Annotated in this window: 204 protein-coding genes, 2 tRNA genes and 2 pseudogenes (2 of these 208 running past the window's edge); 132 read left to right on the top strand and 76 right to left on the bottom strand. The window is 66.7% G+C overall.

Translation table 11 applies throughout. The features are described 5' to 3' along the window. The 5 genes from JAO74_RS08200 to paoC form a co-directional block, all read left to right on the top strand. Positions 1–1,098: the 3' portion of an ABC transporter permease gene (locus tag JAO74_RS08200; RefSeq protein ID WP_199036912.1), read on the top strand. It extends 339 nt beyond the left edge of the window; the window shows 1,098 of its 1,437 coding nt (coding positions 340–1,437); the start codon falls outside the window, past its left edge; the stop codon is at positions 1,096–1,098. Further along, a complete protein-coding gene (locus JAO74_RS08205; RefSeq protein ID WP_199036914.1) occupies positions 1,098–2,351 on the top strand; it encodes an ABC transporter permease in 1,254 nt (417 codons plus the stop codon). The genes JAO74_RS08200 and JAO74_RS08205 overlap by 1 nt, the downstream gene beginning before the upstream one ends. Positions 2,352–2,549: 198 nt before the next feature. Beyond that, positions 2,550–3,182 (top strand): aldehyde dehydrogenase iron-sulfur subunit PaoA, encoded by a 633-nt coding sequence (gene paoA, locus JAO74_RS08210; protein ID WP_199036916.1) that lies wholly within the window; start codon positions 2,550–2,552, stop codon positions 3,180–3,182. Further along, entirely contained in the window at positions 3,179–4,132 is a 954-nt protein-coding gene (locus tag JAO74_RS08215) for an FAD binding domain-containing protein (RefSeq protein WP_199036918.1), read from the top strand. Before paoA ends, JAO74_RS08215 begins: the two co-directional genes overlap by 4 nt. Further along, complete coding sequence (paoC, locus tag JAO74_RS08220) at positions 4,129–6,336, top strand: aldehyde oxidoreductase molybdenum-binding subunit PaoC (RefSeq protein WP_199036920.1); 2,208 nt, start codon at positions 4,129–4,131, stop codon at positions 6,334–6,336. Before JAO74_RS08215 ends, paoC begins: the two co-directional genes overlap by 4 nt. 54 nt (positions 6,337–6,390) lie before the next feature. Here paoC and JAO74_RS08225 read toward each other — a convergent pair whose 3' ends face one another. The 3 genes from JAO74_RS08225 to JAO74_RS08235 all read right to left on the bottom strand — a co-directional run bounded on the left by JAO74_RS08225 (position 6,391) and on the right by JAO74_RS08235 (position 13,695). Then, positions 6,391–7,755, bottom strand: coding sequence for a family 43 glycosylhydrolase (locus JAO74_RS08225; protein ID WP_233150808.1), 1,365 nt, complete (start codon positions 7,753–7,755; stop codon positions 6,391–6,393). Then, positions 7,752–10,970 (bottom strand): glycoside hydrolase family 2 TIM barrel-domain containing protein, encoded by a 3,219-nt coding sequence (locus JAO74_RS08230; protein WP_199037368.1) that lies wholly within the window; start codon positions 10,968–10,970, stop codon positions 7,752–7,754. Before JAO74_RS08230 ends, JAO74_RS08225 begins: the two co-directional genes overlap by 4 nt. Positions 10,971–11,109: 139 nt before the next feature. After that, complete coding sequence (locus JAO74_RS08235) at positions 11,110–13,695, bottom strand: M1 family metallopeptidase (RefSeq protein ID WP_199036922.1); 2,586 nt, start codon at positions 13,693–13,695, stop codon at positions 11,110–11,112. A gap of 92 nt (positions 13,696–13,787) precedes the next feature. On the opposite strand from JAO74_RS08235, the gene JAO74_RS08240 reads away from it, so the two are divergent. Beyond that, positions 13,788–14,747, top strand: coding sequence for an NAD(P)H-dependent flavin oxidoreductase (locus JAO74_RS08240; RefSeq protein WP_199036924.1), 960 nt, complete (start codon positions 13,788–13,790; stop codon positions 14,745–14,747). On the opposite strand, the gene JAO74_RS08245 is transcribed toward JAO74_RS08240, so the two are convergent. Both JAO74_RS08245 and JAO74_RS08250 read right to left on the bottom strand, forming a co-directional pair. Continuing rightward, positions 14,744–15,202 carry a DUF1465 family protein gene (locus JAO74_RS08245; RefSeq protein WP_199036926.1) on the bottom strand — a complete coding sequence of 153 codons (459 nt, stop codon included), beginning with the start codon at positions 15,200–15,202 and terminating at the stop codon, positions 14,744–14,746. The two genes, JAO74_RS08240 and JAO74_RS08245, sit on opposite strands and share 4 nt — an antisense overlap. Positions 15,203–15,288: 86 nt before the next feature. After that, the gene (locus tag JAO74_RS08250; protein WP_056528118.1) at positions 15,289–15,486 is read right to left on the bottom strand and encodes a YdcH family protein; all 198 of its coding nucleotides are present in this window, start codon (positions 15,484–15,486) and stop codon (positions 15,289–15,291) included. Between the two features lie 172 nt (positions 15,487–15,658). Here JAO74_RS08250 and JAO74_RS08255 point away from each other — a divergent pair, with 172 nt between their 5' ends. Further along, complete coding sequence (locus JAO74_RS08255) at positions 15,659–15,817, top strand: YdcH family protein (protein WP_199036928.1); 159 nt, start codon at positions 15,659–15,661, stop codon at positions 15,815–15,817. A 56-nt stretch (positions 15,818–15,873) separates the two neighbouring features. Here the strand turns inward: JAO74_RS08255 and JAO74_RS08260 are convergent, their stop codons facing one another. The 3 genes from JAO74_RS08260 to JAO74_RS08270 form a co-directional block, all read right to left on the bottom strand. After that, positions 15,874–16,212, bottom strand: coding sequence for a PilZ domain-containing protein (locus JAO74_RS08260; RefSeq protein WP_199036930.1), 339 nt, complete (start codon positions 16,210–16,212; stop codon positions 15,874–15,876). A gap of 72 nt (positions 16,213–16,284) precedes the next feature. After that, the gene (gene dksA, locus JAO74_RS08265; RefSeq protein WP_199036937.1) at positions 16,285–16,743 is read right to left on the bottom strand and encodes an RNA polymerase-binding protein DksA; all 459 of its coding nucleotides are present in this window, start codon (positions 16,741–16,743) and stop codon (positions 16,285–16,287) included. Positions 16,744–16,964: 221 nt separating this feature from the next. Further along, entirely contained in the window at positions 16,965–17,405 is a 441-nt protein-coding gene (locus JAO74_RS08270) for a host attachment family protein (protein WP_199036938.1), read from the bottom strand. 95 nt (positions 17,406–17,500) lie between these two features. On the opposite strand from JAO74_RS08270, the gene serS reads away from it, so the two are divergent. The 5 genes from serS to JAO74_RS08295 all read left to right on the top strand — a co-directional run bounded on the left by serS (position 17,501) and on the right by JAO74_RS08295 (position 22,944). Further along, complete coding sequence (serS, locus tag JAO74_RS08275; protein ID WP_199036939.1) at positions 17,501–18,778, top strand: serine--tRNA ligase; 1,278 nt, start codon at positions 17,501–17,503, stop codon at positions 18,776–18,778. After that, a complete protein-coding gene (gene surE, locus JAO74_RS08280; RefSeq protein ID WP_199036940.1) occupies positions 18,778–19,542 on the top strand; it encodes a 5'/3'-nucleotidase SurE in 765 nt (254 codons plus the stop codon). The genes serS and surE overlap by 1 nt, the downstream gene beginning before the upstream one ends. Continuing rightward, the gene (locus JAO74_RS08285; RefSeq protein ID WP_199036941.1) at positions 19,535–20,617 is read left to right on the top strand and encodes a M23 family metallopeptidase; all 1,083 of its coding nucleotides are present in this window, start codon (positions 19,535–19,537) and stop codon (positions 20,615–20,617) included. The genes surE and JAO74_RS08285 overlap by 8 nt, the downstream gene beginning before the upstream one ends. A 138-nt stretch (positions 20,618–20,755) precedes the next feature. Continuing rightward, the gene (gene tyrS / locus JAO74_RS08290) at positions 20,756–21,979 is read left to right on the top strand and encodes a tyrosine--tRNA ligase (protein WP_199036943.1); all 1,224 of its coding nucleotides are present in this window, start codon (positions 20,756–20,758) and stop codon (positions 21,977–21,979) included. Between the two features lie 626 nt (positions 21,980–22,605). Continuing rightward, positions 22,606–22,944 (top strand): PilZ domain-containing protein, encoded by a 339-nt coding sequence (locus tag JAO74_RS08295; RefSeq protein ID WP_199036946.1) that lies wholly within the window; start codon positions 22,606–22,608, stop codon positions 22,942–22,944. Position 22,945: 1 nt separating this feature from the next. Here the strand turns inward: JAO74_RS08295 and recG are convergent, their stop codons facing one another. Then, positions 22,946–24,994 carry an ATP-dependent DNA helicase RecG gene (recG, locus tag JAO74_RS08300; protein WP_199037370.1) on the bottom strand — a complete coding sequence of 683 codons (2,049 nt, stop codon included), beginning with the start codon at positions 24,992–24,994 and terminating at the stop codon, positions 22,946–22,948. 75 nt (positions 24,995–25,069) lie between these two features. Between recG and JAO74_RS08305 the strand changes: the two genes are divergently transcribed. From JAO74_RS08305 to JAO74_RS08335, 7 genes are all read left to right on the top strand, one after another. Continuing rightward, positions 25,070–25,336, top strand: coding sequence for an FAD assembly factor SdhE (locus JAO74_RS08305; protein WP_199036947.1), 267 nt, complete (start codon positions 25,070–25,072; stop codon positions 25,334–25,336). 152 nt (positions 25,337–25,488) lie between these two features. Next, a complete protein-coding gene (mfd, locus tag JAO74_RS08310; RefSeq protein ID WP_199036948.1) occupies positions 25,489–28,950 on the top strand; it encodes a transcription-repair coupling factor in 3,462 nt (1,153 codons plus the stop codon). 208 nt (positions 28,951–29,158) lie between these two features. Further along, the gene (locus JAO74_RS08315; RefSeq protein WP_233150809.1) at positions 29,159–29,947 is read left to right on the top strand and encodes a hypothetical protein; all 789 of its coding nucleotides are present in this window, start codon (positions 29,159–29,161) and stop codon (positions 29,945–29,947) included. Between the two features lie 86 nt (positions 29,948–30,033). Continuing rightward, positions 30,034–30,282 (top strand): glutaredoxin domain-containing protein, encoded by a 249-nt coding sequence (locus tag JAO74_RS08320; RefSeq protein ID WP_199036950.1) that lies wholly within the window; start codon positions 30,034–30,036, stop codon positions 30,280–30,282. A gap of 3 nt (positions 30,283–30,285) precedes the next feature. After that, on the top strand, positions 30,286–30,804 hold the full coding sequence (locus JAO74_RS08325; RefSeq protein ID WP_199036952.1) for a TspO/MBR family protein: 519 nt from the start codon (positions 30,286–30,288) through the stop codon (positions 30,802–30,804). Next, positions 30,801–31,178, top strand: a complete 378-nt coding sequence (locus JAO74_RS08330; RefSeq protein ID WP_199036954.1) for a thiol-disulfide oxidoreductase DCC family protein — start codon at positions 30,801–30,803, stop codon at positions 31,176–31,178. Before JAO74_RS08325 ends, JAO74_RS08330 begins: the two co-directional genes overlap by 4 nt. After that, positions 31,175–31,669 carry a DUF427 domain-containing protein gene (locus JAO74_RS08335; RefSeq protein WP_199036955.1) on the top strand — a complete coding sequence of 165 codons (495 nt, stop codon included), beginning with the start codon at positions 31,175–31,177 and terminating at the stop codon, positions 31,667–31,669. The genes JAO74_RS08330 and JAO74_RS08335 overlap by 4 nt, the downstream gene beginning before the upstream one ends. Before the next feature lie 4 nt (positions 31,670–31,673). Here JAO74_RS08335 and JAO74_RS08340 read toward each other — a convergent pair whose 3' ends face one another. Then, on the bottom strand, positions 31,674–32,993 hold the full coding sequence (locus tag JAO74_RS08340; protein WP_199036956.1) for an ABC1 kinase family protein: 1,320 nt from the start codon (positions 32,991–32,993) through the stop codon (positions 31,674–31,676). A 75-nt stretch (positions 32,994–33,068) separates the two neighbouring features. Here JAO74_RS08340 and JAO74_RS08345 point away from each other — a divergent pair, with 75 nt between their 5' ends. After that, positions 33,069–33,830 (top strand): DUF6445 family protein, encoded by a 762-nt coding sequence (locus JAO74_RS08345; protein WP_332908763.1) that lies wholly within the window; start codon positions 33,069–33,071, stop codon positions 33,828–33,830. Between the two features lie 12 nt (positions 33,831–33,842). After that, positions 33,843–34,664 carry a glycoside hydrolase family 16 protein gene (locus JAO74_RS08350; protein ID WP_233150810.1) on the top strand — a complete coding sequence of 274 codons (822 nt, stop codon included), beginning with the start codon at positions 33,843–33,845 and terminating at the stop codon, positions 34,662–34,664. On the opposite strand, the gene JAO74_RS08355 is transcribed toward JAO74_RS08350, so the two are convergent. Continuing rightward, a complete protein-coding gene (locus JAO74_RS08355; protein WP_332908764.1) occupies positions 34,661–35,830 on the bottom strand; it encodes an MFS transporter in 1,170 nt (389 codons plus the stop codon). The genes JAO74_RS08350 and JAO74_RS08355 overlap by 4 nt on opposite strands. Before the next feature lie 274 nt (positions 35,831–36,104). On the opposite strand from JAO74_RS08355, the gene JAO74_RS08360 reads away from it, so the two are divergent. The 8 genes from JAO74_RS08360 to JAO74_RS08395 all read left to right on the top strand — a co-directional run bounded on the left by JAO74_RS08360 (position 36,105) and on the right by JAO74_RS08395 (position 46,343). After that, entirely contained in the window at positions 36,105–39,143 is a 3,039-nt protein-coding gene (locus tag JAO74_RS08360; protein ID WP_199036959.1) for a TonB-dependent receptor, read from the top strand. An 88-nt stretch (positions 39,144–39,231) separates the two neighbouring features. After that, positions 39,232–40,791, top strand: a complete 1,560-nt coding sequence (locus tag JAO74_RS08365; protein ID WP_199037376.1) for a tryptophan halogenase family protein — start codon at positions 39,232–39,234, stop codon at positions 40,789–40,791. A 1-nt stretch (position 40,792) separates the two neighbouring features. Further along, complete coding sequence (locus tag JAO74_RS08370) at positions 40,793–41,500, top strand: SapC family protein (protein ID WP_199036960.1); 708 nt, start codon at positions 40,793–40,795, stop codon at positions 41,498–41,500. Further along, positions 41,493–42,515 carry a cupin-like domain-containing protein gene (locus tag JAO74_RS08375; protein WP_199036962.1) on the top strand — a complete coding sequence of 341 codons (1,023 nt, stop codon included), beginning with the start codon at positions 41,493–41,495 and terminating at the stop codon, positions 42,513–42,515. The genes JAO74_RS08370 and JAO74_RS08375 overlap by 8 nt, the downstream gene beginning before the upstream one ends. Then, a complete protein-coding gene (locus JAO74_RS08380) occupies positions 42,512–44,017 on the top strand; it encodes a tryptophan halogenase family protein (protein ID WP_199036964.1) in 1,506 nt (501 codons plus the stop codon). Before JAO74_RS08375 ends, JAO74_RS08380 begins: the two co-directional genes overlap by 4 nt. 8 nt (positions 44,018–44,025) lie before the next feature. Then, entirely contained in the window at positions 44,026–45,105 is a 1,080-nt protein-coding gene (locus JAO74_RS08385) for a LacI family DNA-binding transcriptional regulator (RefSeq protein ID WP_332908765.1), read from the top strand. A 47-nt stretch (positions 45,106–45,152) separates the two neighbouring features. Further along, complete coding sequence (locus JAO74_RS08390) at positions 45,153–45,767, top strand: TetR/AcrR family transcriptional regulator (RefSeq protein WP_199036966.1); 615 nt, start codon at positions 45,153–45,155, stop codon at positions 45,765–45,767. A gap of 198 nt (positions 45,768–45,965) precedes the next feature. Further along, entirely contained in the window at positions 45,966–46,343 is a 378-nt protein-coding gene (locus tag JAO74_RS08395; protein WP_199036968.1) for a hypothetical protein, read from the top strand. Positions 46,344–46,350: 7 nt separating this feature from the next. Here JAO74_RS08395 and JAO74_RS08400 read toward each other — a convergent pair whose 3' ends face one another. From JAO74_RS08400 to JAO74_RS08420, 5 genes are all read right to left on the bottom strand, one after another. Next, complete coding sequence (locus tag JAO74_RS08400; protein ID WP_199036969.1) at positions 46,351–49,932, bottom strand: ABC transporter permease/M1 family aminopeptidase; 3,582 nt, start codon at positions 49,930–49,932, stop codon at positions 46,351–46,353. Between the two features lie 8 nt (positions 49,933–49,940). Beyond that, positions 49,941–50,819, bottom strand: coding sequence for an ABC transporter ATP-binding protein (locus tag JAO74_RS08405; RefSeq protein ID WP_199036971.1), 879 nt, complete (start codon positions 50,817–50,819; stop codon positions 49,941–49,943). A gap of 185 nt (positions 50,820–51,004) precedes the next feature. Then, the gene (locus JAO74_RS08410) at positions 51,005–52,825 is read right to left on the bottom strand and encodes an alpha-amylase family glycosyl hydrolase (RefSeq protein WP_199036973.1); all 1,821 of its coding nucleotides are present in this window, start codon (positions 52,823–52,825) and stop codon (positions 51,005–51,007) included. Positions 52,826–52,845: 20 nt separating this feature from the next. Then, positions 52,846–55,707: a TonB-dependent receptor gene (locus tag JAO74_RS08415; RefSeq protein ID WP_199036975.1), complete on the bottom strand. Its 2,862-nt coding sequence runs from the start codon at positions 55,705–55,707 to the stop codon at positions 52,846–52,848. A 12-nt stretch (positions 55,708–55,719) separates the two neighbouring features. Then, positions 55,720–55,977, bottom strand: a complete 258-nt coding sequence (locus tag JAO74_RS08420; RefSeq protein WP_199036977.1) for a hypothetical protein — start codon at positions 55,975–55,977, stop codon at positions 55,720–55,722. 75 nt (positions 55,978–56,052) lie between these two features. On the opposite strand from JAO74_RS08420, the gene JAO74_RS08425 reads away from it, so the two are divergent. The 5 genes from JAO74_RS08425 to JAO74_RS08445 all read left to right on the top strand — a co-directional run bounded on the left by JAO74_RS08425 (position 56,053) and on the right by JAO74_RS08445 (position 63,660). Next, positions 56,053–57,537 (top strand): MFS transporter, encoded by a 1,485-nt coding sequence (locus JAO74_RS08425; RefSeq protein WP_199037380.1) that lies wholly within the window; start codon positions 56,053–56,055, stop codon positions 57,535–57,537. 86 nt (positions 57,538–57,623) lie between these two features. Beyond that, a complete protein-coding gene (locus JAO74_RS08430; protein ID WP_199036979.1) occupies positions 57,624–58,982 on the top strand; it encodes a glycoside hydrolase 5 family protein in 1,359 nt (452 codons plus the stop codon). 298 nt (positions 58,983–59,280) lie between these two features. After that, positions 59,281–60,759: a peroxidase family protein gene (locus tag JAO74_RS08435; RefSeq protein WP_199036981.1), complete on the top strand. Its 1,479-nt coding sequence runs from the start codon at positions 59,281–59,283 to the stop codon at positions 60,757–60,759. A 45-nt stretch (positions 60,760–60,804) separates the two neighbouring features. Next, positions 60,805–61,902 (top strand): Gfo/Idh/MocA family protein, encoded by a 1,098-nt coding sequence (locus JAO74_RS08440; RefSeq protein ID WP_199036983.1) that lies wholly within the window; start codon positions 60,805–60,807, stop codon positions 61,900–61,902. A gap of 120 nt (positions 61,903–62,022) precedes the next feature. Beyond that, positions 62,023–63,660: an alpha-L-fucosidase gene (locus JAO74_RS08445; protein WP_199036985.1), complete on the top strand. Its 1,638-nt coding sequence runs from the start codon at positions 62,023–62,025 to the stop codon at positions 63,658–63,660. 310 nt (positions 63,661–63,970) lie between these two features. On the opposite strand, the gene JAO74_RS08450 is transcribed toward JAO74_RS08445, so the two are convergent. From JAO74_RS08450 to JAO74_RS08460, 3 genes are read right to left on the bottom strand one after another with little or no spacing between them, the layout of a single operon-like run. Then, complete coding sequence (locus JAO74_RS08450) at positions 63,971–66,889, bottom strand: glycoside hydrolase family 31 protein (RefSeq protein ID WP_233150811.1); 2,919 nt, start codon at positions 66,887–66,889, stop codon at positions 63,971–63,973. Positions 66,890–66,912: 23 nt separating this feature from the next. Beyond that, a complete protein-coding gene (locus JAO74_RS08455) occupies positions 66,913–68,535 on the bottom strand; it encodes a DUF5597 domain-containing protein (RefSeq protein WP_199036987.1) in 1,623 nt (540 codons plus the stop codon). Then, the gene (locus JAO74_RS08460) at positions 68,532–70,748 is read right to left on the bottom strand and encodes a WD40/YVTN/BNR-like repeat-containing protein (protein WP_233150812.1); all 2,217 of its coding nucleotides are present in this window, start codon (positions 70,746–70,748) and stop codon (positions 68,532–68,534) included. The genes JAO74_RS08455 and JAO74_RS08460 overlap by 4 nt, the downstream gene beginning before the upstream one ends. Before the next feature lie 195 nt (positions 70,749–70,943). Between JAO74_RS08460 and JAO74_RS08465 the strand changes: the two genes are divergently transcribed. The 3 genes from JAO74_RS08465 (at position 70,944) to JAO74_RS08475 (ending at position 73,499) form a co-directional block, all read left to right on the top strand. Beyond that, the gene (locus JAO74_RS08465; protein WP_416194296.1) at positions 70,944–71,924 is read left to right on the top strand and encodes an alpha/beta hydrolase; all 981 of its coding nucleotides are present in this window, start codon (positions 70,944–70,946) and stop codon (positions 71,922–71,924) included. Beyond that, positions 71,921–72,712, top strand: a complete 792-nt coding sequence (locus tag JAO74_RS08470; protein ID WP_199036991.1) for a GDSL-type esterase/lipase family protein — start codon at positions 71,921–71,923, stop codon at positions 72,710–72,712. The genes JAO74_RS08465 and JAO74_RS08470 overlap by 4 nt, the downstream gene beginning before the upstream one ends. Positions 72,713–72,779: 67 nt before the next feature. Continuing rightward, complete coding sequence (locus JAO74_RS08475) at positions 72,780–73,499, top strand: FadR/GntR family transcriptional regulator (RefSeq protein ID WP_199036992.1); 720 nt, start codon at positions 72,780–72,782, stop codon at positions 73,497–73,499. A 6-nt stretch (positions 73,500–73,505) separates the two neighbouring features. Here the strand turns inward: JAO74_RS08475 and JAO74_RS08480 are convergent, their stop codons facing one another. The 3 genes from JAO74_RS08480 to JAO74_RS08490 form a co-directional block, all read right to left on the bottom strand. Further along, entirely contained in the window at positions 73,506–74,867 is a 1,362-nt protein-coding gene (locus tag JAO74_RS08480) for an HlyD family type I secretion periplasmic adaptor subunit (protein WP_199036994.1), read from the bottom strand. Next, positions 74,864–76,594, bottom strand: coding sequence for a type I secretion system permease/ATPase (locus JAO74_RS08485; protein WP_233150813.1), 1,731 nt, complete (start codon positions 76,592–76,594; stop codon positions 74,864–74,866). The genes JAO74_RS08480 and JAO74_RS08485 overlap by 4 nt, the downstream gene beginning before the upstream one ends. A 118-nt stretch (positions 76,595–76,712) precedes the next feature. Next, a complete protein-coding gene (locus JAO74_RS08490) occupies positions 76,713–79,634 on the bottom strand; it encodes an endonuclease/exonuclease/phosphatase (protein WP_233150814.1) in 2,922 nt (973 codons plus the stop codon). A gap of 255 nt (positions 79,635–79,889) precedes the next feature. On the opposite strand from JAO74_RS08490, the gene JAO74_RS18740 reads away from it, so the two are divergent. After that, positions 79,890–80,534, top strand: a complete 645-nt coding sequence (locus JAO74_RS18740; protein WP_233150815.1) for a PEPxxWA-CTERM sorting domain-containing protein — start codon at positions 79,890–79,892, stop codon at positions 80,532–80,534. Here the strand turns inward: JAO74_RS18740 and JAO74_RS08500 are convergent. Genes JAO74_RS08500 through guaD form a run of 3 tightly spaced genes read right to left on the bottom strand, consistent with a single transcriptional unit; the run spans position 80,525 to position 83,819 of the window. Next, a complete protein-coding gene (locus JAO74_RS08500) occupies positions 80,525–81,517 on the bottom strand; it encodes a bile acid:sodium symporter family protein (protein ID WP_199036996.1) in 993 nt (330 codons plus the stop codon). The two genes, JAO74_RS18740 and JAO74_RS08500, sit on opposite strands and share 10 nt — an antisense overlap. Continuing rightward, a complete protein-coding gene (locus JAO74_RS08505) occupies positions 81,517–82,533 on the bottom strand; it encodes an adenosine deaminase (protein ID WP_199036998.1) in 1,017 nt (338 codons plus the stop codon). Before JAO74_RS08505 ends, JAO74_RS08500 begins: the two co-directional genes overlap by 1 nt. Continuing rightward, positions 82,530–83,819, bottom strand: a complete 1,290-nt coding sequence (guaD, locus tag JAO74_RS08510; protein ID WP_332908767.1) for a guanine deaminase — start codon at positions 83,817–83,819, stop codon at positions 82,530–82,532. Before guaD ends, JAO74_RS08505 begins: the two co-directional genes overlap by 4 nt. 152 nt (positions 83,820–83,971) lie before the next feature. Here guaD and JAO74_RS08515 point away from each other — a divergent pair, with 152 nt between their 5' ends. Both JAO74_RS08515 and dcd read left to right on the top strand, forming a co-directional pair. Continuing rightward, positions 83,972–87,250, top strand: coding sequence for a S41 family peptidase (locus JAO74_RS08515; protein ID WP_233150816.1), 3,279 nt, complete (start codon positions 83,972–83,974; stop codon positions 87,248–87,250). Between the two features lie 130 nt (positions 87,251–87,380). Beyond that, positions 87,381–87,935 (top strand): dCTP deaminase, encoded by a 555-nt coding sequence (dcd, locus tag JAO74_RS08520; RefSeq protein WP_199037002.1) that lies wholly within the window; start codon positions 87,381–87,383, stop codon positions 87,933–87,935. A 181-nt stretch (positions 87,936–88,116) separates the two neighbouring features. Here dcd and JAO74_RS08525 read toward each other — a convergent pair whose 3' ends face one another. From JAO74_RS08525 to JAO74_RS08545, 5 genes are all read right to left on the bottom strand, one after another. Continuing rightward, a complete protein-coding gene (locus tag JAO74_RS08525) occupies positions 88,117–88,461 on the bottom strand; it encodes a tetratricopeptide repeat protein (protein WP_199037003.1) in 345 nt (114 codons plus the stop codon). A gap of 159 nt (positions 88,462–88,620) precedes the next feature. Beyond that, positions 88,621–89,046 carry an ExbD/TolR family protein gene (locus JAO74_RS08530; RefSeq protein WP_199037004.1) on the bottom strand — a complete coding sequence of 142 codons (426 nt, stop codon included), beginning with the start codon at positions 89,044–89,046 and terminating at the stop codon, positions 88,621–88,623. A gap of 30 nt (positions 89,047–89,076) precedes the next feature. Continuing rightward, positions 89,077–89,559: an ExbD/TolR family protein gene (locus JAO74_RS08535; RefSeq protein ID WP_199037005.1), complete on the bottom strand. Its 483-nt coding sequence runs from the start codon at positions 89,557–89,559 to the stop codon at positions 89,077–89,079. Positions 89,560–89,652: 93 nt separating this feature from the next. Next, positions 89,653–90,450, bottom strand: a complete 798-nt coding sequence (locus tag JAO74_RS08540) for a MotA/TolQ/ExbB proton channel family protein (protein ID WP_199037007.1) — start codon at positions 90,448–90,450, stop codon at positions 89,653–89,655. Between the two features lie 53 nt (positions 90,451–90,503). Further along, positions 90,504–91,181, bottom strand: a complete 678-nt coding sequence (locus JAO74_RS08545) for an energy transducer TonB (protein WP_199037009.1) — start codon at positions 91,179–91,181, stop codon at positions 90,504–90,506. Between the two features lie 238 nt (positions 91,182–91,419). On the opposite strand from JAO74_RS08545, the gene JAO74_RS08550 reads away from it, so the two are divergent. After that, entirely contained in the window at positions 91,420–92,250 is an 831-nt protein-coding gene (locus JAO74_RS08550) for a hypothetical protein (protein WP_233150817.1), read from the top strand. Between the two features lie 12 nt (positions 92,251–92,262). On the opposite strand, the gene JAO74_RS08555 is transcribed toward JAO74_RS08550, so the two are convergent. Together JAO74_RS08555 and JAO74_RS08560 are read right to left on the bottom strand one after the other, a co-directional pair. Continuing rightward, the gene (locus JAO74_RS08555; RefSeq protein WP_199037011.1) at positions 92,263–92,559 is read right to left on the bottom strand and encodes a Rossmann fold domain-containing protein; all 297 of its coding nucleotides are present in this window, start codon (positions 92,557–92,559) and stop codon (positions 92,263–92,265) included. Beyond that, positions 92,556–92,927, bottom strand: coding sequence for a dihydroneopterin aldolase (locus JAO74_RS08560; protein WP_056528266.1), 372 nt, complete (start codon positions 92,925–92,927; stop codon positions 92,556–92,558). The genes JAO74_RS08555 and JAO74_RS08560 overlap by 4 nt, the downstream gene beginning before the upstream one ends. Positions 92,928–93,057: 130 nt before the next feature. Between JAO74_RS08560 and JAO74_RS08565 the strand changes: the two genes are divergently transcribed. From JAO74_RS08565 to JAO74_RS08580, 4 genes are read left to right on the top strand one after another with little or no spacing between them, the layout of a single operon-like run. Then, a complete protein-coding gene (locus tag JAO74_RS08565) occupies positions 93,058–93,573 on the top strand; it encodes a GNAT family N-acetyltransferase (protein WP_199037013.1) in 516 nt (171 codons plus the stop codon). Positions 93,574–93,630: 57 nt separating this feature from the next. Further along, entirely contained in the window at positions 93,631–94,197 is a 567-nt protein-coding gene (locus tag JAO74_RS08570; protein ID WP_199037016.1) for a DUF1285 domain-containing protein, read from the top strand. After that, positions 94,194–94,784 (top strand): CoA pyrophosphatase, encoded by a 591-nt coding sequence (locus tag JAO74_RS08575; RefSeq protein WP_332908768.1) that lies wholly within the window; start codon positions 94,194–94,196, stop codon positions 94,782–94,784. Before JAO74_RS08570 ends, JAO74_RS08575 begins: the two co-directional genes overlap by 4 nt. Further along, positions 94,775–95,992 carry a CCA tRNA nucleotidyltransferase gene (locus JAO74_RS08580; protein ID WP_199037018.1) on the top strand — a complete coding sequence of 406 codons (1,218 nt, stop codon included), beginning with the start codon at positions 94,775–94,777 and terminating at the stop codon, positions 95,990–95,992. Before JAO74_RS08575 ends, JAO74_RS08580 begins: the two co-directional genes overlap by 10 nt. Here the strand turns inward: JAO74_RS08580 and JAO74_RS08585 are convergent. Continuing rightward, positions 95,896–97,596: a putative bifunctional diguanylate cyclase/phosphodiesterase gene (locus JAO74_RS08585; RefSeq protein ID WP_199037020.1), complete on the bottom strand. Its 1,701-nt coding sequence runs from the start codon at positions 97,594–97,596 to the stop codon at positions 95,896–95,898. The genes JAO74_RS08580 and JAO74_RS08585 overlap by 97 nt on opposite strands. Before the next feature lie 55 nt (positions 97,597–97,651). Next, positions 97,652–99,898 carry a DNA topoisomerase IV subunit A gene (gene parC, locus JAO74_RS08590; RefSeq protein WP_199037022.1) on the bottom strand — a complete coding sequence of 749 codons (2,247 nt, stop codon included), beginning with the start codon at positions 99,896–99,898 and terminating at the stop codon, positions 97,652–97,654. 265 nt (positions 99,899–100,163) lie between these two features. On the opposite strand from parC, the gene JAO74_RS08595 reads away from it, so the two are divergent. Both JAO74_RS08595 and kynU read left to right on the top strand, forming a co-directional pair. Then, entirely contained in the window at positions 100,164–101,048 is an 885-nt protein-coding gene (locus JAO74_RS08595) for an alpha/beta hydrolase family protein (RefSeq protein WP_199037024.1), read from the top strand. Continuing rightward, entirely contained in the window at positions 101,045–102,259 is a 1,215-nt protein-coding gene (kynU, locus tag JAO74_RS08600) for a kynureninase (protein ID WP_199037026.1), read from the top strand. Before JAO74_RS08595 ends, kynU begins: the two co-directional genes overlap by 4 nt. 5 nt (positions 102,260–102,264) lie before the next feature. Here the strand turns inward: kynU and JAO74_RS08605 are convergent, their stop codons facing one another. Then, on the bottom strand, positions 102,265–102,999 hold the full coding sequence (locus JAO74_RS08605) for an energy transducer TonB (protein ID WP_199037028.1): 735 nt from the start codon (positions 102,997–102,999) through the stop codon (positions 102,265–102,267). 239 nt (positions 103,000–103,238) lie between these two features. Here JAO74_RS08605 and purC point away from each other — a divergent pair, with 239 nt between their 5' ends. From purC to purQ, 3 genes are read left to right on the top strand one after another with little or no spacing between them, the layout of a single operon-like run. Further along, positions 103,239–104,018 (top strand): phosphoribosylaminoimidazolesuccinocarboxamide synthase, encoded by a 780-nt coding sequence (purC, locus tag JAO74_RS08610; RefSeq protein ID WP_199037030.1) that lies wholly within the window; start codon positions 103,239–103,241, stop codon positions 104,016–104,018. Positions 104,019–104,034: 16 nt separating this feature from the next. After that, positions 104,035–104,265, top strand: a complete 231-nt coding sequence (purS, locus tag JAO74_RS08615) for a phosphoribosylformylglycinamidine synthase subunit PurS (RefSeq protein ID WP_056528297.1) — start codon at positions 104,035–104,037, stop codon at positions 104,263–104,265. Beyond that, complete coding sequence (purQ, locus tag JAO74_RS08620; RefSeq protein WP_199037032.1) at positions 104,265–104,933, top strand: phosphoribosylformylglycinamidine synthase subunit PurQ; 669 nt, start codon at positions 104,265–104,267, stop codon at positions 104,931–104,933. Before purS ends, purQ begins: the two co-directional genes overlap by 1 nt. Positions 104,934–105,056: 123 nt before the next feature. Here purQ and JAO74_RS08625 read toward each other — a convergent pair whose 3' ends face one another. Then, positions 105,057–105,797, bottom strand: coding sequence for a queuosine precursor transporter (locus tag JAO74_RS08625; RefSeq protein ID WP_199037034.1), 741 nt, complete (start codon positions 105,795–105,797; stop codon positions 105,057–105,059). Between the two features lie 59 nt (positions 105,798–105,856). On the opposite strand from JAO74_RS08625, the gene JAO74_RS08630 reads away from it, so the two are divergent. From JAO74_RS08630 to JAO74_RS08650, 6 genes are all read left to right on the top strand, one after another. Next, a tRNA-Arg gene (locus tag JAO74_RS08630) sits at positions 105,857–105,933 on the top strand. Between the two features lie 143 nt (positions 105,934–106,076). Further along, positions 106,077–106,211: a hypothetical protein gene (locus tag JAO74_RS19065; protein ID WP_269845936.1), complete on the top strand. Its 135-nt coding sequence runs from the start codon at positions 106,077–106,079 to the stop codon at positions 106,209–106,211. A 22-nt stretch (positions 106,212–106,233) separates the two neighbouring features. Continuing rightward, complete coding sequence (locus JAO74_RS08635) at positions 106,234–106,731, top strand: helix-turn-helix domain-containing protein (RefSeq protein WP_199037036.1); 498 nt, start codon at positions 106,234–106,236, stop codon at positions 106,729–106,731. A gap of 1 nt (position 106,732) precedes the next feature. Beyond that, entirely contained in the window at positions 106,733–107,080 is a 348-nt protein-coding gene (locus JAO74_RS08640; protein WP_199037038.1) for a hypothetical protein, read from the top strand. 18 nt (positions 107,081–107,098) lie between these two features. Next, on the top strand, positions 107,099–107,554 hold the full coding sequence (locus JAO74_RS08645) for a hypothetical protein (protein ID WP_199037040.1): 456 nt from the start codon (positions 107,099–107,101) through the stop codon (positions 107,552–107,554). Beyond that, the gene (locus JAO74_RS08650; protein WP_199037042.1) at positions 107,544–107,882 is read left to right on the top strand and encodes a hypothetical protein; all 339 of its coding nucleotides are present in this window, start codon (positions 107,544–107,546) and stop codon (positions 107,880–107,882) included. The genes JAO74_RS08645 and JAO74_RS08650 overlap by 11 nt, the downstream gene beginning before the upstream one ends. 58 nt (positions 107,883–107,940) lie before the next feature. Here the strand turns inward: JAO74_RS08650 and JAO74_RS08655 are convergent, their stop codons facing one another. Further along, positions 107,941–109,761, bottom strand: a complete 1,821-nt coding sequence (locus tag JAO74_RS08655) for a putative bifunctional diguanylate cyclase/phosphodiesterase (RefSeq protein ID WP_199037044.1) — start codon at positions 109,759–109,761, stop codon at positions 107,941–107,943. 167 nt (positions 109,762–109,928) lie between these two features. Then, positions 109,929–110,507 (bottom strand): YkgJ family cysteine cluster protein, encoded by a 579-nt coding sequence (locus tag JAO74_RS08660; RefSeq protein WP_199037046.1) that lies wholly within the window; start codon positions 110,505–110,507, stop codon positions 109,929–109,931. 97 nt (positions 110,508–110,604) lie between these two features. Here JAO74_RS08660 and JAO74_RS08665 point away from each other — a divergent pair, with 97 nt between their 5' ends. The 9 genes from JAO74_RS08665 (at position 110,605) to JAO74_RS08705 (ending at position 124,917) form a co-directional block, all read left to right on the top strand. Next, positions 110,605–110,859, top strand: a complete 255-nt coding sequence (locus JAO74_RS08665; protein ID WP_199037048.1) for a hypothetical protein — start codon at positions 110,605–110,607, stop codon at positions 110,857–110,859. A gap of 103 nt (positions 110,860–110,962) precedes the next feature. Beyond that, positions 110,963–111,457: an Lrp/AsnC family transcriptional regulator gene (locus tag JAO74_RS08670; RefSeq protein WP_199037050.1), complete on the top strand. Its 495-nt coding sequence runs from the start codon at positions 110,963–110,965 to the stop codon at positions 111,455–111,457. Positions 111,458–111,787: 330 nt separating this feature from the next. Continuing rightward, positions 111,788–114,838, top strand: a complete 3,051-nt coding sequence (locus JAO74_RS08675) for a TonB-dependent receptor plug domain-containing protein (protein ID WP_233150818.1) — start codon at positions 111,788–111,790, stop codon at positions 114,836–114,838. A 73-nt stretch (positions 114,839–114,911) separates the two neighbouring features. Continuing rightward, the gene (locus tag JAO74_RS08680) at positions 114,912–116,552 is read left to right on the top strand and encodes an amidohydrolase (protein WP_199037052.1); all 1,641 of its coding nucleotides are present in this window, start codon (positions 114,912–114,914) and stop codon (positions 116,550–116,552) included. A gap of 269 nt (positions 116,553–116,821) precedes the next feature. Beyond that, complete coding sequence (locus tag JAO74_RS08685) at positions 116,822–118,951, top strand: DNA/RNA non-specific endonuclease (RefSeq protein ID WP_199037054.1); 2,130 nt, start codon at positions 116,822–116,824, stop codon at positions 118,949–118,951. Further along, positions 118,948–120,069, top strand: coding sequence for a trypsin-like peptidase domain-containing protein (locus tag JAO74_RS19145; protein ID WP_199037056.1), 1,122 nt, complete (start codon positions 118,948–118,950; stop codon positions 120,067–120,069). Before JAO74_RS08685 ends, JAO74_RS19145 begins: the two co-directional genes overlap by 4 nt. Next, positions 120,066–121,337: a hypothetical protein gene (locus tag JAO74_RS08695; protein WP_199037058.1), complete on the top strand. Its 1,272-nt coding sequence runs from the start codon at positions 120,066–120,068 to the stop codon at positions 121,335–121,337. The genes JAO74_RS19145 and JAO74_RS08695 overlap by 4 nt, the downstream gene beginning before the upstream one ends. Continuing rightward, entirely contained in the window at positions 121,330–124,413 is a 3,084-nt protein-coding gene (locus JAO74_RS08700; RefSeq protein ID WP_199037060.1) for an ATP-binding protein, read from the top strand. The genes JAO74_RS08695 and JAO74_RS08700 overlap by 8 nt, the downstream gene beginning before the upstream one ends. Before the next feature lie 30 nt (positions 124,414–124,443). After that, entirely contained in the window at positions 124,444–124,917 is a 474-nt protein-coding gene (locus tag JAO74_RS08705; RefSeq protein ID WP_199037062.1) for a hypothetical protein, read from the top strand. A 7-nt stretch (positions 124,918–124,924) separates the two neighbouring features. On the opposite strand, the gene JAO74_RS08710 is transcribed toward JAO74_RS08705, so the two are convergent. Next, positions 124,925–126,718 (bottom strand): di-heme-cytochrome C peroxidase, encoded by a 1,794-nt coding sequence (locus JAO74_RS08710; protein ID WP_199037064.1) that lies wholly within the window; start codon positions 126,716–126,718, stop codon positions 124,925–124,927. A gap of 286 nt (positions 126,719–127,004) precedes the next feature. Between JAO74_RS08710 and JAO74_RS08715 the strand changes: the two genes are divergently transcribed. Next, the gene (locus tag JAO74_RS08715; RefSeq protein WP_199037066.1) at positions 127,005–128,342 is read left to right on the top strand and encodes a hypothetical protein; all 1,338 of its coding nucleotides are present in this window, start codon (positions 127,005–127,007) and stop codon (positions 128,340–128,342) included. Positions 128,343–128,355: 13 nt separating this feature from the next. On the opposite strand, the gene JAO74_RS08720 is transcribed toward JAO74_RS08715, so the two are convergent. Continuing rightward, a complete protein-coding gene (locus JAO74_RS08720) occupies positions 128,356–129,900 on the bottom strand; it encodes a DUF4139 domain-containing protein (protein ID WP_233150819.1) in 1,545 nt (514 codons plus the stop codon). Further along, positions 129,900–131,321 carry a DUF4139 domain-containing protein gene (locus JAO74_RS08725; protein ID WP_199037068.1) on the bottom strand — a complete coding sequence of 474 codons (1,422 nt, stop codon included), beginning with the start codon at positions 131,319–131,321 and terminating at the stop codon, positions 129,900–129,902. The genes JAO74_RS08720 and JAO74_RS08725 overlap by 1 nt, the downstream gene beginning before the upstream one ends. 129 nt (positions 131,322–131,450) lie before the next feature. Between JAO74_RS08725 and JAO74_RS08730 the strand changes: the two genes are divergently transcribed. The 5 genes from JAO74_RS08730 to JAO74_RS08750 all read left to right on the top strand — a co-directional run bounded on the left by JAO74_RS08730 (position 131,451) and on the right by JAO74_RS08750 (position 135,764). After that, on the top strand, positions 131,451–131,738 hold the full coding sequence (locus tag JAO74_RS08730; protein ID WP_199037070.1) for a hypothetical protein: 288 nt from the start codon (positions 131,451–131,453) through the stop codon (positions 131,736–131,738). Further along, positions 131,735–132,163: a periplasmic heavy metal sensor gene (locus tag JAO74_RS08735; protein WP_199037072.1), complete on the top strand. Its 429-nt coding sequence runs from the start codon at positions 131,735–131,737 to the stop codon at positions 132,161–132,163. Before JAO74_RS08730 ends, JAO74_RS08735 begins: the two co-directional genes overlap by 4 nt. Further along, positions 132,160–132,726 (top strand): RNA polymerase sigma factor, encoded by a 567-nt coding sequence (locus tag JAO74_RS08740; RefSeq protein WP_199037074.1) that lies wholly within the window; start codon positions 132,160–132,162, stop codon positions 132,724–132,726. Before JAO74_RS08735 ends, JAO74_RS08740 begins: the two co-directional genes overlap by 4 nt. Positions 132,727–132,792: 66 nt before the next feature. Beyond that, complete coding sequence (locus tag JAO74_RS08745; RefSeq protein ID WP_199037076.1) at positions 132,793–134,610, top strand: copper resistance system multicopper oxidase; 1,818 nt, start codon at positions 132,793–132,795, stop codon at positions 134,608–134,610. Further along, positions 134,607–135,764: a copper resistance protein B gene (locus tag JAO74_RS08750; protein WP_199037078.1), complete on the top strand. Its 1,158-nt coding sequence runs from the start codon at positions 134,607–134,609 to the stop codon at positions 135,762–135,764. The genes JAO74_RS08745 and JAO74_RS08750 overlap by 4 nt, the downstream gene beginning before the upstream one ends. Before the next feature lie 111 nt (positions 135,765–135,875). Here the strand turns inward: JAO74_RS08750 and nagE are convergent, their stop codons facing one another. Further along, positions 135,876–137,558 (bottom strand): N-acetylglucosamine-specific PTS transporter subunit IIBC, encoded by a 1,683-nt coding sequence (gene nagE / locus JAO74_RS08755; protein ID WP_233150820.1) that lies wholly within the window; start codon positions 137,556–137,558, stop codon positions 135,876–135,878. Beyond that, on the bottom strand, positions 137,555–140,059 hold the full coding sequence (gene ptsP, locus JAO74_RS08760; protein ID WP_199037080.1) for a phosphoenolpyruvate--protein phosphotransferase: 2,505 nt from the start codon (positions 140,057–140,059) through the stop codon (positions 137,555–137,557). Before ptsP ends, nagE begins: the two co-directional genes overlap by 4 nt. 568 nt (positions 140,060–140,627) lie before the next feature. Here ptsP and JAO74_RS08765 point away from each other — a divergent pair. Together JAO74_RS08765 and JAO74_RS08770 are read left to right on the top strand one after the other, a co-directional pair. Next, positions 140,628–143,381, top strand: a complete 2,754-nt coding sequence (locus JAO74_RS08765; protein WP_233150821.1) for a TonB-dependent receptor — start codon at positions 140,628–140,630, stop codon at positions 143,379–143,381. Positions 143,382–143,484: 103 nt separating this feature from the next. Next, a complete protein-coding gene (locus tag JAO74_RS08770; protein WP_199037084.1) occupies positions 143,485–145,410 on the top strand; it encodes an alpha-L-fucosidase in 1,926 nt (641 codons plus the stop codon). Positions 145,411–145,647: 237 nt separating this feature from the next. On the opposite strand, the gene JAO74_RS08775 is transcribed toward JAO74_RS08770, so the two are convergent. Continuing rightward, entirely contained in the window at positions 145,648–146,148 is a 501-nt protein-coding gene (locus tag JAO74_RS08775; RefSeq protein ID WP_199037086.1) for an SH3 domain-containing protein, read from the bottom strand. Between the two features lie 90 nt (positions 146,149–146,238). Here JAO74_RS08775 and JAO74_RS08780 point away from each other — a divergent pair, with 90 nt between their 5' ends. Next, the gene (locus JAO74_RS08780) at positions 146,239–147,234 is read left to right on the top strand and encodes a 2-hydroxyacid dehydrogenase (RefSeq protein WP_199037088.1); all 996 of its coding nucleotides are present in this window, start codon (positions 146,239–146,241) and stop codon (positions 147,232–147,234) included. Positions 147,235–147,318: 84 nt separating this feature from the next. Next, entirely contained in the window at positions 147,319–147,510 is a 192-nt protein-coding gene (locus JAO74_RS08785) for a YMGG-like glycine zipper-containing protein (RefSeq protein WP_199037090.1), read from the top strand. 81 nt (positions 147,511–147,591) lie between these two features. Here JAO74_RS08785 and JAO74_RS08790 read toward each other — a convergent pair whose 3' ends face one another. The 4 genes from JAO74_RS08790 to JAO74_RS08805 form a co-directional block, all read right to left on the bottom strand. Next, positions 147,592–147,762, bottom strand: coding sequence for a hypothetical protein (locus JAO74_RS08790; protein WP_199037092.1), 171 nt, complete (start codon positions 147,760–147,762; stop codon positions 147,592–147,594). A 99-nt stretch (positions 147,763–147,861) separates the two neighbouring features. After that, positions 147,862–148,491, bottom strand: coding sequence for a DUF4893 domain-containing protein (locus JAO74_RS08795; protein WP_199037094.1), 630 nt, complete (start codon positions 148,489–148,491; stop codon positions 147,862–147,864). Between the two features lie 191 nt (positions 148,492–148,682). Further along, positions 148,683–150,086 carry an NAD(P)H-dependent flavin oxidoreductase gene (locus JAO74_RS08800; RefSeq protein WP_199037096.1) on the bottom strand — a complete coding sequence of 468 codons (1,404 nt, stop codon included), beginning with the start codon at positions 150,084–150,086 and terminating at the stop codon, positions 148,683–148,685. An 86-nt stretch (positions 150,087–150,172) separates the two neighbouring features. Continuing rightward, positions 150,173–151,309, bottom strand: a complete 1,137-nt coding sequence (locus tag JAO74_RS08805; RefSeq protein WP_199037098.1) for a glycosyltransferase family 4 protein — start codon at positions 151,307–151,309, stop codon at positions 150,173–150,175. Between the two features lie 104 nt (positions 151,310–151,413). Between JAO74_RS08805 and JAO74_RS08810 the strand changes: the two genes are divergently transcribed. Beyond that, positions 151,414–151,656 carry a hypothetical protein gene (locus tag JAO74_RS08810; RefSeq protein WP_199037100.1) on the top strand — a complete coding sequence of 81 codons (243 nt, stop codon included), beginning with the start codon at positions 151,414–151,416 and terminating at the stop codon, positions 151,654–151,656. A 113-nt stretch (positions 151,657–151,769) separates the two neighbouring features. Here JAO74_RS08810 and JAO74_RS08815 read toward each other — a convergent pair whose 3' ends face one another. From JAO74_RS08815 to JAO74_RS08825, 3 genes are all read right to left on the bottom strand, one after another. Next, entirely contained in the window at positions 151,770–152,342 is a 573-nt protein-coding gene (locus tag JAO74_RS08815; protein WP_199037102.1) for a PEPxxWA-CTERM sorting domain-containing protein, read from the bottom strand. Between the two features lie 68 nt (positions 152,343–152,410). Continuing rightward, positions 152,411–153,520, bottom strand: coding sequence for a glycoside hydrolase family 130 protein (locus JAO74_RS08820; RefSeq protein WP_199037105.1), 1,110 nt, complete (start codon positions 153,518–153,520; stop codon positions 152,411–152,413). Positions 153,521–153,587: 67 nt separating this feature from the next. Next, positions 153,588–154,445 carry an alpha/beta fold hydrolase gene (locus JAO74_RS08825; protein WP_199037107.1) on the bottom strand — a complete coding sequence of 286 codons (858 nt, stop codon included), beginning with the start codon at positions 154,443–154,445 and terminating at the stop codon, positions 153,588–153,590. Positions 154,446–154,481: 36 nt separating this feature from the next. Here JAO74_RS08825 and JAO74_RS08830 point away from each other — a divergent pair, with 36 nt between their 5' ends. From JAO74_RS08830 to JAO74_RS08840, 3 genes are all read left to right on the top strand, one after another. Further along, on the top strand, positions 154,482–155,840 hold the full coding sequence (locus tag JAO74_RS08830) for a protein adenylyltransferase SelO family protein (RefSeq protein WP_199037109.1): 1,359 nt from the start codon (positions 154,482–154,484) through the stop codon (positions 155,838–155,840). 34 nt (positions 155,841–155,874) lie between these two features. Further along, on the top strand, positions 155,875–157,284 hold the full coding sequence (gene astD / locus JAO74_RS08835; RefSeq protein WP_199037111.1) for a succinylglutamate-semialdehyde dehydrogenase: 1,410 nt from the start codon (positions 155,875–155,877) through the stop codon (positions 157,282–157,284). Between the two features lie 62 nt (positions 157,285–157,346). Next, positions 157,347–158,021 (top strand): DUF2490 domain-containing protein, encoded by a 675-nt coding sequence (locus JAO74_RS08840; protein WP_199037112.1) that lies wholly within the window; start codon positions 157,347–157,349, stop codon positions 158,019–158,021. A 110-nt stretch (positions 158,022–158,131) separates the two neighbouring features. Here JAO74_RS08840 and JAO74_RS08845 read toward each other — a convergent pair whose 3' ends face one another. Then, complete coding sequence (locus JAO74_RS08845; protein WP_199037114.1) at positions 158,132–159,943, bottom strand: DUF885 domain-containing protein; 1,812 nt, start codon at positions 159,941–159,943, stop codon at positions 158,132–158,134. Positions 159,944–160,086: 143 nt separating this feature from the next. On the opposite strand from JAO74_RS08845, the gene cobA reads away from it, so the two are divergent. The 6 genes from cobA to JAO74_RS08875 all read left to right on the top strand — a co-directional run bounded on the left by cobA (position 160,087) and on the right by JAO74_RS08875 (position 165,456). After that, positions 160,087–160,902 carry a uroporphyrinogen-III C-methyltransferase gene (cobA, locus tag JAO74_RS08850; RefSeq protein WP_199037116.1) on the top strand — a complete coding sequence of 272 codons (816 nt, stop codon included), beginning with the start codon at positions 160,087–160,089 and terminating at the stop codon, positions 160,900–160,902. Continuing rightward, positions 160,899–161,195, top strand: a complete 297-nt coding sequence (locus JAO74_RS08855; RefSeq protein ID WP_199037118.1) for a DUF2849 domain-containing protein — start codon at positions 160,899–160,901, stop codon at positions 161,193–161,195. Before cobA ends, JAO74_RS08855 begins: the two co-directional genes overlap by 4 nt. 147 nt (positions 161,196–161,342) lie before the next feature. Further along, a complete protein-coding gene (locus tag JAO74_RS08860) occupies positions 161,343–162,968 on the top strand; it encodes a nitrite/sulfite reductase (protein WP_199037120.1) in 1,626 nt (541 codons plus the stop codon). Further along, entirely contained in the window at positions 162,961–163,404 is a 444-nt protein-coding gene (locus tag JAO74_RS08865) for a DUF934 domain-containing protein (protein WP_199037122.1), read from the top strand. The genes JAO74_RS08860 and JAO74_RS08865 overlap by 8 nt, the downstream gene beginning before the upstream one ends. Next, entirely contained in the window at positions 163,397–164,155 is a 759-nt protein-coding gene (locus tag JAO74_RS08870) for a phosphoadenylyl-sulfate reductase (protein ID WP_199037124.1), read from the top strand. Before JAO74_RS08865 ends, JAO74_RS08870 begins: the two co-directional genes overlap by 8 nt. Before the next feature lie 191 nt (positions 164,156–164,346). Beyond that, positions 164,347–165,456 (top strand): helix-turn-helix transcriptional regulator, encoded by a 1,110-nt coding sequence (locus tag JAO74_RS08875; protein WP_199037126.1) that lies wholly within the window; start codon positions 164,347–164,349, stop codon positions 165,454–165,456. 7 nt (positions 165,457–165,463) lie between these two features. On the opposite strand, the gene JAO74_RS08880 is transcribed toward JAO74_RS08875, so the two are convergent. Further along, the gene (locus JAO74_RS08880) at positions 165,464–166,957 is read right to left on the bottom strand and encodes a replicative DNA helicase (RefSeq protein ID WP_199037128.1); all 1,494 of its coding nucleotides are present in this window, start codon (positions 166,955–166,957) and stop codon (positions 165,464–165,466) included. A gap of 97 nt (positions 166,958–167,054) precedes the next feature. Between JAO74_RS08880 and JAO74_RS08885 the strand changes: the two genes are divergently transcribed. From JAO74_RS08885 to JAO74_RS08925, 9 genes and pseudogenes are all read left to right on the top strand, one after another. Beyond that, a complete protein-coding gene (locus JAO74_RS08885; protein ID WP_199037130.1) occupies positions 167,055–167,570 on the top strand; it encodes a UPF0262 family protein in 516 nt (171 codons plus the stop codon). 19 nt (positions 167,571–167,589) lie between these two features. Beyond that, positions 167,590–168,264 (top strand): GH25 family lysozyme, encoded by a 675-nt coding sequence (locus tag JAO74_RS08890; RefSeq protein WP_199037132.1) that lies wholly within the window; start codon positions 167,590–167,592, stop codon positions 168,262–168,264. Continuing rightward, positions 168,261–168,719 (top strand): cytidine deaminase, encoded by a 459-nt coding sequence (cdd, locus tag JAO74_RS08895; protein WP_199037134.1) that lies wholly within the window; start codon positions 168,261–168,263, stop codon positions 168,717–168,719. Before JAO74_RS08890 ends, cdd begins: the two co-directional genes overlap by 4 nt. Before the next feature lie 356 nt (positions 168,720–169,075). Next, positions 169,076–169,498: pseudogene (locus JAO74_RS19345) on the top strand (Npun_F0296 family exosortase-dependent surface protein); the annotation flags it as partial. A 268-nt stretch (positions 169,499–169,766) separates the two neighbouring features. After that, on the top strand, positions 169,767–169,964 hold the full coding sequence (secE, locus tag JAO74_RS08905; RefSeq protein ID WP_199037136.1) for a preprotein translocase subunit SecE: 198 nt from the start codon (positions 169,767–169,769) through the stop codon (positions 169,962–169,964). Positions 169,965–169,977: 13 nt separating this feature from the next. Further along, positions 169,978–170,514: a transcription termination/antitermination protein NusG gene (gene nusG, locus JAO74_RS08910; RefSeq protein WP_199037138.1), complete on the top strand. Its 537-nt coding sequence runs from the start codon at positions 169,978–169,980 to the stop codon at positions 170,512–170,514. Between the two features lie 259 nt (positions 170,515–170,773). Next, on the top strand, positions 170,774–171,205 hold the full coding sequence (gene rplK, locus JAO74_RS08915; RefSeq protein ID WP_199037141.1) for a 50S ribosomal protein L11: 432 nt from the start codon (positions 170,774–170,776) through the stop codon (positions 171,203–171,205). A 4-nt stretch (positions 171,206–171,209) separates the two neighbouring features. Then, positions 171,210–171,902, top strand: a complete 693-nt coding sequence (rplA, locus tag JAO74_RS08920; protein ID WP_056528454.1) for a 50S ribosomal protein L1 — start codon at positions 171,210–171,212, stop codon at positions 171,900–171,902. Between the two features lie 283 nt (positions 171,903–172,185). Further along, positions 172,186–172,641, top strand: a complete 456-nt coding sequence (locus JAO74_RS08925; protein WP_199037397.1) for a YaiI/YqxD family protein — start codon at positions 172,186–172,188, stop codon at positions 172,639–172,641. A gap of 258 nt (positions 172,642–172,899) precedes the next feature. Here JAO74_RS08925 and JAO74_RS08930 read toward each other — a convergent pair whose 3' ends face one another. Continuing rightward, a complete protein-coding gene (locus JAO74_RS08930; RefSeq protein ID WP_199037143.1) occupies positions 172,900–173,745 on the bottom strand; it encodes an oxidoreductase in 846 nt (281 codons plus the stop codon). A gap of 85 nt (positions 173,746–173,830) precedes the next feature. On the opposite strand from JAO74_RS08930, the gene JAO74_RS08935 reads away from it, so the two are divergent. After that, positions 173,831–175,474, top strand: a complete 1,644-nt coding sequence (locus tag JAO74_RS08935; protein ID WP_199037145.1) for a thiamine pyrophosphate-binding protein — start codon at positions 173,831–173,833, stop codon at positions 175,472–175,474. A 199-nt stretch (positions 175,475–175,673) separates the two neighbouring features. Here JAO74_RS08935 and JAO74_RS08940 read toward each other — a convergent pair whose 3' ends face one another. Both JAO74_RS08940 and thiS read right to left on the bottom strand, forming a co-directional pair. After that, the gene (locus JAO74_RS08940) at positions 175,674–175,856 is read right to left on the bottom strand and encodes a CsbD family protein (RefSeq protein ID WP_056528460.1); all 183 of its coding nucleotides are present in this window, start codon (positions 175,854–175,856) and stop codon (positions 175,674–175,676) included. Positions 175,857–175,952: 96 nt separating this feature from the next. Beyond that, positions 175,953–176,960, bottom strand: a complete 1,008-nt coding sequence (gene thiS / locus JAO74_RS08945) for a sulfur carrier protein ThiS (RefSeq protein ID WP_199037148.1) — start codon at positions 176,958–176,960, stop codon at positions 175,953–175,955. A gap of 179 nt (positions 176,961–177,139) precedes the next feature. Here thiS and aroQ point away from each other — a divergent pair, with 179 nt between their 5' ends. From aroQ to JAO74_RS08975, 6 genes are all read left to right on the top strand, one after another. Then, positions 177,140–177,574, top strand: a complete 435-nt coding sequence (gene aroQ, locus JAO74_RS08950) for a type II 3-dehydroquinate dehydratase (protein ID WP_199037151.1) — start codon at positions 177,140–177,142, stop codon at positions 177,572–177,574. 33 nt (positions 177,575–177,607) lie between these two features. After that, positions 177,608–178,099, top strand: a complete 492-nt coding sequence (accB, locus tag JAO74_RS08955) for an acetyl-CoA carboxylase biotin carboxyl carrier protein (RefSeq protein WP_199037153.1) — start codon at positions 177,608–177,610, stop codon at positions 178,097–178,099. Between the two features lie 13 nt (positions 178,100–178,112). Then, positions 178,113–179,465 (top strand): acetyl-CoA carboxylase biotin carboxylase subunit, encoded by a 1,353-nt coding sequence (accC, locus tag JAO74_RS08960; RefSeq protein ID WP_199037155.1) that lies wholly within the window; start codon positions 178,113–178,115, stop codon positions 179,463–179,465. Between the two features lie 633 nt (positions 179,466–180,098). After that, a complete protein-coding gene (locus JAO74_RS08965; RefSeq protein ID WP_199037157.1) occupies positions 180,099–180,437 on the top strand; it encodes a P-II family nitrogen regulator in 339 nt (112 codons plus the stop codon). 151 nt (positions 180,438–180,588) lie between these two features. Continuing rightward, the gene (glnA, locus tag JAO74_RS08970; protein ID WP_199037159.1) at positions 180,589–182,001 is read left to right on the top strand and encodes a type I glutamate--ammonia ligase; all 1,413 of its coding nucleotides are present in this window, start codon (positions 180,589–180,591) and stop codon (positions 181,999–182,001) included. A 248-nt stretch (positions 182,002–182,249) separates the two neighbouring features. Further along, the gene (locus JAO74_RS08975; protein WP_199037161.1) at positions 182,250–182,582 is read left to right on the top strand and encodes a TfoX/Sxy family protein; all 333 of its coding nucleotides are present in this window, start codon (positions 182,250–182,252) and stop codon (positions 182,580–182,582) included. A 35-nt stretch (positions 182,583–182,617) separates the two neighbouring features. Here the strand turns inward: JAO74_RS08975 and JAO74_RS08980 are convergent, their stop codons facing one another. Beyond that, complete coding sequence (locus tag JAO74_RS08980; RefSeq protein WP_199037163.1) at positions 182,618–183,601, bottom strand: quinone oxidoreductase family protein; 984 nt, start codon at positions 183,599–183,601, stop codon at positions 182,618–182,620. Between the two features lie 125 nt (positions 183,602–183,726). On the opposite strand from JAO74_RS08980, the gene JAO74_RS08985 reads away from it, so the two are divergent. Further along, a complete protein-coding gene (locus JAO74_RS08985; RefSeq protein ID WP_332908769.1) occupies positions 183,727–183,993 on the top strand; it encodes an AbrB/MazE/SpoVT family DNA-binding domain-containing protein in 267 nt (88 codons plus the stop codon). Continuing rightward, positions 183,993–184,391 (top strand): PIN domain-containing protein, encoded by a 399-nt coding sequence (locus JAO74_RS08990; protein ID WP_199037166.1) that lies wholly within the window; start codon positions 183,993–183,995, stop codon positions 184,389–184,391. The genes JAO74_RS08985 and JAO74_RS08990 overlap by 1 nt, the downstream gene beginning before the upstream one ends. Here JAO74_RS08990 and JAO74_RS08995 read toward each other — a convergent pair. From JAO74_RS08995 to JAO74_RS09005, 3 genes are all read right to left on the bottom strand, one after another. Beyond that, positions 184,385–188,494: a translocation/assembly module TamB domain-containing protein gene (locus JAO74_RS08995; protein WP_199037167.1), complete on the bottom strand. Its 4,110-nt coding sequence runs from the start codon at positions 188,492–188,494 to the stop codon at positions 184,385–184,387. The genes JAO74_RS08990 and JAO74_RS08995 overlap by 7 nt on opposite strands. Next, a complete protein-coding gene (locus JAO74_RS09000) occupies positions 188,494–190,458 on the bottom strand; it encodes an autotransporter assembly complex protein TamA (RefSeq protein WP_199037168.1) in 1,965 nt (654 codons plus the stop codon). Before JAO74_RS09000 ends, JAO74_RS08995 begins: the two co-directional genes overlap by 1 nt. Before the next feature lie 249 nt (positions 190,459–190,707). Continuing rightward, positions 190,708–190,932, bottom strand: coding sequence for a hypothetical protein (locus tag JAO74_RS09005; RefSeq protein ID WP_056528494.1), 225 nt, complete (start codon positions 190,930–190,932; stop codon positions 190,708–190,710). Between the two features lie 129 nt (positions 190,933–191,061). Here JAO74_RS09005 and JAO74_RS09010 point away from each other — a divergent pair, with 129 nt between their 5' ends. Further along, positions 191,062–191,232: a hypothetical protein gene (locus tag JAO74_RS09010; RefSeq protein ID WP_199037169.1), complete on the top strand. Its 171-nt coding sequence runs from the start codon at positions 191,062–191,064 to the stop codon at positions 191,230–191,232. A 42-nt stretch (positions 191,233–191,274) separates the two neighbouring features. Here the strand turns inward: JAO74_RS09010 and JAO74_RS09015 are convergent, their stop codons facing one another. After that, entirely contained in the window at positions 191,275–191,892 is a 618-nt protein-coding gene (locus JAO74_RS09015) for a S24 family peptidase (RefSeq protein WP_199037170.1), read from the bottom strand. An 89-nt stretch (positions 191,893–191,981) separates the two neighbouring features. On the opposite strand from JAO74_RS09015, the gene JAO74_RS09020 reads away from it, so the two are divergent. The 6 genes from JAO74_RS09020 to JAO74_RS09045 all read left to right on the top strand — a co-directional run bounded on the left by JAO74_RS09020 (position 191,982) and on the right by JAO74_RS09045 (position 198,040). Continuing rightward, positions 191,982–192,158, top strand: a complete 177-nt coding sequence (locus JAO74_RS09020) for a hypothetical protein (RefSeq protein WP_199037172.1) — start codon at positions 191,982–191,984, stop codon at positions 192,156–192,158. Continuing rightward, positions 192,155–192,493, top strand: coding sequence for a hypothetical protein (locus JAO74_RS09025; protein ID WP_199037174.1), 339 nt, complete (start codon positions 192,155–192,157; stop codon positions 192,491–192,493). The genes JAO74_RS09020 and JAO74_RS09025 overlap by 4 nt, the downstream gene beginning before the upstream one ends. Positions 192,494–192,582: 89 nt before the next feature. Continuing rightward, a complete protein-coding gene (locus JAO74_RS09030; RefSeq protein ID WP_416194298.1) occupies positions 192,583–194,754 on the top strand; it encodes a TonB-dependent receptor in 2,172 nt (723 codons plus the stop codon). A gap of 153 nt (positions 194,755–194,907) precedes the next feature. Then, positions 194,908–196,092 carry an acyl-CoA dehydrogenase gene (locus JAO74_RS09035; RefSeq protein ID WP_199037177.1) on the top strand — a complete coding sequence of 395 codons (1,185 nt, stop codon included), beginning with the start codon at positions 194,908–194,910 and terminating at the stop codon, positions 196,090–196,092. A gap of 20 nt (positions 196,093–196,112) precedes the next feature. Beyond that, positions 196,113–197,261, top strand: a complete 1,149-nt coding sequence (locus JAO74_RS09040) for a CaiB/BaiF CoA transferase family protein (protein ID WP_199037178.1) — start codon at positions 196,113–196,115, stop codon at positions 197,259–197,261. A gap of 17 nt (positions 197,262–197,278) precedes the next feature. Then, the gene (locus JAO74_RS09045) at positions 197,279–198,040 is read left to right on the top strand and encodes a class II aldolase/adducin family protein (RefSeq protein ID WP_199037179.1); all 762 of its coding nucleotides are present in this window, start codon (positions 197,279–197,281) and stop codon (positions 198,038–198,040) included. A 1-nt stretch (position 198,041) separates the two neighbouring features. Here the strand turns inward: JAO74_RS09045 and JAO74_RS09050 are convergent, their stop codons facing one another. After that, positions 198,042–198,842, bottom strand: coding sequence for a DODA-type extradiol aromatic ring-opening family dioxygenase (locus tag JAO74_RS09050; protein WP_199037180.1), 801 nt, complete (start codon positions 198,840–198,842; stop codon positions 198,042–198,044). Positions 198,843–198,937: 95 nt separating this feature from the next. Between JAO74_RS09050 and JAO74_RS09055 the strand changes: the two genes are divergently transcribed. Both JAO74_RS09055 and JAO74_RS09060 read left to right on the top strand, forming a co-directional pair. Then, positions 198,938–199,474: a (2Fe-2S)-binding protein gene (locus tag JAO74_RS09055; protein WP_199037181.1), complete on the top strand. Its 537-nt coding sequence runs from the start codon at positions 198,938–198,940 to the stop codon at positions 199,472–199,474. Positions 199,475–199,591: 117 nt separating this feature from the next. Continuing rightward, a complete protein-coding gene (locus JAO74_RS09060) occupies positions 199,592–200,506 on the top strand; it encodes an RcnB family protein (RefSeq protein WP_199037183.1) in 915 nt (304 codons plus the stop codon). 27 nt (positions 200,507–200,533) lie between these two features. Here JAO74_RS09060 and JAO74_RS09065 read toward each other — a convergent pair whose 3' ends face one another. After that, positions 200,534–201,700, bottom strand: coding sequence for a GGDEF domain-containing protein (locus JAO74_RS09065; RefSeq protein ID WP_199037184.1), 1,167 nt, complete (start codon positions 201,698–201,700; stop codon positions 200,534–200,536). A 190-nt stretch (positions 201,701–201,890) separates the two neighbouring features. Between JAO74_RS09065 and JAO74_RS09070 the strand changes: the two genes are divergently transcribed. From JAO74_RS09070 to JAO74_RS09090, 5 genes are all read left to right on the top strand, one after another. After that, positions 201,891–202,583, top strand: coding sequence for a prolyl hydroxylase family protein (locus tag JAO74_RS09070; protein ID WP_199037185.1), 693 nt, complete (start codon positions 201,891–201,893; stop codon positions 202,581–202,583). A gap of 335 nt (positions 202,584–202,918) precedes the next feature. Further along, complete coding sequence (recJ, locus tag JAO74_RS09075; protein WP_199037186.1) at positions 202,919–204,676, top strand: single-stranded-DNA-specific exonuclease RecJ; 1,758 nt, start codon at positions 202,919–202,921, stop codon at positions 204,674–204,676. A 40-nt stretch (positions 204,677–204,716) separates the two neighbouring features. Further along, a tRNA-Glu gene (locus tag JAO74_RS09080) sits at positions 204,717–204,791 on the top strand. Between the two features lie 79 nt (positions 204,792–204,870). Further along, on the top strand, positions 204,871–206,691 hold the full coding sequence (locus JAO74_RS09085; RefSeq protein ID WP_199037187.1) for a site-specific integrase: 1,821 nt from the start codon (positions 204,871–204,873) through the stop codon (positions 206,689–206,691). Beyond that, positions 206,688–206,933 (top strand): hypothetical protein, encoded by a 246-nt coding sequence (locus tag JAO74_RS09090; RefSeq protein WP_199037188.1) that lies wholly within the window; start codon positions 206,688–206,690, stop codon positions 206,931–206,933. The genes JAO74_RS09085 and JAO74_RS09090 overlap by 4 nt, the downstream gene beginning before the upstream one ends. Positions 206,934–207,223: 290 nt before the next feature. On the opposite strand, the gene JAO74_RS09095 is transcribed toward JAO74_RS09090, so the two are convergent. The 3 genes from JAO74_RS09095 to JAO74_RS09105 all read right to left on the bottom strand — a co-directional run bounded on the left by JAO74_RS09095 (position 207,224) and on the right by JAO74_RS09105 (position 209,570). After that, positions 207,224–208,408 (bottom strand): tyrosine-type recombinase/integrase, encoded by a 1,185-nt coding sequence (locus tag JAO74_RS09095; RefSeq protein WP_199037189.1) that lies wholly within the window; start codon positions 208,406–208,408, stop codon positions 207,224–207,226. Further along, positions 208,380–208,700, bottom strand: coding sequence for a MerR family transcriptional regulator (locus JAO74_RS09100; protein WP_199037191.1), 321 nt, complete (start codon positions 208,698–208,700; stop codon positions 208,380–208,382). Before JAO74_RS09100 ends, JAO74_RS09095 begins: the two co-directional genes overlap by 29 nt. A 393-nt stretch (positions 208,701–209,093) precedes the next feature. Next, complete coding sequence (locus JAO74_RS09105) at positions 209,094–209,570, bottom strand: hypothetical protein (RefSeq protein ID WP_199037193.1); 477 nt, start codon at positions 209,568–209,570, stop codon at positions 209,094–209,096. A 104-nt stretch (positions 209,571–209,674) separates the two neighbouring features. Between JAO74_RS09105 and JAO74_RS09110 the strand changes: the two genes are divergently transcribed. From JAO74_RS09110 to JAO74_RS09135, 6 genes are all read left to right on the top strand, one after another. Next, positions 209,675–210,319, top strand: coding sequence for a hypothetical protein (locus JAO74_RS09110; protein ID WP_199037195.1), 645 nt, complete (start codon positions 209,675–209,677; stop codon positions 210,317–210,319). A 137-nt stretch (positions 210,320–210,456) separates the two neighbouring features. After that, complete coding sequence (locus JAO74_RS09115; protein ID WP_199037197.1) at positions 210,457–210,972, top strand: hypothetical protein; 516 nt, start codon at positions 210,457–210,459, stop codon at positions 210,970–210,972. Beyond that, entirely contained in the window at positions 210,972–211,199 is a 228-nt protein-coding gene (locus JAO74_RS09120; protein ID WP_199037199.1) for a hypothetical protein, read from the top strand. Before JAO74_RS09115 ends, JAO74_RS09120 begins: the two co-directional genes overlap by 1 nt. Continuing rightward, positions 211,192–211,758, top strand: coding sequence for a hypothetical protein (locus tag JAO74_RS09125; RefSeq protein ID WP_199037200.1), 567 nt, complete (start codon positions 211,192–211,194; stop codon positions 211,756–211,758). The genes JAO74_RS09120 and JAO74_RS09125 overlap by 8 nt, the downstream gene beginning before the upstream one ends. After that, a complete protein-coding gene (locus JAO74_RS09130) occupies positions 211,755–212,612 on the top strand; it encodes a hypothetical protein (RefSeq protein WP_199037201.1) in 858 nt (285 codons plus the stop codon). Before JAO74_RS09125 ends, JAO74_RS09130 begins: the two co-directional genes overlap by 4 nt. Beyond that, positions 212,609–213,094 (top strand): hypothetical protein, encoded by a 486-nt coding sequence (locus JAO74_RS09135; protein WP_199037202.1) that lies wholly within the window; start codon positions 212,609–212,611, stop codon positions 213,092–213,094. The genes JAO74_RS09130 and JAO74_RS09135 overlap by 4 nt, the downstream gene beginning before the upstream one ends. A 14-nt stretch (positions 213,095–213,108) precedes the next feature. Here JAO74_RS09135 and JAO74_RS09140 read toward each other — a convergent pair whose 3' ends face one another. The 3 genes from JAO74_RS09140 to JAO74_RS09150 are packed head-to-tail and all read right to left on the bottom strand — an operon-like array spanning position 213,109 to position 215,109. Then, complete coding sequence (locus tag JAO74_RS09140; protein ID WP_199037203.1) at positions 213,109–214,344, bottom strand: DUF4238 domain-containing protein; 1,236 nt, start codon at positions 214,342–214,344, stop codon at positions 213,109–213,111. Between the two features lies 1 nt (position 214,345). Next, entirely contained in the window at positions 214,346–214,753 is a 408-nt protein-coding gene (locus JAO74_RS09145; protein WP_199037399.1) for a MerR family transcriptional regulator, read from the bottom strand. A gap of 5 nt (positions 214,754–214,758) precedes the next feature. After that, the gene (locus JAO74_RS09150; protein WP_199037205.1) at positions 214,759–215,109 is read right to left on the bottom strand and encodes a DUF3147 family protein; all 351 of its coding nucleotides are present in this window, start codon (positions 215,107–215,109) and stop codon (positions 214,759–214,761) included. A 69-nt stretch (positions 215,110–215,178) separates the two neighbouring features. On the opposite strand from JAO74_RS09150, the gene JAO74_RS09155 reads away from it, so the two are divergent. The 7 genes and pseudogenes from JAO74_RS09155 (at position 215,179) to JAO74_RS09185 (ending at position 222,981) form a co-directional block, all read left to right on the top strand. Beyond that, positions 215,179–215,823 (top strand): cation efflux transmembrane domain-containing protein, encoded by a 645-nt coding sequence (locus tag JAO74_RS09155; RefSeq protein WP_199037207.1) that lies wholly within the window; start codon positions 215,179–215,181, stop codon positions 215,821–215,823. Positions 215,824–215,834: 11 nt separating this feature from the next. Beyond that, complete coding sequence (locus JAO74_RS09160) at positions 215,835–216,164, top strand: hypothetical protein (RefSeq protein ID WP_199037209.1); 330 nt, start codon at positions 215,835–215,837, stop codon at positions 216,162–216,164. 57 nt (positions 216,165–216,221) lie between these two features. After that, positions 216,222–217,481 carry a TolC family protein gene (locus tag JAO74_RS09165; protein ID WP_199037211.1) on the top strand — a complete coding sequence of 420 codons (1,260 nt, stop codon included), beginning with the start codon at positions 216,222–216,224 and terminating at the stop codon, positions 217,479–217,481. Then, entirely contained in the window at positions 217,478–218,626 is a 1,149-nt protein-coding gene (locus JAO74_RS09170; RefSeq protein WP_199037213.1) for an efflux RND transporter periplasmic adaptor subunit, read from the top strand. Before JAO74_RS09165 ends, JAO74_RS09170 begins: the two co-directional genes overlap by 4 nt. Positions 218,627–218,629: 3 nt before the next feature. After that, positions 218,630–221,851: an efflux RND transporter permease subunit gene (locus JAO74_RS09175; protein WP_199037215.1), complete on the top strand. Its 3,222-nt coding sequence runs from the start codon at positions 218,630–218,632 to the stop codon at positions 221,849–221,851. A gap of 52 nt (positions 221,852–221,903) precedes the next feature. After that, positions 221,904–222,755: pseudogene (locus tag JAO74_RS09180) on the top strand (cation diffusion facilitator family transporter). After that, positions 222,748–222,981, top strand: a complete 234-nt coding sequence (locus tag JAO74_RS09185; RefSeq protein WP_199037218.1) for a hypothetical protein — start codon at positions 222,748–222,750, stop codon at positions 222,979–222,981. Before JAO74_RS09180 ends, JAO74_RS09185 begins: the two are co-directional and overlap by 8 nt. A 31-nt stretch (positions 222,982–223,012) precedes the next feature. Here JAO74_RS09185 and JAO74_RS09190 read toward each other — a convergent pair whose 3' ends face one another. Genes JAO74_RS09190 through JAO74_RS09200 form a run of 3 tightly spaced genes read right to left on the bottom strand, consistent with a single transcriptional unit; the run spans position 223,013 to position 224,390 of the window. Beyond that, positions 223,013–223,225 (bottom strand): hypothetical protein, encoded by a 213-nt coding sequence (locus JAO74_RS09190; protein ID WP_199037220.1) that lies wholly within the window; start codon positions 223,223–223,225, stop codon positions 223,013–223,015. Positions 223,226–223,270: 45 nt separating this feature from the next. Continuing rightward, on the bottom strand, positions 223,271–223,603 hold the full coding sequence (locus tag JAO74_RS09195) for a hypothetical protein (protein WP_199037221.1): 333 nt from the start codon (positions 223,601–223,603) through the stop codon (positions 223,271–223,273). 37 nt (positions 223,604–223,640) lie between these two features. Beyond that, on the bottom strand, positions 223,641–224,390 hold the full coding sequence (locus JAO74_RS09200) for a MauE/DoxX family redox-associated membrane protein (protein ID WP_199037222.1): 750 nt from the start codon (positions 224,388–224,390) through the stop codon (positions 223,641–223,643). 97 nt (positions 224,391–224,487) lie between these two features. On the opposite strand from JAO74_RS09200, the gene JAO74_RS09205 reads away from it, so the two are divergent. Together JAO74_RS09205 and JAO74_RS09210 are read left to right on the top strand one after the other, a co-directional pair. Beyond that, positions 224,488–224,781 carry a hypothetical protein gene (locus tag JAO74_RS09205; RefSeq protein WP_199037223.1) on the top strand — a complete coding sequence of 98 codons (294 nt, stop codon included), beginning with the start codon at positions 224,488–224,490 and terminating at the stop codon, positions 224,779–224,781. After that, positions 224,778–225,185: a MerR family DNA-binding protein gene (locus JAO74_RS09210; RefSeq protein WP_199037224.1), complete on the top strand. Its 408-nt coding sequence runs from the start codon at positions 224,778–224,780 to the stop codon at positions 225,183–225,185. Before JAO74_RS09205 ends, JAO74_RS09210 begins: the two co-directional genes overlap by 4 nt. Here JAO74_RS09210 and JAO74_RS09215 read toward each other — a convergent pair whose 3' ends face one another. From JAO74_RS09215 to JAO74_RS09230, 4 genes are all read right to left on the bottom strand, one after another. After that, a complete protein-coding gene (locus JAO74_RS09215) occupies positions 225,186–226,454 on the bottom strand; it encodes a Y-family DNA polymerase (protein ID WP_199037226.1) in 1,269 nt (422 codons plus the stop codon). It lies immediately after the preceding gene. Next, entirely contained in the window at positions 226,451–226,879 is a 429-nt protein-coding gene (locus JAO74_RS09220) for a LexA family protein (RefSeq protein WP_233150825.1), read from the bottom strand. The genes JAO74_RS09215 and JAO74_RS09220 overlap by 4 nt, the downstream gene beginning before the upstream one ends. A gap of 235 nt (positions 226,880–227,114) precedes the next feature. Next, complete coding sequence (locus tag JAO74_RS09225; RefSeq protein WP_199037228.1) at positions 227,115–228,068, bottom strand: hypothetical protein; 954 nt, start codon at positions 228,066–228,068, stop codon at positions 227,115–227,117. Beyond that, a protein-coding gene (locus tag JAO74_RS09230; RefSeq protein ID WP_199037230.1) for a S8 family peptidase crosses the window boundary here: on the bottom strand, positions 228,065–230,686 show its 3' portion. The gene runs 48 nt beyond the window's last position; only the last 2,622 of its 2,670 coding nucleotides appear in the window; its start codon lies off the right edge, out of view; the stop codon is at positions 228,065–228,067. The genes JAO74_RS09225 and JAO74_RS09230 overlap by 4 nt, the downstream gene beginning before the upstream one ends.

Here is a 230,686-nt window from a genome sequence, read left to right on the forward strand (position 1 = left end):
GGCGATGTCCGGCAGAGTTCGCTGCTCATCCGGTTCGGCCAACTCACACCGGCGTTCGTGTTGCAGGTGGTGGCCCCCCTGTTGCTGATCTTTTTGGGATATGGCGCTATCGCTCGGGAAACCGAAAGTGGAACGCTGCGCCCCTTGATGCTGCAAGGCGCGTCACGGGCTTGGATCGTACTGGGCAAATCGATGGCGCTGGGCGCGGTGGCGTTGATCGTCGGGGCGCCGGCGATGGCCGGGTTGGCGTTGATCGCCACGCAGTCCGACACGTCGCTGTTTCCCGTTTTGGCCATCGCCATCGGTTATGCCGGATATCTGGCACTCTGGACCGCGGCGATCGTGCTGGTCTCGGCCATCGTCCATCGACGCCGCGACGCCCTGCTGGCATTGATCGCCATCTGGGCCGTGACGGTCGTGCTGTTGCCCAGGGTCGCGCCAGACATCGCCAGCGTTCGCTACCCGCTCGCCAACCGCATCCAGACCGATGTCGCGATCGCCCGCGATCTTCGCGCGATGGGGGACAGCCACGACCCTGACGATCGCCATTTCGCGGCGTTCAAACAGCGGACACTGGCCCGCTATGGCGTCAGCCGGATCGAGGATCTGCCGGTCAACTACAAAGGGCTATTGGCACTGGAAGGCGAGCAGATGACGTCCGCCCTGTTCGACCGATATTCCAGTCAAAGTTTTGCCACGCAAGAGCAACAGAACGCGCTCGTTCGCGCGATCGGTTTCCTCAGCCCCACGATCGCGCTGAGATCATTGTCGATGGCGGCTGCGGGAACCGATCTGGCCGGTCATCGCCGTTTTCTGAAGCAGGCCGAGGCTTACCGGTACTCCCTCGTCCAGCGGCTCAACCGACTTCAGGCAGAGGGCGTCACCTATGCCGACGACAACGCAGACGATGCAGGGGCGGATCGTCGCAAGCGGGTCACCGCGGCCAACTGGCAAGCGATCCCGGACTTCGCCTATCGCCCGATGGCCGGTTCGGATGGGGCCATTGCAGCACTGTCGGGTCTGGCTGTCATCCTTGGTTGGCTGATCGCTGCCGCCCTGGCCCTTGCATGGGCGACACGCCGGTTGGGGACGCGCTGATGCGGATATGGATGTACGAAGCGCGGCTGCTGATGCGGTCGCGGTTGGCGGCGTTCGCGCTGATCCTGATGGCGGTGCTGAGCATTGCCGCCGTCATCGCCGGCCTGTGGGAGGTGGCCAGTCAGCGCGCCGCCATCGCCCGCATCGCTCCGGCACAGGCAGATGACATCGGTGCCGTCGCCGACTGGATCGACAAGGCCAAGGACCCCGGCAGTGCCGCCTATTACAGTTTTCATCCGACATGGGACGCCCCTTCGCCGCTCGCGTTCGCGGCGATCGGCATGCGGGATGTCGCGCCATACATCCTGCGGGTCCGCGCGCTGGGGCTGGAGGCGCAGATATATGACGGCGATGTCTATAACGCGGAACTGGCGTTGCCGGGGCGGTTCGACTTCGCCTTCGTACTCGTCTTCCTCGGCCCACTGTTCGTAATCGCGCTGTTCCACGATCTCGTCTCCGGTGAACGGGAAGCGGGACGTGCCCGGATGCTTGCCGCCTTGCCGGGTGGGAGCCGCCATATCATATGGCGGCGGGGGATGTTGAGGCTGGCCCTCCTGTCGACCACGCTGGCCGCTCCCTTCGTTGCCGGCGCGATATGGTCCGGGGCAGATGGGGTTGCGACGTTGACGATCGTCGCGGTGGCCATCGCCTATCTGGCATTCTGGGCCGCCATCACCACGCTGGTTTCATGGTTCGGGCGCAGTTCGGTAGCCAATGCCGCGATGCTGGCGGCGATCTGGCTGATGACGGCCCTGATCGCGCCGACCCTCGCCCATGTCGCGATCAACCAGACGATCCCCGTCGACCAAGGCGCGGAGATCGTGCTGGCGCAGCGGGAGCAGGTGAACCGCGCATGGGACATCCCGCGTGAGGAAACGATGCGGCAATTCTACGCCGCTCATCCTGAATGGGCGGACTCTCCGCCCTTGCCGGCGACCTTCCATTACAAATGGTACTTCGCCTTCCATCAGGTCGGTGACGAAGCTGTCGCGGCCAAGGTGCGCGCGTATCGCGCCGGGCTGGAACGACGATCACAAGCGGCCGCCGCTCTTGGATGGATCCTGCCATCGGTAGGCGTTCAGGCGATCCTGACCCGGCTTGCCGGAACGGACCTGATCGCTCAACTCGACTATCAGGATCGGGTCCGCGCCTATCATCGTCGCCTGCGCAACTTCTATTACGCTTATATGTTTCGCGATCGTCCCTTCGGCAAAGCCGACTTCGGGAAGGCCCCCCGGTTCTCGCAGGATTGAACGGATCGCACACCATTCATGAAGGTTGAATATAGCTTCATGTCGTGGGGTTCATCCATCGACAGAGAACCATAAACTTGCCCATGCGTTGATGACGAAACGTATTCTGCGTGGCAGATGATATCACGCGCAATACGACGTCATCCACGAACGATCGCCATCGCCGTCCAGGCTGGCGAATAAGGGGCGAGCCAATCGATGAAAAGTCCGGTTGATACTGAAATCTCCCGGCGGGGAATATTGGTCGGCGGTGTCGCTACGGCAGCGTTGACCGTGTCGACTGCCGATGCCCAAACGCCGCCCACCCCCGCTCAACCGGCGACGATGAAGGTATCGTTCGACGTTAACGGCAAGCGCCGCAACCTCGAACTCGATACCCGCACGACCTTGCTCGATGCTCTCCGCGAGCATCTTCATCTGACCGGCACCAAAAAGGGCTGCGATCATGGTCAGTGCGGCGCGTGTACGGTGATGGTCGATGGTCAGCGGATCAACTCCTGCCTCAGCCTGGCCGTCATGCATCAGGGCGACAGGATCACCACGATCGAAGGGTTGGGCCAGCCCGACAGGCTGCATCCGATGCAGGCGGCTTTCGTCAAGCATGACGGGTATCAGTGCGGATATTGCACGCCGGGCCAGATCTGCTCGGCCGTCGCGGTCCTCGACGAGATCAAGGCCGGCATCCCCAGCCATGCGACCGGCGATTTCACGACCCGCCCCGCAATCACGAACGAAGAAATCCGGGAGCGGATGAGCGGCAACATCTGTCGTTGCGGCGCCTATTCGAACATCGTCGATGCCATCAACGATGTCGCGGGAGTACGCGCATGAAGCCCTTCACCTATGAACGTGCGACATCGCCCGCTGCTGCTGCCAAGGCGGTCGCCGATCGACCCGGCGCCAAATTCATCGCGGGGGGCACCAACCTGCTCGATCTGATGAAGCTGGAGGTCGAGGCACCGATCCATCTGGTCGACGTAAATGGCCTGGGCCTTGACCGGATCGAAACGACATCGGATGGTGGCCTGCGCATCGGTGCGTTGGTAAGCAATACGGCACTGGCATCGAACGAAACGGTCCGGCGCGATTACGGCGTTCTGTCGCGTGCGATCGTCGCGGGGGCATCGGGTCAGTTGCGCAACAAGGCGACAACGGCGGGCAACCTGCTCCAGCGGACCCGCTGCCCCTATTTTTACGACACGAACCAGGCGTGCAACAAGCGCAAGCCGGGATCGGGATGCGCGGCGATCGGCGGTTATAGTCGTCAGCTCGCCGTGATCGGCACCAGCACCGCGTGTATCGCGACCTATCCGGGTGACATGGCCGTGGCGATGCGAGTGCTTGATGCATCAGTGCAGACGGTAAGCCCGGCTGGCCAGACGCGGACGATCGCGTTTGGCGATTTCCATCGGCTGCCGGGCAATACGCCGCATATCGAAAACGCGCTGGCGCCGGGCGAACTGGTGACGGCCGTCACGTTGCCCCGCCCGATCGGGGGGCAGCATTTTTATCACAAGGTTCGCGATCGCGCGTCGTATGCCTTTGCGTTGGTGTCGGTGGCAGCGGTGATCCAGCGGGACGGATCGGGCCGGGTCGCGGTCGGCGGCATCGCACCTCGCCCATGGCGGGTCGAGGCGGCCGAGACGGCCATGCAGCAAGGGGCCAAGGCGGTGTCCGCCCGGCTGCTGGCTGGCGCAAAACCGACGACCGATAACGCCTTCAAGGTTCCGCTGGTCGAGCGCGCGCTCGCGGCGGTCATGGCAGAAGCGAGGGCCGCATGAAGTTCACGACGCCTGCGGGCCAGAATCCGATCGATCAGCTAAAGGTGATCGGCAAACCAACCGATCGCATCGATGGGCCGAAGAAGACGACCGGTACCGCCCCCTACGCCTATGAACGACATGATGTCGTGCCGAACCAGGCCTATGGCTATATCGTCGGTGCCGCAATCGCGAAGGGACGGATCAACGCGATCGATCTGGCCGAGGCGAAGGCGGCACCCGGTGTCATCGCCATCGTCACCGCCGATAGCGCGGGACGGCTTGGCAAGGGCAAGATGAACACGGCGAAGCTGCTCGCCGGGCCGGATGTCGAACATTATCATCAGGCGGTCGCCCTGATCGTGGCCGAGACGTTCGAGCAGGCGCGCGCGGCAGCGGCACTGGTCCGCGTAGATTATGCCCGCGCCAAGGGTCGGTTTGATCTCGCCGAGCAGTTGAAGGGTATTCCGCTGACCGGTGACGGCAATGCCGGATCGCCGGTCGATCGCGTCGGCGATTTCGCCCGCGCGTTCGCCGCTGCGCCGGTGACGCTGGATGCGACCTACACCACGCCGGATCATAGCCATGCGATGATGGAGCCGCATGCCTCGATCGCCGCGTGGGACGGCGATGCGCTGACCCTGTGGACCTCCAACCAGATGATAGCATGGGGCAAGGAAGAGCTGGCGCTGACCCTTGGCATTCCGAAAGAAAAGGTTCGCGTGATCTCGCCGTACATCGGTGGCGGATTCGGCGGAAAACTGTTCCTGCGGGCGGACGCGGTGATGGCCGCGCTCGGCGCACGGGCAGCGGGTCGGCCCGTCAAGATCGCGTTGGCGCGACCGATGATGGCGAACAATACGACCCATCGCCCGGCCACGATCCAGCGTATCCGTATCGGTGCGACGAAGGATGGCAAGATCACTGCGATCGCGCATGAGAGCGGTTCCGGCGATCTGCCGGGTGGTGGCCCCGAAACGGCGGTCAATCAGACGAAGCTGCTCTATGCGGGGGCGAACCGGCTGACGGCCATGCGTCTGGCGGTGCTCGACCTGCCGGAGGGTAATGCGATGCGCGCACCTGGCGAGGCACCCGGCCTGATGGCGCTGGAAATCGCGATGGACGAAATGGCGGAAAAGCTGGGCATGGACCCGATCGCTTTCCGCATCGCCAACGATACGCAGGTCGATCCGGCTAAGCCCGACCGCAAATTCTCCCAACGCCAGTTGATCGAATGCCTGCAACAGGGGTCGGAGCGTTTCGGATGGCAGGCACGCAAGGCCAAGGCAGCGCAAGTACGTGATGGCCAGTGGCTGGTCGGCATGGGTGTGGCGGCGGGCTTCCGCAACAACATCACCATGAAATCCGCTGCCCGCGTCGGCATCGATCGCAAGGGCATGGTGACGGTCGCCACCGACATGACCGATATCGGCACCGGCACCTATACGATCATCGCCCAGACCGCCGCCGAGGTGATGGGTGTTCCCCTCGACAAGGTCATCGTACTGCTGGGTGATTCCAGCTTTCCGGTATCGGCAGGATCGGGCGGCCAGTGGGGCGCGAACAGCTCCACGGCAGGAGTTTATGCTGCCTGCATGAAGCTGCGCGAAAGTGTGGCGCAGCGGCTGGGCTTCAATTCGGCCGAGGTCGAGTTTGCCGGCGGCAAGGTGCGTTCCGGCAATCGCAGCGTCGATCTGGCGGATGCTGCCGGCGATGCCGGTCTGTCGGCGGAGGATGCCATCGAATTCGGCGATCTCGGCAAGCAGTATCAGCAGTCGACCTTCGCCAGCCATTTCTGCGAAGTGGGCGTGCATGCGATGACGGGCGAGATCCGCATCCGGCGGATGTTGGCAGTGTGTGCGGCCGGCCGCATCCTCAACCCGAAATCGGCGCGTAATCAGGTGATCGGTGCCATGACGATGGGTGCCGGCGCGGCGTTGATGGAGGAACTGGCGGTCGACAAACGGTTTGGTTTCTTCGTCAATCATGACCTCGCGGGATATGAGGTGCCGGTTCATGCCGATATCCCGCATCAGGAGGTGATTTTCCTCGACGAGGTCGATCCGACATCGTCACCGATGAAGGCAAAGGGTGTCGGCGAACTTGGTATCTGCGGTGTCGGTGCCGCCATCGCCAACGCGATCTATAACGCGACCGGCGCGCGCGTTCGGGATTATCCGATCACGTTGGAGAAGTTCATGGATCGGCTGCCCGAAGTCGCCTGACGTCTTTCCCCGGATGAACGGGCGATGCGTTCATCCGGGGATAGTCCTCTCAGGTCAGAAGATCGACCATTCCCACACACCGGTTTCTTCCGGCCCGGTCATTAACCGCAAATACCGGGCGGTCGTCCGATGGACAATCGTGACGGGCGAACCCGACACCGCCTTTACGTCTGCCAAAGGTGACCATCGCACGCCGTCATCAGATCGCTCGATCTTCAGCGTATAATTTCGGTTAGCATATTCCATGCGAAACCGGCTTTCGCGTAACGCCTTGGCGCCACCCAGATCGGCCACCACCACGCCCGGTTCCCCCGGCATGGACCGCCACAAGGTCGCATAGTTATCATCGGCTGCGCGCTCTGGCCCATGCATGGCGTCGACACCCTTGCCCGATGCCTTCCACCGCAGCCCTGCTGCCCGCCCTTTGGCAAAGCCCGCCACGTTACTCCCATGTGACGGCACGACCGTCGCAATCGTCCCGTCGGCGGCGATCGACAGCGGATCGACCGCCACCTGCCGCAACACCGTATTGCCGGATGGCGTGAACGGCAAACCCTGCCGGTGATAGAGGATATACGGCCGTCCACCCGACCGGAACACCGCATGATGGCCGGGGCTGATGATCGACTTCGCCGTATCGGTCGACAGGATCGGGCTGCCCAGCCCCTCGCGGAACGGTCCGAACGGTGTATCACCGATCGCATAGCGGACCTTGTACGTGTCCTTGGTGGTATTCCCATCGCTATAGGTCAGCAGGTAATGGCTGCCCTGCTTCACCATGAACGGACCTTCGAAGTAATTGGCCGGTGTCACGTCACGCGGCACGCCATCGAATGTCACCATGTCGGGCTTCAGCTTAACGGCGAAGCAATGGCCGTTGGTCCAGTTCCAGCCCGATCCCCAATACAGATAGGCTTGCCCATCGCTGTCGATGAACGCCTCGGCATCGATCATATGATAACGGGGATCGAACGTCTTCGCGATCAGCGGCTTGCCCGCATGGGCGTCACGCCACGGACCGGCAGGCGACGGCGCGGTGCCGACCCAAACCTCGTTGCCAACCGACACGTACATGTACCATCGTCCATTGGCCGCCTTCACGACCGACGGCGCCCATACTTTCGCATCGCCCGAGGTCGGACTGGTCGCGGCGGCCTTGGTCGGCCAGTCCGGCGTCGAGAAAGTCCAGTCGCGACCATTGTCCGATTGCCACATCCCCAGCCGGTCATCGCCCCATGGATCGATCGTGGCATAGATGTACCATCGGCCTCCGTCGCGAACGATGGACGGATCGGCGAAGTATCCGGGGAGCAGCGGATTGCGATCGCCGGCGCTGTCCCATGCCGGTGCCGGTCCATCGGCCGCGACCAGCAACGTCGATGCAGCCATCAGCGTGGCCGTCGACGCACGCCGGTTCATTGAACCTCCGTCGCGCGCGCCGGCCGTGCCTTGTCCGGGGTCGTGCCTTCGCCGCTGAACGGATCGAGGCGGAAGGCGACGCGGATCGGCTCCAGCTTCGTCCGGTATTTCATGTGCGGCTGCCCGACGAGGTTCCACGCGGTATCGCCACCGACACCCCATTGCGCGGCATCGACCAGCAACGACACCTGACCATGCGGCACGATATCGCTGCTCTTCCACGTCCCCTCCGGCCGACGATAAAGATCGCTATAGGGAAAGGCGAGCGCGGTCATCATCAGCGGCGCGTCGCCGATCACGCGCAGACCTCGCCCGGCACCGCTCAGTTCCATCCAGCGGACATCGACCTTGTTGCCGGTATCCTGCGGTCGCATGTAGTCATGGTTCTGTTCGGCGATCGCGCCACGCCACAGGCCGATCGGCGCCGATGTCTTGCGATCGATATAGCTTTCATGCGGTCCCCGCCCATACCATTCGACCGTCTTCATCGTCGTCGGCATCGCATAGGAAAGGCCGACCCTGACCGGCCCCGGCAGATCGTCCTTTAACGGCGTCAGTTCTCCGGCTACCGCAACCGACCCGTCGCCCGCCATCGTATAGGTCGTGACGAACCGCGCCGCGCCCGCTCCCAGTTCGTGATCGACGCGGATCTCGCCCGCACCACCATCGACGCCGCGCACGGTGATGCTGCGCACCTGTCGCTCATTCGTCATCGCCTTCCACGGCGCCATCGCCGCGGTGGTGCCGGTCAGCGTGTCGTTGTCCGTTTCCGCCCGCCAGAAATTGGGGGCGCCACCGGTGACCAGCGTCGTGCCGCCACGCGTATAGCTTTTGATCAGACCCGTCTGGCGATCGATCGTCAGCGTCGTGCCACCGGCGGACAGGGTAGCGACACCCGCCGCGTCACGCACCGCGACGTTGCCGCCGCGCACCATCGCCGGCTTCGGCGTCGCGGCCAGGGCGAACTGTTCCCATCCGACCGTATAGCCCGCCGGCACTGCGGGGATGGCTCCCTCCTTCGCCCGCGCGCGAACCGTTATGAAATACTCGGAGCCTGGTTTGCGGGCCAGTGTCGGCATCGACACCGTCACCGTCTCGGTCGCCCGCGCGGCCGTGGCCAATGCCGGCAGCGGACCCTGCGCCACCGCGACGCCATCCTCCTCGACCACCCAGTCGAAGGCGAATCCCGAAAGGTCGCGGAAGTCGTGGCGATTGCGCACGGTCACGCGGCCCGTCGCCGGATCGAAGCCTTCGAACTGGATCGGCGACAGCACCTTCTGCACTTCATACAGATGTGGATTGGGCGTCCGGTCGGGTTGATTCAGGCCATCGCCGAATTCGACATCGCCGCCGGGGTTCGGACCATACTCCCCGCCATCGCCCCAATAGCGTTTGCCGTTCTTATCGGTGCGATACATCGACTGGTCGACCCAGTCCCAGATGAAGCCGCCCTGCAGCTTGTCATATTTGTAGATGGTGTCCCAATAATCCTTGAAGTTACCGCCCGAATTACCCTGCATATGGGCATATTCGCACTGGATCATCGGCTGCGTGCGGCTGGGATCATTGGCCCAGTCGACCATCTTTTCGATATCGTCGTACATCGGCGCATAGATATCGACATACGGATTGGGTTGATGATCCCAGTCCAGCGTTCCCCAGCCCAGATACGAGATCAGCCGGCCCGGATCGCGCTTGCGGATCGCCGTGGCCGCCTTTTCGAAATTGGGGCCGATGCCGGCTTCGTTACCCAATGACCAGAAGATGATCGACGGGTGGTTCTTGTCGCGTTCGATCATGTTGGTCACCCGCGACACGTGGGCACCCTCCCACGCGGGATCGAACCCGACCTGGAATTTTGACCGCAGCTCTGGGTGCTTGTTGCCATATTCCATATAGGCGTGGCTCTCGATATTGGCCTCGTCCATCACGTACAGGCCATATTCGTCGGCAAGTTCGTACCAGCGCGGATCGTTCGGATAGTGCGACGTACGCACGGCATTGATGTTGTTGCGCTTCATCAACTCGATGTCGCGCTTCATGGATTCCAGCGAGATGACGTGGAACGTTTCCGGGTCATGCTCGTGCCGGTTCACGCCCCGGATCACGATGGGGCGGCCGTTCACCGACACCCGTCCATTCCGCATCTCGACGGTGCGAAAGCCGATCTTCTGCGGCGTGACCTGCACGACCTTGCCATCCGCATCGAGCAGTTCGACCATCAGCGTATAGAGATTGGGCGTCTCCGCCGACCACGGCCTGACCCCCGGCACTACTGCGGCCAGCGTTACCGTCCGTTCGTTCTTGCCGGCCGCGACCCGTGCCTCTTTGGTCAGTACCTCGCGCTGCCCATCCATCAGCGTCATCCGCGCCGTCATCGGCCTGGTCGACGGCGTCACCGCGATATCGGTCGACAACGTACCGTCCCGATAGGTGCGATCGAGGCTGGCATGCGCGAAGACGTCGCGAACGCGCGTTTTCGGTGCCGCCATCAGGAATACCTCGCGCTCGATACCCGATACGCGCCAGAAGTCCTGATCCTCAAGATAGCTGCCATCCGACCAGCGATGAATCTGGATCGCGACCATATTCCGGCCGGGTTTCACGAACCGCGTAACGTCGAATTCCGACGGCAGCTTCGAATCTTCGGAATAACCGACGTTTTGTCCGTTGACCCAAACCTCATAGGCGGAACCGGCCGCCCCAATGTGCAGGATCACGTCCTCTCCGGCCCAGCCCGCCGGCACATCCACGTCGCGGCGATAGGAACCGACCGGGTTGGTTGCATGCGGGATCAATGGTCGATTGGCGGGGAACGGATAGGTGATGTTGTTGTAGCGGGGCTGGTCATACCCCTCGGTCTGCCAGTCTGCGGGAACCTTGATCTCCTTCCAGGCGGACACGTCATAGTCCGGCCGTTCGAACCCGGTCGGCACCGCATCAGACGAAGGTGAGAAGGCAAACTTCCACTGGCCGTTCAGGCTGACGAAGCGGTTCGACTGGGTGCGATGGCCGGCGATCGCCCGTTCACGGCTTTCGAACGGAAAGCCCGTCGATCGGGCCGGCATCTTGCCGCGCGCATAAACCGCCGGATTTTCCCAATCCGGTCGGGCAGGATCGACCTGCACCGGTTGAACCCGTGGCGCCACCTGCGCTCCTGCATTCGTGGCGATTACCCCGATCGCCAACGCCGATACGCCGACGCCCCGCAACATGCCCGCAGCTTTCACCGAATACTCTCCCGATCCCGGCGTTACACACCGCTCTTATCATATAATTGTAGAGCGCGATGGTAGCGGTGCGCAATACGCAAGCGAGGATCACGCACCGAACCGCCCGGATTCGAGGTTTACGCTATTGTCCCAGCCATCGCGCCGTCCCCGCCTGCAGCCGATCACCGGCCTCGCGGTTGATCTTCATCTGCGCGATGACGCGATCTGCCGGCCCCCGCGACCCGGCGGGCAGATACTTCTTTGCATAGCTCGCTACCTTGGCGGGCATGGCCGGATCCTTCGATCCGCTGGCGAGGCCGACGATGAATCCCGTCCGTGAACTCTGCTCGATGAAGCCATCGACCGTCGCCTGATTGGCAACCGCCCAATCATAGGCCAGATCGGCATGCGCGCCCGCAATCGCCCTCAACAGGCTGGCCTTTTGCGGATCGGTCAGGACGTCCGTCTTCAACAAGGCCAGCGCACGCTGCGCATTGGACTCATCCGCGGACGCGCCCAGCAAGCGGACATAGCCGTTCTTCGTGACCGGCGACCGTTCCGCCTTCGTCATCGCCAGCAGGATGTCCCATTCGGCCGGGGTCGCATTCACCGCATAGGTCGACAGGATCGGCTGCCGGATCGCGCCAGGAAGGGCAGCGGGGTCGTTGCGCATCCGCGACACGTAATCACGCGCACGCGCCATGACGTTTGCGTCTCCCTCCGACCCCAATTGTTCGATCAGCCGCTCGCGCAGGTTGCCGACCAGCGGCGACTCGCCATTCTTGGCCTCGAAACCGATCCGGCCGAGCACCGGCGTCAGCAGCGTCCGGGTCCGCTCCCGCAATCGCTGCTCCAGGGGCGTGCCGGCGAGCAGTTCAGCCAGCCGTTCGAGCTTCGCCGCGACCATCGACCATTCCAGCGGGTCCGCCCCCGCCCCGACCTGCGCCTGCACCGCAAAGTAGCGATCGAGGGGCTGATACCCGCCTAGGGCCAAGGCGAAATCGTCGCCCAGCGTGCCGAGCCGGTCCTCCAGCGACAATCGTCCATAATCGCGAACAACCGCGGCATGTCCGGCATCGTCATACATAGCGCGCGTGTACGATCCCTTGCCTGCGTTCAGTACGACGGTGCCGCAACCCTTCACGGTCAGCGAGGTCGGTTTCGCGCCCGTCACCACCGCGTTCGCGCTGCCACCGCCGATGGTGGACACCACCAGTGGCACCCGCCATGTCTGCGGCTGCTTCGATGGCATATCCAGCCCGAACCGCCCCTGACCCAGGCTGACCTTCGTATCGCCGCCGACGCACTGTGTGCCGGTCATCGTCACCAGCGGCACGCCGCCCTGCAACGTGAAATCGCGGGCGATGCCGCCGATATCGCGACCCGATGCCGCCGACAATTCGGTCCACAACTGGTTGGTGACGGTATTGCCGTATTTGTACTTGGCCATGTAGCGGCGGATGCCGTCACGGAAGACGTCGGCGCCGAGCGTCGACTCCATCATCCCGATGACCGCCTGCCCCTTCATATAGGTGATGCCGTCGAACGCCTCGCCGATCTGGTCGACGGTTTCCACCTTGCGCACGATCGGATGCGTCGCCGACGTCGCATCGATCGCCATCGCCGATTCCCGTTCGAACGCGACCGCCGACGCGCCGGCTTTCCAGCCAGGGTTCAGGTCGGCCGTCGCCTTTCCTTCCATCCACGACGCGAAGCCCTCGTTCAGCCACAGGTCATCCCACCATGCCATGGTGACGAGATCGCCGAACCACTGATGGGCCATCTCATGCGCGACAGTGACGTGAACCGATTGCCGCCCGCTCGCGGCGGTTCGCGAGGGATCGAACAACAGGGTAGGTTCGAAATAGAAGATCGCCCCCCAATTTTCCATCGCGCTGAAGAACTGGCTGGACCCCGGCCCCGCGATCATGTCCATCTTGGGCAACGGATAGGGCTGACCGAAATAGTCGTTGTAATAGGACAGCAGCCGCTTGGCGGCGCCCAGCGCATAATCGCCCTGGTCGATCACGCCACGGCGCGCGATCACGCCGATCTCCGTACCGTTCGCGGTCACCGTCCGGCGCTCGATATCGCCCATACCCAGGAACAACAGATAGCTGGACATCACCGGCGTCTCGCCGAACCGGTATAGCTGGCTGCCGTCCGCCCGCTTCGTCACGGATGTCGCCGGCATGTTCGAATAGGCCGTCTCGCCTGCGGGTGCCGTGCTCGACAATCGGAACTTCGCCTTGAACGACGGTTCGTCCCACATCGGCGCGAACCGCCGCGCATCCGGTGCCTCGAACTGCGTCGCGAGCATCCGTGCCTTCGACCCATCGACATTTGTATAATCGATCGCGAACAGGCCGGCTGCAGATTGGTTGATCTTGCCGGTCCACTTGAAAGCCAGCCGGTGCTGGCCGACCGTGGCGGCCGCCGGCAATGTCACCGTCAACGTCTGCGCCGCTGCATCCGTCGATATCCGCGCCGGTTTTCCATCGAATGTGGCGGCCGTCACATTCAGGTCGGCGGCATTCAGTGTCATCGTCCGCGTCGCCTGACGCACATCGACCGTCACGGTTTCGGTCCCGGCGAAAATCAGCGACGTCGCATCGGGTTGAATGTCGATTTCATACAGCACCGGAACGACAGTGCGCGGCAACTGTCCGGCGGCCAGCGCAGGCCCGGAAACCGTAACGGCAAGGAACAATGGCGCAGCGAATTTCATGAACGACCTCGTGATGTTATGCCTTGCCATAGGGCATTGCCGGTCACGGGCAACGCTGGACAGGCTCGTTTGCCACGCCCAAGATCGCCGCCATGACGCTTCCTTCGCTGTTCGATCGCCTCCGTTTGCCCGTGATCGGGTCACCGCTTTTCATCATCTCCGGGCCGGAACTGGTGATCGCCCAATGCAAGGCGGGCATCGTCGGATCCTTTCCCGCGCTGAACGCCCGACCCGCCGCGATGCTGGACGAATGGCTGCATCGCATCACCGAGGAACTGGCTGCCCACAACCGCGCAAATCCCGATCGCCCGGCCGCTCCCTTCGCGGTCAACCAGATCGTGCATCGGTCGAACGACCGGCTGGAGGCCGATCTGGCGGTATGCGCGAAATGGCAGGTGCCGATCGTCATCACCTCGCTCGGCGCGCGGGAGGATCTGAACACGGCGGTCCATGGCTGGGGCGGCATCACCCTGCACGACATCATCGACGATCGATTTGCCCGCAAGGCGGTGGAGAAGGGCGCGGACGGGTTGATCGCGGTGGCGGCGGGCGCCGGGGGCCATGCCGGCCGCCAGTCGCCCTTCGCGCTCGTTACCGAAATCCGGCAGTGGTTCGATGGTCCCTTGGCGCTGTCCGGCTCGATCGCCACCGGTGCCGCCGTCTTGGCGGCACGCGCACTGGGCGCGGATTTCGCCTATATCGGCTCGCCTTTCATCGCGACCGACGAAGCCAATGCCGATCCCGCCTACAAACAGGCGGTGGTAGAGGGTCGGGCAGCGGATATCGTCAATTCCGATTTCTTCACCGGTGTCCACGGCAATTACCTGCGTGGCTCGATCGTCGCGGCGGGGCTGGACCCCGATAATCTGCCGCAGGGTGATCTGAAGACGATGGACTTCGGTGGCGGCAACGGCAGCAAGGCCAAGGCATGGCGCGATATCTGGGGCGCCGGCCAGGGCATCGGTGCGGTCGAAGCGATCGAACCCGTCGCCACCCGTATCGACCGGCTGGAACGCGAGTATCTCGCCGCTCGCGCCCGCCTGCTGGGCTAGAAGCCGGCGGCAAGTTGCAACTGCAATACCCGCGCCGGACTGGCCGGTCGCTCGACATCGGCATAGCCGGCCTCCAGCATGGCGGCGCGGCGGTATAGGGTTTCACTGGCGTCGATCAGCCACCGTGCGCGATCCGGCATCCGGTCGGCCACATCCGGATCGACGACCGACGATGGACCCAGCCGCCGCGCGGGCATCAGTGCGTCCGCCGGAGCGATCTCGCCCGCGTCGATCGCCTTGCGCATCAGCAGCCAGGCCAGCACATGCATCAGCCGCGTCGTGACCTTCAACGACTCGCAGGACAGCAGCACCCGATCGATCGGGGCCAGCGCGTCACTATCCTCGCGACTTTGCCCCTCGATATAATGGCGTGCCTCATCCGCCAGAACCATGGCATCAATGTACAGGCCGTCCAGCAAACGGCGATGCAGGTGAGCGGGCGGGTGCGGCGTCATCAATCGCTGCATCGCACGCCTGCGCGGCGCTTCCCATGCGCGATATCGGCATCGGTGTCCCATTTGCGGACCACTGATGCAGGATGTCAGGCGATGATGTCGGGCAGCAGATGATCTTCGAGCATGGCGATCTCATCGCGCAGCCGCAGCTTGCGCTTTTTGAGGCGGGCCAATTGCATCTGATCGGGTACGCCATTTTCGCCCAGTGCGGCGATGGCGGCATCCAGGTCGCGATGCTCCTGTCGCAGGCTGTCCAGCCTCGTCCTGATCTGTGTTTCGTCCACGCAGCCCCCCGATCGCCCGCCGCTTTAACCAACCATCGCTGCATGTGCGAGCGGCAAACGGGTCGGCCGGCAAAACCGCACGGTCAGTCGATTTCGCGCCGATTTCATGACGACAATCCGCGAGTCGCGTGTTCTACTCATTCCCCCGCAAGGCACGAAGGAGACTTTGCCCATGCAGTCGACAGCACACCAGATCGCTCTGGAAACGAAGCATGCCACGATCGATCGGCGCATTGCCGACGAAACCGGCAGGCCGCATCCCGATACGGCGATATTGGCCGATCTGAAGAAACAGAAGCTGCGACTGAAGGAAGAAATCGTCAGCCTGTGATCGATACGGGCCGTCGCCATCCAGCGACGGCCTTTCTATTCGATCACATCGTCATATCAGCCATCGACGGCAGCCTGCACCACCGACGGATCGATCGAACTATCGAGCGCGATGCCGATGCGTCCCTCGGCCGACCATGCAACCTTTCCCTGAACCTCACCGACACCCGGCAGATCGAGCACCGCCACCGTACCGACCGACACCGGATAACCTGGCTCAGCCATCAACCCGCGTTCCGACAGGTTGCGGATGCGAACCTGCTGGGGACCCTCGGCATCATCTTCCAACCGCAACAGGGCCATCAGTAATGCCGGGTTACGCTCATGCGCCCGCTGATCCGAAGGCGATGAATTAGGGGCACCTTTGGCGTCGTCTGAGAAGCCTTCCATGCCCATTCCGTTCCATCTATGCGTGCGTTGCGTAAGCCTTGGCTATCCGCAGTAGCACGCACCTATGTCAAGCATTCGTCATTCGTCGCGTGAGATCTTTTCGTGCCGCTCGTGCCGTTCCTGGGCTTCGACCGTCATCGTCGCGATCGGCCGCGCCTCCAGTCGGGCGAGGCTGATCGGTTCGCCGGTAACCTCGCAATACCCGTACTCACCCTCGTCGATCCGGCGGATCGCGGAGTCGATCTTGCTGATGAGTTTACGCTGGCGATCACGGGTCCTGAGTTCGATGGACCAGTCGGTCTCGCTCGATGCCCGGTCGGTCAAATCCGATTCCCGCAGCGAATCGACCTGTAGTTGGGATAGCGTGCCCAGCGATTCCAGTAGAATCGCCTCTTTCCACGCCGTCAGTTTTTTACGAAAATATACCTGTTGTCGTCGTCCCATAAAGGGTTCGTCGGCCGAAGGCCGATACCCGTCATCATTGGCCGCCGATTGGCCAGTGGAAAGGACATCTACGCGATCAAGAACCGTCGCCATACCGCTCTCCCTTCGGCCCGTCAGACTGGTTTGCCCATCCGCGTCCTCGGGGCCTCCCCCAGATATTGAGCGCCTATAGTGCGACAGGGAAGCTGCGACAAGCGACCCGTAGAATTCTTGTCCCAGATCGATCCATATTGTTGCGCGAATGCAACTCGATGTGGTTGCACCGGATGCCGATCATCAATGACGGGCACCCGATCAACATAACCGATCGCCGATCAGGCCGCGATCAGTGCCTTTTCGATGTCGGATATGGGGTGGCCGGTCAGATCCTTGTCCAGTTCACCGATGATTCGATCACTCACTTCCTTATGATAATGCTTGCGGAGTTCGCCCAACGTCCGTGGCGGGGCGACGACGATCAGGCTCTCGTAATCATGCGCCAGGGCACGGCGCTTCAACAGATCGGCAGCATTGGCGGCGAAGCGATCTTCCTCGATCTGATGCGCATCGGCCTTGCCGACCGAACTTTGCGCATGACCCTGTGGCGACGAAGCGCGACCGGCGGCATCGGTCGTCTGATCGCGGTCGGCCGGATTGTCCTGCTCCTCGGCATGCTCGACCTTCAACTGGGGCTGATCGACATCGCCTTCGTTTCGGAGAAACAGCAGCTTGCGGCCGTCCGCGACCAGGACGACGGCGTTGTGAGCGATCCGCACGAAACTTCTCCTTCAGGGTTATGCTACTTGCCGCACACAACGCCCCTTCATCACTTCGGGTTGCGCGGCTTCGCCCCTGACGCCATAGCCCGGCCATGCACGATATCCGCCTGATCCGCGACGACCCTGCCTCGTTCGATGCCGCTTTGGCCCGGCGTGGATTGCCGGCACAGGGGGAGGCGCTGGTCGCACTCGACGAGCGACGCCGCCAGACGATCGCCGCTTCACAGGAAGCGCAGACGCGTCGCAACGACCTGTCAAAGCAGATCGGCCAGGCGAAAGCCCAGAAGGATGAGGCACGCGCGCAAGCGTTGATGGTCGAGGTCGCGGAACTCAAGGTGCGTCTGCCCGAACTGGAGCAGGAGGAACGCTCGATCGGTGCGGAGCTTGATGCCGCGCTCGCTGCCATCCCCAATCGCCCGGCCACGAACGTCCCGGAGGGAAGCGACGAAGACGGCAACCAGTTGATCGCCGAGCATGGCGCGAAACCGGTTTTCGCCTTTGCCGGGGTTCGCGAGCATGACGCGATCGGTCCGGCCTTGGGCATGGATTTCGAGACGGGTATCGCCATCGCCGGCGCGCGCTTTACGCTGTTGCGCGGTCCCGTCGCACGGCTGAACCGCGCGCTCGGCCAGTTTATGCTCGACCGCCTCGTGAACGAGCATGGCTATGAAGAGGTCGCACCGCCGGTACTGGTCCGCGAAGAAGCGCTGTTCGGCACGGGTCAGTTGCCCAAATTCGCCGAAGACCTTTTCCGTACCACCGACGATCGCTGGTTGATCCCCACTGCAGAGGTGTCGCTGACCAACATCGTCCGCGAGAAGGTGCTGTCGGAAGGTGAGTTGCCCCTCCGCTTCGCCGCGCTGACCCCCTGCTTCCGCTCCGAGGCAGGCGCTGCCGGACGCGACACGCGTGGCCTGATCCGTCAGCATCAGTTCGACAAGGTCGAGATGGTGTCGATCGTCGCGCCGGAGGCGTCGGACGACGAGCATGAGCGGATGACCCGCGCCGCCGAGAGCGCACTGGAGGCGTTGGGTTTGCCCTATCGCCGGATGCTGCTCTGCACCGGCGACATGGGGTTCTCGGCCGCCCGGACCTATGATCTGGAGGTCTGGCTGCCCGGTCAGAACCGCTATCGCGAAATTTCCAGCTGCTCGACCTGCACCGATTTCCAGGCACGGCGGATGAATGCGCGGTATCGGCCGGAGGGTGGCAAGCCGCAGTTCGTCCACACGTTGAACGGCTCCGGGCTTGCCGTGGGTCGTACGCTGGTGGCGGTGATCGAGAACTATCAGCAGGAGGACGGATCGGTCGCGGTGCCGGCGGTGCTTCAGCCCTATCTGGGCGGACTGACCGTACTGAGCCCACGCTGATGCGTATCCTCGTCACCAACGACGACGGCTATCACGCGCCGGGGCTGAAGGTCGCAGAGACGATCGCGGCGGCGTTCTCCGACGATGTCTGGGTCGTGGCGCCGGCGGAGGAACAGTCGGGCGCCGGCCATTCGCTGACGCTGACGCGGCCGCTGCGTATCCGCCGGTTCGGCGAGAAGCGGTTCGCGGTGTCGGGCACGCCGACCGATGCGGTGATGATGGCGGTCGCCAAGATCATGAAAGACAACCCGCCCGACCTGATCCTGTCAGGCGTCAACCGCGGCGCCAATCTGGCCGAGGACGTGACCTATTCGGGCACCGTATCGGCGGCGATGGAGGGAGCGCTCGCCGGCATCCGGTCGATCGCGCTGAGTCAGGTCTATAGCCGCGAAGGCATGGGCGATGCAGTGCCGTTCTCCGTCGCGGAGGCATGGGGCGAGCGAGTGTTGCGGCCCTTGATCGAGGCACCGCTGGCGCCCCGATCTCTGGTTAACGTCAACTTCCCCGCCGTGCCGGCCGATGCGGTGAAGGGCATTCGCGTCGTGCCGCAGGGCCTGCGCGACTATGGCCGGTTGCAGATCGTGACCAACACCGATCCCCGCGGATACGAATATCACTGGTTCGCACTGGGCCAGATGAAGGACGCGACGACCGGCGACACCGATCTGGAGGCGGTGGCCGCGGGATATGTCTCGGTCACGCCGCTGCATCTGGATATGACGCACGGGCCTTCGCTGGCGATGCTCGACGCCGCCTATGGCTAGGCGCTGGGCGGCGAGCGTTGCGATGCTGGCGCTCGCTGGCTGCATCCCCTCGGTCGAGCCGCCTCGCGGTTCCGAGCGAATGCCGCCACCGCGCCATGAGGAACCGCCCGCCCCGCCCATGGTGGACGATCGCCCGGCGCGGTCGATCGATGTCCCCGCCCCGCGCCCTGCCCGGCCCGCCTGGGAAGCCAAGCCCGTCGCGGCGGATACGCGGGAGGTGGCGGCATCGACCTATACCGTGCGGCGGGGCGACGGGCTGGGCGCGATCGCCGAGCGGACCGGCGCCAGTGTCGAGGCGATCGCGCGGGCCAACGGGCTGGCGGCGCCCTATCCGGTGCAGGCGGGGCGGCGGCTCACGATACCGGCCGGGCGCTATCATCTGGTCCGTCCGGGCGAGAGCGGCATCGCCATCGCGCGGGCATACGGTGTCGAATGGTCGCGGATCGTGGCGGCCAACGAGCTGACCGAGCCCTATTCCCTGCGCGCCGGCCAGCGGGTGTTGATCCCGGGGCCGGCGGAGAGCGCGCCGAGTCGGGCAGCGGAGCGGGCGGCGGCGTTCCGGCTGGACGTGGACGACATCCTTACCGGTGGCGAGCCGGCGCTGGCGGCCAATCAGGCGCCGGTGCGGCCGGTGCGGCGGCCGACCAGGGCGTTGCCGTCGAACGCGGTGGTGGCGCCGCCGGTGCGGTTGGCGGGGGGCGGCTTCGTCTGGCCGGTCGAGGGCCGCGTGGTGAAGCGGTTCGGGCCGGGCGCGTCGGGGGAGCGCAACGATGGGATCAAGCTCGCGGTGCCGGTCGGCACGCCGGTGCTGTCGGTGGCGGACGGGGTCGTCGCCTATGCCGGCGACGGGATCGCGGCGCTGGGCGGGCTGGTGATCGTGAAGCATGGCGGCGGGTGGACCAGCGTCTATGGCCATGCATCGCGGCTGCTGGTCAGTCGGGGGCAGAGCGTGAAGCGGGGACAGTCGATCGCGCTGTCGGGGGACACCGGCTTTGCCGAGCAGCCGGAGGTGCACTTCGAGCTGCGCCGCGGGCGGACGCCGGTCGATCCGCTGACGTTGCTGCCGAGGCGGTAAGTTCACCAACTTCACGCATATCAAAGGTGGTCAATCGCGGGTGGCGAGCGGTTGATGCGGGGGGCCTTGGAGGCTTGTACACGATGATCGGGCTGTAGGACAGGTGACGAACCGCGTCGCGGTTGCTAACCGGCGGCCATGTCGTACCAGTCAGAGCTGCTCACCGTCCTCGGCAACCGTGGTTATGTCCACCAGATGACCGACGCCATCGCGCTGGATGCGCTGGCGGCGAAGGGGGTGGTGCCGGGGTATATCGGGTTCGATCCGACCGCGCCGTCGCTGCATGTCGGCAGCCTGGTGCAGATCATGCTGCTGCGCCGGTTGCAGCAGACGGGGCACAAGCCGATCGTGCTGATGGGCGGCGGCACCGGCAAGATCGGCGATCCGAGCTTCAAGGACGAGGCGCGCAAGCTGTTGGGCGAGGATGGCATCGCGACCAACGTGGCGGCGATCAAGCGCATCTTCGAACGGTTCCTGACCTTCGGCGACGGCCCGACCGATGCGGTGATGCTGGACAATGCCGAGTGGCTCGACGCGCTGGAATATATCCCGTTCCTGCGCGAGGTGGGCCAGCATTTCTCGGTCAACCGGATGCTGTCGTTCGATTCGGTGAAGCTGCGGCTGGACCGCGAGCAGTCGCTCAGCTTCCTCGAATTTAACTACATGATCCTGCAGGCATACGACTTTCTGGAACTGTCGCGCCGCGCCGGGTGCCGGTTGCAGATGGGCGGGTCCGACCAGTGGGGCAACATCGTCAACGGCATCGAACTGTCGCGGCGGATGGACGGCACCGAGGTGTACGGCATTACCACGCCGCTGATTACGACAGCGGACGGCGGCAAGATGGGCAAGACGATGTCGGGCGCGGTCTGGCTGCACGAGGACCAGTTGCCGCATTTCGATTACTGGCAGTTCTGGCGCAACACCGACGACCGCGATGTCGGCCGGTTCCTGCGGCTGTTCACCGACCTGCCGCTGGACGAAATCCGCCGGCTGGAGGCATTGCCGGGGGCGGAGATCAACGAGGCGAAGAAGATCCTCGCCACCGAGGCGACGGCGATGTGCCGGGGCCGCGCCGCCGCCGACGAGGCGGCGGAGACCGCGCGGCGGACGTTCGAGGAAGGCACCGGCGGCGAGGCGTTGCCGCGGTTCGTGGCGGCGGGGCCGGTAGGGATCGTCGATGCGCTGATCGGGCTGGGCTTCGCCGCGTCGCGGGGCGAGGCGCGGCGGCTGATCGCCGGTGGCGGTGCGCGGGTCGATGGCGAGAAGGTGACGGACGAGAGCGTGACGATCACCGTCGGTGCGGAGCCGGTGCGGTTGTCGGCGGGGAAGAAGCATCATGGCTTGGTGGTTGCGGGGTGATTGGCGGGGTGTGAGATCGGTTGCGGGGGCGGTTCATCCGTGTACGCGCGGGGTAACGGCATCAGACTGCTTCCCCGGCGGAGGCCGGGGTCCAGTTGGGTGAAGTGCTGTGATGACCGATTGATGTTCGTCGTTGCGAGCGCAGAGAAGCGATCCAGGGCAGCGCGGGAGGCGCTGGGTTGCTTCGCTGCGCTCGCAATGACGGGGTGTTGGGGTTGCTGGCGTCCGGTATAAGTTTGGTTGCGCAACTGAGCCCCGGCCTTCGCCGGGGAACTGGTATGATTTTTGGTGAGGTTACCTTTCCACAACATTCCGTTCGTTTGTGAAAGGTCCTTGAGGTTCACGCGGAGACGCGGAGACGCGGAGAAGAAGTAGGTTGATGGCGCTTCGCGCGAAGGAAGGCAGGTCGCAGGCCCATTTCCTATCGTCGCACATGCCCGGATGGCGATCGCGCGCTCCCCGGTCAGCCTCTCCAATCTTCTTCTCCGCGCCTCCGCGTCTCCGCGCGAACCCCCTTCTTCCCGCCCGGACCAAAACCCAACCCCTAACGCTTTGTTAACCTCTGGACGGTAGCCAAATGACTGGCGTGATGCGGGAATCCTCGACCGCAGGGCCGAGGGGACGTGATGGCTTTCGGAAATCTGGCGGCGGCGGATGATCGGCGCGAACCGCGGCAGACCGTGCTGCATCGCACGCGGGCGCGGCAGGCGGGTGGTGAGGAACAGCCGATGACGCTGGTCGATGTGTCGCCGCGTGGTTTCATGGCGCGCAGCGATGGCCAGCATGCGCCGGGCGACTGGCTGTCGGTGCAGTTTCCGTTGATCGGTGTGCTGGAGGCGGAGGTCCGCTGGTCGCTGGGCGGCCGGATCGGCTGTCAGTTGACGCGGACGATCGAACTGGCGGACTATCAATTGATGCTGGAGCTGATGCTTCGCGCCATGAAGGCCGCATCGGCCCGGGCTTAACTCAGCCGGAACGTAGCAGGGCGACACCGGCGTCGCGTTCGAACAGATAGAGCGCGGTTCGTGCCGCGCGGCCACGCTCGCCAGCCAGACCGCCGTCGCGGTCGATCAGCAGCCGGGCATCGTCATGCGCGCATTGCAACAGGTCGGGTAGCATTTCCGGCGTGGCGAGGCGGAAGCCGGCCTCGCCCGATTGTCGCGTGCCGAGCATTTCGCCGCCGCCGCGCAGGCGCAGATCCTCCTCGGCGATGCGGAACCCGTCATTCGATTCGCGCATCAAGGCGAGGCGCGCGCGGGACGTTTCGCTGAGCGCAGCGCCGCGCATCAACAGGCAGATCGAACGGCCCCCGCCCCGGCCGACGCGACCGCGCAACTGGTGGAGTTGGGCGAGGCCGAAGCGGTCGGCATGTTCGATCACGATCAGCGTCGCGTTGGGCACGTCGACGCCGACCTCGATCACCGTCGTCGCCACAAGCACGCCGGTGCGGGCGCCGGCGAACGCCTCCATCACCGCGTCCTTCTCGGCGGGCTTCATGCGGCCGTGGACGAGGCCGACCTTCTCCCCGAAGCGACCGCGCAATGCCTCGGCGCGGGCTTCCGCGGCGGCGAGATCAGATTTCTCGCTCTCCTCGACCAGCGGGCAGACCCAGTATGCCTGACCGCCATCGGCGAGGTGGCGGCCGAGCGCGTTGACGACCTCGTCCAGACGGTCCTCCGATACGACGCGGGTTTCGATCGGCTGGCGGCCGGGGGGCATCTCGTCGAGGCGGCTGACGTCCATCTCGCCATATTGCGCCAGCGTCAGGGTGCGCGGGATCGGTGTGGCAGTCATCGCCAGCAGATGCGGGCTGCGGCCCTTTTCCTGCAGCAACATCCGCTGCGCGACGCCGAAGCGGTGCTGTTCGTCGACCACGACCAGCGCGAGGTCGCGGTAGCGGACCGCCTCCTGAAAGATCGCGTGGGTGCCGACGAGGATGTCGATCGATCCGTCGGCAAGGCCCATCAACGTCGCCTCACGCACGCGGCCCTTGTCGCGGCCGGTGAGGACGCCGATCGTGAGCGGCAGTCCGGCGAGCGTCTTGCGCAACGTCTCGTAATGCTGGCGGGCGAGGATTTCGGTGGGGGCGAGCATCGCGCCCTGCGCGCCGGCCTCCACCGCGATCAGCAGCGCCATGGCGGCGACCAGCGTTTTGCCGGAGCCGACATCGCCCTGGAGCAGGCGAAGCATCGGTGCCTCCTGCGCCAGATCGCCCTCGATCTCCGCCACGGTGCGCGACTGCGCGCCGGTGAGGCTGTAGGGCAGGCGCAACGCATCGCGGAGGCGGCGGTCGCCGGCGAGCGCCCTGCCCTTGCGCTTGCGCGTGTCGGCGCGGACGAGCGTCATGGCGAGCTGGTTGGCGAAGACCTCGTCATAGCCCAGCCGTTCGCGCGCCTTGGTATCGGCGGGGTCGGCGTGGATGCGGGTGAGCGCGTCGCGCCAGTCGGGCCATTGCCGCTGCGCCTTCAGGCTGGGTTCGATCCATTCGGGCAGTTCGGGCGCGCGGGCGATCGCCTGATCGACGAAGCCGGCGATGCGGCGTGAGGTGACGCCTTCGGACAGGGGATAGATCGGCTCGCGTTCGCGCATCGGCTCGGCGGGATCGGACAGTTCGGGATGCACGATCTGGAGCGTGTCGCCATATTGGTCGAGCCGGCCGGAGACGAGTTTCGTCTCGCCGATCGGCAGCAGCTTCTTCGCCCAGCCGGGATGGCCGCCGAAATAGACGAGGCTGACATAGTTGCCGTGCGCATCGACGGCCTGCACGCGGGTGGGGCCGCGGCCGTTCGATTCGCGATAGCTTTGCGGAGTGAGCGGGATCGCGATGATGCGGCCGGCGTCGGATACCATCAGCTCGGTGCGCGGCACCCGGTCGACCCAGCCGGTCGGCAGATGGAAGGCGATATCGAGGACGCGCGCCAGCCCGAGCCGGTCGAGCGGCTTTGCCAGAGCGGGGCCGACGCCCTTCAGGGCGGTGACTTCGGCGAACAGCGGATTGAGGATGTCGGGGCGCATGACTACATGGCCGCCATACACCAGCCGACGGCCGCTGCCAGCGTCCGGCGGCCTATTGCCGTTGGGAACGCCGCCGTGAATCATGAAATACGCCTGAAGCGCACGCATTTCCGGGCCTGGCATCGCGGCACGCGCGAGGCGGATTTGATGATCGGCGGCTTTTTCGACGCGCATCATGCGTCGTGGTCGGCGGCGGACCTCGACTGGTTCGAGACGCTGATCGAGGAGCAGGACGTCGATATCATGGGCTGGGCGATCGGATCGATCCCCTGCCCGCCGGAATGGGATACGCCGATGATGCAGACGATGCGGTCGCTGGATTTCGTGCCGTTGCCGAAGTGATTTCTCCCCTCCCGCCTCGCGGGAGGGGTCGGGGGTGGGCCTTGCGTCTGGGTGACACCGCCCCCGTGACTGATTGGACGACCGTACCGCCCGGACGCCTGCCCACCCCCAGCCCCTCCCGCCAGCGGGAGGGGAGCTTTTAAGAAGAACCCATGCCCGATCTGAAGACGATCCTTTCCGCGAAGGCGGCGCTCACGCTGGCGGGGGTGCCGACCGGGTTCCAGCCGTCGCTGCTCGCCGATCTGGCGCGGGCGGCGGGGCGTGTGGTGTTCATCGCCGCCGATGACGCGGCGATGCGGGCGATCGCGTCCACCGCGCCGTTCTTCGCACCGGAGCTGGAGGTGGTGACGTTCCCGGCGTGGGATTGCCTGCCATACGATCGCGCGTCGCCGACGCTGCGGGTGATGGCGGAGCGGGTGGCGGCGCTGTACCGGTTGCAGGGCAAGGCGAAAGGTCCGCAACTGGTGCTGACGACCGCCAATGCGGCGACGCAGCGGGTGCTGACGCCGTTCCGCATCCGCCAACTGGTCGCCTCGCTGGCGCCGGGCGAGCGGATCGGGCGCGACGATCTGGCGACGTTGCTGCAGGCCAATGGCTATGTGCGGACCGAGACGGTGCACGACCACGGCGAATATGCCGTGCGCGGCGGGATCGTCGATTTGTTTCCCAGCGGCGAGGAACAGGCGCTGCGGCTCGATTTCTTCGGTGACGAGATCGAGAGCGTGCGGACGTTCGATCCCGCCGACCAGCGGACGACGGGGCGGGTCGATGGCTTCACGTTGCTGCCGGCATCGGAGGCGTTGCTGGACGCGGATTCGATCAAGCGGTTCCGGACGCGGTATCGCGAGACGTTCGGGGCGACGGCGACGGGCGATCCGCTGTATCAGGCGGTGTCCGAGGGGCGGCGTCAGGCGGGCATGGAGCATTGGCTGGCGCTGTTCGAGGAGAAGCTGGCGACGCTGTTCGATCACCTTGGCGATGCGGTGGTGGTGCGCGACGGCGGCGTGGCGGCGGCGGCGGAGAGCCGGATCGAGGCGATCGCCGATTATTACGATAACCGGAAACGGGCGGAGGCGGCGCAACCGGGCAGCTATCGCCCGTTGCCGGCCAAGGCGCTGTATCTGGATGCGGATGCCTGGGCGACCGGGCTGGCCGAAGCGACCGCGCATCTGACGACGGCGTTCCATGAGCCGGAATCGACGCGGGTGCTCGATTTCGGTGTCGATGGCCCGCGCGATTTCGGGGCGGAGCGGGCGGCGCAGGCGAACGTGTACGAGGCGGTCGTCGCGCATGTCGAGAAGCTGCGGCGCGAGGGGAAGAAGCCGGTGCTCGCCAGCTATTCGGTCGGCGCGCGCGACCGGCTGGGCAGCCTGTTGAAGGACCACGGGCTGAAGGGCGGCAAGAACGCCGAGACGTGGCAGGAGGCGCTGGGCGTCGCCGATACGACCAAGAGCTTCGGCGTGGCGCTGGTCGTGCTGCCGCTGGACCATGGCTTCGCGGCGCCGGGCGTTGCGGTGCTGACCGAGCAGGACATGCTGGGCGACCGGCTGATCCGGCGGAACAAGCGCAAGAAGTCGGCCGATGCCTTCCTCGCCGAACTGGCGACGCTGAGCCCCGGCGATCTGGTGGTGCATTCGGATCACGGCATCGGGCGGTATGAGGGACTGACGTCGATCCCGGTGGGGAAGAGCCCGCATGATTGCGTCGCGCTGTCCTATGCCGGTGGCGACAAGCTGTACGTGCCGGTTGAGAATCTGGAGGTGCTGACACGCTACGGATCGGGCGAGGATGGCGCGGCGCTCGACCGGCTGGGCGGCGAGGCGTGGCAGCGGCGCAAGTCGAAGATGAAGGAGCGCATCCGCGAGATCGCGGGTGAGTTGATCGCGGTGGCGGCGGAACGCGCGCTCAGGCCGGGTGAGGTCGCGGAGCCGGATGCGAGTGGCTATCCCAGCTTCGTCGATCGCTTCCCCTATGACCCGACCGACGATCAGGACCGGGCGATCGACGATGTGCTGGGCGATCTGGCGGCGGGCAAGCCGATGGACCGGCTGATCGTGGGCGATGTCGGCTTCGGCAAGACCGAGGTGGCGTTGCGCGCAGCGTTCGTGGCGGCGATGGGCGGGATGCAGGTCGCGATCGTGTGTCCGACGACGCTGCTCGCGCGCCAGCATTTCAATAATTTCTCGGCGCGGTTCGAGGGGTTTCCGATCAAGATCGGACGGATGAGCCGGCTGGTCGGGACGGCGGAGACGAAGGCGACGAAGGAGGGCACCGCGTCGGGCGATCTGGACGTGGTGATCGGCACGCATGCGCTGCTGGCGAAGAATGTGCAGTTCAAGCGGCTGGGGCTGGTGATCGTCGACGAGGAACAGCGGTTCGGCGTGACGCACAAGGAGCGGCTAAAGGCGCTGAAGGCGGACGTGCATATGCTGACGCTGACCGCGACGCCGATCCCGCGCACGTTGCAGATGGCGATGTCGGGCCTGCGCGAATTGTCGGTGATCCAGACGCCGCCGGTCGATCGGCTGGCAGTGCGGACGTACACCATGCCATGGGACCCGGTGGTGCTGCGCGAGGCGTTGCTGCGCGAGCATTATCGCGGTGGCCAGAGTTTCATGGTCACGCCGCGCGTCGCCGACCTGCCCGATATCGAGGAGTTTCTGCGCAACGAGGTGCCGGAAATCCGATACGTCGTCGCCCACGGCCAGATGAGCGCGTCGGAGGTCGAAGAACGCATGTCGGCGTTCTATGAGAAGCGGTTCGAGGTGCTGGTGTCGACCACGATCATCGAGAGCGGGCTGGATATCCCGTCCGCCAACACGATGATCGTCAACCGCGCGGATCGCTTTGGCCTTGCCCAATTGTACCAGTTGCGCGGGCGGGTCGGGCGGTCGAAGACGCGCGCCTATGCGTATATGGTGACGCCGCCGGAGCGGCAGATGACCGAGGCGGCGGACAAAAGGCTGAAGGTGCTGTCCGATCTGGATACGCTGGGCGCGGGGTTCCAGCTGGCGAGCCACGATCTGGACATTCGCGGCGCGGGCAATTTGCTGGGCGACGAACAGTCCGGGCATATCAAGGAGGTCGGATACGAACTCTACCAGTCGATGCTGGAAGAGGCGATCATGGATGCCAAGGCGGGTGGCTTCGCCAGCCGGCCGCGTGACTTCAGCCCCCAGATCACCGTCGATGCGCCGATCCTGATCCCGGAGGATTACGTCCCCGATCTCGACCTGCGAATGGGCCTGTACCGCCGCCTGAACGATGTCGAGGATGCCGGCGAGGTCGAGGCGTTCGCGGCGGAGATGATCGACCGGTTCGGCGCCCTGCCCGATGCGACCGAGAACCTGATCCGCGTCATCGAGATCAAGCTGAACGCCAAAAAGGCGTGCATCGCCAAGATGGACGTCGGCGCGAAGGGCGTGCTGGTCAGCTTCCACGACGACAAGCCGCCCAATGTCGCCGGGCTGATCGCCTATGTCGACCGGCTGGGCGGCGTCGCCAAGTTGCGGCCGGACTCGAAGCTGGTGCTGCAACGCGTGTGGCCGGACGCCAAGGCGCGGCTGCACGGGGCGCTGCAACTGTCGAAGGGGCTGGCGAAGGTCGCGGGGTAAAAGCCGCCGCCTACTCTGATCGGGTGATGGACTCCGGTGCGGGTCGGCGTAGAACAGGCTGCTAGAAATCGGACTTGCCTGAACCGTTCGGCCTGAGCGCAGTCGAAGGCCACCTCGCGACAAGGTGCTTCGACTTCGCTCAGCACGAACGGTTCAGGCCCGCCGGTCGACGCTACGGACTATCGGCCTGACACCCGAGGGATGGCATATGGCGACGATGAGCGACCGGGTGATCGGGACGGCGGATCACCGGTTCTTCCTGAAGATGGCGGTCGCCATGGCAGCGGTCATCCTGATCGGCTTTCCGATGCAGTACATGATGGGCCGGTCGACGTTTCACATGCCGGTCATGGTGCATGTCCATGCCGTCGTCTTCTTTGGCTGGACGCTGTTCTATGTGTTGCAGAACGTCCTGATCAACCGGGCGTCGATCGTCTTGCACCGGCGACTGGGATGGATCGGCGCGGGGTGGGCCGCGGTCGTCGTGGGCCTGGGCATCTATACGACGGCGGCGATGGTGCGCCGGGGCGGGTCGCCCTTCTTTTTCCAGCCAAATTACTTCCTGTTCATGAACTGGCTGACGGTGCTGGCGTTCGGCGGGTTGACGGCGGCGGCGATCGTGCTGCGGCGGCGGACGGACTGGCATCGCCGGCTGATGCTGTGCGGAATGGTGATCCTGACCGGGCCGGCATGGGGCCGGTTGCTGCCGTTGCCGCTGATGATCCCGTGGGCGGCGTGGGGCGTGTTCGCGGCGGTGATGATCCTGCCGGCAATCGGCATGATGACGGACCGGCGGCGGACCGGGCGTGTCCATCCCGCCTGGTGGTGGGGAACGGGAACGATCGCGGCAATCCAGATACTGATCGGGGTCGTGGCGTTCAGCCCGGCGGGGCTGGCCGTCTATGACACCGTGGTAGCCGGCGCGGCGGGCGAGCGGGTCGATCCGCTGGCATTTCCGCCGCCACCCCCGGGGCTGGCGGGACCGCGACCGGGCTGATCGATGGAACCCAGATAAAGGGGGAACGTCCGACGCGGTGCCGCGCTGTAGCGGGGCGGGCATGTGGCCTGCCTGAAAGGATTAGGATGTCCGATAACCGTAGCGCGACGCTGTATCGCATGGTGCTGCCCGACCATACCTGCCCGTTCGGTATCCGGGCGAAGCAGTTGCTGCAATCGGAGGGCTTCGACGTGGACGATCGCATCCTGCGGTCGCGCGAGGAGGTGGACGCGTTCAAGGCGGAACAGGGGATCGCGACGACGCCGCTGATCTTCATCGATGGCGAGCGGATCGGCGGCAGCGACGATCTGGAACGCCATCTGGCGGCGGGCTGAGCCATGGCACGGAAGAACGATCACACGGGCCTGTCGCGGCCGGCGGCGGGGTTGATCGTGGCGGCGGTGCTGGGGTTCAGCGCCGTGCTGGGGCGCCGCAACGCGCCCGATCCCACGCATCCGCGCACGCGACGCTGGTACAAGCGGCTCGACAAGCCGGACTATACGCCGCCCGACGCGGTGTTCGGGGCGGTGTGGCCGGTGCTGGAAACCGGGCTGGCGGTGGGCGGATATCGTCTGATGCGCCAGCCGGCGACCACCGGACGCAATGTCGCGGCGGGGCTGTGGTTGCTCAACACCGCGATGGTCGGTGGCTGGACCGAGTTGTTCTTCCGGCGAAAGGCACTGGGGCCGAGCGCGGTCGCGGCGGGCGCGATGGTGGCGACCGGCGCGGCCTATGTCGCGACGGCCGCGAAGGTGGACCGTCCGGCGGCGGCGCTGGGCGCGCCGTTCGTCGCGTGGCTGGGCTTCGCGACGTTGCTGGCGGTGCGAATCCGCCAGCGTAACGGCGAGAGCGGATGACCGAGCTGACGGTCTGGCATGACGGCGACTGCCCGCTCTGCCGGCGCGAGATCGCGGTGATGCGGCGGCTGGATCGACGGGGCGCGATCCGCTTCGTCGATGCCAGCGACGGGGATGCGAGTTGCCCGATCGATCGGCGCGCGTTGCTGGCGCGGTTTCATGCGCGGGAAGACGGCCGGATGCTGTCGGGCGCGGCAGCCTTCGCGGCGATGTGGCGGGCGATCCCGGTGCTGCGGCCGCTGGGGCTGGCGGCGCGGCGGCCATGGGTGCTGGCGGTGCTGGAGCGGGCGTATCTGGGGTTCCTCGTCGCGCGACCGGCGATGCAGCGCGTGGTGCGGCGCTGGGAAAAGCGGGGGGAAAGTCGGCGGGCATGAACGTGATGCATGATCCCGTTTTGCCGGGTCAGGAAAGCGTCTGGGATTATCCGCGGCCAGCGGTCGCGATGGCGACGTCGCGGCATATCCGGATCGAGCATCGCGGGCTGACGATCGCCGATACGCGGGCGGCGGTGCGGACGCTGGAGACCAGCCATCCGCCAAGTTATTACCTGCCGCCGACGGATATCGCGATGACGATGCTGCGGCGGTCGGCACGACAGTCGTTTTGCGAGTGGAAGGGCGAGGCGGTGTATTACGACCTCGTCTTGGGCGACGAGACGATCCGCGATCTCGCGTGGAGCTATCCGGCCCCTACCCCCGCATTCGCGATATTGCGCGATCATCTGGCGTTCTATGCGGCGCCGCTCGATCGCTGTCTGGTCGATGACGAGCGGGTGACGCCCCAGCCGGGCGGCTTTTATGGCGGCTGGATCACCGCGGATCTGGCCGGGCCGTTCAAGGGAGTACCGGAGAGCCGGTTCTGGTGATCCCCTATTCCCGAAGCGCGGCGATCATCGGGCGGACGTCGACGCGGGCTTTCAGCCGGGCGGCGAGCAGCGCGGTGCCGCTGATCTTGCGCTGGACGAACAGGGTGTCGATCGGCGGGATGTGCCAGGTGGAACGGTCGCGCGCCATCTCCACGCCCTGTTCGCGCAGCACGCCGACAAAGGCGCGGTCGCCGAAATCGAAGGGACCGGGCTTGTTCATTTCGGCGAGGATAACGTCGATCATCCGGTCGACCAGCGGCCGGTGGCGCGCGATCGCCGCCTCGCCGAGAAAGCCGGCCGTGACCGCCCCGGCACGTACTGCGTCGCGGTCGTTCGCCAGACCGGCGGTCATCAGGCCGCGATACCCGTCCGCCGTCGCCGACGGCACCGATCGCGCCGCGCCGAAATCGAGCAGGACCAGCCGCCCCGTTTCCGCCTGCCAGCGGTAGTTGGCGAAATTGGGGTCGGTCTGCATCAGGCCCCAGTCGAACAACTCGCGCAGGGTGAGCGCGATCAGGCTGTGCATCACGCGGTCGCGCACGTCCTGCGGCGCGGTCTCCAGCATCTCGACGGGGACGCCGGCGACGAAGTCCATCGCCAGCACCTGCGGCGTCGTCAGATCGGGATAGAGCGCGGGGACGACGAAATCGGGCATGTCCGCCACCAGCGCGCCGTAGCGGGTAAGCATCTCGCCCTCGCGCAGATAGTCCGCCTCTTCGTGCAGCTGCCGCTTCGCCTCGACCAGCAGCGGCGCGATGTCGAGTTCCTTGGGCAGCAGGCCGGAGACGCGCAGCAGGGTGGCGACATTGTCGACATCGGCGTCGATGCTCTGGCGGACGCCGGGATATTGCACCTTGATCGCCAGTTCGCGGCCATCAGGCAGGCGGGCGCGGTGGACCTGGCCGATCGAGGCGGCGGCGATCGGGTGCGCCTGGAAATGCGCGAAGCGGCGGCGCCAGTCGCGGCCCCATTCGGCGGTCAGCACGCGGTCGAGTTGCGCGGGCGGCATGTGGTGGGCGCGGTCACGCAGGCGGGCGAGAATGGTTGCGAGTTCGGGCGGCAACATGTCGCCGGCGTCCATCGAGATCATCTGTCCCAGCTTCATCGCCGCGCCGCGCAGGTGCGACAGCTGGTCGGCGACGCGGGTGGCGTTGGCGGGCGTCAGCAACAGGTCGCCCATCCGGGGGCGTTCGCCATTGGCCAGCCGGCGTGCGCCCTCTGCGACCACGCCGCCCGCGACACCGCCCGCGAGCTTGCCGAAGACTCCCAGCCGGGCGAGCCGGCCGCCGGGCACGGCCTGCCCCTTGTCGCGTTCGTCGGTCACGGATGTTCCTCGATCGGGTGGTGCGCGGCGCGGATGCCGCAGCGGGTCGGTCTGCACCGATATGGGGCGGCGGTCGTGGCGATCAATCGACGGTGGTTGACCTTGGCCGACAATCGGCATTTCCTGTGCGCGATGACGATGCCGGGAGATGTCATGGAGCAGGATCGCCGGCCGACGACGGTCGTCCACCGCATCGGGGCGGAGGGCGAGCCGCTGGCCATTATCGACGACTTCGCAGGCGATCCCGATGTGCTGCGGGCGGCGGCGGTCGTGGCGACGTTCGGGCCGGCGGACCAGCATTATCCGGGCATCCGCGCGCCCCTGCCCGATTCCTATCTGAAGGCGCAATTGCCGGTGATCGCGGCGGTGCTGGGGCGGACGTTCGGCCGGTGTCGGCGGGTGCATGTGATCGACGCGACGTTTTCGATCGTCACGGCGTCGCCGGCCGCCCTGCAACTGGGCCAGCGGTTGCCGCATATCGACGCCTATGATCGCGACCGGATCGCGCTGGTCCATTTTCTGAGCCCGACCGATACCGACGGTACCGCGTTCTTCCGCCACCGGGCCACCGGATTCGAGACGGTGACCGAGGAACGGGGCCGGGCGTATTTCGCGCAACTGAACGCCGAGGTGCGCGATGAGGAGCCGGGTCCGGGCTATATCGCGGGCGACAGCGACCTGTTCGAGCGGATCGCGGTGGTGGAGGCGCGGTACAACCGGGCGCTGCTGTATCGCAGCCGGCAATTGCATAGCGGCGCGATTTCGCCTGACGCGGTGCTGTCGGCCGATCCGGCGGTGGGGCGGCTGACCATCACCGCGTTTCTGGCGATCGAATAGGGGAATGGGGTGATGATCCTACTGGTCTTGGCGGCACAGGCCGCGACGCTGGGGGCGACGAATTATCAGGCAGATGCGCCGATGGCGGTGCCGGCCGGTCGGCCGACCTTCGCCGACGAGTTTGCGGGGCGCGCGGTCGATACGCGGGTGTGGCGGTTCGACACGTCGCGCAACGCCGCCGGCTGGTACAATAACGAACGCCAATATTATGCGAACGGCCGCCGCCGCAACGCGCGGATCGAACGCGGGGCGCTGGTGATCGAGGCGTGGCGGGAGGCGGTACGAAAGCCGCGCTTCGCCGATGCCGGCGGGCAGGATTATACGTCCGCCAAGCTCGTGTCTCGACGGGCGCTGGGGTACGGGTTCTACGAAATCCGCGCGAAGCTGCCGTGCGGACGCGGTAGCTGGCCAGCGATCTGGATGCTGCCGACGGGTGGGACGTGGCCGGATCAGGGCGAGATCGACATCATGGAGATGGTCGGCTGGAACGCCAATGTCGTCCATGCGACCGTGCACAGCAAGGCGTTCAACCATGTGAAGGGAACGCAGCGCGGGGCGGAGACGCGGGTCGCCACGAGTTGTACCGCGTTCCACCGCTATCAACTCGATTGGGGGCCGACATCGATCAGGATCGGGGTCGACGGACGGGCGTTCATGGCAGTGGCCAACGACCAGCCGGGCGGTGCGGCGGCGTGGCCGTTCACGCGGCCGTATCAGTTGATCCTGAACCTGGCGGTGGGTGGCGATTGGGGCGGCAAGCAGGGGATCGACGATGCCGCCTTTCCACAGCGGATGACGGTCGATTATGTCCGGTACTGGGCGCGGACCCGCTAGCGATACTGGCGTACGCCGAGCATGACGACGCCCCCGGTGAGCGTCAGTACCGCGAGCAGCAGCATGACCGCGTCGAAATCCTGCGGGGTCGCTAGCAGCCACGTCAGGATCGGGCCGAGCAGCCCCGGCAACGTATTGGTGAGGTTGAGCAGCCCCAGATCGCGGCCACGGTGACGGGGATCGGGCAGCAACTGCATCGCAAAGGCGGCGTGGAGGACGAGGAAGACGGCCGAGCCGACCTCGTACACCATGAATGCGGTCGCGGCGGTGGCGAAGCGGTCGGCGAGCGCCATGCCCGTCAGGCCCGCCGCCGATACGATCGCGGCGCCGAGCAGGAAGGGCTTGCGACGGCCGATCCGGTCGGACAGCCGCCCGGCCAGCAGGGCGATCGGCAGCGGCATGATATAGGCGACCGTCAGCAACGTCGCCGCCGAGGAGGCCATATCGGTCGCGGGGACTGCGGGCGCGATGCTGATGAGGTAATAGAAGAGATAGACGAACAGGACGTTGCCGGCGATCTGCACCAGCAGGCGCGCGATCCAGGCGAGGGCGAGATCGCGTTCGAGCCGCGTTTCCGCGACCGGTGCGGCCATCGTGTGGGCCGTTCGCTGGCCACGGATCGCCAGCAGCGGCGCAACGCAGGCGGCGGAAATGAGGGGAATGATCGCAAGGCGCGCGCCCTCCCCCAGCAGACCGATGCCGATCAACGTCGCCGACAGCGCCGAGGCGACCGGGTTCGCGAGCGCCAGCAGTCCGCCGGCCACGCCCCGCCGCTCGTCGGGAATCTCGTCGGCCATGATCGCGAAGAGCGGCGCCAGCATCGCGTTAATCGCCACCTGAAACGCCACGATCGCCAGCAGCAGCGCCATCGATGATGCAGCCTGCGCGATGGCGATATAGCATAAAGCGGTGGCAACGATGCCGCCCGCCATCCAGCCGCGCCGGCCGCCGCCACGGGCGACCGACCGATCGCTGAGCCAGCCGAACAGGATGTTCGACAGACTGGCCGCCACCGCCCCGCCGATCACGGCGGCGGTGATGACACCCAGCCGGGCATCGCCCGCAACCGCCTGCGCCTTGATCGGCAACAGCATCGTCAGGAGCGGCAGATAGCCGATCACGCCGCCGGCATGGGCCAGCGCGACGATGCCGAGAAACAGGGTCACGCGACGACCCGTCATCCCGCCGGCTTGATGATAGCGGGCCGTTGGTGTTGCTGAACTGGCCGGCAATCCGGTCCCCTCCCCGTACAAGTACCTATCCCTAAGCGCTGATCGAAGCGGGAGCGAGCGTGCAGTGGTAGGGCGATCCAAGGGAACGTTCACAATTAAGCCCGCCACACCCGCCGACAGCCTTGACAAGGTCGCCCAAAGGATCAAAGTGAACGTTCACAGGAGAACGGCGCGGAACAACCGGCGTCGGCTGCAGGGGAGGATTATGATGCGTGGCTTCAGGGCTCGCTCGCTATCGCGTTTGGTCATCGGCACATCGGCGCTCGCGCTGGTCGGCCTGCCCGGCATGGCCGCGGCACAGGACGCGGCGGCCACGGTCGGCAACCCCGGCCCTTCCGATATTCAGGATACACCCGCAACCAGCGAACCGACGACGGGCGACGACATCGTCGTGACCGGCATCCGCGCGTCGCTGCGCGAATCGGTGGATATCAAGCGTGACGGTCAGGGCATCGTCGATGCGATCTCAGCCGAGGATATCGGCAAGTTCCCCGACACCAACCTGGCTGAGTCGCTGCAGCGGATCACCGGCGTGTCGATCGACCGGTCGAACGGCGAAGGGTCGTTCGTCACGGTTCGCGGCTTCGGACCCGAATTCAATCTGGTGACGCTGAACGGTCGCCAGATGCCGACATCGTCGCTGGGCGACGGCCTGAGCGCGCCATCGTCGCGCTCGTTCGACTTCGCCAATCTGGCGTCGGAGGGAATTTCGGCGGTCGAGGTGTACAAGACCGGTCGCGCCGCCGTGCCGTCGGGCGGCATCGGATCGTCGATCAACATCCGCACGCCCCGCCCGCTCGACAAGCCGGGCCTGCGCGGCAGCATCGCCGCCAAGGGCGTGCTTGATGCGTCGCGCAACGGCAAGGACCCGATCACGCCGGAAGTATCCGGCATCATCTCGACCACGTTCGCCGACAACCGGATCGGCGTGCTGCTGACCGGCATCTATCAGCGGCGCAAGGCGAGCGTGAACAACGCCAGCGTCGGGTATCGCGACGGGTATCTGGGGTCGGAGAACAACTGGGGTTCGCTGGCGCAACCGGGCGATCCGCGTGCCGCGAACATCACCAACCGACCCGACGCGACCGACGTGTACGAAGTGCCGCAGAATGCCGGGTATGATTTCACCGACATCGATCGCGAGCGGATCAACGGGCAGCTCGTACTGCAATTCCGGCCGGTCGAAGAACTGACCGCGACGGTCGATTACACCTACTCGCGCAATGACATCGAGGGCCGCAACAGCAGCGTCGGCATCTGGTTCAACCACAACGACACGTCGAGCGCGTGGACCGATGGTCCGGTCGCCGGCCCGGTGTTCTACACCGAACGTTTCGGGGCGAACGAGGGCAAGGATCTGGCCTATAGCGGCGCGCTGACCACCAGCCGCAGCGAGAACAAGTCGCTGGGCGGCAACCTGACGTGGAACGCGCCGGGCGGCGTGACGATGACGCTGGACGCGCACCATTCGACCGCGGAATCGAAGCCGACCAACCGGTATGGCAACAGCGTGTCGGTGGGCAACGCGGTGTTCGGCATCCAGAACCAGACGATCAACTTCGAGAACTACCTGCCGGTGCTGTCGTACAATATGTACCCCGGCATCGATCCGCTGAACGTCTCGCTCATCACGCCGACCGGCAACGCGTTCCGCAATTCCTATTTCAAGGACCGCATCAACCAGGTGCAGCTGGCAGGTCATTACGACCATGACGGCGCGTTCCTGGACAGCATCGATTTCGGCGTATCGTATGTGAACAACAAGGTGCGATCGGCATACGGCGTGATCCAGAACGATACTTGGGGCGGCGCCGGGCCGGCATCGGACATTCCCGACGACATCTTCCACCTCGCCACCGTCCCCGACAAGTTCGACGGGCTGGGCGGCGCGAACGATCCGGCGATCATCAAGCAATTCTACACGTTCGATTTCGAGCGGATGGTCGAGCTGATCGACCGGCTGTACAAGACATGCGGCGGCGACAACGACTGCCGAGCGCCGTTCAACACCGACCGGCGGACGACCGAAAAGACGTTGTCGCCGTTCATCCAGATCAACAACAAGTTCGATCTGTTCTCCCGCCCCGCACATCTGATCGCGGGCGTGCGGTACGACCAGACGCTGGTCAACTCGTCGGCGCTGGTCCCCGTGCCGTCGGGCACGCGGTGGGTGTCGCAGAACGAGTTCGGCGTGATCTATTCGGGGGCCAGCGCCTTTACCCGATTCAAGGGCGAATATCAGAACTGGCTGCCCGCGTTCGATTTCGACATGCAGCCGATCGAGAACGTGAAGCTGCGCGCGTCGTACAGCCATACGATCACGCGTGCCGATTATGCCAGCCTGCAGGGCGGGCGGACGATCGATCAGCTGTTCCGCGTCGGCGGCGGTACGGGGCAGCAGGGCAATCCCGGCCTGATCCCGTACAAGTCGAAGAATATCGATCTGTCGGCGGAATGGTATTATTCGCGCGAAAGCTACATCTCGGTCGGGTATTTCCACAAGGACGTGGAGAATTTCATCTCGTCGACGCAGGTCAATACGCCGGCGTTCGACCTGACCAATCCCGCATCCGGTCCGCGATACCGGGCGGCGGTGGCGGCGCTGGGTGCGAATGCCAGCGGCGGGGCGATCCGGGATTATATCTTCACCAACTTCCCCTCGACCACGCGGCCCAACCTGAACGCGGCGGGCGGCTTCGTGCGGGATGCGACGGGGTTCATCACCGGCGACATCTTCGGCGTGGCGGGCGACGATCCGGTCAATTTCCAGATCGGCACGCCGGTCAACAGCGACCAGACGGGCAAGATCGACGGCTTCGAATTCGCGGTCCAGCACCGGTTCTGGGATACCGGGTTCGGCACCATCCTGAACTATACGATCGTCAACGGCGATGCCCGGTACAACAACGCCCTGCCCGCCTCGGTCACGCAATTTGCGCTGGTGGGATTGAGCGACAGCGCCAACGCGGTCGGCTATTATGACAAGAACGGCATCCAGGCGCGTGTCGCATATAACTGGCGGGCGGAATTCCTGGCGAGCACCGGCATCAACCCGACCTATGTTCAGGCCTATGGCCAGGTCGATGCCAGTGCCAGTTATGAATTCACCAAGGGGCTGACGGCGTTCGTCGAGGCGATCAACCTGACCGGATCGAGCCGGCGCGGGCACCGACGGTCGGACAACAACGTGACGTTCGTGCAGCCGGGCTATGCGCGCTATTCGGCGGGGATGCGGTTCTCGTTCTGATGGCGATGGACCTGCCGGTGGGGTGGCTTTTTCCGTCGCCCGGCGGCAGGTCTATTGCGATCGGGGTCCAGTGAAGACGGGAAACACGGTGGATACGCCAGTCGCCCATATCGTGATCGTCGGCGGCGGTACCGCCGGGTGGCTGGCGGCGTGCCTGATCGCGGCGCGGGCCGATCCGGCGGCATCGGCTCCGTTGCGCGTCACGCTGGTCGAATCGCCCGACGTGCCGACGATCGGCGTCGGCGAGGGAACATGGCCGACGATGCGGCGCACGCTGGCGCGGATCGGCATCGACGAGGCGGATTTCCTGACCGCGTGTGACGCGTCGTTCAAACAGGGATCGCGGTTCGACGGGTGGGTGACGGGAGCGGCCGGCGACAGCTATCTGCATCCGTTCGTCGCACCGATGGAGGGCGATCCGGCGGCGGTCGTGGCGGCATGGCGCGATCATGGCGCCGACTTTGCAGGGATGGTGAGCGCGCAACCGCATGTCTGTGCGCGCGATCTGGCGCCGCGGCAGCGGGGGATGCCGGGTTATGCCGGCGCGCTGAATTATGCCTATCACCTCGATGCGGCCAAGCTCGCCGCGCTGCTGATGCGCCATGCGACGGAGCGGCTGGGTGTTCGCCATGTCCGCGACCATGTCGTCGGCGTCGACAAGGCGGCGGACGGCGATATCGCGGCGGTGCGGACGCGGGAATCGGGTGCGATCGGTGGCGATCTGTTCCTCGACTGCACCGGCCATGCGGCGCTGCTGATCGGTGGCGAATACGGCGTCGGGGTGATCGACCGCAGCGGCGAGTTGTTCAACGACCGGGCGCTGGCGGTGCAGGTGCCGGTGGCGGCAGGATCGCCGATCGCCTCGCAGACGAACGCAACCGCGCATGGAGCCGGCTGGATCTGGGATATCGGCCTGCCGACGCGGCGGGGCGTGGGGTGCGTGTATTCGTCGGCCCATGCCAGCGATGACGAAGCGATGGACACACTTATGGCGTATCTGGGCCGTGCCGCACCGGGCGTCGGGATGAACGCGCTGTCGGTGCGACGGCTAACCTTCCGGTCGCAGCATCGCGAACGGTTCTGGGTGCGCAATTGTCTGGCGGTCGGACTGTCGGCGGGGTTTTTAGAGCCGCTGGAGGCATCGGCGATCGTGCTGATCGAATTGTCGCTGGATGCGCTGCTCGACCATTTTCCGGCGACGCGCGGGGTGATGGACATTCATGCCGCTCGCTTCGACGCGCTGTTCCGCTATCGCTGGGACCGGATCGTGGAGTTCCTGAAGCTGCATTATGTGCTCAGCCGGCGTGACGAACCCTATTGGCGCGATCACCGCGATAGTGCGACGATCCCGCCGCGGCTGGCGGAGCTGTTGCAGGTATGGCGTCACCAGCCGCCGTTGCGCACCGATTTCGGGATGATCGACGAGGTGTTTCCGGCCGCCAGCTATCAATACGTCCTGTATGGCATGGGATTTCCACCGCCCCGCCCGGCGATCGTGCGGGGAGATGCGCGCGCCGACATGGCGCAGTTGCTCCGCGGCGTCGACCAACGCGCACGGACGCTTGCGGCCAGCCTGCCGACCAATCGTGCCTATCTCGACGCGTTGCGCAATGTCCGCGCAGCGCCAGCCATGGAACATAGCGCCTGACATGCCCGACCATGTGATCCTCGCCGCCGAAACCCATCGCGACCTGCGTATCCGCACCGATCATGCGGCCGATACGGCGATGTCGTGCATCACCGTGCCGACCGAGTTCCGGCGGGTGCAGAACGAATATCCGATTCTGTTCCGGCTGAACCAGGAAAGCGGCGAGTTCACCGCGCTGGCGCTGTTCGGGTTCGAAATCGGCGAGAACCTGTTCCTCGACAATGATCGCTGGGACGCGCGGTATCGGCCGCTGGCGATCGACATCCAGCCCTTCCTGATCGGTCGCCACCGCGACGGATCGGACGTGCGACAGGTGCATATCGACATGGCGAGCGCGCGCGTCAGCCGTGACGACGGCGTGCGGGTGTTCGACGAGCATGACCGGCCGACGCCGTTTCTGGAACGGATCATCGACCAGTTGCGCGCGCTGGACGAGGGATATGTCGCATCGGCCGGCTTCTTCGCCGCGCTGCGCCGGTACGACCTGCTCGAACCGCTGACGCTGGAGATCACGCTGGATGACGGATCGACCAACCGTCTGGTGGGGTTCCATGTCATCGACGAGGAGCGGCTGGCGGCGCTGGACGAGGCGGCGCTGGGCGACCTGCACGGGGCGGGACATCTGATGCCGATGTTCATGGCGCTCGCCTCGCTCGGCAATATTGGCGATCTGGTGGCGCGCAAGAGTCGACGTGGTCGGCATGGCTGAGGACATCTTCGCCACCCTGCCCCGCCTGCCGGAGGTCACGATCGAAAGCCCGGCGGCGCTGGATGCGTTGCTGCGCAACCGGACCGAGCCGGTGGTGATCCGCGGGCTGGTCGATGGCTGGCCGCTGGTGAAAGCGGGCCGCCGGTCCGGGGCGGCGGCGCGGGAGTATATCGTCCGCCATGCCCGCGATCTGCCCTTCACCGTATCGGTAGGCGCGTCGCATAGCGGCGGGCGGCTGTTCTACGACGACAGGCTGGGCATGAATTTCCAGACGCTGCGCGCGAAGCTGCCCGAGATATTCGCGCAGATCGCGGCGGGTGAGGACAAGCCGGTGGCGCCGCCGATCTATCTCGCCTCGATCGACCTCGCCGCGTTCTTCACCGGCCTGCACGAGGCCAATCATGTCGATCTGGGCGGGCGGACGGCGCTCGCCAGTATCTGGATGGGCACGCGCACGCGGATCGCCGCGCATAACGATGTGCCGCACAATCTGGCCTGTGTCGCGGTCGGCCGGCGGCGCTTCACGGTCTTTCCGCGCGAGCAGTTCCGCAACCTGTATCTGGGGCCGGTCGACAATACGCCGGCGGGTCGCGCGGTGAGCATGGTGGATTTCCATGCGCCCGATTTCGATCGCCATCCCCGCTTTCGCGAAGCCCTGTCCTACGGCGCGGTCGCCAATCTGACGGCGGGGGACGCGATCTATATGCCGTCGCTGTGGTGGCATCATGTCGAAGGGCTGGACCCGTTCAACGTGCTGGTGAATTACTGGTGGCGCGAGACGCCGCGGTGGCTGGGCCAGCCACAGGATGCGCTGAACCATGCGATGCTGGCGATCCGCGATTTGCCCGACGACGAGAAGCGATACTGGCGCGACATGTTCGATTATTATGTGTTCGATAACGACGCCGGCGTGACCGCGCATATCCCGGAGGCGGCACGCAGCGTGCTGGCGCCGATGACGCCCGAGAGCGCCGGCCGCATCCGTGCTTTCCTGTTGCGGGCGCTCAGCCGATGAGCGCCGGTTCCGTGCAGGGGAGTTCGATGCGCCGTGTCGTCATCGCCGGCGGCGGTACGGCAGGATGGATGGCGGCGGCGGCGATCGCGCGCACGATGGGCCGCACGGTCGATCTGACGCTGGTGGAATCGGATGCGATCGGCACGGTCGGGGTCGGCGAGTCCACGATCCCGCCGCTCGTTACCTACAACCGGCTGCTGGGCATCAACGAAGCCGATTTCATGCGCGCCACGCAGGCGACGTTCAAACTCGGCATCCTGTTCGACGACTGGAGGGAGCGCGGCCATCGCTATTTCCATTCGTTTGGAATGACCGGCAAGGATCACTGGTCGGCCGGTTTCCAGCATTTCTGGCTGTACGGGCAGGAGAAGGGCCACCACCAATCGTACGACGACTATTGCCTGGAACTGGTCGCGGCGATGCAGGGCAAGTTCGCGCATCTGCCCGACGACCGGGTCAATTATGCCTATCAACTGGATTCCACGCTCTACGCGAAATTCCTGCGCGGGATGGCGGAGGCGGACGGCACGACGCGGGTCGAGGGGCGTATCGCGCAGGTAGAGCTGGACGGTGAGCGTGGCGACATCGCTGCGCTGGTGCTGGAATCGGGCGCACGGATCGAGGGCGACCTGTTCATCGACTGCACCGGTTTCCGCGCGCTGCTGATCGAACAGGCGCTGCACGCGGGGTTCGACGACTGGACGCATTACCTGCCCTGCGACGCGGCGATCGCGGTACAGACCGAAAGCGTGCGGCCCGCCCTGCCCTATACCCGCGCGATGGCGCATGATGCGGGGTGGCAGTGGCGCATTCCATTGCAGCACCGGACGGGCAACGGCATCGTGTATTGCAGCCGATATCTGGACCGGGATGCCGCGCTCGACCGGTTGCTGGGCAATATCGAGGGGCGGACGCTGACCGAGCCGAATATGCTGCGCTTCGTCACCGGCGCGCGGCGGCGGCAATGGCACCGGAACTGCATCGCGATCGGCCTGTCGGGCGGGTTTATGGAGCCGCTGGAATCGACCAGCATCCACCTGATCCAGCGCGCGGTGCTGCGGCTGCTCCGGCTGTTCCCGATGCGCGGGATCAGCGAGCGCGACGTGGCCGAGTTCAACGACCAGCAACATACCGACATGCTGCAGATCCGCGATTTCCTGATCCTGCATTACAAGGCGACCGAGCGGCGCGACAGCGCGTTCTGGCGGCAATGCGGGGCGATGCCGATTCCGGATTCGCTGGACCAGAAGATCGAACTGTTCCGCGAAACCGGCCGCGTATTCCGCAAGAACGAGGAACTGTTCGCGGAGAACAGCTGGGTGCAGGTGATGATGGGCCAGGGGATCGTGCCGCGTGCCTATCACCCGATCGTCGGCAAGCTGCGCGACGACGAACTGGCGCGGTTGCTGGCGACGTTGCGTGACGAGGTGGGGCGGACCGTGGCGGGGTTGCCCGACCATGCCGCCTATGTCGCGCGCTATTGCGGTGCCATGGCGGCGTGAGCGGTAGCGTGAGCAGCAGTGGAGCGCGAGTTACACGACGACGGCAGGCGGTGACGATCAAGCACGTCGCGGCCGATGCCGGCGTGTCGTTGCAGACGGTCAGCCGAGTCATCAACAAGGAGCCCAATGTCCGCCCCGAGATGATGGCGCGGGTACAGGCGTCGATCCAGAAACTGGGTTACGTGCCCTCGATCGCGGCGCAGCGGATGGGCGGGTCGCGATCGTATTTGATTTTGGCGCTGAACGACCGCGAGCGGACGATCGCGGACTGGCGCAACCGGCAGGGCACGGACTGGGTCGACCAGATGCTGCTGGGCGGGATGCTGAAATGCGCGGAGCACGGCTATCGCCTGATCGTCGAGCTGGTCGACACCCATAGCGACCATATCGAACGCGAGTTGCTGGCGGCGATCGCGGCGTTGCAGCCCGATGGCGTGATCCTGACGCCGCCGCATTCGGGCAATCCGATCATTATCCGGCTGCTGGATGCACAGGGCATCCGCTTCGCCCGGATCGGGTCGCTGCAAGAGGGGCCGGGTTTCACGCTCATCATGGATGACGAACGCGCGGCGCGATTGGCGACCGAGCATCTGCTGGCGCTGGGCCATCGGCGGATCGGCTTCATCGCCGGGCCGGCGGAGTATGAATTGAGCGGCTGGCGCGTGACCGGCTGGCGCGCGGCGATGGCGGCGGCGGGCGTCGCGGACGAAGCGTTGCTGGCGACCGGCGATTTCAGCCATGCGTCCGGGCGGGCGGCGGCGATCGGCTTGCTTGCCCTGCCCGATCCGCCGACCGCGATCATCGCCAGCAACGACCAGATGACGCTCGCCACGCTGGACCTGATGCGCGAGCGGGGGCTGAGCGTGCCCGGCGACCTGTCGCTCGTCAGTTTCGACGACACGCCGATCGCGCGGCTGGCGCATCCGCCGCTGACCGCGGTGATGCAGCCGATCGCCGATGTCGCGTCGCGCGCCGTCGAGCTTATCATCGGCGATTATGCGGGCGAACCGACGCCGGCGATGCCGGTGGTGGTGCCGGCGGGGCTGCAACTGCGCCAGTCGACGGCGGCGCCAGCCACCCGGACATAGGCGGCCGGCTGGACGTAGCGGGCGCCGGCCCCTATATACCGCTCGGTATGAAAAGTTTGTGTGCTCTTACGGCCGTCAAGGGTCGCCCGCGCGAGTTCGATCTGGACGATGCGCTGGCGGCGGCGCTGCGCGTGTTCTGGCGCAACGGATACGAGGCGGCGTCGATGGCCGAGCTGACCGCGGCGATGGGGATCACCAAGCCCAGCCTGTACGCGGCGTTCGGCAACAAGGAGGCGCTGTTCCACAAGGCGCTCGACCTCTACGAGCGCGAAAAGCTGGCCTATATGACCTCTGCGCTCGATGCGCCGACCGCGCGCGGTGTGGCGGAGCGGTTGCTTCGCGGCGGGCTGGCGATCCAGACGAGCACCTGCGATCCCAAAGGCTGCCTGGGCGTCATCAGCGCAGCGGCGTGCGGCGCCGAGGCGGAGGCGATCAAGGCGGAGGTCGTGAAGCGGCGTGCTTCGTCGGAGGCAGCGCTGATCCGTCGGTTCGAGGAAGCGAAGGCGGCGGGCGAGTTCCCCGACGGGTTGGAGGCGCCGGCGCTGGCGCGATACCTGTTCGCGATCATGCAGGGGCTGGCGATCCAGGGCGGGTCCGGCGCAACCTGCGCGGAACTGGGCCAGCTCGTGGAAACCAGCCTGTCGGTGTGGCCGACCAAATAAAAATACCGTCCGGTATAAAAGTCTGTTGACGCGGTGATGGCCGCTTTATATACCGACTGGTAACGAAGCTACACCGCGACGGGATACGGACACGGACAGCGTGTCGGCCCCGTCGTTTCAACCAAGCGACTGACGGCATGCCGATGGATGGCCATCGACGAACCCCGGCGCTCGCCCAGATCGAAAAGGGGACGTCCCATGGCCTATCTCGACCTCGACAATGCCTTCGCCGCGCCGGGCATGAGCCGGGCCATGGTCGTCAAGGCGCCCGTGGCGGCGGGCTTCTCCGCGCTGGAATGGAGCGTCATCGCGCTCGCCAAGCGGGATACGCTGCGCAGTCTGGCGCGGCCCAGCCGCCTGTCGCGGGCGATGGGTAGCCTGTTCGGTTTCGGCACGGCGTCCGCGCTGGCCGATCCCCGACTGGAGGCGTTGCGGCGGCTGGCCGTCCATGCCTGGCACCGCGGCTTCGCGTTGCCGGTCGCCGAGGTCGAGCGGTTCGTGGCGGCGGGCTTCGCGGCGGCGCAGGTCGAGACGCTGGTCGTCAGCGTCACCGGCCTGCGGATCGCGGAGGCTTGACGCCCCCTCACCCGCCGGTGGCGATCACATTGTCGTCGGCGTTGCGATCGATATGGGTGTTATAGGGGTCGGCACCGGCGAATGACGGTTTGGTGCGAGTGACGAGGCGGATGGTCTGGACGCCGGTGCGGATCGGCAGGCGCTTGATGGTCAGCACGTCGGTCGCGGCGAATTTCCCCCGGCCCGGCATCGCGGTGAAGGCGCCGAATTCGGCCTGTTCGGCCAGCGGTGCCTCCCGCTCCTTCCCCCGCCCGTCGGCATACAGCTTATGCGCGTCGACGGTCAGCGCGGTTTCCCAGTTTCCGTCGGGCAAACGCCGCGTCACTGCCGCCGTCGTCTTGATGTCGTAAAGCGTGATGCGGTCGAACAGGTCGGTGATGAGCGCATTCTCCGCCGGCGTCGCACCACGGCGGAACTCGGCGATCAGATCAAGACTGCGCGGATAGGGTGCGCCCTTGAACCTGTAGCGGGTGACATAGCGTTTCAGGGCAGCGTTCACGCGATCGGCGCCCAGTTCGTCCTTCAGCCGGTACATCACCAGCGATCCCTTGCGGTAATAGATGTACGGCTGGTCCTCGACCCGGTCGAGCGGCAGTTCTTCGATCACCTCGCCACCGCGGCTCTTCAGATAGCGGTCGAGTTCGTATTTCAGGAAGCGGCGGATCTGGTCGCGGCCGTACAGCTTCTCCATCACCATCAGCGCCGAATATTGCGCCAGCGTCTCGGTGAGCATGGTCGAGCCCTGATTGTCGCTGCCGACCGCCTGATGCGCCCACCATTGATGCGCCAGTTCGTGCGCGGTGACATAGGTGACATAATCGATCTTGTCGGGATCGGAGAGGTCGGCGATGAAACCGATCCCCTCAGAATAGGGCATCGTGCCGGCAAACGCCTGCGCGAACTGGGCATAATCGGGAAACTCGATGACCCGCGCCTGCCGGAACTGGTACGGCCCGAACGCCGGCTGGAAATAATCGAGGCCATGCGCAAAGGCCGCCAGCATCCGGTCGACGTTCGCACCATGCGGGGCGTCGTAATAGACCGCCAGATCGATCCCGTCATGGCGGCGATGCTTTTCGGCATAGCGCGCCGATTGCACCGAATAGAAGTTGAGGATCGGCGCATCGACCACGAACCGCGCGGTGCGGCGGCCGGCGGCGGTGGTGTCGGCCAGCTTGTAACCGGGGGCGATCGGCGTCTGGTCGGCGTCGGTGGTGACGGTGATGTCGGTGCGGACCCAGTCCATGCCATAACCGTTACGGCGCATACCGGCCAGATCCTCCAGTTTCGGCGGCCGAAGTTCCGCGGGCAGGCCATGCTTGCGCCGCTTCACCCGGTCCTGGAGCAGGTTGGCACGCGACATGCCGATGGTCGGCGCGAATTCGCTATTGTCGAGGAAGGTGCCGTTATCGACCAGCCGCGTGTCGCCGCGCCCGTTGGGAAAGCCGCGCTGGCCGCGTTCACTGCGGAAGGCGATCGTCGTGGTGGCGCCGGGCGCCAGCGGCGCGGGCAGGCGATAGATGCGATACTGGAACTTGGGATAATCGCGCAGCACCGTCGCGCCCGGCACGTCGAGTGACACCAGCCGGGTCAGGCGATCGCCCAGCCGGATATGAAGATCACGGATCGGCTGCGCCTGAAGATTGACCAGCGTCATCGTGCCGGTCGCGGTCATCTTGGGCTGATGCGGGCGCAGTTCGATGGCGAGGCGGACCGACTGGACGGCGGGTTGCGGCGTCTTCTCATACGGCAGCAGCGTCCGTTCGTAATCGGCCAGCCAGTCGTCATCGGACACGGTGGTGCGATACTCGTTCCAGACATGCGTGTTGGTATAGATCCACACGCCGGTGCCGGCGAAGACGACGAGCGCCGCCAGCGCGATGACCCCCGGCACGCCGGCCAGCCGCCGCGGCATCCGGGCGATCCGGGGCCGCAGCCGCGTCTCCGTGCCGCGCCGCCACAGCACATGCGCCAGCACGAGCAGGAAGACCGCGAACGCTGTCCAGTACAGCCGCACCCACCATGCGCCGATGCAGAAGGCGCCGGCGCCGTTCATATCCGACAGCGGTTCGGCCGGCACCCGCCCGTAATTGTAGAGCACATCGGCATAGCCGAGATTGGCGAAGGTGATGCGGGTGATGACGTAGAGGACCATGATCCCCCAGCCGACGAACTTGTGCGGGCTGAGCGCCTGGACGAAGACCGACAGGATCGCGAGCAGCGTGAAATCGACCGTCGTCGGCAGCACGTACCAGAGCAGGTATTTGCCGAATTCGATATCGCTGTAACCATGGATCAGCTGCATCACGACGCCGCCCGCGACGCTGATGAGCAGGGTCGCGAACAGGACCAGCATCACCGCCAGCGCCTTCGGGATCACGAACGCCCAGTCGGGGATCGCGCTGGCGTCGATGATCTCGTGCGTCTTGCGGTCGCGTTCGCGCCAGACCAGTTCGCCGGCATAATAGATTGCGATGATGATCGGGATGAAGCCGAACGATCCCTCCAGCAGGCGGATGACGACGCGGGTGACGGGCAGCACGGGGGTACCGAACACCTCACCCAGATCGATCAGCGCCGCCATCGCGTTGAACAGGCCGAGCGCCATCAGCACGAAGAACGCCGGGCTCCTGAACACCTGCACCATTTCCAGCCGGGTGCGGGCGCCCAGCTGCGCCCAGGCGGTCGCGCGGTCGAAGCGGGGATCGGGCAGACGGGTGACGGTCGCGGGCACCTCTTCCGCCTCCGCCCGCGCGGCCAGTCGCTGCGCGCGGCGGCTCTGGCGGGTGGGCTTGTCGGCGAAGCGGAACGTCGCGAAGGCGAACAGGAGCGCGGCGCCACCGATACCGATCGCCAGCACCCGGTTCCACAGCAACATGCCCTGCAACGGCAGCGCCATGGTGTTGCGATCGGCGGCGGTCCAGTATTTCGTCATATACGACGCCGCACCGAAGCCCAGCGGCTCGCCGTAGGCACCGACCAGTTCATAGGCCGGGTTGCGATCGAGCACGACGGTCGCGATCGTCCAGACGATCAGGAACGCGACCACGCCAATATAGGTCGCCATCATCGACCGTGTCGTCGTCGCCAGCGCGAAGAACAGTGCCGATGTCAGGAACAGGTCGGGCAGCGCCAGCCACAGATAGGGCAGCGCGTAATAGGACAGGCTGTTCGGCCCCACCTGTTCGGGATCGACCCATGGGATATGGCTGCCGATCCACACCGCCAGCGGGATCGCGAGGAAGCCCAGCGCCGCCGCGACGAACGCGCCGGTGTAGCGGCCGAAGACATAGGCGGTGCGCGTGATCCGGGTCGCGCGGACGATCGGACCGAAGCCGCTGTCGTCGTCGCGGACGATGACGTTGGCGACGAAGGCGGTCGACACGAACATGTAGAACAGGCTGAGGATCAGCATCATCTGCGCGATCGCGAACGGCGCGTTCTTGTGGACGTTGCCGCCCGATCCGATCTGGATCTGGTCCACCGTCGCCGCGCCGAACGCGAGCAGAAAGAAAATCACGACCGCGACCCAGAACACCGGGTTGCGGAGCTGATAGCGAAGCTCGAAGTTGAAAACGCCGGTAAACATGGCGGCGCTCAGGCGGCGCGACGCGAGGCGTCGAGCGTCGAGAAATATACGTCCTCCAGCCCGCCCGCGACGGGATCGAAGCCCTCGCCCGGCGATCCGTCATGCATCACATGGATGATCGTCCGCCCCGCGAACAACCGGGTCGAGATGACCTGATAGCGCGCGCGGTAATCGTCCAGCTCGCTGCGGCCGATCGCCTTTTGCCAGACATGCCCGCGTGTCCGTTCGATCAGGTCGAGCGGCGCACCCTCCAGCAGGATACGGCCCCCCGCCAGCACCGCCATGCGCGGGCAGAGATCGGCGATATCCTCGACGATATGGGTCGACAGGATAACGACGACCTCGTCGCCGATCTCACCCAGCAGGTTCAGGAAGCGGTTGCGTTCTTCTGGATCCAGACCGGCGGTCGGTTCGTCGACGATCACCAGTCTGGGGTTACCGATCAGCGCCTGCGCGATGCCGAACCGCTGGCGCATGCCGCCGGAGAAACCGGCCAGCGCCTTTTTACGGACGGTCCACAGATTGACCTGCTGGAGCAGTCCCTCGACCGTCTCCTTGCGCTCGCCGCGCCCGGCCACGCCCTTCAGCACCGCCATGTGATCGAGCATGTCGTATGCCGACACGCGCGGATAGACGCCGAAATCCTGGGGCAGATAGCCGAGCGTCCGGCGCAAGCGTTCCGGTTCGGCGATCACGTCGATACCGTCGAACACGATGGCGCCCGATGTCGGCGTCTGCAGCGTCGCGATGGTGCGCATCAGTGTCGATTTACCCGCGCCGTTGGGACCGAGCAGGCCGAACATGCCGGCCGGGATGACCAGATCGACCCCGTCCAGCGCCCGTGTGCCGTTGCCGTACACATGAGCCAGCTTGTCGATCCGCAACATCCGCCATCCCCCGATGATTCGGATGGCAAGCTAACAGGTGTGTTGCTGATGTAAAGCGCGCTAGTTCGCCAAAACGCTGAGCTATTCCGTTCGGCCTGAGCGCAGTCGAAGGCCACCTCTCCGCAAGGTGCTTCGACTTCGCTCAGCACGAACGGGGCGGGAAGGTCTGATCCGCGTGATCTGCTTCAGTGGCCCTCCGCCGCGCAGACGGCATAGCCAAACGCCGGCAGCTTGAGCATCACGCTGCCGGGCGCGACGGCGCGGGGCGCGCAGGTGCCGGCGAGCGCGGTGAACACGGTCGAGGCGGTGTCGACCTGCACTGGTTGTTCGATCGGCGTGGCGGAGGTGTTGAACGCGATCAGCACCTCCCGGCCTGTCGCCGGATCGAAGCGCGACACGGCGAACAGGCCGGGCGTCTCGCGCCGGGCACGGATCAGCATGTGGCCGCGGGTCAGGGCGGGATGCGACACGCGAAGCCTCGCCAGCCCGGCGATCTGGCGGAACAGCGGGTTGGTTTCGCCGAAGCTGGCGGTCGTGGTGGTCTTGGTCGTGCCGATCAGCCGATTGTCGTTATAGACGGCGACCTTGCTGGCGAACATGTCCTCGCGCGCGTCCTGATCGCCGTCGTCGCCGACGAAACCCTGTTCGTCGCCCGAATAGATCGTCGGTACGCCGCGCAGCGTGAGCAGCATCGCGTTCGACAGCATGACGCGCTTCAATATCTCGTCGTCCGAACTTTGCGGGAACGCGCGGCGGACGAAGGTGGCAAAGCGGCCATCGTCGTGATTGCCGCTGAAGGTCGGCAGGATGGCGGCGGTGTCGACGCCCTTGGCATATAGCGCATCGCCGTCGAACAGCGCCTCGAACGCGTCCGTCCCGCGCGTACCGGCGATGGTTTCGACCAGCGCCTGACGGAACGAGAAGTCGAGCACGGCGGGAAACTTGTCGACCACCGTATGCTGCGCGAGCACGGCGGGGCGGACGTCGTGGTCGGAGACTTCACCGAAGATATGGAAGTTCGGGATGCCGTTCGCCTTGGCGCGGGCGAGCATGGCGGGGACGAACGCCTGCCAGAATTCGGGGTTCACATGGCGGGCGGTGTCGATGCGGAAACCATCGACCTTGAACCGGTCTATCCAGCCGCCGAAGATATCGATCATCCCCGCCACCACGCGCGGATTTTCGGTCATGATATCGTCGAGGCCGGAGAAGTCGCCCATCGTCGAACTCTCGTTGCGGAAAATCGTGTCGCCGCGATTGTGGTAATAGATCGGGTCGTTCAGCCACGCCGGCACCTTCACGTTCTTCTCGGCAGCCGGGACATAGGGGGTATAGGCATAGGTCGGGTCGGTGAGCGCGGCGAAGTTGTTCGCGGTGCCGACGCCGTCGCCGACGAAGCCGGGGTTGATCGCCCTGCCCGTCACGCCGCTGCGTCGCTGATACGGATAGGCGGCGCGGTCGCGGTACAGGCACGGCACGCCCTCGCGGCATTCGCGGTACTGGATCACGTCGGCGGTGTGGTTGACGATGATGTCCATATAGACCTTCATTCCCCGCCCATGCGCCGCATCGACGAAGGCGCGCATGTCCGCCTCGGTGCCGAGATGCGGATCGACGGCGGTGAAATCGGTAATCCAATAGCCGTGATAACCGGACGATTCCTTGCCCGGCGCGCCTTGCACCGGCTTGTTTCTGAAGATCGGGCCGAGCCAGATCGCCGTCGTCCCCAGCGCCTGGATGTAATCGAGACGGCGGGTCAGCCCCTTCAGGTCGCCGCCATGATAGAAGCCCTTGTGCGTCGGATCGAACCCGGTCGTGAGCGGCCCGCCCTTCAGGCCGCCACGATCGTTGGTCGGGTCGCCGTTCTCGAACCGGTCGGGCAGGACGAAATAGATCACCTCGTCCTGCGGCAGCCGCTGGCGATAATCCGCCGCGGGCGGCGTCTGCGCCGCCACGGGGGTGGAAAGCAGCAGGGCTGCCAGAACCGTGGCGACGCTTTTCATCATGGGTTGAGGCCTTTTCGTGCTTAGAACCGGAGGCTGGCGCCGAGGTAGAATTGCCGCCCGAAGAATTGGAGCGTGCCCGTCTGCGCGGTCTGGCCGAAATAGGAACGGGTCGGCTCGTCGGTGAAGTTGTTCGCCTGCGCCAGCAACGTCAGGCCGCCGAGCGGGCCGTCGTTGGGGAATTCATAGCTCATCTGCGCATCGAACACGGTTTCGGCGGCGTTCGTCACGATCTGTTCGGACAGGCCGAACTGCGGCGCCACGAATTTCGAGCGATAGCGCATCGACACGCGGGTCGAGAAACCGCTCTTTTCGTAGAAGATCGTCGGGTTCGACACGATCTTCGACAGGCCCGGCAGCGACAACGACAACGAGTTGCCGCTGATCGCGTTGGTGATGCTGACATCAGACTGGTTGTACGAGATGTTCAGCACCGCGCCGAGGCCATCGAGCGGCGATGGCAGGAAATCGAATGTCTTCGTCACCGCCGCTTCGAAGCCATAGACGTAACCGCCATCGCCGTTGATCGGCGCGAACAGGTTGCCGGTGGTGACGACGCTGTTGAAGCCGGTGCCGGCCAGCGGCGGCGTGGTGATGCCGTTGGCGGCGAAATCGTAATTCGGCACGACGCCGCCGATCACGAAGCTCTCGATATCCTTGTAGAAGGCACCGAGGACCAGCGAGCCGCTGTTGCCGAAATAATGCTCGTACGTCGCGTCGAACTGGTTGGCGCGGAACGGCTTCAGCTCCGGGTTGCCGCCCGATCCGTCGAGCCGCGCGACGCCGCCGCCGATCCCGACAAGGTTGGTGGTGATCGAATTGCGGAAATCGAAGAAGCGTGGCCGCGAGATCTGGCGAGAAAGCGACAGGCGGGCCTGATCCTGCGGGGTCAGCGACAGGATGAAGTTGGCCTGCGGCAACCAGTCGGTGAACTTCGTCCCGCGACCATTGTCGTACCGGCCGCCATTGCCATCGGCGATCGTCGAGGACGACAATTGATCGGTATGGACGACGCGCAAGCCGATATTGCCCTTGAACGGCAGCGATCCGGCGATCGTATCGAAGTTCAGCTGGGCATAGCCGGCATAGGTCTTCTCATCGATCGTGAAGCTCTGATCGCGGGTGAAGGCCTGCGACTGATCGACCACGCGGTCGGTGCCGAGCTGTGAATCGAAGATGCTGCCGATATCGGCGACGAGGAAGTCGGGGAAGGACGAGAACTTGCCCTTGAAACCGGCGATGGTCGAATTGGCATTCGTCAGCGTGACCGGGGTGGCGAAACTGAAACTGTTGAAGCTGGTGATCGTCCGTTCCGCGCGGCGGTTGCCGTACCGGCCGCCGATATCGAACGACTTCAGGAACGGCCCGTCGATCTTGAGCAGGGCGCTGCCCGAGAACGCGTACAGGCGATCGGTATCGCGCTGCGGCACGATGTAGAAGCCCTCTAAATTGTTCGCCGCAGGATTGGTGTAGTCAGCGCTGGTCGCGAACTGGCCGACGTTCAGGCCGTCGAGCTTGTAGCTGAGCGTGGTCGGGGTCGTCGTTGTATTGCCGTTGTCGTCCAGACCCGAATTGTTGAAGAAGCTGGACGCGCGCGAATAGGAGCCGTCGGCGGTCAGGGTCAGCCGGCCGATGTCCTTCTGGACATTGCCGCCGACGGTGTAGAGACGGTCGAGCCGGTTCTCGTCCTGCTGGATCGTGCGGGTGCGGATGCCCGACGTGGTGCCGCCGACGATGGTGTTGCCGACCACCGTGGCATTGGTCAGGTTGCTGCTGGACGATTGCAGATTCTCGACGCGGATGCCGCGACGGTACACGTCCGACTTGAAGCGCGAGTAATAGCCGTCGATCAGGACACGGAAGGTATCGGTCGGCTCGTGCTGGATGCTGCCGAGCACGCCGTCGCGGGTTTCGTTGCCGCCGGACTGCACAGCCTCGAACCCGTATCCGATCGCATCGGGGCGACCGTTGTTGTCGAGATCGCGGGCCGCCGGGCTGCCGTTCTGGCCGGTGGCGGTGTAGTCGTAACCGACGAAGCGGGTCGCGACGTTCGCCTGGCGCAAGCGGGCATAGCCGAGCGCGAGGCCCAGCGTATCGTCGAGCAGCTTGGTCTGGATCGAGGCGCTGGCGCGGTAGCCGAAGCGGTCGGCGTCGGGGTTCTGTCCGGCGCGATCGTTATAGACGCCGCGCACGTTGACGCTGACCAGCGTCGAACCGGGGATGGTGAGCGGGCGGGCGGTCGTCAGTTCGACCTTGCCGGCGACACCGCCCTCGATCTGCGACGCCTTCGGGCTTTTGTAGACGGCGGCCTGATTGACGAGTTCGGACGGATACTGGTCGAATTCGATGACGCGGTTGCCGGACGTGGCGACCTGTTCGCGGCCGTTGAGCGTCGCGGAGACGAGGTCTTGGCTGAGACCGCGGATGTTGATGGCGGATGCCTGACCACCGGTGCGCTGCGAGGTGACGCCGGGGAGACGGGCGAGCGATTCAGCGATCGACACGTCGGGCAGACGGCCGATATCCTCGGCCGAGACGATCTCCGCGACGACATCGAGATTGCGCTTTACCGCGATCGACGAGCGCAGGCTGGCGCGGAAGCCGGTGACGACGATATCGGTATCCGCATCGTTCGCGCCGGGGGTCGATTCCACGACGGGCGGTGCAGCGGGATCGGCCTGGCCGGGCGTTGCCGGATCCGACTGGACAGGCATCGACACGCTAGGCGTCGCGGCGCTCTGCATCGTCTGCGGATCGTTGGAACTGGTCGCTTGTGCCTGGGCCGCGCCGGCCAGCAACAAGGCGGCGGCGAGGGCGGAGCCGCTGACCGAACGTTTCAACACGGCATGCGCGATATCGGCCGAACGCCGGGTGACCACGGTCATCTCACTTGTCCCCTAAAAGGTCCGGCTATCTTTCGTGCCGGTTGTCGTTGCTGGTAATTCATTGAAATCGGGCGGGGCGAAAGCCAATAAGCCGACATACGTATTCAACACTGCCACATCGGGGCTGTTGCTCATCCGCCACGATCCATGTCCGTGGGCGCGTTGACGGCGGGCGGTCTCCTGGTCGATGCTGGCACCCGACAAACCGTCGCCAAGGCGGTACTGACCGAGAGGATCGAACCGCCGTGACCGCGCCGTGTCAGCCGACATCCATCGAACCTGCGTCTAGCGCCGCTTCCCCGCGCCCCGTCACGGACAGGACCGGCGACCGTGCATAGGGCCGCGATGGAGAAGCCGCATCAGGGCTTTTGGGGCCTGTGGAACATCTCGTTCGGGTTCTTCGGCATCCAGATCGGCTTCGCGTTGCAGAATGCGAATGTCAGCCGGATCTTCCAGTCGCTCGGCACCTCGGTCGATGACTTGGCCTTTCTGTGGATCGCGGCCCCGCTGACCGGATTGCTCGTCCAGCCGGTGATTGGTCATTACAGCGACCGGACCTGGGGGCGGCTGGGGCGGCGTCGGCCGTATTTTCTGGCGGGCGCGATGCTGGCGACGATCGGGCTGCTGGCGATGCCGAATGCGCCCGTGCTGTGGGTGGCGGCGGCGCTGTTGTGGATGCTCGACGGATCGCTGAACATCTCGATGGAGCCGTTCCGCGCGTTCGTCGGCGATATGCTGGGCAGCCGCCAGCGGACGGCGGGCTATGCGTTCCAGACCGGCTTCATCGGCGCGGGCGCAGTGGTCGGCAGTCTGGCGCCGATCATCCTGACCGATGTGTTCCGGGTCGCCAATGTCGCGCCTGCCGGCGGCATTCCGCCATCGGTGCAATATGGTTTCTACATCGGGGCGCTGGCGCTGTTCTTCGCGGTGTTGTGGACGGTGCTGACGACGGAGGAATATTCGCCGGCGCAGATGGCGGCGTTCGAGGACGCGGATGCCGTGGAACACAGCCATGGCGGCTCGGCTATCTCAACCACCGGCGCGCGACTGGCACCGCTCTGGATCGCGATGGGGGCGATCGTGATCGCCGCGGTGGCGCAGTTCGGGCTGGACAAGCCGATGTACCTGCTGGGCGGCGGGCTGGTGGCGTTCGGCGTCGCTTTGCTCATCAGCGCCGCGCTGGTGCGATCGGGGAACGGCGACAATGTGCTCAGCCAGATCGTCGGCGACCTGACGACGATGCCGACGACGATGAAGCAACTGGCGCTCGTCCAGTTCTTCTCATGGTCGGCGCTGTTCATCATGTGGATCTACACGACGCCGATCGTCACGCAGCACGTGTTCGGGACGACCGACACCGCCAGCGCCGCGTATAATCAGGGCGCGAACTGGGTCGGTGTGCTGTTCGCGGTGTATAACGGCGTGGCGACGATCTGGGCGTTCGTGCTGCCGTCGCTGGCGGCGAAGATCGGGCGGCGGGACACGCATATCATCGGTCTGGTGTGCGGGGCGGCGGGCTTCGCGTCGTTCCTGCTGGTGCGCGACCAGTATGTGCTGATCGGATCGATGGTGCTGATCGGCATCGCCTGGGCATCGATCCTGACGATGCCCTATGCGATTCTGTCCGGCGCGCTGCCACAGGACAAGTTGGGCGTGTATATGGGGTTGTTCAACATCTTCATCGTGTTGCCGCAACTGATCGTGTCGTCGGTGATGGGCGAGGTGGTCCGCACCTTCTTTCCGGGTCAGGCGATCTGGGCGATGCTGATCGCGGCGGCAGTGATGCTGATGGCCGCGGCGGCGATGTTGCGCGTGCCCAAGCGGGCGTGATCGCCCTGCCCACTTAGCGACTTTACGCCCCCTTCCCCACCGCATACCGGCATCGGTGATTTTGCGGAACCCGAGGGAATGAACGAATGACCAGTATCAGCCGGCGTGGAACCCTGTTGGCAGGCGTCGCCCTGCTGGCCGCCTGTACGACCGGCACAGGATCGGGAGGCACGGGATCGGGCGGAACGCCACCAAGGTCCACGTTCGTGACCGTCGACGGCCTGCATTTTCGCCGCAACGGGGCGCCTTATCGTTATGTCGGAGCGAACATCTGGTACGGCGCGTGGCTGGGGGCGCAGACGGCCTATGGCGACCGGGCGCGGTTGACGCGGGAGCTGGACCGGTTGCAGGCGCTGGGCGTTCGCAACCTCCGGCTGCTGGGGTCGGCGGAGCTGTCGCCACTGAAGAACTCGATCACGCCCGGTTTTCGCGGCAGGAGCGCGACCTATAACGACGACCTGCTGAAGGGCCTCGACTGGACGCTGGCCGAGATGGCCAAGCGCGACATGACGGCGGTGATCTATCTGACCAATTTCTGGGAATGGTCGGGCGGCATGATGACGTATCTGTCGTGGGTGAACGGCGGCCGGTTCATCAACATGAACGATCCCACGCATCCCTGGCCGGAATTTCCGGACTGGAACGCCGCCTTCTACGCCAACGCACAGGCACAGGCGATGTACCGCGATTACATCCGGGCGGTGGTGAAGCGGACGAACAGCGTCACCGGCGTCGCCTATGCCACCGACCCGACGATCATGGCCTGGCAGCTGGCCAACGAACCGCGCCCCGGCGGGTCGAATGCGGTGGCGGCGGCGAACCTGCCGAACTTCTATCGCTGGGTCGACGAGACCGCGCGCTACATCAAGACGCTCGATCCGCATCACCTTGTCTCCACCGGGTCGGAGGGGCTGAAGGGATCGATCGAGCGCGAGGATATCGTACTGGCCGCGCATCGGCCGGCGTCGATCGATTACCTGACGACGCATATCTGGCCGAACAACTGGAGCTGGATGGACCCCGGCAATCTGGCCGGTACCTATGATGCGGGCGCGGCGAAGGTGGCGGGGTATATCGACGCGCATATCCGGATGGCGAACACGCTGGGCAAGCCGCTGGTGATCGAGGAGTTCGGCTATCCGCGCGACGGGCGCGATGCGTTCGACCCGTCGATCACCACCGCCTACAAGGACCGGTTCTATCGCCAGATCTATGCGGCGATCGAGGCGAATGCGAAAGCCGGCGGGCCGCTGGCGGGATCGAACTTCTGGGCGTGGAACGGCGAGGCGCGGACGCCGCATGCCGACCACCGGTTCCAGCGCGGCGACCTTGGCTATATGGGCGATCCGCCGCATGAGCCGCAGGGATGGTACGGCGTGTTCGACAGCGACGCTGGCACGCAAGGAGTGATCCGCAGGCATGCGGCGGTGATGAAGGGTCTTTGACCGTCGGTGATCGAGGGTTGCGACACGACCATCGACCGATGGTCGTGTCGCACGAAATCTATTGAACAAGAAATGTCCCGGTATTCATCGATCATATAAAATATTAGCCAACAACGGAAAATAAACAGCTGGCATCCGTTCGATCAGGACCGGTCCGTTGCCAGTTATTACGCATGGGTTTACGCTTGACGAGCGACTCAACCATGCCGGTCATCGGACTGTACGCCCACTCCGCCGGCTCCATCAGCCGCAGTATTTGTAAGCGTTTGAAAAAACAAAACAGATCAGGAGAAGGACGATGCCTCGTCATGGTATTTATCCGCGCGACATCATTCCGCCGGTGTCGGATTATTATGATTCCGGACGGTTCGGTCGGATGTTCGGCAAGCTGGTTCCGTTCGCTTCGGACACGCCGCGGATCAGAAAGGCGCTGATGGATATCGGTGCGGTCAATGGGCCGATGGATGCGCGGGAAAATCTGGCGGCCGATCCCAAGGACCTGATCGTCGACCTGAACCTGTCGGCGAACAACAACAACAATCCGAGACTATCGGCGGGGATGACCTTTTTCGGCCAGTTCCTCGACCACGACATGACCTTCGATCCGACATCCAGTCTGGAGCGTCAGGTCGATCCCGAACAGATCGCCAATTTCCGCACGCCGTCGCTGGCTCTCGACAACGTCTATGGTGCCGGACCGGGGGGTAGCCCGCATCTGTACGACCGCAGCGATGGCGACAAGTTCCTGCTGGAGGAGACCGGCACGCCGGGCAAGCACGACGTGCCGCGCAACAGCCAGCATGTGGCCCTGATCGGCGATCCGCGCGACGACGAGAACCTCATCATCTCGCAGTTGCAGGTCGCTTTCCTGAAGTTCCACAACGCGGTGGTAGACTATGTCCGCACGGAAATCGGCCTGACCGGCGGCGAGGTCTTTCCCGAAGCGCAACGGATCGTGCGCTGGCATTATCAGTGGATCGTGGTGCACGAATTCCTGCCCAAGACATGCGGCGACGCGGTGGTGACGGATATCCTGACCAAGGGCCGCAAATTCTATAAATGGCGGAACGAGCCCTATATCCCGGTCGAGTTCGCGGTCGCCGCCTACCGCTTCGGGCATAGTCAGGTACGCCCCTCCTATCGCGCGAACTTCACCGGCAATCCGGGTGGCACGCCGTTCTTCGCGATGATCTTCCGCGAGAATGCGACGCCGGCCGGCGATCCCGACGACCTGTCCGGATCGGTGCGGGCGCCGCGGCGCTTCATCGACTGGCCGACCTTCTTCGACTTCAACGACGGCCAGGTGAAGCCGAACAAGAAGATCGACACGACGCTGTCGACCGCGCTGTTCCGCCTGCCGGGGACGGTGGTGCCGCATCCGAACGCCACGTCGAACCCGGCGTCGCTGGCGCAACGCAACCTGCTTCGCCACCTGACTTTCTCGCTGCCATCCGGGCAGCGCGTGGCCAAGGCGATGAAGATAACGCCGCTGGGCAAGGACAAGCTGGCGAAGCTGGCGCCCTGGGGGCTGGATGATAACACGCCACTCTGGTTCTACATCCTGCAGGAGGCGGAAACCGAGGCGAGTGGCGAACGGCTCGGCTCCGTCGGCGGGCGCATCGTGGCGGAGGTCATGCTGGGCCTGATCGAGGGGGATCGGACGTCGTATCTGTCGCAGGACCCGGAATGGGAGCCGTTCCTGCCGACGATCGATCCGGCTCATCGACACGAGAATTTCTCGATCGTCGACCTTCTGCGCTTTGCGGGTGTCGCCTGAGCCGGTACTTCCGCGTTGTCGACGACGGGCACCGGGAGTGGCGCGATGGAGATGGGACGACGCGATGTTTTGATCGGCGCGGCGACGCTGGCGGTGACGCCGCCCGCCGCGCTGGCCGCCGGACCTGGCCGGCCGATGGGCTATGCGATCGTCGGTCTGGGCGGGTACGGCCTGGGCGTCATCATCCCGCAATTCGCGAATTGCGTGCACAGCCGGCTGGCGGCGGTCGTCAGCGGCGATGCGGCCAAGGCGAAGCGTGTCGCGGCCAAACATGGACTGCCGGATCGATCGATCTATTCCTATGCGAATTTCGATCGCATCCGTGACAACCCAGACGTCGACATCGTCTATGTCTGCCTGCCCAATGCGATGCACGCCGAATACACGATCCGCGCGGCGCGGGCGGGCAAGCATGTGTTGTGCGAGAAGCCGATGGCCGTATCCGTCGCCGAATGCGAGGCGATGATCGCCGCCTGCAAGCGCGCCGACCGCCGGTTGATGATCGGGTATCGATGCCATTTCGAACCGTTCAACCGCGCGGCGATGCGGCTGGCGCGGCGCGGCGCGGCCGGCAGGGTCCGCTATGTCCGGTCCGAACACGGCTTCGTTCAGGGCGATCCCAGGGCGTGGCGCCTGAAGAAGGCGATGGCCGGCGGTGGATCGCTGATGGATATGGGCGTCTATAGCCTGCAGGCCGCACGGTACATGACCGGCGAGGAACCGGTCGCCGTCACCGCCCGCGAATCCACCGATCGCCGCGATCCGCGCTTTGCGGAGGTCGAGGACATGATCGAATGGACGCTGGAATTCCCCTCCGGCGCGCTGGCCGGTTGCCAGTCGATGTACAGCGCCGGCCAGAACCGCATCCTGTTGATGGGCGATCGCGGGCGGATCGAACTGGAACCGGCGACGCGCTATACCGGCAACCGGCTGTGGACCGGCGAGGATGGCCGGGAGCGCGAGATCACGCCCCCGCCCGGCCCCGGCAAGACGCAGTTCGCCGGGCAGCTGGACCATCTCGCCCGCTGCGCCATGACGGGCAGCGAGCCGATCGTCTCCGGCGAGGAGGGGTTGCGCGACCTGCGGATCATCGAGGCGATCTATCGCTCCGCACGGGAAGGCCGGACGATCCGGCTGGTGTGAAGACCCCGTCCGTGCCGCCGGATCGGATGGCGATCGGCGATTGTTGGACGCGGGTTATTGCGACATAGCCGGTGCCATGTCGGTATCGTCTCACAGCGTCCCCCTTCCCCCGGTGCAGGCATGATCGGTTATCGGCCCAGTCGTCGCGCGGTGATCGGCGGCGGTGTAGCACTGGCGGCGGCGCGGGGGGCGCTGGCGCAAAGTGCGGCGGGGCTGGCCACCGGGCCGGTGCGGCCCACATGGGACTCGCTGGTCCATCACTATCGCTATCCGGACTGGTTCCGCGACGCGAAGTTCGGAATCTGGTCGCACTGGGGTCCGCAGGCGGTGCCGGAGCAGGGCGACTGGTACGGCCGCTTCATGTATATGCAGGGGCATCCGATGTATCGCCATCATCTGGCGACATATGGCCACCCCGCCGATACCGGCATGATCGACATCCAGAACCGCTGGACGGCGGCGGCATGGGACCCGGAGGCGTTGATGAAGCGCTTCACGGCGGCAGGGGCGAAGTATTTCGTGTCGCTGGCGTGCCATCACGACAATCTGGACTGCTACGACAGCAGCCATCATGCCTGGAACACGCTGCGCGTCGGGCCGAAGCGCGACGTGGTGGGCATTTGGGAAAAGACGGCACGGGCGGCGGGACTGCGCTTCGGCGTGTCCAACCATGCGGCGCATGCCTGGCACTGGTTCCAGCCGGCCTATGCCTATGACCCAGAAGGACCGCGCAAGGGCGAGCGGTACGATGCGTATCGGCTGACCCGAGCGGACGGGCGCGGCAAATGGTGGGACGGGCTGGACCCACAGGAGCTTTACACCGGGCGGCATATGGTCGCTCCGGACGGCATCGACAGCATCGCGGCGATGGATGCGTGGCATGACCAGCATGACGGGCAATGGATGGAACATGGCCCGCCCGCCGATCCGCGTTACGCCACCAACTGGCTGTTGCGGCAGGCGGACCTGATGGCGAAGTACAAGCCGGATTTCTGCTATTTCGACGATTACGAACTGCCGTTCGGCGCGGTCGGGTTGGAGGCGGCGGCGGATTACTACAACCGGTCGATCGAGTGGCACGGCAAGATCGACGTGGTGCTGACCGCCAAGCAATTGAAACCCTATGCCCGGTTCGGGCTGGTGCAGGATGTCGAGCGCGGTTTCTCCGACCATCTGTGGGACGAGCCGTGGCAGACGGATACGTGCATCGGCGACTGGTTCTACAACCGGTCGCGCTTTACCGATCGCAGTTACAAGAGTGCGGCCGATGTGCTGCAGCGGCTGGCGGATGTGGTGTCGAAGAACGGCAATCTGCTGCTGTCGGTGCCGCAGCGTGGCGACGGGACGATCGATGCCGAGGAGGAGAAGATCCTCGACGGGCTGGCGGCATGGATGACGGTGAACGGCGAGGCGATCTTCGGGTCGCGGCCCTGGCGGGTTTACGGCGAAGGGCCGACGGTGCTGGCGACGGGGATGCAGAACGAGGGCGGGTTCAAGGGCTTCACCGACCGCGATGTGCGCTTCACGGTCAACAAGGGGGCATTGTACGCGCTGTTTCTGGCGCCGCCGGCCGGAGAGGCGGCGATCGCGGCATTGGGTTGGGATCGGTGGCGCGGTGGCGCGATCGAGCGGGTGACGTTGCTCGGCGGCGGCACGGTGCCGTATCGGCAGGATGGCGCGGCGCTGCGTCTGGATTTGCCGCGCGGGCTGGGGACGGTGCCGGTCGTGAAGATCGAGGGTCGGGGTATTTCGGGATAGGCCGCCCGGACGCGGAAAGTCCCGAAAGTCACGCTCACGTACGTGTACGCGCGGGCGCGCTCGCGCGAGGGATGCGTTGACGGTGAGAAATAGCGGTCGTGGGGCGGCTATAATCCAGCGCGTCGCTGTAGGACATGGCGCATCCGCCGTGGTCGAACCCCGCACGGCAATTCCGGGGAGGAGGCGTATTCCCCCCTCCCCGGCGACTTCATCAGGGTCGTGCTCGATCGACATCGGTCGCCCTCACCCTTCCCGCCCGGCTGCGCCGGGCGGGCCCCTTCCCTCTCCCATCGGGAGAGGGAGAACGCCTCTAGCCGGGGCGGCGGAGATTTACCTCTGCGCCCGTGTACGTCACCTCCGCATCGCCCGCGCCGTCGTCCGTCACCGGACGGCCGGCGGAGACCCAGCGGACGCGGATGGTGCGGGTGGCGGGCATCTTGTCGTAACCCTTGCCCTCCCGCGCGCCGAGCGTCAGCGTGCCGGTGGCGTCGTCGTAGCGCATCGGGATGCGGGCGAAGGCGTCGCGGCGATATTGCTCGCTGGTGCCGTCATCCTCGTACAGCGAGAAGCGGCCATCGGCGCCGGTATAGACCGCGACGGTCAGCGGCGCATCGGGATGCTGATCGGTATATTGCATCACCGGCCCCATCGGCACGATCGCGCCGGCGCGGACGAACAGCGGCATCCGTTCGAACGGCGCGGTCGCCGTCACCGACTGGCCGCCGCGATAGGCGTTGCCGGTGCCGAAGTCGTACCACATGCCGGTACCGGGCAGATACACCTGACGGGTACGCGCCTTGTACTCGGTGACGGGGGCGACGAGGAACGCGTCGCCGAACAGATACTCGTCGGCGATGTCGCGGGCGCGGACGTCGTTCGGCCAATCCATCGCGAGGCCGCGCATGATGCTGCCGTCCTTGTGCCACGTATCGGCGGCGACGGTGTAGATGTAGGGCATCAGGCGATAGCGAAGCTGGTCGTACCAGACCATCGATGCGCGCATCGGCGATCCTTCGGGCGAGATTTCGTAAATCTCGCGGTACGGCGCCTCGCCATGGCTGCGGAACAGCGGGCTGAACGCACCGAACTGGAACCAGCGCAGGTTCAGCTCACGCCATTCGTCCAGATCGGCGGGCTTCGGCGTCTTGCTGGCGTAGCGATCCTCCAGCGCGAAGCCGCCGATATCGTGCGTCCAGTTGGGGATGCCCGACATCGATGCGTTGACGCCACCCGAAATCTGCGCACGCAGATCGTACCAGCGGCTGGCGACGTCGCCCGACCAGATCGCCGCCCCGGTCCGCTGCAACCCGCCGAACCCGGAACGGGTCAGGATGAAAGGCCGCACGTCTGGCTTATAACCGCGCCATCCGTCGTAGAAGGCGGTCGCGTTCATCAACGGATAGCTGTTGAAATACTCCGCCGCCGGGCCGCGCGCGGTCGGCCCCATCGTCTCGATCCGTTCGGGGATCGACAGGTTGGAGTGCATGTCCGGCTCGCTGGCATCCGCCCACCAGGCATCGATGCCCAGCGTCGCGAGCCGATCCTTTACCTGCCGCCAGAAGATCGACCGACCCTCCGCCGAATAAGGATCGTAGAAGGTGTTCTTGTACCCCGGCCCGACCCAGTCGACATTGCCCATCTTCAGATTGCCCTGATAGGCCAGTCCCTTGGCGGCGAATTCCTTGTAATTGTCGGTGGTCGGATAGAATTTCGGCCAGACCGAGATCATGAAGTGCGCGTTCAGGTCATGCACCTTGCTGACCAGCGCCTTGGGGTCTGAAAAACGGGCGGGGTCGAAGCGGTGGCTGCCCCATTCGTCGTCGCGCCAGTAGCGCCAGTCGAGGACGATGTTGTCGAGCGGGATGCCGAGGCCGCGATACTTCTCGACCACGTCGATCATCTCTTTCGAGGTGTCGTAACGCTGGCGCGACTGCCAGAAGCCATAGGCCCATTTGGGCATCATGACCGCCTTGCCCGTCAGTTGGCGGTAACCGGCGATGACGTCGTCCATGTCGCGGCCCGGCACGTACCAGTAATTGACGGCGCGGGCGACGTCGCTGGTGAACCACACCGAATGACGATCGGCGGCGGGTAGCGGATCGTTGTGCAGCAGCGCGATGTAGCCGGCGTTCGGCTCCCATTCGATGCGGATCGTCGCGGGCTTGCCCTTCGTCATCGGCGCGGTGAAATTGGCGTACCAGGGGTTCCAGTTCTGCCGCCAGCGATTGAGCACCTCGCGCCCGTCCACGAACACCTTGAAATAGCTGGAGCCGTAGAGCTGGAATTTCTGCTCACCGGTGACGTCGGGCGTCACCGTGCCGGTCCAGATGACCGTCTGTTTCTGCACCGCGTTGCCGGCGGTGTTCTGGCCGCCGGTCGCCGCCGTCGTCTTCGCCTTGGCCGCTTCCGGCCAGTTCACCTGGTCGCGGATATGCTGGTAGTTGATCGTCGCTTCCTGACGCGTCACCACCGGTTTGCCGTCGAGGAAATATTGCGCGGTCCAGCCGGGCTTGCCGCCCGAGGTGACGCGCATCGCATCGGCCCCGACCAGCGCATAAGGCTTCGGATTGCCGAAGCGGGTGATGCCGTCATTATCCCACAGGATGCCGTAATTCTTCGTCGAGACGACGAAGGGCACGGCGATGTCCATATTGTGCTGGGCGAGTTCGACGTCCTCGCCATTATAGTTCATCTGCGAATTCTGGTGCTGGCCGAGACCGTACAGCCCCTCGTCCGTGCCGCGATTGAACTGCTGCGTGGCGGTGACATACTGGCGGCCGTCGATCAGCGTCGGGCGGAACGCGGGCGTGCCGGCCTCGTCCAGCACGACGCGGCCGCTGGCGTCGAGGAAGCGGACTTTGCCGGTGGCGAGATCGACATCGGCGGTGGTGCGCGCGGCCTTCACCTGGACATGGCCGGCGGTTTCGACGACCGTGAAGCGATCCGCCTTTGGCGGTTGCGGCACCATCAGGCTGGCCTGCTTCGTGAAACCGACCGAGGTCGCCGGCGCGGCGACGACGTGGATGATGCCGTCGCCATGGACGGTCACCTCGACCCGCGCAGCCGGGCCGCCGGCGGGCGTGACCGCGATGCCGCCGTCGATCTTCGTGAAGCCGCCCTTGCGATCCGCGGCATGGGCGGTGGCGATAGCGCTACCCGTCAACAGCGCGGCGATCATCAGTTTCTTCATGTGCATCCGTCCCCAATCCTGTTCGCGCCGATCGATCATGCGACCGGCGCCCTTCGTTCGTTTCAGCGGTAACGACCCATCGTGACCCTCAGCACCTGCGGCCGGTCGATCAGGTTGATGCCGTAATCGGTCTGGTCGCCGTTCCACACGCGCTGCGTGACCCAGCGGCCATCGGCGAAGCCACCCTCCTCGACGCTGACGACCATGCCGTTTGCTGCGCCGCCCTTTGCCGTCCCGAATTCTAGGCGAACGTGGTCGCCGACGACCAGAAACTCGTCGGCCGACATCTGCGCGACGGCGACGCCGCCGACCGGCTGGTCGGCCCATGGCGGTGGCGAGGATTTTATCCACGTCCAGTCCTTTTGCCCGAACTGCCACGCACCCCAGCTGGCGGTGATCGTCCAGCCGCCCATCGTGGTCGATTGCGCGGTGCCGTCATCGGGCTTGGCGACCCCCCAGGTCGGCCGCTCGAACGCGATCCGCGCCCAGTCGCGCATGATCGAGGAGAGTGCCTTGTAGGGAAGCGCGAAGACGTCGAGCGTCGCGTCGTCCAGCGTCGCGGCGCCGAGCGGATAGTTGAAGTATCCGGTCGCATCCATGCCGAACGGCGAGAAGCCGATGCCGCCATGGCCGAGCGTGGGGTAGAGGAAGCGCGCGAATTCCTTCGCGTTGCCGATCTCCGGCACCATCAGCGCATTGTCGGGCCGGGCGTATTTTTCGAGGTACAGCGCGACGTTGCCGCTGGCGCGATCGTAGATGTCGGGCGCGGCGAAATCGATCGCGGGGGCCGCCGCCTTCCAGATATCGAGCACGTCCTGCTGCGGGCCGCCGCTCGCCACCCCGGTCGGATCGGGGACGTTGGAGGGGCCGGCGAGCGAGGCGTTGACGTACATCGGCAGCGGCTTCACCGCCTTGCCCGCCGCCGCGATCTCGTTGACGAACGCGGCGGTGTACCAGGTGTTGAACGCGCGATCGGCCTGTGCGCCGAAGGCTTGCGTCCATGTGCCGCGCTTGCCGACGCGCCGGGCGAGCGCGTCGGGGATGTTCTGTGCGAACAGGCGGTTGGCGGCGACGCCGTAATCGCGCGGCGAGCGATAGCTGCCGACCTCGTTTTCGGGCTGCACCATGATGACGGTGTTCTGCGGATCGTGATCGCGCAGATACGTCATCACCTGCACGAACGCGCGCTTGTCCGCGTCCAGCGTGGCGCGGGCGTGGGGCGAGTGGACATAGTGATCCTCGCCCGTCTTCGTCTTCATGCGCGGGAAGCGGCGATTGTCGAGCTTGGCCCAGGCGGGCATATAGCCGGGCGACGTGTTCTTCCACGTGCCGAACCAGAGCAGGACGATGCGCTTGTCATGGGTGCGCGCCTGATCGAGCAGGGTCTGGAGGAACGAGAAGTCGAACCTGCCCTCGACCGGTTCCACCTGCTGCCATGCGACCGGGATCTCGACCGTGTTGGCGTGGATGCGATCGAGCATCGGCCAGACGGCGGGCAGTGATGTGGCATAGTTGCTGGAATTATTGACCTGCCCGCCCAGCACCAGGAACGGCGCGCCATCGACGATCAGCGCGTGGCGGCCGTCCTTCGTTTCGATGTGCGGCACCGGTGATGCCTGTTGCGCGACCGCCGGCATCGCCAGACTTGCGAGGCTGACGGCCCAAAGCCCGATTATCTTCTTCATTGAACCGCGTCTCCATAGACGATGCCGCGCCCGTCCGTTCCGATATATACCCGGCCATAACGGCGCGGATCGCCGATGATGACGCGAAATCGCAGACCCCATTGATGGCGGTCGTCGTTGATCCGTTGCCACGCCGCGCCGCCGTCGATCGAGCGCCAGACGGCGGTGATGCCATCCCGGCGCCCGATCGCATAGAGCGCCGGCCATGGGCTGTCCGGTGCGCTGTGGCCGAGACCGTAGAAGTCGATCGCCAGTTCGCCCGTCGTCCGGGTCCAGTGGTCGCCGGCGTCGGTCGATCGATACAGGTCCGGCCCGACCTTCAGCCACAAGGCGCCGGCGCGGCCGGGGGTCGCGAGCAGCGGGTTCGGCGTCTCGCGCCCTCGGGTACGGGTGCCGTACAGGTCGGCGGGCAATCCCTGCGCCGGTATGGGCGCGAAGGTCGCGCCGCCGTCAACGCTGCGCAGCAACCGGTTCTGGGCGATGTCGAGGGCGTAGAAGCGGGTGGCGTCTTCCTTGTCCGCCGCCACGCGCACCTGTGCCGGCAAGCCCTGCACCGCGATCCAGTGGCGGCCGCGATCGCGGGTCAGCATCGGCCGGTCGAGTTCGACCAGAAAGGTGCCGCCATCGGCCGATACCGTGATCGCGGCGCTGCCGGTGCGTTCCGGCGGCATCGATCCGTCGGCGGGCGGGGGCGATGGCGGCGTGGTCAGCGGTCGCCAGTTGCTGCCGCCGTCGTCCGACCATGCCAGCGAGGCACCGGGCACGACCGGCGCATGGGTGTTGCCGCTGCGGACCATGACGGCGGGCGCGCGTCCCGCATAGTCGAGCGTATTGGTGTTGGTGAGGAAGGGACCGCGGTGGACGCGCGGGGGCGAGCGACCGAGGTCGTCGTGCCGGAACCCGCCGATATCGCCGAAGCCGGAAATCAGCGGCGCGCCGCCGGTGGGGCTCATCAGCGTCAGGATCGCGGTCTGTTCGATGCCGGCGGTCCACGGCGTCCAGCGCATCGACCCCGGCCGGTCGAACCCGTCCGTCGCATAGACGGTCGCGCCGGTGACATAGACGGCATGGCCCGCATCGAACGGATCGATCGCGAGGCCGGCGATCCAGTGGCCGAAATCCGCCTTGGCGTCGAAATCGAGAAAGGGGGTCGCGGCGACGTCGCGCACGCTGCGCCGCCATAGCTCGTCCCAATGCGCGCCGCCGTCGATCGACCGCCAGACGGTATCGACCGGCTTGTACCGATCGACGGTCGAAACGGCGATCACGCGCGGGTTCTGCGCCGACATGGCCACGCCCATGTAGCCGCCGGGTCGGGCGTCGGTGGCGACTTCCGGCGTCACGTCGCTCCACACGCCGGTATCGGTGGCGAGCCGCCAGACGGCGCCGCGCGTGATGCCGTTCGGGCCGATCCCGTTCGCATAGGTGATCGTCAGGACATGGTCGTGGCCGATGACGGCCTTGGCCGGCAACAGATCGGCCGGCGGGCCGCCCGCCACCGACACCCAGTGCATCCCGCCATCGTCCGACCGGAACAGATGCGCCGGGCCGGGATCGGCGCTCGCCACGTACAAGCGGCCTGCCCGTGTAGGATCGAACAGGACGAACGACAGGCCACCATGGGTGACACGAGGCTGCTGCGGTTGCCCGAGGCCCGGCAGCGGAAAGCCCGCGACCTTGCGCCACTGCACGCCGGCATCGTCGCTGCGCCACAGACCGTCGTGCCGCGATCCGAAGAACAATGTATCGTGACGGTGCGGATCGATCGCCAGCCGTTCGCCGAGGCCGCGTCCATCCTCGTTGCCGCCCATCGCGAACGGCACGGGTACGATCCGCCAGTGCGCGCCGCGATCCGCCGATCGCAGGATCGCCGCCGGCCCCCTCGCATTCATCCCGACCGCCATATAGACGATGGCGGGATCGACGGGATCGGGCGCGATGCTTTCGACGCCCATATAGTTCGAGATCGCCTGATCGTCCTGCAACGGTATCCACCGACGAACGCGGGCATCCCAGCGATAGGCGCCGCCCATGTCGGTGCGCAGGTAGGCGAGGTCTCGCTCGATCGGACTGAAGACGATGCCGGGGGCGAATCCGCCGCCGCCGACCGTCACGTTGGCCCAGCGATACGGCACGTCCGCCAGCGCGCCGGTCGTGGCCAATGCCATCGCCAGCATCGCCATGCCCGTACCGATGCCTTTACCTGCGCGCATTCCACTCCCAGTTCGTCGTCCGGCGTCGATGCGGACAGGGGCAACTTCGCTGCCGTTAAGACAGAGATACCGCTACCACCCGGTAAAGCAAGCGCGATGGCATCATTTCATTTGAACACTGGACGATCCATCCGCCTGCCGGGCATTATCGACGACCCTGCTTCGACCGTTTGATCTGATGGGAATGATCGCATGATGACCCCTTCACGCCGTACCCTGCTGACCCTGTTTGCCGCCGCCGGCATGGTGAGCGCCACGCGCGGCATCGCCCAGCCGCGAGCAGGTGGGAGTGGCGGCGCGGACCTGTTGCCGCTCTGGCCGGGCAAGGCGCCGGGTGCGCCTGCGACGCTGCCGGTGCGCAAGGTCAACGAGCGGTCGAAGGACCCTTCGTTTCACGATCGCTGGATCACCAGCATTGCCCAGCCCGCGCTGGTCGTGCGTCCCGCCGCCAAACCGAACGGCGCGGCGGTTATGCTGGTGCCGGGTGGCGGTTATGGCTTCCTGTCGTACGACAATGAGGGCGAGGAGCAGGCGCGCTGGCTGAACGCGCGCGGGGTGACGGCCTTTATCCTGTTGTACCGCCTGCCGGACGAGGGATGGTCCGATCGGTCGCTGGTGCCGTTGCAGGATGCGCAACGGGGGATGCGGCTGATCCGCGCCCATGCCGGCCGCTTCGGGATCGAGGCGAACCGGGTTGCGGTGCTGGGCTTTTCCGCCGGCGGGCATCTCGCCGGATCGCTGGCGACGCGACATGCGGAGCCGACCTATGCGCCGGTCGATGCGACCGATCGCCTGCCCGCCCGCCCCGATCTGGCCGGGCTGATCTATCCGGTGGTAAGCCTGTCGGCGTCGTTCACCCATGGCGGATCGCGCGACAATCTGTTGGGCGCGGGCGCGGATGACGCCGCCCGGAAGCGCGCATCGGTGGAACTGGGCGTGACCGAGACGACGCCGCCGATCTTCCTGGCGCATTCTTCCGACGACGGCACGGTGCCGATCCAGAACAGCCTTGCGCTGTATCAGGCGATGCTGGCGGCCGGGCGTCCTGCCGAATTGCACGCGTTCGATCAGGGCGGGCATGGGTTCGGCGTGCGATTGGCGGCGGACAAGCCGGCATCGATCTGGCCGACGCTGTTCGCCGCCTATGGCGCCCGGCAGGGGGTGTTCCGCGCATGAACTGGCGGGTGGCGATCGCGACGTCCGCCCTGCTGTGCATGGCGGCGGCGGATGGCGGGCCGCGCTATCGCAGTAGCGCGGCGCGGCGGGTCGTGGTGGAGCGTGACTGGGGACCGGTGCTGGGGCCGTATCGGCAGCGGCTGGTGCCCAGCATGATGAAGGATTTCGGCGAGCGGTACATCTACCGCGCCGCCAACACCGCGCTGCCGCCGCCCCGGCCGGGGGAGCGCCGGGTCGTCTTCATCGGCGATTCGATCACCGATGGCTGGAACCTGGCGGCGAGCTTCCCCGGCCAGCCCTATATCAACCGGGGTATCGGCGGGCAGGTGACGGCGCAGATGCTGGTGCGGTTCCAGCAGGACGTGGTTGCGCTGCATCCGAAGGCCGTGGTCATCCTGGGCGGGGTCAACGACGTGCAGGGGTTGTTGCAGGAGGAAACGCCGGACGGCATCGTCGCCAATATGGAAGCGATGGCCGATATCGCGCGGGCGCACGGCATCGCCGTGGTGCTGGCGTCGATCCTGCCCGTCAACGATTACACCCCCGCCGCCCGCGACGTGGTGCGCGAACGGCAGCCAGCGACCTTGGCGGCGATCAACGTGCGGCTTCGCGATCTGGCGCGGCGGCGAGGATATGGCTTTGCCGATTACGCCGCCGTCCTGCGCGACGAACGCGGGCTGATGAATGCGGCCTATACCCGCGACGGCATCCATCCGACGGCGGCGGGTTATGCGCGGATGGGAACGGTCGCGGCGGCGTCGATCGGACGGGCACTGAGACGCGGATGAACGGGCGTATACCACGGCCGCGATCGATCATGGTGACAGTGGTGTCATCTGTCGGCATGCTGCGCGGATGAACGATATCATCGTCGACAATCACCCGCGGGGACGGGCGGGACTGGGCCGCAACCTGACCCATGGCATGCTCGATGTGCTGGGCAAGGCGATCGTGACCGGTGAGTATCGCGACCGCCCCTTTCCCACCGAAGCGGAGATCGCGCGGCTGCACGGCGTCAGCCGGTCGGTGACGCGCGAGGCGGTGAAGATGCTGACCGCCAAGGGACTGGTCAGCGCCCGCCCCCGACAGGGTACGATCGTGCAACCGACGACGACGTGGAACCTGTTCGACGCCGATGTCCTGCGCTGGTTGCTCAGCCGGCAATTCTCGGTCGAACTGCTGCGCCATTTCAACCAGTTGCGCATCGGTATCGAGCCGGAGGCGGCGGCGCTGGCGGCGCGGTTCCACGACGAAGCGGACATCACGCGGATCGAGGCTTGCCTCGCCCGGATGGTGGCGGCCGAGGCAGGGCATGACGACCCGCTGGACGCCGATATCGCGTTCCACGCCAGCATCCTGCAGGCGTCGAAGAACCCGTTCTACGGACAGTTGGAGGCGGTGGTGTCGACGGCGCTGCGCAGTTCGATCACCTATACCAACCGCGCCAAGGGACGATCCGCCGATATCGCCGCGCACCGGGCGGTGGCGGAACGGATCGCCGCGCGCGATGCCGCCGGCGCGCGGGCGGCGATGCAGCAGATCGTCAGCGACGTGCTGGACCTGATCGCCGACTGACCCCGGTCAATGCTCGCGGAATGACGACCAGAATGCGCCGAGCAGCGGTTCCAGCGCATAATCCAGCGCGGTTCGCTTGCGCAGTGGCACCAGCACCTGCACCGGCATACCGGCGCGCAGCTCGAACCCGCCGCCGCGCAAATTGCCCAGCACGCGCAACTGATCGCGCGGCACCGTGACCTCGCCGGTGAAATAACTGCCGCCGGTCTTCTCGTCGGTCAGTGCGTCGGCGGACAGGCGGGTCAGCCGTCCCTCCAGATTGGGCAGGTCGCGCTCGTGCAGGCTGGGGAAGCGGACCAGCGTGCGCTGACCGACCGCCAGATCGTCGGCATCGTCGAGCGCGATCCGCGCCTGAATGCGCAGCGGCGTGCGTTCCGGCACGATATCCATCAGCTTCTGGCCCGGCGCGACGACACCGCCGGGGGTGAAGATCGTCAGGCCGATGACGGCGCCGGTGGCGGGCGCGCGGATATCGGTGCGGGCCAGTTGATCGCGTGCGGCGGCCAGTCGCGGCATGACCTCGCCCAGCCGACCGTCGACGTCGCGCAGGTCGGCCGCGGTCCGCTCGCGGAAGGTACGTTCAGCCTCCAGTACCTGAATCTGGCTTTCGCGCGCGGCTTCGCGGGTCTGGGCGACGCTGGCGGTGTATTGGCCGCGCTGGCCGACCAGTTGCGCGCGGGCGCGTTCCAGTTCGCGCAACCGCGTCTGCGAGACGAAGCCGCGCTCGGCGAGGGGTTTCAGCGCGTCGATCTGTTCGTCGATCAGGCGCAGCTGTTCCACGGCGGAGACGACCTGCGTGCCATATCCCCGCCCCTGCTCGCCCGACTGCGCGGCCCGCTGGCCGAGCGCACCGCGCTGGGCGGACAGGGTGGCGTTGCGGGCGGCCAGTTCGCTCTGTTGCAGGCGAAGCGCCAGCGCCGCTTCGGCCCGGTCGCCTTCGGGCAGGGCGGCGAATTCGGGCGGTGTCGCCAGTCGCGTCTGGCCGAGCTGTTCGGCCTGCAGCCGCGCCCGTTGCGCCAGCAGCCGGATCGCCTGCGCCGACAACGCACGTTCCTGCGCCAGCACGTCGGCGGCGGCGAGGCGGAGGAGCAACTGGCCTTGCCGCACGCGTTGGCCTTCGCGGACATAGATCGCGCCGACCACCCCGCCCTCGCGGTGCTGGACCGACTGGCGCTGGCCGGACACGACCAGCGTACCGGGCGCATAGGCCGCCGCATCCAGCCGCGCGGTCGCCGCCCAGCAGAGAAAGACGACGAAGAACAGCCCGGCGATGACGAGGCCGTGGCGGATGTCGCGTGCGGGATCGCCGATCGCGGCACTGGCGAGCGCTGGTTCGTCGACCGGCGGCAGGACAAGCGCGTCGCTCATGACGCCACCGCCTGCGGCACCATGCGCCGGACATTGGGTGGCGCGATCTTTGGCAGCACCTCGTCACGCGGACCATAGAGTTCGACGCGACCGTCACGCAGCACCAGCAACTTGTCGACGACGGGCAGGATGCTGAGCTTGTGCGAGACGACCAGCACGGTCCGGCCTTCCGCCTTCAGCCTGACCAGCGCCGCATTCAGCGCGGCATCGCCCTCGGCATCCAGATGCGCGTTGGGTTCGTCGAGGACAAACAACGCCGGGTTGCCGTACACCGCCCGCGCCAGCGCGATGCGCTGCGCCTGCCCGGCGGAGACACCGCGCCCGCCCAGCCGCAGGCGATGGTCGAAGCCGCCGGCCAGCCGCAGGATCAGCGTATCGGCGCCGACCTTTTCGGCGGCGGCGACGGCGGCGGCATCGATCTCCGCCCGCGCGCCGTCCAGTTCGGTGGCGAAGCGGGCGATGTTCTCCTTCACCGTGCCTTCGAACAGCGCCGCGTCCTGCGGCAGATAGCCGATGTGGCGGGCGAGGCGCTCGGGGTCCCAGTCGGTGATGTCGGCGCCGTCGATCCGCACCGTGCCGCGATCGATCGGGAGAGCGCCGGTGATCGCACGCAGCAGCGTCGATTTGCCGGCGCCCGACGGACCGACGATCGCGACGATCTCGCCGGCCGCGATGTCCAGCGATACGGCATTCAGGATCGCGCCGTCGCGGGTCTCGTTCAGGACGGTGACGCTGTCCAGACGCAACGCTCCGCGCGGGTTCGGCAGGCGGGTCGCGTCATGACCCGCCCCATGCCCGGCCAGCAGGGTGTCGAGGCTGCGATAGCTGCCGCGCGCCTGCACGATCCCCTTCCACGTGCCGATCAATTGTTCGATCGGCGCCAGCGCGCGGGCGATCAGGAAGGAGGCAGCAAAAATCGCGCCGCCCGAGATCATGTTGTCGATCGCCAGCAGGGCGCCCAGCCCCAGCGCCAGCGATTGCAGCGCGAGGCGGACGAATTTGGTGGCGGTGAAATAGCTGCCCGCCTTGAACCCCGCCTCGGTCTGGAGCGTCAACATTGCTTCGCGCTGGCGCAACTGGCGCGCGACGAGGGCGCGGCGCATGCCCAGCGCGCGGACGCTTTCAGCCGAGGACAGGATCGCGTCCTGCCCCGCATAGGCCTGCGCCGCCGCGGCCTGCGCCCGGTCGAGACGGCTGCGCGTTGCGCGTTCGTTGCGCCAGGCGATGATCGGCAGGATCACCGCGCCTGCCAGCGCGAGCAGGCCGATCAGCGGGTGGACGAGGAAACAGACGAGGACATAGATCGGCGTCCATGGCGCATCGAACAGCGCCAGCATCCCCGGTCCGGTCAGCGTACCGCGCATCGTATCGAATTCACGCAGCGCCTGTCGTGCCATCGCCGATTCCGGCCGGCCGAGCGTGGCGTCGAGCAGCAATGGCGCCACGCTGGCATCGAGCAGGACACCTGCGCGCACCAGCAGACGCGACCGCACACGGTCGAGCAGCGACAGCGTCGCCAGCCCGAACAGCAGCACCATCGTCAGGAAGATCAGTGTCTGGACGCCCTGCGTCGGCACAACGCGGTCGTACACTTGCAACATGTAGAGCGTCGGCACGATGTAGAGCAGGTTGACGAGGGCGCTGAACCCCGCCGCCGCCACGAAATGACGGCGGCACCGCGCCATCGCGGCCTGCATCGCGGCGCCGGGGTGAAGAAGATCAGTCATCGTTCCCGTACCCGTCATCCGCCACGCCGCGGTATCGATAGTCCGATCCGCGCGGCCCGTCGACGGTCATGCCGGCGGAGCCGATCCCGGTAACGCCGGTGATCGGCTCCGCCCCGTCTCAATAGCTGTGCAGTTCAATCGGTGCGTGGTCGCGGAAGATCCACTGGTGGAAACCGCCCGCAGCGTCATCGATGATGGCGAGATCGTCGGTCCAGGCGAACGAAGCGACGCAATGGCCGATCGTCGGCGCCGCCGAGGCCGCCGTGTAGAGCGATACGGCGTCATCGACAGCGAGCCGTTCCTGCGGCGCAAGATTGTCGAACCGGAACACATCGTCGACCGCGTAATCCATGATCGCCTGACGCGCGGTATCCTGCGTCGTGGCAACGGTGGCCGCCGACCCCAGTTTCAGCAGGGCGAGTTGCGGATCATGGTCGGTCGGGCGATCGCCGGCGAACTGCGAGTTCAGATGGACGGCATCATATTGCGCGCCGCCCCGCAGGCCGCCGGTGACGAGGATGTTGTCCAGTTGCTGGGCATTGCCGTCGAACAGATAGCTGTAGCGCTCTTCCTCCGGCAGCAGCGTGTTCAGGTTGGTGAACACTCCGCCCTTCGCCGGGTCGGTCAACTGGGTCTGCGCATTCTCGAAATAGAAGCCGTTCCAGTCGCCCAGGATGGCGAAATGCAGCGACGGATCGTCGGCGAGATGGTCCTGCACATACGCCTTGACGCCCGCCGCCTGCGCGGTCCGCGCCGCGTCGCCGGCATCGGCGGGCGGCTGGGTCGCGCCCCACAACGGATCGCTGCCGCCGCGCGAGGTGAAGTGGACGTTGATCGTCGTAATCGTCTCGCCATTGAACGCGAACTGCGCAGCCAGCGGGTTGCGGCTGCCGTTATAGGCCGATCCGGTAATCAGCTCGGCGCTGCCCTCGATATAATCGACGCGGTCGAGGTTGTAGAAATAGCCGTTGCGGATGTTGCCGTTGGGCTCGCCGCCTGTGCTGTTGGCGGTGGCCGGTCCCACCTCGACATAGGCGTAGCGGCCGCCGTCGATCGCGGCGATCGCATCGATCAGCCACTGCGCCGTCACCGTGCCGGACAGGCTGCCCCCGGATGCCGCGCCATTGGCGTCCTGGATTTCCTGCACCGCGATGATGTCGGGCGCGCGCAAATTATAGACGATGTTGGCGGCCAGCACGTCGTACTTGCCATCCGAGGGGTCGAGATTTTCGAGGTTGTAGGTGGCGATCGACAGATGATCGGCATCACCCCGCAACGTCGTCGTCTCGCGCTCCAGCGTCACGTCCCTGGTGACGGTCACCGCCTCGGTCACCAGCACCTCGTAATGGGCGGCGGCATAGTTGACGATGCCGGTGACGCTGCTCAACTGGTCGCCGATGCTGTAATTGGGCGTGAAGCCGCTGAAGATCGCACTGTCGCCGTCGATCTGGATCTTTTCCGGGTTATAGTCGCCGGGCGAGATCGTGATGCCGCCGCGATCGTTCACTCCGGTCGCGCCGACGCCCAGCGAGGCGACGACGTCGGTTTCGGCGAAACTGTCGGTCGTGGTGTTCGATACGACCAGCGGATTGTCGATCGTGACCCGCATCCCCTCCAGCGATTCCCAGAAATCGATGCCGTCGGTGGTGGGGTCGTAGCTGGTCAGGCGGTCGTCATCGATCACCTGCGACGGGGGCAGCAGGCCGCCCGCGCCGATCAGGATCGCATCGGGCAGCGCATCGCCGAAGCTTTCGATCGAGATGCTGGGCGAGACGATCTGCGTGACGGTCAGGCCGCCGGTGCCGGCGCGGAATTCGGACACCTGCCCCTGCACCGACAGCGTATCGCCGACGAAGACGTCGGGCGCGGTCGAGGTGAAGATGAAGATGCCGTCCGACGTGCGGGCGTTGCCGTCGCCCAGATCCTGCAGGTAGAAACCGTTGCTGTCGACGGCGGTGACGATGCCGTTGGTCAGCACGGTCTGGCCGACATAGGCGGAGCGATGCCCCTCGCCCTGTATCTGGCCGATCAACAGCGGCAGGACATCGTCGTTCAGGATCGTGCCGGTCGCGGTCGCCCGGCCCAGCGACGCGCCGCCGGTGGGGGCGGACAGCGTAACGGTGAAGCCCTCGTTCGATTCGGGCAGCATATCGCCCGCCACGGGCAGCCTGATCGTGGCGGTGCTCTGGCCAGCCGCGAAGCTGACGGTGCCCGTCAGCGTGATGCCGGCGAAATCGGCCGCGTTCGCGCCGCCCTCTCCGCCCGGCAGCGTGACGGTGTAGGTCGCATCGACCGCGCCGTCGCTGCCGCCCACGCGCGAGACGGTGAAGGCGATGTCGTGCGTGCCGCTATCGCCCTCGATCGTGCTGGCATCGGCGATGTTGAGCGTGCCGGGCAGCGGGTTGCTGTTCCCGCTGGACGTCACGACGATATCGTCGACGCCGACCCATTCGTCGTTGCCGATCGCGTTGGTGGTCATGATGCGGACCTGCAACGTCGCCGCATCGTTCGCATCGGCCGGCAAGGTGACGCTGACGGGCGTGACCAGCGTCGCGAGGCTGGGACCGCTGGTTGCATCGGCGGTGTCGGCGGTCGGCAGGTTCACCCACGCGCTGGTGTCGTTCAGGCGATACTGGACGGCGACCTGCTGGACCGCATTGTCGATGCTGCCATCGAGATCGCGAAGGTTGAAGCTGACCGTTACGCCCTGGCGGCCGGCGGCGTTCAGGTATAGCGCGAGGTACGGTGCATCGGCGGTTCCCGACCCCTGCATCGCGATCGTCGGGTTGGCGATCTGGAATTCGGCGATGCCGCCGGTGTTGAAGGTGTTCGGACTGGTCTGGTTGGCGTTGACGTCGATCACCGTGCTGGTGGTGGTGATGAGGCGCGGGTCGGCGCCGGTCTGCGTCGTCAGGTCGTCACCCCGGAAACCGACGATGCTGCGTACGCCGTTCCAGTTGTCGTCGGTCGTGATCTGGTTGATATCGGTCCAGTTCTGGCTGAAATCGCGGGTCCCAAGGTTCCAGTATTCTGCGCTCACGACGATCCCCCGAAAAATCCGCCACCAGTCCGAATCGATGGATCGACGGCCACGACCGCGACCGCCGACAGACGGTTAACGTGCACTAACGGTGATGGTCTAACCAGCCTTGATGACAGGCATGTGGCAGGAAAGACGCAGATTTCCGGCCGTCTCGAATGGCGAACGATCAAGGGGTTGCCCGATCGTGACGCGACATTGCAACATTGTGCAGGCAACGTCCGCCACGTTAACGATTCCTACAGGGGTGTTCCGATGATCCACCGTCTTGCACTGATCGCGTCCGCCGCGATCGCGACATTCGCAGCACCCGCCGCCGATGCCGCCACGACCGTCGTGCAGGGTGGAACGCGTGGACTGCAACTGTCGGTTTTTGGCCCGGCCGGGCAAAGCTTCGTCGCGACGGAGCAGAACCTGTTGTCGTTCGGGTTCGAGTTCACGTCGGTGAACCCCACCAGCAACGATCCGATCACGCTCACGCTGCGGGCGGGCGCCGGGCTGACGGGCGCCGTCGTGGCGACGCGCACGTTGACGTTGCCCGATATCGTGCCCCGCAACAACGTCTGGCAGGATTTCAACTTCACCGGCACCTCGTTGACGGTGAACGGAGTTTATACGGCGTTGTTGTCGACCACCTCCACGAAATTTGCCGTTCTTTACGGACCCCCACTGCCCAGCACGGGCGTGGCCCCGGACGCCTATGCCGGTGGCAGCCTGATTTCGACGAGAGCGCAGACCGGTTACTGCCTGACCGGTCCGTGCGATGCGAATTTCCGCTTCACCACGATGGCGGCGGCGGTGCCGGAGCCGGCGACGTGGGCGATGATGCTGGTCGGCTTCGCGATGGTCGGCGGCACCGTCCGTTACCGTCGGCGCGGCGTGCGTCTCGCCTATCGTTGATCGATCGTGGCGGGGGTGAGCGGCCGGGCCGCCGCCGCCGCCGCATCGGCATAACGCCGCGCGATCATGGCGCAGGCGATCAGCTGGATCTGGTGGAACAGCATCACCGGCAACAGCACGACGCCGACCTGCGCCGCCGGGAACAGCACCCCGGCCATCGGCACGCCCGAGGCGAGGCTCTTCTTCGATCCGCAGAATTGCAGCACGATCGCATCCTCGCGCGACAGGCCAAGCGCGCGGGCGGCGAGCAAGGTCGCGACCAGCACGATCCCGAGCAGGACGGTGCAGACCAGGGCGATCAGCACCAGATCGCCGGGCGACACGCGGTGCCACAGCCCCTCCACCACCGCCGCGCCGAACGCGCTGTAGACGACGAGCAGGATCGACCCGCGATCGACGATCGTCAGCACGCCCTTGTACCGGGTCACGAGTCCGCCGATCCACGGCCTGAGCAGATGTCCGGCGACGAAGGGGACGAGCAGTTGCAGCACGATCGCCTCCACCGACGACAACGAGATCGCCCCCGCCCCGCCCATCAGCAATGCGACCAGCGCCGGCGTCACGATGATGCCCAGCAGGTTCGAGAACGACGCGCTGCACACCGCCGCCGCGACATTGCCACGGGCGATCGCGGTGAAGGCGATCGATGACTGCACGGTCGAGGGCAGCAACGTCAGGAACAACAGCCCCGCCGCCACCGGTCCCGACAACAGGTGCATCATGCCCAGCCCCAGCACCGGGAACAGCACGAAGGTGACGGCCAGCACCGCCACGTGCAGTTGCCAGTTGCGCGCCCCGGCCCAAATCGCCTCACGCGACAGTTTCGCCCCGTGCAGGAAGAACAGCAGCACGATCGCGGTGTCGGCAGCGCCCGCCGCGATGCCCGCCCAGATGCCGCGCGCCGGCAACAGGCTGGCAAGCGCGACGGTGCCGAGCAGCATCAGGATGAACGGCTCGAACACCGACAGGAAACGACGCAGCATCAATCGGCCTTCGCGCCGGCCTGGACGAACGTATCGAGCCGCGTCAGATGCCCGGCCAGCGCCTCGTCCGACAGGAACGCACCGAGGAAGCTGTTGCGCGCCAGCATCACCACCTGTTCGCGGCTGAGGTCGCGGGCGGCGGCAAGCTCCCGGAAATTCCGGGCGATATAGCCACCGAAATAGGCCGGATCGTCGGAATGCACCGTCGCGCGCAGACCCAGATCGAGCATCCGGTCGATCGGATGCGCGGCCAGCGTATCGACGTTGCGCAACGCGACGTTGGACAGCGGGCAGACGGTCAGCGTCATCGCCTCGCGCGCCAGTCGGGCGACCAGCGCAGGGTCTTCCAGCGCGCGGTTGCCGTGGTCGATCCGGTCGACCTTCAGGATATCGAGCGCCTCGTGGATATAGGCGGGCGGACCTTCCTCCCCGGCGTGCGCGCACAGTTTCAGGCCGCGCTCGCGGGAGGCGGCGAAGACGCGGGCGAATTTCGACGGGGGATGGCCGACCTCCGACGAATCGAGACCGACACCGATGAACCGGTCCAGCCACGGCTCCGCCTGACGCAACGTGGCGAAGGCGTCGTCCTCGTCCAGATGGCGGAGATAGCTCATGATGAGCTCGACCGTCATGCCGTGTTTCGCCTTCGCCCCCTCGACCGCGGCAAACAGGCCGCGTGCGACGATGTCGAACGGGATCCCACGATGCGTGTGCGTCTGCGGATCGAAGAAGATTTCGGCATGGACGACCCCGTCCGCCGCCGCGCGATCGAAATAGGCGGCGGCGAGATCGTGGAAGTCCTCCTCCGTCCGCAGCACGTCGGCGCCGGCATAATAGATGTCGAGGAAGGTCTGAAGGTTGGTGAACCGGTACGCCGCCCGCACCTCCTCGACCGAGGCGAAGGGGATCGCCACCTTGTTACGGGCCGCCAGCGCAACCATCATCTCGGGCTCCAGCGTCCCTTCGATATGCAGGTGCAGCTCGGCCTTGGGGATCGCGGCGTAGAAGTCGGTCATGTCAAATCCTGTCGGGTATGGGCGCGGCGGCCCATGAGATAGGTATGCGCGATCGCGCGGTCATCACCCAGTATCTGGAGCGCGAACAGCCGTTCCGCCATCGAGCCGCCGCGCGTACGGCGGGCGAGCAGTGGCGTGGCGCCGGGATCGAGGACGACGAAGTCCGCCTCCTGCCCCACCGCCAGCGACCCGATCCGGTCGTGCAGCCCAAGGGCGCGCGCGCCGCCGGCCGTCGCCAGATGCAACGCGCGGAACGGATCGAGGCTGGACCCGCGCAACTGCCCGACCTTGTACGCCTCCCCCATCGTCGCCAGCAGCGAGAACGTCGTCCCCGCGCCGACATCGCTGCCGAGGCCGACGGTCACGCCCTGTCGTATCGCCCGGTCCAGATCGAACAGCCCCGATCCCAGGAACAGGTTCGATGTGGGACAGAAGGCGGCGGCGCTGCCCGCTTCACCGATCCGCCCCAGCGCCCGGTCGTCCAGATGGATGCAATGCGCGAAGACCGATCGATCGGTGACCAGCCCGAACCGGTCGTACACGTCGAGATAATCCGCCGCATCGGGAAACCGCCCGGCGACGGCCGCGACCTCGCCGGCATTCTCCGCCAGATGCGTGTGCATCAACACGTCCGGATGCGCGGCGACCAGCGCGCCGGCATCGGCAAGCTGCGCATCCGACGAGGTCAGCACGAAACGCGGCGTGGCCGCATAGCCCAGCCGCCCCCGCCCCCGCCATCGCCGGATTAGCGCCTCGCTATCGGCGCGGCCGGCGGCGACCGTATCACTCAGACCCTCGGGCCCATGGTCCATCAGCACCTTGCCCGATACGACCCGCATGTCGCGCACCAGCGCCGCATCGAACAGCGCATCGACCGACGCCGCCTCGACGGTGGCGAACACCAGCGCGCTGGTAGTGCCGTTGCGCAGCAGTTCGTCCAGAAAGAACGCCGCGACCTCAGCCGCATGGCCCGGCGAGGCGAACCGCTGCTCCTCCGGGAAGATATGCCGGTCGAGCCATTGCAGCAACTGCTCGCCATGCGCGGCGATCCGGTCGGTCTGCGGATAATGGACATGCGCATCGACGAAGCCGGGGACGATCAGCTTGCCCGGAAAATGGTCTATGGGAATGTCCGCGAACCGGTCCGCCAGTGTCGCCCAGGCATCGAAGGCCACGACATACCCGTCCTCGACGACCAGCAATCCATCGGGGTGATGGACGGGCGCGGCGCCTGTGACGGGATCGTCGGGAACGCTCAGCAATTCGGCGCGGAAGCCATGTTTCACGAAGCTGACTTCCGGGAAAGCAATGGGACGGTCGGCATTAACCGCCATGTTAACGTCCGACACCCCGGATGGAAGGTGCAATGCGGCAGGCAATTGACCCGCCGCCCGTCACACGTTCAGATGGCGGCATCGGATTGGGGGGATCGGGAATGATGCGGACCATGCTGGCCGGCTTGCTGGCGGCTACCTGCCTGTCGGGCGGCGCGATCGCGCAGGAGGCGGCCCGGTCGCCCACCCCCGCGCCCGCCCCGATCGCTAGCGTCGTGGCGAAACCGTCGCTGGGCGAGCCGGCGCTGTCACCGGACGGCAGCACCATCGCCTTCGTGTCGGGTGGTGATATCTGGGAGGTGCCGGCCGCCGGCGGTGTCGCCCGCCTGCTCGTCACCGATGCCGCCACCGAGGGTCGGCCGCTCTACGCACCGGACGGGCGGACGCTCGCCTTCACGTCGAACCGGGGCGGCAGCACGAACATCTTCCTACTCGATCTGGCGAGCGGCGTAGTCAAACGGCTGACCTATGCCGAGGCGACCGAGGAACTGGATGCGTGGTCCGCCGACGGACGCTGGCTGTATTTCAGCTCGGCGGCGACCGATATCGCGCGCCAGCCCGATATCTTCCGCGTCGCCGCCACCGGCGGCACACCGCTGGAGGTCAGCCGCGAACGATATCTGTCCGAATTTCAGGCCGCACCGTCGCCGGACGGCGCCCGCATCGCGCTGATGACGCGGGGCCTCAGCAACGTGCAATGGTGGCGCAACGGCCACAGCCATATCGACGAGACCGAATTGTGGACGAAGGCCATCGAGGGCGACGGTGGCTATACAAAGCTCCTGGCCGACGGCGCGAAACATGCGTGGCCGATGTGGAGCGCCGATGGCCAGACGATGACCTTCATGAGCGACAAGGGCGGCACCGAAAACCTCTGGCGGCTGTCGCTGGCGGCGGGCGCGACGCCGCAACCGCTGACCCGCTTCACCGACGGCCGGGTGCTGTTCCCGTCGATGGGTGGCGGCGGGGCCATCGTATTCGAGCGCGACATGCGCATCTGGCGCTTCGATCCGGCGACCGGTCAGGCGACGCCTGTGCCGATCACCCTGCGTGGCGCGCCGGCGGCCGAACGGTCGCGCTTTTCGTCGCTGACCAGTTTCGACCGGCTGGCGCTGTCGCCCGATGGCCAGAAGGTCGCGCTGATCGCGCATGGCGAGTTGTTCGCCGCCTCGACCAAGGATGGCGGCACGGCGCAGCGGATCACCGACAGCATCGCCAGCGAGCGCGATCCCGTCTGGTCGCCCGACTCGCGCCGATTGCTCTACGTCACCGAACGCGGGCTGGAGCAGCGGCTGGCGCAATATGACGTCGCCGCCGGCAAGGAGACGCTGCTGACCGCCGGCGCGATCGACACGATGCCGTTCTTCGCGCCGGATGGCCGGTCGATCGTCTATGTCCGGGGTGGCCGCGAAATCCGGCGGCTGGTGCCGGCGGCGGCGGGGAAGCCCGCCACGGATACCCTGCTCTACACCGGCGCACTGGGCAGCGATGGCGGCGGCCCGCCGCCGGTCTGGTCGCCGGACGGCAAGTGGATCGCGTTTCCGGTGATCGACGCCCGATCGTTCATGAACGTGTGGGTGGTGCCGGCGACCGGGGGAGAGGCGCGCGCGGTCAGTTTTCTGGGCAATGGCCAGATGAGCCGCATCGCCTGGTCGCCGGACGGCACCTTCATCCTGTTCGACACCGCGCAGCGGACCGAGGATTCGCGGATCGTCCGCGTCGACCTGTTGCCGCACGTGCCGCAATATCGCGAGGACGGGTTCCGCGACCTGTTCAAATCCACGCCCGGCACGCCCGGCGATCCCGCCACCGACGCCGCGCCCAAGCCGGCCAGCGCGAACGCCGCCGTGCCGTCGCGCAAGGCCGGCGCGAAAGCCGATACGCCGACCACGCCGACGCCGGTCCGGATCGTGTGGGAGGGGTTGCGCGAGCGCGCCACGGTGTTGCCGCTCGGCCTGAACGCCGAACGGCCGACGATCGCCGGCGACGGCAAGACGCTGGTCTTCATGGCCAATGCGCAGGCGCGCGACAATCTCTACAGCTACAGCCTCGACGAACGCGCCGCCGAACCGCCGAGCGCGCAACAGATCAGCGCGACCGACAAGCGCAAAGGCGATTTCGGCTTGAGCGCGGACGGCAAGACGATCGCCTGGCTGGAGGGCGGCCGCGTGATGGTGACGCCGGTGGCCGATCCGAAGCCCAGGGGCGTGGCGATCAACGCCGACATGACCGTCGATTTCGCGGCCGAACGTCAGGTCGTGTTCGATCAGGCATGGAACAACCTGAACCGCTACTTCTACGATCCGCAATTCCATGGGCAGGACTGGACGGCATTACGCGCGCGGTTCGCGCCCTATGTCGCGGGCGCGCAGACGGGGGACGAACTGCGCCGCGTCATCAATCTGATGATCGGCGAACTGAACGCCTCGCACAGCGGCATCGGCCGCCCGTCGCGCGGCCCCGGCGCGCTGCCGACCGACCGTGTCGGCGATCTCGGCCTGCGCTTCGACCGCACCGCGTACGAGGCGGGGCGCGGCCTGATCGTCCGCGAACTCGTGCCGCTGGGACCGGCGGCGATCGAGGGGACAATCAGGCCGGGCGACCGGATCGCCGGCGTCGATGGCGAGGCGATCGGGGCGACCGGCAATCTCGACGCGCTGCTGGAGAACAAGGTGGGCCTGCGCGTCACGCTGGGTATCGTCACCGCCGGGCGCGCGCGCGACGTGGTGGTGCAGCCGGTGTCGGCCAGCACCGCCGCCGGCCTGCTCTATCGCGGCTGGGTGAATGATCGGCGGGCGATGGTAGAGCGGCTGTCCGGGGGCAAGCTGGGCTATGTCCACATCCTCGACATGTCGGCGGATTCGCTGACGCAGCTCTATCTCGATCTGGATACGCAGAACCAGTCGCGACAGGGCGTGGTGGTCGATGTCCGCAACAATAACGGCGGCTTCGTCAACGGCTATGCGCTCGACGTGTTCAGCCGGCGCAACTACCTGACGATGACGATGCGGGGGCTGCCACCGGTGCCCGGCCGTCAGGCGCTCGGTCAGCGGGCGCTGGGTCTGCCGACGGTGCTGGTCACCAACGAATCGTCGCTGTCGGATGCGGAGGATTTTACCGAGGGGTATCGCTCGCTTGGCCTAGGCAAGGTCGTGGGTCAGCCGACCGCCGGCTGGATCATCTATACCAGCCCGGAAACGCTGATCGACGGTTCCGTCCTTCGCGTGCCGCAGACCCGCGTGCAGGACGGGCGCGGCCAGAACATGGAGATGAACCCGCGACCGGTCGATCTCGCTGTCGAGCGGCCATTGGGCCAGAGCGACCGCGATCTGCAGTTGGAGGCGGCGGTTCAGCAATTGCTGGCGGGACCGAGTAGCGGGTGATGCGCATCGCGGTTTAAAAAGTCGGGCGCTGCTTTGGCTGTCCCCGGCGTGATCGCCAGCCAGTCGGACCCTTGCCCTTCGCGCTGCTTGCCGCGATGGACGACGTCGAACCCAACCGGAGCCTGCCCGCATGTCCATCCTGTCCGACCGCTGGATTCGCGAACGCGCGCTGGCCGACAACATGATCGAACCGTTCGTCGAGGCACAGCGGCGCGACGGCTGCATCAGCTATGGCCTGTCATCCTATGGCTATGACGCGCGAGTGGCGGACGAGTTCAAGATCTTCACGAATGTCGACAGCGCGATCGTCGATCCGAAGAACTTCGCCGCCAACAGCTTTGTCGATCGCAAGACCGATGTGTGCATCATCCCGCCCAACAGCTTCGCGCTCGCCCGCACGGTCGAATATTTCCGCGTGCCGCGCGACGTGCTGGTGATCTGCCTCGGCAAATCCACCTATGCCCGGTGCGGGATCATCGTGAACGTGACGCCGCTGGAACCGGAATGGGAAGGTCACGTCACGCTGGAATTCTCGAACACGACACCGCTGCCCGCCCGCATCTATGCCAACGAGGGCGCGTGCCAGTTCCTGTTCCTGAAGGGCGAACAGCCGTGCGAGACGAGCTATGCCGACCGGGCGGGGAAGTACATGGGCCAGAAGGGCGTCACCCTGCCGCGACTGTAGTCCGTGCATGTCTGCACTCGATCTGCGCAGACCAGTAAGGACAATCAAGATCCGCGCACAGGACTACGCGATTTCTGCCGAATGAGCGGAATTTACCCAAGCGCACATCGCCGCTCAATCAAAGATCGACATGTCGAGGGCGACGTATGCGAGGGAATGTCCGCATACGCCGGCCACAGGCTTATCGGGTGGCGAACACCGCCGGGGTTAGACGAGCGATGCCGCGATCGGCGACATCATGCGACGACACGATCTCGCCCGAGGGCATATCCATCATCACGGCCGGCTTCTCCAGCACCGACCGATAAAGGTCGCGGGCCGCCGCGTCCCGACCGGTCCGCTGATAGACCGCCGCGAGATTCAGCATCAGTTCGGGTCGGCTCGGAAAGATGCGTCGCTCGGCGACCAGCGTCGATTCTGCCTGGGCCAGATCGCCACTGGCGATCGAGGTATAACCTACCCGATCGGCCGCCAACGTTGGTGTAGCCATGATCGCGATCAGAACCGGGGCGATCAGCGTGCGCATCATCCTTGCTCCTTTATATGAACCGCCAATCCGACGTTTCAATTTTGTTACAGGATGATGTCACTTCGATGACTGTGGCGCAAGTGGCCGATAAGCGCCCGAACGAAAAAGGGCGGCCCCGAAGGACCGCCCAATCGATTTCGATCCGGAAGACGAATCTTAGAAATCGTTCCGATATTGCTCGTTACCGATGAAGCCCAGCTTCGTGATCGCCGACCGCCTGATCTGCGCCAGGGTCCGGTCCACCACTTCGTAGCGTGCGTCGGGCGCAGGCTGGAAGTGAAGCTCGGGCTCAGGGTTCAGGCTGGCCGACTGATCCAGATACTGCCGCAGCGTCACTTCATCCACCGGCGATCCGTTCCAGGACACCGTCCCGGCGGCGTCGATCGTGATCTTGTTCTTTTCCGCATCGACCGGATTGGCCGGATTGTTCGAGTTCTGCGGCAGATCAACTTTGACCGCGTGGGTCTGGATCGGAATGGTAATGATGAACATGATGAGAAGAACGAGCAGGACGTCGATCAACGGCGTCATGTTCATTTCCATCATCGGCCCGTCTTCTTCTTTGCCGCCGCTCATTGCCATGTCAAACTACTCCTAAATACGTCCGAGCGATCAACCGCGGTCGGTGGTGGCGCCGGGGGGCGGCTCGGAGATGAAGCCGACGCGGGCGAAGCCAGCGCGCTGCATCGTGAAGATCGTGCCACCGATGCATTTGTACGGCGTATTCACGTCGCCGCGAATATGCGCCTCGGGCAGTTCGAGTCCGGCCGCGTTCGGTCCGCCCTGACGATCGATCTCGGCCTTCAGCTTGGCAACGCCGCGTTGCAGCAGCTCGTCTGAGGTGACCGGAGTCATGTTCCAGTACACCGCACAGCTGCCGTCGGCATTGGTCGTCACCGACAGCGAGACGTTCTCGGGCTTGGTCTGCGTCGGATCGAAGCGAACCTCGGGGAGCTTCAGCTGCACCGCCTGGACCGCGACGGTCGTCGTCACCAGGAAGATGATCAGGAGCACAAGCATGACGTCGACCAGCGGCGTCGTATTGATGTCCGATATCGATTTCTCGGTGGAATCGCCACCAACACTCATCGCCATATGCGAACTATCCTATCCATATAGTCGCCACCGGAACCGCCGGTGGGAAGAAAGCGGGGCTGCCTTGGACAGCAGCCCCGCCTTTCTCGCGTTTTAGTTGGCGCGCGGCACGCCACCGGTCTGGCCGGCCGTCGTGGTCGGCGCAACCGGCTTCACCGGAGCCTTGACCGCACCGGTGACAGCGACCGGGCGCACGGCGCCGTTCGAAGCCAGGAAGCCCAGCACGTCGTTCGAGAAGGACGACAGATCCTCTGCGATCGACTTGTTGCGGCGCTGCAGCCAGTTGTACGACAGCACGGCGGGAACCGCGACGACCAGACCGAGCGCGGTCATGATGAGCGCTTCGCCGACCGGACCCGCGACCTTGTCGATCGACGCCTGACCCGACGCACCGATCTTCACGAGCGCGCGATAGATGCCGATAACCGTACCGAACAGACCGATGAATGGCGAGACCGAACCGACCGTCGCGAGGAAGGCAAGACCGCCACCCAGCTTCGAGTTGATCGCAGCTTCCGAACGCGCCAGCGAACCGTGCAGCCAGTCATGCGCCTCGACCGGATCGGTCAGCTTGCTGTGCTGTTCCTGGGCAGCGAGGCCGTCGTCGACGATCTGCTTGTAGGCCGAGTTTTTCTCGAGCTTGGCCGAACCCTCGCGAAGGCTGTTCGACGACCAGAAGCCCTGACGGACGCGCTTGGCCTGGTTCATGATCTTCTGCTGCTCGAACAGCTTCGAGAACAGGATGTAGAACGACACGATCGACATGAGGACGAGGATCGCAAAGACCGACTGCGAAATCAGGCCGCCTTCGCGCAGTGCCGCTTCCAGACCATAAGGGTTGGCTTCGACACCAGCGGCCGCGCCGGCCGCGGCAAGAATGGTGATGAACATGGTTGCTAGATCCTCTGACTAAATCGGTAAAAACGGGTAAGGTCGGACACGCATCACTGCGCAGGCATTTTCCAGGTGACGCGACGCGACGAACTGGACCGCATCGGATTACCCGCCTGATCGAGCGCCGGTGAGTACCGGCCCCGACGGGTGATCGCCTGGCATGCCGCCCGATCAAGCGCAGCGGACCCGCTGGACGACGTCACGCGACAATTCTCCACGCGGCCTGCGGCGTTGATATCCCACGCGATCCCGGTCGTGCCCTCTTCTTCGGCACGCAACGAGCTCGGCGGATAATCGTCCGTCGAAATCCATTCAGCCGGGTTGCCCTTGGCACCTGCAGCCTTGCTCACCACGGGAGCCGGAGGCGCCGGTGGTGCCGGCGGCGCGGGAGGCGCCGGCGGTGCGGTGGGCTGCGACGGCGGAATGATCGTCGTCGTATTGATCGCCGGTGCGGCGCTCACCGTGGGCACGATCGGCGGCGGCACGACGACCGTGGTCGGCGGCGGCGGCAGATTCGGCTGGTCGGGCGGCGGCGGCGGCGGCTCGTCTGGCGGCGGCGGCGGCGGCGGCGGCTCGACGTCAAAGGTATTAAGATCGCCCGTCACCTTCTTCACGTACTGGAACGCGAGACCGGTGACGAAAGCGTAGCCGAGCACGGCGTGGATCAGCGCGACGATAATGATCGCCACCACCTTGCCACTGCTCATCTTCTGGTCAACGTAGGCCATTCAGCAACGACACTCCCTATTCCGCATCATCTGCCCCGCCACAATACGAACACGTTGGGTCGCCGTGGCAAAGCATATGAAAGCGGTTATCCGATTCCTAACGTCGCGTCGTTCACCACGCAAACGCTTTGTCGAACGCAATAAACGTACAATCGCACCATTACAGGATAATCCTATGTCGCGAAGTGGTCTTACGCTAGCACGGCCAACCATGAACGCCCGCTTCCGTCCAGCCCTTATGGCACTCGCCCTGACGTTTTTTTCGACGGCCGGTGCCGCGCAAGCGCCCGAATCACGCCTTATTGCAGCCACACCGGTTAGCGGTGCGCCGACCTATACCGATCTGGTCGATCTGGTGCTGGCAAGCCCGCTGATCGCCGATGCGACGATCCGGTCGACCACCCGTATCAAAGGCACGGAGGCAGCCACCGTGGCACAGGGACAGCAGCGACTCTATATCGAGACGGATGTGACCGCCCTGATAAAGGGCGAAGCAGGGCTGCCGCCACGGATCGGCTATCTGTTGGATGTCACGCCCGACAGCCGCGGCCGATTCGCCAAGCTGAAGAAGGCGCGGACATTGGTCTTTGCCCGCCGCGTGCCGGGATCGGCCGATCAGGTGCAGCTGTCAGCCCCCGACGCGCAATTGCCGTGGAGCAGCGATCTGGATGCCCGCGTCCGCGAGATCGCCCGGCAGGCCGTCGCGAAGGACGTTCCACCGGCGATCGTCGGCGTGGGCAACGCGTTCCACGTGCCAGGCTCGTTGCCGGGGGAAGGCGAGACGCAGATATTCCTGCTGGCGCAGGGGGGGCGGCCCGTATCGCTGTCGATCCTGCGCCGTCCGGGCGAGGAGACGCGATATTCGGTCGCGCTGAGCGAGATCGTCGATGAGGCAGCCGGACCGCCCGCGCCGAACACGTTGCTCTGGTATCGGCTGGCCTGCGGATTGCCCCGCGCCCTGCCGGCAGCCTCGACCGCGCGACTTGAACCGGCGGATGCTGCTGTCGCGCAGGAGGATTATGGGTTCGTTCTCGACGCGCTTGGTCCATGCGGCCGATCGCGCGGCTGACCATCACCGCGATCAGGTGAGGTCCAGCACCTGTCCGGTGATGGCGGGCGATCGGTGCAGGAATGCGACGACCCGGTCGATCGCGGCGGGATCGACCTGATCGCCCGGCGCGACCGCATTGATTCGCGTATGGGGAGCGCGTTCCAACGCCACGGCGGGAATTGCCGCCCGCGCCATCGTCGCTGCAGTTGTGCCGATGGCCGGGTCGACCACCATCACCACCGATGCCCCGGTCGCTGCCCGCAACTGCTCGACCGGGTCGATGCCTCCCCTCGCCGTCACCCGAACATGACCGGTGCCGTCGGTCATCGGCGATAGCGGACCAATGTGATGCCGATCGATTCGCCCGCTTCGGCGATGGCGAGCTTCACGATCTTCACCTCGACGCGCTGCACACGCTCATCCTGCAACAGCAGCGTATCGCAGATATGCTCGGCCAGCGCCTCGACCAGCGTGAAATGAACGCCCTGTGGCAAGGCGGTGGTCGCGGCATGTTTCAGGTCGAGATAGTTTTTCGACGCGGATAGCGGCGTATCCGGCTCGAAGCGGTCGGGACAGGTCAGATCGACGGTCAGCGAGATGCGCAGCGGTTGGGGAAGGTGCGTTTCCTCCGAATAGATACCGGTTAGCACCGGCACTTCGATATCGTGCACTTCGAGTTGGAGGCGATCGTTCATGGCGCCGCCTCTATCAGACATGGCGTCGGACGAAACCCCGCCGGCTGCGCCTGCTTGCGTAAACGCCCCGCCCCGCTACAGCGCGCGCCATTCGCCCGCATCGATCGCGGGCGGGTATCGGGAGTTATCGATGATCGCCATCGTACCGCTGTTGGCCGAGCATGAGGCCGCGGTGGAGCATCTGCTGGACCGCGCGTTCGGGCCGGAGCGCCATGGCCGTACCGCCTATGCGGTGCGTGGCGCCGGGAAGGCGATCGCCGGCCTGAGCTTCGTGGCGATCGAGAACGAGGCCGTGGTCGGATCGATCCAGTGCTGGCCGATCGTCCTTACTACCGACGCCGATGAAGCGGTGCCGATGGTGATGGTCGGTCCCGTCGCCGTCTCGCCGGATCGCCAGCAAGGCGGTCTTGGTCGGCGCCTGACGGAAACCGCCTTGGCCGCGGCGGGTGCCCATGATCTGGATGGCGCGCTGATGCTGGTCGGCGATCCCGGATATTATGGCCGGTTCTTCGGCTTCACCGCCGATCGTACCAGCCGATGGCGGCTGCCCGGTCCGGTCGAGCGGCATCGCCTGCTGGCACGGGGGGATGCGGTGCCGGATCTGGCGGGGATGCTCGGCCCCGCCGTCGGCATTCCCATCGGCTGAAGCGGCCGCCGATCGACGTGGCTTTACGCCGACGATGCGCACGCCTACCTCGCCGGCATGCCGATGGAGCCGCTTCCCGACCTCGCCACGCTCAGCCTGCCGGAAATCGCGCGTCTGGTGGAGGAGCGGCGCCTGCCGCCGGTCGATCAATGGCAACCTGCGCATTGCGGCGATAGCGAGATGCGGATCGCGCGCGATGGCACCTGGTATCATCAGGGGTCGCCGATCGGTCGCCCGGCGATGGTCCGCCTGTTCTCCACGATCCTGCGGCGGGAACCGGACGGCGGCCATGTCTTGGTCACCCCGGTCGAGAAGCTGTCGATCGAAGTGGAGGACGCGCCGTTCGTGGCGGTCGAGATGAAGGCCGAGGGCAAAGGCCGCGACGCCCGGCTCGCCTTTCGCCTCAACACCGGCGATCTGGTGACCGCCGGCGCGGCCAATCCGTTGCGCTTCGTCGAGGACGATGACGGTCCCCGCCCCTATCTTCATGTCCGCGGCGGGCTGGAGGCATTGGTGGCCCGTAGCGTATATTACGAACTGGCCGAACGGGCGCTGGCGGGCGGGGACCCTGTGCCGGGGGTGTGGAGTGACGGCGCTTTCTTCCCGCTGGAGCCGGCCGCGTGATCCTTGCCGACCGATTGCGGATGTCGTTGGCGCGCGATCCGGGCGGCGTCCTCGTCGCTGGCGATGCGGCCGAACTGGCGCTGCATCCGGTGGAGGCGATGACCGCCGCGGCGGTGCTGGTCGCGGTGACCGATCGCGCCGAGCCCGGTGTGATCCTGACGCAGCGGACCGAAACGCTGCGCCGCCACCCCGGTCAGGTCGCCTTTCCCGGCGGTCGCATCGATCCCGGCGAAAGCGCGGTCGAGGCGGCGCTGCGGGAGGCGGAAGAGGAGATCGCCCTGCCCCGTGCCGCCGTCACGCTGGTCGGCTCGGTCGATCTGTATCGCACCGGCACCGGGTTCGAGATCACGCCCGTCATCGGCGTGATCCCGCCCGACCTGCCGCTGGTCGCGGCCGAGGCGGAGGTGGCGAGCGTCTTCGAGGTTCCGCTCGCCTTCGTCTTCGATGCCGCCAATCATCATCCGGGGAGCGCCATGTGGCAGGGGGAGGAACGGCATTTCATCGAGATTCCGTGGAACGGGCGTCGCATCTGGGGCGCGACCGCGGCGATGATCGTCAACCTGTCGCGGCGGCTGGCATGGTTGTGACGTTGCCCGATGCGCCGTGGCGCCACCGTGCGGGACTGGAGCAACTGGCCGATGTGCTGGGCGCCGGCGAGGCCCGGTTCGTCGGTGGCGCGGTGCGCGATACGCTGCTGGGCCTCGATGTGGCCGATATCGACATCGCGACGCGACATCCGCCGGAAACGGTGCTGGCGCTGCTGAAGGCGGCCGGCATCCGGGCGGTGCCGACGGGTCTGGCCCATGGCACCATCACCGCGATCGTGGCGGGCTATCCGGTCGAGGTCACGACGCTTCGCCGCGACGTGACGACCGATGGCCGTCATGCCCAGGTAGCCTTCACGGACGACTGGCGCGAGGATGCCGGCCGGCGGGATTTCACGATGAACGCGCTGTATGCCGATCCGGCGACCGGTGAGGTCGTCGATTATTTCGGCGGGCTCGACGATCTGGCGGCGGGGCGGGTCCGCTTCATCGGATCGCCGTTGCAGCGGATCGCGGAAGATCATCTGCGCATCCTGCGCTTCTTTCGCTTCCATGCCCGGTTCGGCGACGCGATCGATGCGGACGGGCTTGCCGCCTGCGTCGCCCGCGCCAACGACCTGATGGCCCTGTCGCGCGAGCGGATCGCGGCGGAACTGCTCAAGCTGCTGGTGGCGCGGAGCGCAGTGTCCGTCGTGCGGCTGATGATCGATCATGCCATCCTGAAGGCGGTGTTGCCGGAGATCGATGCGGCGGGCGTCGACCGCTTTGCGCGGCTGGCCGAGCGGGAGGAACGCGCCGGCATCGCGGCCGATCCGATCCGTCGGCTGGCCGCGCTGTTGCCGCCGACCCAGGCGGAGGCTGTTGGTGCGCGGCTGAAACTGTCCAATGCACAGCGCAAGCGATTGGTCGCGGCGACGGCGGGCCCGGGTGACGAGGGGCCGTTTGCCCTCGCCTATCGTACCGGCGTGGAGGGTGCCGTCGACCGGCTGTTGCTGGCGGATCATGATCCGGCCGTGGTCGCAGCATGGTCGCCGCCCCGGTTTCCGATGACCGGCGGGGCGCTGGTCGAGCGAGGGTTGGGACGCGGACCGGAGGTGGCCGCCGCGCTGCGCACCGTCGAGACGCAGTGGATCGCGGAGGGTTTCCCCGATGCTCAGCGGGTCGAGGCGATCGCCGATGTCGTCGCCGCTGAGGTTCGCGAGTGCAGCAGGAACGCCAGCGCCGCATCGGCCTCCAGCGGGCGGGCATAAATATAGCCTTGCCCGTGATTGCAGCCGAGCGCGGCCAGCGTCTGGCTCAGCTCCACCGTCTCCACCCCCTCGGCGGTGGTGCGCATTCCCAATGCCTGCGCCAGTGACAGGATCGCCCGGACGATCGCCACCTTGTCGCGGTCGGCGAGCATGCCTGTGATGAAGGAGCGATCGATCTTCAGGATATCGATCGGCAGTTTCTGCAGATGGGCGAGATTGGAATAACCGGTACCGAAATCGTCCATCGCCAGCCGCGCGCCCAGCGCTTTCAGCGCGTGCATCGTTTCGGTGATGCCGTCGGGGTCGGACACGATCGCGCTTTCGGTCAGTTCCAGCGTGAAGCGGTCGCCGGTCAGGCCATGGTCGCTCAGCGCCTGTTGCAGAACCGGCGCGATGGCGTCGCGCTGTAGCTGGATCGCCGACAGGTTCACCGCGAGCTGCACTCCGCAATTGCCGCCCGCCAGCCGGTCCCAGCCCGCCAGCGTTCGTGCCGCCTCATCGATCGCCCACCGCCCCAGCGGCACGATCAGGCCCGATTCCTCCGCCACCGGAATGAAGTCGCAGGGGCTGAATTCCTGCCCCTGCTCATCGGTCCACCGCGACAGGGCCTCGAACGACGTGATGGCGCCGGTCGCCAGATCGCAGATCGGCTGGTAGTTCAGGCGCAGGTGGCGATCCTCGATCGCGCGGCGCAGCGAGGTTTCCATCGCAAACTGCTCGCGCGCCAGGGCGAAGGCGGAATTCTGATACGCCTCGACCCGCCCGGTCGACTTTGCCCGCTTGGTCGCGAACTGGGCATGGCGGATCAGTTCTTCGAGATCGTCGCTGTCCGATCCGAAGGCGATGCCGACCGAACAGTCGACGCTGATCTCCAGATCGGTCAGCCGGAACGGCGACGAGAGCGTCCGGCGGACGCGATCGGCCAGCTCATGTGCTTCCGACTGATCGTCATCCAGCGTCATCAGGATGCCGAATTCGTCGCCGCCGATCCGGGCGAGCGTATCGCGGGCACGCAGCGCGCCCTTGATCCGGCGGGCGACGGTGATGAGCAGTTCGTCGCCGGCCAGACTGCCGAGACAGGCGTTGATCCGGCCGAAGCGGACGAGATCGACCACCAGCACCGCGCGCCGCGCGCGCTCGTCGCTGGCCGCCTCGACGAGATCGCTGAACCCTTCGCGGTTCGGCAGGCCGGTCAGGCTGTCGGTGGTCATCTCGCGCCGCAGGCTGCGTTCGGTATGATGTTGCGAGGTCTGGTCGATCAGCGTGACGACGCACCCATCCCGCGCGGCATCCGACCGGGCGATGCAGACGCGGTAGTACCGGCAATCGATCGTCTCGCCGATCTGCCAGTCGAGATCGATCCGCAGTCGATCGGATGCCAGCAGCGCGTCGATATGACCGCCCAGTCCGACGATCATCGGCGAGCGATCGGCCACGACGCCCAGCCCCGCCAGCCGGTATGCCCGGTTGATCGCGGCGAAGACCAGTTTCCCGTCCTCTCGCACGATATGGACCGCCGGCACCGGCAACAGATCCAGCCCACGCGCGATCAGCTCCGGCGGGATGAACAAGGGCGCCAGGTGATCTGTCGGGGCGGTAGCCATATCCCCTTTATAGGCGGGAGTCAGTTAAGATGCGCTGAAAGGCGGGAAAACTATCTCAGCCGAAGCGGTTATCGCGGGGAAAGCCGGTCGGCGGCATCCGCCCGGCGGCGCCCCGCGCAGCGCGCCATGCCGACAGGTCGGTCTCCGTCCGGGTCCGCCCGGTCTCGCCGCCCATCGCCCAGCTGAGCCCGTCCGCGAAGCGGAAGGTGACCGCATCGGACAAGCCGCCATCACGGAACCGTTGCAGTTGCAACCCCTGACCGCGGGTCATTTCGACCAGTTCGGCGATGGGGAAGACCAGCATCTTGCGATTGTCGCCGATCGCCGCGACGTAATCGTCGGTGGGCAGAACGGCGCGCATCACCTTCAGGGTGGCGCCGGTTCGCGGTGTCATCACCGCCTTGCCCTTGCGGGTTTCGGCGATGGTGTCGGCGACGGGCACGATGAAGCCGCGACCGTCGCTCGCCACCAGCAGCAGCCGGGTCTGGCGCGAGGCGGGCAGGAAACCGACGACCCGGATGTTGCCGTCGAGATCGATCATCGCGCGCACGGGTTCACCGAAACCGCGCCCGCCGGGGAGCTTATCCGCCGCCAGTGTGAAGAACCGACCGTGCTCGGCGGCAAGCAACAGCTTGTCGGTAGTCTGCGCATGGAAGGCGAAGGCAGGGCCGTCGCCTTCCTTGAACTTCAGCGTGTCGGAGGCGGTCAGATCGACATGGCCGCGCATCGCCCTGATCCAGCCGCGCTGCGACAGGATGACGGTGATCGGTTCACGCTCGATCATCGCCTCCAGCGGGATGTCGCGGGTCGGCGCGGCTTCCTCGATCGTGGTGCGGCGTTTGCCGAGTGGCGTTTCGGGGCCGTAGCGTTCGCGAATGCGCTTCAGATCGCGCTTCATGCGGCGTTTGCGCTTGGCGGGATCGGCGAGCAGCGCTTCGAGGTCGACGCGTTCCTTGTCGAGACCGTCGCGCTCCTTGCGGATCTCGAACTCCTCCAGCTTGCGCAGCGAACGCAGCCGCATGTTCAGGATCGCCTCCGCCTGACGATCGGTCAGCGAGAATTCGGCGATCATCACCCGCTTGGGTTCATCCTCGGTCCGGATGATCTCGATCACCCGGTCCAGATTCAGATACGCGACCAGATAGCCGTCGAGCAGCTCGATCCGGTCGGCGATCTTCGTCAGCCGGTGCGTGGTGCGGCGTTCCAGCACGACGAACTGGTGGTCGATCCACGCATAGAGCGCATCGCGCAGGCTCATGACCCGCGGCGTGCGCTCCTTGTCGAGGACGTTGAGGTTCAGGGGCACGCGGGTTTCGAGGTCGGTCAGGCGGAACAGCCCGTCCATCATCACCTGCACATCGACGGTGCGGGCGCGCGGTTCGAGGACGATGCGGACCTCCGCATCCGATTCGTCGCGGACATCGGCGAGGATCGGCAGCTTGCGATCGTTGATGAGCGCGGCGATCTGTTCGATCAGCTTGCCCTTCTGGACGCCGTACGGGATTTCCGAGATCACCGCCTGCCAGCCGCCGCCCTTTTCCTTTTCCAGCGACCAGCGCGCGCGGACGCGGAAGCTGCCGCGACCGGTGGCATAGGATTCCGCGATCACGGCGGCGGGATCGACGACGAGGCCGCCGGTCGGAAAATCCGGGCCGGTGACATGATCCAGCACATTGGCCATCGGATCGTCGACCAGCGCCATCGCCGCGTCGAGCAGTTCGGCGGCGTTATGCGGCGGGATAGAAGTGGCCATGCCGACGGCGATACCGGCGGCACCATTCGCGAGCAGGTTGGGGAACATGCCGGGAAACAGTTCCGGCTCTTCCTCCTCGCCGTTATAGGTCGGGCGGAGGTTGACGGCGTTCTCGTCCAGCCCGTCCATCAGATCGACCGCGACCTGGGTCAGCCGTGCCTCGGTATAGCGATAGGCGGCGGCGTTATCGCCATCGATGTTGCCGAAATTGCCCTGCCCGTCGACCAGCGGATAGCGGAGGGCGAAATCCTGCGCGAGGCGGACCATCGCGTCATAAACCGACTGGTCGCCGTGCGGGTGGTATTTGCCGATGACGTCGCCGACGACGCGGGCGCATTTCTTGTAGCCGGACGCCGGGTCTAGCTTCAGCAGGCGCATCGCCCACAGCAACCGGCGATGCACGGGTTTCAGCCCGTCGCGCACATCGGGCAGCGAGCGGGCGGTGATCGTCGACAGCGCATAGACGAGGTAACGCTCCGACAAGGCAGTGTCGAAGGGTGCGTCGAAGATGCCGATCGGCGTGTCGGGGCCGGTGAGGTCGGTCGCCATATGTTCCGTCGTCATAGCAGCAGATGCGGGCGCGGCAAGCCGCGGGGCCGACAGGCGCGCGGAAGGTCACTAAAGTCACACCCTCCACGCGTGCGCGATCGCGCGGGTCCGCGCGCGCGGAGTATAACAGGGCGGATCGATCGCATGGCGTTGCCTTGTCACGATTGCCCGTCTGTAGGACAGCCCTGCGGTGAATTTGGCTGGCAGGGTGGAAATGGCCGGAACGGCGCTGTCGCCGCGCCCGTACCCGCTATAAGGCAAAGCCATGATCCGACTTGCCTTTCCGTTCCTGCTCGCCTCCACCGGCGTGGCGATGGCTGCCGATTCTCCGCCCCTGTTGACCTGGCCCGATCTGGCCAAGCGGACGCGTCCCGATCCCGATGCGACCGTGGAGTACGGCGCCGACCAGATGCAGAAGGTCGATGTGTGGCTGCCGAAGGGCAAGGGACCGTTTCCGGTCGTGCTGATGGTCCATGGCGGCTGCTGGCAGACCGGGATCGCGGATCGCAAGCTGATGAACTGGGTCGCCGCCGATCTTCGCGCCGATGGTATCGCGGTGTGGAATATCGATTATCGCGGCGTCGATCGCGCCGGCGGCGGCTATCCCGGCACCTTCACGGATATTGCGAAGGCTGTCGATCAACTGACTGTAGATGCAGGGAAATTCAATCTCGATATTCGGCATGTCGTGGCGGTCGGGCATTCGGCCGGCGGGCATCTGGCACTATGGGCGGCGGGGCGGTCACGGTTGCCGGCGGACAGCGTGTTGCGCACCGCGACGCCCCTGAAGATTGCGCGGGTGGTGAGCCTCGGCGGACTGCCCGATCTGGAGGCGACGGCAGCCAGCCCGGAGAATGGCTGCGGCACGGCGGTGGTCGGCGAGCTGATCGGTACGGACCGCGCCGACCCCTATGTCGATACGTCGGTGCCGCGCATGTTGCCGCTGGGCGTGCCGCAATATCTGGTGAACGGACGCGAGGATCGGATCATCCCGTACCGAATGGCGACCGATTATGTGGCGCGGGCGACGGCGGCGGGGGACCGGGTGGCGCTGAAGACCGTTGCACATACCGGGCATGTCGAACTGATCGCCCCCGAAACACCCGCCTGGGCGGCGGCGAAGCGACTGATCGTGGAAGGGTTGAGATGACGCGGGACGAGATCGACGCACTGGACGCCGCCGACCCGCTGGCACCGATGCGCGCGCGGTTCGCGTTGCCGGACGGGGTGATCTATCTCGACGGCAATTCGCTGGGCGCGCTGCCCCGCGATACCGGCGCGGCGATGGCGGATATGGTCTCGCGGCAATGGGGCGACCGGCTGATCCGTAGCTGGAACGAGGGGTGGATCGACGCGCCGACCCGGTTGGGCGGCAAGATCGCGCCGCTGGTCGGTGCGGCGACGGACGAGGTGATCGTCGGCGATTCGACCTCGGCGAACCTGTTCAAGGCGCTGGTGGCGGCGCTCCGTATCGATCCGGCGCGGCGGGTGGTGGTGAGCGAGGCGGGGAATTTCCCGACCGACCTGCATGTGGCGGAAGGCGCCGTTGCCTGCGTGCCGGGCGCTATGCTGAAGGTCGTGCCGCGGGGCGAGGTGCTGGCGGCGCTTGGCCCGGATACCGCCGTGCTGATGTTGACTCATGTTCACTACAAGACCGCCGAACGCTTTGATATGCCATCAGTAACGGCGACGGCGCAGGCAGCGGGCGCAGTGATGCTTTGGGACCTGAGCCATTCGGCGGGCGCGGTGGCGGTGGAGCTGGATGCAGCCAATGCCGACCTGGCGGTGGGCTGCACCTATAAATATCTGAACGGCGGGCCGGGCGCGCCGGCGTATCTTTACGTGGCCAGGCGGTGGCAGGAGCGGCTGGCGAGCCCGTTGTCGGGATGGATGGGCCATGCCGCGCCGTTCGCCTTTGCCGACGGCTATGAGCCGGCACCGGGGATGAAGCGCTGGCTGGCGGGGACGCCGCCGATGCTGGCGATGGCGGCGCTGGAGACGGGGCTGGACCTGTGGGCCTCGGTCGATCGCGCGGCGGTGTGGGCGAAGAGCGCCGCGCTGTGGCGGATCATGGCGGCGGCGGGCGAGGCGGCGGGGCTGGAATGCGTGACGCCGGCCGATGCGGCGGCGCGGGGCAGCCATATCAGTTTTCGCCATCCCGACGCCCATGCGCTGACGCAGGCGTTGATCGAGCGCGGCGTGATCGGCGATTTCCGCGATCCCGATGTGCTGCGGCTGGGGCTGACGCCGCTCTATCTATCTCACAGGGATGTCTGGCAAGCCGGTGAAATCCTTGGCGAGATCGTGCGCAGCGGCATGTATCGCGAGGAGCGGTTCGGCGAGCGGCTGGCGGTGACGTGACGGCGTCAGTGCGGATCGTCGCGCTCGAAGATCCAGTCATGATCGACGACGATGATCGAGCGTACCGGACGCCCCTCCGCATCGCGTGACGGATCGTAGCGGAAACGGCGCTCGATCAGGCGGCAGGTCGTGTCGTCCAGCGCGGCGTTGCCGCTGGAGCGTGTGACGGCGCAGCCGGTGACGCGGCCGTTGGTTTCGACGTGATAGCGCACCGATACGGTGCCGCCGGCACCGACATCCTCGGCGGCGCGGGGATAGTCCGAATCCTTGATGCGGCCGGCGATGCGGCGGGGTGGCGATTCGTAACCGTCGCCATCGCCGTCCCCCGCTCCGCCACTGCCGTCGCCATCGCCCTGCCCGCCCGCGCCGCTGCCCGGACCCGGCCGGTCGGAGGCGCCGGCGGTGGGATCATCGCCCGCGCGGGGGATCGGGGCGGTAACGATCGGCGGCGGGATCAGCGGCGGGACGATCGGGATCGGCGCGACTACCTCGGTCGCCTTGCTGCGGAGGTTGCGGGGCGACGCCCTGCCCTGCGCACGGCGGCTGCGCTGGCGTTCGGGCACGATGCGTTCGGGCGGCGGCGGCGGCAGGTCGAGCGTGAAGACCGCCGGTTGCTCGGTCGACGGTGCAGCAGGCGGGAGGCGAAGGCCGATCACCAGCGCCCATGCCATGAGCGCGACGACGATCGCGGTCGGGATCGCGGCCCGCAGCCGCTCGGCCGGCGTGGGGTGGAGGAGCATGGTTATCGAGATCGGGATCATCCGACGGGAAGGCAATGGCTTATCGGGCGGGCATCGCCTGTGTCGGATCGCCTCGGATCCCCTTTCCCGCCCGGCAATGGCGGCGGCGTGAGCAAACACGCGTGCCGACGCGATTGCACCCACCGCGGCCTTACCCTATAGGCGCGTCCATCTTCCTGGCCCCGGCCCGCGACCGTCTCGCGACGCCGGGGCCGCTTCATTTTTCAGGGGACCCGCCCATGGCTCGCCGCCGCCAGATCTACGAGGGCAAGGCCAAGATCCTTTACGAGGGTCCCGAGCCCGGCACGATCATCCAGTATTTCAAGGATGATGCCACCGCATTCAACGCCCAGAAGAAGGGCACGATCAACGGCAAGGGGGTGCTGAACAACCGCATCTCCGAGCATGTCTTCACGCTGCTCGACCATATCGGCGTGCCGACGCACTTCATCCGCCGCCTGAACATGCGCGAGCAACTGGTGCGGCAGGTCGAGATCGTGCCGATCGAGGTGGTGGTGCGTAACGTCGCCGCCGGTTCGCTGTCGAAGCGGCTGGGGATCGAGGAGGGCACGAAGTTGCCTCGGACGATCATCGAATATTACTACAAGGACGATGCGCTCGGCGACCCGATGGTGTCCGAGGAGCATATCGCCTGTTTCGGCTGGGCGACGCAGGAGGAGATGCACGACATCGCCGACCTGGCGATCCGGGTGAACGATTTCCTGTGCGGCCTGTTCGCCGGTGTCGGCATCCGGCTGGTCGACTTCAAGCTGGAATTCGGCCGCATCTATGACAATGATTACGGCCGGATCATCCTGGCCGACGAGATCAGCCCCGATGGTTGCCGCCTGTGGGACATGGAAACCAACGACAAGATGGACAAGGACCGCTTCCGCCAGGATCTGGGCGGCGAGGCGGAGGCCTATCAGGAGGTCGCACGCCGACTGGGCCTGATGCCGGAGGGTGAGGACGGCGCGGTCCTCGACCTCGACAGCCATCGCAAGCGCCGCGGCAAGTAAGCAGGACAAGAGACTGATGAAGCTCCGTATTTTCGTGACGTTGAAGCCCGGCGTGCTCGATCCGCAGGGCCGGGCGATCCATCATGCGCTGGGTGGCCTGGGCTTTGCCGGCGTCGAGGACGTGCGCGCGGGCAAGCTGATCGAGATGGAGGTCGCCGATGCGACCGACGACGCCCAGATCGACGCGATGTGCCGCCAGTTGCTGGCGAACACGGTGATCGAGAATTACCGGGTGGAGCGCGCCTGATGAAGACCGCTGTCATCGTCTTTCCGGGCTCCAACTGCGACCGCGACATCGCCGTCGCGCTGGAAGCGGTGACGGGCGTCAAGCCGGCGATGGTCTGGCATGGCGACACCAGCCTGCCCGATGGACTGGGGTTCGTCGCGGTGCCGGGCGGTTTCTCCTATGGCGATTACCTGCGCTGCGGGGCGATCGCGGCACGCTCGCCGATCATGCGGTCGGTGGTCGAGGCGGCGGACAAGGGCCTGCCGGTGTTCGGCGTGTGCAACGGGTTCCAGGTACTCGCCGAGGCGGGCTTGCTACCCGGCGCGCTGATGCGCAACGAGTCGCTGCATTTCGTCTGCCGCGACGTGAAGCTGACGGTGGCGGACACCGACAGCGCCTTCACCCGCCTGTACGATGCCGACGAGACGGTGACGTTTCCGGTCGCTCATCATGACGGCAATTATTTCGCCGATGCGGAGACGCTCGACCGGCTGGAAGGCGACGGTCGCGTGGCGTTCCGCTATGCCGAGAGGGTCAACGGATCGGCCCGGAACATCGCCGGCGTGCTGAACGCGCGCGGCAACGTGCTGGGTATGATGCCGCATCCCGAACGGCGGATCGAAGCGGCGCATGGTGGCGATGACGGCCGCCGGCTGTTCGAGGGATTGCTGGAGACGGTCGGAGCCTAGAGCAAATTGCGTAAAGTCGGACCCACCCCTGACCGTTCGGCCTGAGCGCAGTCGAAGGCTACCTTTTCACAAAGTGCTTCGACTTCGCTCAGCACGAACGGGGCGGATTAAGCGCTTAATGCTCTAGACCTGCGCGCGGAAGGGCGTGAAGTCGGTGTCGCGGTCGAACACATCGACCTGCTCCGCCCGCTTCAGCCCGCCGACGACGGCATAGGTGACGGGCGTCAGCAACACTTCCCACCCCACTTTCAACGCCCATTGCGTGAACAGCACGGTGATGACGAGGCTGCCGGTCCAGCCGCTCGCGCCCCAGAAGGCGAGCGGATAGAAGATCAGACTGTCGACCCCCTGCCCCACCACCGTCGATCCGATCGTGCGCGACCAGAGGTGGCGGCCATCGGTCCACACCTTCATCCGCGCCATGACATACGCGTTGACGAACTCGCCCGCCCAGAACGCGCAGACGCTGGCAGCGACGATGCGCGGCACCTGGCCGAACACCGCTTCATACGCGGCCTGGTTGGTCCAGCCGGGCGCGGGCGGCAGGGCGACGACGATCCACGCCATCAGCGCCATGAACACGACCGCCGCCGTCCCCGCCCAGATTACGCGGCGCGCGCGGGCATAGCCATAGACCTCGGTCAGCACGTCGCCGATCACATAGCTGAGCGGAAAGAACAGGATGCCCGCCCCGAACGGCCAGTCGCCGATCAGCGGCAACCGGATCGTTGCGACCTTGCCCGCGCCGATCACGTTCGACAGCAGCAGGATGGTGACGAACGCCGCCATCACCCAGTCGAAATACCGGAATTGCCCCCGCGATACCGTATCCGCGGCGACCGCCGGCCCTGCCCCTTTATCCATGCCGGTGCTTATGATCCCGGTTCCTTCGCCGCGCAATCCGCGCTAATCGGCCCGTCTGCGCGCCCGTAGCTCAGTTGGATAGAGCACGAGCCTTCTAAGCTTGTGGTCGCTGGTTCGAATCCAGCCGGGCGCGCCATTTCCTCCGATATGTCCGCTCGCCGGTGGTCAGACCACCAGACGGATAAGGCACAGGTTAAATCCATGGAGCATCGGCATATCGCGATGCCGCCCAATCCCTGTAAGATGCCGCCGATGATGGTTGGCAGGACTGGTTAGAGAATGGACGACGAGCAACGATCGCGGCTGGAGGACCTCCTGACGGAGGCCCTGTCGTTGGCTGATGCGCTGGACGAACATATCGTTGCCGCCTTCATCGCGGCGAGCATCGACCAGCTGCGAACCGCGCAGAAGTGAGGGCGTTCGTAAAGGCGACGACATGTCTGTCGATCCCGCGCTGATCGCTTCGTTATCGCCGCAACAGGTGGCCTGCCTGCGGCTGGTGGCCGAGCTTCGCACGTCGAAGCAGATCGCCGAAATCCTGGGTATCTCGTCCCACACGGTCGACACGCATCTGTCGAATGCGGTCAGGAAGCTGTCCGTGCTCAACCGGATGGAGGCTGCGCGCCTGCTGGTGGAAAGCCCGCTTCCCCCTCCCGAACGATTGACCGGTCAATCCCCGCCAGTGGCCAGCGACGTCGAAATACCAGCAGAACTGTCCCACCAGTTCGATCGTGGTGAACCAGTCGGAAGACAGGTTTCCCTATCGCGCTGGACCCGGCTGGCGATCATCGTCGGCGGGGCCATCGCCTTGGTCTATGCCGTCGTCCTGATCGTCGTCGGTGCCGAGGTCATCACACGGATGACTGAGAAATACAGGCATCCGGCACCTGCTGGTGTGCCGCATTCCCGTCAGGGAGCGTCACGGGGAACATAGCATGCGACATACACGACAGGCCGTTGCCCGCACGATAGCGGAACCGCTGCTGGCGACGGAACAGGCGATCGACGAGGCGCTGGCGCAGGCCGGCGCCATGGCGACGGCGCTGGCCCATGGCCGCACCGTTGCGAAGCTGCCGGCCATGGTGGGTCAGGATGTCTTTCAGAGCCTGGGCGCCGCGATGCAGGCGTTGTTCGAGGCGCGGCGCCAGATCATCGAGGCGCATGCCGGCCTCGACCGTACCCGCGAATATCTCCGCCTGCCGGAAACGAGCTATGGCGACATGTCGCCCAAGCCGCCGATGGAATCGGCGCGGCTGGTGGCCGTCGAGCGGCAGGCAGCCTGATGGAGGGGCGGTAGCGTCATGTGGACGAACGTCGTCCTGTTCATCCTGCTGCAGCTGGCGATATCCTGCTATGCCGGCTGGCGTGGCGGGAAGCCCGAGCGGTTCGTCGCCATCGCCATGTTCGCTGCCGCCCTCGCCACCCTCATCGCCTATGCGCCGCTGTCGAAACGCTTCATCGGCGTGGAGACGGGCGTGCTCGCGGTGGACGTGTCGCTCTTCGTGGGGCTGACCGTCATCGCGCTCAACGCCAACCGGTACTGGCCGATGGCGGTGGCCTCGCTGCAACTGGCATCGCTGATCGTGCATTTCGGCAAGCTGCTGGACCTGACCATGGGGGGCTGGGCCTATGCGTTTCTGCTCAAGCTATGGGCGTATCCGATGTTACTGACGTTGCTCGTCGCCACCATGCGGCATCGCCATCGACTGGCCATCCACGGTGTCGATCAGCCCTGGACGATCTTCAATGCCCGATAGCATCATCAGCCGCGCCCGCCGGATGTACGACGAGCGCCGTCGACGCCGGGCGATCTTTCCGCCGGGATTGTTGAGCGATCATGCCTGGGACATCCTGCTGTGGATATTCATCGAGACCGCGCACGACCGGCCCGTCACGGCGACGGAGGCGGCGGCAGCGGCGATGGTGAGCGTCGATGTGGGCAATCGCTGGATCGCGGCGCTGGGCCAGGCGGGATTGCTGGTGCCGCTGCCGACATCCGTTGATCCGCGATCGCCCGTCCTGCTGAGCGACGATGGGGTTCGGGATATCCGGGCGTATCTGGAGGGCGTGGTCCCGGCGATCTGAGCGCTCGCCGGCCGCGATCCATCGCCGACAAGGTTTGGGTGATGGGGCAGACGGCAGGTCAGGGCGCATCCGCATCGCGGGCCGGGCGCGCGGCATGTTGCCCTTGATACATCAGGAAGGCGGTCGCGGCTTCACGGGGGACGGCGGGGGCGAAGACGAAGCCCTGCCCCAGCACGCAGCCGATGGCGAGAAGCTGGTCGACCTGCTCCTCGGACTCGATCCCTTCGGCGACGATGCGGATGTCCATCTTGCGGGCGATGCGGATCAGGCTTTCGATGATCGTCGAACTGACGCCATCGGTGTCGAGATGGTCGACGAACGTCTTGTCGATCTTCAGGACATCGACCGGCAGGGTCAACAGGTGCGTCAGCGACGCGTAACCCGTGCCGAAATCGTCCAGCGCGACGCGGATGCCCTTGTCGCGCAGGTTACCGATCGCCTGTTGAACGGCCTGATCGCCGCGGCCCATATAGACCGTCTCTGTCACTTCGAGGATGACGTGTTCGAGCGGGACGCCTTCGCGTTCGAAGGCGAAGGTCATGGTTTCCTCGATGGTTCCGCCGCTCAGGTCGGCGGACGAGACGTTGATGCCGACATGCTGGAAGGGAATGCCCATATCCAGCCAGCGGCGCACATCGGCGGCGACCAGACCCATCATGCGCGCGGTCAGGGCGGTCGCCACATGGGCATCGGTAGTCGCCTCGTGGAAGGACGCGGCCGACATTACCGTATCGCCGACGCGCATCCGGCACAGCGCCTCCAGCCCCACGACCTCGCGGGTATCGAGGCGGAAGATGGGCTGGTAATAGGCCTCGATCCGATCCTCGCGCAGGGCGGCCGTGACCTCCCGTATCGCCGCCAGACGCCGCGTCATGATCGACCCCAGCCCCGACCAATAGCGGATGAAGCCGCCCCGTCCGGTTTCCTTGGCATGATAGAGGGCGAAATCGGCGTTCTGGCGGACACGCTCGACCACCGGCTCGTCCGCGGATTGGATGGCGCCGCCGATCGTGGCGCGCGGAATGACGAAGTGACCGCCGCAATCGGCCGATACCGCCAGCGCGGCGAGGATATGTCCGGCCGCCGCGTCCAGATCGTGCAGATCTTCGGGCGACGTCAGGATGATGGCGAATTCGTCGCCCCCGATCCGGAACGTCCGGCTGTTCGGAAGCGCGGTGGCGATGCGATCGCTCGCGATCTGAAGCAGGCAGTCGCCGGCATGATGGCCGAACGTGTCGTTCACCACTTTCAGATTATCGATATCGAGGACAAGCAGTGCCCAGCTGCCGGTCTCGCGATCTTCCAGGCCGGCGAGTGCGGCATTGTACGCGGCGCGATTGGGCAGTCGGGTCAACGCATCGGTGAACGCCCGCCGCTGATGCTCGACCACGCGGTCATGTCGTTCGATCGCGATCAGGCTGAGGTGGACGCAACTCGCCACCACCTCCCGTTCGAACGTGGTCGGCCCGCGGGCGCGGCGATAATAGAAGGCGAACGTCGCCACGACGTCTCCCTCCGCACTGACGATGGGGCTGGACCAGCACGCCCGAAAGCCATGGGGCAGCGCCAGATGCTTGAAAGCGGCCCAGCGGATATCCGTCTCGATATCCCGCACCGCGATGTCGGTTCTGAGATAGGCCGCCGTTCCGCACGAACCGGCCAGCGGCCCGCTCTCGACCCCGTCCAGCGCGGCGGAGTAGATTTCGGGGAGGCTGGGGGCGGCAAGCGGATGCATCCGCCCCGCGTCATCCACGGTCAGCACCGAGCAGACGACGTTCGGCAGCAGGCGCTCGACCTCCTCGCACATCGCGCGACAGGTCGTGTCCAGACTGGCTCCCTTGGCGATCATTTCGAGGATCGTGTTCTGAAGCTTCAGCAAGGCGCCTTGAGTATCATCACCGATCCACGATCGGTGGTGAGGGAAGATCAAGGTCATCGCCTGAATCTATGGGAGAATGGTTTCCAATCAATTGATAATTTAGTCGCCGATTTGACTTCGATTTGAACAAAAATGATTTCAATTCTGAGTGGAGATGTTTCCCAGCGTCACGGTTCCGACGAAGAACTATTGCTGGATGCGAAACCGCCGTAGCGTTCGCGCCATGCGGACACTTCGTCCTGCAGAGGGGCGGGTGCGGGATCGCCCGAGATCACCAGCCGGGCGACATCGTCTTCGGGATGCATCAGCATCTTTTTCGATCCGTCGCTGAACCAGACGGGGATCAGTCGATCGCACAGGCTGTCCAGCACGATCGCGGCCATACCGTTCCGGATGGCGTCGCTGCCGGCGAGCATGCGGATATTGATCGAAACGCCTTCAAGGCAATTCTGCGGCCGGTCGACGAAATTGACCGACACGAGCAGGCCCGACCGATCCGGCCGGGCGGCATCGGGCAAGCTGGCGACCCGGCGCCAGACGCAGAACCATGTCCGGCAGATGCGGGGACGGACCGCATGAATGCCGCACCCCTGTTCGCCGAGGTGGACGCATGGCGTACCCGCGGGCTTGGCGAAATCGGGCGTATCCACCGTCAATTCGGTACAGCATGCCGTGCAGTCACCGCAGGCGCGATCCGCCAGGACCGGCCCCAACAGGGCGGTTTCCAGATCTGTCCCGGTCTGCATCCGGATGGGGTTGCCTTTATCCGCCATCGAAAACAAGCGTGCGAGGCGCTCGATGGACCGGGGTGACGGCCGACGGCATCGGCTCTATCGATCCGGCATGGCCCGAAAGAAGCGCTATCTGACCGCGAGCATGGCCGATGGTTATGTGAAGACGATCGGTCCCACCGCCGCACCGTTCACCCATTTCTGGCGCATCGTCGCGCAACTGGAGAACGGCAAGACCGAGGTTTTCTGGGGTCACGCCGGATCGTTGAAGGAAGCCAGCCGCAAGAAAGTCGCGACCGACGAGGCGGCCAGACAGCGCGGTTGGACGGGGTTCGATTTCGAGGTGGTCGAGCTTACCGAATCATAGGCATGCTATGCGCGGGAAAGCGAACGAGCGACCTTGCAGCGTCGCGATAATGGCCGCACTCCCCCGCAATCGGCAGCAGAAACTCGCAATAAAGGACGGCATGATGGCTGAAACCGATGGCAAGATGATCGATGCCACCGATTATCGCATCCTGCGCGAACTGGTTCATGACGGTCGCGCATCAGACGTGACGCTGGGCGAACGCATCCATCTATCGAGTACGGCGACCGCACGCCGTCGAAAGATCCTGGAGGAGGACGGCGTCATCGCTGGCTACACCGCCAAGCTGGACATGACGAAGCTGGGTTTCAGCATTACCGCCATGGTGTCGATCGAACTGAACTCGCAGGCCGAGCAGGTGCTGAACGAGTTCGAATCGGCGGTGATCCGCTGCCCCTCCATGTCGTTTTGCAGCTTCGTGTCGGGCGAGGTCGATTTCATCATGATCGTCCACGTCCGGTCGTTCGACGATTACGACCGGGTGTACCGCAAGGAATTGTCGACGCTGCCGCATGTCGCCCGCATCCGCAGCAGTTTCCTGATGCGGGAGGTAGCGCAGCGGTCGGTCGCGCCGGTGGCGATCGAAGATCCGAATTGAACCAATCTTGCGCGTAAATCGCAACATAACAATGTATCATTGAATGGAAATCGGTCAGGAATTCAAGTATTCTTGATGCTTTCCGTAATAGTAACATGGATTTCATCTTCAGATTGCGAGGAACCGGCGAACGCCATCTGATAGGCTTCGTGACGGAACAGGACCGGGACACCCGGCCAGACGAACAGAGCAGGCAGGAACCAACGAAAGCGATACCGGGGGGATATCTGGACGGCACCCGATCATCTGAAGGGGCTATCCATGACTGTTCTGTACGGCGCCGGCCACGGCGCTTCTGCCACGCATGCCCGATTTGCCCGGCGCTCCAGGATGCGCACCCTCACCGGTACCGGCCTGTTGGCGCTCTGCTGCGCCACCCAGGCGGCATCGGCGCAGACCGTCGCCGAACCGCAGGATATCGCTTTCCAGACCGAGCGTGGCCCGGCCAAATCCGCCCCGACCGATCGGGAGACGACGAACGTTCCGGGCGGCAAACCCGAAATGGCGGTCGATCCCGTCACCGGCGATACCCCGGCCGAAGAGGGAGAGGCGATCGTCGTCACCGGGTCGCGGATCGAACGCAACGGATACAGCGCCCCCACCCCGGTCAGCGTCATCACCGCCAAGGAACTGAAGGCGGAAGCACCGGCCAATATCTCCGATTTCGTCAACACCCTGCCCGCGGTTCGCGGCAGCGGCACGTCGGCCAGCAGCAACGGATCGCTCAGCAACGGCGCGGCCGGCATCAACTCGGTCAACCTGCGCAATCTGGGCGCCAACCGCACGCTGGTGCTGTTCGACGGCCAGCGCTCCGTGGCCTCGACCACGACGGGTCAGGTCGACGTCAACACCTTTCCGCAGGCGCTGATCGAGCGGGTCGAGGTCGTGACCGGCGGTGCCTCGTCCGCCTATGGATCGGACGCGGTGTCGGGCGTCGTCAACTTCATCCTCGATCGCGACTACACCGGCTTCAAGATGGAGTATGAGCACGGCGTCACCACCTATGGCGACGCGCCGAACCACAAGGTGACGGCGACCGGTGGCAAGGCGTTCGCGGACGGGCGCGGCCATCTGATCGTGTCGGGCGAGCATTTCTCGCAAAAGGGCATCCAGACGATCGATCGCGACTGGAACGACAGCGGTTATTTCCTCGCCAACAACCCGGCCTATTCGGCCGCTCGCTGTACCGATGCGGCGTCGCTGAACACATCGTGCGTCAACGAATTCCTGATCCAGTCCGGCATCGGTACGGGCCAGTTCACGCCGGGTGGCCTCATCAGCACGGGTCCGCTGCGCGGCACCTATTTCGGATCGGTCAATCCGGCGACGGGCAAGGCGACGGTCAACCAGCTCAATTTCGGCGCCACCAGCGGCCAGTGGATGGTCGGCGGCGATACCGACATCACCACCGCCGGCCATCGCAGCAGCGCGACGTTGCAGCCGGAGGAAAAGCGGAGCAGCGTCTTCGGCCGCCTTAGCTACGAGGTGTCGCCGCTGGTCGAGCTGTACGGCCAGTTCTCGTACAGCAATTACCGCGGCCAGAGCTTTTACCAGCAGACGCCGACGACCGGCGTCACCATCCAGCGCGACAACGCCTATCTGCCCGATGCGACGCGCGCGGCGATGGTCGCCAACAACCTGACGTCGATCCAGATCGGCACCAGCAACATCTTCCTGCCGCCACAGGGCAGCGACAACGAGCGGCAGGTGTTCCGCTATGTCGCGGGCGCGGACGGTGCGTTCTCGATCGGGTCGAGCGACTGGAAATGGGGCGGATATTACCAACTGGGCAAGACGAAGACGAACGAGCTGCTGACCAACACCTGGAACATCGCGCGCATGGCGGCGGCGACCGATGCCGTCGTCGCGGTGGCTGGCAACAACGGCGGCTATGCGCCGGGAACGGTGGTGTGCCGGATCAACGTCGATGCCAACCCGAACAACAACGATCGCTCCTGCGCGCCGCTCAACCGCCTGGGTACCAACGGCGCCTCGCCGGAGGCGATCGCCTATGTCCTCTACAACGGGCTCCAGCCGCTGCGGAAACAGCAGCTGAAACAGGAGGTCGCGGCGATCAACTTTTCGACCAACAGCCTGTTCGATCTGTGGGCGGGACCGATCTCGGTCGCGTTCGGCGCGGAGTCGCGCAAAGAATCGGTGACCGGGTCGGTCGATCCGCTGTTCCAGCCGCTGGTCGCCAACGGCGTCACCACCGGCACGTGGATCTATGGCAACTACCTGCCCACCAGGGGGCGGTACAACGTCAAGGAAGCCTATATCGAATCGGTCGTTCCGATCTTCAAAGGCATGGATTTCAACGGCGCGTTCCGCTTCACCGACTATTCCACCTCCGGCACGGTGAACACGTGGAAGACCGGCCTGACGTGGCAGGTCATTCCCGATATCAAGCTGCGCGGCACGATATCCCGCGACATCCGCGCCCCCAATCTCAGCGAGCTGTTCGCACCCGGCACCGGCCGCACCAACACCGTCAACGTACCGCAGGTGAACGGCAGCGTCGCGGCCAACCAGTTCAACGAGTCCACCGTCGGCAACGCCGCGCTGCGGCCTGAAATCGCCAAGACGTACGGCGCGGGCGTGGTGTTGACGCCGACGTTCCTGCCGGGCTTCGCCGCCTCGGTCGATTATTACGACATCAAGCTGGACGGGGCGATCGACTCGCTGCTCGCCCAGACGATCGTCGATCAATGCTATCAGCAGAGCATCGCCGATGCCTGTTCGTTCATCTCCACCACCGGCGGTCGCGGCGTCACCACGCTGGGCCTGCCGGTGACCAGCATCGAGGTGAAGCCGACCAACTTCGTCAGCGTGAAGACGCGCGGCATCGATATCGAATCGAGCTATCGCCGCGCGGTCGGCCCCGGCAACATGACGTTGCGCGCACTGGCCAGCTATGCGTTCGAACTGACCAGCAACAACGGCGTCACCGCGACGACCGATCTGGCCGGCCAGAATGTCGGCGGCCTGCCCGACTGGACGTATCGCTTTTCCGCCGGATACGATCTCGACTCCGGGTTCAGCATCCAGGGGATCGCCCGCGGTGTCAGCGGCGGCGTGTACAACAACAACTATGTCGTCTGCACCACGGATTGCCCGCTTTCGACCGCCGATTTCCGCACGGTCAACCTGAACCGCATCAAGGGCCAGTTCTTCTACGACCTGAACGCCAGCTATTCGTTCGAGACGGGCGGCGCCAAGGCGCAGGTTTTCCTGTCGATCCGTAACGTGCTGAACAGCGATCCGGTGCTCGTCGCCAACGGGCCGACCGGCAACAACACCCCCGCCTATCCGCAGACGAACCGCGCGCTGTACGACGTGCTCGGCCGCGTTTTCCGGATGGGCGTGCGCATCGGCATCTGACGCTTACCCGGCATCCGGGCGGCGCATCGCTGTCGCCGTCCGCCCCCCCCCCTTTCCTTCAGGAGACGAAAACATGGCCGATACTCGCATTCTGGCCGCCGCCCTCGTCGGCGCCGGTATCTGCACCACTCCCGCCGCGGCTGCCGCGCCGCAGGCCGCCGCCCCCTCACCCACCGGCGCCAGCGCCGCGATGAAGCAACAGGCGATCGCCGATGTCGAGGCGCACGCCAAACTGATCCAGCAGATGGTCGATTCCCTGTTCAGCTTCGCCGAGCCGGGCTTTCAGGAATTTCAGACGATGGAATATCTGACCGGCATCCTGAAGAAGGAGGGCTTCACGATCACCAGGGGGGTGGCCGGCATCCCGACCGCCTGGACCGCGACATGGGGCACCGGCGGTCCGCTGGTAGCGCTGGGCAGCGACGTCGACGGCTTGCTCGGCCTGTCGCAATATCCCGGCTCGCCGACGCTGAAGCCGATGGTCGCAGGCGCGCCGGGGCATGGCGAGGGGCATAATTCGGGCATGCCGATGATGATCGCCGCCGCCATCGCCGCCAAGAACGTGATGGTGAAGAACAGGATTCCGGGCCGCATGATGCTGTGGCCCGGTGTCGCCGAGGAACTGCTCGCGACCAAGGCATGGTATGTCCGTGATGGCCTGTTCAGGGGCGTGGACATGTCGATCTTCGCGCATGTCAGCAGCGATTTCAGCACCGGCTGGGGCAACAGCGGCAACAACGCGCTGGTGTCGGCTGAATACACGTTCCACGGCAAGACCGCGCACGCCGCCGGCATGCCATGGGAGGGTCGCAGCGCGCTCGACGGGGTCGAGGTGATGGACGTGGCGTGGAACATGCGCCGCGAGCATCTGCCCGTCACGCAGCGGTCGCATTACGTCATCACCAATGGCGGCGGACAGCCGAACATCGTCCCCGATCTGGCCACCGTCTGGTATTATTTCCGCGATCTGGATTTCGGCAGCGTCCGCGACTTGTACACCACCGGCAACGAGATCGCCGACGCCGCCGCCAAGGCGACCGGCACCACCGTCGAACACAAGCTGCTGGGCTATGCCGCCCCCAATTACGGCAACAAGCCGCTGGCCGAGGCCGCCTATGCCAATATCAAGGCGGTCGGCATGCCGACATGGAGCGCCGACGACCAAGCCTTTGCCAGGACCGTGCAGGAAACCAACAAGCGCACGATCAAGGCATTGCCGACGACCGTCGCCGACCTTTCCACGCCCGCCAATCGCGAGCGGTCGCTGGGCGGCGGATCGGACGATATCGGCGACATCATGTGGACGGTGCCGACGATCACCGTCCGCTATCCGTCGAACATCCCCAGCATGATCGGCCACAACGTGCTGTCCGCCATCGCGATGGCCACCCCGATCGCGCACAAGGGCGCGGTGGCGGGCGCCAAGGCGGTGTCGATGACCGTCCTCGACATCATGACCACTCCGCAACTGGTGGCGGATGCGAAGGCGTTTCAGCAGGACGTGCAGTTCAAGGACCAGAAATACGATCCCGTCGTCACCGCCAACGACCCGCCCGCCATCCATCTGAACAAGGAGATCATGGAGCGGATGCGGCCGGAGATGAAGAAATTCTATTATAATCCGGCGAAGTATCCGACCTATCTCGACCAGTTGGGCATCAAATATCCCGCCGTCGCCCAACCGGTTGGTACTGCCACCCCTGAAGCCAAATGAGGTGATTGCCCGACCGATCCCGTCACCGGCGGGATCGGTCCGGTGCCATCCGAGGCTGGCGGGCACCGCAGCCTGCAACCCGCGGCGCTCACAACAACATTTGTATTATTGGGAGCAGTGCTACATCCGACTTGCAGTTGAAAGTACCGCGCCTGCAAACGCTTATCGCGGAACAAACTGCATTCTTCACTTCGCTATCGAACAATTGAAACCGCTGTACATGACCTGGCATCCGGCAAATACTGTCCGTTCATCGCAGGGGGTGCGGTATGGCGGAGTCGGATGCGCGGGCGGCGGTCAATTTTCTGCTTCGGACGACCCGTGACAAGGCGGGCCTGGAATCGCTCGAACTGCCGGGGGCCGGTGGCGAAGCGCCGGTAACCGACTTCGATGCCCTGCCCGATGCGCACAAGAACGCGGTGGAGGGGGCGGCGGCGAAGCTCGATCGGCCGGAGCAGATGACGCCGAGCGAGCATTTCGCGCTGGAGGCGATCATCATTCCCGATCGGCGGCCGGCGATCCTGATCGCCGACGACGACTACCGCGTGACCCACCGCGACTGGCTGCACCTGAACGACCCCGCGGTGCGCGCGCTCATCACGCCGGCGATCCCGGCGATCGGGCGGCTGGAACTGCCGGATCGCCACGACATTCCCTATGGCGGCACCGCCTTTCTGGTCGGGCCGGGCCTGTTGATGACGAACCGGCACGTCGCCGAACTGTTCGTCGATGGCGCCGGGCGTGGCCTGTCGTTCAGACCCGGCGCCAGTGCGGCGATGAACTTCGTCGAGGAAGCCGCGCGACAGGTGCCGCAACGGTACCGGATCACGTCGGTGGTCCTCATCCACCCCTATTGGGACATGGCGCTGTTGAAGGTGGCCGATGTGCCGTTCGCGCCGCTGACGCTGTCGGCGGCCGATCCGGAGGGGCCGGAGGACGAGATCGTCGTGATCGGTTATCCCGCGTTCAATCCCCGCTTCAGCCGGGCGATACAGGATCAGGTGTTCGGCGGCGTGTACGACGTGAAGCGCCTGCAACCGGGCCATCGCCTGCCGCGCCGTGCCGTCGACAGTTTCGGGAAAAGCGTCAACGCATCCACGCACGATGCGTCAACGCTGGGCGGCAATTCCGGGTCGGCGGTGGTGTCGGTCAGGACGGGTCAGGTCGTCGGGCTGCATTTCGGGGGCGCGTATCTCGACACCAATTATGCTGTGCCGGCGCGCGATCTGGCGCTCGATGCGCAACTGGTGGACGCGGGGTTGAGCTTCGCCGTGCCGAGACCCGCGCCAAGTGGCGGGGCATGGGACGGATGGTGGCAAGGCGTCGAGACGCCGGCCGTCGTGGCGGCGCCGGTGAAGCCAGCGGTGGCCGCCCCTGCCCCGGTTGCGACGTCGGCCGGCAGGGCCACCGCCAGCATCACAATTCCGCTCACGATTACCGTCTCGCTGGGCGACCTGACCACGCCTGCCGTCACGCCGGAGAGCGTCACGCTCGAACGCGCGGTGATGCCGTGGCACGATGGCGATTACGCCAACCGGCGCGGCTATGATCCGGACTTTCTGGGTTTCCCCATCCCGCTGCCGGTCGCATCCGATCCGGCGAGTCTGGCGCGGATGAGCGATGGCGCGACGGCCATTCCCTATACGCATTTCTCGATCGCGATGCATGCCGGGCGGCGGCTGGCGCTGTTCACCGCGTCGAACCTCCGTCGTGATCCGCCGGCGCGCGGGTCCGGCGACGGGCGCGACGATCTCGGCGGGCTGGGCGTCGGCGATACCGAGCGGTGGTTTCCCGATCCCCGCCTGCGCGGCATCGAGCAACTGCCCGACCGGTTCTTCACGCAGGATCGGGGGGCGTTCGACAAGGGACATCTGGTTCGGCGCGCGGACGTGGTCTGGGGCGAGACCGTCGACGAGCGCCGCCGGGCGAATGGCGATACCTTTCACGTCACCAATTGCTCGCCGCAGGTGGCTGGGTTCAATCGTCAGCATGGGACGGATAACTGGGGCGATCTGGAAAACGCGGTGTTCAGACAGGCGACGACGCAGCGCCTGACGATCTTTGCGGGGCCGGTGCTGGCCGATGACGATCCGCCGTTCCGGGGCGTCGATGACACCGGCCCGGTGACGGTGGCGATCCCGCGCGCGTTCTGGAAGGTGATCGTCGCGCCCGATGGCGCGGGAATCGGCGCCTATGGCTTCCTGCTGGAACAGGATCTGACCGGGGTGGCGACGGAGGCATTGCGGTTCGATGCGCACTGGCGCCGGTCGATGATCGATCTGGCGACGCTGGAGAAGCGGATCGGCCGCCTGACCTTTCCCGATATCCTGCATGATGCCGATCGCGGCGGGACCAGCGCGGCGTATGCGATCGCGGCGGCGGCGGGGATCGCGGCGTGACGCTTGGCTGGGGCGACGATGCCGGTGCGGCGCTCGTGTCGGCGATCCTGTCCGCCTATGACAAGCCGCGCCTGTCGAGCCTGTTGCGGTTCAAGGGCGGGCTGATCCTGGAAAACGAGGTCAACACCGATGCGCCGTTCCGCCGCGTCGTCGAAAACCTGACCGTGTTGCTGGATCAACAGGGCGACACCGAACGCTTCCTGGCGCTGGCGTTCGCGGACCGGCCGGGCAATCCCCGGTTACAGACGCTGGCGGCGGCGCATGGACTGACGGCGACGACGACCGAGCGGACGGAGACCATGCCACCCCCGGCGACGGCAGCCGAATATGTCGCGGCGGCGCAGGCGGCGCTGCCCGCCGATCCCGCCGTCGCCGCGCTGGCCGGCAAGCTGGACGGGCCGGCGCCAGCCCCCCATGCCAGTCTGGAAGCACTGGTCGCGCGGCGATCGAAACTGATCGATTTCGGCCGTTTCCTGACCGGTCTGGAAAAGTTGATGCCGCGCATCTGTCGCATCAGCGTGCCGGGGTCGGCCGGCACCGGTTTTCTGGTCGGGACCGATCTGGTACTGACCAATTACCACGTCGTGGAAGGGCTGATCCGCGACGATTATACGTTCGATCAGGTGGAGTGCGAGTTCGATTTCAACAGCGACGTCGCCCGGACCCAACGGATCGGCATCACCGCGAAACCGGGTCATTTCTCGCCCTATAGCGCCAGCGATATGTCGGGGGCGGGCGAGCCGGCGCCGAACGAACTCGATTATGCGCTGCTGCATCTGGCGCAGCCGATCGGCGGCGGTGATCGTGGTTTCTATCCGCTGGATGCGACACCGCGCCTGTTGTCGGTGGGAGACTTCATGTTCGTGTCGCAACATGCCGCCGGGCAGTTGCTGTCGCTGGCGATGGGGACGATCACCGACTTTCCGGGCAAGGCGCTGCGGCTTCGTTATGACGTGACGACCGGGCCGGGATCGTCGGGGTCGCCGTGCTTCTCGTCCGAACTCGATCTGATCGGCCTGCATCATGCAGCGCAGGCGACGATCGCGCCGACGTATAATCAGGCGGTACCGATCTGGATGGTGGCACGGCACATCGCGGCGGCGGGCAACGCGCCATGACGCAACTGGGCGACGCCGTCATCGGGACGCTGACCGACGTGATCGCCCTGTCGTTCGGCGATGCGGAGGATGCGTTCTGGGCGGCGTGCCGAACGCAGGATGCGCAGATCCGCAACGAGGTCGCCGATGCAGGGTTTCGGATCGAAGTCGGTGCGGCGCTGACGTTCCTCGATCGCGTGCAACAGGCGGCGCTGGTGCTCGGCCCGTTGCTGCTCGCGCGCCCGGCCGATGCGGGCCTGCGCAAGGCGATCGGCGCCGCGCATCCGCCCGCGCTGGCGGCCGTCAGCGAGGAGCGGTTCGCGCTGGAGGCGATGATCGGCGCGACGTTGACCAGCGTGCAGGCCGTGACGCTGCGCACCAGTCTCGACCAGATCGACGCGCTGATGGCGGCGGTGACGGCGTATAAGGGGATGCACGACGCGCTGCACGTGCTCCAGCCGCTGTTGCCGCTGATGCGCAGCGCCGCGATGGCCAAGCCGCGCTGGCCCGAACTGCGGGTCTATACGATGCTGTTTCGCCAGCAACTGAACCGGATCGATGCCGCCATCGCCGACCTGAACCGGGCGGGGGTGGTGCGGTTGCTGGATTTCCGCGCGGCGATGGGCGGCGCGATCGATGCGATCGACGCGGCTTTGGCGGCGGGCGACGATTATGCATTGAACGATGCCGCCAGCGAACTGGCCGCCAGCGTCGACGAAGGGCTGAACAGCGTCGATGTTTCGATGCTCAATACCGCGCAGGATGCGAACCAGCCGTTCACGCTGGCGCTGCAATTCTTCACCCCGCTCGTCCAGTCGACGGCGGGTACGCGGTTCGAGGCGCTCATCACCTCGTACGTCGCCTTTGCCGATCAGGTGTCGCGTGAATTGATCGCGGCGATCGCCGAACATGGCAAATGGCAGCGGCTGGACCGGCAGTTCGACCTGCTCCAGCGCATCGTGGTCGAGAACCAGCCCGGCGCACCGGGGGACATCGACCGGATATGGCGACTGACGCTGCGCGAACTGACGCAGGTCTGTGGCGCCCAGCCCGTGTCCGACTGGGCCTCGCCGATCGTGCAGTTGATCGCGCTGGCGACGGTCGACCTGAAACCCCCGGTCGCGCCGCCGGTGATCGATGCCGCACGCGACCGGATCAGCGAGTTGATCTCGAACGGGCGCAGCCGGTTCATGGCGGTGGACCAGTCGCTGCTCGCCTGGCTGGGGCGGTCGGTACAGAAACGGCCCGACCTGATCGCCCTGTTGAAGGGGGAGGTCGGCCATGGTTGACGCCAGGGTCGCCCCGGTCGGGTTCGAGGCGCTGTGCCTGCGCCATGGCCAGTTGCTCGATGCGCAGGCCGACGACCACCTCGACCGGGCGGCGGCGGCGGCGTTCGTGGCGGATGCGGCGGCGGCGGGCGTGCAGATCGAATCGGTCGGCGACCGGGATGCGATCCGCTCGATGATAAACTACTGGACCGCGACGCTCGCCCGCCTGCCGGACGACCCCGCGCCGGCCAGTACCGGCAGCGCCGCACCGTCGCCTGCCCCCGCCCCGACGCCCGTGACACGGCCGATACTGGCGTCATTCGATGCCGCGCAGTCGCCGGTGCTGGACGAACAGGCCAATCCCTTCGTCGGTCTCGCCGCATTCGACGCGCCGGATTCGACGAAGTTCTTCGGCCGGGACAAGGTCGTCGCCGATCTGCTCCGGCACGTGCTGGCCGCGCCGCTGGTCGTCATCAGCGGCGCATCCGGTACCGGCAAGTCGTCGCTGGTCCGCGCCGGGCTGGTCGCGGCGGTGCGGCACGAACCGACCGGGACGGACTGGGTGATCGCGGTCGTGTCGCCGGGTCGCGATCCCGTCGCCAGTCTCGCCAGCGCGCTGGCGCCACCGGGCGTCGGCGATAGCGCGTGGATCGACCATTTCCGCCAACACGTCGATGCCGCCCCGGCCAGTGCCGGACCGATCGTCGCCGCGCGCATCGCGACGGCCAGCCTGATGCTCATCATCGATCAGATGGAGGAACTGTTCAGCCTTTGCCAGCCCGAGGAACGCGACCGGGCCGCGCAGGCGATCGCGGCGATCGCCGATCTGCCGCGCGCACATGTCGTGGTGACGATCCGCGACGAATATCTGGAAAACGAACGCGCCGCCCGCGTGCTGCCGGCGCTGGATCTGGCCGCCGCGCCCGAGTTTCGGGTGCCGCCGCTCCAGATCGACGATATCCGTGCCGCCATCGTCGCGCCGGCCGCGCAGGTCGGGCTGGTGTTTCAGGACGGGGTGGTCGACCGCATCGTCGCCGATGTCGGCACTGATCCGGCGGCGCTGCCGCTGCTGCAATATGCGCTGCTCCGGCTGTGGAAGCGGCGCGACGGCAACCGGATTACCATGGCGACCTATGACGAGGTCGGCGGGCCATCGACCGCGCTGTCGAACGCCGCGCAGGAAATCCATGACGGGCTGGGCAGCACGCAGGCGAAGGAGAATTGCCGCGTCATCTTCCAGCAACTCGTGCGCCCGTCGCTGCTGTACGAATTCGTCCGCGACCGGGTAACGCGGGGCGAGCTGGAACGGCTGCTGCCGCCCGACAGCATCCGCACCATCCTGACCCCGTTCGTCGCCGCCGCGCTGATCCGCGTCACGCCGGGCAGCGACCGGGGGGCGGACCGGGTCGAGATCGTCCACGAAGCCTTGATCCGCAACTGGGACCTGCTCCGCCGCTGGTCGTTTGAGGTGCGCGATCAGGAGCGTGCCTATCTGTCGCTCGATGCGCAGGCACAGCGATGGATTGCATCGGACCGCGCGTTCGGACACCTGCTGTTCGGCCGGGCGCTGCGCGAGGCGGAGGCGATCCGCGAGGATTATCGTCAGCGGGCGCGCGTCGATCCGGTCAGCGACCGGCGCGTCGACCTGTTCCTGAAACGCGCGCGGTCGATCCAGCAGCGCATCTGGACCGGACTGGCGATTGCGGCATTTTGTGCGGTGGTGCTGGTCGCGGTGATCCTTTTCCTGAAATATCATGTCGTCAACCAACAGCAGCGACAATTGTCCAGTCTGACGAGTACCACCGCCAAACTGAGCGAAGCCACCGCCAGCCTGACCGCGCAGGCGGACGCATCCAGCATCGACGACGATGCCGGGCGGCAGTTCATCCAGATGCTGGTCAGTCGCGGTTCGATCCCGCCCGGCGAACTGCCCGCCGCCTTTGCCGGCATGACCGACACCGCCGCGCCCTGGCCGCGATCGGGCCGTGCGCCACGCTATGCCGCCGATTTCCTGAACACCGGCGCGGCCATCGATCCGCGGGTCATCGCGACCGGGCTGGTGCGCCTAGACCTCGATAACATGCGCGTCTTCTTCGATCCGGCGAGCGGCGTGCCGCGTCTGATCGTCAGTCAGCTGGATCGCAGCCGGACGGGGTCGATCGGTCCGGCCAACGCGCTGTATCGCTGGCCCCGGCTGGACGGTCAGCCGGACGAGGTGGCGCTGGCCCGCACCGGCATCGTGCTGGCACATCTGGTCGATCGGCGCGAGGTCGCATGGGGGCCGCAGGCGGCATCAGCGACGCGGGGGACGAACCTGATCGCGACGATGCAGCCGCTCTATGCGACGGGCGCCCGGCGCGCGCCGCTGGCCGCGTGGCCGGCGACGCTGGCGTGGATGCGGCTGGGCCATGATCCGCAGGCGAGCCGGGTCGTCTATTATACCGGCGCGGTGGCCGGCGACGGCCCGGTCGGCGCCACGATCCCGCGCCTGTTGTGGAAGATCGCGGTGTCGCGGGCGGCGGACGGCAGGCTGGTCGCCGATGCCGCGATGCTGCCGGCCCCTCCCCCCGCCTCTGCCTCTGCCTCTGCCTCTGCCTCTGCCTCTGCCTCCGCCGCATCCAGCGACCTGCCTGGCCGCACGACCATCGCGGCGATCGCCGCCGCCACGAAGATCGATTTTCGGGCATTGCAGGCGGCGCTGGCGGCGGACGTGCCGGCATCCGGTGGCGGCGGTGCGGTGGCGCCCGTCGCCGTGGCGGCACCGACCGGCCCGGCGCGGGTGTATATCGAGGTGAAGGATGTCGGCCCCCAACCGGCTGCGGCGATCCGCGCCTCGCTGGCGGGTGAGGGCTTCGTCGTGCCGCGCGTCGAACAGGTCGATCCGTGCATCGAGGTGCCGGAGCTGCGCTATTATTTCCGTCAGGATGCCGAGGCGGCGGCGCGCGCATCGAGCATCGCCGGGGCAGCGATCGGGGCGGCGGGGCTGGGACCGGGTACGGTGACGATCAAGCGGCTCGATCCCGGTCGCTACAAATCGGCACGGCCCGGCACGCTGGAATTGTGGGTCTGCGGCACGGGCACCATGACGAAGAACTGACCACGGCATCTTTCATGAAGGATTTCGGGCATGACACTCAGGATCGAAAAGCCGGTTGTGATCGAACAGAAGGGCGTCGTGCTGGAAAGCGTGCCGGGCGCCGCCGCGACCCCCGCCATTGTCCCCACCATCGCCATCGCGGGCGACGATTGGGGAACGCGGATCGCCAAGCTGGTGCCGGCGGAGGCGCTCGGTCTGTACGGGTCGGCGGTTGCCCTGGTTCAGACGCCATCGGCATCGGTGCGGGCGGGCGCGCTGTGGGTGATCGTCGGCATCTGTGCGGCGCTGACGATCTTCATCCGCTATCGATCGACGCTCGATCCGGCCACCGGCAGGCCGCAATGGCCGGCGATCGCGATTTCGCTGGTGTCGTTCATCCTGTGGCTGACTGCGATCGGCGCGCCGACATCGCCGATCGCGCTGCCCGAGGGGCTGGCCTTTGCCGGGCCACTGGCGGCGCTGCTTTGGGGCGCGGTGCTGCCCTATATCTATCGCGGCGAATGAGGCTGCGTCAGAGCGTCTTCAGATAGGCGAGCAGGGCCTGACGCTGATCGGTGGTCAGCGTCGCCGCGCCGTAATCATGGCCGATATTGGCATTGCCGGGCAGTGCGGTGTCATAGGTGAAGGCGTTGCCCGGTGCATCGTCGCGCGTCGAATACCCGACCAGCGTCGGATCATAGACGCGGGTGCCGACCTTGAACGTCTTGTGCCGACGGGCCGGGGGCAGCAGCAGTTCGTACAGATTGGCGACCGATCCGTTGTGCAGGTATGGCGCGGTCGCCCAGATGCCGTCGAGCGGGCGGGCCTTGTACGCCATGAACGGGCTGTTCGCCTCCAGACAGGCTTTCAGGATTTCCGGGCGCTGGTCGGGTGCCTCGGTGATGACGACGCGCGGCCGGCCGCCGACGCCGAAGAAGACGCGCGCGGTCTGGCCGACGATCTGGCCTTTCTTGCCCAGCATCGCCCCCTTTACGGTGGTTTCCAGCATTTCGGCGAGTGGTGCATCCGCCCCCAGTTTCTCGCCGCCGCCGATGTAACCGGCCGGCGTGCCCGCCAGATTGCCGGTCGCCGATCTGTAGGTGATCGCGTTGCACGCCATCCATGGATCGGTGGCATTGGGGTCGGTCGCGGTCAGCGGCACCATCGTCACCTTGTACGGCGCGGTGCCGGGTTGCGGCGCGTGGCACGTGGCGCAGTGCACCCCGAACTGGGTCTTGCCGGCGGCGATCATCGCGCGCTTGGCATCGGTATCGTCGATCGCGCCGAACAGTTGCGCGGGCCAGGCCGGCGCCTTCAGCGTCGACAGCTGCGTTTCCAGCCGGATCAGGTTGTCCGCCCACAGGCTGGACTTGTATCCACCAAGACTGTTGCCCGGCCGCGTCACGACATCGCCGAACACGCCGATGACCTCGCCCGAATTGCGCCCCATCGCGCCGTAATCCAGATACCGGCCCCCACCCAGCGACAGGCGCGCGTTGCTGACGATGCCGTTCCATTGCAGCTTGTCGTGGCGATAGATGTCCCAGATGAACGGATAGCTGACCGGCGCATCGGCGGGGTTGGGCGTCGGCTGCGCGGCGCCGGAAAACAGCGCGACCTTGTTGAAGATATGGCCGAACGCATCGACCCGCCCGAAGCCATAGCGCAGCGGCGTGGCGTTGATCGTTTCGACCCGGTTCTCCCAATCGATCAGCTTGCCGAGCGCGGCGCGCAACAGGTCGCGGTTGGCGGGGGTGTCGCCGGTCGTCAGTACCGCCCTGGCGAAGCGATCGAACCTGACCGGATCGGTTCGTGTCGCGGTCAGGGCCCGGTCGAAATCCTCGATGAAGCGCTGGAAATCGAACAGCGACGGGCCACCATCGATCCGGAGCGACTTGTCGCCATATTCGATCTGCGCCGTGTGGCAGGCCGAACAGTTGAGCCCGACCCAGCGTTCGCGGCTGGACTGGCCGGTGAACCAGCGCAGCTTCGAGACGCCCAGATCGGTGTCGTCATTGTCGTCGACCGCGAAGCCCAGCGGCAGGTCGTTGGCAGCGCCGGGTAACAGGCGATAGCCGGCCAGATGCGTCGGATCGGCGAACGGGGTCGGCGCATCCGCCTGCTCCAGCGCCCTGAACCACGCGAGCGGCAACAGGCGCGACCCCTGCGTCGCGGAATACCAGTCGCGTTGTTCGGTGGGCGACCATCCCTGACTCCAGCCGAGCGCGGGTGCTTTTCGACCGCAGGCGGCGGCGGTGAAGAAGGTGGCGATGGCACCAAGCGCGAGCAGCGTCGATCCCGAACTGCGTGCGCGTAATATCGTCATGACGCTGCCCCTGCCCTGTATCAGGGGAAAGTCTCACTCTGCCGCCCCATGGTCAAGTGAGCCGGTATGATGAGCCTGTTTCTATTCAACAAATATCAGCAACGACATACTCAATATACTTTCGGTGAAATATAATTTTCTCCGAAATCGAAGCTATCAAATTGATTAATCGGAGAATTATCCGAAACATATCTTTCCCCTCGCAACGACCACATTTCCACTGCTTGCCGATTGTCCCATGATCGACGGACAATAGGGCCGCGACTCGCCCGGGGGAGAAGATGTGATGCAGTCCGGCGACCGATCATCACAGGATCGACCGATCGACGACCCGATCGATCCGCACAGCGACGGCGATCTTTCCGCAGGCTCGATCATCGAGGAAACACCCGCCCGCCAGTGGCGCGTGGCGGAGGCGCTGCTGGCACTCCGTCAGGCCGTGAACGCCGCCGCTCCCCGGCGTGGCAAGGCGAGCGACGGCACGATCGGCGATCCCGCCCATGCCTCGCGCGCGTCGGACCATAATCCGTGGATCGTCGATGGCGGCGTCGGCGTGGTGACCGGGATGGACATCACACACGATCCGGACGGCGGCTGCGACGCGCACCGGCTGGCCGACGTGCTGCGCCGGTCGCAGGACGCGCGGATCAAATACGTCATCTCGAACCGGCGGATCGCCAGTGCGCAACCCAAGGGCGAGGCGCCGGCATGGGCGTGGCGGACATATACCGGGGCCAACGCCCATCATCACCACGCGCATTTCTCGGTCGTCGAGACGAAGTCGGGATATGACGACGCCCGCCGCTGGCCGGTCGAGGCCGCGTTCGTGCAGACCGAATCCGTTGCCACCGCCGACGATCCCGACGAGGCGCTGGCGGAGGTGGAACGCGGTCTGGCCGCCACGATCGCGGCCGCCGCCGATCCGGCGGTGCCGCTGCTGGTCCGGCTGACGACGCTGAACGCCAGCGTCGATGCACTGATCGAGGCCTATAATCAGGCGGTACGCAGCAGCGGCGTCGATCCCGCCAGCCTGATCGAGGAAGCGCCCGCCCCGACCTTCGACGCCCTGCGCGGGCCGTATCAGATCCTGTTCGACGATTGTCAGGTGCCGGCGGACAAGGCCGGCGTCGTCGCGTGGCACCGGATGATGCTGGTGAAGGGACGACCGCAATATGAGCGTGTGGCCGCGGCGACCGGGGTGCCGTGGTGGTTCGTCGGCATCGTTCACGCGATGGAAGCGTCGTTCAGCTTCACCAGCCACCTGCACAATGGCGATCCGTTATCGGCGCGCACCGTCCAGGTGCCGGGCGGACGGCCGACGACGGGCCAGCCGCCCTTCGCCTGGATCGACAGTGCGGTCGATGCGCTGACCGTGGAGGGATTTGCGGGGCAGAGCGAATGGTCGGTGCCGCGAGCGCTGTATCGGTGGGAGGCATATAATGGCTGGGGCTATCGCCGGCCGACGGTGGATATCCCGACGCCGTATCTCTGGTCGTTCTCCAATCATTACGACAAGGGCAAGTTCGTGCGGGACGGGGTGTTCGACCGCAACGCGCGATCGGCGCAGTGCGGCGCGGCGGTGATGCTGAAGGCGTTGCAGCGGGCGGGGGATGTCGTGGTGTAAGGCGCTATCGCCCTCAGCGAACCTCATATCGATAGGTGAGTTCGGCCGTCGCCCCCGCCGGCAGCGGCACCACCCAGGTCGCGACCCCGTCGATCGCGACCAACGCATCGCCCTCCGCCTCGATCTTCTGCCCGGCGCCGCCGATCGGTAGTTCGGCGACGACCGCGAACGGGTTGGCGTTGGTGATCGTCACATAATCCTCGCCCCGGACGATCGACCGTTGCTCGACCAGCACCTGATGACTGGCGCCCGACGCGATCCGCACCGTCTCGCCCACCGCCTTGTCGGCGATCGTCCCGGTGCCGAGCAGCAGCGTGCCGCCGGGCCGGTCGAGATAGAGCGACGTGGTGCCGTTCGGCAATGGAAAGCCGAGACCGTCCTGCTTCCGATTGCGCAGGACGAGTTGCTTGGCGGTCGGGGCGGCGATCAAGGTCTGGCCGGGATAGAGCGACCGGCGATAACGACGCTCGAACGGCACCGTGCCGGATACCAGCAGCGCGACCTGTTTCTGCGCATTGGCGGCCACGGTGACGCGCTCGGGCACGCGGTACAGCTTCAGATCGCCCAGATCCTCCGGCGGAGGTGGTGCCGGAGGAGCGGACGGAGCGGGCGGTGGAGGAGGTGGCGGCGCCATCATCCGCGATGCGGTTACGACGATCTCGTCCGCCATCTCGAACGCCTTTTGCGGCAAGTCTGATGTCGTCGTGCCGAGCGGATAGCAACGCAGTTCCAGTTCGGCGGCTTGACGTGTCATCTCGTCGGTCGCCCGGCGGTTCAGCCGCCCCGCTACCGCCTGCACCGCCGCATCGGCGAAGCGTTCGGGATTGGCATTGGCCAGTGTCAGCCACGCCGACAGCGTCAGACTGCGATCGTCGGGCGCGAGCGTCGCGACATAGCTGGCGCTCCAGTCGAACCCCGACGCCAGGTACGACAGCGTCACCGTCGCGGTGCGCGCGGTGGGCGTCACCGTGGCGACGCTGAGGACCGGTTTCGCGGACAGACCGGCCGGGACGCCGGCAAAGCTCAGGCGTTCGGGCAGGCCGGAACAGCGCAGCGTCTCGATCCCCGCCGCCGTTTTCAGCACGATGCCGGGGGTCGGCCCCGCAACGATCGTCGCATTCTCCGATCGTCGTTCGCCCGTCGCCCGGTCGGTACGTGTCAGCGTGACATCACGGCCGAGCGTACCGTCGACCAGCGAGGCCGGCGACAACAGGCGGGCGTCGCGGTTCTTTTCCACCGTGCCGCCGGGCAGGCCATCGATGATCGCGCTGACCGGCACGATGCCCGCCGCGACCCCCTCGAACCGCAGCACCGCTGGCCCTTTGGGCAAGCGGACCTTGCGGGTTTCGGTGACGAGCGCGAAGCCGCCCAGATAGCGCAGGTCCATCCGGTCGCCCCGCCCGCGCCACGGCGCGCGATAGACGGTGACGGCGACACCATCGGGCGCTGGCGAGCTGACCATCATCGGCGCCGCGGCCACCACCGATTGCGCCGCCGCCTGCCCGCCGGAGACCAGCGCCAGCATCGGCAACGCGCCCAGCCACGCCGGCAGGCGCATCAATAGCGGGTGTCGAAGGTCGCGGTGACGATCGTCTGACCGTTCGCCGGCACCGGCACCTGCCACATGACGGTGCCGGCATCCCGACGCTCGCTCTTGCGGCTTTCGTCGACGATGCGCGTATCGGTCCAGTCGAAGCCCGCCTGTATCAACTCTACCGTCACCGGCGTCGCCTTCGCATTGGTCAGGGTATAGCGCATCGCCGTGCGCCAGCGGGTCTCACTGATCTTCGTCCGCGCGGTCACGGTCGGCCGCACCTTCACGTCGAACGCATCGCCGGTGGCCAGCGATATCTGCGACCCTTGCGGCGTATGGTCGATCCGGTTCTCGCCAGTGAATTGCGGCTGGCCGCGCGCATCGCGGACATAGACGCGGACGGTGCCCGCCGGCAGCGCATCACCCAGCCCCGCCGCCCCCGAATTGGCGAAGCGGAGCACGCTGGAGGCGCTGCGCGGCTCGTCGGCCGTGCCCAACCAGTCGTTCCGGAACGCATAGCCCGAACTGGCCGCCGCGCCCTTCACGTCGAGGAAGCTGACCTGCTTGGTCTGTTTGTCGGCGATCGTCGTGCGTTCCGGCAGCGGATAGAGGTAGAAATCGCCCAGTTGCTCGCGCGTCGAGGTTTCGGTCCCGGCCTGCACGATGCGGCTGGCGCGGCGGGGCGGCCGGGGCTGGTATCCGTTTTGATTGTCGTCGCTCGCCACGTCGCCGGCCACCAGCAGCGTGCGCGCCATCGTGAACGTCGTGCCGCTGGTATTGCGCAGCGTCACCCATCCCTGCACGTCGATGCGACCGCTCTTCTGATCGAACAGCGCGACGTAATCCGCATTCCACCCCAAGCCGCGGCTGAGATAGGACAACGTCGCCGGCCGCGTGCCGGACCGGGTGCTGGCCAGCGTCACCGACAACGTCGGGCGGGCGCGGAGCGAGTCGGGCACCTTGTCGAAGATCGCGCGCACCGGCAGGCCGTCGTCGCGCAACACCTCGATCCGGTCGCCGATCTGCAACACGACGCCGCCGTTGACCGCCAGCACCTTCGCCCGCTCACGCGTCTCGGCGCCGGTCGCAGGGTTGGTGCGGAGCAGCGTGATCGTTTCGCCCACCGCCTTTTCCATCAGGCTGGTCGGGCTGAGCAGGTCGTAATCGAAATTCTGTTCAACGATCGCGGCATCGGCAACGTTCAGCGAGACGGTTTCCGGACGGATGGCGGCGCTGACGTCGGGGAAGTTCTGCCTGACCCGGCCATTGCCCAGCGCCAGTGGCCGCACGTCCTGGATCAGCGCGATGTCGTTGTTGTAGATCGTGACGGACACGTCGCCCTGCCCCGCCGTCGCCGGTCCCGGCGCTACCTGTTGCGGCGCTTCTTGCGCGGCGGCTACCCCCGGCGCGATCAGCATGGCCCAGATCGCTGTCGTCGCCCGCATCGCATTCTCTCCCCCGTTTATGCCCGTCTTGCACGTCGCCGGTTCGCCCGCAATGCCGCAAGCTGATCCGAAACGGCTTGAGGGGATCGGGCGAGCTTTGCGTATAATGACATGGAAATGGAGTGCGTGATGCCCGACCCGATCGACCATGCGGCGACCCTGTGCGCCGCCCTGCCCCCGGTGCCGCTCGATGGACTGGAGTCGCGGGTCTTCGCCGCGATCGAGGATCGCGCGCGGGAAGCGACGGCGGCACGGCGTGCCGGCCTGTGGTCGGTGGCGGCGGCGCTGGCGATCGGCCTGACCGGCGGCGGCCTGGCCGCCAGAGAAATGGCCGGCGGCGCGATGGCGGCGCGGGCGGCCAGCCCGATCGGTATCGACGCCATGCTCGCCCCCTCCACCCTGTTGCTCGGCCGATGAACCGCACGCTGCCGACCATCATACTGGCGCTACTGGCGGGGCTGGCGGGCGCGTATATCGGTTGCCGGATCATGATGCCGGCCACGACGCAGGGCACCGAAATCCATGCGCTGCTGCATCGCACGATCGCGCTCGACCCGGATCAGGAAGCGCGGATCGATGCGCTGGAGGCCGGTTTCGCCACCACGCGCGCGGGGCTGGAGGCGCAATTGCGCCGCGACAATGCCGCGCTCGCCGTCGCGATCGAGCAGGAACATGAGAACGGTCCCCGCGTCGCGGATGCCGTCGACCGGTCGCATCACACGATGGGCGTGCTGCAAAAAGCGACGCTGGCGCATGTCTTCGCGATGCGGCGGGTGCTGCGGCCCGATCAGACGGCGGCGTTCGACCGGGTGGTGGTACGGGCGCTGACCGCCACTTCGTGAACGAGGCGCTGGCCCGGCTCGACGACCGCGATCTCGTCCTGCGCAGTCGTCGCGGTGAGGATGCGGCGTTCGCGGCCGTGATGATGCGGCACAAGCAGCCGCTCTATCGCCTGATCGTCGCGCAGGTCGGCGATGCGGACGAGGCGCTGGACCTGTTGCAGGAGACGTTCATCGCCGCGCACGGCGCGCTCGCCCGGTTCGATACGGACCGGTCGCTGCGCGCATGGCTGGCGCGGATCGCGATCAACAAATGCCGCGACCATGCCCGGCGCCGGCGGGTGCGGCGGTTCCTGTCGCGTGTCCTGCCGATCGAAAGCGGCGAACAGGTGCCCGATGCGGCGGCGGATACCGAGGGAAGCGCGATCGACCGGCAGCATCTCGCCCATGCGATGGCGGCAATCGGGCGATTGCCGGCGACGCTTCGCGAGCCCCTGTTGCTCTGCACCGTCGACGAGCTGAGTCAGGCGGAGGCGGCGGAAGCGTTGGGCATCAGCGTGAAGGCAGTCGAGAACCGCATCCGCCGCGCCCGCGCCGCACTGTCACAGGATCGGGACGAAATCTGAGGGCTGGACAGCGGCGCTACGTATGGAAAGGAAACCGTTCTTTCCGATCCAGCCATCAGGATATCCATGACCGCTCTATCCCGTCGCCGTTTCCTGCGTGACGCCGGCCTCGGCGCCGGGGCGCTGACGGTGCCGTGGCTGCCCGCCTGGGCGCAGCGAGTGTCGGGCGGTATCGCTACGCCGCCGCCCACCGTGGCGGGCGACACGATCGCGCTGCGGGTGGCGCACCAGATGATGATGATCGACGGCAAGCCGTCGCACGCCATCGGCCTGAACGGCACCGTCCCCGGCCCGCTGATCCGCCTGCGCGAGGGGCAGACGGTCAGGATCGCCGTTACCAACGATCTGGACGAGGAAACCTCAATCCACTGGCACGGCCTGTTGCTGCCGTTCCAGATGGACGGCGTGCCCGGCATCAGCTTTCCCGGCATTCCGGCGCGGTCGACCTTCACGTACGAGTTTCCGCTGATCCAGGCGGGCACCTATTGGTATCACAGCCATTCCGGCCTGCAGGAGCAGATGGGACATTACGGGCCGATCGTCGTCGATCCGAAGGGTGTCGATCCGGTCGCGTCGGACCGCGAGCATGTCGTCGTCCTGTCCGACCATAGCCCGCTTCACCCGCACATGATCTTCAAAAAGCTGAAACAGCAGGGCGGCTATTTCAATTATCAGAAGCAGACGCTCGCCGGCCTGTTGGCGGGCCGCGACCAGCCGGTGGCGGACCGCGCGATGTGGGGCGGGATGCGGATGGACCCGACCGACGTGTCGGACGTGACCGGATCGACCTATACCTACCTCGTCAACGGCCACGGCCCGGCGGACAACTGGACCGCGCTGTTCCAGCCGGGCGAACGGGTGCGGCTGCGCATCGTCAACGCGTCGGCGATGACCAATTTCAACGTCCGCATTCCGGGGCTGAAACTGACGATCGTGCAGGCTGACGGGATGAACGTGCGGCCGGTGACGGTCGATGAATTCCAGATCGCGGTGGCCGAAACCTATGATGTGATCGTCGAGCCGGCCACGGCGGACGCGTACACGATCGTGGCGGAGGCGTGGGACCGATCGGGCATGGCCCGCGCCACGCTGGCCCCGCGTGTCGGGATGGTGGCGGCCGTGCCGGCGCTTCGTACACGGCCGCTGGCGACGATGAAGGACATGGGTATGGGGAGCATGGCCGGAATGGACCATGGCTCGATGGCGGGCATGGACCGCGCCGCGCCCGCCGCCGACGCCTGCCCGCCAGAACACGCTAAGATGGGCCATTGCACGCCCGCTGCCGGTACGCAGGCGGGCCACGACATGGCCGGCATGAGCCATTCGATGCGCGACTTCGCCAATGCGCCGACCCTGCCGAAGACACCGACCGTGCAGACGATATCCCCCATGCCGATGGATCGCACCGGCGAGCCGCCACAGGGCCTTGCCGACACCGGTCACAAGGTCCTCGTCTATCGCGATCTGATCGCGCTCGATCGCAATCCCGATCTTCGCGCGCCGTCGCGGCAGATGCGGATCCACCTGACCGGCAATATGGAACGGTACATGTGGGCGTTCGACGGCGTGAAGCTGAACGAGGTGAAGGCGCCGATCCCCTTCCGTCTGGGCGAGCGTGTGCGCGTGACGCTGGTCAACGACACGATGATGGCGCACCCGATCCACCTGCACGGCCATTTCTTCGAACTGGTGACGGGGCACGGCGACCATAGCCCGCGCAAGCACACCATCAACGTCGCCCCCGGCGGTACCGCGACGTTCGACCTGACCGCCGATGCGGCCGGCGACTGGGCGTTCCATTGCCACATGCTCTATCACATGCACGCCGGCATGATGCAGGTCGTCAGCGTCCGTCCCGATCCTGCCGCAGGAGCGCCGGCATGATCCGCGCGCTGCTCGCCACCGCCGCGATCGCGGTGGCGTCACCGGTATTCGCACAGTCGATGAATCATCGGCACATGCCCGGCATGGCGATGCCCGCCGCACCCAAGGCGGAGAAGACGAAGCCGAAAAGGGCGGTGGCCAAGCCGGTCCGTCGCGCAACGGCGACCGCGCGAAAGCCCGCGCCGAAAGCCACCCATGCCGGACATACGATGCCGGACATGGCCAATGGCTGCGCGCCGGAACATGCCGCCATGGGGCATTGCACACCGGCTGCGCCCGCCATGTCGGCCGATCATGCCATGCCGTCGATGCCCGACATGGCCGCGCCGCCAACCGACCCCTGCCCGCCGGAACACGCGGCGATGGGCCATTGCAAGCCCGCCGCCACAACCCCCGTCGGCACCGACCAGCCGGCCGGCAACGCCCCCCCGCCCGCCGCGCCCACCGACCTAGCCGCCGCGCGCTTCTACGATCCCGCCGTCATGGCCGCGAGCAATGCCGGGATGCGCCGCGAACATGGCGGCATGCGGTTCAGCCAGGTGGTCTTCAACATCGCCGAAGCGCAGGTAAAGAACGGCCGCGACGGCTATCGCTGGGACGGCGAGGGCTGGTTCGGTGGCGACATCCACCGCCTCGTCGTGAAAAGCGAGGGCGAGGGATCGTTCGGCCGACGCCTCGACGACGCCGAGGTACAGGCGCTCTATTCGCGCGCGATCGGCCCCTATTTCGATGCGCAGGGCGGTGTACGCCAGGACCTGGGCCATGGCGCGAAGCGAACCTATGCGACCATCGGCGTCGAGGGCCTCGCCCCCTATTGGTTCGAGGTCGAGGGCGCGCTGTTCCTGTCCGACAAGGGCGACCTGCTCGGCCGGGTCGAGGCCTGGTATGACCAGCGCATCACCCAGCGGCTGATCGCGCAACCCCGGCTGGAGGTGAACCTCGCCGCGCAGAACATGCCCGGTAGCCGGATCGGATCGGGCCTGTCGGACGCCGAACTCGGCCTGCGCCTGCGCTACGAGATCAAACGCGAATTCGCACCCTATGTCGGCGTGTCGTGGGAGCGGCGCTACGGCGACACCGCCCGCTATGCCCGCGCACGCGGCGATGACACGGGCGGGTTCGCGCTGGCGCTGGGCGTGCGCGCCTGGTTCTAGATATTCCCCGGCGGAGGCCGGGGTCCAGTTGGGCGAGCGGTCGTAACGATGTGCTGCATTCAATCATAGGCGCCCCCAACTGGACCCCGGCCTCCGCCGGGGAACAGAAAGTCAGGGAATCAGCAGATGCACCGTATCGGCCAATACCCACGCCGCCGTCCGGATATCCGCTCCGGCCAGCGCCGGCTCGTCCACCTGCGCCCGGTCGGCAACGACGACGCGATAACGCCCGGCGTGACGCGTGACCTCCCCGACATTACCCCGCCCGCCCAGCGCCGCTTCCAGCGCCGCCGGCAGTGCCACGGGAGCAGCGGCGGCGGCCGGCGCCGCCACCGGCGCGGCTGGCACCGGCGCGGCATCGGCCGCGGTCCGCATTTCCATCGCCAACCCGTCGGCGATGCCGCCCACGATCACCTGCACCGACGTCGCCGATGGCCGCAGCACGCCGCGCGCGCCGAGTTGCCGCAGGCGCGGCTCGTCGATCGCAGTGCTGTCCACCACCGACAGCCGGAGCCGCGTCGCGCAGGCATCGATCCCGCGCAGATTGACCGCCCCGCCCAGCGCCGCGACATAGGCCGCCGCCCGGTCGCTTGCCGCCACCGGTGCCGCGTCGGGCACCGCATCCGCCGGCTCGCGCCCCGGCGTCGGCAGGTTCAGCCGCACGATCGCGTAACGGAACAGCGTGTAATAGATCAGCGCATAGGCCGCTCCGACGGGCAACAGCATCAGCGGCTTCGTCGCTTTGCCGTAATTCAGGACGTAATCGAACAGCCCGGCCGAAAAGCCATATCCCATCTTCACGCCCAGCGCGTTCATCAGCGCTTCCGACGCGCCCGTCAGCACCGCATGGATCGCGTAGAGCACGGGCGCGAGGAACATGAAGCTGAACTCGATCGGCTCGGTCACCCCGGTCAGGAACGACGTCAGCGCCAGGCTGAGCAACAGGCCGCCGACCGCCTTGCGCCGGTCGGGCAAGGCGGTGTGGTACATCGCCAGACAGGCGGCGGGCAGGCCGAACATCATGACGGGGAAGAACCCGGTCATGAAGCCGCCCGCGGTCGGATCGCCGGCGAAGAAGCGCGTCAGGTCGCCGCTCTTGCCGTGATAATCGCCGACCACGAAATACGCGACGTTGTTCAGGATGTGGTGCAGCCCCGTGACCAGCAACAGCCGGTTGAGCAGGCCGAACACGAACAGCCCGAACCCGCCCGCCGCGACGACGGCGGTGCTGAGCGTGTCCATGCCGCTGCTGATCGCGCCATAGCTGAAGCCCATGACCAGTCCGATCGCCAGCCCCGCGACCCCCGCGATGATCGGCACGAACCGCCGCCCGCCGAAGAACGCCAGATATTCCGGCAATTTAAAGGTCGAGAAGCGGTTGTAGAACAGACCGCCGACCAGACCCGAGGCGATGCCGATCGGCACCTCCAGCTTGTCGATCGCGGTCGCCTTCCACGCCGACCCCACCGTCGCCAGCAACGTCTCCGGCACGCCCGCCAGCACCTTGGCCGGCACCGTCATCAGCACTTGCGCGCCGTTGATCGACACGAGGTAGCACACGATCCCCGCCATCGCCGCCGCACCGTTGCCGTCGCGCGCGAAGCCCGTCGCGACGCCCACCGCGAAGAGCAGCCCGAGGTTGGAAAAGATCGCTTCGCCCGCCGCGCTCAGGAACGCGATGTCGAGCAGATCGGGCTGGCCGAGCCGCAGCAACAGGCCCGCGATCGGCAGCACCGCCAGAGGCAGCATCAGCGCGCGACCCAGCGGCTGGAGGAACACCATCGGCGACTTCATCGGGCTAACTCCTCGGCGAAACGGCGAGCGAGCGCACGGACCGCGCCCGCGCTATCGACGGCGACCGCCGCCTCGGCCTGCGCTGTGGCCTGCGCCAGTGACAGGGCGGCTACCAGCGCCTTGGTGGCGGGCACGCGCGCCGGCGGCACGGACAGCGTCCGCACCCCCAAGCCCAGCAGGATCGGCACCGCCAGCGGATCGGCGGCAAGGCCCCCGCACACGCTGACCGGCACGCCGCGCGTCGCCGCGCCGCGACAGGCGGACTGGATCAGCCGCAGCACCGCCGGGTGCAAGCCATCGATTCCCGCCGCCAGTGCCGGATTGCCGCGATCCATCGCCAGCACATATTGCGTCAGGTCGTTGCTGCCGACCGACAGGAAATCCACATGCGCCGCCAGCAGATCGGCGGTGATCGCCGCCGCCGGCGTCTCCACCATCGCGCCCAGCTGTACCGGGCCGATGCCCAGTTCGCCGCGCAGCCGGTCGAGCACCGTCCGCACCGCGATCATCTCGTCGACGCTCGCCACCATCGGCACCATGATCCGGCAATGTTCGACATCGGCGACCGACAGGATCGCGCGCAACTGCGTTTCCAGTATCTGGGGTTGCGCCAGCGCCACGCGAATGCCGCGCACGCCCAGCGCCGGATTCTCCTCCGCCGCGATATCCAGATACGGCGCAGGCTTGTCGCCGCCGACATCGAGCAGCCGGATGACCACCGGCTTGCCCGCCAGCGCCGCCGCGACGCCGCCATAATCCGCCGCCTGCTCGGCCTCGGTCGGCGCGGTCGCCCGGTCGAGGAACAGGAATTCGGTGCGCAACAGGCCACAGCCTTCCGCCCCCGCGTCCGCCGCCGCCCGCGCATCGGCGATCGATCCGAGATTGGCATAGACGCTGACGGCAGTGCCATCCGCCATCACCGTCGGCCGATCTCCCGCCGCGCGCGCCGCCGCTTCCGCCGCCGCCCGGCTGGCAATCGTCGCCTGTGCCCGGTCGAGCCGGTCGGCGTCGGGATCGACATGCAACGCGCCGCCATCGGCATCGATCACCAGCATCGTGCCGTCCGCCACCGCATCCAGCGGCTCGCCCAGCGCGACGAGCATCGGCACGCCCATCCCGGCCGCCAGGATCGCGACATGCGACGTCGGTCCACCACCGACGACCGCGAAACCCCCGACCTTCTGCCCGGCCAGCGCCGCCAGTTGCGACGGTAACAGGTCATGCGCCAGCACGATCGCCCCCGCCGGCACGTCGAGCGGCGCGGCCTCGGTGCCGAGGATCGCGTGGACGACCCGCAGCGCCACGTCGTGAATATCGTCCGCCCGTTCGGCAATGCGGGCATTGCCGGATGCGCGGAGCTGCGCGCCCTGCTCGACGGCGGCGGTGAGGATCGCACTGGCCGCAGCGGCACCTGCATCGATCGCCTGCACCGCCCGATCGATCAGCGTCGGATCGTCAAGAATGGCCTGATGCGCCTTCAGAACGCCGCCCATCTGACCCGGTGTCGCGGCGGCCTCCGCCAGCGTGCGAGCCACCGCGTCGATGCCGGTCGCCAACCGCGTCCGCTCGATCGCCACGCCTTCGCCATGCGCCGGTACATCGGGCAGCGCCGGCCGCAGCCACCAGCCCGTACCGACCGCCAGCCCCGGCGCGGCGGTAACGCCACCGATCGCGCCCTCCGCCAGTTCCACCGGCGCGGCGACCGCACGGGGAGCGACGGCCGGCACCTGTGTATTCGCCTCGCTGATCAGCAATGGCTCGATCGCGGCGATCGCGGCGGCGGCATCCGGACCGGTCGCCTCGATCGTCACCTTTGCGCCGTGCGCCAAGCCCAGCGACAGCAACGCCACCGCGCTGGCCGCCGACACGACGGCATCGCCGCGACGGAAATCGACCCGCACGTCATGCCCGCGGACCGTCGCGACGATCCGCGCGGCCGGACGAGCGTGGAGACCATGCGGCAGTTGCACGACGACATCCTGTCGAACGATCTCGCCCGCTGCCGTATCGGTCGTTGACGGCGTGACCTTTGCCCCCACGCCGTCGAACCGGACCCGCATCAACGGATCGCCAACCGACACCGGCCCTTCGCCACACCGCTCGGTTACCGTGACGCCGTCATGATCGAGCACCAGCACCGGCGTGATCGCCGCCGCCGCGCCACGGACGATCCTGTCCAGATCGAACCGGATCAGCGGCGACCCCGCCGTCACCCGGTCGCCCGGCTGGACGAGCGGCGTGAAGCCCGCGCCACCCATCGCCACGGTATCGATGCCGATATGCATCAACATCGACACGCCCTCGCTCACCGCCAGCGTGATCGCGTGGCCGGCGGCATGAACCGTCAGGACGATCGCATCGCAGGGCGCGTGCAGCGTATCGCCGGTCGGATCGATGGCCATGCCCTGGCCCATCATCCCCTCGGCGAACACAGGATCGGGCACGGCGGCCAGCGGTACGGCCCAGCCGGCAAGCGGCGCGAAGAGTTGCATGTCGGTCATCGCCCATTCCCCCGGCAGGTCGCCATCACCCTATCGTCTGCCTCGTCGCTGACAATACCTATCGATGACCACTCGGTTACAATTCGAAGTCATAGAACGAGGTGAAGCGACGGACTGCTTCCTCATTGATAGCCGATATCGATCGGAAAACATTCGCTCATTCTTCCGATAGCGGTTGCGGAACGGGTGCCGGCGCCAGCCAAGGTGCGCCGCGGGAAATATCCTACTGCAGATCTCAATCAGGTCGCTCCTAACCCTGTCTCAGCGCATCGTTGCCGAATTTCGACATCAGCCTGTGCGGTGGGCAACCTGCGCGACGCGGCCCACCGTCGAGACACATAATTTCAACAATAAAGGAACTTTTTATAAAAAACGTTGTGCACGACGTTTTCATGGTAGCGTCTTTGATATGTATTGGTTATGTAATGTATACCAAATGGCGACGATAGCGGACTCTCAAGAATCGTTCGTCGCCCGGTCTGTCGTCAGCGTTCGGCAGTGAAATTTTAGGGGCGAGCGTGCGGCTGGGCGCGCCTTCGCATTGGGGAATGTTATGCGCCTGCGACACATGATTCTCGTCAGCACCGCCCTTGCCGGGTTTGCCAATGTAGCCCATGCGCAGGATGCGACACCCGCACCGCAGCAGACGGGTACGACCGCCGCCAGCGGCGACACCGACGACAGCGAAATCCTCGTCACCGGTTACCGCGGCAGCCTTCGCGAAGCCATCAACGTCAAGCGTAACGCGAATGCCGTCGTCGACGTCATCACCGCGGAAGACGTCGGCAAATTCCCTGATCGCAACGTCGCCGAATCGCTGTCGCACATCCCGGGCGTCAGCATCGATCGTCGCTTCGGCGAAGGTGAGAAGGTCGCCATCCTCGGCACCGATCCCGCACTGAACCGGATGCTGCTCGATGGCCATGCGCTCGCATCGGCCGACTGGGGCGGCAACGACAACGATCCGTCCAGCCGTACCTTCAACTATTCGCTGCTGGCGCCGGAGCTGGTCGACCGCCTCGAAGTCTACAAGTCGCCCGAGCCCCGCATCGAGGAAGGCAGCATCGGCGGCACCGTGATCGTCCGCACGCGCCGCCCGCTGGAACTGAAGGCCAATTCGATCTTCGCGTCAGGTGGCTATTCGTACAACGACCGATCCGAGAAGGGCAACGTCCGCGCCTCCGGCCTCTACAGCTGGAAGAACGAGAGCGAGACGTTCGGCATCCTCGGCGCCGTCACCTATGACAAGCAGAACCTGACCCGCGCCGGTGTCGAGTTCTTCGGCTATCAGAGCGGTGCCGATTTCTTCCAGAAGAACAGCGACGGCACGGTTCGCCGCGATAGCGCTGGCCAGGGCATTCTGCTCAACCCGAACGCCACCGTCACGGGCGGCACGAAGAACGACCTGATCGCCGCGGTCGCCCCGTTCGGCATCAACTACGCCTATTTCCAGCAGACGCGCGAGCGCAAGAGCTACACCGGCACCGCCCAGTTCCGGCCGTCCAGCGACCTGACGTTCACGTTGAACGCGCTGCACATCGACGGCAACTACAACAACTACAGCCAGTCGATGTACACGATCCCGGTCGCATGGACCGGCAGCGTGCTGCAGACCGCCAATGTCAGCAACGGCGTGGTCAATTCCGCCTCGTTCGCCGCCGCGCCCAACCAGAGCGCGCAGCTCGATACGCTGGTCCGCAAGACCAAGCTGAAGACCGACAACGTCAACTTTTTCGCCGATTGGGAAGGCGACAACGACGCCAAGGTGTCGTTCGCCGGCGGCTGGAGCAAGGCGACCGGTGGCCGCAACCCCGAATATCTGTTCAACGTGCAGACGAAGCTGCCGTTCAGCTATGCTTTCACCGGCACGTCGGCCGATGTGAACTTTACCGGCGACCTCACCAATCCGGCGAACTACTTCACCAACCCGAACAACAATTCGGCCAACATCGAAGGACGCCCGGTTATCATTGGCGGCCAACCGCTGGTCGCCGCACAGATCGGCGGCCTTGATTACAGCGTCACGACCGACCGCGACATCTTCGGCGGTTACGACGCGGTGATCCCGTTCGAATTCGGCCCCTTCACCCAGCTGCTGGTCGGCAGCCGCGTGACCGATCACGTCAACCGGATCAATGCGCGCGGCATCAACACCTATCTGCGCACCTCGTTGCTGGGTTCGCAACTGGGCGTCACCACGCTGACGACGCCGGACGGCACGTTCGACGGCAGCGGCGGCACCGGCTCGGCGACCAAGTACCTCAACCTGCCCGAGCAGGCGGTGATCGACATCCTGGCGAACGCGATCAACTCGCCGCTCGTCACCAAGATCGGCGCATCGACCCGCGTGAAGGAAACCGTCGCGGCCAGCTATGCCCAGCTGAACTTCGACCAGAGCGGCATCCGCGGCAACATCGGTGGTCGTCTCGTCTACACGCGTGACATCTCGAACTACGCGACGACGCTGAGCAACACCGTGAACCCGCAGCCGGTGCCGACGCGCGTCACCACCGATTATCTGAAGTTCCTGCCCAGCCTGAACATCGCCTATTCGATCACCCCGGAAATCATCATCCGCGGTGCCGCGGCCAAGGTGATCTCGCGTCCGCGTTATCAGGATCTGGCAGCGGCGACCTCGCTGAATGACGTGACGCTCGATGGCGGCGGCGGCAATCCGAACCTGAAGCCGTACGCATCGACCAACTACGAAATCACGGCGGAATGGTATCCGCGCCCCGGTTCGTTGATCGCGGTCGAGTTGTTCCGCCGCGAAATTTCGAACTACATCATCAACACGCGCACCAACACGGTGTTCTTCAACTCGCTCCAGAACCGGCTGACGACCTATAACGTCAACCAGCCGATCAACGGCGGCAAGGCGAAGGTCAACGGCGCGCTGATCTCGGCGCAGAGCGAAATCTGGGGCGGCTTCGGTCTACAGGCGAACTACACCTATCAGGACAGCACCACCTCGTCGGTCGACACCACCGGCGCGGCACTCAACCTGCCGTATCTGTCGAAGCACACGGTCAACGTGATCCCGTATTTCGAAAGCGGGCCGTTCCAGGCGCGTTTGAGCTACAACTATCGCACCTCCTATTTCCGTACGATCGGCCGCCTCGGTTCGAACGAAATGGTGGCGCCGTACAACCAGCTCGATTTCTCGGCAGGGTTCAACATCACGCCGCAGATCACGCTGACGGTCAACGCGCAGAACCTGCTCGACGAGACGTATCTGCAGTACAACACCACCCGCGACCGCCCGACGGCCTTCTACAAGAACGGCCGGACGCTGGCGGCCAACGTCTCCTTCCGCCTGTAAGCGACCCTCTCAGGTCGTCGATTTCAGCAACCCCGGCATTCGCGTGCCGGGGTTGTTGTCGTTACAGCCTCTCTCATTCCGCCCCCGCCTACGGAGCATGACCGTGAACGACTTCACCCGCCGCACGCTGATTTCGTCCGGCATCGCTACCGGGCTGGCCGCCACCGCTGCTCCTGCGCTGGCGAAGCCCGCCGCCCCGTCCGGCGCGCCGAAGCCCTGGGGCGCCACGCCCTCGAAACGGCAGCTAGTCTGGCATCGGCGCGAGCGGTACGCGTTCATCCATTTCTCCATCAACACATTCACCGGTCGCGAATGGGGTTACGGCGACGAGAGCCCCGACCTGTTCAACCCGACCGATTTCGATCCCGACCAGATCGTCGCGGCGGCGAAGGCGGGCGGGATGACGGGGATCGTCCTGACCGCCAAGCATCATGACGGCTTCTGCCTCTGGCCGACGAAGCTGACCGAACACTGCATCCGCAACGCCCCCTACAAGGGCGGCAAGGGCGATATCGTCGGCGAGATCGAGCGCGCCGCGCGTCGCGCCGGGCTGGCGTTCGGGCTGTATTTGTCGCCCTGGGACCGCAATCATCCCGAATATGGCCGTCAGGGCTATATCGATTACTTCCGGGCGCAGATCGTCGAGCTTTGCACGCGGTACGGCGAGCTGTTCGAATTCTGGTTCGATGGCGCGAACGGCGGCGACGGCTATTATGGCGGCGCGCGCGAGACGCGGAAGATCGACGCGCCGGCCTATTACAAATGGCCCGAACTGATCGCGCTGGTCCACAAGCATCAGCCGATGGCCTGCACCTTCGATCCGCTCGGCGCGGACATCCGCTGGGTCGGCAATGAGGACGGGGTCGCCGGCGATCCGTGCTGGCCGACGATGCCGAACCATCCCTATGTCCAGTCGGAGGGCAATTCCGGCGTGCGCGGCGCGCCGCTCTGGTGGCCGGCGGAGACCAACACCTCGATCCGTCCCGGCTGGTTCTATCACGCCGACGAGGACGCCAAGGTGAAGAGCCCCGCCCGCCTGATCCGTTTCTTCGACGAATCGGTCGCGCGCGGCACCAACATGCACCTGAACCTGCCGCCGGACCGGCGCGGCCGGATCGCCGATCATGACGTCGCAGTGCTGAAATCCTTCGGCGACGCGATCCGTGCCAGCTTCGCGACCGATCTGGCGCAGGGTGCGGTGGCGAGCGCCAGCCATGTTCGCGGCCCCGCCTTCGCCGCATCGAAGGTGCTGGACAACGACCGCGAAACCTATTGGTCGGCGCCCGATGGCGTCACCACCCCGACGCTGACGCTGGACCTGCCCCCCAATCGCAGCTTCGACCTGATCCGCCTGCGCGAATATCTGGCGCTCGGCGTCCGCGTCACGCGCTTCGCGGTGGAGGCGGAGATCGGCGGCCGGTGGCAGCGACTGGCCACGCACGATTGCATCGGCGCGCAGCGGATCATCCGCCTGCCCGCCCCCGTTACCGCACGGCGCGTCCGCCTCGTCATCCTCGAAGCACCCGCCTGCCCGGCGATCAGCGAGGTGTCGCTGTTCCGCTCGGTCGCGCCGATCGCGGTCGCGCCGCCCGCCTCCAGCGATCCCACGATCCTGTCGCCGCGCAATTGGCGGGTCGTCACCTCGTCGGCACCGGGCGCCAATGTGATGCTCGACAACGACGTATCGACCGTCTGGACGGTGCCCGCTCCCACCGCCACGCCGGTCAGCGTGACGCTCGACCTGCGCGAGGCGTTCGATCTGGCGGGTTTCAGCCTGACGCCGGCCCGTCACCCTGAAAAGGACACCGCCCCGCCACGCGGCTATCGCGCCGAAACCAGCACGGACGGCACGACCTGGACCGCCGCTGGCGAGGGAGAATTCCCTAACATCGCCTATGCCCTGGCGACCCAGCGGGTGCCGTTCACCGCGCCACGACCGGTCCGCTACCTGCGCCTGTCGTTCGCCGCGACCGCGCTGCCGGCCGCGAGAATGGCGATCGCGGATATCGGCGCCTTCACCCGCGGCTAGAGCATCAAGCGCTTGATCCGACCCGTTCGTGCTGAGCGAAGTCGAAGCACCGTGTGCAAAGGTGGCCTTCGACTGCGCTCAGGCCGAACGGTCGGGGGCGGGTCTGATTTCACGCAACTTGCTCTGGTCTTTTCCCCGGCGGAGGCCGGGGTCCAGTTGGGAAACGCCAGTAGTAGAGCGTCTCGCGCCGTTACGGCGGCCTTACCAACTGCACCCCGGCCTCCGCCGGGGAACACGTCAGGGCAGAATTTCGGTCGGCTCCACGCCCCACAGATCGCCGACCTCGACGAAGCCGGCCTTCCCCTCCACGTCCAGCCGGCACCAGCCATTGCCGCAATGGTCGATCCGCCCGACCACGCCGGGGGCCGCCCGCCAGGCCAGCGGCGCGCCCGGCTCCGGCCGCTCGCGCATTTCCGCCGGCTCCGTACCGCGAACGACGGCGGTACGGGTCGAGCGCAACAGGTTCATCAGCATCCATCCCTCGGCCCCGTCGGGGTCCTGCACCTTGCGCCATTCCTTGAACACCGCCACGACCCGCACCGGCAGGTCGCGCCGCTGGTACACCCAGCTGGCCGGATAGGTGCGCGCCGGCCCCGTCCGCGTCAGCGCCCGGCCCGGCCCGATCGACCGCCAATAGGGCGGCGCCTGCTTCGCCGTCTGGGCCGATGACGAGGCCGCCGGACCGGTCAGGGCCATCGCGGCGGTGGTGATGATGAGGGCGATGCCCGCGATACGCATGAACTGTTCCCCTGTTGCCCGTCCCGACACGACGCAGGCAAGCGATCAACGCCCGTTGACGCGTCCGGCGCGCTCCGCCAAGTCCCTATCATGCCCGATACGCGTCGCTGCTCCCACCCCCGGGTGGTCGTCACCCGCGAATTGCCCGATCAGGTGATGGACCGGATCGCGGCACTGTTCGATGCGCGGCTGTATCGCGGCGATACGCGGTTGTCGCGCGATGCCCTGCACGCGGCGGTGGCGGAATGCGACGTGCTGGTCCCCACCGTCACCGATGCGATCGATGCCGACCTGATCGCGGCCGCCCCTTCGCTGAAACTGATCGCCAATTTCGGGGCCGGCGTGAACCATATCGACCTGCGTGCCGCCCGTGCGCGCGGCATCATCGTCACCAACACCCCCGGTGTCCTGACCGACGATACCGCCGACATGACGATGGCGCTGATCCTGTCCGTACCGCGCCGTCTGGCGGAGGGGGAGAAGCTGGTCCGCTCCGGCGAATGGCATGGCTGGAGCCCCGGCGGGATGCTGGGCCATCGCATCGGCGGCAAGGCGCTGGGCATCGTCGGCATGGGCCGGATCGGCCAGGCGGTGGCGGCGCGCGCGCGCGCGTTTGGTCTGTCGATCCATTATCACAACCGCCACCGTCTGCCCGCCGTGCTGGAACAGGAACTGGCGGCGACCTGGCATGCCGATCTCGACGATCTGCTTCGCACCGCCGATATCGTCACCGTGCACACGCCGCTGAACGACGACAGCCGGATGCTGATCGACCGGCGTCGCATCGCGCTGATGCGCCCGCACGTCTATCTGATCAACGCCAGTCGCGGCGGCATCGTCGACGAAGAGGCGCTGGTCGATGCGCTGGAGGACAAGCGGCTGGCGGGTGCGGGCCTCGACGTGTGGGAACACGAACCCCGCATCGACCCGCGCCTGCTCGCCCTGCCGCATGTCGTCATGACCCCGCATATGGGCTCCGCCACGTTCGAGGGGCGCGTCGCCAGCGGCGAAAAGGTCATCCAGAATATCCGCATGTGGGCCGACGGCCATCGCCCGCCCGATCAGGTGCTGGAGGGCTGGGCTTAAGATTTCGGTAGCGGAACGGTTGGAACGATTGATCTGGATCGGGTTTCTGTCGGGCATCCCCCGGAACCAACAGGAGCATCCACCATGAAGAAGATCGTTATGTCGTCCATGCTTGTCGCCGCCGCCGTATCGATGTCGGCCTGCTCGACGCTGCGCGGTGCGGCGATCGGCGGCGCCGGCGGCGCCGGCGTCGCGGCCGTCACCGGCAAGGATGTCGGCAAGGGTGCGGCCGTCGGCGGCACTGCCGGCGCCGTGGTAGGCACCGTCGTCGACTGATCGACCGCCGATCGGCATAGGCAAGGGGCGGCGTGGGAGACATCCCGCGCCGCCCTTTTTGTGTCCCCCCGGTAATCGGCGTCAGCCGCCCCGCGCCGCCGTCAGCAACATCGCCGCGATCACGCGCCCGCAATAATGCAGGCACAATTCCTGATGGATGGCGGCAACCATGGGCGAACCCGATTCGATCGCCCGCACGGCTTCGGTACGGGCGCGATCGGCATGATACAGGCAGTCGGGATCGGACGTCATTCGGCTTTACTCCATCGGGGCAAGCCCGCTGTCGGCCCCATGGATTGCCGCGGTTTGTCGCCGCCGTTGCCGGCCGGCAACATTTGTCGCAATCTGTCGTCAGCTCTTGCTGGTCGCGCCCTGTTGTTCGACCGGCACCGGCGTAAGCTCGTATACCTCGAACGCCTCGCCCGGCATCGCCAGCCGCCAGCGGAACGGCCCGATCCGTTCCACCACGCCGACCTGGTCACGCGCCCGGTCGGCGCCATAGCCGAGGGCGGCATTGCCCGGCCGCCGTTGCCGTGTTCCCATGAAGACATACCGGTCGCCGTCCGGATACAGCCAGCCGCCCAACAGCGTCGGGCCGGTCTGCTTGGTGAAGCTGATCCGGTCGCCCACCTCGTCACCGATATAGCAGAAGAACGATCCCGTCTTTCGCACCGCGACCCGCGCCATGGTGACCAGCCGGCATTTGTACGACCCCGGCGGCAGCGCCGGATGCGGCAGGGCGGCATCGGCGCGCAGCAGATCGCCCTCGGTCCTGATCGTCGTCGTCGCGCGCCGGCCGAGCCGCTGGCGCGCGGTGGCCCAGGCACCGGGCAGTTGCTCGATCCGGTCGACATCGTCCGCCACGATCGCCGTGCGCCATGCCGGCGGCGGTGGCCCCATCGTGACGGTCGGCGGCGGCGTCCGACCAGTGGCGCAACCGGCCAGTGTCAGCATCAATCCGGCGATGATGGTCCGTGTCATATCCAGCGTCCCGTCCCGTTGATCCGGCCACGGCACGCGGCCGGGCGAAAGGGATAAGTCGACGGACGGTCCCGGTCCGGGGGACCCGTCCTGCCCGAGAGGCATGGCCCCATAAGGTAAACGATTGGTTAACGCCGCGACGGATCGCCCGGCGCGGGCGATACGTCGCGTCCACCGCCTGGCGCCGGCGATCAGTCGCCGGTCAGGATGCGATCGACCAGCTGCTTCACCGACGGCACGAAGCCGTTGGAATAGAACGGATCACGCTTGAAATTATACGCCGAATGGCCGGCGAACATCAGGTTCTGGTCGGTGTCGCCGCCATGCGCGATATCCTGCAACGTCTTCTGGATGCAGAACGAGCGCGGGTCGGCGAGTCGGCCGGTCGAGTTGGTCTCGGTATCCGCCCAGCTCGAAAACAGGCACTGCGACAGGCAACCCATGCAATCCGCCTGATCCTTGCGAATCTCGGCCTTTTCCGGCGGGCTGACGAAGACCAGCGTGTTGTCCGGCGTCTTCAGCGCATCGGTGAAGCCATGGCCGAACCATTCGCGCGCGCGCATCAGGTCGCCCTGCGTCACCCAGAAATTCTTGCCCTTCACACCGACGTCGAGCTGGAAGATGTGATCGCCCGCCTCCTGCGTCGAAAACGCGATCTGCCGCTGCGACCGCGCCACCAGCGAACCGAGGAACGGATTGCGCACCGCCGACGAATAGAAACCGGTGGGCGAGAATTGATGCAGCAGCACCTCGCCCTCCTCGATCTCCATCAGCTTGTTCTTCCAGCCATCGGGGATCGGGCTTTCGCGCGTCAGCAACGGCCGGGTGCCGTACTGGAACGCGATCGTCCCCAGTTCGGGATTGTCGATCCAGTCGTTCCAGTCACGCAGATACCAGACGCCGCCGGCCATCACGATCGGCGTGGTGTCGGGAATGCCGCCCTCGCGCATCGTATCGCGCAATGCCTTCACGCGGGGGAACGGGTCCTGCGGCTTCAACGGGTCTTCGGCGTTGGATAGCCCGTTATGGCCACCGGCCAGCCACGGGTCCTCATACACCACCGCCGCCAGCCATTCGGGCGCCTTGTGATAGGCCCGCTTCCACAGCGCACGGAACGCGCGGCCCGACGATACGATCGGCAGATAGGCGACCTCGTACGATGCCGCGATCTCCGACAGCTTGTACGGCATGCCAGCGCCACAGGTGACGCCGGCCACCAGCCCGCGCGTCCGCTCCAGCACCCCGTGCAGGATGCGCGGCGCACCGCCCATTTCCCACAGCACGTTGATGTTGATCGCGCCCTTGCCACCGGCGATGTCGTGCGCGCGCTTCACCTGTTCCACCGCGCCGTCGATCGCGTACTGGACCAGTTCCTCGTGGCGCGCGCGCCGGGTCAGCGCGTGATAGATCTGGGGAATGATCTTGCCGTCGGGGTCATAGCTGTCGGCGTTGACCGCCGACACCGTGCCGATGCCGCCCGCCGCCGCCCACGCGCCGGCCGATGCGTGATTGGTCGCGGCGACACCCTTGCCACCCTCCACCAGCGGCCACACTTCGCGGCCGGCGTAATTGATGGGGGTAAGACCTTTGAACACGTGGAAGCAGCCTCATCTTGCCGAAACACGCGCTCTATAGCGGATGGATGTCCCGGTGCGAGCGAAACATAGAGCAGATCGATGCGCTACGATAGCGCCCCCGGCCGGCCCAGCGCGCCCTCGTACAGGTCGCGGTAGCGGGCGATCATCACCGCCTCGTCATACTCCGCCACCGCCCTTGCCCGGTTCGCCGCCCCGACCTGCGCGCGCAAGGCCGCATCGTTGACCAGCGCCTGCATCACGTCACGCAGGCGAACCTCGGTCGGCCATTCGGCGATGAACGGCGCGTTGTCGGCCGACACCATCCGGCGCAGATCGCCGACCGGCAGCGCCGCGACCGGCAGGCCGGCGGCCATCGCCTCGACCACGCTGGTCGGGAACTGCTCGCTCAGCGACGACATCGCGACGAGATCGAACAGCCGCAGGAAACGATAGGGCCGCTCGACGAAGCCCGGCATCACCAGCCGGTCGGCGATCCCCATCGCCCGCGCCGCATCCTCGATCGCGGCACGTTCCGGCCCCTCGCCGACGATTACCAGCCGGAACCGGCCGGACAGGCCACCGGCGGCGCGGACCAGCGCGGTCAGGTTCTTCACCGGCTGCAACGCCGCGACCGCGCCGATCAGCACCTCGCCATCGCGGCGCGTCAGGCCCGGGATCGCGGCCGGATCGGGGTCCGCCCGATAATGCGCGGTCGCGATGCCGTTGACGATGCGGTGGACCCGGTCGCGCGGCTGTTTCCAGGCACCCAGCGCGATCCCCTCCAGCGCCTCCGACGGCACCACCAGCCCCTGCGCGGCGGTCAGCGCGACGCGGCGGTACAGGTTGCGCTCGATCTTCAGGCCATCGGCCTCCTCCGCGCCGAAGCCATCCTCATGATGGATCAGCGGCGGCATGTCCTTGCCGAACACCCGCCGCGCCATGACGCCGTCGATCGCGCCCCAGCCATAGGTCAGCACCAAATCGAACCGCCGCATCAGCCGCGCGATCGCCTCGTACCGCGCGACCGAGGGTTTGCCGGCCAGCGGCGGCGCATTCTGCGCCACTTCGTATGTGACGCCGGGGCCGATCATCGCCCGCCCGTCCAGCGAATCGGGATCGCCGGACACGATGACGTGGCGCGCACGCGGTCCCCACGCCGCCATCAACCGGGCGGCACGCGCCTCCTTGCCCCCCGTTCCGAAGGAGGCGTGAAGGTGAAGAATGGAAAGCGGCGCGGTCATATCGCCCCGTTAAGCAGTTCCCTCCACAATTGCACGATCGCTTGACGAGCGCGGCCAAGATGTGCTGCGATGCAGTAAGTTAATCTGACTGGGAGATTACGACGATGATTAAGTCCATGATTGCCGGCGCCAGCGCGCTGATGCTGACTGCCTCTCCGGTGCTGGCGGCAACCGCCAATCCGGCATCGTCGCTCTCGGTGAAGTCGAGCGTTCGCGCCGCCGCGCCGTCCAGGCGTGACAGCAAGCTCGCCGGCCCCGGCGCGATCGTCGGCCTGGTGCTGGCCGCTGCCGTCATCGCCGGCGGTATCTATCTGGTGGTCGACGACGACGATTCGGACAGCAACTAAGATATCGGGACAGCCGGCGGTCGTCTGGGCCGCCGGTCGTTCCTGCATTCGATGCTGAAGACGGCTGGCATTTGCCGGCCTTTTTTATGTCTGCGGCAACGAGAATGATCCGATCAGGCGGCATCGCCCGCTGCGATCCGCCGGATGCGCGCATCGAATCGCGCCTCCGAGTGTCGGATGACCCTCCGGATCGCCGCCGCGATCAGCGCGAAACCGGCGATCAGCATCGCCCAGGTCGCCGGTTCGGGCAGATGCGACAGACGATCCGCGTTGACGTCGGCCTCGCGCGCTAATGCCGGCCGCACCGCGATCCGCGCGATCTGGCCGATCCCCGACAATTCGACCCGGTCGTTCGCGGCTTCGGCCACACCCAGCAAGCGGCCCGCCGCATCATAGGCGCTGACCCGGATCGGCGCACCGCCGGCGGCCAGCAACGAGAACGACTGCGCCGGCATCGACAGCGTCCGGTCGGCATTCACGAACAATATGTCGGCATCCGCCAATCCATCGCCACACAGCGCGGTATGGCGGGCGGCAAGGTCCGCACAGTCCTCGACCACGCTGCCGGTACGATCGACGGCGACGCGATAGATCGATCCGGCATCGTCCGACGCGACCGTCGTGGCCGCCGCCGGCACTGCGATCCCCATCATCAACGACGCACCCAGCGCCGACCAGCACCGCATCGGTCACTCCCCCCAGGCGACAATCCTGCCCCCGATCCTACCGGTCGGTCAGACCCGCCTCAAGATACTCAGGCAAAGGCATCCGTCCCGATATGGGTGATCCGGCACGCCAGATCGGCCTCGCCGCTGGCGACGATATAATGGTCCCCCGCCTCGACAATGCCGGTCGTGAAGACGACATTGTCGAGGTATATCAGGTCCTTCAACGGCTCGGTCAGATGCGGCGCCGGTTCCAGCAGCGGCGCGTGCTGCGTCCGGATCGTCACCGAAGGATCGTCGCGGTCCAGGATCGACCAATAGGTACGATAGATACCGACCACCCCCGATGGCTCCACGCCGTGCCACAGCGTCAGCCAGCCGTCCGCCGTCAGGATCGGCGGCGTCCCGCCCCCCATCCGCGCGGTCGACACGGTGCCGGCATGCGGACGGATGCCCGGCCGGTCGTGCGGTTTCCAGTGCAGCGCATCGGGCGACGACGCCAGATTGATCGACGGCCCCGCACGCCACGGGCTGTCCGGCGGATAGGCGAAGTACAGGTCGCCCAGCGGCCGCGTCTGCGCCCAGTATTTGCCGGCGATCTGCCCTTCGAAGATCAGCATGTCCTTGTTCTGGTGATCGAGAACGATCCCCTCCAATGTCCACTCGATCGCATCGGGGCTGGAATACAGCGTGGTCGAATGACGCTCCGGGCTGACCGAACAGGTGGTCATCAGATACCGGTCGCCGACCCGGCTGATCCGTGCATCCTCGACGCCGTAGCATTGATAATCCGCCGCCGGCACGATCGCCCGGTCGTAATGGACCGCCACCACCGCCGTCCCGTCCGCCGTCAGCTCGACCGGCAACAGCCATGACAGGCTGGTCAGCGCCATCACCTTCCACCCGCCGCCCCGCATCATGAACTTGCGCGGATCGGCGGTGTCGACCAGTTGCAGTGGCCACGGATCGAGGTGATAGCCATCCGCCGCCCAGCGGATCGCATGGACATGGCCATCGACGATCGGCTGCCGCAACGCCTCCGCCACCCGCACCATCATCAGCAGATTGCCATTGGCAAGCCGCGTCAGGCCGGGATTGAAGGTGCCGAGGATATAGGTCTCGGCCGCGATCTTGCCGGCCAGCGGGGACCGCGCCAGATCGAGATCGCGCGGCGTGAAGACGAGTTGATCGAAGCTCATACGGCATTTTGGGCGGGATGGCCGCGGATTGCCAGCACCGATCGCCCAACGATCGGCGTCCTCTAAATCAATCCAGCCGCGCCAGCCACCGATCGATCGCCGCCGCCGCGACGGGTTCGTCCAGCATCGGTGCATGCCCCACCTCCGGCACGACGGCGAGATCGGACTGCGGCAGCGCCGCCGCCATCCGCGTCGCCGTCGCCACGCCGAGCAGGTCCGATCGCTCGCCGCGCACCAGCAGGACGGGAATGTCCGCCAGGCCGGCCAGCGCCCCCCACATGTCCGGCCCCGTCTCCGCGCCCGGCACGCGCATCGGCTCGGCGATCCGCAGGTCGTAATCCAGCACGATGCGGCCGTTGCCGGTCAGCCGGTACAGCCGCTTGGCCATGCCCAGCCACTGGTCCAGTTCCCATTCGGGATAGATATCGGCGTTGTTCTCCTGCACCGTCCGCGCGGCGTGCAGCCAGGTCGGACAGCTCGATCCCTTGCCGACATAGCCGCGAATCCGGTGCAGCCCCGCCGCCTCGATCTCCGGCCCGATATCGTTCAGCAGCGCCCCCGCCAGCCGCCCGCGCGCCGGCCCCGCCAGCAACATCGTGACGATGCCGCCCAGCGAGGTGCCGACCGCCACGAACCGGCCGATGCCTTGATCGCTCAGCAAGGCCTCGACATCCTGTACGTATGTCAGCGGCACATAGGTCATCGGGTCCTTGGCGTAACCGCTCTCCCCCCGCCCCCGGAAATCGACCGCGATCACCCGCCGATCGCCGCTCCGCGCCTCGGCGAAGGCGGCGAAATCGCGGGCGTTGCGGGTCAGGCCGGGCAGGCAGATCAGCGGCAACTTCGCCGGATCGCCCGGATAATCGCGGGCGTGCAGGCGGATGCCGTCATTCGACCACCAGTGGATGTTTGCATAAGCGGCCATGTTGCGTCCCGGGTTGATCGACACCCATATCGCGGCATGGCATCCACCCCGCAAGCATATCGCCCCGAACAGACCCTCCTGACCCTCGGCCCCGACTTCTACGATCCGGTCGCCGCCGCCGACTTCCCCGAAACGACGCTGCGGTTCCGCAACGATCGCGCCGCGGCCGATGTCGGCCTCGATACGCTGGGCGATGCGGAATGGCTGGCGCATTTCGGCCGGTTCCAGCCGCTGCCCGGCACGCTGCCGCAACCGCTGGCGCTGCGGTATCACGGCCATCAGTTCCGCAACTATAATCCGGACATCGGCGACGGCCGCGGTTTCACCTTCGCGCAGATGCGGGACGGCGACGGCCGGCTGATGGACCTCGGCACCAAGGGATCGGGCCAGACCCCGTGGAGCCGTTTCGGCGATGGCCGCCTGACCCTGAAGGGCGGCATCCGCGAAATCCTCGCCACCGAGATGCTGGAGGCGCTGAACGTCCCCACCTCGCGCACCCTGTCGCTGATCGAGACGGGGGAGGAGCTGGCGCGCGGCGACGAACCCTCCCCCACACGATCGGCGGTGATGGTACGGCTGAGCCACGGTCATGTCCGCATCGGCACGTTTCAGCGGCTCGCTTACCTTCGCGACGAGGTGAATATGAGCCGGCTGGTCCGCTATGTCCTGACGAACCTGTACGACGAGCCGGGCGACGATCCGGTGCGACTGCTGGATCTGGTCGTCGGCCGCACCGCGCGGCTGGCGGCGCGGTACATGGCGGCGGGGTTCGTTCACGGCGTGCTGAATTCCGACAACATCAACGTGACGGCCGAGAGCTTCGATTACGGGCCATGGCGGTTCGCGCCGACGTGGGACCCGGCCTTCACCGCCGCCTATTTCGATCATCAGGGCCTCTACGCCTTCGGCCGCCAGCCTGAGGCGATCGGCTGGGACGTGATGCAACTGGCATCGTCGCTGCGCCTGATCGCCGAGAGCGATCCACTGATCGCGGCGCTCGACGGTTTCGCGCCGCGCGTTCAGGCGGAGCTGACGGCGGCGGTGCTCTGGCGGCTGGGACTGATGCCGGTCGACGACCTCACCGACCGGGCGACCGTGCGCGCGGTCGAACAGACGCTGCGCACCACCGGCCATCCAATCGACCGTTTCTTCTTCGATGCGTTTGGCGGCGCGCTGCCAGACGAGTATGGCGAACCATGGGCGGCGGTACGCACCACGATCGCCGGGCATCGGCCACGCAAAACACGCGACGATGGCTATTGGGCGGGCGAGCCATGCGCCATGCTGATCGACGAGGTCGAGGCGATCTGGGCACCGATCGCCGCCACCGACGACTGGTCGATGCTGCACGAAAAACTGTCCCATATTCGCCGGATGGGGGCCGCGCTGGCGTGATCGACAAGCGCCGAACTTAGGTTAAAGACACACGATGGCCGAGCTTCTCTCGTTTGAACCTGCGACCGGCGCCGAACTGGCGCGCCTGACGATCGGCAACGCCGATGACGAGGTCGCCGCCGCGCGCGCCGGCTGGGCGGACTGGGCGGCCAGACCGCTCGCCTTCAGGATCGAAACGATGCGCCGCTTCGCCAATGTCGTGCGCCAGCGGCACGAGGCGTTCGCCGACCTGATCGCGCGCGAAACCGGCAAGCCCGTGTGGGAAGCCCGGACCGAGGTCGATTCGGTGATCGCCAAGGTCGATATCTCGATCGCCGCCTATGCCGATCGCACGGCACAGCGGCGGATGGACGGCCAGATGGGAACGCGGATCGCCGTGCGTCACAAGCCGCATGGCGTGCTGGCGGTGCTCGGCCCGTACAACTTCCCCGCGCACCTGCCCAACGGCCACATCGTCCCCGCCCTGATCGCCGGCAACGCGGTGGTGTTCAAGCCATCGGAAAAGACGCCCGCGACCGGCGCCTTCCTGGTCGAATGCCTGCATGTTGCCGGGGTGCCGGATGCCTGCGTCAGGCTGTTGATCGGCGGCGCCGACGAGGGGCGCGCGCTGGCGGAACATCGCGGGATCGACGGCCTGTTGTTCACCGGATCGGCCCGCACCGGGCTGGCGCTCAATCGCCTGTTCGCCGACCGGCCGGAAAAGATGCTGGCGCTGGAAATGGGCGGCAACAATCCGATCCTCGTCTGGGACACGCCCGATATCCACACCGCCGCCGTACTGGTGGTGCAGTCCGCCTTCACCAGCGCCGGCCAGCGTTGCACCGCCGCGCGGCGGCTGATCGTGCAGGACCGACTGCACGACGCGCTGGTGGCCGAGGTGGACAAGCTGATCGACCGGCTGGTCGTCGGCGCCCCGCACGATACGCCGCAACCCTTCATGGGGCCGGTGATCGACAACGAAGCCGCCGACCAGTTGACCGAAGGCTTTCTCGACCTGCTGATGCGCGGCGGCCGGCCGATCCGGCATCTGGAACGCCCCGATCCCGCCCTGCCCTTCCTGCGCCCGGCGATGATCGACGTCACCGGCGTCGCCGATCGCCCGGATGTCGAGATGTTCGGACCCGTCTTGCAGGTGATCCGCAGCGACGATTTCGACGCCGCCATCGCCGAGGCCAACAACACCCGCTACGGCCTGTCCGCCTCGCTCGTCAGCCAGACGCCGGCTCTCTACGACCGGTTCTGGGCGAACGTCCGCGCCGGCATCGTCAACTGGAACCGGCCGACCAACGGCGCCGCCAGCAACGCCCCGTTCGGCGGCGTCGGCTGGTCGGGTAACCACCGCCCGTCCGCCTATTATGCCGCCGATTACTGCGCCTATCCGGTCGCCTCCAACGAGGCGGATGCGGCGAGGGCGGCGATCGGCATCGGCCTGCGTGACGCCTGACAGACCATCCGGCGCCAGTTTGATCGTGACAGCTTGATGACAGCCGGGGCATGGGCGCCGCCATGCGCCATCTTCCCCTGCTCGCCGCCGCCACCGCCCTGACCCTCGCCGCGCCGACGATGGCGCAGACGACGCAGGACGAACAGGTCTGGCTGAACCTGACCGTGCAGGGGCCGATCGACGGCAAACTCGTCTATTTCGCCGAGGTCCAGCCGCGTATCGGCCAAGGCATCTCGCACCTCGACCAGCTGATCGTCCGCCCGGCGATCGGATACCGCGTCACCCCGCGGCTGACGCTGTTCCAGGGCTATGCCCATGTCTTCCTGCCGATCGAGGGCGCGCCCGACCGCAACGAGGATCGCGGGTTTCAGCAGGCCAGCTGGATCGTGCCGACCGCGAAGGGCGAACTGACGTCGCGCACCCGGATGGAGCAACGCTGGCGTTCGGACGGCCACGACACCGGCTGGCGCCTGCGCGAGATGCTGCGCTACGAACTGCCGATCAAGGGCAGCAAGGTGCGTGCGTTGGGGTCGGTCGAGGGCTTCGTCGCGCTCAACGCCACCGATTGGGGCGTACGCGACGGCTTCGATCAGGTCCGCACCTTCGCCGGGGTCGAGGTGACATTGTTCGGCCAATCGACCGCCGAACTCGGTTATCTGAACCAGACGATCAACCAGGCCGCCGGGCGGACGCAGATGAACCACGTCGCCTCGATCAGCGTCTTCATTCGCCACTGATACTACCCTGTTCCCCGGCGGAGGCCGGGGTCCAGTCGGGTGAAGCATGGTGATTTTTCAGGACCGCCTTCCCAACTGGACCCCGGCCTTCGCCGGGGAACCACGTTACCTCACTTCGGCTTGGCGGCGATCCAGTCGCCGATCTTCTTTTCCAGCACCGGCATCGGCAGCGCACCGGTATCCAGCACCTCGGCATGGAACGCACGCGGATCGAACGCCGCCCCTTGCGCCGTCTTCGCCTGCGCCTTCAGCTTCAGGATGGTCAGCTGGCCGATCTTGTACGCCAGCGCCTGCCCCGGGATCGCGATATAGCGTTCCACCTCGGCGGTCGCGTCGGTCAGGCCCATCGGCGAGTTCGCGGTCATGTACGCGATCGCCTTGTCGCGGCTCCATCCCTTGGCGTGCAGCCCGGTATCGACCACCAGCCGCATCGCGCGCAGCATCTCGTCCGACAGGCCACCCATGCGCTGATACGGATCGGTCTCCATGCCCAGATCGGGCCACAACGTCTCGGCATAGAGCGCCCAGCCCTCGACATAGGCGGTGTTGCCGCCAAAGCGCATGAACGCCGGCAACGCCTTGTTCTCCTGTGCCAGACTGATCTGGAAATGATGCCCCGGCACCGCCTCGTGCAGGTACAGCGTCTCCATGCCCCAGGTATAGCGGGCAGGCAGGTCATAGGTGTTGTAATAGAAGATGCCCGGCCGCGATCCGTCCGGCGTGCCGCTGTTGTACGACCCCGCCGCGTCGCTCTTCGCGCGGAAATCGGGGACGGGGCGAATTTCCAGCGGCGTCCTGGGGATCAGCGAGAATTGCTCGCGGACGCGCGCGTCGATGCGCTTGCCGATCGCCTCGTACCCGGTGCGCAGGGCATCGGCGGAGGCGGGCTGGAACTTCCTGTCGGTCCGCAGATAATCGAAGAACTGCGCCAGCGTCCCCTTGAAGCCGACCTTCGCCTTCTGCGCCTCCATCCCGGCGGTGATCCGCGCGACTTCGGACAGGCCCAGCCGATGCACGTCCTCCGCCTTCAGCGGCAGCGTGGTGCTCTCCTCGATCCGGAACGCATAAAGCGCCGCCCCGCCCGGCAAGGCTGACAGGCCCACCGTGTCGCGCGCTTTCGGCAGATATTCCTTCGCCAGGAAATCGCGCATCCGCTGGTGCGCCGGATTGATGACGTCGCGGATCTGCGCCGCATAGGCCGCCTTCAACCGCGTCTGGTCGGCCGCCGGGATGCTGGCTGGGAACATCGTCACCGGCGCGTAGAAGGTCGATTTCTCGACACCCTCGGCCAGCAGATTGTCGAACTGGGTGATCAGGTTCCGCACGACCAGCTTCGGCTGCGTCACCCCCTTCGCCATGCCCTCGCGCAGGCGGGCGATCACCCGCTCGTACAGCGCGGCATAGCCGGCGTTGCGCTTCAGGTTGTTGTCGTAATCCAGCACCGTCTTGAACGGCGCCGCGCCCTTGCCCGAAGCGAAATCGGGATAGAATGTCTGGAAGCCGCCGAAATGGCTGATCGGCAGCAACCGGTCGACGTTCAGCACCGCCGGCGCGAAACCACGCTGCGCGATCTCCAGCCCGTTGCCGAACACGTCATAGGCGATCTGGTCGACCGGGGTCAGCTTCGTGCGGTCGATCGCCCGCAGCGCCTTCAGGTCGGCTTCGACATTCGCCTTGTCCTTCGCGGTTCGTGCATCGGTCAGATACTCGCCGAACTGGTCGGCGTAGCGCATGTCGCCCCGCCCGATCGCGCCGAGCGGCCCCAGCTTCAGATCACGCTCGTCGCTGTCGTAGAACAGCCGCTTCAGCCGCGCGTCCTCTGGCCCATCGCCGGGCATCGGCACGGGCGGCGGCAGCGCCTGCCCGAACGACGGGGCGGCAACCGTAGCGAGCAACAGGGCGGCAACAATAGACAGGCGCATGAATTCGGACTTTCTTTGCGCGTCGGATCGCCCACGCGGATGCCACTGCCTAACGCCACAAACACCCCTGCGAAAGAAGGACTAACGGTATCCCCAAGCAAAGGTGACTGGCCCCGCGCCCGCGCTTTCCCCATCTGGCAGGTATGGCGACGCTTCTCGATCCGCACGCGCGCGGCCGCGTAATTCTGGTGGGTGCAGGCCCCGGCGATCCCGGCCTGCTGACCGTGCGTGCGGTGGAGGCGATGAAGATCGCCGATATTGTCGTGCATGACGGCCTGATCGACCCGCGCGTACTGGAACTGGCCCCCGCCACCGCCCAGCGCATCTCGGTGGCCAAGCGCCGCGCCCGCCACACCCTGCCGCAAGAGGCGATCAACGCGCTGATCGTCGCGCATGTGAAGACCGGTGCGATCGTCATCCGGCTGAAGGGCGGCGACCCCTTCATCTTCGGCCGCGGCGGCGAAGAGGTCGAGGCGGTCCGCGCCGCCGGCCTGCCCGTCGAGGTGATCCCCGGCGTCTCGGCGGCCCTTGGTTGCGCGGCGGAGGCGATGCTGCCGCTCACCCACCGCGATCATTCCAGTGCGGTGTCGTTCGTAGCCGGCCAGTGCAAGCCTGCCCTGAGCGGCGCCGAAGGGGGGCTGTCTGATCAGGACTGGTCCGGCCTCGCCGGGCAAGGTCGCACGCTGGTGATCTACATGGGCGTCGCGACCGCATCGGACATCGCCGACAAGCTGATGGCCGATGGCGTCGCCCCCGACATGCCCGTCGCCGTGCTGGAACGCGGCACGCAGGCCGGATCGCGCGCGATGAAGACGCTGCTCGCCGATCTCGGCCCGATGGTCACGCGGGAGGGCGTTGGCAGCCCGGCCGTGATCGTCGTCGGCGAGGTCGTGGAACTGTCCGACGCGGTGGACAAGCTTGCCCGCTGGGCACGGATCGCGGAAGAGACGGCGGCATGAAGATACTGACCGGAAACGACCTGCCGACAGGCGACGTGACATGGTGGACCGGCTCCGGCTGGTCGCGCCATATCGAGGACGCGATCGACGTCGGCGATCAGGGTGAGGCGATCGCGCGGGCCGAGGAAGGCGCCCGCCGCGTCAACGTCCCCTATGTGATCGACGCGACACCGACCGCCGACGGCCCCCGCCCCGCCCACATCAAGGATCGCATCCGCGCACTGGGGCCGACGGTGCGAGTCGACCTGACCTTGAAGCCCGCCGATCCCGCTGCCGGGAGTTGGGTGATATGAACACTGCAATAGATCCTCCCCGGCACGGGGAGGTGGCAGGCCGCAGGCCTGACGGAGGGGGGCTTCCCCAAGCGCGTCGCCTGTGGCCCACCCCCTCCACCAGCTTCGCTGGTCCCCCTCCCCGTGCCGGGGAGGAATCGAGGTAACATGTATAAATACGACCAGTATGACCAATCGATCGTCGACGCCCGCGTCGACGAATTCCGCGATCAGGTCACCCGCCGCCTCGCCGGCCAGTTGACCGAGGACCAGTTCAAGCCGCTCCGGCTGATGAACGGTCTCTACCTTCAGCTGCACGCATATATGCTGCGCGTGGCGATTCCCTATGGCACGCTCGACAGCCGCCAGATGCGCACACTGGCGTCGATCGCCCGCGATTACGATCGCGATTACGGCCACTTCACCACGCGCCAGAACCTGCAGTTCAACTGGATCAAGCTGGAGGATACGCCCGACATCCTCGCCCGCCTCGCGACGGTCGAGATGCACGCCATCCAGACCAGCGGCAACTGCATCCGCAACATCTCGTCCGACCAGTTCGCCGGCGCCGCTGCCGACGAGGTCGCCGACCCGCGCCCATGGGCCGAGCTGATCCGCCAGTGGAGCACCTTCCACCCGGAATTCAGCTACCTGCCGCGCAAGTTCAAGATCGCCGTCATCGCCAGCGACGAGGATCGCGCCGCGATGCGCCTGCACGATATCGGCATTCAACTGGTGGAGCGTGACGGCGAACTGGGCGGTCGCATCTATGTCGGCGGCGGCATGGGTCGCACGCCGATGATCGCGCCGCTGATCCGCGATTTCGTCACCGCCGACGACCTGATGAGCTATCTCGAAGCCGCCCTGCGCGTCTACAATCGCTACGGCCGCCGCGACAACATGTACAAGGCGCGGATCAAGATCCTCGTCCATGAAATCGGCGCCGACGAATATCGCCGTCAGGTCGAGGAGGAATTCCTCGCGGTAAAAGCGCTGGGCATCGATCCCCCCGCCGCCGAACTGGCGCGCATCACCGCGATGTTCGCCCCGCCCGCCTTCGACACCGACGCGCCCGATGCCGTCGATCGCAGCGATCCCGACTTCGCCGTCTGGCTCGACCAGAACGTCCGCGCCCATAAACAGCTCGGCCACGCGATCGTCACGATCAGCCTGAAACCGGTCGGCGGCATCCCCGGCGATGCCTCGTCGGCGCAGATCGACCTCGTCGCCGATCTGGCCGAACGCTACAGCTTCGACGAGCTGCGCGTCACCCACGCGCAGAACCTCGTCCTGCCGCATGTGCGCAAGGCCGATCTGTACACGATCTGGCAGCAACTGACCGACGCCGGGCTGGCCGAGGCGAACCTCGACCTCGTCACCGACATCATCGCCTGCCCCGGCCTCGATTATTGCAGCCTCGCCAACGCCCGCTCGATCCCGCTGGCCCAGAAGATCGCCGTGCGCTTCGCCGATCGCAGCCGCGATCTGGGCGAATTGAAGCTGAAGATATCCGGCTGCATCAACGCCTGCGGCCATCATCATGCCGGCCATATCGGCATCCTCGGCGTCGACAAGAAAGGCACCGAGAATTATCAGTTGTCGTTCGGCGGATCGGGGGCAGAGGATGTGTCGCTCGCCAAGATCACCGGCCCCGGTTTCGACGAGGACGGCGTGGTCGAGGCGATCGAGCGCGCCACCGACACCTATGTCGCCCTGCGCGAGGAGGGTGAGCGTTTCCTCGACACCTATCGCCGCGTCGGGATGCAGCCGTTCAAGGACGCGATCTATGGTTGAGTCCGCCACCGAAACCACGCTCCGCTTCCGCGACGACGAACCGCACGACGAACCCGCCGTCACCCTCGACGCGTTCCTCGCCGAACAGACCAACGCCACCGCCGTCCGGCTGGAGGCGGGCGAGGATGCCCGCGCGTTGCTCCCCTATCTCGACCGGCTCGCGCTGGTCGAAGTCAGCTTCCCCACCTTCCGCGACGGTCGCGGCTATTCCGCCGGGCGCGTCCTGCGCGAGGCGGGATACACCGGCGAGTTGCGCGCCCAGGGCGACGTGCTGGTCGATCAACTGCCGCTGATGCGCCGCTGCGGCTTCGACAGCTTCGCACCGCAGGCGGAGATCGACGGCGAGGCATTGCGCCGCAGCCTCGACCGCTACGATTTCCGGTATCAGGCCGCCGCCGACGCCGCCGTACCGGTCTGGAAACTGCGACATGGCTGAGGCCGCCCGCCGGATCGACACGATCGACACCACCCCCGCCTTCACGGCCGCCGATGCCGCGGCGTTTCAGGCGCGGTACGAGGGTGTGCCCGCAGCGGCGATGCTGCGCGATCTGCTGATCGGCGAACTGGCCGGCCGCATCGCCTCGGTTTCGTCGTACGGCGCGGAATCGGCGGTGCTGCTGCACATGGTCGCCAGCGTCGATCCCGACGTGCCGGTGATCTTCACCAACACGCAGAAAATGTTCGGCGAGACGCTCGCCTATCGCGACGAGCTGTCGGAGCGACTCGGCCTGACCGACCTGCGCGTTTTCCGTCCCGATCCGCGTCTGCTGGCGGCGAAGGACAAGACCGGCCTGCGCTGGTCCTACGATCCCGACGGCTGCTGCGACCTGCGCAAGGTCGAACCGCTGCGCCGCGCGCTCGCGCCGTTCGATGCGTGGATTTCCGGCCGCAAGGGCTTCCAGTCCGGCACCCGCATCGCCCTGCCCCGGTTCGAGGAGGATGAGGGCCGACTGAAGATCAATCCGCTCGCCGACTGGACCAAGGCGATGCTCGACGCCTATTTCGCCGAGCACGAACTGCCGCGCCATCCGCTGGAGGCGCAGGGCTATCTATCGATCGGCTGCGCGCCCTGCACCACGAAGGTCCAGCCCGGCGAGGACCCGCGTTCGGGTCGCTGGCGCGGCTGGGACAAGGTGGAATGCGGCATCCACGTCTCCACGCTGCCGGGCGAAGACCCCGTTTTCTAACGATGACGCCGGCGACGCGGCCGCATCGGTGATGCGTCGTCAGCGCCGCCGGCGTTGGTCGCGCCGCGATTTCCCCCCGGGCACGGCCTCATCCTGACCGCCGATCGAGCGGCCCGCATCCCCCAAACAGACTAAAGAGTTGCCTGCCGACGACTCTTTGGCGATGCTGCCCGCAACAGGCCGGGGGCGCCATGACGGACGGGGACGGGGAACGGATAGTCGAATGCTTTCGCGAGGCGGCGATGGGGATGATCGACTGGTCGGTTCCCCTGTCCGCCCTCGCGCAGGCGACCAGGTCGCGGATCGCGCAACTGGCGGCGATCAATGCGCAAGGTGGCCTCGCCTTCAACTATCTGACCGGCTGCTCCACCGACGAGGAAACCGCCTATCTGGCCGCCGGCGGACCCAACCCTTTGGTCAATCCGCGCACCCGCGCGCTGATGATGGCATCGCCGCTTCACTGCATGGTCGACAGCGACTTCATATCGCCGATGGGGCGCCAGCGTACGCCGATCTACAACGGCCTGTTTCACGAAAGCGACGTGCCGTTCGCCATGCTCACCCGGCTGGACAGCCCGACCGATCTGGTCGCCACGCTCAGCCTGCTTCAACCGGGATCGGTCGGTGAGGCGGAGGCCGCCGATGTCCGCTTCGTCGATGCCATCGCCCCGGCGATCAGTGCGGCGATCCATGCCGCCATCGCGCTGGGCACGACGGTCGACCAGTCGCTCGTCACCACCGCCGATCACCTGTCGGGCGCGGGCATCCTGCTCGGCCCCGATATGTCGATCGCCGCGCTGTCGCCGGGTGCGGAGGCGCTGCTGCGCGATGCCACCCATCTGTCGGTCCGCGCCGGCCGTCTGATCGCGGCCTGCCCACGCACGGCGGCGTCGCTGGAACACGCCTTCGCCGCGATGAACGCCCATGGCACCGAATGGCGCGGCGCGGTGCCGATCACCCTGTCCGGTGCGATGACATCGGCGACGCCGCTGTTCGCCGATATGTGTCCGCTGCCCCGGCGACCATCCGGCCCCCTGTCGCAGGCGCGGGCTCTTCTGGCGATCCGGATGCCGCGATCGGATGCCGCGCTGGACGATGTCCGGCTGATGACGGCGTTCACCCTCACCCCGTCGGAACTGGAAGTCGCCCGCTCGCTGCTCCGGGGTGACGATCTCGCCACCATCGCCCGCCGGCGGCGCACGTCGCTGGCCACCGTGCGCAGCCAGTTGCGATCGCTCTTCGTCAAGACCGGCTGCCATCGTCAGGCCGAACTGGTCCTGACCCTGCGCGCCTATTGCTGATCCCCGATCAGTACCCCGCATAATCGGAGAAGCGGGTGATCGTCGGATCGAACTTCATGATGACCTTGCCCGTCGCACCATGGCGCTGTTTCGCCACGATCAATTCCGCCAGACCATAGACCCGCTCCATGTCGGTCGCCCATTTCTGGTGATCCTCGAACACGCGGCTGTCGTCGCCCTCGGTCGGGCGCTTGGGCTCCTTGGCGGCGACGTAGTAATCCTCGCGGAACACGAACCACACCATGTCCGCATCCTGCTCGATCGATCCCGATTCGCGCAGATCCGACAGCATCGGCCGCTTGTCCTCGCGGCTTTCCACCGCGCGGGACAGCTGCGACAGCGCCAGCACCGGCACGTTCATGTCCTTGGCCAGCGTCTTCAACCCGCGCGAAATCTCTGAGATTTCCTGCACGCGATTGCCCTCGCTCGACTTGCCCGACCCGCTCAGCAGCTGGAGGTAATCGACCACCACCAGCCCGATCTGGTTGTTGTGCCGCCGCTGCAGTCGCCGCACGCGGGTGTGCAGCGCGCTGATGCTGAGACCACCGGTATCGTCGATGAACAGCGGCAGATTCTCCAGCTCCGCCGCCGCCGCCGCCAGTTGCCCGAACTCCGCCCGGCTGATCTTGCCCATGCGCAGGGACTCCGACGATATCCTCGCCTGCTCGGCCAGAATACGCGTCGCCAACTGGTCGGCGCTCATTTCCAGCGAAAAGAACGCCACCTTCGCCCCCACCGAATCGGCCGGTGCGATGCCGTCCTCCATGTCCCGCATCCAGCGCCGCGCCGCGTTGAACGCGATGTTGGTCGCCAGCGACGTCTTGCCCATGCCCGGTCGCCCGGCGAGGATCATCAGATCCGAATGATGCATGCCGCCGATCTTGGCGTTGATCGAATCGAGTCCCGTCGTCACGCCCGACAGATTGCCGCCGGAATTCAGCGCCCGCTCGGCCATCTTGACCGCCATCGTCGTGGCCTGCGCGAAGGTCTTGGTCGCGTTCTCGGCACCGCCGTCACCGGCGACCTTGTACAGTTCCTCCTCCGCCGCCTCGATCTGCGCGCGCGGGTTCACCTCTTCGGACGTGTCCATCGCCCGGTCGACCAGCGTCCGCCCGACGGTGACGAGCGCCCGCAGCATCGCCAGATCATAGATCTGCGTCGCGAACTGCCGCGCGCCGATCAGCCCCGCACCCGATCCGGTCAGCCCCGCCAGATAGGCCGGGCCACCCAGTTCCTTCATCCCCTCGTCCGCCTCAAACATCGGACGCAGCGTGACAGGTGTCGCCAGCATGTCATTGGCGCGCAACGTCTTTATCGATGCGAAGATGCGGCCGTGCAGCGGTTCGTAGAAATGCGCGGGTTCCAGCCGGTCGACCAGATCGTCCGCCAGCCGGTTGTCGATCATCATCGCGCCCAGCATCGCCGCCTCCGCCTCGACATTGCGGGGCAGGTGCTGCGGCTCGGCGGCGGCGATGGGAGTCGGGAATGCGAGGGTTGCCATCCCCTGCTCATACGCCGCCTGTGCCCGCCTTCAAGCAATGGTCGATGGAACGATGCCGATAAGTGACAGCCACCGTCCGCCCCGCTATCCGATGGGAATGACCGACCCCGTGGTCCCTCCCGCCACCGCCCACGGCGATCCGCGCATCATCGATGTCGAACTGGACGAACGCAGCATCGGCTGGCGGTCGGCCGATGTCGATCAGGAGCGGCGGATCGCGATCTTCGACCTGATCGAGGGCAATCACTTCGCGCCACAACGGCCGCAGGCGGACGGCTATGCCGGCCCCTACCGGATCAAGCTCGAATCGGAGGAAGGTCGCCTCGGCATCCACATCTACCGCGAGGATCGCAGCCACCTCGAAACGCTGGTCCTCGCGCTCGGTCGCTTCCGGCGGCCGATCAAGGACTATTTCGCGATCTGCGACAGCTATTACCAGGCGATCCGCGCCGCGACCCCGCAACAGATCGAAACCGTCGACATGGCCCGTCGCGGCGTCCACAACGACGCCGCCGAGTTGCTCCGCGAGCGTTTGGCGGGCAAGATAGACGTCGATTTCGATACCGCCCGTCGCCTGTTCACGCTGATCTGCGTGCTTCACCTGCGCGGCTGACCACCCCCAAAAGGACTACATGACCATTATCCGCAAGGCCGCGCTGGCCCTGTCGCTGCTCGGCGCGACGGCCATTGCCGGGTGGCATCATGCCACCGTCTGGCAACCCTCGACGAAGACCTATCCGTTGCAGGGGATCGATCTGGGCGCCACCCCCGGCGCGGTCGAATGGGGCTTCGTACGCGCCGCCGGTGCCGATTTCGCCTATCTGGCCGCCACGGTGGGCGCGGACCGGCGCGTTTCCTCGTTCGAGGCGAACTGGAACGCGCTGCCCGCCGCCGGCCTGCGCCGCGGCGCAGTGCACCTGTATTCACTGTGCCAGCCGGCCGAGGCGCAGGCGAACGCCTTCAACACCGTCGTTCCCCGCCTCGCCGATGCACTTCCCGCCGCGGTCGACGTCGATTTCCGCGAGGATTGCACCGACCATCCCGAACCCGCCGCCCTGGTCCGCGACGTGCGCCTGTTCGTGAAGATGGTAGAGGCGCATACCGGCAAGCCCGTGCTGCTGCGCGTCGGCAAGGCGATGGACGCCGCCTATGCGCTGTCCGACGCCATCCACCGTCCGATCTGGGCGAAGGCGAACTTCCTGAAACCGGATTACGCCGCCCGCCCGTGGCGCTTGTGGCGCGCCAGCGACATGCGCCGTATCGAAGGGGTCGAGAACCCCGTGAACTGGGACGTCACCGCATCATGACCGATACCCCCGCCCTGCCCTCCACGCTGATCGCCACCGCCCGTGCCGCTGCGCTGAACGCCCACGCGCCCTATTCGCGCTTCGCCGTCGGTGCCGCGCTGTTGATGGAGAATGGCGACGTCATCACCGGCGCCAATGTCGAAAACGCCAGCTACGGCCTGTCGCTCTGCGCCGAAACCGTCGCCATCGCCACCGCCAGCGCCGCCGGCCGCCTGCGCGAGATCGTGGCGATCGCGGTGATCGGCGGCGCGATGGACGCGGACGGCAGGCCGACCGGCACCGTCCCCGTCAGCCCCTGCGGCCGCTGTCGACAGGTCATCAACGAAGCCGCGCAGATGGGAAGCCGCGACCTGCCCGTCCATTGCGGCGCGGCGGAAGGGGATGCGGTGCGGACCTATCGATTGTCCGATTTATTGCCGGACGCTTTCGGGCCATCCGATCTCGGTATATCATAGGTTTGTCAGCACGCCTGTCCTGTTATGGGACATAAACAGACTGCATCACTGCTATAAAGTTACCGATCATTAATGAACTTTTGATGTGCTGGAGAATTTCCCGGGAACCAGTGCGGTCGCCAATCGTGAGCGTCCGCTTCGGGGAGATCAGTATGCGTTCCATCAAGTTTCTTCTGCTCGCGGCCGCCATGGGCGCGGTGCCTGCCACCGCCGATGCAGCCCTCGTCGGCAGCCTCGGTCGCGGCACCGGTCCGTTCCTGAACCTCAGCAGCGCCGGCCTCGACGGTGGTTCCGTCGCGACGCTGCAGGGCGGCACGGTCTATAATTCGGATCGTCCGTTCGCCGACATTCCCGAAGGCGACGTCTTCGGCAACAACTTCCTGGCCGCCGGGCCGCAGGCCGGTGAGCCTGCAACCCTGACCTTCACCTCGCCGGTGAGCTATCTCAGCTTCCTGTGGGGCTCGCCCGACACGCACAATGCACTTCAACTGGTCACCAACCAGTCGACGTACAACTTCAACGTGTCGAACCTGGGCTTCTCGGTCACCAATGGCGACCAGAACTTCTCGCAGTATGTCCAGTTCGTCGGCTCGCTGGGTGAAACCATCAGCAGCGTCTCGTTCACCAACTCGCCCCGCCAGGACGCGTTCGAGACCGCGAACTTCAGCGTCTCCGCCGTTCCAGAGCCGGGCACCTGGGCGCTGATGCTGGTCGGCTTCGGCATGGTCGGCGCCGCGTCGCGTTACCGTCGCCGGTCGGTGAAGTTCGTCACCGCCTGACACCACCAGTCGGTGTAGCGATACGGGGAGGCCGTCGGCGGAAACGCCGGCGGCCTTTCGCTTGCCGGTGTCGTATCGGCCGCGCCGGCGGATCGCTCTCGGCACGCCCCGTTCCCCGGCCCGTTCCCCGGCCTTGCTTTCGATGCCCCCCGGCGTTAGATGCACGGTCCATCCGACAGCGAGGACGGGCCAGCGCCGGTTTCCATCTTGGGAAGCGGCGAGACGGTCTATGCCTCGCGATCGGCATTTTTTTCAGCGGGTTTTGACAGTGGCCAAGACGACCCCCATCGAATTCATCAACCAGGTAAAGGCCGAGACCGCCAAGGTCACGTGGCCGTCCTGGAAGGAAACGTGGATGACCGGCCTGATGGTCGTCATCATGACGACGATCCTTGCGCTGTTCTTCCTGGGCGTGGATTCGTTCTTCCAGGCGGTCGTCAACACCCTGCTCAAACTCGCGCAGTAAAGGATCACGCACGATGGCGCGCTGGTACATCATCCACGCCTATTCGGGCTTCGAGGGCAAGGTCCGCGATTCGATCATGGCAGAGGCGACCCGCATGGGTCTCGACCGCCTCGTCGAACAGATCGAAGTCCCGACCGAGACGATTACCGAGGCACGTCGCGGCAAGAAGATCGCCGTCGAGCGCAAGTTCATGCCCGGCTACGTCCTCGCCAAGCTCGACATGACCGATCAGGTCTATCACCTCGTGAAGAACACGCCGAAGGTGACCGGCTTCCTGGGATCGATGGGCAAGCCCCAGGCGATCAGCGAAGCCGAAGCGACGCGGATGCTGAATTCCAAGGAAGAAGCCGCCGCCGCGCCGAAGACCAAGGTCAAGGTCGATTACGAGATCGGCGACGCGGTCAAGGTGCTGGAAGGCCCCTTCGCCAGCTTCAACGGCACGGTCGAGGCACTGGATTTCGACAAGTCGAAGGTGTCGGTCTCGGTGTCGATCTTCGGCCGCGCGACGCCGGTGGAACTCAACTTTGAACAGGTGGAGCGTTGCAAGTAAGGGCCATTGCGCGGCCCGGCCGGCGGGTCGCGAAGCGATCCCGTCCGACGTCAAGACGCGGGATTTACTCCCGCGTCCGCCCCGTCTAACGGGCCACACCAGTTTCCCGACCCGCCCCGAAACAGGGACGGCCCGGGTCTAACTTTCCCCTGACCTTCCAGGTCATAGGAAAATGCCGCGGGAGGCCTCCGGGTCGTTATCACCGCTAAACTGAACCGGTCGGATCGCCCTCGGGCGCCCGGCCAAATGTGAGAGTGACATGGCAAAGAAGATTACAGGTTACATCAACCTGCAGGTTCCGGCCGGCGATGCGAAGCCCGCCCCGCCGATCGGCCCCGCGCTGGGTCAGCGCGGCGTGAACATCATGGAGTTCTGCAAGGCGTTCAACGCCGCGACGACCGACATGGCCAAGGGGACGCCGATCCCCACCAAGATTACCGTCTATGCCGACCGTTCGTTCAGCTTCGAGACGAAGACGCCGCCGGCGACCTTCCTCATCAAGCAGGCCATCGGCATCAAGTCGGGCTCCAAGGAGCCGGGCAAGGTCGTAGCCGGCAAGGTTAAGCGCTCGCAGCTCGCCGAGATCGCACAGGTCAAGATGAAGGACCTGAACGCGAATGACATCGACGCCGCAACGAAGATCATCGAAGGCTCCGCTCGCGCGATGGGCCTCGAAGTGGTGGAGGGCTGATATCATGGCCAAGCTGAGCAAGAAGCAGAAGTCGGTCTCGATCAACCCCGAGCAGCTGCACGGCATCGACGAGGCGATCGCGCTGGCCCGCACCAACGCGACCAGCAAGTTCGACGAGACTATCGAGGTCGCGCTGAACCTGGGCGTCGATCCGCGTCACGCCGACCAGATGGTCCGCGGCGTCGTGAACCTGCCCAAGGGCACCGGCAAGACGGTGCGCGTCGGCGTGTTCGCGCGCGGCCCGAAGGCCGACGAGGCCCGTGAGGCCGGTGCCGATGTCGTCGGTGCCGAAGACCTGATGGAGATCATCCAGGGTGGCACGATCGATTTCGATCGCTGCATCGCGACCCCGGATATGATGGGCATCGTCGGTCGCCTCGGCAAGGTGCTGGGTCCCAAGGGCCTGATGCCGAACCCGAAGCTGGGCACCGTGACGATGAACGTCGCCCAGGCCGTCAAGGACGCCAAGTCGGGTCAGGTCGAATACCGCGTCGAAAAGGCCGGCATCATCCACTCCGGCATCGGCAAGGCATCGTTCCCCGCCGAGGACCTGCGCGCGAACTTCGACGCGCTGGTCGATGCGGTCGTTCGGGCCAAGCCTTCGGGCGCCAAGGGCAAGTATGTCCGCAAGATCGCCCTGTCGTCGACGATGGGCCCCGGTATTCGCGTGGATACCGCCGAGGTCGCAGGCGCGTAAGCCGGAGCGAGGCGTGTAGCGCCAGCTACGCGCCGCTGCGCACAAGCGCGCGCGAACGGCCGGCCAGCGCGGGCAACGCCCGCGACTGACGGCATGGGATTTACTCCCATGCCGGCCTCCGCCGGATAAAACGAAAGGGCCGGGAGCAATCCCGGCCCTTTCCGTATGTAAAACGACCCTCACCCTCCCAGCGCAATGCGCCTCCCTCCCTCTCCAACCGGCAGAGGGAATAGCCGGCAATAAGGGTGAGGGCGAGCGCGCAACACCAGCGAGGAGCCACCCCATCACCACCCCCCGCCGCATCCTCGTCGATGCCGACGCCTGCCCGGTAAAGGACGAAATCTACCGCGTCGCCTGGCGCGTCGAGGTCCCGGTTGTGATCGTCAGCAACCAGCACCTCCGCATTCCCGCCCACCCGCTCGTCACCCGCGTCGTGGTCAGCGACGGCTTCGACGCCGCCGACGACTGGATCGCCGAGGCCGCCGACGCGAAATCCGTCGTCATCACCGCCGATATCCTGCTGGCCGATCGCTGCCTGAAAGTCGGCGCGACGGTGCTGTCGCCCACCGGCAAACCCTTCACCACCGCCTCGATCGGCGGCGCCATCGCCACCCGCGCGATCATGGCCGACCTGCGCGCCGGCGGCGACCAACTGGGCGGCCCCGCCCCCTTCGCCAAGGCAGACCGCTCCCGTTTCCTGTCGGCGCTCGACGCCGCGCTGGTGAAACTAGCGCGATAGACGCCACGCCTTTCGCTCACCGATACAGGATGCCAGTACAGTCGATTGATCCGGGAAATAAAACGACAGTCGCGCGCCTCCCCGGCGGAGGCCGGGGTCCAGTTGGGAAGGCGGTCGTTATTATCTCAATCCGTCACCCAACTGGGCCCCGGCCTCCGCCGGGGAGGCAGTTCTGTTACGATTACCCACCTCCTTCAAAGCCTCACAAAGACTGTGAGCGCATCGTGCTGGATCGGTCACCGTCGCCGACAGGCGCCCTCACCCCGGAAAATCCGTCGCCACACTGGCCACCCGCTGCCCTTCGATCTCCGCCAGCCGCTCCTTCAACTTCCCCGTCACCGCATCCATCCCGAACGCGCCCAGCACCATATGCCGCGGCGGCTCGGCCTGCTCCGCCAGCGCGATCATCGCCCTGGCCGCCCGCGCAGGATCGCCCGGCTGCGTCCCGCTATACCCCTTGGTCTGGTCGAGCCGCGCGCCCGCCGTCTGCGCATAGGCCTCGATCCGCACCGGCGTCTGCCTCAGCGACCGTCCCGCCCAGTCGGTGCGGAACGGCCCAGGCTCGACGCAGGTGGCATGGATGCCGATCGGCGCCCCCTCGGCGCGCAACGCATCGGTGAAGCCCTCCACCGCATGTTTCGACGCGGCATAATATCCCGATCCCGGAAACCCGACCAACCCGGCGACCGAGGTGATGTTGATGACATGCCCCGCCCCCTGCGCCCGCATGATCGGCAGCACGCCCCGCGTCAGCGCGAACAGGCCGAACACGTTCGCCTCGAACTGCGCACGTATCTCGGCATCCTCGCCTTCCTCGATGGTCGATTGATAGCCGTAACCGGCATTGTTCACGAGCACGTCGATCCGCCCGAACCGCTCGTTCGCGGCCGTCACCGCCGCCTCGACCTGCGCCTGATCGGTCACGTCCAGCGACAGCGCCAGCGCACGGTCCCCCGCCCCCTCGACCAGATCGGCGACCCGCGCCGCATCCCGCGCGGTAACGACCGCGCGCCAGCCAAGCGCCAGGACTTGCGTGGCCAGTTCGCGGCCGAAACCGGTCGAGCAACCGGAGATGAACCAGACGGGGTCGGGTGAAAGCGGCATGAACCATGTCCTTGAAATGTCATCGGTCAATGATCGCCGCCCGCCCCCGGTTCCCGCCCCCGCCCCGGTTCGCTATGCTGGCGCCATGACCAAACGCACCGGCGGCCGCATCCTTGTCGATCAACTCGTGGCGCAGGGCTGCGACCGCATCTTCACCGTGCCGGGCGAGAGCTTCCTCGCCGTGCTCGACGCCCTGCACGACACCCCCGCGATCGATCTGGTCGTCTGCCGACAGGAGGGCGGCGCGGCGTTCATGGCCTGCGCGGACGGCACGCTGACCCACCGCCCCGGCATCGCCTTCGTCACGCGTGGCCCCGGCGCCACCAACGCCGCGATCGGCGTCCACGTCGCGATGCAGGACAGCCAACCGATGATCCTGTTCATCGGCGACGTCGATCGCGGCACCCGCGACCGCGAGGCGTTTCAGGAGATCGACTTCACCGCGATGTTCACCCCCATCGCCAAATGGGCCGCCCGCATCGACGACGCCGCCCGCATCCCCGAATACATCGCCCGCGCCTATGCCACCGCCATGAACGGCCGACCGGGGCCGGTCGTGCTGGCACTGCCGGAGGACATGCTGCTCGACACGGTCGAGGCAATCGATCGCCCCCGCGTGGAGCGAATCGCGCAAGGGTGCGACGATACGGCCACGACCCGGCTCGCCGATCTGCTCGCCACCGCCGAACGCCCCGTCGCGATCGTCGGCGGCGCCGGGTGGGACCGGACGGCGGGCGACGCCATCGCCAGTTGGGCGGACCGCACCGGCGTGCCGATCGTCGCCGCGTTCCGGCGGCAGGATGCGGTAGCGAACGACTGCCCCGCCTATGCCGGCAATCTCGGCTATGGCCCCAACCCCAAACTGGTCGAACGCGTGAAGGCGGCCGATCTGCTGCTCGTCATCGGCCCACGCCTCGGCGAAGCGACGACGGACGGCTATACGCTCGTCACGCCCGACCACCCCGGCCAACGGCTGGTCCATGTCCACCCCGATCCGAACGAGCCGGGACGGACGTATCGCACCGATCTGGCGATCTGCGCCGGCATGGCGGAGTTCGCCGAAATGCTCGCCGCGCTCGATGGCCCGGCCCATCCGGCCGCCGCCGATGCCCATGCGGATTACCTCGCATGGTCCACCCCCGCCCCCCGCGACGGCGTCACGCTCGATCTCGGCCCTTGCGTCGCCGCGATGCGCGCGGCGTTGCCGGCGGACACGATCATCTGCAACGGGGCGGGCAATTACAGCGGCTGGTGGCATCGCTATTGGCGTTACGCCGGTCTCGGCACGCAACTGGCCCCGACGGCGGGCGCGATGGGATACGGCCTGCCCGCCGCCGTTGCCGCCAGCCTGCGCCACCCCGCCCGCAGCGTCGTCGCGCTGGCCGGCGACGGCTGTTTCCTGATGAACGGACAGGAAATGGCGACCGCCGTGCAATCGGGCGCCAGCATCCTCGTGCTCGTGATCGACAACGGCGCGTACGGCACGATCCGGATGCATCAGGAGCGCGAGTTTCCCGGCCGCATCGCCGGCACCACCCTCGCGAACCCCGATTTCGCCGCGCTGGCGCGAGCGTATGGGGCATGGGCGGAGACGGTCGATCGGACCAAAGACTTCGCCGCGGCCCTTGACCGCGCGATCGGCCGGTCCGGCGTGCGGTTGCTCCACCTGAAGACGGATGTGGAGGTCATCAGCAACGGCACGACGCTGACCGCGATGAAGGCGGGTTAAGGCCCGCCCATTGAACACTCGCTACCCCGGCGGAGGCCGGGGTCCAGTCGGGAAAGCCGCAGTTAAGGTACCAACACCTCCACCCAACTGGACCTTGGCCTCCGCCGGGGAGGATCGTCTATCTGTAAGCGCAGTCCAGACAGCAAAAGGGCCGCCCCGGTATCCCGGAGCGGCCCCTGTAGCAGATCAGGCGAAAGCCCTAGATCTTGTCGCCAAGCGCGCCCTTGACGCTGCCCTTGACGTCCTGACCGGTGCCCTTGACCTGCTGGGCCTCGCCCTCTGCCTGCAGTTTCTCGTTGTCGGTGTGCTCGCCAATCGCTTCCTTGACGTTGCCGACGACCTTGTTGGCTGCTGCTGCAACCTTGTCCGTGAACTCACCCATGAGAGCCTCCATCGTTGCCGCCGGGCGAGTACCGCGCCGGCTTGAGCATCTGGTGGGGAAACGGCCTGCACCGGGCCCGGTTCCGTGAAAAATGCTTCAGATCAATCCTGCAAGCGGGCTCGACGGGTCGGCATAGCGCCGCATCCCCATCCGCCCGGCGCGGTAGGACAGGCGCCCTGCCTCGACCGCCGCCTTCATCGCGGCGGCCATCATGATCGGGTCCTTCGCCTCGGCGATCGCGGTATTCATCAGCACGCCGTCGCAGCCCAGTTCCATCGCCACCGCCGCGTCGGACGCCGATCCGACACCGGCGTCGACCAGCACCGGCACGTTCGCGCCCTCCACGATCAGGCGAATCGTCACCCGGTTCTGGATGCCCAGCCCCGACCCGATCGGCGCGCCCAGCGGCATGATCGCCACCGCGCCGGCATCCTCCAGCCGCTTCGCCGCGATCGGATCGTCGACGCAGTACACCATCGGCAGGAAACCCTCCTTGGCCAGCACCTCGGTCGCGCGCAGCGTCTCGACCATATCCGGGTACAGCGTCTTCGCCTCACCCAGCACCTCCAGCTTCACCAGTTCCCATCCCCCTGCCTCGCGCGCCAGTCGCAGCGTGCGGATCGCCGATTCGGCATCGAAACAGCCGGCGGTGTTGGGCAGATAGGTGATCCGCTTCGGATCGATGAAGTCGGTCAGCATCGGCGCATTGCGGTCGGACACGTTCACCCGCCGCACCGCGACGGTCACGATCTCCGCGCCCGACGCCTCGACCGCCGCCGCGTTCTGGGCGAAATCCTTGTACTTGCCGGTACCGACGATCAGCCGCGACCGGAACGTCCGTCCCGCCACCGTCCAGCTGTCGGTATCGACCGCCACGGCATGATCGCCGCCGCCGACGAAGTGCACGATTTCCAGATCGTCACCATCCTCGACGCACACGTCGCCCAGCGTCGATCGCGGCACGACCTCCAGATTGCGCTCCACCGCCACCTTCTCCACCACCAGCCCCAGCTCGGTGGCCAGCGCCGCCAGCGTCAGCCCGGCGCTGACCCGCTTGTGCTCGCCGTTGACGGTGATCGATACGGTGCCATCGGTATGGGCCATGATCCGGTTCCAGTCGCGTATGTTCGAGTTGAGGCCCCACGGGAACACGCGTCTCGACTTCCCTCGACACGAGCGGGTAGATGGGGCGAACAGATAGGAGCGATCTAGGTTCGCCCGCCCGGTCTCGCAACCTAAAGTCGCCTCGCAACCTGAAGCGGTCCCGCAACCGAAAGTGCCCGATGCCCGATACCGTATTCGTCCTGAACGGCCCGAACCTGAACCTGCTGGGCCTGCGCGAACCCGACATCTATGGCCATGACACGCTCGACGACATCGCCGGGATGCTGGAGGACCGCGCCCGCGAACTCGGCCTGGCCATCGACCTGCGCCAGTCCAATCACGAAGGCCATCTGGTCGACTGGCTGCACGAGGCGCAGGCGGTGAAGGCAAAGGCGGTGCTGCTGAACGCGGGTGGCTTCACGCACACGTCGGTTGCTGTACATGATGCGATCAAGTCGGTGGTGACACCGGTGATCGAAGTGCACCTGTCGAATCCGCATCGACGCGAATCCTTTCGACACGTCAGCCTGATCGGGCAGGCGGCAAAGGGGACGATTGCAGGGTTCGGTGCGCTTTCCTACCTGCTCGCGCTTGAAGCCGCCGCCCGCTTCTGACAGACGCCGCCGATTGAAAAGGGAAGGGTCACGATGACCGAAGGAAATCCGAACGGGCCGATGCAGATCGATGTCGATCTGGTCCGCCAGCTTGCCGAACTGCTCGATACGACGCAACTGACCGAGATCGAGGTGGAGGACAAGGATCGCAAGATCCGCGTCGCCCGCAAAGCCGCGCCCGTCGCGGCACCCGTGCAATATGCGCCGGCCCCCGCCGCCGCGCCGCTGGCCGCCGCACCGGCCGCTGGCTCGCCTCCGGCCGAAGCCGGCGCGCTGGCGCCCACCGTCAGCGCCGATGCGGTGAAATCGCCGATGGTCGGCACCGCCTATCTGTCCGCGGAACCCGGCGCCAAGGCGTTCGCGGCGGTCGGCCAGAAGGTCGCGGCCGGCGACACGCTGCTGATCGTCGAGGCGATGAAGGTCATGAACCCGATCCTCGCCCCCACCGCCGGCACCGTGATGCACGTGCTCGTCGAAAACGGCCAGCCGGTCGAATTCGACCAGCCGCTGATCGTCGTCGCATGAGCCGGATCGCGTAATGCCGCAGATCAAGAAGCTGCTGATCGCCAACCGTGGCGAGATCGCGCTCCGCATCCACCGCGCGTGCCACGAAATGGGCATTAAAACGGTGGCGGTGCATTCCACCGCCGATGTCGACGCCATGCACGTGCGGCTGGCGGACGAGGCGATCTGCATCGGCCCGCCATCGGCGACCGACAGCTATCTGAACATCGCCAACATCATCTCGGCGGCAGAGATCAGCGGCGCGGACGCGATCCATCCCGGCTACGGCTTTCTCAGCGAGAACGCGCGCTTCGCCGAGATCGTCGAGATGCACGACCTGATCTTCATCGGTCCGAAGCCCGAACATATCCGCACGATGGGCGACAAGGTGGAGGCCAAGCGCACCGCCGGCGCCCTCGGGCTGCCGCTGGTTCCCGGCTCGGACGGCGCGATCAGCGACGTGGCCGAGGCGAAGAAGCTCGCCGCCGAGATCGGCTATCCGGTCATCATCAAGGCGGCCTCGGGCGGCGGCGGTCGCGGCATGAAGGTCTGCAACGGCGAGGATCAGCTCGAAACCCTGATGCAACAGGCCGGGACGGAGGCGAAGGCCGCGTTCGGCGACGCCACCGTCTACATGGAAAAATATCTGGGCAACCCCCGGCATATCGAATTCCAGATCTTCGGCGACGGCAACGGCCAGGCGATCCATCTGGGCGAACGCGACTGCTCGCTCCAGCGCCGCCACCAGAAGGTGCTGGAGGAAGCCCCCTCGCCCGTCATCACGCCGGAAGAACGGTCGCGGATGGGCGGCATCGTGGCGAAGGCGATGGCCGACATGGGCTATCGCGGCGCCGGCACGATCGAATTCCTATGGGAAGCTGGCGAGTTCTATTTCATCGAAATGAACACCCGGTTGCAGGTCGAGCATCCTGTTACCGAGATGATTACCGGCATCGATCTGGTCCGCGAACAGATCCGCGTCGCCGAGGGGCATCCGCTGTCGGTGACGCAGGACGAGGTCCGCTTCAGCGGCCACGCGATCGAATGCCGCATCAATGCCGAGGACCCGCGCACCTTCATGCCCTCACCCGGCAAGGTGACGCAGTTCCACGCCCCCGGCGGGATGCACGTCCGCGTCGATTCCGGCCTGTACGCGGGCTACAAGGTGCCGCCCTATTACGACAGCATGATCGCCAAGCTGATCGTCTATGGCACCACCCGCGAACGCTGCATCGCCCGCCTCCGCCGCGCGCTGGAGGAATTCGTGATCGAGGGGATGAAGACCACCATCCCCCTCCACCGCGACCTGATCGAGGACCCGGAGTTCCAGGCCGGCAGCTACACGATCAAGTGGCTGGAGGAATGGCTGGCGAAACAGGACGCCTGACGATGCGGCGCGGGCGGCCGATCCGTCTGCCCGCGCCTGATCCGGCCCGTGAACTGGCGGGGCGATCACCGAACCAGCCATTCCGCACAACCCCGTTCCCCGGCGAAGGCCGGGGCCCAGTTGGGCGAACGGTCGCCATGGCTCAATAGCGCTTCCCCACTGGACCCCGGCCCCGCCGGGGAAGCAAATTGGTAACGATGGCATAAGTTACGAACGCCAAACTCCGTCGGACAAGCACCGTCCCAAACCTTCTTCTCCGCGTCTCCGCGTCTCCGCGCGAAACCCCTTCTGCCTATCCCATCGACCGATCCGATGTCCTACACCGCCACGATCGACTATAGTCATCCGGATGCGACCAGCCCCCGCCATTCATCGCGCCAAAAGCCCTCTCTCGCGCCCACGCGCACGCCCGCGCGCGAGGGACGGGTGTGACTTTAGTGACTTTCCGCCCACTCAAGCGCTCCGACGACAGGGCGTTAACATGCCGTTAACTCGGGCATCACGAGCGAGAATGCCCGCTTTTCAGGCACTCCCGACCCGGCCATTGCGGACTTGCCCGAGAGCGTGGCGACTGGCACGCTGCATGCAACACGCCCAGACGGGCGAGGGATCAATGCTTACCGGGGGCATGAAGTGAAAAAGGTCGAAGCCATCATCAAGCCGTTCAAGCTGGATGAGGTGAAGGAAGCGCTGCACGAAATCGGCGTATCCGGCATCACCGTCACCGAAGCCAAGGGGTTCGGCCGGCAGAAGGGTCATACCGAACTGTATCGCGGCGCCGAATATGTCGTGGATTTCCTGCCCAAGGTTAAGCTGGAAGTCGTGATCGACGACGCGCTGGCCGATCGCGTGGTGGAGGCGATCGCCGCCGCCGCGCAGACCGGCCGGATCGGCGACGGCAAGATCTTCGTCATCCCGGTCGAAGCGGCACTCCGCATCCGCACCGGCGAGCGCGACGAGGCCGCAATCTGATCTGTAGCGGATTTGATTGCCCGGATTTATTTCCCGGATTTAATTTCAACGTCATTTGACGCGACGCAACATCCTGTGGAATTGGGGCACCGCGCCGCAACATCCACGCCGGCGATCCAGCCGGTCCATTTCTAGAGCAAGGGGCATCCACATGGCGATTTCGGCCAGCGACATTCTGAAGCGGATCAAGGAAGAAGAGATCGAGTGGGTCGATCTGCGGTTCACCGATCCCAAGGGCAAGTGGCAGCACCTGACCATGGTCGCCTCGCTGCTCGGCGAGGACGAGTTCACCGACGGCCTGATGTTCGACGGCAGCTCGATCGAGGGCTGGAAGGCGATCAACGAATCCGACATGACGCTGATGCCCGATCTGGAGGCGGTCTACACCGATCCGTTCTCGGCGACGCCGATGCTGATCGTGTTCTGCGACATCGTCGATCCCTCGACCGGCGAACTCTATGCCCGCGATCCGCGCTCGACCGCGAAGCGCGCCGAGGCGTATCTGAAGACCACCGGTGTCGGCGACACCGTGTATGTCGGCCCCGAGGCCGAGTTCTTCCTGTTCGACGACGTGCGGTTCGAAAACAGCTATTCGACCAGCTATTACAAGATCGACGACATCGAACTGCCGGGTAATTCGGGCCGCGAATATGAAGGCGGCAACATGGGCCATCGCCCCCGTGCGAAGGGCGGTTACTTCCCCGTCGCACCGGTCGACTCGGCCGTCGATATCCGCGGGGAGATGGTCTCGACGATGATCGAGATGGGCCTGCCCTGCGACAAGCACCATCACGAGGTCGCCGCCGCGCAGCACGAGCTGGGCCTGACCTTCGGCACGCTGACCCAGACCGCCGATCGCATGCAGATCTACAAGTACGTCGTCCATCAGGTCGCGCACGCCTATGGCAAGACGGCGACGTTCATGCCCAAGCCGATCAAGGAAGATAACGGTTCGGGGATGCACACGCACTTCTCGATCTGGGAAGGCAAGAACCCGCTGTTCGCCGGTAACGGCTATGCCGGCCTGTCGGATCTGTGCCTGTACTTCATCGGCGGCATCATCAAGCATGCCAAGGCGGTGAATGCCTTCACCAACCCGTCGACCAACAGCTACAAGCGGCTGGTGCCGGGTTACGAAGCGCCGGTGCTGCTCGCCTATTCGGCGCGCAACCGCTCGGCCTCGTGCCGCATCCCCTATGGCACCGGCCCCAAGGCGAAGCGCGTCGAAGTGCGCTTCCCCGATGCGCTCGCCAACCCTTATCTCGCCTATGCAGCGCTGATGATGGCGGGCATGGACGGCATCCTGAACAAGATCCATCCAGGCGAACCGATGGACAAGAACCTGTACGACCTGCCGCCGGCAGAACTCGCCCAGGTCCCGACCGTCGCCGGCTCGCTCCGCGAGGCGCTCGACTGTCTGGAGGCCGATCACGACTTCCTCCTGAAGGGCGACGTGTTCTCCAAGGACCAGATCGAGGCGTTCGTCGAGATCAAGCGGTCGGAAGTCGCCCGCTGGGAAATGACGCCCAGCCCGGTCGAGTATGATATGTACTACAGCGGCTGAGCCGTGCCGCGCCGGCACGGCGGTGGGCGATGCCCACAGCCGCTGTCGGCCGGCGGGGCATCGCCCGACCGACGACGCGGCTTCGCCGCGTCGCCACCCGATAAGTGAAGAGGCGTCCGGCAAAACCGGGCGCCTCTTTTCAACTGATGCTCGAAAACGGCAAATGATTGGACTACCGTATCGCACCGGCCACGGATGGGATCACATCATGAAACATCTGCCGCAATCGCCATCGGTCAGCTAGAACGATGGCATCGCAACAATCGATCGTCGATGCGATCATTGTCGCGGCGTCCGGCGCCGGCGACGTCTCGGCCCGCAAGATGTTCGGCGAGTATGCGCTCTACTGCGACGGCAAGCTGGTCGCGCTGGTCTGCGACGACCAGTTGTTCGTCAAGCCGACCGATGCCGGTCGCCATCTCGCCGGCGCGGTCGAAGACGTACCGCCTTACGCGGGTGCGAAACCCAGCCTGCTCATCCCATCGGATCGCTGGCAGGACGGTGCATGGCTGTCGAACCTGATCCGCGTAACGACCGACGCCCTGCCGCTACCGAAACCGAAAAAGACGAAGACACGATAGGATACGGCGCCACCATCGCCCCAAAACCGAAATATTCACACCAGCAACACCGTACTCCCCCGCGTTTCGCCCGCCTCCATCGCCCGGTGCGCCGCCGCCACATCCTCCAGCGCAAAGGTCTGGCCGATCTCCGGCTTGATCGCGCCGCGCGCCAGCATCGCGAACACCCGGTCCGCCATCGCCTGCCGCTCTGCCGGCGTGGTCGCATAATCGAACAGCGTCGGCCGCGTCACGAACAGCGATCCCCGCGCCGCCAGCACGCCGAGATTCACACCGTCCACCGCGCCACCGGCATTGCCATAACTGACGATCAACCCCCGCCGCGCCGCTGCGGCCAGCGAAATGTCCCATGTCGCCTTGCCGATGCCGTCCAGCACCACCGGCACGCCGACACCATCGGTGATTTCCCGTACTCGTGCCGCCACGTCCTCGGTCCGGTGCAAGATGACATGATCGGCCCCCGCCGCCCGCGCCATCGCCGCCTTCTCCTCGCTGCCGACGCTGCCGATCACGGTGGCGCCGATCGCCTTCAGCCAGCCGACCAGCAGATGCCCGACACCACCGGCGGCGGCATGCACCAGCACCGCCTGCCCCGCCGTCACCCTGGCACATTGTTCGACCAGCATCGCCGCGGTGCCGCCCTTCAGCATCAGTGCCGCCGCCGTCCGGTCGTCCACCGCCGGCGGCAGATGGACCAGTTGCTCCACGGGCACATTCCGCGCCGTGGCATAGGCGCCCCGCGCCGGACCGAACGTGCCGACCCGGTCACCGGCCGAGAAGCCGTCCGAGTCCGGCCCCGTCATTTCGACGAACCCCGCCGCTTCCGATCCCAGCCCCGCCGGCAGGTCGACGGGGTAGACGCCGCTGCGATGGTAGGCATCGATGTAATTCAGCCCCACCGCCGTGCTGCGGAACCGCACCTCGCCCGGTCCCGGCGGCGGCAGATCGACGTCGACCCATTCGATCACCTCGGGTCCGCCGGTGCGCGTGATCCGGGCGACGCGGGCTGGCTGGCTCATGACGATCTTCTCCTCGGGCATGCAGGTGTCGCGAACGTATCAGCACGCTCGCCGGTTGCCACCCGCTGGCCATTCGACGGCCATCGGCGTATATACGCGTGCATACCGGGAGCATGGCGATGGGCGTGATCGAAACCAGAACCTTCAAAAGCGGCAACAGCGTCGCCGTCCGCCTGCCCAGAAGCCTGGGGTTTGAGGCGGGGGTGCCGGTGGTGATCGAACAGGTCGGCGACACCATCACGCTGCGCGCGAGCGTCGATATGACCGAAGAGAAGCGCAAGCTGACCGAACTCATCACGCGGCTGCGCGATGTCTGGGGCGATGCGCCGCGACCGACCTTCGATCGGGAGGAAACGCGGATCGAGTTTCCCGACCGCCTCGGTCTGTATTGATGCATCTGATCGACACCAATATCGCCATCTACCTTCGTGATGGCCACGACAGGATCACCGCCCGCCTGATGACCCTGTCGCAACGGCCCGCCATGTCGCTGATGACATGGGTGGAGATGGAGGGCGGCGTTCATGCCGATCCGCGCTACGCCACATACCGCCGGGCGACACTCGACGCGCTGGTCGCGGCGATCGATATACTGCCGATCGATCCACCGGTGGTCACCGCCTATGGCAGCATCATCGCCGCCCGCGGCTTCTCCCGCGCGCGCATCCTCGACCGGCTGATCGCCGCCACCGCGATCGTCCACGGCCTGACGCTCGTCACCATCAACGGCGAAGACTTCCGCGATATCCCCGGCCTGTCGCTCGACATCTGGCCGGCCCCGGCTCAGTAATCCCGCGATATCCGCACGTTCGCGCTCTGCCGGCCGAGCGTCGAGATGCTCGACAGCAACGACAGCCAGCGCGTCACCTGAAACTCGACCTGCGTGGCCGAGTAACCCTGACCATCGGTCACGATCTCGGCATAGAGCCGCCGCGTCACATATTTGCCCGCCGCGATCGACGTGCCCTGCCCGGTCTGGGGATCGGCCGGCAGGATGCGCAGCCGGTCCAGCCCCGCCGCCCGCCGCACCGCGTTAATCGGGTTCAGACCGTTGCCGCCATCCTGCAACGCCGCCACCGCCGCCGCCAGTTGCAGTGCCTCGGGCGCGGACAGGTTGGTGATCGAGGTGCCGAACAGCAACCGCGATAATAACTCGTCCTCGGGCAGCGCCGGCACGCTGGAAAAACCGATCTCGGGCTTCAGCGCATTGCCCGTCACCCGGATCGACGCGTTCAGACCGGTCGTGTCCGCATTCGCCTCGATATCCAACGATGGGTTGGCGGGCGTTTCGCCACCGAAGCGAATAACGCCGCGCGACAGTTCGAACTCGCGGCCGGCGAACTCGTAATCACCGCGGATCAACCGCGCCTGCCCGGTGATCGCCGGATTCTCCGGCTGACCACCGATCTGCAGGTTCGCCGACCATTCGCTGGTCAGGCCCAGCCCGCTGACCATCACTCCGGTCCGCGCCCGCGCGTTCAGCGCCAGCGTCCACGGCGCGGTCGGGCGATTGTCACCCTCGTCGCCGCCCGGCACATTGATCTCGCGGATGTTCAGCTTCGGGGCCGCGGTCGCCGCCGTCGCCTGACCCAGGCGATAGCGTGCGGCGTCCAGCGTCACATCACCGGAAATCGTGCCGCCCGTGCCGTTCGACAGGAACCGCAACGGCCCGGTCACCGTCGCGCCGATATCGTCGCGCGCGATCATCACCGCCTTGTCCGCCTGCAACTTCAGGTCCAGACCGATGCCGTTGGTGGCGGCGAAGTCGAACTGCCCCGCCCCCGTCACCCGACCGCCACGCCCGGCATCCGCCCCGAACCGGTCGATCGCCAGCCGCGATCCGGCGAAGCGGCCGCTCGCCTGAACATTGGTCAGCAGCGTCCCCGTCGTCGCGCTTTCGATGCGGGCGCCATTGGTCTGCAACGCCCCCCGGATCAACGGCGCACCCAGTCGCCCGGTCACATCGGCGCCGAGCGATACCGGCCCCGACAGGTCGAACAGCTCCACCCCCGTCAGCCGCCACAGCGCATCCGCCGGCCCGGCATAGCGCAACTGCGCGAACAGACCGGCCCCCGCCAGCCGTGCCGCCAGCGATCCGCTCCCCAGCGGCGCGAGTTGCGCCTGCGCTCGCCCGATCGTCTTGCCCCCCGATGCCATCACCGCGCGCAGGCCGGCGCGATCGGCGCGCAACACCCCCGCGACGCCGACATCGATCGGGGTCGAATTCAGCACCAGCCCCGCCCGCGTCAGCGCGCGCACCGTCATGTCGACGCGCCCCGTCGGCGCGCCCTCCGCCGGCGCCGCGAGCGTCAATGTCCCCGACGCGCTGCCCCCCAGCCCCAGTCCGGGGAAACCGATGTCGAGGATCGTCAGCGGCATCCTCGTGACACTACCGTCCACCGCCACGCCACCGGCGGACCAGCGCCCCGCCAACCGCGCCTCGCCACCCGCAAAGGTCAATCGCGTCGGTTGCAGGCGCCAGCCATCGCCATCGCGCGCGATCACCGCCGGCGTCAGCAATCGCAGCGGCCGGCGATCCAGCGTCCCCTGCACGTTCACGGTGAAATCATCGGGCCGCACCTGCGCCACCGTCTGGATATCGAACACCCGCCCCCGCGATCCGGCGATCGCCGCGCGGATTTCGCCCGTGCCGTCGGTCAGCTTGGCGGTGCCCGCAAACCGCGCCAGCGACAGCCCGCTATAACGCAGGCCCAGCCCCCGCGCGGTGGCGTCGATCACCGGCCCGGCGTCGGCCAGCAACACGGACCCGTCCAGCCGCCCGACCCGTAGCGTCGCGCCATCGAACGCCGCCTGCCGCGCGTCGAGATGCGCCTCGATCCGCTGCACCTCACCGACCGGCCGGAACAGCAATTCCCCCGACAGCGCCCCCGCCACCGCCAGCCGGCCGTCGAAGCCGCCATCGACGATCGCCAGACTGCCCCGCGCCCGCGCACCCGCGACATCCACCGCGTCGATCGCGATTGAGGATTGCTGGCCGCTCGGCAACAGGATCGACCCGTTCGCACGGAACGGCCCCAGCCGCGATCCTCCCGCCGCCACGAACGCGAAGCCGGCCGCCGTCGGGTCGAGATGCGCCCGCACATCGCTCAGCCCCAACGCATCGTTTGGCCGCGCCAGCCGCAGGTCGATCGTCGGCCGCTCGATCCGGCCATCAAGCATCAGCGTCACCGGTCCATACGTCGCCTGCCGCCCCGCTCCCTCGAAATGGAACGTCCCGTCCCGCCGGCGATAACCATTGCCGTTCAGCCGCAATCCCGGCGAGGTCAGTTGCAGGCCGTTGAAATGCAGGATGCCGTCGGGCGTCCGCTCCAGCCCGGTCACGATCCGCGGCAATCCATCGGTCAGCGACCGAAAGAACGCATTGTCCAGCCGCCGCACCTGCGCCACGCCGCGCCCGACGATGCGGGTGCCATGGCCATTCGGTCCGGGCACGACCTGCAACGTGGAATCGATGTCGACCACGCCGATGCCGGGGATCAGATACCGGCCGAGCTGCCCGCCCAGGCCCACCTGATACCGCCCGGTCCGCAGGTCGAGCGCCAGCGTGATGCGCCCCTGCAGCTTGTCCGATCGCAGCTGCAGGTTGCTGCCCGTCAGCGTCGGTGGCGCCAGTCGCAGCGCGCCGTCGATCGACAGGTTGTTCAGGATACCGCCCGCGACATTGCCGACGCCCGTCACCCGCGCCGCCGTCACCCGGATCGGCACGGTCGTCGGAAACGGCGACAACCGCCCGACCCCGCCCGCGCGCACCCGCTCGAACCCGGTATCGTCGAACGCCAGCCGATCGGCGATCAGCCGATAGTCGTATTTGGCGGTGGCAAACGCCCCGTCGAGGATCGCGCGCAACTCGATGCCACGCCCGCTCATGTTCGGAAACAGCGCCGCCGGCCGCAACAGGCGCGTGCGGATCTTCAGGTTGCGATAGACGCCGGCCCCCAGATCGACCTCGCCATCAACCTCCGCCGCCAACGCCGCCGATCGCAGGCCCAGCCGCCCGTCCAGCCGTCGATGCGCGAAGATCGCCGCCCCCTCGACCAGCAATCGCGGCGCCGTCAACCGTGCCGCCTTGCCGGTCAGCAGCGATGCCGGCGCGATCGTGCCGCCCAGCGTATAGCGTCCTTCCTGCGCGGTCAGGGCCAGATCGACGACGCGGGCGCCCGCCACCTCCGCCCGCGCATCGCCGCGCCACCGCGCCCAGCTGCCGTCGCCCGCCACGGTCAGCGTCACGGGTCCGCGCACGCCCACGGCCTTAGCCAGCACGCCGCCGGCCGCGCCGGCCCCGCGCACATCGATATCGAAGCGATCCCGCGCCGGCGCCGCGTCGATCGCCAGCCGCAACCGATCGCTCCCCTCGACCAGCGCGTTCAGCTTCACCAGCGCCCGGCCCGACCGGATATCCGCCGCGCCCGCCAGCCGCCCGACCCGTTCGCGCCCCAATACGGGCGGCGCCAGCACCAGCCGGCCGACATCGACGCGGCCGATGCGAATGTCGAAATCGGGCAGGATCGGGCCACGCCTGCCCGTCGGCCGCGTGTGCGGCACATGCGCCAGCCGCGCCTCGGGAATCGCCAGCCGGTCGATCGACAGCTCGTTCCACAACCAGCGCCACGGCGCCCAGTCCAGCTCGACGCGCGGCGCACTGAACACCAGCCCGTCGACGTCATAGACGCGCAGATCGTTCAACCGCGTGTCGGCATAGAGCGACCCGTCGATCCGCCCGACCGCGAAACGCAGCCCGTTCGCCGTCCTTATCGCGCCGATCCGCTCCGCGACCAGCCGGTGCCCCCACGGCGTATCGACCAGGATCAGCGCCATCGCGACGATCGCCGCCAGCGCCGCGATCGTACCGGCGATCCACCGCCGCCACCGCATCAGAATGCCTGCCCCAGCGACACGTACACCGCGATCTTCGAATCGCCCGGTTGCGGATTGATCGGCGTGCCGACATCCAGCCTGATCGGCCCGAAATTGGAATAATATCGCACGCCCAGACCCGTGCCGTAACGAAAGCCGGAAAAGCCCGGCAACGGCGAGGTATAGATGTTGCCCGCATCGAGGAACGGCACGATCCCGAAATTGCCGAACGCCTTCACCCGCGCCTCGATCGCGAATTCGGTCAGGCTGCGGCCGCCGATCGGATCGTTGTTGGGGTCACGCGGCCCGATCGACTGATATCCATATCCCCGCACCGATGCGCCGCCACCGGCATAAAAGCGCCGCGACGGCGCCACTGCATCGCGCGGTGCACCGACGATCGTGCCCAGCCGCGTCCGTCCCGCCAGCACGACGCGCGACCCGATGCTGCGATAGATGCTCGCATCGACCTGCGTCCGCGCATAACCGAACACCGCGCCCTGCAACGACACTTCGGGGCTCAACCGCCCACCCAGCCGGAACCCGCGCGTCGGGTTCAGCAGGTCGTCGGTCCCGTCATAGATCAGGCTGGTCGGCAGCGCGCCGATGAAGAACGTCCGCCGTCGCGGTAACCCGGTCGAGAGCAACACGTCCTGCTCGTCCGACGCCAGCAGTTCCGCCCCCAGCGACCATGTCCATGTCTTCTGGAAGAAGATGTTCGTCTGCCGCTCCAGCGATCCCGACAGCGAATAGGTCTTGGCGTCGTACGCGTCGCGGTTCTGATGAGCAGCCGCCGCCTGCAACGTCAGCACCCGGTCGCGGGCATGGAAATTGCTGCGGCGATAGACCAGCGACGACAACTGCTCCTGCGTGCCGAGCACACTGCGGATCGTCAGCGCGCCTTCGGGCGGGAACAGGTTGCGATGCGTCCAGCTGAGTTCCAGCCGCGCGCCCTCGCCGGTGCCATATCCCAATTCGCCCGCCACGGTGTGCGGCGGCGCGGGGTCCAGCTTCACCGCGATATCGACGGTACCCGGCTCCTTGCCCTCGACCGGCTCCAGTTCCACCGCCGCGACCAGCCCGGTCTGGATCAGCGCCCGGCGCAGGTCGTCGATGCGCGACTGGTCGAACGGCGCCCCCCGGCGGAACCTAGCGATGTCGGCGACATGATCCGGCCCGAACACGCGGTTGCCGGGCAGCGCGACGATATCGCCAAACCGCCGCGCGCCGCCCGGCTGCACGCTCAGGTCCAGCGTCGCCGTCTTCGCGGCGCGATCGACCACGATCGCCGGATCGCCGACCTCGGCGAAGGGGAAGCCCGCGCGCCCGATCGCGGTTTCAAGCGCGGTCTGGCCGGCGACCACCCCATCGGCATCGACCGCGTCACCTGCCTTCACGGCGAAAGCGGTGTTCAGCGCCGCGGCCTTCTCCCCCGCCGCGTCCACCCCCGCCAGCGTGACACCCGCGAACCGGTAAAGCCCGCCCGGCACGGTATCCAGTACCACCAGCGGCCGCGCACCCGGCTCCACCCGCGTCGTCACCTGCGCATCATAATATCCCTGCGCCCGCAACAACGTGACGAGCAGTGCCGCATCCTCCCGCGCGCGCCGGTCGAGCTGCGCCGCATTGGCCACCGAACCGTCATTGGCGTCGAGCGTCGAGTTCTCGGCAAAACGCTGGCGTAGCAGCGGCGTCGCGACGGCATCGATCCCGTCGATCCGCCACGTATAGCGACGCTCGGCGGTCACGTCGGTGGTCGCGGCCACCGCCTGCGGATCGACCGGTTCGATTGGGAGCGTTGGCCAGTCGACGCCGATATCGGGCAGCGGCGCGAGCGGTGCATCGGGATCGACCGCTTGCGCACCGACCGTGGGTGCCTGGCCGGCGGCAGGCACGGCATTGCCCTGCGCCGAGAGAGGCGATCCGGCCAGGACAAGACAGGCGGCGGCGGCATGGCCCACCCGCCGGATGCGGCATTCCATGCTCGCCCTCTAGCTCCGCTCCGGTCCGATACATACCCCTATGGCACGGGAATATCGACGGATGGATCTCCCCGCCGTCCGCGTCGAACGCGTCCCTACCATTCGGCCTGATCGAAGTCGAAGGCCACCTCTGCACAGGGTGCTTCGACTTCGACGCCATGCGTCGAAGTTTATCCTGAGCGGCTGGCTTGCCAGCCAGTCGAAGGACTCAGCACGAACGGTTGAAGTAAGCGCGGGATACTCTCGATCCTAGTGCACCGTCCCGATCGCCTCATCGACCGACAGGATCACGATCAACCGTTCGACCTGCCGCCAGCGGCAGAAATGGATGTGGTTGCCCAGATCGCGGCTGCGGTCGGCGCGGGCGGCGGCCTCGGTCGCGGCGTCGGTGCCGAAGGCGGCGATCAGTTCGGCGGCCGTCGCGGCTTGACCGGCGTCGGTGATATAGGGAGCGATATAACGGGCAGACGGCATCGCCTCCCATCCCGTCCGCGGACACGTTCGTCAATCGCCGGTCGCAACGGCTCGCCGCATCGACACGACCCCGACACCGATACCGACACCGGGTGGCGTCCGCCCGCCGGGCGTGGCAGGGTCGCCACCATGTCGGATCGATCCCCTCCCGCCGCCGCCGGCGGCGTCCTCATCGCGATCGGGCCGCTGGTCGGCGTCGCCATCGGCTTCGCCTTCGGACAGGCGACCCCCGGTTTCCTGATCGGCCTCGCCGCCGGCGGCGCGGCCGCGCTCCTCATCTGGCTGCGCGACCGCCGTTAACGAAAGTTCCCTCTCCAAACGGGAGAGGGAAAGACAGCACGCTCAGCGCGGCCGCCGCATCTGCCACACCACACGCCCGATCAATTCCACCGGCGCATCAGGCAAGGGCGGGCTGAGTGGATTGTCGCTGCTCGCCACCGGCACGCCACCGCGCAGCACCACCCGCTTCACCATCGTCGCGCCGTCGATCCGCACTACGAACACGCCGCCGCGCGGCCCCGGCCGGCGGTCGCCGGTATCGACGAGTATGTGATCGCCGTCGAACAGCCCCGGCTCCATCGAATCGCCCTTCACCCGCAGGATCGCCGCCGCCCCCGGCGACAGGCCCAGCCGCCGCGCCAGCGACGGGTCGATCAGGTCGGTCCCCACCGCCACCTCGTCGTCCACCTGCGCCCCCGGCCCCGCAGACACCGCCACGTCCAGCCGCGGCACCCGCCACATCGCCGCCACCGCGCGGCCACCGAGTATCGCTGGTGCGACCCCAAAGAACGCCGCCAGCCGCGCGACGTCCTCCTCCTCCAGCGACCTCGGCGTCCCCCGCCGCACATATTGCTGAACATAGGCGGCATTGCGCCCGAGCATCCGCGACAGCGCCGCCAGACTGGTGCCGCTCGCCTCGGCCAGAGCCGCCAGCGCGGTACGCGGATCATCCTGCACCATGCCGGATCAGTATCGTAGGAATATTTCCTAGACAAGTTGGAAATGCAGGAACAGATCATGAACACAACATCAGATTCGCGAGGTCCGTCATGTCGCTGCTCATCAAGATCGATCGCTACCTGCGGGAGACGGGGATTTCCGTCTCCCGCTTCGGGCGCGAGGCGGTCAACGATCCCCGCCTCATCTTCGATCTCCGGCGCGGTCGCGATCCGGGACCGGAAATCACCGCCAAGGTCGAAGCCTATATCGCGGATGCCCACGCATGACGTTCCTTGCCCGCTTCAGGCGTCGCCTGCCGACCGATCCCGCCCTGCCGCTGATCCGCGAGTTGATCGCCGATGCGGCGGCGAACGGTTGCACCGTCCATCTCGTCGCCAGCGCGACTCGCGACTGGGCGAGCGCAACGTTCGTCGGCGCGCAGCACCGCATCCTGCTGACCGCGATCGCCTCGCCGGCGCTGACCGCGTGGCTGGCGGCCCTGCCGTCCGCGCAACTGGCACCCGGCCGCGATCTGCTCGGCGACCTGACGGTCGATCGGGTGTCGCCCATCGGCAACGAATGCCAGATCGAACTGTCCGCGCTGACGCTGGTGGAGGCATGATGCCGCGTTGCAATATACTGTTGATATAACGTAACACGATCGTTACGAAGCTGTGCGACCTTCTTCTTCGCGGAGCTTTCAGTTCGATGATGCGTCCCCTCCTCCTCGCCGGCACCGCTCTGTTGGCCATCCACACACCGGCGTCGGCGGAAGGCCCGGCGGTCGACGCATCCGTCACACCGACCGCCACCGCCGCCGAGCCCGTGCAGGCAGAGCGCGGTGGCGAGATCGTCGTCACCGCGCCGTTCCAGCAGAGCGAGGCCGACGTGCTGTCCGGCACCTCGATCATGACCGGCGAGGAGCTTCAGCGCGCGCTGCGCCCGACGATCGGCGAGACGCTCGCCCGCCTGCCCGGCGTGTCCGCCACGTCGTTCGGTCCCAACGCCTCGCGCCCCGTGCTGCGCGGTTTCCAGGGTGAGCGTATCCGCGTGCTGACCGACGGCATCGGTTCGATCGACGTGTCGAATACCAGCGTCGACCACGCCGTTGCGATAAACCCGCTGATCGCCGAACGGGTCGAGGTGCTGCGCGGCCCATCCGCCCTGTTGTTCGGATCGTCGGCGGTCGGCGGCGTCGTCAACGTCATCGACACCCGCATCCCGCGCAGCGTGCCGGAAGCCGGATACCGCGTCGGCGGCAACCTGACCTATGGCTCTGCCGCCAACGAGCGGTCCGGCGGGGCGGCGGGTGACGTCGCGCTGGGCGAAGGCTTCGTCGTCCATGCCGACGGATCATATCTGAAGACCGACGACCTGAAGATCGGCGGCTACGCCCTGTCCCGGCAACAGCGTGCCGCCTCGCTCACCACCGCCGCCCTGCCCCCGCAACCGGTCGAACCCGGCGAGGACGCGATCGACTTCGCCGGCAACGCCGCCATCCGCGGTCGCCTGCCCAACACCGCGTCGGAGACGTGGAACGTCGGCGTCGGTGCCGCACTGATCCGCGACGGCGGCAATATCGGCATCTCGTACAGCCGTTACGACAGTCTGTACGGTGTTCCCATCCGCTACGCGACCGAACAGGGTCAGGAGCAGGAAGCGCCCCGCATCGACCTGAAGCAGGACCGCGTCGACCTGCGCGCCGAAGTCGCCACCGGCGGCGGCTTCCTCGACCGTATCCGCCTGCGCGCGGCGATGGCCAACTACACCCATTCCGAACTCGAACCCTCGGGCGAGGTCGGCACGACCTTCAAGAACCAGGGCCTCGAAGGGCGCCTCGAATTCGTTCAGGCCAACCATGGCGGCTGGCTGGGCGCGTCGGGCGTGCAGGTGTTCAACCGCCGCTTCGACGTCGAGGGCGACGAGGCATTCCTGCCGCGCAACGAGACCAGCCAGGTCGGTCTCTTCACCCTGCAACAATACAGCATGGGCGCCTTCCGCGCCGAAGCGGGTGCGCGATACGAGACGACATCGGTCGACGCCCGCACGATCGTCGGCGACGATCGCTTCTTCAGCGGGGGCCGTGATTTCCATGCGGTGTCCGGCTCGCTCGGCGCTTCCTACGAAGTCGCGCCCGACATCCGCATCGGCCTGAACGGCTCCCGCACCGAGCGCGCACCGTCGGCCGAGGAACTGTTCGCCAACGGTCCCCACGCCGGCACCCAGTCCTACGAATTGGGCAACCCCAATTTCCGTCTGGAGAAGTCATGGGGACTGGAAGCGACGCTGCACGCCCACCGCGAGAACTGGAGCTTCGACGCGGCCGCCTATTACAACTGGTTCTCCAACTACATCTTCGACAATCAGGTCGATCCCGTCACCTGCGAAACCGCCGCCGCCCCGTCCGGCCGCACCGTCGACCTGCCGTGCTTCCAATATGCTCAGGCCGATGCGCGCTATTACGGGCTGGAAGCGCAGGGCAATGTCCGCCTCGCCACGCTGGCCGGTTACAGGATCAACGCCGACCTGCTCGGTGACTGGGTCCATGCCCGCATCGTCGATCAAGGCCCCGTCCCCCGTATCCCGCCGATGCGGCTGCTCGGCGGCCTCGAAGCGCAGGGCGATCGCCTGACCGCGCGCGCCGAAGTGGAGCACAGCTTCGAGCAGGACCGCGTGACGCAGTTCGAGACGCCGACCAACGGCTTCACGCTGGTCAACGCCAGCCTCGCCCTGAAGCCGTTCGGCGCCACCAACCGGACGACGCTGACGCTCAGCGCCAACAACATCTTCGACGTAAACGCCCGCCGCCACGTCAGCTTCCTGAAGGACTTCGCCCCACTCAGCGGCCGCGACCTCCGCGCCACCCTGAGCTTCCACCTCTAAAATCCTCCCTGCTCGCGGGGAGGGGGACCAGCAAAGCTGGTGGAGGGGGCTTTCCGCGAACGCCACGCCCGTGGGAAGCCCCCTACCCACACCAAGTCGGGCTTGCCCCGCCGCCGCCATCCCCGTACCGCATCTTCAAACGGAGATCGGCAGATGGCAGGCATGGGCAGGTTCGACTGGGAAGACCCCTTCCTTCTCGACGATCAACTCACCGAAGACGAACGGATGATCCGCGATACGGCGCGCGCCTATGCAACCGACCGGTTGCTGCCGCGCATCGTCGACGCGTTCGCTCATGAGCATACCGATCCCGCGATCTTCCGCGAGATGGGCGAACTTGGGCTGCTCGGCCCCACCGTGCCAGCCGAATATGGCGGCGTCGGCGCCGGCTATGTCGCCTATGGCCTCGTCGCCCGCGAGGTGGAGCGGATCGACAGCGGCTACCGCTCGATGATGAGCGTCCAGTCCAGCCTCGTGATGTACCCCATCCACGCCTATGGGTCCGAAGAACAGCGCCTGAAATACCTGCCGAAACTGGCGTCGGGCGAATGGATCGGCTGTTTCGGCCTGACCGAACCCGATGCCGGTTCCGACCCCGGCAGCATGACGACGCGCGCGAAGAAGGTCGATGGCGGTTATGTCATCTCCGGCGCCAAGACGTGGATCAGCAACTCGCCGATCGCCGACGTTTTCGTGGTCTGGGCCAAATCCGACGCGCATGACGGCAAGATCCGCGGCTTCATTCTTGAAAAGGACATGAAGGGCCTCGTCGCGCCGAAGATAGAGGGCAAGCTGTCGCTTCGCGCCTCGATCACCGGCATGATATTGATGGACGAGGTCGCGGTGGGCGAGGACGCGCTGCTGCCGAATGTGGAGGGGCTGAAAGGCCCCTTCGGCTGCCTCAACCGCGCCCGTTACGGCATCAGCTGGGGCGCGCTCGGCGCCGCCGAATTCTGCTTTCACGCCGCCCGCCAGTACGGCCTCGACCGCAAGCAGTTCGGCACGCCGCTTGCCGGCCGCCAGCTCTATCAGAAGAAGCTCGCCGACATGGAGACCGAGATCGCGCTCGGCCTGCAGGCATCGCTGCGCGTCGGTCGCCTGATGGACGAAGGCCGCTTCGCCCCGGAAATGGTCAGTCTGGTGAAGCGCAACAATGTCGGCAAGGCGCTCGATATCGTCCGTGTCGCCCGCGACATGCACGGCGGCAACGGCATCTCGGGCGAATACCACGTCATGCGCCACCTGATGAATCTCGAAACCGTCAACACCTATGAAGGCGCGCACGACGTCCACGCCCTGATCCTCGGCCGCGCGATCACCGGCATCGCCGCGTTCTGACGGATCATCGCTCGCACCCAATGCCCGCCGCCCCGCTCACCGGCCTGAAGGTCGTCGAACTCGCCCGCATCCTCGCCGGCCCATGGGCGGGTCAGACACTCGCCGATCTCGGCGCGGAGGTGGTGAAGGTCGAAAGCCCGGACGGTGACGACACCCGCCGCTGGGGACCGCCCTTCATCGACAATCCCGACGGCAGTCGCGACGCCGCCTATTTCCACGCCTGTAATCGCGGCAAGACCTCGATCGTCGCGGACTTCGCCGACCCGGCCGACCTCGCCCACGTCCGCTCGCTCATCGCCGACGCCGATGTGGTGATCGAGAATTTCAAGGTCGGCGGCCTCGCCCGCTTCGGCCTCGACTACGCCTCGCTGGCCACGTGCCATCCCCGTCTGATCTATTGCTCGATCACGGGTTTTGGTCAGGACGGCCCCTATGCCCCGCGCGCCGGTTACGATTTCGTGGTGCAGGGGATGAGCGGCATCATGGACCTGACCGGCGACCCCGCCGGCCCGCCGCAAAAGATCGGCGTCGCCCTCGCCGACATCATGACCGGCCTCTACGCCGTCATCGCCATCCAGGCCGCGCTGGCGCAACGTGACCATACCGGGCGGGGGCAACAGATCGACATGGCGCTGCTCGACACGATGACCGGGGTGCTCGCCAATCAGGGGATGAACTGGCTGGCGGGCGGCGTCGATCCCACCCGCGCCGGCAACGCCCACCCGAACATCGCGCCCTATGCGGTGTATCCGACCAGCGACGGCTGGTTCATCCTCGCGGTCGGCAACGACGCGCAGTTCCGCCGCTTCTGCGCCGTCGTCGGGTTGCCGATGGACGAGCCGCGCTACGCCACCAACGCCCTGCGCGTCGAACACCGCGCCGCCCTCACCCTCGCGATCGAGGATGCCACCCGCCGCTTCCGGCGCGACGACCTCCTCGCCCGCCTCGACGCCGCCGGCGTCCCCGCCGGCCCGATCAACAGCGTCGCGCAGGCCTTCGCCGATCCGCAGGTCGTCGCGCGCGGCATGGCGATCGACGCCGCCCGCCCGGACGGCTCCACCGTCCCCGGCATCCGTACGCCGATCCGCTTCTCCGACGCCGATCTCGCCCCGCCCCGCGCCGCGCCCCTGCTGGCCAAGCGCCCGCCATCATGCGATAAAGAGGCCTAAGAACAGGAGAGCACGCCATGGCCACCGCCGCCCGAATCCGCCCGGAAACCACCGCGGCCGAATGGGAGGCGCGTCAGCAGCTCGCCGCCTGTTACCGCGTGTTCGACATGCTCGGCTGGTCGGAGATGATCTACAACCACATCACGCTGAAGGTGCCGGACGAGGACGGCGCGTTCCTCATCAACCCCTTCGGCCTGCACTTCTCCGAAGTCACCGCCTCCAGTCTCGTCAAGATCGACATCGACGGCAACAAGCTGGACGATAACCCCTATCCCGTGAACCGCGCCGGCTTCGTCCAGCATGCGGTCTTCCACCGCCACCTGCCCGACGCGCATTGCATCATGCATACGCACACCACCGCCGGCATGGCGGTCAGCTCGGTCGAGGGTGGTCTGCGCCCGATCAACTTCTACGCCTGCAACTTCGCCGGCCAGATCGCGTATCATGATTTCGAGGGCGTCACCGTCCGCTCCGAAGAGGGCGAACGCCTCGTCCGCAATCTCGGCGACAAGCGCATGATGTTCCTGCGCAACCACGGCATCCTCGTCATGGGCCGCACCCTGCCCGAGGCGTTCGTGAAGCACTGGGCGTTGCAACGCGCCTGCGAGATCCAGCTCGCCACCCTGTCGATGGGCACCCCGCTTGAAGTCGCGCCAGAGGTCGTCGCCGTCCACCAGCGCGATCTGCACATGGCGCAGGTCCCCGGCGGCCCCGGCGCCGCCGACTTCGCCGCGATGGTCCGCCTGATCGACAGGCGCGACACCAGCTGGCGCGAGTGATTCAGCCGAAGCGATAGCCGGAGACGACCCACCCCATCACCACGTCCCGGTAATCGCGCACCGCCGCGTCGTCACCGCCCGCGCCCAGCGCGACCATCAACGGCAACAGATGCTCCGCCTCGGGATGCGCGAAGCGGGCATGGGGCAGGCTGTCCCACGACGCCACCCGCTCGCGCCGCCGCGCGGGATCGGCCTCCGTCACCGCCGCGGTCAGCGCATCGTCCCACTCGGTCGCGACCGCCGTCACCTGCGGCCCCCGCGCGCGCAGACTGTGGAAGCTCATGCCCGATCCGACGATCAGCACGCCTTCCTCCCTCAGCGGCGCCAGTGCCCGCCCGATCGCGATATGCGCGGCGGGGTCAAGGTCCGCTCGCAGCGACATCTGCACCAGCGGAATGTCCGCGCCCGGCACCGCGACCATCATCGGCACGAACACCCCATGGTCCCAGCCGCGCGCCGCCTCCACCACCACCTCATGCCCGGCCGCGCGCAGCGCCGCCGCCGTCCGCCGCGCCACCTCGGGCGACCCCGCCGCGTCCCAGCGCAGGTGATAGGTATGCTCGGGAAACCCGTAATAATCGTACAGCAGCGCCGGCCGCTCGCCGACATGCACCGTCACCGCCGGCGTCTCCCAATGCCCCGAGACCATCAGGATCGCGCGCGGCCGCTCGGGCAGGCTGGCGACCAGCCCGGCCAGATACGCCTGCATCGGTCGCCAAACGGAATCGGGCGGGCCGCCGCCGGCGTCCATGAAGAAGCAGGGGCCACCGCCATGCGGCACAAACAGCGTGGGAAGCGTCATGCTCCCCCATGTCGCCCCTGCCCCGCCCGCCATCAACGTCGCCACCGGAAACGAGTCGTTTCGTCCGCCGCGCCGGTCGCCTACAATCGCCGACGATGACCAGCCTCAACGTCAACAACCAGCCCGTCGCCTATCAGATCGACCCGCAGACCCCGCTGCTCTGGGCGCTACGCGACGCATCGAACCTGACGGGCACCAAATATGGCTGCGGCACCGGCCATTGCGGCGCCTGCACGGTGGATGTCGACGGTCGCGCAGTCCGCTCGTGCCGGATGACCATCGCGCAGGCGGAGGGCACCTTCGTCACCACGATCGAGGGTCTGTCGGCGGACCGCGCGCACCCGCTGCAACTCGCCTTCCTCGCCGGCAATGTCGTCCAGTGCGGCTTCTGCGTCCCCGGCATCGTCATGGCCGCCGCCGCGCTGATCCGCCGCAACCCCGATCCGGACGAGGATGCGATCCGCGCCGCCATCACCAACATCTGCCGCTGCGGCATCTATCCCCGCCTGACCGACGCGATCCGCCGCGCCGCCGCCGCCATGCGCGGCGAAGAGGTGATCCCGGCCGGCGCCCGCCCCGGTATCGAACCGGCGGACGCGGCCCGCGTCGTCCCCGCCCTGTCGCCGCGATGACCGACCGAAAGCTGTCGCAAGGCTGACGACATTATTCAGCTTCGCCTCAACCTGTTCATGGCACAACTCGTCCATCATCAGGGCCGGCAGGTGCGCCGGCGATAAAGGACGACAAGGATGCGTAAGCTGATCGGAGCATTGCTCGCCGCGACGATGTTGATGCCGACTATCGCCACCGCGCAGGAACCCGACCGCCGCGGCGATCGCCCCCGTGGGGATATGCGTGGCGACATGCGCGGAGATGGGCGTGGCGACCGTCAACGCGCGCCGGACGCCGCGCCGGATGTCGGTCAGGCCCGTCAGGCGCCCTGGCGCGACGACACCCGCCGTGGCGGCTTTCAGGGCGAGCGGCGCGATCCGGCGGCGGAGCGTCCGGATCGCAACGACGGCCCGCGCGGCGGCATCGACCGTGGCGACCGTCCCGAACCCCGGCGCCCGGATTTCCAGCCCGCCGATCGCGGCCGTCCTGGCAGCAGCGCGACCTGGCGCGACGGCAACCGTACCGAACGCGGCATCGACGACCGCCAGGGCGACCGGCGCGACGACCGCCGGAACGATGGCCGCGACTGGAACAATCGCGGCGACCGCAACGACCGTCGCGGCGACGACTGGACCCGCAGCCGCTTCAACGACCGCGACCGGGTCGGCAACTGGAGCAACGACCGCCGCTTCAACGGCAGCGATCGTGGCAACGATTGGAGCAATGATCGCCGCGGCAACAACTGGGATCGCGGCTGGCGCAACGAGAACCGCTACGACTGGAACCGCTATCGCACCACCAATCGCGGCGCCTATCGCCTGCCGCGCTATTACGCGCCGAACGGCTGGGATCGCGGGTATCGCCGGTTCGGTGTCGGCGCCGGCCTGTCGTCGGTACTCTGGAACCGGAATTACTGGATTTCGGACCCATGGTCCTATCGTCTGCCCGAAGCATACGGCCCCTATCGCTGGGTCCGTTATTATGACGACGCGTTGCTCGTCGACCTGCGCAGCGGGCAGGTGATCGACGCGGTATACGGCATCTTCTGGTAGGACCGGACCACCGGCCGCGTTCGGTTTTCAGCGGGACGCGGCCACCAGATCGACCGGAACCGCACCGGGATAGGGCACCGCGCGCATATCGGGCGCTTCCACGCCGCGCGCGGTCCATGCCGCCATCCGGTTCCGCCCGCCGCGCTTGGCGCTGTAGAGCAACGCATCCGCCCGGCCCAGCGCCGGCGCCAGCGCAACATCGTCCGCCGCCACCAGCGCGATGCCCAGACTGACCGTCCACACCGGCAGTTCCGCGCGCTCGCCGCTCGCCATCACCGCATCGGTCAATTGCGTCGCGAACAGACGCGCGCCCTCTATTCCGCTGCCCGGCATCACCGCCGCGAACTCGTCACCACCCAGCCGCACGACCAGCCCGCCTTGCACGGCGGCCAACCGGCGCGCCGCATGGGCAAGCTCCACCAGCACCTCGTCGCCCACCGCATGGCCATGCCGATCGTTGACCGCCTTGAAATGATCGATATCGAACGCGACGACGCCCGTTCCCGGGCGCACCAGCGTCTTTTCCTGCACGCGCAGACCCGCCCGGTTCAGCAGTTGCGTCAGCGGATCGAGCCGCGCCGCATCGCGCAGCGCCTGTTGCGCCCGCTCGCCGCACATCGCCAGCAGCCCCAGGTTCATCACCGCCAGCAACAACTGGTCCAGCATCAGCGGCGCCCGCGCCAGCCACCGTTCGCCGGGCATCGCCCATTCCCCGACTAGCGCAAGAGCGTATCCGGGCACATAGGCCATCATCGCGGCCCCCGCGATCCGTCGCATCGGCGTGTCATGGCCGCGATAGATCACCAGCCCGGTGATCCCGATCGCCAGCGACAGGATAATCGCATCCACGACCAGCGCGGCAAAGGGCGACACCGCCCATCCCGACGTCGCCAGCACCACAGACCCTGCCTTGAGCGCCATCGTGGCCGCGACCAGCGCGACCATCCATGGCCGGAACGCCTTCTCGCCCTCGAACACGCGAACGCCCATCACGATCAACACGTCCGTGACGGCCAACGCGCCATACATCAACGCATCGATCGTCGCACCGGCCGGGCGCGGCAGACAGCCGAACCCGACGAGAATCACCGCATACATGGCCGACGACGCGATCCAGTACCGGAAATGCAGGGCGGACGGATATCGCCGCCCGACGACCAGAAACACCAGGGCATAGGCGCAGCTTGCCAGCATGCTGCACAGCCCGAGCGTTCCAGGATCCAGAAATTCTCCCATAGGCGCGATCGATACCCAAATCTGTTGGGCGAAGTTATGGCAACATCGTTAAAACTCCGTTCCGGGTCGATCGCGACGGGGCGCTGCCAATCATTGGCGGCATGGATCCCTTGCTTTCTACCCGCCCAGACCCGAAGACGGGTCGACCATGAGCCTGTTCTCGCCCCGCGCCGCGACGCGCAAGAAACCGTCGACCTCCCCGCTCCGCCAGCGCGTCGGCGCCGAGGTGGCCGCCCGGCTCGATGCGAACCCCGCGGCGGAACGTGCCGCCATTCAGGGTGCACAGGTCTATTACCATCCCGACTTTCTCGATGCCGCGACCTGCGACCGGTTGATCGCGATGATCGACGCGCATCGCCGGCCCTCGACGCTGTTGTCGGACCGCAACGACCAGGGTTTCCGCACCAGCGACAGTTGCGACATGGATCGCTGGTCGCCAGACGTGCAGCCGATCGACGAAGGGATCGCGGCGCTCCTCGGCATCGATCCGCTTCACGGCGAAACGATGCAGGGCCAGCGCTATGCCCCCGGCCAGCAATTCCGCGCCCATCACGATTATTTCCACGAAAGCGAAAGCTATTGGCAGCGGATGCTGCAAGAGGGCGGCCAGCGCACCTGGACCGCGATGATCTACCTGAACGACGTGGCCGAGGGTGGCGCGACGTGGTTCCCGCAGGCCGGCATCAAGGTTGCCCCCCGGCGCGGCATGATGCTCGCGTGGAACAACATGAAGCCAGACGGCAGCCCCAACGAACTGACCATCCACGAAGGGATGCCCGTGGTCGAGGGTGTGAAATACATCGTCACCAAATGGTTTCGCGAGGAACGCTGGATCAAATAGCCTGTCCTACAGGCGCCATTCGTGACAGAGGTTAAATCCCTCTCCCACCGGGAGAGGGAGGGAGGCGCAAAGCGCCGGAAGGGTGAGGGTCGCCCGAAAACCGATCCACTCGAAAGCACCCCAGCCCATCCAGATCCTGAGACCCAAACGTTCATGAACACCGCGATCAACATCCGAACGTCCCCCTCGCCGCAATCGCGGCCGATCGCGGCCGGCTGCGCGGAAACCACCCCCGCCTCGCACTCACGCGTACACGCGCGCGCGTCGCGCTCGCGTGTGAGGTGTGACTTTCGGGACTTTCCACGCGCTCGACACCCCCGCCGGACCATCCCCGCATGAGCGTGCTCGGCGTCACCCGATCCATCCTCGGCCAGCCCTGGCGCTGGCGATCGCTGTCCGCCGACGCCCGCGATGGTGCGCTCGGCGGCGACGGCCTGCTCGTCCAGCTCCTGCTGTCGCGCGGTTGCCCGCCCGATGCGATCGACGCGCACCGCACCCCCTCGATCCGGCATTTCATGCCCGATCCGTCGATCTTCCGCGACATGGACCGCGCCGCCGCCCGGCTCGCCGATGCGGTGCAGGCCGGCGAGCAGGTTGCGATCTTCGGCGATTACGATGTCGATGGCGCCACCTCCACCGCGCTGCTGGCGCGCGTCCTCGCCGATCTCGGCCTGATCGCCCGCCCCTACATCCCCGATCGCCTGCTGGAGGGATACGGCCCCACCGCCGCCGCCCTCGCCCGGCTGGCAGCCGAGGGCGCGTCGCTGATCCTCACCGTCGATTGCGGCGCACAGGCGTTCGACGCGTTCGAGGCGGTTCGCGACAACGGCGCCGACATCGTCGTCGTCGATCACCACAAATGCTCCAGCGCCCTGCCCCCCGCCCACGCGCTGGTGAACCCCAACCGCCTCGACGAGGCCGTCGACGCCGCCGCGCACGGCCATCTCGCCGCGGTCGGCATGTGCTTCCTGCTCGCCGCCGCGCTGGTTCGCACGCTGCGCGATCGCGGCTTCTTCGCCGATCGCCCCGAACCGAAGCTGATCGACCTGCTCGATCTCGTCGCGCTCGGCACCGTCGCCGACGTCGCGCAACTCCGCGGCCTCAACCGTGCCTTCGTGACGCAGGGGTTGAAGGTCATGGCCGGTCGCCGCAACATCGGCCTGTCCGCCCTGATCGAGGCGTCGCGCCTGACCCGCGCGCCCACCGCGCAGGATCTCGGCTTCGCGCTCGGCCCCCGCATCAACGCCGGCGGCCGCGTCGGCCGCGCCGATCTCGGCACCCGGCTGCTCATCACCACCGATCCGGACGAGGCCCGCACCCTCGCCGCCGAACTCGACCGCCTGAACGAGGAACGGCGCGCGATCGAAGCCGCCGTGCAGGTCGAGGCCGATCTGCGCATCGACGCACAGGCAAACGTCGTCCTCGTCTGGGGTCGGGGCTGGCACCCCGGCGTCATCGGCATCGTCGCCGGTCGCCTGAAGGAACGGCTCGGCCGCCCCGTCGTCGTCGTCGCGGTGGACGAACACGGCATCGGCAAGGGGTCGGGCCGCTCGATCACCGGGGTCGATCTCGGCGCCGCGATCATGGCCGCGCGCGAACACGGCCTGCTGGTCGCCGGCGGCGGCCACGCGATGGCCGCCGGCCTGACGATCGAGGAAGCGCACCTCCCCGCGCTGGCCACCTTCCTGAACGAACGCCTGTCGGACACCGTCACCCGCGCCCGCGAGGACCGCGCGTTGCTGCTGGATGCGGTGCTCGCCCCCGGCGGCGTCACCCCCGCGCTGGTCGAATCGCTGGAGGTCGGCGGCCCCTACGGCGCCGGCTGGCCCGCCCCCCGCGTCGCCGCCGGTCCGTTCCGCCTCGTCAAGGTCGATATCGTCGGCAACGGCCACATCCGCGTCATCGCCGCCGGCGACGACGGCCGCAGCATCAAGGCCATGGCCTTCCGCGCCGCCGACACCGATCTGGGTCAGGCACTGCTCGCCTGCCCCCCCCATCGCCGCCTCTGGCTGGCTGGCCGCGCCCGCCTCGACGACTGGGGATCACGCCCCGCCGCCGAACTTCATGTCGAAGATGCTGCATGGGCGGATTGACGTACGCGTTTCTCTGCCCTAACCGACCCCCACGCCCGACGGCCCCTTCGTCTAGCGGTTAGGACGCGGCCCTTTCACGGCTGAAGCACGGGTTCGATTCCCGTAGGGGTCACCAGCACTGCTGGAATGCGCGAAATCCCAGGATTTACGCCAGCTTCATCGTTCGCAGGTATAGCGAGCGAGTATAGAAGCGCATGGTGCAGATGATCACCCCCTGGAAACACCCACAGACCGGCATCTACTATCTCTACAAGGAACTGCCGCCCCACCTCCGCGACGAGATGGGCAAGCGCCAGATCCGCCGTTCCCTGAAGACCCGTGATCCCGCCGAAGCCAAGCGCCTGTTCGTCCAGGCTCACGCCGCCCTCGAGCAGGAGATGGCCGCGGCCGAGGCGCGCATCGCCGCGCGCAAGGTTGCCGACGATATCTCGCCCGAGCGGGCTAGGGTCGTGGTGGACGCCTTTATCCGCACCCGGCACAATCCCGGGCACTATGCGCGCTGGCCCACCCTCGGGCTGACCTTCTGGCTCGAGGACGCCGCCCGGTTCGTGCTTGGCGCCGAGCACCCGCTGGCGATGCTCCCGGCCTATGGCACCGCCGAGGATCTGCTGAAGCGGCGCGGAGAGCCGCTACCGGGCGACTGCTGGCTGGACGTGGTGCGCCAGCTGCCACCGTCCGAATGGCTGAAGGCAAGCGAGCCTGTCCTAAAGGAGATCTTTCGGGACCAGAAACCGGCTGTCGCGCGGACCCCGTCCAACGAACTGCTGATCATGCAGGCATGGAACGCGTGCGTGCGCGACGACAACGCGTGTCTGCGTTCGGATGTTGATGCGCCGCGCCGCATCGGGGCCAAGCCGCGGCTGCGTGCCGACCTGACGTTCCGTGAACTGCTGAAGCTGTGGAACGAGGAGAAGAAGCCGCGGCCACAGTCCTATGCCGAGGTGGAGCGCGCGACCGAGGACCTGATCGACTACCTGACCGACATTCCCGTCGAGAGCCTCACCTCCGACATGCTGATGGACTATCGCGACGACGCCAGGAAGCTGCCCGCCACCATGCCACGCGCCGACCGGTCGCTGCCCTTCAACGAGCGCCTCGCCCGTCACGAGCATAGCGACACGGAACGGGTAAGCGCGACCACCCTCAAGAAACGCATTGGCAGTATCCAGGCGCTGCTCGGATTCGCCCACCAGCAGCGCTGGATCACGAACAACGTCGGCACCGGCGTGCGGATCTCCGGATACAGCCGTGCGGGACGCGGGCGGCGCAGCTTTCTGCCCGGCGAGCTGCGCCAGCTGTTCGCCAGCGACCTCTTCACGCGTCCCGACCTGCTCCTGCACCGGCGCGCGGCGGTCAGCGACGTGACGCTGTACTGGATGTTCTTGCTTGGACTGACGTCCGGCGCCCGGCTGGAGGAAGTCGGACAGGCCCGCGTCGCGGACGTGAAGACCGACGACGGCATCCTCTACATCGACATCGACGACGTTCCGGGCGCCGCCACCGACGCCAGCCTCCCCGACAAGTCGGTGAAGACGCAGGGCTCGCGACGGATCATCCCGATTCACGACCATGTCCTGGCGCTCGGCTTCGGCAGGTACGTCGACGCGCTGCGGACCGCGGGAAGCGATCTGCTCTTCCCCGATCTGCGTCCGAGCACCTTCGGCAAGCTCACCAAGGAGGCGAGCCGCCGCCTCAACCGCTACATCAACGCCATCGTTAGCACCGACGGGCGGCTCGTATTCCATTCGCTTCGGCACCGCTTCAAGGACGAGGGGCGCTCGGCCGAGATCCAGGAACGCGTGCTCGACCAGCTCTGCGGCCACGCGCCGGCAACGGTCGGCGGACGCTATGGCGAAGGCGCAGACATCGCGGCGCTGAAGCGAAGCCTCGATCGCCTCCGCTTCGACTCCGTCGACTGGGACCGCCTGCGGGGCACGGCGGCCGCCATTGCTTGGCCGCCGGTAATCGCTCAAGTGATTGCCCGCGCCAAGGCTGGAACGGAGCAGGCGTCATGAGCCCGGACGACCGTGACGACCTCAGCGTCTACCTGATCTTTTCCGAGCCCGATGACCGGTTCTACCGGGTGGTGCGAAGCGTCGCCGGTGCCGGGTACGCAGTGCTCCGATATGCATCTTTGCACCGCAACGTAATCGGACTGGTGCCGGACGAAGTTGGACCGTTCAATATGGAAATGGTAGACGCCGCGCTGCCGATGGACGCACCGTCTATGTGCGTGCGGCAGACGGGGGCGAACTGATCGCTCGAATTGAACGACGACTACTGGCGCCTTGATGTCGCACGACTGATGTCCGCACCATGCCTATTCATTTCTGGATGGGATCAACCATCAGTGCGAACTTTGGCGGTTTTCTGCGCTGCATCCCTTTTTTGGTGAAAATCCGACATGGCGAATGGCGTGGCCAACTTCCGACGCCGTTCGCAAAAGTTCGCACCTCGACCTTCCATCCTGAAACGGTCGTCGAACAGCGAAAGGGCCGGCACCCCGAGGTGCCGGCCCCAGTCGGCCCAGCATGTTCGAAGCAGGCGTCAGCCGGGCAGCGCCACGACGGACTGTGTCCGGGGAAATACGGACGGCGCCGGCCGGCAGATCGGCTCGACCAGTTCCCTCCGGCACATGGAGGCGCCTGCAGCCGGTCCGGTCACCCGCAGCGGAGCGGACAGCGCGTGCACCTCCCGCTGCGTCGGCAGCGCGGCATGCCGGACCAGCCGGGCCATCGCCTCGATCGCGAGCTGACGACGCCTCAGGTACTTCATCGCCATCTCGTAGGTGCGATGACCGATGATCGAGCAGATCTGATCCACGTCGCAGCCCGCATCGCGCAGGAGTGCGGCGGTAGCATACCGGCTGCCGTGAGGCGTACGACGCGGCATGTTGGGGATGCGCGCCACCAGCGCCTTCAGGCGATAGTAGAAACCCCGCTCGCCGATCGGCTCGCCCGTCCGGTTCGTGACTATGAACCCGGACACCGGTCCCTGTGCACGCAGCCTGTCGAGCTCGGCACGCAGAACCGGATGCATCGGGATCGTCAGGTCCTCCTTCGTCTTGGACTGCCGCACACGGACGAAGTCTCCGACCACCTGCGACCAGTTCATGCGCCACACGTCGCCGGGACGCTGGCCAGTGCACAGCGCGATGATGATCAACGTCCGAATCGCACCGGTCGCGTACTGGAGCATCAACGCGATCTCCTCATGGCTCCACGGCTCATGACCGGCGCCCTTACTCTTGATACGCCGCAGGCGCAGGGCCGGATTTAGACCCTGAAGGACGTATCCGCGGTCGCCAGCAAACACATAGAGCCGGCTGATGAACAGGCGCATGACCTCGGCATAGCCGATCGCCATCCTGTTTCTCACCGCCGCCAGCATGTCGACCGTGGTGTGCTGCATCGCACAGTCGCCGAGATACTTCGAAACCGACTTCCCGAACTGAAGGTAGTTCGCCTGCGTTCGCGCAGAAAGTGCGCGAAACTCCACGTCCTCGTAGAACTTGCGGAGGACGTAGTCGAACGTGCCCTTGCTCGGCTTGGCCGCGATCGGCGCTGGCCTGACGGTCAGCGCCAGACACTCGGCATATTTGGCTTCGAATCTGGGGTGGCCAGGCCGTTCCGGCAGAGGCGCATCGAACCCCCGATAGCGGAACCGCCAGTATTTGGCCTTCGCCAGATAGGTGTATGCCGGCCTAACTGCCGGCTGGTTTACTTTGCCCATTGTTCAACCTTGCGAAGAATCGCCGCTCCATTGCCCGCACGCCGACAGAGGGATCCGCGATCCGCGACGGCATTCCGGCCATCCGGTCCGCCCAGAGGTCGAGGTCCTGCCGGTCCCAGAGCACGCGCCGTCCAATCCGCCGCGGCGCGATGCCGAGCGAACGGAAGGTCTTGTCACACACGCCGAAATAGGCGCAGGCGAGCCGCAGCGGCATCAGTCTCGGCCAGTCGGGAAGCCGCGCTCGCGCGCCTGTCGTCTCGCTGACCATCTCGTCGTCATCGTCGTGCTGCATCGACCGCCGCTCCTGAAGGGAATGCGGCCGCAATCGCCCGCGGAAACCATCAGGCCTCCACGATCCTCCGAAGACCGCATGGGAGTCGGGCAAAAACCGAACACTACGTGAACGGTTCCCGTCTCATCCTGAAAACGGGCGTCGCAGTCCGACGTGACGAGTGTTGACGTCCGGGGTGCAGCGTGCGATTCGGATCGCAGCCGCTTCAGCCGGATGTCGTCTTCGAGTTAAAGCTCAAGTCGGCTTCATGACCTTCTCCTTACGGTGGTGGGGTCCGGCACGAGCGGTCCGCGGGGCCTGCCGCTCCTACGGAGGCCCCGCACCTTCCTTCCGGACGGGCATGATCGGCGGCGCGCTAGGCGTCTCCGACCGGCGTTCCTGCGATCGCGGCGGTCACGCCGCGTCGCTCGCCGCGACCTTCGGGCCGCGGAACCTTACGACCTCGCCGCCGGCGGCACCGATCCGCCACTTGGCCAAGTCCGGCACGTGCTCGACCTCGTCCCGGCGCGCGAGCTTGCGAAGCAGCGGCGACACGCTCGTGCGCGGGATCGCCTCGCCGAACCGGTTCTGGACCGCGTCGATCAGCTCGCGCACGCCCATCGGCTCTGCCGCGTCGGCAAGGACCTCGACCAGCATCGCGCGGTGCGTGGGCCGCTTCCCGCCGGCAGAAGCGACCGGCGGCAAACAGGCGACGTAGCCTCCGGCCAGATCGCAGGCGGGATCTCCGGCCATCATCAGGACGCCAGCAAGGCCGTCCCGTCGCCGCGTCAGCCGCGCGATCTGCTCGTCCAGAGCCGTCTTCTCCCGGCGCACCTCGACGAGGTCGAAGGTGGCGTAGCGGCTCGCTGCGGCAGGGGGCGATTCGGTCATGCCGCGACCATGACGATCGCGCCTGCATGAGTCAAAGCAAATCCTCCGGCGACCACCCTCTACTTGTCCTCTGCCCCCCCCCCGAAATTCGAAAGGAAGAAGTCATGCCAATAAACAGGGAGCTGTCGTCACGGATCGTGACGGAGGCGCAGCGCATCATCGCGCTGACCGCCCAGATCGACACGGCGCTCGACCTCGCGGACCAGCTGAGCGGCAGCAGGCGCGACGCGCTGATCGAGCTTGGCCGGCTAACCGGCATGGGCGATGTCGGCGACGTCGACCGGGCGGTCAGGATGGACCGGACGATCGCAGACACCATGCTCGTGCTCGTCGCGCGCGCGGGGCCCAAGGGCATCTCGCGCGAGCGGCTTCTGGACGAAGCGGCGATGCGGTTCGACGAGGACGTCAGCGAGGCCGAGATGGACCAGGCTCTCGAGAAGCTGGTGGCCTCGGAAGAGATTCATGCTCTCGGCCAGGGCTATGGGCTCGGGACGGGGCAGAGCACGTCGCGACGCCTGGGCGGCTACAGCGCCCGCCAGGCGCACGGCCGCACGCACAAGGACATGATCCTCGAGGTGCTGCGGAACGCGCCCGGACCGCTCGGCGTGGCCGACATCATCCACGCCATCAGGGAACGCTTCGGTGCCGAGGTCTCGCGCACCAGCGTGTCGCCACTTCTCAGCAAGCTGGACATCAAGGGCGGCATCGTCGTCCATATCGACGACAAGTGGACCGTACCAAAGGCCTGATGGAGTCTTTTCCTAAATTTATCCTCCATTCCATGAGTCCAAATCGTTCTCGCTACGTTCTGCAGTTTCTGGATGAGACGAACGATCCATCCTGAAATGACGCGCCTTCCGACGCGCCGTGAACGGAGTCCCACGACATGAGGAACATCGCCTTCGAAGACCAGCTCGAAGCGCTCGGCGACAGGGGCTCGGGCCCGCTGTCCTGGTGGCGCACGAGCTCCTGCACCACCTTCCTTGCCGACGCTCGCATCGTAGAGACCGCCGTGGTCTCGATCGTCTCGGTCAGCCGCCTCGCGCCGCCTGCGCTCATCGCGGAACTGGCGACGAACCACGAGGACGAGCTCGCCCCGACCTGGAACGATCTCGCTCACCTCTTCTTCTCGATGGACGCGATGGCGCTCGGCATCAGCTACGACATCGCCGGCAGCTGCGCAGCTCTCTCCGCCCGGCAGATCGATCCGATCGGGACCGTCATGCTGCTGAAGGCGCTTGCCGAACCGTATATCACCCGCGATCCCGAGACCCGCATCTGGGTGGCCAGCACCTGGCTGGCGGAGCGCGGCTCGCTGCTCAACCAGACGACGCTGTCGACAGTGGACTGGTGGCAGACCGCCCGCGGGCACCAGACGCCCCTGCTCGCGGGAGAAGCGTGATGGATCCGCTCTTCCTCTTCGGCATCGGCGTGGCGCTGGCCGGCTGCGGATCGATCGGGACCACCCTCGCTGCGTGCCGCGAGATCCTGGCGATCCCGCGCGGCCCCGGCGCTCTCGGCGTCTCGGCCCTGCTTGCGGCCATGTTCTTCATCCTTCTCGTCGGCTGCGGTATCGTCGCCGGCGGGCTGTGGGTCGCGATCGCGGTCGCGGGAGGCGCAAGTGGCTAAGCGCAGCGCAACGAAGCCGCCGGCGATCATGCCCCGGACCGACATCGTCGTAGCCGGTCAGCGGATGGACGTGGCCTACCGCGTCCCGGCTCTCGCCGCGAAGGCGCCGGGACCGTGGCAGCGCGAGGCCGACAAGGTCGCCTGGACCGATCCCTCCACAGGGTACGCATGCATCATCCGCCGCATGCCCGGAGGACACCTCGGCGGCTTCGTCGCCGTGCCGGCCGGCCACCCGCTGGCCGGGTGGACCGCCGAAGCCGTCCCCCCGCAGCAGGTCCGCGCCCACGGCGGCCTCGACTATGCGCGGGCCTGCGACGAGCGCGGACCGGAAGCGGTCTCGATCTGCCACGTCAAGCCCGACGTAGCAGGTGCGCATGATACGGCGTGGTGGTTCGGGTTCTCGTGCGACCAGCCGGACGACCTCGTGCCGGATCACGCGGCCCATGCCGCGGAGGCGCGCCAACTCGGCGTCGCGCAGACGTACAGGAACGCGGAATACGTCCTCGACCGATGCACCGAGCTTGCCGCGGATCTCGCCAGGGTCGAGGAGCGGCGATGAGCGACTATCGCCATTCCCCGGAACTGCCCTGGGGGTACTGGATGCGGACGGCGACGTCGCCCGGCGGCGTCGTCACGGTCGTCGACGAGGAGGGGCGCTCGTGGCTTTCGATCCGAGATGCGTTCTGGTCGGGGCGTCTGCGCATGTGCCGTGGACCGGGACAGGTCCAGGAAGAGCAGCTCGAGCTGATGCTCGCGATGCTGGCGTCCATGCATCGCGGCATCGTCGCCCTACCGGAGCAGACGTATTCCATCTTCGACGGCGACCATCTCTACGCCCGCTTCTGGAGATACTGGATGCAGGCCGAGGGCCTCGTCGACAACGACTTCCGGAACGATCCCCTGACCGCGAAGCCGAGCGCCGAGGGCATCGCCGTGCTGCGCATGCTCGCCGCTACCCGCCCGATCGAGCTGAACGCGGTTCCCATCGGCGCCGCGGCGGTGCGCTTCTACGGCGATCCGAACCTCGCCGGCGAGTCCGATCGTCGGGCCTTCGAGGCGGCGGAGATCCCTGGCGGGCTGCCGTTCGTCTTCGTGCGGGAACGCATCTTCGGCAGCGAGAGCATCTCGCTGCTGACCCGCAACCCCAAGGACGCCATTCCGATGGCCCGGACGATCTGGCACCTCCCTTTCCCGGACGCGATGCTGCGCGACCGGGCGTTCCGGTGGATGATGGACCGGTCTGATCGCTGGACGAGCTGGGGCAAGATGGTGACGGAGGCGGGTTCGTCTGCGCTGACGCAGCACCTTCTGGTCCTCCAACTAGCCCGTCAGCCTGAGCGGCAAGGTCCTGGGACGCCCCGTCATGCCGGTCACCTGACCATCGGCCACGACGACCGGGCCGAGCGATCATGAACGGCCGGCCACCGTTCGATGATTCGCCTAGCATTGCGTCGCCGACACGAGGTCAGGCGTTTGAAGGCGACACGCTCGAACTTCCGATACTCATTCCCGCGGCGCTCGAGGCTACCGGCACCCGGGTTCGCGCGTTCCTCGAGCGTCTGACCCGTGGTTCGATCTGGCAGGATCAATCCATCCGGTCGATGGATGGAGGTGTCGACATCCAGGCGTATCTCGCACCCGAAGGACTGAGATGCTTGATCCGCCTCGGCGCAGGCGTCCGGTACCAGCACCCGGGGGAGACGCTGGACGTATTGGGCATGCCGCTGCCGCACATTGACCGGGACATGGCCGTCCCGCTCGTGCACATCCTGCCCCACCGCCTGCTCGACGGCCTGCCGATCCTTGCATGCGCCGCGACGCATTTGAATGCGGGAAGACCCGAAGTCGGCACCAGCATCCGCGTCGATATGCCCCGGCTTCTCGTGCGTCGCTAATTCCATGCACGCGGTCAGCGCAGAGAACGGCCCGTGGATCGAATGAGGGCGTTGAGGTCGGCAGCGCGCATAGGTCGACGTGCAGGCCCGCGGGCTGCCTCCTTCCGGATGTACGCAACGGTCGGACCATCCGCGTCATGACCGGGCAGCGGCCGCGTCGGAATCGGCTCGATCCTGAATCTCACGCCCGGCTTCATGTGGGCAGGCCGTACGAACCCAACGCCCGATCCGTTGGTCGCTCCAGACAGCGGCAGCCGGAAAGGCAGCTTCGAGAACCAGCGCGAGGGCACAGGATAGACGGGCGAGTGCGAGACGACCCGCGGTGCCCTGGTCTGCAGCTCCGCCGGCGTCGCGCGACGATAGCGCTCGTAGATGCCATCATCCTCGATCCGCATGCCGACCCAGTGGCGGAACCGGTCGATCGGCCTTCGAGATGCCGCGTCCGCGAACGCAAGCCGCAGGTGTTCGGCATCCTCCGGTAGGGCGAAGTACAGATTGGAGACGGAGTTGAGCAGCTGGAACTCGTTGATAGCGTCCACGTCAGCGATCCGGTCCGCGTCGATCCATCCCTTCGACGCCCCCTTCGGTGCATAGGCCTTCGCATCGAACGCGATCATCGCGACGCGAGGCGTCAGCGGCATCACGATCTGCGTGCCCACCGTGATCAGCCCGAAGCTGTGATCCTTCATCCGCTGCAGATAGACCCGGTTCGTCAGCGCGGCCGGATCGTCCGATGTGAAGAAGTCGCGCGGGGTTCCGTTGCGCACGAGCAGCACGTCCAGGTCATGGATGTGTCGCGCCGTCTCCGCCCACGTCTTCATCACCGCGAGCATGACCCGGCGATGCGACGTGTCCGTCCTCTCCCTGCGGATGTCCTCGAATCCCTGATGAGCGACCCTGTCCATTTCGACGAGCGTCGCGCGTCGCCGCTCCATGGCCGCAGCCGTCCTGCTGACCTGTAGATATGCGAAGTCGCGGAGGAAGCGCCGCCCAGCGTCGTCCATCGGGGCACCGGCGATCACCTCGCGGACAAGGCTCGCATACTTGCCCTCCTCACCCTGCAGCAGCTTCTCGAGCACGAGATCCTCGCCGTAAAAGTAGCTCCGGGAACACTGGTTCTTAACTGGGGCGTCTAGCACGACCCGTCCCGCGCCATGGTTGAACAGGTTGATGGCCAGCCCCGCGCCGTCACGGGTAAACGGCTTGAGGTGACAGCGCGGCACATAGTGCTGGTTCTTGTTGTCGGGCATGTCAGCTTCGCACCTGACCGACAGACGGAGCGAACGCCTCCAGGATCCGGCATTCGGCGACTGTGCCCCCGGCACAGCTCGCTATCACGCCGGCGAGTTCGCGACGCAGCACGGTCAGGTCTGCGATCTTGCGGTCGATCTCCTCCAGGTGGCGGCTGGCCAGCGCATCGACGGTGCCGCAGTCCCGGTCACGATCGCCTGCCATCTCAAGCAGAGCCCTGACCTCGTCCAGGGTGAAGCCGAGATCCCGCGTGCGTCGGATGAAGCGGAGCCGTTCCAGGTCCTGGGCACGGTAGGATCGATAGTTGCCTCCCGTCCGCGCGGGAGCCGGGATCAGACCCGCGCGCTCGTAGTAGCGAACCGTCTCGACGGTCGTGCCGGTCTCGCTGGCCAGCCTGCCGATCGTCAGCGGCTTCACAGCGCGATGCCCAGCCTGGAGGCGAACAGCGTCGTCGCAGCATAGAGCAGCACGGTCAGCGCACACCCGGCCGCCAGCGCCCACCAGAAATGCAAGCCGCCACGTATCAGCAGAGGGATCACGAGGAACATCGGCAGCGACGGCAGGACATACCAGAAGGTCGCTCCGGCATGGGCGGCGAGCCGTTCGGGGTCGCCGGTGTCATGCCAGAGCCACATCATGCCCAGGATCGACACCAGCGGCAGCGAGGCCACCAGCGCGCCGAAGCCCGGACTCCTCCTTGCCACCTCGGAGACCGTCGCGACGATAACCCCCGACAGCAGCGACTTGACGACGAACCACACCATGCCCTTGACCCTGTAGCAGCTACAGGGTCCATATAGGGGGTCGCACGACCAACACGAAGGGCGACGACCATGGCCTGCGGCGACTGCTGCGCATCATCCACGACCGCTCCCGGCTACGATCCGCGCTGGCGCCGCGCGCTGTGGATCGCTCTGGGCGTGAACGTCGCAATGTTCGCGGCCGAGATCGTCGCCGGCGTGTCCGGCGGATCGAAGGCGCTGCAGGCGGACGCGCTCGACTTCCTCGGCGACAGCGCCAACTACGCCATCAGCCTGGGCGTCGCCGGCATGGCGATCGCCTGGCGGGCGCGGGCCGCGCTCCTCAAGGGCGCGACGCTCGCCATGCTCGGCGTCTACGTCCTCGCCGCCGCGATCTGGGCGGTCTGGCACGGCGGAACGCCCGAGGCAGGGCTCATGGGCGTGGTCGGCGTGATCGCGCTGATCGCGAACGGGGGAGTCGTGCTGATGCTCTACCGCTGGCGGAGCGGGGACGCGAACATGCGCTCGGTCTGGATCTGCTCGCGCAACGACGCGATCGGCAACGTCGCCGTCGTGCTCGCCGCCATCGGGGTGTTCGGGACGGGCACCGCCTGGCCCGACCTGATCGTCGCGGGCGTCATGGCAGTGCTCGGCATCAGCGGCGGCGCACAGATCATCATGCAGGCGCGCGCCGAGATAGTCCCGAACGGACGGGGTTACACGGTGCCGGCGGAATGATAGGAGAAGGAATGCGCAAGCTCGTGCCCTTCCTGGCGTGCCTGATGCTGGTCCTGACGACATGGGCCGGGATGGCGCATGCCGCGGAAGCCGGCGGCGTCGAGACGAGCAGGACCGAGATGGCCGCCCATGCGCCCGGCGACGGCGACGAAGTCCCCGCCGACGCGGACAAGGGCTATCCGCACCATCACGCGAGCTGCCACGAGCACCAGGTAAATACGCCCACCGTCCGGGCTGCCACCCTCCCGGTATCCGTCGCGTCGGCGAAGCCGCTGCCCGTGCGCAGCCGCGTGCTGAGCGGGCACGACACCGAAGCGGACCTCCGCCCCCCGCAGGCCTGACGCGTCGATCGGGCGCGCGCGGATGCGCGCCCGCGTCAACACCGTCAGGAGCATTCCATGCATCGCATCATCGCGGCCGTCCTGGCCGCAGCCGCCTGCGCATCGTCGCTGCAGGCCCAGACCGACCGGACCGTCGCTCCGGCGCCGGTTCTCACGCTCGCCGAGGCGCTCGACCGGGCGGGCGCCGCATCGCCGTTCCAGGACGCAGCTGCGGCCGGCATCCGTACCGCAGAGGCGCAGCGCCGCGTCGCCGGGCTTCGTCCCAACCCGTCGATCGTCGGCGAGGCGGAGAACGTCGCCGGCACCGGCATCTACCGGGGGCTGCGATCGTCGGAGACGACGCTCGGCCTCGCGCTGCCGCTCGAACTCGGCGGCAAGCGTGCCGCCCGCATCGCCGTGGCCGACGCGCAGATCGGCCGGGCCGGTCTCCAGGCCGAGATCGCACGTGCAGATCTCCGCCTGCGGGCCACGCAGACCTACAGCGCCGCAGCCGCAGCCCAGCGCCGTGTCGAGGTCGCGGAGGATCAGGTCGGCATCGCCGCCGAGGTCCTGCGTGCAGCGCGCGTGCGGGTTCAGGCCGGTCGCGCGTCGCCGCTGGAGGAGCAGCGTGCCGATGTCGTCCGCATCTCCGCCGAAGGGGCGCTCGAACGGGCACGTCGTTCGGCCGAGGCTGCATCCGGCAATCTCGCCAGGCTGCTCGGCATGCCGGTGGGTCAGCTCGATCGCTCGTGGTTCGACAGCGTGCCTTCCACGGACATGGCGCGCCGCACGGCGTCGGGGACCCTAACGGCCGCCGCAGCCCGCGCAGACCTCGACACCGCTACCGCGCAGGTACGTCTGGCCCGCAGTCAGCGGGATCCGGACCTGACGGTCAGCGCCAGCGCCCGGCGGCTGGAGCAGACCAACGACGTCGCGGCAGTGTTCGGCATCTCCATCCCGCTCGCCGTCTTCAACAACGGGCGCGCCGGCATCGCCGTGGCCGAAGCCCAGCGCGAGCAGTCCGACGCCCAGCGCCGCATCGCGCTCCTCGACGTCGAGCAGGACCTGGCGACCGCGCAGGCGGAGGCCGAGAACGCCGCGACCACGGCGCGCAACGCCGCCGGACCGGCGCTCGCGGCCTCCACCGAGGCCGCCCGGATCGCGCGCATAGGCTACCGCGAAGGCAAGTTCGGGCAGCTCGACCTGCTCGACGCCGAACGCACCCTGCTCGAGACCCGCACGGTCGCGATCGACGCTCTGGCCGCCCATCACGATGCGCAGGCTCGCCTGGAACGGCTGACCGCCGCCGCGCCGCTTCCCAAGGACGATCAACGATGAACCGCATGATGAAGGCCGCCATGCCGGCGGTCCTGGCTCTCGCCGTGTCCGGCTGCGGCCGCTCCGCCGAACCGGTGGAGAACGCCGGCGAGGCAGGCGAGACGGAGAAGGCCGCCCCCGGCGACCCGAAGGCCGCCACGCTCACAACGCAACAGATCGCCGACGCCGGCATCGAGGTCACCCGCCCGACCGTCGGCGGCGTCGCCGGCGCGATCGAGCTGCCCGCCACCATCGAGGGCGACCCCCAGGGCGTGCAGGTCGTCTCGGCCGCGATCGGGGGGCGCCTCGTCTCGCTCACCCGCAATCTCGGCCAGCCGGTTCGCCGCGGCGACACGCTCGCCGTCATCGAGAGCCGGGAGGCCGCGAGCCTCAACGCCGAGATCGAGGCCGCGCGCGCCCGCTCCGCGCTGGCACAGTCGAACCTGCGCCGCGAGCAGCGCCTGTTCGCCGAGCGCGTGTCGCCCGAGCAGGATCTCGTCGCCGCCCGCACTGCCGCGACCGAGGCGAACATCGCGCTGCGGCTCGCCCGTCAGCAGCTGTCGGCCACCGGCGGCGGCGGCGGCGCGCTCAACCGTATCACGGTCCGCTCGCCGATCTCCGGTCAGGTGATCGCCCGGTCGGCCACGCTCGGCCAGCAGATCGCTGCCGACGCCGAGATCTTCCGGGTCGCGAACCTGGCCAAGGTGTCGGTCACGATGTCGCTGGTGCCGGCCGACGCGGGTCGCGTCGCGCCTGGCGCACGTGTCGAGGTGACGTCCGCAGGACGGCGCCAGGACGGCCGCGTGACCTTCGTCTCGCCGATCCTCGACGAGACCACACGGCTCGTGCCGGTTATCGCAACGATCGACAACGCATCCGGAACATGGCGCGTCGGCGAGAACGTCGGCGTGTCGGTCCTGCTGCCGGCCACGGGCGATCGCAGCATCGCCGTGCCATCGGCCGCCGTGCAGATGATCGCCGACAGGCCGCACGTCTTCGTCCGCACGCCGTCGGGCTTCAAGGCGACGCCCGTGACACTCGGCCGGACCAACGGCGGCTCTGTGACCGTCACCGCCGGCCTGACCGGCGAGGAGCGCATCGCCTCCACCAACTCGTTCACGCTCAAGGCCGAACTCGGCAAGGCGCAAGCGAAGGACGAGGACTAGGCCATGCTCTCACGCATCGTCACCATCGCCGTCGGGAAGCGCTGGCTCGTCCTGCTGCTGACGCTCGCCGCGGCGCTCGCCGGGATATTCGCCATCCAGCGGCTGCCGATCGACGCCGTCCCCGACATCACCAACAACCAGGTGCAGATCAACGTGGTCGCGCCGGCGCTGTCGCCCGACCAGATCGAGAAGCAGGTCGCCTTCACCGTCGAGACCGCACTCGCCGGCATTCCCGGCCTCGAATACACCCGCTCGCTCAGCCGCAACGGCTTCGCCCAGGTCACCGCCGTCTTCGACGAGAGGACGGACATCTACTTCGCGAGAGCGCAGGTGGCCGAACGGCTGCGCACGGCGGAGGAGAGCCTGCCCGCGGGCGTGACCCCCGAGATGGGGCCGATCGCCACCGGCCTCGGCGACATCTTCATGTGGACGGTCGAATACCGCGAGCTCGATGAGGTCAATCACCGCAACGGCGAGCCCGGGCTGCAGAAGGACGGCAGCTATATCACGCCGGAGGGTGACCATCTCGTCACGGCGGCCGACAAGGCTACCTACCTTCGCACGGTCCAGGACTGGATCGTCACGCCGCAGCTGAAGAGCAGCGTGGGCCTCGCCGGCGTCGACAGTCTCGGCGGCTACACCAAGCAGTATCTCGTTGTTCCCGACATCCAGCGCATGGCGGCGATGAGGATCACGTTGCAGGATCTCGCCACCGCGCTCGAGCGAAACAATACCAGCGCCGGCGCGGGCGTCGTTAACCGCAACGGCGAGGGGCTGGCCGTCCGCGCGGACGGGCGGGTACGCAACGCCGACGAGCTTGCGCGGACCGTGATCGCAACGCGCGAGAGCGTGCCCATCCTGCTCAGCCAGATCGCCACGGTCCGCACCGGACAGGCGCTGCGCATGGGTTCGGCATCCGAGAACGGCCACGAGGTCGTCGTCGGCACCGCGGTCATGCGGATCGGCGAGAACAGCCGCACCGTGTCCACCGGGGTCGGCAGGCGGCTGCAGGAGATCGGCCGCGCGCTGCCCGTAGACGTCGTCGTCAAGCCGGTGCTCAACCGCACCGAGCTGGTCAATTCGACCATCGCCACCGTCGCGCGCAATCTGGCGGAAGGCGCGCTGCTCGTCATCGTCGTGCTGTTCGCGCTGCTCGGCAACTTCCGCGCGGCGCTGATCGCGGCCCTGGTCATCCCCATCACCATGCTGCTGACCAGCATCGGCATGCTGCGGGCGGGCGTATCGGCCAACCTGATGAGCCTCGGCGCGCTCGACTTCGGCCTGATCGTCGACGGCGCCGTCATCATCGTCGAGAACGCGCTGCGCCGGCTCGGCGACGCCCAGCACGGCCGCAGCGATGCACTGCCGCTCCGACAGCGCCTCGACCTGGTGGCGGCGTCAGCCCGCGAGATGATCCGCCCGTCCGTCTACGGCCAGGCGATCATCATCCTCGTCTATGCGCCGCTGCTCACCTTCACCGGCGTCGAGGGCAGGATGTTCGAGCCGATGGCGCTCACCGTCATCATCGCTCTCGTCTTCGCCTTCGTCCTGTCTATGACCTTCGTGCCGGCCGCGATCGCCATCGCAATGAGCCGACCGGTCGACGAGAAGGAGAGCCGCATCATCGGCTGGCTGCGTCGTCGCTACGAGCCCGGTCTCGACAAGGCAATGGCGCGGCCGAGCGTCACTCTCGGCGTCGCGGTGGGTGCGCTGGCACTTGCCGGCGTCGCGTTCACGACCCTGGGGCAGGAGTTCCTGCCACAGCTCGACGAGGGCAACATCCTCGTCCAGGCGGTGCGTATCCCCGGCACCTCGGTCGACCAGAGCCAGGCGATGCAGTTCCAGGTCGAGAAGATGCTCGCGCGCCAGCCCGAGGTCCGCTTCGCGTTCTCGCGCACCGGCACGTCCGAGATCGCATCGGACCCGATGCCGCCGAACGCCACGGACACCTTCGTCATCCTGAAGCCTCGTGCGGAGTGGCCCGATCCCGGCCTGCCCAAGAAAGCGCTGGTGGAACGAATGGAAAAACGGCTCTCGACGCTGCCCGGCAACGCCTACGAGATCACTCAGCCGATCCAGATGCGCTTCAACGAGCTGATTGCGGGCGTCCGTGGCGACATCGCGGTCAAGGTGTTCGGCGACGACTTCGGCGGCATGAACGACGCGGCCGGCCGCATCGCCGACATCCTGCGCCGTACGCGCGGCGCCGTCGACGTGCGGGTCGAGCAGACCGAGGGACTGCCGATGCTCGACATCCGCCCGAACCGCATGGCGATGTCGCGGATCGGCGTTACCGCCGGCGACGTCCAGGACACTGTCGCCGCCGCGATCGGCGGTCGGGAGGCGGGCGTGATCTTCGAGGGAGACCGCCGCTTCCCGGTGGTGATCCGTCTATCCGAAGCGTCGCGATCGGACCTGACCGAGGTGGCGCAGGTTCCGGTGCCGACCTCGGCCGGCGGCTTCGTGCCGCTGTCCACTGTCGCCGACATCGCCGTCGTCAACGGCCCGAACCAGATCAGCCGCGAGAACGGCAAGCGCCGCGTCGTCGTCCAGGCGAACGTCCGCGATCGCGACGTCGCCGGCGTGGTGGCCGACGCGCAGGCGGCGATCGACGCGCAGGTGAGGATGCCGCCCGGGACGTACGTCGAGTGGGGCGGGCAGTTCGAGAACCTCGCCTCGGCACGTGATCGGCTGCTGCTCGTCGTGCCCGTCTGCTTCGCGGTCATCATGCTGCTGCTCTACGGGGCGCTCGGGTCGGTGAGGGACGCGGTGATCGTCTTCACCGGCGTTCCGCTGGCGCTCGTCGGCGGCGTACTGGCGCTGACGCTGCGCGGAATGCCTTTCTCGGTCTCGGCGGCGGTCGGCTTCATCGCACTGTCCGGCATCGCCGTCCTCAACGGCCTCGTCATGGTGTCGTCGATCCACGACCTCATGGCGCGCGGCATGGACCGGGTGCGGGCCGCCCACGACGGGGCGCTCGCCCGCCTCCGGCCCGTCGCGATGACCGCGCTCGTGGCGTCGCTCGGCTTCGTGCCCATGGCGCTCGGCCACGGTGCAGGCGCGGAAGTGCAGAAGCCGCTCGCCACCGTCGTCATCGGCGGCCTGATCTCGGCGACGCTGCTGACCCTGTTCGTGCTGCCGACGCTCTACGCCCGCTTCGGCGGGTGGCGTGCCGCGGACACCGACTCCGAAACCCCCGCACGGGAGACGCTCCATGGCGCATGATCACGAAACCGCCGGCCATTCCCACGACCATACCGCGGGCGCCAACGCGAAGATGCTGGGGTGGGCGCTCGCGCTCACCTCCGCCTACCTCGTCGCCGAGGTGATCGGCGGCATCGTATTCAACAGCCTGGCGCTGCTGTCCGATGCCGCGCACATGATGACCGACGTCGCGGCGCTGGTCATCGCGCTGCTTGCGATCCGGCTCGGCCGCAAGGCGCCGGACGAGAAGCGGACGTTCGGCTATCGCCGGTTCGAGATCCTCGCCGCCGCGTTCAACGCGGTGCTGCTCTTCGGCATCGCCATCTACGTCTTCGTCGAGGCGATCCGGCGCTTCGCCGAGCCACAGGAGACCCAGTCCTGGGGCATGATGATCGTCGCCGCCCTCGGCCTCGTCGTGAACCTCGTCTCCATGCGGCTCCTGACGGCGGGCACGGACGCCAGCTTCAACGTCAAGGGCGCATACCTCGAGGTCTGAGCGGACATGATCGGATCGATCGGCGTCATCGCCGGCGCGGTCGCGATCCGCTTTACCGGCTGGACGTGGATCGATCCCGTCGTCGCGGTCGCGATCGGTCTGTGGGTGCTGCCGCGCACCGGGATCCTGCTGCGCGACACCGCCAACGTGCTGCTCGAGGGCGTGCCGTCGAGCCTCCGCCTGACCGAGGTCCGCACCGCCATCGCGGCGGTGCCGGGCGTCGCCGGGCTGCACGACCTCCATGTGTGGTCGATGTCGAACGACGACGTGAGCTGCACCGTGCACGTTACGCTGGCGGCAGGGGCGGACGCCGATGCGGTCCGGCAGGGCGTGACGGCGACGCTCGACGACCGGTTCGGCATCGAGCACGTCACCGTGCAGACCGAGAGATCTGGAGCTGCATGCGACGGACACGAGGTCCATGCCTGACGACCCGCCGGCGGGACGAAGACCGCCGCGGCGGTGGTCGGAGGATGACGACGTCGAGCTTCGACGCCGCATCGCGTCGCGTCAGCCGATCGGCGACATCGCGCGGGGCCTGAACAGGACGGTGGACGGTATCCGCGGAAGAGCGGCGACGCTTCGTCTGCGGCTGCCGGGGCGAAACCGCCCGTGGCGGGTCAACGGCGGCACCGACCCGGACGGCGAGAACTGAGCGGCGGGGGCGCAGGCCCCCGCCGGCAGCTTCACTTCGTGGGCATCTTCATGCCGGACATGTCGTGGCCGGCGTGATCGCCGCCTTTCTTCATGTCGTCGCAGCAGTCCTTCCTGCCGTCCTTGCAGCAGTCCGCGCCATCCTTGCAGCAGGTCTTGTCTGCGCAGCAGTCTGCGGCCGCGAACGCGGTGGCGGGGACGAGCGCGAGCGCGATGGCTGCGCCGATGTACTTCATGGTCTTCATGTGTCGGTATCCTCGAATGCGTGACTGTCTGGAAAGATCAGGCGATCAGGCGCTGCGGGGAGGTGGCGGCGACGGGCCGCCCGAGCGGCCCTCGAGAACGGGATGAAGCGACGCGGACGCCGAGTCCGAGATCGCAGTCGGTGCCGGCGACACGACCTGCGCGTCGACCGACGTGGCGACACAGGCGCCGGCGCAGGAGACCGGCGGCGCCTTCTTGACCGGCGCGCCCGGCGCGCGGTCGCAGCCGACCATCGCCGCATGCGCGCCCTGAAGCGGGGCGGCCTGGGCCATGGCCTCGCACATGGGCCCCATGCGCACGAGCAGCATCGCGCCCAGAAGCGTCAGTGCGAACGCACGAAGGAGACGGCCGAAGCTCATGGATGCCTTCTAGGACGTGTGGCCGCATCGCGCCAGATCAGTGCGCGGCCGCAAGCGCCATCCACACCGCCATCGCGACCATCATCACGTTCTCCGTCAGCGACAGGAAGCCGAGGGGCACGTTGCTGTCGCCGCCGACGCAGGCGCACTTCAGCTCCCGTCGATCGACGTACACGGCCTTGATCACCGACACCGCGCCGATCGTCCCGATCACCAGCGCGACCGGCACGGACAGCCAGGCGAGCACGCCGGCCGCCATCAGCACGCCGGCCAGCCCCTCCGCATACGGATACACGTAGGAATACGGCACCCATCGCTTCGCCAGCAGGTCGTAGTTGAGGAACATGCTCGAGAACCTCTCGACGTTCTGCAGCTTGAGCAGCGCCAGCACGCACATCGAGAACGCGACGAACCACTCGCCCGCACGCACCGTCCACGGCGTTCCGAACGCCGCGAGGCTCGCCGCCAGTGCCATCGACGCCGTCATGGCGAAGACCGCCGCCACCGGGCGGTACGTCACCGCCTTCGGGTCGGCGACGGCCCTGCCGAAGAACCGGCGCACGTCGTCGTAGCCGCCGACGCGCTCGCCGCCGATGAAGGTCTGCGGCGTCGTCTTCACGCCGTGCTCGGCCTTGAACGCATCCGTTTCCTCGCGGGTCGTCAGCCAGTGGTCCTCGACCTTGTAGCCTTGGCGCCGGAGGAGGTCCTTCGCCTTCAGCCCGAACGGGCAGACGTGGGTCGGCATCACCATCCTGTAGAGGATCGCCTTCTTCGCCGCCGTCGCCATTCGTCTTCTCCGATGTCCTGTCGGAGCCTATATGGGTGCCGTACCATGGTACGGGGTCAAGGGCGCTCCGCAGCCGACCTGCAAGGGGACGAACATCATGAGCGATCCAGCCTCCGATCCGGCGGCGACCGCGTTCCGCCACTGGTGGTCCAGCGCCTCGCCGGAAGGGGACACCGCACGGCGACCCGACCCGATCGGCGAGGCCTTCGCCGCCGGCTGGCAGGCCAGGGCCCAGGACGGCGGCGCCGAATGTCGGCTCGAACTGACGCTGTTCGAGGCCCGTGCCCTGCGCAACCAGCTGCGCGGCATCTCGGATCCGCCCGCCATCGTCGGGACCGTCCTCGACGCTCTGGCCGAGCAGATCTCACGCGCCGACCGCTTCCGGGCATGACCGCCCTGACGATCGCACGGCTCGCCGCCGAGGGCGGGGTCGGCGTCGAGACCGTCCGCTACTATCAGCGCCGCGGTCTGCTCGACACTCCGAGCCGCCCGCACGGGGCAGGCAGCGGCGGCGGCATCCGGCGATACGGCCCGGCCGACGTCCGCCGCCTGCGCTTCATCCGCTCCGCTCAGGCGGCCGGCTTCACCCTCGAGCAGATCGGCGAGCTTCTCGACCTGGATGCGACCGACGACCGGGCGCGTGCCCGTGCACTTGCCGCCAAGCGCCTGACCGCGCTCGACGCGCAGATCGCCGAGCTGGAGCGCGCCCGCACGTCGCTGCGACGGCTCGCGCACGAATGCGGCAGCGGCTCGGACGGCCCCTGTCCGATCCTCACCGCCTTTGACGCGGGCTGATCAGTCGGCCCGGACCGTCGGCACCTCGTCGATGCGCGTGGTCCAGGCCGGCGAGCGGTTCTCCGCCCGCATCTTCCAGTCGCGCCGGAACCCCTGCGCCGCCGGCACCGCGGTGAACTTCCCGAACCTGCCGTTGACCTCGTCGAGCGCGGTCATCAGCCGGTCGCGCCGCTCGACGTCGCCTTCGAACAGGGTGCGGGGCCGCAGCTCCGCCGCAACGAGATCGTCGAGCATGATGCCGGCCTTGGTGTAGGCGTAGCCGTCGCGCCACGCGGCCTCGACGCCGCGCCGCGCAGCCGCCAGCAGCTCGAGCGAGTCAGCCGTCATCGGGTGCAGCGCCATGCGGCGCGCTCCCTGGTACTGACCGGCACCGGCCTTGAACCTGTTCGTGTGGAAGAAGACGCTCAGCTGACCTGCGACCAGCCCATGCTGGCGCAGCTTCTCGCCGGCACGCATCGCATACTGCGCCACCGCGCCCATCAGCGTCTCGATGTCGTGCACCGGCGTCCCGAAGCTGCGCGTCACGGCCATGCCCCTGCGCTGCGGCTCGATCACCTCGACCGCGCTCGCCGCCACGCCCTGCAGCTCGGCCACCAGGCGCTCCAGCACCACGGTGCCGAGCCCGCGCGCCTGCTTCATCTGCATGTCGCGGATCTGCCCGGCCGTCGTGATGCCGATCTCCGCGAGCTTCGTCGCCGTCGCCCGACCGACGCCCCAGACGTCGCCGGCGGGGAAGCGGTCCAGCACCCAGGACCGGAGGACGGGATCGCGCAGGTCGGCGACGCCGTCGAACAGCGGGTTCTTCTTGGCCGCGGCGTTCGCCAGCTTCGCCAGCGTCTTGGTCGGCGCGATGCCGACGCAGGTCGGGATCGTCGTCCAGCGGCGTACCTGATCGCGCATGGCGTTGGCGTGATCGACCAGATCGCGGTCGGCGAACGGCTCCAGGTCGAGGAAGGTCTCGTCAATCGAATAGATCTCGACCTCGCTGGCGAACTCCTCGACCGCCGCGACCACCCGCCGCTGCATGTCGCCGTAGAGCGTGTAGTTGGACGAGCGCACCACCACGCCATGCTTGTTCAGCCGGTCGCGGATCAGGTGGATGGGATCGCCCATCTTCACGCCGAGCGCCTTGGCCTCGCTGGAGCGGGCTATCGCACAGCCGTCGTTGTTGCTGGCCACGACGACCGGGACGCCGTTCAGGCTTGCGTCGAACGCGCGCTCGCAGCTGACGTAGTAGTTGTTGCAGTCGATGAGCGCGACCGTGGTCACCGCCTGTATCGCCGGGCCAGCGCGACGACGACGCCCCAGACCTCGACGGTCTCGTCGACGATGATCCGGTCGTAGCCCTCCGCCTCCGGTACCAGCCACAGACGGCCAGCTGAACGCCGCAGCCGCTTCATCGTGCGGCTGCCGTCGACCAGCGCGACGACGATGTCGCCGGGACGCGCCTCGACCGCACGGCTCACCACCACGAGATCACCGTCGGCGATGCCCGCATCGACCATCGAGTGTCCCGCAACCCGCATGACGTAGCTCGCCGCCGGGTGATCGATCAGCCAGGAGGCCAGATCGATCGGCTCGTCCATGTCGTCCTGCGCCGGGGACGGGAAACCCGCAGGCGTAGTCTCGACCAGCAGTCGAGCTTCGAGCGGCACCATCTCGAACGGCAGCTCGTGCAGCGTCAGGGGTGGCATGCTTGCTCGCGGGAATGTCATCAAGCCTTTGTAGGACGGGGTGAACATTCCGGGAACAGCTCGGACTCAGATTCTTTGTGCCAGATCCGGGACATGTCCGGCCCGAGCAGCCGTCGCCAGTAGCCGGCGGCGTTGTCGTCGAGGAGAATACACGCGCAACGGGATGACCGCGGCCGCTCATGGCAGCCGTCGCGGATCATTCGGTTGGCCGATGGTCCAGCAATGCAGACGAGAGTCAGGCGTTCCTCGAGGCGTCCAGCGCGGTCTGCCCCTCGGACCTGATGGCGGATCGAGCCTCCGTCGAGGTGCTGCCGGTCACGCCGAAGACGATGACGTTGAACGGCGCGGGCTTCCCCTCGGAGTCGACGACGCCCATCGTGTGCCGGTCGAGGCTCCAGTCCCCCCACCGCCATGAGTCGCGTCCGGGAACCTGGACGACGACATACGATCCGCGCCGCAGGCGGATCGACGAGGGGTTCGCCCCGAAGTCCAGACCGAGGTCAAAGCTCTGTATCTGTTTGTTGAGGAAACGATTGGAGATGTTCTTCGTGATTCCGGCGGCAAGGCCGACAAGCTGCGGCAATGCGGGCTGCAGGGTCCCCATGAGCTTCAGCCCTTCCTTGAACGCCGAGCTTTCGAGGACGTCGACGATCGCCTGATCGCTGCTGCTGCCGATGCGGATCGTCGTGGCCTTGAAGGACAGCCCGTCCCCGGGAACGGTCAGGCCGGTGAAGATCGGCACGCCGTTCACCGCCGCCCGATCATGGCTGTTGACGTTCAGCACGCTGGCGAACTGCAGATCCTGCGCCTCGCTTCCCGCTTGGTCGCGGCCCTGAAAGTCGAACAGGACACTGTGCGGGCTCAGACCCGGATATTCGTGAACCTGGAAAACGTCGAGCGTCACCTTGATCTGGGTGCCGATCAGCGATGGGTCCGCCTCCGCCTCGAAGGCCGACCGGATGGGTACCCGCGCCGCAGCAGGCTGGCCGGCGCCTCTCTCCTCGACGAAGCCGACGACGTGCGACGTGTGGCTCCAGGCCTTGCCGAGCAGCCGCCCGATACCCTGGCCACGAATGCCCGCTTCGCGTAGCAGCGCGGCGCCCTCGGTATCGCCGATCGCCTCCAGATAGTCGGCCACCTGATCGTCGGGCTGATACCCGAGGCTGCGCTCCTCGTCGAAATCGCTCATCTGCTACCTACCTGTGCCTGCGGCAGCACCCGGGTTCGAACGGATGCCGAGATGTCCGCGTTGATGGAATCCGCCACCTCGATCGTGACGGCGAGCGCATATGGTATCCTCACGGCCGTCATGCCGGGCATCTTCGAGACGGCCTGCACGTTGATCTCGAACCCGCCGTCATCGCCGAAAGGAATGGCCTTGCGGTCGCCTTCGTAGACGGAGTGGATCAGGGTGCCACGACGACCGAAGCCGATCGCCGGCTGGTGGCCGACGCGGTGGACACCCTCCCACAGGTCCGACTTGCCCGTTCCGCCGAGCAGCGACAGTCCGACCGTGCGGTACTGCGAGCTGTTCGGCGATACCGGCGTCAGCCAGGCGAGCGTCACGACGATGCGCCTGAACTCCGCATAGGAACGAAGCTCGTCGGGCAGCGGAACGCGCCACATGTGGCGCTCGTCCTTGACGATGTGATCCTCCGCCAGAAGCGTTACGCGGTGACCGCCAGCACCGAAGATGCGGTCTGGATCCACCGCGCCATACCCCATGGCACGCGCGACCGCCTCCTTGCGACGCTCGTGATGGCCCGCCGGCGCATGGATGTCGATCATCGTGCGACCGAGTTCGCCCCACCCGGCTCCATGAGCGATGAGCGCCTTCAGCACGCACGGCGCGGTGTCGCGGCGGTACCATGGCCCAGCGGCGTTGAGCGCCGGGGAGTCGTCTAGGACGTCGCCGATCAGCATGCCGGCGCGCGTCGCCAGCGCTGCCGCATTGCTCGTTCCCGAAGACATGCGGGTGAAGTCCAGCCGTCCAAGCGTCGGGTCCGGCATCGCCACCCGCTGGCCGATGTAGTCGGCGAACTCCCGGCCGTGGACCTGCAGGACGGCCCCTTCCGTCGGGTGGGCGACCTGACGACCACCAGGCAGCATCACATCCGGCTTCACCGACCGGTTGAAACCGTGGCCGAGCCCGGACCCGAGGTTCGGCGCCGCCAGCGTGCCGTAGGGGTCGGTCTTGTTGGCAGGAAGCGTCAGTGTCGATCCGTCAATGTGCGCGGCAGCTACCGTCAGCGCATTCACCGACTCCGCAGGGGAGAACATTGTCCGCTTCGCCTTCGCCCCGTCGATGCCGCGCAGCATCTCGGCCTGCCGGTGCTCGGGCGTCGCCTTCCTCATGTCCGCGGCGGTCGGATAGGCGGGCAGATCGAACGGATCGACGATGTTTCCCGCGCTCACCACGAACAGCACGCGGTACTTCCACGCGAGGTGATCGAGCAACCGGCCCCAGGGGCTCACCGCTCCGGCAAATCCGAACGCCTCGTCGCAGATCGAATGGTTGATGATCACCACGTCACGGCCGCTCGGCTCCTGGCCCCCCGTTCCAGCCTTCAGGTCCTCGACCGCGCGGTAGATCAGTCGCAGCGCAAGCCTATCCCTCGGCGGGGTCTCCACCCCGCCGTCCGGCGCCAGCACGGGCACTACCTTCAGCCTGCGACGAAGCGGCGGATTGTCTTCGTGCAGATCGCCGCGCAGGATCAGCGACGCCATCGCGGTGCCGTGATATCGCGTCGAGACCGGCGCGAGGCTATCAGCGACGTCCAGCTCGACGACGTCGAGACGATTGCGCAGCTTGACGTGGTTCTCGATGGGCCAGCCGTCGATCAGCGCACCGATCGACGCGCGATCGGGCTCGCCGTCGTCGTCCTCCTCGTCCGGCACCTGTTCGGTCACGGGCTTCTCGACGGAAAACCGGAAGGCGCTCTGCGGGCGGATCGACATGACGTCGTCGTCCAGCGCAATCGGTCCCGTCCGCGCCACGATCGCATCGATGGCGCTACCGGGCAGATGGACCAGCATCGAGTGATAGCGGATCTCTTCGACGCGGAACTCGTCCATCACGCTGCCGCCGAGCGTCTCTACCGCCGACCGAAAGTCGGCGGCCGCCTCGTCGCGCCGGGCGGCATCCCCGCGATACCACAGGTCGACCTCGAGTCGGAGGTCCTGGCCTGCTGGCCGATACCGCTCGTCGGACAGGCGCCGCCGCGTCGCCTCGGCGATCCGATCCTGCGGCCCCCAAGGGCGCAGCTGATGCAGCAGCCCGAACAGCTTCCACCAGTCGCCGTGGCGATCCGGCGCCTCCTTCTTGGCCGCGTAGAGGTCCCAGAGCTTCTGCAGCGTCTCGAACGTGGCCTTGGTCGGCATGCCCAGATACAGCGTACCGGGCATCTCGTCGGCCGGGTGAACGTCGTCGTCCAGCAGGAAGTCGCCGTCGGCTTCCGTCAGCACGCCGTCCTGCTCATTCGAGCCGGCTTCCTCGTCATCTTCTTCGACCGGGTCGGAGCCGGGGTCGAAGTACGACCTGACGCCGTGAAGGACTGCGACCTCCTCGGCCAGCCACTCCAGACCGACCTTGCTCGCCGCGTTGACGAAGCGCGCGGGTGATCCGATGATCTCCATGACCAAGGCCCGCTCCGGGGCCAACGCGGATGGATCGTCGGCGACCTTGATGTCGTCGCGATCGAGAATGTCCCGGAAGCTCTTCTCGAGCACCGGACCGAGCCGCTGCACCTGTAGATCGACCGGAACCTTCCGGCGCTTGCGCCGGTCCGGCTGACCCTTGATGAACTC

The sequence above is a fragment of the Sphingomonas mollis genome, from assembly GCF_016427505.1.
Taxonomy (GTDB): Bacteria; Pseudomonadota; Alphaproteobacteria; order Sphingomonadales; family Sphingomonadaceae; genus Sphingomonas; species Sphingomonas mollis.

Bases quoted from the DNA above. Each gene is read 5' to 3' on its own strand.
- JAO74_RS09155 (WP_199037207.1), top strand. From the start codon at position 215,179: ATGGCCTGCGGCGACTGCTGCGCATCATCCACGACCGCTCCCGGCTAC.
- JAO74_RS08980 (WP_199037163.1), bottom strand. From the start codon at position 183,601: ATGAGCCAGCCAGCCCGCGTCGCCCGGATCACGCGCACCGGCGGACCC.
- JAO74_RS08430 (WP_199036979.1), top strand. From the start codon at position 57,624: ATGACCAGTATCAGCCGGCGTGGAACCCTGTTGGCAGGCGTCGCCCTG.
- JAO74_RS08225 (WP_233150808.1), bottom strand. From the start codon at position 7,755: ATGAACCGGCGTGCGTCGACGGCCACGCTGATGGCTGCATCGACGTTG.
- nagE (WP_233150820.1), bottom strand. From the start codon at position 137,558: ATGAAGTCGCCGATGGTGTTCCTCCAGCCGCTGGGTCGCGCGCTGATG.
- JAO74_RS08930 (WP_199037143.1), bottom strand. From the start codon at position 173,745: ATGCCGCTTTCACCCGACCCCGTCTGGTTCATCTCCGGTTGCTCGACC.
- JAO74_RS09000 (WP_199037168.1), bottom strand. From the start codon at position 190,458: ATGGAATGCCGCATCCGGCGGGTGGGCCATGCCGCCGCCGCCTGTCTT.
- JAO74_RS08390 (WP_199036966.1), top strand. From the start codon at position 45,153: ATGAAAAGTTTGTGTGCTCTTACGGCCGTCAAGGGTCGCCCGCGCGAG.
- JAO74_RS08990 (WP_199037166.1), top strand. From the start codon at position 183,993: ATGCATCTGATCGACACCAATATCGCCATCTACCTTCGTGATGGCCAC.
- JAO74_RS08540 (WP_199037007.1), bottom strand. From the start codon at position 90,450: ATGTTCATCACCATTCTTGCCGCGGCCGGCGCGGCCGCTGGTGTCGAA.
- JAO74_RS08405 (WP_199036971.1), bottom strand. From the start codon at position 50,819: ATGTTGCGGATCGACAAGCTGGCTCATGTGTACGGCAACGGCACACGG.
- JAO74_RS09025 (WP_199037174.1), top strand. From the start codon at position 192,155: ATGACGTTCCTTGCCCGCTTCAGGCGTCGCCTGCCGACCGATCCCGCC.
- JAO74_RS08420 (WP_199036977.1), bottom strand. From the start codon at position 55,977: ATGTCGGCTGACACGGCGCGGTCACGGCGGTTCGATCCTCTCGGTCAG.
- JAO74_RS08230 (WP_199037368.1), bottom strand. From the start codon at position 10,970: ATGTTGCGGGGCGTCGGCGTATCGGCGTTGGCGATCGGGGTAATCGCC.
- JAO74_RS08745 (WP_199037076.1), top strand. From the start codon at position 132,793: ATGACCGCTCTATCCCGTCGCCGTTTCCTGCGTGACGCCGGCCTCGGC.
- JAO74_RS09185 (WP_199037218.1), top strand. From the start codon at position 222,748: ATGCCTGACGACCCGCCGGCGGGACGAAGACCGCCGCGGCGGTGGTCG.
- JAO74_RS08470 (WP_199036991.1), top strand. From the start codon at position 71,921: ATGAACTGGCGGGTGGCGATCGCGACGTCCGCCCTGCTGTGCATGGCG.
- JAO74_RS09005 (WP_056528494.1), bottom strand. From the start codon at position 190,932: ATGCCGTCTGCCCGTTATATCGCTCCCTATATCACCGACGCCGGTCAA.
- JAO74_RS08555 (WP_199037011.1), bottom strand. From the start codon at position 92,559: ATGACCGACGGCACCGGTCATGTTCGGGTGACGGCGAGGGGAGGCATC.
- JAO74_RS08285 (WP_199036941.1), top strand. From the start codon at position 19,535: ATGGCTAGGCGCTGGGCGGCGAGCGTTGCGATGCTGGCGCTCGCTGGC.
- JAO74_RS09220 (WP_233150825.1), bottom strand. From the start codon at position 226,879: ATGCCACCCCTGACGCTGCACGAGCTGCCGTTCGAGATGGTGCCGCTC.
- JAO74_RS08730 (WP_199037070.1), top strand. From the start codon at position 131,451: ATGCCCGACCCGATCGACCATGCGGCGACCCTGTGCGCCGCCCTGCCC.
- JAO74_RS09095 (WP_199037189.1), bottom strand. From the start codon at position 208,408: ATGGGCAAAGTAAACCAGCCGGCAGTTAGGCCGGCATACACCTATCTG.
- JAO74_RS09105 (WP_199037193.1), bottom strand. From the start codon at position 209,570: ATGACCGAATCGCCCCCTGCCGCAGCGAGCCGCTACGCCACCTTCGAC.
- JAO74_RS08380 (WP_199036964.1), top strand. From the start codon at position 42,512: ATGAGCGCCGGTTCCGTGCAGGGGAGTTCGATGCGCCGTGTCGTCATC.
- JAO74_RS08460 (WP_233150812.1), bottom strand. From the start codon at position 70,748: ATGCGCGCAGGTAAAGGCATCGGTACGGGCATGGCGATGCTGGCGATG.
- JAO74_RS08375 (WP_199036962.1), top strand. From the start codon at position 41,493: ATGGCTGAGGACATCTTCGCCACCCTGCCCCGCCTGCCGGAGGTCACG.
- JAO74_RS08505 (WP_199036998.1), bottom strand. From the start codon at position 82,533: ATGACCGACTTCTACGCCGCGATCCCCAAGGCCGAGCTGCACCTGCAT.
- JAO74_RS08415 (WP_199036975.1), bottom strand. From the start codon at position 55,707: ATGACCGTGGTCACCCGGCGTTCGGCCGATATCGCGCATGCCGTGTTG.
- JAO74_RS08450 (WP_233150811.1), bottom strand. From the start codon at position 66,889: ATGATCGATCGGCGCGAACAGGATTGGGGACGGATGCACATGAAGAAA.
- aroQ (WP_199037151.1), top strand. From the start codon at position 177,140: ATGCCCGATACCGTATTCGTCCTGAACGGCCCGAACCTGAACCTGCTG.
- JAO74_RS08370 (WP_199036960.1), top strand. From the start codon at position 40,793: ATGCCCGACCATGTGATCCTCGCCGCCGAAACCCATCGCGACCTGCGT.
- JAO74_RS08465 (WP_416194296.1), top strand. From the start codon at position 70,944: ATGACCCCTTCACGCCGTACCCTGCTGACCCTGTTTGCCGCCGCCGGC.
- JAO74_RS08625 (WP_199037034.1), bottom strand. From the start codon at position 105,797: ATGGATAAAGGGGCAGGGCCGGCGGTCGCCGCGGATACGGTATCGCGG.
- JAO74_RS08400 (WP_199036969.1), bottom strand. From the start codon at position 49,932: ATGTTTACCGGCGTTTTCAACTTCGAGCTTCGCTATCAGCTCCGCAAC.
- JAO74_RS08765 (WP_233150821.1), top strand. From the start codon at position 140,628: ATGATTCTCGTCAGCACCGCCCTTGCCGGGTTTGCCAATGTAGCCCAT.
- JAO74_RS09110 (WP_199037195.1), top strand. From the start codon at position 209,675: ATGCCAATAAACAGGGAGCTGTCGTCACGGATCGTGACGGAGGCGCAG.
- tyrS (WP_199036943.1), top strand. From the start codon at position 20,756: ATGTCGTACCAGTCAGAGCTGCTCACCGTCCTCGGCAACCGTGGTTAT.
- JAO74_RS08670 (WP_199037050.1), top strand. From the start codon at position 110,963: ATGGCTGAAACCGATGGCAAGATGATCGATGCCACCGATTATCGCATC.
- JAO74_RS08725 (WP_199037068.1), bottom strand. From the start codon at position 131,321: ATGCGGGCGACGACAGCGATCTGGGCCATGCTGATCGCGCCGGGGGTA.
- JAO74_RS09170 (WP_199037213.1), top strand. From the start codon at position 217,478: ATGAACCGCATGATGAAGGCCGCCATGCCGGCGGTCCTGGCTCTCGCC.
- JAO74_RS08640 (WP_199037038.1), top strand. From the start codon at position 106,733: ATGCGACATACACGACAGGCCGTTGCCCGCACGATAGCGGAACCGCTG.
- JAO74_RS09055 (WP_199037181.1), top strand. From the start codon at position 198,938: ATGACCAGCCTCAACGTCAACAACCAGCCCGTCGCCTATCAGATCGAC.
- cobA (WP_199037116.1), top strand. From the start codon at position 160,087: ATGGCGACGCTTCTCGATCCGCACGCGCGCGGCCGCGTAATTCTGGTG.
- JAO74_RS09010 (WP_199037169.1), top strand. From the start codon at position 191,062: ATGTCGGATCGATCCCCTCCCGCCGCCGCCGGCGGCGTCCTCATCGCG.
- dksA (WP_199036937.1), bottom strand. From the start codon at position 16,743: ATGGCGACGGTTCTTGATCGCGTAGATGTCCTTTCCACTGGCCAATCG.
- JAO74_RS08825 (WP_199037107.1), bottom strand. From the start codon at position 154,445: ATGGCCGCTTATGCAAACATCCACTGGTGGTCGAATGACGGCATCCGC.
- JAO74_RS08975 (WP_199037161.1), top strand. From the start codon at position 182,250: ATGGCATCGCAACAATCGATCGTCGATGCGATCATTGTCGCGGCGTCC.
- purQ (WP_199037032.1), top strand. From the start codon at position 104,265: ATGAAGACCGCTGTCATCGTCTTTCCGGGCTCCAACTGCGACCGCGAC.
- JAO74_RS08435 (WP_199036981.1), top strand. From the start codon at position 59,281: ATGCCTCGTCATGGTATTTATCCGCGCGACATCATTCCGCCGGTGTCG.
- JAO74_RS08885 (WP_199037130.1), top strand. From the start codon at position 167,055: ATGACCGACCCCGTGGTCCCTCCCGCCACCGCCCACGGCGATCCGCGC.
- astD (WP_199037111.1), top strand. From the start codon at position 155,875: ATGGCCGAGCTTCTCTCGTTTGAACCTGCGACCGGCGCCGAACTGGCG.
- JAO74_RS08585 (WP_199037020.1), bottom strand. From the start codon at position 97,596: ATGGCTACCGCCCCGACAGATCACCTGGCGCCCTTGTTCATCCCGCCG.
- JAO74_RS08360 (WP_199036959.1), top strand. From the start codon at position 36,105: ATGCGTGGCTTCAGGGCTCGCTCGCTATCGCGTTTGGTCATCGGCACA.
- JAO74_RS08320 (WP_199036950.1), top strand. From the start codon at position 30,034: ATGTCCGATAACCGTAGCGCGACGCTGTATCGCATGGTGCTGCCCGAC.
- JAO74_RS09175 (WP_199037215.1), top strand. From the start codon at position 218,630: ATGCTCTCACGCATCGTCACCATCGCCGTCGGGAAGCGCTGGCTCGTC.
- JAO74_RS08820 (WP_199037105.1), bottom strand. From the start codon at position 153,520: ATGAGCTTCGATCAACTCGTCTTCACGCCGCGCGATCTCGATCTGGCG.
- JAO74_RS09165 (WP_199037211.1), top strand. From the start codon at position 216,222: ATGCATCGCATCATCGCGGCCGTCCTGGCCGCAGCCGCCTGCGCATCG.
- JAO74_RS08295 (WP_199036946.1), top strand. From the start codon at position 22,606: ATGGCTTTCGGAAATCTGGCGGCGGCGGATGATCGGCGCGAACCGCGG.
- JAO74_RS08560 (WP_056528266.1), bottom strand. From the start codon at position 92,927: ATGAACGATCGCCTCCAACTCGAAGTGCACGATATCGAAGTGCCGGTG.
- JAO74_RS08685 (WP_199037054.1), top strand. From the start codon at position 116,822: ATGGCGGAGTCGGATGCGCGGGCGGCGGTCAATTTTCTGCTTCGGACG.
- JAO74_RS08650 (WP_199037042.1), top strand. From the start codon at position 107,544: ATGCCCGATAGCATCATCAGCCGCGCCCGCCGGATGTACGACGAGCGC.
- JAO74_RS08815 (WP_199037102.1), bottom strand. From the start codon at position 152,342: ATGCGGTGCTGGTCGGCGCTGGGTGCGTCGTTGATGATGGGGATCGCA.
- JAO74_RS08875 (WP_199037126.1), top strand. From the start codon at position 164,347: ATGACGGACGGGGACGGGGAACGGATAGTCGAATGCTTTCGCGAGGCG.
- JAO74_RS08660 (WP_199037046.1), bottom strand. From the start codon at position 110,507: ATGCAGACCGGGACAGATCTGGAAACCGCCCTGTTGGGGCCGGTCCTG.
- JAO74_RS08720 (WP_233150819.1), bottom strand. From the start codon at position 129,900: ATGCGCCTGCCGGCGTGGCTGGGCGCGTTGCCGATGCTGGCGCTGGTC.
- JAO74_RS08845 (WP_199037114.1), bottom strand. From the start codon at position 159,943: ATGCGCCTGTCTATTGTTGCCGCCCTGTTGCTCGCTACGGTTGCCGCC.
- JAO74_RS08545 (WP_199037009.1), bottom strand. From the start codon at position 91,181: ATGGCCTACGTTGACCAGAAGATGAGCAGTGGCAAGGTGGTGGCGATC.
- surE (WP_199036940.1), top strand. From the start codon at position 18,778: ATGCGTATCCTCGTCACCAACGACGACGGCTATCACGCGCCGGGGCTG.
- JAO74_RS08480 (WP_199036994.1), bottom strand. From the start codon at position 74,867: ATGAGCGACGCGCTTGTCCTGCCGCCGGTCGACGAACCAGCGCTCGCC.
- JAO74_RS08785 (WP_199037090.1), top strand. From the start codon at position 147,319: ATGAAGAAGATCGTTATGTCGTCCATGCTTGTCGCCGCCGCCGTATCG.
- JAO74_RS08705 (WP_199037062.1), top strand. From the start codon at position 124,444: ATGACACTCAGGATCGAAAAGCCGGTTGTGATCGAACAGAAGGGCGTC.
- JAO74_RS08525 (WP_199037003.1), bottom strand. From the start codon at position 88,461: ATGCGCACGCTGATCGCCCCGGTTCTGATCGCGATCATGGCTACACCA.
- JAO74_RS08790 (WP_199037092.1), bottom strand. From the start codon at position 147,762: ATGACGTCCGATCCCGACTGCCTGTATCATGCCGATCGCGCCCGTACC.
- JAO74_RS09140 (WP_199037203.1), bottom strand. From the start codon at position 214,344: ATGCCCGACAACAAGAACCAGCACTATGTGCCGCGCTGTCACCTCAAG.
- JAO74_RS08395 (WP_199036968.1), top strand. From the start codon at position 45,966: ATGGCCTATCTCGACCTCGACAATGCCTTCGCCGCGCCGGGCATGAGC.
- JAO74_RS09060 (WP_199037183.1), top strand. From the start codon at position 199,592: ATGCGTAAGCTGATCGGAGCATTGCTCGCCGCGACGATGTTGATGCCG.
- JAO74_RS09190 (WP_199037220.1), bottom strand. From the start codon at position 223,225: ATGAAGACCATGAAGTACATCGGCGCAGCCATCGCGCTCGCGCTCGTC.
- JAO74_RS08315 (WP_233150809.1), top strand. From the start codon at position 29,159: ATGGCGACGATGAGCGACCGGGTGATCGGGACGGCGGATCACCGGTTC.
- JAO74_RS09200 (WP_199037222.1), bottom strand. From the start codon at position 224,390: ATGGCGACGGCGGCGAAGAAGGCGATCCTCTACAGGATGGTGATGCCG.
- JAO74_RS08775 (WP_199037086.1), bottom strand. From the start codon at position 146,148: ATGCGTATCGCGGGCATCGCCCTCATCATCACCACCGCCGCGATGGCC.
- recG (WP_199037370.1), bottom strand. From the start codon at position 24,994: ATGCGCCCCGACATCCTCAATCCGCTGTTCGCCGAAGTCACCGCCCTG.
- JAO74_RS08750 (WP_199037078.1), top strand. From the start codon at position 134,607: ATGATCCGCGCGCTGCTCGCCACCGCCGCGATCGCGGTGGCGTCACCG.
- JAO74_RS09015 (WP_199037170.1), bottom strand. From the start codon at position 191,892: ATGGTGCAGGATGATCCGCGTACCGCGCTGGCGGCTCTGGCCGAGGCG.
- paoC (WP_199036920.1), top strand. From the start codon at position 4,129: ATGAAGTTCACGACGCCTGCGGGCCAGAATCCGATCGATCAGCTAAAG.
- JAO74_RS08595 (WP_199037024.1), top strand. From the start codon at position 100,164: ATGATCCGACTTGCCTTTCCGTTCCTGCTCGCCTCCACCGGCGTGGCG.
- JAO74_RS09100 (WP_199037191.1), bottom strand. From the start codon at position 208,700: ATGCAGCACGACGATGACGACGAGATGGTCAGCGAGACGACAGGCGCG.
- JAO74_RS08515 (WP_233150816.1), top strand. From the start codon at position 83,972: ATGCGGACCATGCTGGCCGGCTTGCTGGCGGCTACCTGCCTGTCGGGC.
- JAO74_RS08840 (WP_199037112.1), top strand. From the start codon at position 157,347: ATGCGCCATCTTCCCCTGCTCGCCGCCGCCACCGCCCTGACCCTCGCC.
- JAO74_RS08715 (WP_199037066.1), top strand. From the start codon at position 127,005: ATGCAGTCCGGCGACCGATCATCACAGGATCGACCGATCGACGACCCG.
- JAO74_RS08995 (WP_199037167.1), bottom strand. From the start codon at position 188,494: ATGCGGTGGCGGCGGTGGATCGCCGGTACGATCGCGGCGCTGGCGGCG.
- JAO74_RS09090 (WP_199037188.1), top strand. From the start codon at position 206,688: ATGAGCCCGGACGACCGTGACGACCTCAGCGTCTACCTGATCTTTTCC.
- JAO74_RS08870 (WP_199037124.1), top strand. From the start codon at position 163,397: ATGGCTGAGGCCGCCCGCCGGATCGACACGATCGACACCACCCCCGCC.
- JAO74_RS08635 (WP_199037036.1), top strand. From the start codon at position 106,234: ATGTCTGTCGATCCCGCGCTGATCGCTTCGTTATCGCCGCAACAGGTG.
- JAO74_RS08700 (WP_199037060.1), top strand. From the start codon at position 121,330: ATGGTTGACGCCAGGGTCGCCCCGGTCGGGTTCGAGGCGCTGTGCCTG.
- JAO74_RS08830 (WP_199037109.1), top strand. From the start codon at position 154,482: ATGGCATCCACCCCGCAAGCATATCGCCCCGAACAGACCCTCCTGACC.
- JAO74_RS09160 (WP_199037209.1), top strand. From the start codon at position 215,835: ATGCGCAAGCTCGTGCCCTTCCTGGCGTGCCTGATGCTGGTCCTGACG.
- JAO74_RS08410 (WP_199036973.1), bottom strand. From the start codon at position 52,825: ATGATGAAAAGCGTCGCCACGGTTCTGGCAGCCCTGCTGCTTTCCACC.
- JAO74_RS09135 (WP_199037202.1), top strand. From the start codon at position 212,609: ATGAACGGCCGGCCACCGTTCGATGATTCGCCTAGCATTGCGTCGCCG.
- JAO74_RS08570 (WP_199037016.1), top strand. From the start codon at position 93,631: ATGCCGATGGAGCCGCTTCCCGACCTCGCCACGCTCAGCCTGCCGGAA.
- JAO74_RS08535 (WP_199037005.1), bottom strand. From the start codon at position 89,559: ATGGCGATGAGTGTTGGTGGCGATTCCACCGAGAAATCGATATCGGAC.
- JAO74_RS08445 (WP_199036985.1), top strand. From the start codon at position 62,023: ATGATCGGTTATCGGCCCAGTCGTCGCGCGGTGATCGGCGGCGGTGTA.
- JAO74_RS09020 (WP_199037172.1), top strand. From the start codon at position 191,982: ATGTCGCTGCTCATCAAGATCGATCGCTACCTGCGGGAGACGGGGATT.
- mfd (WP_199036948.1), top strand. From the start codon at position 25,489: ATGCCCGATCTGAAGACGATCCTTTCCGCGAAGGCGGCGCTCACGCTG.
- JAO74_RS19065 (WP_269845936.1), top strand. From the start codon at position 106,077: ATGGACGACGAGCAACGATCGCGGCTGGAGGACCTCCTGACGGAGGCC.
- JAO74_RS08485 (WP_233150813.1), bottom strand. From the start codon at position 76,594: ATGACTGATCTTCTTCACCCCGGCGCCGCGATGCAGGCCGCGATGGCG.
- JAO74_RS08860 (WP_199037120.1), top strand. From the start codon at position 161,343: ATGTATAAATACGACCAGTATGACCAATCGATCGTCGACGCCCGCGTC.
- JAO74_RS08350 (WP_233150810.1), top strand. From the start codon at position 33,843: ATGATCCTACTGGTCTTGGCGGCACAGGCCGCGACGCTGGGGGCGACG.
- JAO74_RS08645 (WP_199037040.1), top strand. From the start codon at position 107,099: ATGTGGACGAACGTCGTCCTGTTCATCCTGCTGCAGCTGGCGATATCC.
- accC (WP_199037155.1), top strand. From the start codon at position 178,113: ATGCCGCAGATCAAGAAGCTGCTGATCGCCAACCGTGGCGAGATCGCG.
- JAO74_RS08235 (WP_199036922.1), bottom strand. From the start codon at position 13,695: ATGAAATTCGCTGCGCCATTGTTCCTTGCCGTTACGGTTTCCGGGCCT.
- JAO74_RS08605 (WP_199037028.1), bottom strand. From the start codon at position 102,999: ATGCTCCTCCACCCCACGCCGGCCGAGCGGCTGCGGGCCGCGATCCCG.
- JAO74_RS08330 (WP_199036954.1), top strand. From the start codon at position 30,801: ATGACCGAGCTGACGGTCTGGCATGACGGCGACTGCCCGCTCTGCCGG.
- paoA (WP_199036916.1), top strand. From the start codon at position 2,550: ATGAAAAGTCCGGTTGATACTGAAATCTCCCGGCGGGGAATATTGGTC.
- JAO74_RS09120 (WP_199037199.1), top strand. From the start codon at position 210,972: ATGGATCCGCTCTTCCTCTTCGGCATCGGCGTGGCGCTGGCCGGCTGC.
- JAO74_RS08940 (WP_056528460.1), bottom strand. From the start codon at position 175,856: ATGGGTGAGTTCACGGACAAGGTTGCAGCAGCAGCCAACAAGGTCGTC.
- JAO74_RS09085 (WP_199037187.1), top strand. From the start codon at position 204,871: ATGGTGCAGATGATCACCCCCTGGAAACACCCACAGACCGGCATCTAC.
- JAO74_RS18740 (WP_233150815.1), top strand. From the start codon at position 79,890: ATGATCCACCGTCTTGCACTGATCGCGTCCGCCGCGATCGCGACATTC.
- JAO74_RS09225 (WP_199037228.1), bottom strand. From the start codon at position 228,068: ATGAGCGATTTCGACGAGGAGCGCAGCCTCGGGTATCAGCCCGACGAT.
- ptsP (WP_199037080.1), bottom strand. From the start codon at position 140,059: ATGACCGACATGCAACTCTTCGCGCCGCTTGCCGGCTGGGCCGTACCG.
- JAO74_RS09205 (WP_199037223.1), top strand. From the start codon at position 224,488: ATGAGCGATCCAGCCTCCGATCCGGCGGCGACCGCGTTCCGCCACTGG.
- JAO74_RS08780 (WP_199037088.1), top strand. From the start codon at position 146,239: ATGCCCGATACGCGTCGCTGCTCCCACCCCCGGGTGGTCGTCACCCGC.
- JAO74_RS08795 (WP_199037094.1), bottom strand. From the start codon at position 148,491: ATGACACGGACCATCATCGCCGGATTGATGCTGACACTGGCCGGTTGC.
- JAO74_RS09130 (WP_199037201.1), top strand. From the start codon at position 211,755: ATGAGCGACTATCGCCATTCCCCGGAACTGCCCTGGGGGTACTGGATG.
- JAO74_RS08680 (WP_199037052.1), top strand. From the start codon at position 114,912: ATGGCCGATACTCGCATTCTGGCCGCCGCCCTCGTCGGCGCCGGTATC.
- JAO74_RS08865 (WP_199037122.1), top strand. From the start codon at position 162,961: ATGGTTGAGTCCGCCACCGAAACCACGCTCCGCTTCCGCGACGACGAA.
- accB (WP_199037153.1), top strand. From the start codon at position 177,608: ATGACCGAAGGAAATCCGAACGGGCCGATGCAGATCGATGTCGATCTG.
- JAO74_RS08675 (WP_233150818.1), top strand. From the start codon at position 111,788: ATGCGCACCCTCACCGGTACCGGCCTGTTGGCGCTCTGCTGCGCCACC.
- rplA (WP_056528454.1), top strand. From the start codon at position 171,210: ATGGCCAAGCTGAGCAAGAAGCAGAAGTCGGTCTCGATCAACCCCGAG.
- JAO74_RS09070 (WP_199037185.1), top strand. From the start codon at position 201,891: ATGAGCCTGTTCTCGCCCCGCGCCGCGACGCGCAAGAAACCGTCGACC.
- JAO74_RS08710 (WP_199037064.1), bottom strand. From the start codon at position 126,718: ATGACGATATTACGCGCACGCAGTTCGGGATCGACGCTGCTCGCGCTT.
- JAO74_RS08890 (WP_199037132.1), top strand. From the start codon at position 167,590: ATGACCATTATCCGCAAGGCCGCGCTGGCCCTGTCGCTGCTCGGCGCG.
- purC (WP_199037030.1), top strand. From the start codon at position 103,239: ATGGCTCGCCGCCGCCAGATCTACGAGGGCAAGGCCAAGATCCTTTAC.
- JAO74_RS09115 (WP_199037197.1), top strand. From the start codon at position 210,457: ATGAGGAACATCGCCTTCGAAGACCAGCTCGAAGCGCTCGGCGACAGG.
- kynU (WP_199037026.1), top strand. From the start codon at position 101,045: ATGACGCGGGACGAGATCGACGCACTGGACGCCGCCGACCCGCTGGCA.
- JAO74_RS08580 (WP_199037018.1), top strand. From the start codon at position 94,775: ATGGTTGTGACGTTGCCCGATGCGCCGTGGCGCCACCGTGCGGGACTG.
- JAO74_RS08245 (WP_199036926.1), bottom strand. From the start codon at position 15,202: ATGACGCCGCACCCGCCCGCTCACCTGCATCGCCGTTTGCTGGACGGC.
- JAO74_RS08500 (WP_199036996.1), bottom strand. From the start codon at position 81,517: ATGCTGCGTCGTTTCCTGTCGGTGTTCGAGCCGTTCATCCTGATGCTG.
- JAO74_RS09065 (WP_199037184.1), bottom strand. From the start codon at position 201,700: ATGCTGGCAAGCTGCGCCTATGCCCTGGTGTTTCTGGTCGTCGGGCGG.
- recJ (WP_199037186.1), top strand. From the start codon at position 202,919: ATGAGCGTGCTCGGCGTCACCCGATCCATCCTCGGCCAGCCCTGGCGC.
- JAO74_RS08260 (WP_199036930.1), bottom strand. From the start codon at position 16,212: ATGGGCATGGAAGGCTTCTCAGACGACGCCAAAGGTGCCCCTAATTCA.
- JAO74_RS08205 (WP_199036914.1), top strand. From the start codon at position 1,098: ATGCGGATATGGATGTACGAAGCGCGGCTGCTGATGCGGTCGCGGTTG.
- JAO74_RS09045 (WP_199037179.1), top strand. From the start codon at position 197,279: ATGGCCACCGCCGCCCGAATCCGCCCGGAAACCACCGCGGCCGAATGG.
- rplK (WP_199037141.1), top strand. From the start codon at position 170,774: ATGGCAAAGAAGATTACAGGTTACATCAACCTGCAGGTTCCGGCCGGC.
- JAO74_RS09035 (WP_199037177.1), top strand. From the start codon at position 194,908: ATGGCAGGCATGGGCAGGTTCGACTGGGAAGACCCCTTCCTTCTCGAC.
- purS (WP_056528297.1), top strand. From the start codon at position 104,035: ATGAAGCTCCGTATTTTCGTGACGTTGAAGCCCGGCGTGCTCGATCCG.
- JAO74_RS09030 (WP_416194298.1), top strand. From the start codon at position 192,583: ATGCGTCCCCTCCTCCTCGCCGGCACCGCTCTGTTGGCCATCCACACA.
- glnA (WP_199037159.1), top strand. From the start codon at position 180,589: ATGGCGATTTCGGCCAGCGACATTCTGAAGCGGATCAAGGAAGAAGAG.
- parC (WP_199037022.1), bottom strand. From the start codon at position 99,898: ATGGCGACCGACCTCACCGGCCCCGACACGCCGATCGGCATCTTCGAC.
- JAO74_RS08440 (WP_199036983.1), top strand. From the start codon at position 60,805: ATGGAGATGGGACGACGCGATGTTTTGATCGGCGCGGCGACGCTGGCG.
- JAO74_RS08530 (WP_199037004.1), bottom strand. From the start codon at position 89,046: ATGGCAATGAGCGGCGGCAAAGAAGAAGACGGGCCGATGATGGAAATG.
- JAO74_RS08455 (WP_199036987.1), bottom strand. From the start codon at position 68,535: ATGAAGAAGATAATCGGGCTTTGGGCCGTCAGCCTCGCAAGTCTGGCG.
- JAO74_RS08565 (WP_199037013.1), top strand. From the start codon at position 93,058: ATGATCGCCATCGTACCGCTGTTGGCCGAGCATGAGGCCGCGGTGGAG.
- JAO74_RS08475 (WP_199036992.1), top strand. From the start codon at position 72,780: ATGAACGATATCATCGTCGACAATCACCCGCGGGGACGGGCGGGACTG.
- JAO74_RS08855 (WP_199037118.1), top strand. From the start codon at position 160,899: ATGAAGATACTGACCGGAAACGACCTGCCGACAGGCGACGTGACATGG.
- JAO74_RS09040 (WP_199037178.1), top strand. From the start codon at position 196,113: ATGCCCGCCGCCCCGCTCACCGGCCTGAAGGTCGTCGAACTCGCCCGC.
- JAO74_RS08215 (WP_199036918.1), top strand. From the start codon at position 3,179: ATGAAGCCCTTCACCTATGAACGTGCGACATCGCCCGCTGCTGCTGCC.
- JAO74_RS08550 (WP_233150817.1), top strand. From the start codon at position 91,420: ATGGCACTCGCCCTGACGTTTTTTTCGACGGCCGGTGCCGCGCAAGCG.
- JAO74_RS09150 (WP_199037205.1), bottom strand. From the start codon at position 215,109: ATGGTGTGGTTCGTCGTCAAGTCGCTGCTGTCGGGGGTTATCGTCGCG.
- JAO74_RS08255 (WP_199036928.1), top strand. From the start codon at position 15,659: ATGCAGTCGACAGCACACCAGATCGCTCTGGAAACGAAGCATGCCACG.
- JAO74_RS08735 (WP_199037072.1), top strand. From the start codon at position 131,735: ATGAACCGCACGCTGCCGACCATCATACTGGCGCTACTGGCGGGGCTG.
- JAO74_RS08425 (WP_199037380.1), top strand. From the start codon at position 56,053: ATGGAGAAGCCGCATCAGGGCTTTTGGGGCCTGTGGAACATCTCGTTC.
- nusG (WP_199037138.1), top strand. From the start codon at position 169,978: ATGGCGCGCTGGTACATCATCCACGCCTATTCGGGCTTCGAGGGCAAG.
- JAO74_RS08325 (WP_199036952.1), top strand. From the start codon at position 30,286: ATGGCACGGAAGAACGATCACACGGGCCTGTCGCGGCCGGCGGCGGGG.
- JAO74_RS08240 (WP_199036924.1), top strand. From the start codon at position 13,788: ATGACGCTTCCTTCGCTGTTCGATCGCCTCCGTTTGCCCGTGATCGGG.
- JAO74_RS08935 (WP_199037145.1), top strand. From the start codon at position 173,831: ATGACCAAACGCACCGGCGGCCGCATCCTTGTCGATCAACTCGTGGCG.
- JAO74_RS08665 (WP_199037048.1), top strand. From the start codon at position 110,605: ATGGCCCGAAAGAAGCGCTATCTGACCGCGAGCATGGCCGATGGTTAT.
- JAO74_RS08335 (WP_199036955.1), top strand. From the start codon at position 31,175: ATGAACGTGATGCATGATCCCGTTTTGCCGGGTCAGGAAAGCGTCTGG.
- JAO74_RS08805 (WP_199037098.1), bottom strand. From the start codon at position 151,309: ATGACCGCGCCGCTTTCCATTCTTCACCTTCACGCCTCCTTCGGAACG.
- JAO74_RS09210 (WP_199037224.1), top strand. From the start codon at position 224,778: ATGACCGCCCTGACGATCGCACGGCTCGCCGCCGAGGGCGGGGTCGGC.
- JAO74_RS08695 (WP_199037058.1), top strand. From the start codon at position 120,066: ATGACGCAACTGGGCGACGCCGTCATCGGGACGCTGACCGACGTGATC.
- thiS (WP_199037148.1), bottom strand. From the start codon at position 176,960: ATGGCCCATACCGATGGCACCGTATCGATCACCGTCAACGGCGAGCAC.
- JAO74_RS09050 (WP_199037180.1), bottom strand. From the start codon at position 198,842: ATGACGCTTCCCACGCTGTTTGTGCCGCATGGCGGTGGCCCCTGCTTC.
- dcd (WP_199037002.1), top strand. From the start codon at position 87,381: ATGTCCATCCTGTCCGACCGCTGGATTCGCGAACGCGCGCTGGCCGAC.
- serS (WP_199036939.1), top strand. From the start codon at position 17,501: ATGCACGATATCCGCCTGATCCGCGACGACCCTGCCTCGTTCGATGCC.
- JAO74_RS08810 (WP_199037100.1), top strand. From the start codon at position 151,414: ATGATTAAGTCCATGATTGCCGGCGCCAGCGCGCTGATGCTGACTGCC.
- JAO74_RS08880 (WP_199037128.1), bottom strand. From the start codon at position 166,957: ATGGCAACCCTCGCATTCCCGACTCCCATCGCCGCCGCCGAGCCGCAG.
- JAO74_RS09195 (WP_199037221.1), bottom strand. From the start codon at position 223,603: ATGAGCTTCGGCCGTCTCCTTCGTGCGTTCGCACTGACGCTTCTGGGC.
- cdd (WP_199037134.1), top strand. From the start codon at position 168,261: ATGACCGATACCCCCGCCCTGCCCTCCACGCTGATCGCCACCGCCCGT.